The sequence below is a fragment of the Haloprofundus marisrubri genome (genome assembly GCF_001469955.1).
GTDB classification, from domain to species: Archaea; Halobacteriota; Halobacteria; order Halobacteriales; family Haloferacaceae; genus Haloprofundus; species Haloprofundus marisrubri.
The window spans coordinates 56,562-239,723 of record NZ_LOPU01000004.1 but is presented as its reverse complement, the minus strand read 5'-3'; the positions used below and the strand labels follow the sequence as shown (position 1 = coordinate 239,723).

The window sequence follows — 183,162 nt, the reverse complement described above, 5'->3', positions numbered from 1 at the left end:
GCGGGGAGGAATCGCGTTCGTACACGTTACTCCTTGAGTTACAGCGGCCCCTCGGTGTCCAGTGCTTTCGCACCCTGAATGACGAGTCCACGCCACGTCAGCCCGTGTGCCTCTTTTACTTCGCTCAGTTTCTCGTATTCTTCGTCGCTCACACTTCTCTTGGGACTCACGTTTTATCCAGGAACCCTCGCCTCTCCATACGTGACGAGCAACGACTCGCCGAAGTACGCACATACGGTGATACCAGAATCTACCGCACTATACGAAGACTACACCAGCGAATACAGCCCCGATGTCTACCAGTATGAGGAGCTTTCACCGACAGCCCAGGAACTTTTCGACCGAACTAGAGCCACCGAACTAGAGCCACCGAACCCCTATCCAGTGATATCCGTCGACACATCCCCGATGTATGTCGCGACTTCATGCTCGTCTGCGATACGTATTCACAGGACGACCTCCCGAACGAATTCACATACGGAACGCTCCTGTCTCCTGAGGAAGCATACCTGATTATCGAAGATGGCGATGAACGGTTCCTACTGAGGACTGGATGGACCGGTCACGGGGGATTCTTCGCCATCCCACTGCATTTCTTAATTCGATGGCTCACACTCCTTCCACTCGCAGTCATTATTGCCCTCGGCACACGCGAACCTGAAAGTCGTCGTACGCACAAACTGGCTCTCGGACTTGGTCTGGTAGTTTGTGTCCTTGGGTTTCTCGCCCCCTATATCGAGATGATCGGATTGGTTTCGGCGTTACAGCTAGGCCTCCTACTTCTCTGTGCTGTCTGGCTACTCCTTTTGATCCGTGGTGGATACCGTCTCTATCAGAAGGTAGCACCGATGGTGTAGCTCGCTTTCTTAGCAATGTGTCGTAGAACACAAACAGTTCGACGTCTACCGTCGGAGGTCCAAGGATATGGAAAAGAAACCATCTGAAAACCATTTTGACCAGGCATGCACATCCAACGCGATTCCTCACCGATTACCTGTCTTTGTCGAACTACCAGCCGTAACGTTTGTGTGCAGTGTCGATATCGAGAATTTCCACGATCTTCACAGCTTCACCCTCGATTGCGTAAAACGCCGTGTAGGACCGACCAATATGTAGTCGGTACCGTTCCTTACCATCAATCGGGAGTTTCTCTTTGTCGCCACTTCTTGAACCGGGCCGTGGGTAGGGGTCGTCGCCGAGTTTTGCAAGGTTCTCGCGGACGATACGCTCAGTCTTCTCGTCGGCGGCAGCAAGAAACGTGCGTGGTTGTTCACCAAGTAGAACTTGGTAGCTATCGCCCATTTATACGTCCTCAAGGGGGACGAATTCGTCTTCTTCAAGCGAACGGTCGAACATCTCCGATAGACGGCGCTCTTTTTCGTGTTGAACCATCTCCGCAAGCAGGTCGTCGTACGATTGCCCACCTTCTTTGAGGTCTCGTAGTTCGTTGCGTCGTTCCTCACTAAGCGGAATTCGGTGTTCGGAACTCATTGACAATATTGTCAACGTTGTCCATCCTGTTAAGAGTTACTACGAGCATCCATGGCGAGCAAGTCGGCCGTACTGATCCGTTTCACTGTGACTTCTGCGAGGTTTAAATTCCACTCGAGGATCCAGTGATGTATGATTGTTGTAAGCGTCTATGATTTGTCGAATATAGAGGCGCTCACCAATCCTCCCGAGGGGTGGATGCTGGACGCTGCCCGATGTGAGAACTGTGAGGTTGATGGTATTGAGCCGAAAACGGACGGCTGGGAAGAAGCAGTGGTACTGCTTTCAATTGCTGAATTGAACGGTATCCTCAGCGCAGACGCAAGCGAACTCACAGTCGTCGACTATTCACCCGGCGACAAAGGTCACCACCCACCACCGATTCCACTCTGGGCTCTGGTGGAACCTGGTGGAGTCTCACTGGCTCGATGGGGCTACCTCAAAACCCTCCTCGCGACTACAGCGGTAGAACACGAACAGTTCGACGCCTACCGCGATATGCTCACAGACATTGAAGAACAGTCGACTGACTAGATTTCGTCAAAATCGTTTCTAAGTGGATTCGTCCAGAGAGACATCCTCTCTGGCGCAAACGGCGCGTTCTCTCCTTGTAGAAACGTAACGTGTTCACTCGTTCGCCTGTTCGTCACGGATTTCTTCGTACGGTGTCGTGACATGCCTTCCTCCCTCAAAAAGAGTTAGACGGCCTGTTTCCTCGCTGAGCGTTATCGTTGTCACCACTTCAGGCCGAGCAGATGCATCGGCTGCGCTCATGTGACGCGAACCCATCCAGTCCTCATACTCTACGGCGTATTCACCCTGAGGAAGATCGTCGGGAGTGTAGTCAAGGAACCGAACCATCTGTTTCTGGATTACTCCATCAACGCTAATCACCACTGCACCGTCTCGTAACATGGCGACTTCGCTTGCTGCGTCGTAGAAACTATCGACGTCTTCGAGGACTTCGTGAGAAATGTCGACTGGCCAGTAATTGTCGCCCATCTCATCTGCGTAGTGTCGAACGGAGTGACCCGATACAATCGCAAAGTAAAGGCCAGGTCCAGTGACGTGTGTGTCGTCCCACTGATCGAATGCCAGACTAATTTCTTCGATACAGAATCGCACAACGTCGATTAACCGCTGTACGCGTTCGTGTGCAAGAAACTCGATGTCCAGTGGATCTCTCGAGGTCATACCTAGTACCCCTTGACGACGCGTATAAAGATCGAACCTGAAATTCGATAACAGGCTTCTTCGAGTGAGATTTCATCATCGTATTCTCACAAATCTACTCCGCCAACGCGTGGGCTGAGTGTTGGCCAAATGAAGTAGAGGTCGCGTAAAAGTGTAAAGATTCTCATAGAATATGTCTCAGGAGTCCACGAATAGACCGACCTCCCGCACCAGATTTGACTATATCACGTTCGAGCGATAGGTGTGATATTGACTACCAAACATTAATTATGCTTTCGTCTATACAACAAACAGGGACGTGGAGTCCCTTGTCAGAGGCACCAGGTCGTCAACGCGGGAGTGAGACTGGAGCTTGCAGGCCGTCTCTCAACACTCCCCCTTTCGTGCGTGGCGGTTGAGCGAGTAACCGCGTTGATGACCAAGAGATAGGGCAACAGATTCGTATAAGTAATTTCTCAACCGATCTCTGCTGTGAATCACTCAAAATATGGAGTAACAAACCGGCGAGATACTCCTATCGGTCGGACTCCTCCTTATGAGAAATCTTAGGACTTAGTATAGGCTTCGAGCAGTTCCATCACGGGGAACAAGTTTGCCTTTTCGCCGTCAATTCCGATGTAAATCGTAGAACCTTCCCCAGTCGCCCGGGCGATCACGTTGATACCATCACCGAACACACGGATCGTCATCTCCAAGTCACCAAGTGGATCGTAGAGATCAGACTGCCGTTTAGCAGCCATCTCTTCGAGTTTGACATCGTCGGCTATCTCTTCGATGTCTTCAGGCGAATACTGCTCGAAAGTCGCCGGGTCGGCGTACAAAATGTTGTATTCCCGCTGTCTGAAATCGCCATATGCAACGGTACGAAGACTCTCACCCAACGCTTGCTTGAGCGCCTCGACGAGTAACTGAGGCTTCTCGCTCGACTCTGCATCCGACAACTGTTCAGAGAGTTCTTCGACTGTCTGCTCCATATCCTAGGCAGTAATTCGGTTACGAATAAAGAATCATCGTCTGCTAAGTCGGCCAGCACTGATTTATCATCGGTAAACAAATATTTCCTCGCACACGCAAGTGTGCCATCGCTACTTCACACCTTTGAGGGCGTCTGGTTCCGGGGGCTATCCCCGGACCCGCCTCGTCGCCAACGTCGTCGTAACCAGCACTCGTCGACGAAAATCACGAATGTAAGCTAAGACTCGGCGCTGAGGAGAGCAAGTTTCTCGTGTGCTCTACGAACGCTCTCGTCGATTTCCATTCTTCAGCCGTGGATATGCCACAGTGCGACAAACGGGTTGTGGGGCTGCTAAGATTTTTCCTCGCATTCATCGGAATCCAGCTGCTATCCTGGTCCCTGCTCAGTATCTCATTCGAGTCAGGATTCGTCTATACAATAATTGGGTCAGTTGCTCTCCTCAACGGCCTGTATCTTGGTGGTGTGAGAATTCGGTAGCACTGCTGCGACAGGTGACTACTCATCGGGACTAAGTTCGATAACGACGTTATAGACTCTAAACAGACCATTCGACATTAACCAACAGCAGAACCCATACAGAGACTGTTGGTTAACAACCTTACAAACGATTGATTCTCTTCTTTTACAGCATTCAGTCGGATGTGTCTGCATCGCCTTCACAGACTACATCCCGGAGTTCTTCGAGCAGTTCTGGGTGGTGCTCTTCCAATAGTTCAACCTCCTCTGTTAGCTCCTCGTTGATCCGGCGGCGGACTCGGGAGACCGCTTGATACCTCTTCGAGTCTTCTACGTCTTCTTCGCCAGAAATCCGAGCGCGTTCGCCGAACGTGATTAGGCCGCGAGAGCGGGTCATACACGCCGGTTGTACCTGAGACATTACAGTAGTTACGAGAATGCATAACGACATAAAGTTGCGCATATAAGCAACGTTGCGCATATGACTAACTTATATGTTTGTGGGGCGTATACTCTGGAGTAGAGAACGCAGGAATGCCGTAGAAACGCGGCACGGTGCTTGGAACACCGTACCTGGGTTCTCGACTTGCCAAGAACCATGAGTAAATCCGAATCCGCCGGTCTTCAATCCACCGGCACCGAAACAGTACCGACTATCGACGGCCCCTTCCGAGAACCATACGCCCAAGGCGGCGAACCGTACTTCCGCTGTTCGTGCTGTGATGCGGAGGCGGCAGACCGCACCGCACTCGAATCAGTCTCTGTCTTCCACGACGTTGGGTGTTCGTTTGTATGAGTTTGGGGTCAGAGCTTTCTGAGTGTGAAGTCTGCGGCGCGATCGGCCTCCCAGAACGCATCCAAGAGCACGACTGCCAGCCATTTCTCACCCAGACTCAGAGAGAGTCAGCATCAACGCGAGACGAAGCACGGAGCGTCAGTGATGAGTGAGTCACTACAGACGCAACTCAGAGATTTAGAAGCCCGTTTCGAGGCGTTGAATCGAGCACGAGTCGCCGCCTTCGACCAACTCACAGAGTTAGAAGCTCAGAATGAACGACTCAAGGAGCGAGTCGCTGTCCTCGAACAACTCGTTGCCCCAGACCCTGAGTCAATTCCGTACGAGACACTCTCACGGTCACAGAAAATCCACCGTATCCGCAAACACCTCGTCGAAGATGCAGTAAAACAACAGACTGGAAAATCCCGTATGGAATACAAGGCCGTCAAATGGCTCTTCGATGGCCATCCCTCTCCAGGACATTGCTATGACCTTATGGAACTCGCTGGTGAACTTGAGGGCTTCACATACGAGACGAGTGACAGTCGGTCGAATCGTGTCCTCGTGGATTTAGACGCTGTGAACGATGAGACACTGATTCACGCCGCGAATAACGCACTCGGGGGTCGGAGAGTCTAAGATGGGTATTTTCCACGTCCGAGTCCCACCGCCCTTTGACTGAGTGCTAGTTCAGTTGTGTTGTGGTGTGTATGGAAGTCTCTGGTAGCCGCGGGTCTATCGGCTGTAGAACGGAGTAGTACGGTTGGAGTTGGTGTGAAGGGGTCATTGGGTGTTATTCGCAGCGTGAAAGGCAGTATTGTATTGACCCTGAGTCAATTCAGACCGTCCAAATGCCGCAATGCCCTGGACACCCTCCTCGACGTTATTGAGGAACTCACCTAACCACGCCTCGACGCACTCGGACCTGCGAACATCGTAGGCATCGACGGCAATTTCTTCATGAAAGCTGCGTACTATAGGGAATACTGGACGCGTCACGGCTACTATCGGGCTGACGACCTCCCCATCACAGTCACCATCGAACACTCCGTACATGGTATCAAACACTTCTGGTACCACCACAATCTGTGGCCAACGCACTAGCACCACTCTCTTGAATTATCTTCAATTCATTCGGTAGATATATTCTATACGAGTGAAATAACACTTTGAAATGGTATTGGTCCGAACCGACCGCCTAGACCGCGCACACAGTAAAATCGTAGACGGCGGAAAAGACATCCACATTTCGGGTCAACCAGGCATCGGCAAAACAGAATTCCTCGAAGCCCTCCAAGAGCGCCTCTCCGAAGACTTCGCCATCGAACAGAAAAACGTCCGCATTCATCACTCCCCCGAAGACCTCCACCGCGACCTCCTCCACCTCGCTCGTCGAGCCGCGAACGAACGCGACTCAAAACCCAACCAACTCACCACTCTCTCCGGAGGAATCGGACCGGTCAGCGGTGGAATAGGCGTCGACGACCGAGTCCGAGACCCGCACAAACTCGAAGACCTCACCAGAGACTGGTCCGGTAACCCACTCATCCTCTGCGTCGACAATATCCACAAAATCGCAGACGACGAAAACATCGTCCGAGGCATCATTTGTGAACTCTCAGATGCCCTGGGCGAACACGTTCACCTCATCACGGCCGGTCAAATCTCCATCAACCAACTTTCCGGAGCGAGAAATGTCGAAGAAGTGCATCTCAACTTGTACACTATTGATGAAACTCGGTTCTTCCTCGAACACCATTTTGGGTCAGTTTCTGAGGACACTGTCAAAAACGTTTACGCAGTAGTCGAAGGCCACCCTCTCTTTCTGAGCCTCCTCACCGAAGCATCCGACAACGAAAACGATCTTCACCTCCCTGAAGGAGCTGTCTTCGACACTATCGAGGAACGATACATCGACGGTCTCCCCCGGGACATGGAACGGTTTCTTCGCCAAGTCGCACCCCTCCCCGAACTCAATGAGCGCACATGTAGCGGCATTATTGAGGACCTCTCACCGATCGAAGCCGACCAAATTCTCCGTGAGCTCAACCGGCGAGTAATCGTCCAGCAAGTATATCGCACTGACAATGGCGACAACATCTACAAAATCCACCATCACTTCCGAGAGTTCCTTGTCCGTAAACACCAGAACGAGATCGAAGTCCACCGAACCGCCTTCCAATACCACATTCAGGAACAACTCTCGAAACTCACTGGTAGCAACGAGGACGCTCTAATTCACTCTCTTCCCCACTCAATCCATGCGGGATACCATTTGAAGGAGCTCCATGGCGATGAGCCGGATGCAGAGACATTTATTGAAGAAATCGACCGACTGGATATTACATACCCAGAGCGAGGGATTGTGATGATGTATTCTGGGTTTGGCATTATCCCTACCGAAATTGTGGATCTCTGGCAGCAGGAACTCACTTCCCTTACAGACTGGGTAATAAGTACAGTTGAAAACGAGCATCAAGCACAGCTAATCACGGGAATTCTTGAGTGGGCACTCAGCCAGTTCAACGAGAAGCCGCTTACTCTCGAAGACGTCCAAATCGAAGGTAGTATCGACGATCTCCCGGTTGAATTTCAGTCTGTGAGCACGACAGACCTAAGTGAGGAGCATGCAAAGCGGTTCCAGCGTTTGAGGATACATTGTCTCCGTTTCTTCCTCATTGAGGAACCGTACCAAAGCAAAGTACACCGTGAATATCTGCGAAACGTTGTTGAAGTGTACGGGATAACACCTAAGATTCTGTTTCGCTTCCGGAGTCGCCTGAAGGTCATTCTTCTCGACAGTGAACTTGGCAATGAGTTTGAAAATTTGGTCCAACAGTATGCTGAGACGGTGGGCGAAGAGCTCCAAAACAGTTTAAGCAGTAGTTTGGATTTCTATAATCTTCGCGACCAGATGTTAGATATCGGGCAGGAAACGTTTGATAATGTGCATTATAAACTGCTTCTCAATTCGGGGTTGCTAGAGGAGATTGCGCATCAAGGCGGTGAAATATTGGAGGAGGCTGAGAACCCCGTGTTCGCCATGTTCTGGTACAGTTTGTTCACCGCGTATTTCCGCAGTCAATCATCAGACTCGGAGGCGTTTGAAACGGTGAAGTCGCTGTATCTCGAGCAACTGGAGGAACGAAAACAGTACGAGCAGGGTATTACTGACCCAATCATCAATGCAGAGGAGTCTGCTGAGAAATTCGAGATCGAAGAACCGGACGCGGACTGACGAGCTCTCTCTTGCAAATCCGCACGAGCCGCTGCTTGTACTTCTCAACGCTCTCGAGAACGCACCTTGTGCCGTTTCTAGGCTCACCTACGGATTGTGAACCGGAATACCCGTTTCTGAAGACCGCTGTTGAAGCGTCTGAATTGCTTGAGAACTCAATTCGAAGGTATACGTCATATCAGAAATGGTCTCCTCCCGTTATTATGCGTTTGACAGTGTATCCAAACCCATCAATCGTCATTGTTTCGTCACCGAGGCGTGCGTGTACCGGCATATTGTCGAGATTATCGAGGCGGGCCGTATCTGGAAAACGGTGTCGCTGCTGAGAAGCAAGCTTCTGATATGTGCTTTAATCCGGGCTCGTCCTCCGTAATCTCCCTTTCATAGTAGAGTTGCTTCTCTCCCTGTTCAATCGTTTTTAGAAACGGAAACTTGTGTGCGAGCCGATAGAGGCGTGGGATATCTGGGACCAAGACAGAGAAAGGCACCGAGTGTGTTGAGCGTGAGACCAAGCAGGGAAAGCATAGACAAGTGTGAGAAACGGAGCGGTCTTAATGATTCATCTCTGAACGTTCCTTAGAATTGGAAAACGTACCCGTTTTCTACTTGCTTCCGTATCTCAGCAGCTTTCGATTGCTCAGCTAATCGTGCTTCCTTTTTCGACGCATACCATCACAGCCCTCGCAACTCCTTCGGTGGAAACACTCTGCAGAATTCAGAGCCTTTGCCTCGAGCATGTGCGTTAATACGCGGCTCAAGACTCGAGGAGGGTGTTCCCGTACTCGTCCCCAGGAGTTACGAGAACGAAGGCGGTGAGACGGTTCACGCGGATTCTGAGGTGATGATCGAACCGGGAAAGGCTGGATTCGTGCGGGCCTTCGTTGACGAACGCCCGAGTCCGTTCGACTGCGACCCGGAGGTTCTTACTTGCCTGCCGGTTCACGACGCAGAGCAGGCCTAATCGCACAGCAAACCCTTCTATTCGGGAAACCGAATCACACTCATCTTGGAGACCCTTGCTTTCAGAGCGACAGCCATTCTGCGACTAGTCCAACCCGAATGAAGATTTTAAACCCCGGCGAGTTCAGAAACCGTTCAACGAGGATGTCCATCGGTTCCCGTTTCGTCGTGCCGCTGCTGAATTGTCCTGTAGCCTTCATTATCGAAGTTGGTCGTCAAGGAAGTCTCGATCATACTCTTGGCTCTGCGCTGCGAACTGGTTTGCTATCCTGACCGCGGTTTTACTTGCTGAATTATTGTGTTCGACGGCGTTTGTGTACAGTTGCTCGCGGTATTCGTCCTGACTCGACCGAACTATTTCCGGCCATTTCGCGGGGGACGAGGGTTCGATAACCTGCTCGTACACCGTGATTGCTTCTTGAGGGTGCTCGTTGGACTGGTCGGCCAACCATTCCTCCAAGGAACGGACGCCGAACGAGTCGTGGATGATGAACCGGACGGAGCGTTCAAGTAGCTCCTGTTCTTCAGGAAGCCCTGCCTCATCGGTGTTTTTCAGGCAGTCGAAGAAACGGTGGAATTCACGCCGATAGTCTTCGTCCTCTTCGGGACTCTGGATGTCCTGTTCGACCTGTTGGAGTCTCCATCTCCAGAGCAGACTAACCTGCTCCCATTCGCCATCCAGTGCGTCTCCATTTTCGATTGTACGTGAGATTGCATCAGCGATTTTCGCGGCTAGTTCAGGCGAACTCTGTTTATAATATCGCCTGATCAGGCTGTCATCATCGTCTAAGGCTTCGTTTTGGAAGATATACGAGGCTCCGATGTGGCCGGCAAGACCATCTGCGTTGACGAACTCTTGCTCGGAGTCTTCTTCGGTCACGAGGCTGACGGCATGGATGTAGTATGGTCGAATGAGATTGTACGCGGGTGCGTGGCATCCGTGCCGGGATAGATAGCCATTGACCGCTCTGGAAAACCGTTGTTTCGCATCCAGACTGTCACCGGTCGGGAACAGATCATCGAGGCCTTCTTTAACCAGTTCTTCGTCTAAGGCCCAGAGGTTGCCAAACTGACGGCCCAGAGCCGTCCGAACTTCTAAGTCGGTATCAGAGCTGAGTTTCGTCCGGATGGCCTCCCTGATTTCCCCGTCCAACGTAGACTTGTCTTCCTCGTCGTGCTGCCACACGGCGAGCATTACTATTGCTTCAACGGCTCGCCCCCGTACTTCTTCCTGAGTTGTTCCGACGCCACCGATCCAGCTCCGGGGCTGGTCGTCAGGGTTGATGTCTATCTCAACGACCAAGTTCAGGAGTAACTGCTTAGTGCGGTCTACGTGGCCGGCTGGGAAGTCGGTTACGTCTGAGACTGTCGCATTATATGTCAGGGTTGCTATGTCGAATCGGCAGCGGTCACTCCATCCTTCAGGATGCTCTGCGATATACTCACATAGCTCCAGTACAGGACTCCAAGGGAAGGTTCGGTCGTCATCGAGAGCGTCTCGAAATGCGCGGAGAGCGATGTCGGCGTACTGTGGTTTGGCGTCTTTCAGGAGCGTGATTTCGGCCGCATATTCCTGTGGATGTTCCTGGATGCGGTCTTCAAGTTCGTCCGAGACACCGTGATAGCTGACCTCTTCGAGACCGCCTTCGCCCCGTGGTTCCCATTTCTCCTCTCGGGAGGGTTCCCATTCGGCTAAGAACTTGAGGACTTCTACAGCCGAGTCGCCGGGTATCTGGTTGAGTTCGTCAGGTTTTTTCTGTGCGACCATTCCCCCGCGGACATCTGGAGTATACGCCTCTGTCGGTAGGCGTTCTGGTGGGCCGTGTTTGTCGAGGCTGTCGTCCAGATACTCGTGATGCTTCTGGGGGAGGTGGTTTTCGATTAGGTAGAGCCGATTCCGGTGCCACTTCTCGATAATCCGCTGTTTGACTTTTTCGACGGGTTCTCCACTTTGTTCGGCGAAATATTCTGCTCGTTGTTCCACTCCTTCGCTGTCCGGAGGTCCGTTGCGAATCAACTGGCAGATTTGTTCCTGATCATCCGCAGACAGGTGCTGGAAGCCGTTTTCGAGCAGTCGATAGAACTCGAACTGGACATCCCCTTGATGGTAGTTTTCTTCTTCGAGAAGCTCCGACCTGATACGGTCGGTGATGGCTTTAGGATGCTTGCTCAGTAGGAAGAGTCCGAGTCGTCGGAAATTCGGATTTTCGTCATCCAGATAGTTCTGAATCAGCTGTTTCCGGTCTGCGTCGGTTGGGTTCTCGTCTACCCAGTGGGTGGCGGCGCGTGAGAGGTAGGTATAGATGATGTGCTTCCGTTTGCCCCTGTTAGTTTCGTCGTAATCGAGGTCCTTGATCGGCTTTCGGTTGGCAACTGATTCGTGGTGAACCGTCCCTTCTTCGTCCTGTTCTGACTGGAGTGTCTCTCGGAGGGTGTCCTCAAGCACTTGGATGAAGTCCTCGCCGGCTTCCGTAACGAACTGGTCGAAGGTATCGTCGAGGGTTTCGATGGTGCTGTATCGTTCAAATCGGCGTTCCTGCTGTCGTTCCTCCTCGATATCTCGCTGCTTTGGGTGGAGGATTGCTTCGAGGACTTCGAGCGCAGCCTCGGTTTTACCGTGGTCACACAGATATTCGACCAGCTGGAGGCCCTGGTATTCGAAAGCATGTGCGTCCCCGGTTGTGCGAATCCAGTCTGCGACAATTGACGTGGTTTTTGCAGCTGTTTCCGGGGGTAGTTCTGTGGCGATGTTGACGAAGAATCGTCGCGTATTGGGGCTTTCTGTTGTGGTGGATTGGATGACTCGGAGGATGAAGTCGGGTTGGTCGTTGACAATCTGGTTTTGATATCCGAGGAGATAGCCGTCCGGCTCGTTGAATAGATCTCGGTGGAGGAGTTCTTCACCCCAGCTCGGGTGTGTGTTCTCGTCATAGAAGGCCCTTGCAATTTCTTCACGTTGATCGAGCGTGCTGATTTGCGCGTTAACGGTGTCGTCGGGTAGTTCCTCGGTGCGCCATGTCTGGAGTTCCTCTGTCAGAAGGGATGCAGGGTAGTACGATAGTCCGTCTTGGTCGAATCCAGATTTGATGAGCTGGCGGAGTTCCTGATGTTCTTCGAGGTCGATATCTTTTGAGAAGTGATTGAGGCAGGAGAAGACGAGATCAACTTCCGTGTTTAGATCGACATCGCTGGTGTTGAGGAGTGAGCGGATTCGCTCGCTGTAGTATCGGAATGCGTTTCGATGAACCTGTGCTTCCTTCGACGGGTCGAACCGTTGCTGGAGGAATTCGCGGAAGGTGTCGTGAATCCGGTAGGATTTGATACTGTTTTCGTTCCATCCGAGGTCTTGGGTAATTACTCGTTCGTTGAGTCCTCGGAGTAGGCGGTCGATGCTGACGCTGTCGAACGGTTCGTCGTCGGGAATGATCGCGGTACAGAGGCGTTCATTGAGTTCGGTGAGTGGAGATGTGAGTCGGAGGAATCGTTGTTCATCGGTTGAAAGCGAGTGGAGATACCGCTGCTGGATCTCATCGTACACCTCTCCCTTCGGTATTTCCGGTATCTTGTCGGGGTCGTTGGCTTCGATGAGTAATCCGATGTAGAGCGGATGGCCGCCCAATTCCTGGTGTATCTCCGCTGCCTCCTCTTCAGAGAGATGCTTGAACTCGTCCTGAAGCAGAGATTTGGTCTGTTGCTCCGTGAAGGTGGAGATGCTAACTTCGGTGTCTAATCGGTCGAACGAGAGCTGTCCGGCAGTAATCAGAGTGATGTTTTCTGTTAGTAGGTCGGCTGCCTCTAGGATAGCATCCCTAATCGCGTCCTCTTCGATGCTGAGTTTGTGGATGTCGTCGATACAGAGCAGAAGGTGCTGATCTTCGGGGTAGAGTTCGGCGACTCCTTCGAGTACGTCTCGATACTTGAACTGTACTTGAGGTGCGTCGGCTGATTCTGCATCCCATGAAATACTACCAATTGGAGCTACGCCGATGCCGGTTAGTCGCCTACCTTCCTCTTTCTTGTCTTCGGGCAGGTTGGCGAGGATGCTTCGATAGATATTGCGATAGAAGTCTTCCACATCGAGATGGCCTCCGATAGAAGCGATTTCAACATCCTTGCTACCGCTGTACGCCCGGTCAATCTTCTCTATCGTCCATGTCTTTCCTACGCCCGGCTCCCCAGCGATATGGAGCAGGTCTGCTTCGTCATCGATGAATGCGAATAGCTGTTCCTCGATTTCCGGACGTGAGACGTATTGTCCCGGTTCAGGATCTCCGCTTCCCATTGAGTCAGAAGTTGAAGAGAACAACTTTAGAGTCTTTCCCCAGACGCGACTATAGATCTCTCGTAGCATTGTCGTAGACGCCTCAACGTGGGCTGAATCCTCGGCGGCGGGCTAAACATTTAATTATCATATGATGAGTTTCGGCTGAAAATCACAAACGAAAGAAAAAATCAAAAAAGAACGGCAGAGCGTTGCTCTCGACTGTTTATTCCTTGTCCGGACGCCGCGTTTCATAAACGGTTCAACGCGGATCAAGCGGATCTAGTATCCATTCAGCGAGACATTCAAAGTAATGAGACCTATGTGGCACCTCAGAGTATACTCCATTCGCCTTTTGATTACGACTGTCCTCTCTCAGAGGGTGGCAGACGTGATTCTATGACGTTCGTTCACTTCTCCTCGGAAACCTATGGATAGAAAGCTGGCCTCGGCACTCATAGGGCTTGTCAAAATTGAAATCACGATTTAGTTTAGACTCTTATAATGTCGATAGCTTTTGGGGGCACCTGCCAGATCGTACTGGAATGAATAACGAGGTGGTTTGGGGGTGACCCAGCTATCACACTCGTTGTGATTAGCCTCACTCGCACAGCCACCCAAATTTCGTTCCTTTGCTGTCTACTACTCCTCTCCACAGAGAGGATTTCTCGAGTGCTGCTGCTCACAATACGGCTTACTACAGCGTTGGTGTCAGCGGACGACGTCTCCCGACGTGACTAGCCCGCTGTAATCACAGCCTCGTTAGCGCCACCTCATCACAACGTCCGTGATACCACCAGATGACGACGTACCACTGAGTTCAGTCACTGCACGTTCTGTGAATACGGCGCGCTTCGTCCCACGGCGTTTGACCACCTGAACGTCTTCTTTTCCGAGTCGATCCAAGAACTCCATGACACGCGTGACCGTCTGGGTATGGGGTGTCCGGTCTTCTTTCGCTTTCAGGACTTTTCGAATCGTGCCTGAGTCGATAGCGTAGCCGGCGGGGACTTTCTTCGCGTACTCACGGATGTCTTTGGCGATGAAGCGAGCACGCTCTTGGTTGGTGGTGAGTTTCGAGACGGCCTTCGAGGGGAGGCTGATGAGTTGTTGCAGTGGCGATTTACTCTGACTTGTCTCATCCGAGTCTGTGCTTTGAGAGTCTTCGAGTGCGTGGACACGTTGTTGGAGGTGTTTGCGGTGGTCACTCGACACACTGAGTTGCTCTTCGTATTCACTGAGGCGCTCGCGTTGTGCTCTAAGTTGGCCACGCTGGGAGGCAATCGTCTCGGCTTGCGCGTCGACCGTGTCTTCCAGGTCCGATTTCTCGTCTTCCAAATCGTCGACACGGTCTTCGAGATCGTCGAGACGCGAGCGGAGGTCTTCGACTGAGTCAGTCATTGGGTGACCTCCGGGGTGAGGGGTGGTTGTGCGACGAGAGCTTTTTGCGTAGGGGGTGTGTTCTGTGGCATGCGGTATTCCTCAAACGACCGCACCGGATCCGTGCTCTAACACGGGTCCTTTCTGAGAGAACCAACTGATCCAGTGAACGGTCTATTCGGTATGGACGTAGGCTCCAATAATAAGTATTGATACTATTGCTCTCACTATGATTGAGTTAGTATCCCGCTGCTGACAGAATCAGTATTTCTATACTGTCCTCTCCACGACTGCGCTCAATGCGTGACCAGGCACAGTGGATGAACAAAGCAAGCATCCCAATCTTAGAACTCTTGGACGAATCCGGTATTGCTCTCCCCGGTCAATCCATTGCGCTCAATCTCGACCGAATACTCACTGCAGCCCCATCCCGTGCCACAGTCTATCGAGCGCTCGATCCACTCGAAGACCATGGACTGATTGAACACGTTACCGGGGAGAGCAAACACTACATTATCACAGAGAAAGGTCAGCAGTTTCTCGCCGGAGAACTCCAGGCAGACGAGTTGTAAGCAGATTAGTTTTCAGGGGCTCCGTTGAAATCCTCAAAAACAGACAGAAGTGGCGTGCTGAATATAGAGGGTGAGCTCAGCAAAGACTAGACCACTTTTTTGTCTTAACTATACTACACGTCAACTGGCTATTGAGATGGGAATACTCATACAAATCGCGGCTTTGGGAACGATTGGCCTTGTTGAAACCCTTAATCGGTGATAGGTTTCAGCAGCCGTGCTGAATACACAGCGCATATCGGTCACGGGCTTAACTCGGGAGCGCTGATGAGTAGGCCGGCATCGCGTGGAACCCAGGTTGGCACCTCCGCGAGCAGTTCAGCACCATCACGCGACAGTCACGGGGAGCGTTGAGGGACCGTACACGAGCATACTGCCTGTCGGTTTGGCCTGGTCGCAGTGAACCGTGATCTCCTCGAATCGCTCAAAGAACACGTCGAGAGCCGTCCGTGCGATAAGACGGGCGAGGCTAGCGCCGAGACAGAAGTGGGTCCCGTGTCCGAACGCGAGGTGATCCGTGGGACGTCGATCGAGTATAAACTGTCCGGGGGTATCGAAGACTGTCGGATCGCGGTTTGCCGCGGCGAACCAGAGACAGAGCTTGTCACCCGGTTCGACTGTCGCACCGCCGACGTCGGTCGTAGCCGTCGCATATCGACTCGCTGCCCGCACGGGCGAACGGTACCGGAGGGTTTCCTCGATTGCGCCAATAAGTGCGTCCCGATCCGACCGGACTGTCTCGAAGCCGTCCACCTCGGTAAGCGACCAGACCGAGTTGTCGATGAGATGTGTCGTCGAGAGCCCGCCGAGTAGAATAACACTCAGAATGCTCCGGCGTTCGGCCCGCGAGAGCCCCGCCGCACTCCTGACGGCTGACAGAAACTCCTCCTGTGAGTCCTGTGGCCGACCGTCGAGTAACCCGTCCAGATAATCGAGAAGAGACGACAGGCGGGTTGCCGCATCGTCCACCTCGTAGGGGGCGGTGTCCGTGAATTTCGTCCATTCGAGAAACGCGTCTCGGTCTGTGGGTGGCACGCCAAGCAGTTTTGTGAGCGTCCGAACCGTTAGTGGATAGGCAACCTCCGGGACGAGGTCGAATGTGGCCCTCGCTTCGCCGGACTCGCCAGTGACAGCGGCGTTGAGTAAGTCGTCGGTGCGCTGGTGGATGAACGATTGGAGAGTAGCCAGTTCCGATGGTCGGAATAGCTGGTTAACGACCGAGCGGAGTTCGTCGTGACGGGATGGATCGGCATGGAGCATCGAGTCATGGAGCAGCGACCGCCCGTCCGATTCGAGATAGTCAGGATTGGCGTCCATCCGCGAAGAGAACCGCTCGTAGTCAGCTGCGACCTGCTGGACGGCGTCGTAGCCGAATACATCCCAGCACCCACGCGTGTCGTCCCAGCGGATGGGCGCAGCCTCGTGCATCCGGGAGTAGAAGTCAGCTGGTCGAAGTTGGTCAGTCGGATCCGATAGTTCCGGCGGAAACGCATCTAACGGTGTAGTGGCCATAGCGGATACTTCTGTCTGCACTAGGTGACAAAAATTTTTATAACAGAGTGGGCCTCCATCTGAGCGACCACTGACTGCACCCTCTGTATTCAGCAGTCCGTTCCTTTCGGATCACGGACACTCGCCGTCCTCGTATGAAATAGCGAGGCTTCGCTCCAGATTGTGAACGACGCACTTGATGACGAGTTCGCGGAACTGCTTCCACCAGAGGCGTGACCGCACAAAGGCCCCGAATTTCTGTTTAATCGCCGCGTTGACTGTCTCGTTCATGTTCCGCCGATGGTAGAGATCGGTGTCCAGCCGTGCATTCCACGCTTTGTGAAGTGGGGTAAACTCCCGGTGCTTGATGAGCGGCCGAATATCGTGATCCCTGGCGAGCCGCCGGAGCTTCTGGTCGTCATATCCCTTGTCTCCGGTCAATACCGAGATCGACGCTGCGTTCCGTTCCACTACCTGTGGAGCAATCTGCGTATCGTGTTTTCGTGTCGTCGTTACGTGAATATCGAGCACGGCGTTGGTCGCTGTATCGACCAATAGCGTCGTCTTCAACTGCTGTATGGTGAGGTTTGTTCGCTTCGTGTAGTGGGCTGAGGTGTGGGCTCGTTCAAACCCGGATGCATCGATACCGGTGATACCGTTGACTGGCAAATCTGTGAGCGAGACGTTCAGGAGAACCCGCCAGACGGCCATCTCCAAGCGGTCGAACGCCTTGCAGAGTGTCGAGGGTGCGGGGATCGAATCGAGATTGAGGGCGTGACGAATGCGAGGCATCTCGATGAGTTCATCAACGAGATCGCGGTACGTGGTCGTCTTCTTCACTTTCAGGCACAGTAGAACGACGTGCTGGCGGAGGGTGAACCGCTTCCGCGAATAGCGTGTCGAGAACCGAGCTACTGCACGGCGAGCCAACACCATCGCACGTTCGGTGAACTGGAGAAGTTGAGATTTTGGGAGACCATCCATCATCCCTCACGCTACTCACTCGTTATGTTTTCCAGCTAGGGTTTCAACAAGGCCCTCGATTCCAAATCGGAACGCCTGTGGCTTCGAGAGCATGGACCAGGATGAAGGGCTCTACAAATTTCCTGACGACGACTACACAGTCTGGCTCGAAGAGAACACGAATGGGCTCACCGACGAGTTGGGTCATCGTCTCGGTCGAAACTCGTGGGACACACGTCCTTGGCATCTAGACGAACATTTGCATCCAACACACTGGACCACACAACGAGCGCTTGAATTCCTCGAAACGCGCGATGAGACTCGGCCGTTCTTCTTGAACCTCTCATACGTGCGGCCACACACCCCCTTTGACCCACCGCAAGTATACTGGGAGATGTACAACGAACGAAGCGACGAAGTGCCAGCGCCATACCACGGTGACTGGGCGGACGACTGGTATGGCGATAAGATACCAGAGTACCCACCAGTAAATGCGTGGGTTGCAGACCTGCCAGAGAACGTCATCAATCGAGCGCGAATCGGCTACTACGGCCTAATTAGTCAAATCGACCAGCAACTAAAACGCGTCTTCGACCTCTTGACTGTCCAAGAAGAATTGGAGAACACCCTCGTGGTCATGTGCTCTGATCACGGTGAGATGCTCGGAGACCACAATCTCTGGCGGAAGACGTATGGCTTCGAGGGATCTGCTCGTGTGCCGATGCTCATGCGTCTACCTGAGTCAATGGCTGGCGAACGGGGTCGCCACATTGACAGGCCAGTCGGACTTGAAGACATCATGCCGACATTCTTATCTGTCGCCGAAGCCGAAATTCCAGACACGGTTGAACGACGAAATCTACTCAATCTGGTCTCCGATGACAGTCGTGATGATTGGCGCGAGTTCTACCACGGGGAACACGCACCGGCCAGCTATCACCTGGAGAACGCTGCCCACTACCTTGTCGACGAAGACACGAAATACATCTGGAACCCAGTTACAGGCGAAGATCTACTATTCGATCTCAAAGATGATCCGGGCGAAACATCGGATCTCCGAGATTCAAATCCAGACCGACACAGTGAGTGGCGAGAAAACTTAGTCAGCCATCTGGAGGGCCGACCCGAGGGGTTTGTCGAAGAAGGGTCGCTCTCTACGGTTGAACCCAAAACCCCTGCCGAGTAGTGCCTCTACCGGAGAGGTGTTTTTCTGTGGCTTAACAGAGATAGTGTTGGATTCGGTCTACGATGTATGCCGCTTCATCGTCGGTTAGACACAGAGAGTTAATCGAGAATGCATCGTCTAGGAGGTCGTCAGAGCCAACGAAGATACGGGGATTCTCTTTTCGGAGCGATCCAACGAGTTCGACTGCATCCAGTTGTGCTTCTTCGGGGTCGATAGTCACGAAGACTTCTGGAGCGACCATTAGCTTCCCACCGGGTCGACGTTCAATCGATACTCCTTTGATATCAGTGAGGCCGTCCTCAATGATGTCTGTGCGGGCGTTCCATTCGGCTTCAAGTTGGACTTGGTCTTCATCGATGAATAACTCAAGTGCCTTGATGAGCCCAACGAGTTCTTCTTTCCCCACTTTGAGGGGACGGCCGATGCCCTGTCGTGGAACCCCTGCGAGGTCGTCTTTGTCAAACAGTTCCGTTGGTGGTTCCCAGACTTCTGGGGCGACATGCATGTCTAAGTGCTGGAGTGCAGCAGAGCGAATATACTCTTGTTTGCCTGCGAGAATACCGGTGGTTTGGGGACCTCGAATTGCTTTTCCACCACTGAAAATGACCATGTCAGCGCCCATGTCGATGAACTTCGAGAGGTTTTCTCGTGGGGGAACTTCGGCTGCAGCATCTACAATGACTGGGATATCGTGGTCGTGAGCAACCTCAATGACCTCTTCTAATGGTGGTGCGCTGTACAGTTTCTGCATGTACGCAATCGCCACCGTGTTTTCAGAGATAGCATCAGCAAGCTCCCATATTTCGGTGCTGTTGGAGCCAGTGCCGAGGTAGTTGTCGTTATTCCCAGCGTCAACTATTGTAGCGCCAGCAGCACGAAGGGCATGGTCGTACCCGTTCCGGTGAGTTTTCGGCATGACGATTTCGTTCGGAATCCCCTCCGTGTCGGGGAGTCGTTCCATGATTCCGAGGTCGTCACCAGCAATTGCAGCAGCCGCAGCGAGCGTCATTGAGGCAGCACCCCCACTCCCGACATACCCCGCTTCGGCTCCAGTTACTTCGGAGATGAGTTCGCCAGCGCGGACTTGGAGATCGGAAAGCCGAACGAATGATTCGGCGGCCCGACTCATTGCCTCAACTGCTTCCGGGCGAATGAGGCTGCCACCTATTCGTGTCTTTGTGCTTGCGGCGTTGATGACTCGTGGGACATCAAGTTCGTCGTAAATGCTTTTCTTGATTTTCATATGTTATGTCGAACTGTGAGTGGCCTTCCGTTATGAAACGTGGTGCTTGAATCCGAGTGCTAACTCAATACACACTGCTGACGGGCGATGGAGACAGCGTGTCTCTGACTCAGCGTTGTGTGCCACGGATGTCGCCGTCAGGACCCACACTGTCTACACTTGTGAGTCCACTATATGTGGCTGCCACAAACTCAGCAGTGATAGACTCGCCTGGTGCAAGCGTCTTCAGTGTTCCATTGGACTCTTGACCCGCCCGTCCACCAGGGTGTGCAGTCGTCGGTTCAAGACCCACATTGTAGGTTCGGTTCCAGAAGGGAGCTTCCTCATACCCGCCGAAAGGTTGCCAGTACCAAAGCGCTTCAAACGGATCAGTAGGGAACTGGAGTGCGAACCCGAGATCGAGGTCTGGGTTCGTGAGTGCATACCAGCCCTCTGTAAGGTCAACAGCGTACGCAAGGTCGTGGATTTTGGCATCCTGTGGTGGGATGTCGTTTGCTAAATCGATGCTGTCAGCGTTATGCCCTGGGGCATTCGGCCACTCAAATTCAGCGCCACTTTCGAGTCGACGATTCGGATATCCTTCACCATATGATTCGACGAAACCACGTTCAGCCGGGATATCCAAGCGAGCACCGGGTGCAAGAAGCGGTGCGCCGAGTGCGATGTGTTGCTGCCAGACGTAGTCAAGTTCGACACCACCGTGGTTCGTGACTGTCTCGTCAATCCGGAGGCGTGACTCGTTTGTCCGGAGCGTGAGGTTACGCTCAATACTGAATGGATATCGGACGAGATCAACATCAAGTCGTACGATGACTTTTTCCTCGTCAGCATGTGTTATGGATGCGTCCCAAGGAAGGAGTGCGCTTTCACCATGTAGCCCATAGGCGCTTCCTGGGATATCGTGCCCGCCACCCGCAGTGGGGACATTAACTTGCCAGCCACCGGGATAGTGGTCGTTCCAGCTGGAATTCGGTTCTGCTGGGACGTACCGGTCTGTCGGTGCAGACCAGTTGTGTGGCGCGTGCCAGAGAACATCGATGTCAGTTCGTTTGTCTCGCAGAGAGACGATGTCGCCCCCTTTCTCGGGGAGCAAAATCACCCGTAAGTACGAGTTCTCGATGAGTATTGCATCTAAGTCGAGATGATGTAGCACAGCCGGTACCGGGGTCAGCAACAAAAGCAGTTAGTGAAAAAGCAGAAGCTCTTGATAGCTATGTGGTCTTGCCGATGATTCAGCGCGACGGATAGAAACTTCGGAACGCAGCGGTACTGATCAATCCAGGTGGTGACATCGAAGGAGTTGCCCACAAGCTCGCGCCGACAATTAGGGAAATGGAGGGTGGGATTGTTCCCGGGGATTCGGTTCCAGTCTGGGAGACTGAGTTTGGTCGTGTGTGTGCATTTATCTGTTGGGATGCACGGTATCCAGAAGTCGGTGTGCGATTTGCTGAACAGCGTGCTGATTTCGTGTTTCACCTACGACTGCGAAGTCGTACCAACACTTCGAGACGTGGTCGAAATACTACGGCTATCACATCATCGCCTGTGATAAGGTAGAAGCACGTGTGTTGACGCCAACTGGAGGGTATATTGCAGCGACATCGGAACATATGGGTAATCCAACGATTGAGTTTGAGATGGGAACGATGTTTGACTATGAAGAACGTACTCGAGAGCGTGTGTATTCGGAGACCCTTGAATCGACATTAATTTCCCTCGTGAATTATTGAATCATATTACTAAAGAGGACTTGTTGTGTACTTGTCGAATAAAAGTTTAGTCTTAATATTTGTTATCGCGGTACTAGATTGGGAGCATGAACACGATACTGATATAAACAACATATGTTTAATTGGAAATTTGATAAACTTGCAGCATTTGTCACAGTATTACAATATTATAGATTCCTCGTTTCTCATTACCCGACTAATTCAAGAGGTTGGATACAACCGTCTGCTTGTCGGTGCGTTTATCATACCCTATCGTAAATCACGTTACACGTCACCGAGAGTCGTGTCTTCTCGAGACCGAAGAAAGACACGCGCTCAACTACGCCCAACAGGAGCCACTAAGAAATGAAAGCAATAGCCGTCAAAACAGATGAATCGCGACCACAATTGATCGACGTTCCGGTTCCAGAGCCAAAAGAGGGAGAAGCACTTCTTCGAACACTACGTGTAGGAATCGACGGAACCGATCACGAGGTTATACGCGGAAACCACGGTGGATTTCCAGAAGACGACGGATACCAGATACTTGGTCATGAAGCAGTGGCAGTCGTAGAGGATTCTAATGGAACTGCTCTTGAAGAGGGCCAGTTAGTAGTGCCGACCGTTCGACGTCCACCAGCAGGCACGGAGACAAATCGATACTTCGAGCGTGGTGAACCAGACATGGCGCCTGAGGGACATTATGTGGAGCGTGGAATCGTGGGTGCACACGGCTATATGTCTGAGTTCTTTACGAGCAAGCCAGAGTTCTTAGTCAATGTTCCAGACTCCTTTGCTAAGTTTGGTTTCCTTGTCGAACCAGTCTCGAACTCTGAGAAAGCGTTTGAGCATGCATACGCATCTCGTTCAGCATTCACGTGGGAGCCAGAAAGCGCGGTCGTTCTTGGGAACGGCCCACTAGGACTGCTCACACTGGCAATGTTAGAGACCTCTACTTCACCGTTCGATCGGAATTACTGTCTCGGCCGTCGAGATAGACCAGACCCAACGGTCGACATCATTGAACGGTTGGGTGGAACCTACGTCGATTCACGTGACACGCCAGTCAGCGAAATCGCTGCTGTGCATGAACCCATGGACTTTGTGTACGAAGCGACGGGGTATGCAAAGCACGCCTTTGAGACGGTTGATGCGCTTGCACCGAATGGCGTAGGGGCATTGCTGGGAATTCCAAGCGATTGGGAGTTTGAGGTTGATGGAGGTAGTCTGCATCGAAATCTTGTACTTGAGAATAAAGCTCTCTTCGGAAGCGTCAACTCGAATTATGAGCAGTATGAGGCCGCGATAGACCGTCTCAAGGAGTTCCCGGAATGGTTCGTTGATGAATTCATTACTGGTGTCTACTCACCGGAGAATGCAGAGGCTGCATTCGAGGACGGTGATGGGGTCATCAAGACGGTGGTTGAGTTCGATACGCGCTAGAGCTTCCTGGTTGAGTGTCTGTGGTGGCAATGTGTATGCTTTGCTGGTTCCACAACGAATGTCACTTGTGTTACCAAAGTTCGTAGTAACACACAGATGAACCCAATTTCTGTCGCAATCATTGGTGCAGGCAACCGTGGTGCAACACACATCGCTCACGTCTACAATAAGACACCACGAGTGGACGTCGCTGCAATCGTTGACATCGATACAGAGAGTGCCAGCGCACTTGCTGAACAATACGATATCAAAGACACCTACGCAGACTACCATGATGCGTTGTCGAATCCTGACATCGATGTCATAGACATCTGTGTGCACAATAACCTCCATGCACCAATCGCTATAGATGCGCTTGAGGCAGGCAAACACGTCTACTCGGAGAAACCGATGGCTGGGAGCTACAGGGATGCAAAACAGATGTATGATGCCGCAGCGCGCAACAACTGCGAGCTTGCAGTCCAAAACATAGAACTCTACTCAAAGGAGACGCGGGCTGCAAAACGACTCATCGATGATGGGCGACTTGGAACTCTATTCTATGGGCATGCCGCCTACAAGCGGATTCGAGGCCGACCTTACATCAATGGGTACGGGACCGCGTCCTTCAGGAACAAGCAGGCTGCAAGCGGCGGGCCAGTATACGATATCGGAACATACCCGATCGGACAGATGCTCTACCTGCTCGGGAATCCAGAGGTTGAACGGGTGAGTGGTGCCACATTCGATGGCACCGATGAGCTATTTTCAGAGGACCACGTCGGTGACAACGCCAATCGGTACCGGCAACGACTCTCAGAAACGGATGAAATGGAAGACGTTGGGTTTGGGTTTGCCAGACTCTCTAATGGGAAGATTTTGACTATCGAAGCTGCGTGGGGAATGTTCGCTAATTCATCTGATACAAGTCAGGTCGTCGGTGCAACGGGCGGCGTTCAACTTGATCCGTTCGAGTTCCGCACTACAGTTGCCGACACCGACCTAACTGCAAGTGTAGATGTGGATGGATTCGCTCGGCGTGAACAGCGATACACTGGTGACAATATCGAGAGCGAACTCTGGGATAGTGACCTCTACAATTGGATATGCGGTCTGCAAGAAGACAGAGAGACAATTCCGACAGCCGAGATTGCATTGAATTCGATGCTCATTATGGAAGGCATCTATCTCTCTGACGAACGAGGCCGGGAAGTAAGCGCTGAGGAAATCGTTGATCAGTCGGAATCGACGGCACTAGATCCTTAGCAGACAGTTCTACTACTATCGGCTAAGATTATCCCTACGGACATGGTTTCATCACAGCCTCCGATACGGGACGAGCCATCTTAACCAACAGACAGCGATAATTCGAATTTAGTGTTGGTTAAGCTGTCACGAGCAGATGTATGAGACCTCGCGTCCCCCTGGTCTCCTACGATAGATATACAAGGAAAGATGAATATCTCGAATACGATAATGGATGACTTGACTGGGTTCCAGCGTGACCTTTTGACGGTGACAGCTGGTCTAGACGAGCCACACGGGCTCGCAATCAAGGAAGAGATGGAGGACTACTACGAGATCGAAGTCCACCACGGACGACTCTACCCGAACCTTGACACGCTCGTCGAAAAGGGACTAATCGAGAAAAGCAAAGCCGACAGGCGAACAAATGTCTACACTCTCACGAAGCGAGGGTCACGTGAATTGAACGCGCGAAGCGACTGGGAAGCACAATACGTCGAAACGTAGACAATATCTCTCGTTGAGGAACAAATCGATTTAGGTGTGAAGATGATTTCAGAGTCAGTATCTCGCGAGAGGTAGTACATCTCGTGCGTGAAGGCTCTCGTGCGCGAAGACACAAGAGTACTCAAGCGAGTCCGCGAAAGGAGCAAGGACAAGACACTACGTTGGGTCATGGATTTCGCGGCAAACTGGCTCATATTCACGTACCAATATTATGGAGGCCTGACTCAAGAGACATGACGTATGGAAGAGATTCAGGCAGAGAAAGCACCAGCAAGCATTGGACCATTCTCGCAAGCAATCAAGGATGGAGACCGGATCTTCGTGTCGGGTCAAGGACCAGTTGACCCAGAGTCCGGAGAAGTGGTAAGCGAGAATATTGGCGAACAGACGGCCCAAACCCTCGAAAATATCAACACAGTGCTTGAGGCAGCGGAATGCTCACTTGATGATGTTGTGAAAGCAACCGTCTTCGTCACGGATATGGATAACTACGACGAGATCAATGAGGTGTATGGTGAATATATGAGCGACCCATATCCCGCCCGGAGTGCCTTTGAGGTGCGTGATCTCCCGATCGATATCGGGGTTGAAATCGAAGTCATCGCGACAACCAACTAGTTTCTGAGTGTACTTAAGGAGACTTTCGTCTCTGAGGTAGCTCGAATCAGCAAACGAGGCGGTTGACGGATGTATTTTTAGTAGTGGACTGTGACGGCAGTTGTGTGCCAGTTTCACGCGTAGATGCCATCCCTGTTGAGGTTGGCGTCAAGCCACTCGAAGAACCGCTTGGTCTTGCACCATACAACAGCAATCACGACAGTGTCGAGTCAGTGACGCGAATGCTTGTCCGCATAGAGACTGACGAGAAAGTCACAGGCTGGGGTGAGATGTTGGTTGGGATGAAGTCCGCTGCCGTTACCAAGGCAGTCATCGATGACGTCATCGCACCCGAACTCATCGGGAGAGAACTCGACGAAATCCGTGATTTCATTGAGTCATTCTACTATCCGTACGTCAAAGTTAGGCCGTTTCTCGGTGCAGTAGAGACCGCTCTCTGGGACGCACTCGGCAAGAAGCTGAATGTGCCTCTCTACCAGCTTCTTGGTGGAAAAACCCGCGACACGGTTGATGTCGCCTTCTGTCTTGGTATCCTCAGTCCTGAGGAGTCGCGACAGCATGCTCGGGAAGCATTCGATGCCGGATTCAGGACACTGAAAACGAAAGCAGGTCCCGACTGGCGTGATGATGTTGCTCGGCTTCGAGCCATGCATGACGAAGTTGATGGACGGATGGAATTTCGGTTGGACCCGAACCAGGGCTGGAACTTCGAAGATGCAGTTCGTGTTGCAGCGCATCTGGAAGACGAGAGTATTTTCCTGCAATATCTCGAACAACCAGTCCGCATCGATACGTATGGGACGTATGCGAAGCTTCGAGAGCGACTTCGAACCCCTATTGCAGTGAATGAAGACACCTACTTCCCTCGAAACCTCAACTATCTACTCAAAGAGGACGCGATAGATGTTGCTGTTGTTGACCTCGTTCCTGCAGGTGGCATTCTTCGACTGAAAGATCAGGTCGCACTTGCGAACAGCGCAGGGGTGTCTGTCTCACATCACTGCGGCTTCGATCTGGGGATCAAGACAGCCGCTGTACTCCACACTGTCGCGAGCACCCCTGGAATCAATCTCCCACCAGACAGTGTCTACTATGGCTGGGATGACTACATCGTAGAAACGCCATTCGAAGTTGAAGATGGTGGATACCGTGTCCCTCAGAGACCAGGACTTGGTATCAGTGTCGACGAAGAGAAAGTCGAGCAATATCGAGTAGACTAGAATCGAAGACTCAGCGACTACGGACCGGATTCCTCAAGAAGAGAACAACGCCGTTTTCTGGTAGAAGGAATTTCCAGCTCAGTCGGATTGAGCAGGTTGTTGTGGTACAGTACTCTCTTCTTCAAGTGGTGTGCTCTGCCAATATTCGTGTTGGTCTTCGCCTCTGAAGCAGGCAGTGCGACGACTATCGCCGTCGTGGTCTTTGAGAGCTGGCTTCGTGTTTCGGCATGTTTCACGAGCCTCTGGGCATCGTGTGTGGAACCGGCAGCCACTCGGTGGGTCGGTTGCTTCTGGGATGTCAAGCGAACGAACAGGAGGTGTCGTCACTCCCTCACCGCGGTTGTGAACGTCCGAGGTTGCCCAGAGCAACACCTTCGTGTACGGGTGTTGTGGGTTGTGAATGATTTGCTCTGGAGTCCCAATCTCTACAAGTTCGCCGAGATACATGATGCCGATCCGGCCACCAGCTCGCTGGGTGAGATACTTCGCGTTAGCGAGGTTGTGCGAGATGAAGAGATATGAGGTGTTGAACTGGTCTTGAAGTTCCAGCAAGAGATCCATCATCTCCACACGCAGGGAGACGTCGAGCGCAGAGATTGCTTCGTCACCAAGGATCAGGTCGGGATTCATCAAGAGCGCACGGATGAGAGCAATTCGTTGCTGTTCACCACCAGAGAGTTGGTGTGGGTAGCGTTCAGCGTAGTCTTCGGCTGGTGCCATCCCGACGTACTCAAGGAACCCATAGATTCGTTCACGGCGGTCTGCCTCGCTCATGTCTGGGTTCCAGCGTTTCAAGGGGTCCGAGAGGATTGACTCAACAACGTAGTTCGAGTTCAGCGCACTTCCCGGGTCCTGGTGAATTATTTGGAGTGCTTTACGGATGTCTGTTTCAGAGTATTCACCATCGGAACCACCACGGTTGAACCAACCGCTTGATTCTTCTTTGGTCTCCCAGATGTCTTGGCCTCGATAGGAGACGGTGCCGCGAGTCGGTCGCTGCACTCCAATAGCAGTTTTCCCAAGCGTGGTTTTTCCACAGCCAGACTCGCCAACAAGTGCAACAACATCGTTCTCATAGATGTCTAAGGAAACATCACTTACTGCGTGAACGGTCTCCGATCCAGCGAGCCCCATCAACCGTTCTTTTGTGAATTCAACACTCACATTCTCCAGTGACAGGACTGGCTCACCACGAGTGGAACTCATTTCAGAGCCCTCCAAAACTGCCGTTTCCATCAGTAGATGGCTCGCTGTGACTATCATCTCCACGCGCAACGAGAGGAATGTCTTCGCGAGCGCGCTCCCAGTGGAAGCATGCGACCTCGTGATCGTTCTCAATATCACGGAAGTCAGGATCATTGACCTCGCATTCTTTTGTGGCTAATGGGCATCGAGGATTGAATGTACATCCTTTGGGGATATTCACTGGGTCTGGGCTTCGGCCCTCGATACCACGAATTTCCATATCTCGGTCCGAGATGTTTGGTACTGCATTGAGCAGTGCTCGCGTGTAGGGGTGTGATGGGTTATCCAGAACGTTGTCTGTTGAACCGATTTCAATCATCTCGAATGCGTACATGACGCCGATTCGGTCTGCAAGGTCTGTGACCAGTGGCATGTCGTGCGTGACGAACACCATCGTCAAGTCATACTTCTCTTGAAGATCCTCGAGCATGCCAATAATCGATCGCTGCATAAGCAAATCAAGCGCAGCCGTTGGTTCGTCCATCACGAGAACTTCAGGCTTAAGCACGAGTGACAGTGCAATGAGTGCTCGCTGCTTCATTCCGCCAGAGAGCTCGTGGGGATGTGATCCGAGGACGCGGTCAGGCTCAAGATAGAGGTCTGAGAGGAGTTCGCGTGCGTGCGCCATTCCAGCGTCTCTGTCTTCGCCGTGAGCGCGAAGAGTTTCCTCGAAGTGGGCTCCGACAGTCATAGTTGGGTTGAATGCGCTCTGTGCAGCCTGGATGACGAACGAGATCTCATTCCACCGGAGTTTGGCGAGTTCTTTATCCGAGAGTGAGAGTATGTCTACGGGGTCGCCATTCTGCGGGTGGTAAATGACTTCGCCATCAACCTGTCCGGGATGGACGACCGCGTTCAGCATGGCTGAGGCGAGCATCGACTTTCCTGAGCCGGATTCGCCGACGACGCCAAGAACTTCGCCACGCTGGACAGTGAGGTTCGCGTCGCGAAGGACTCGGGATTCACCGCGGTCCATGCTGAACGAGACGTTTGCATCACGGACTTCTATGATTACGTCGTTTTGTCGAGTATCCATCGTGGCGGGGTTTGTGGAGTGTGTTTCAGCGGCCATTAGTTGTCACCATTCCATTGTTGGCGAACATCGTCGCGCAGTGGTTTCGAGTCGAGTCGGTTGGGAGCACCATGTCGGGGTGAATGGGCAAGCATTGGTGGTGTTGTTGTGGTCGTGTACATAGTTCGTTAGTTGTATCCGATGAGTCGAAGGACGACGTATCCGAGTACAGCATAGACAAACGCGCTGACGCCCCAGATGACGAACATTCCAGCGAGAACACCGTTGTTGAGGACTGGAAGGAATGCCTCCGAGAAGAGGGCTGCGAACAGTAGACAGATCAATCCAAGAGTCATAACGAAACTCAGGAAGGACTTCCTGATTGTGAGGAGAATAGAGACTCCTGCGTCAGTGAGTCGTTGTGTTGGCGACGTGGCAGTACTCATTGTGCGTCACCCCCTGCGGTTTTTTCGTGGCGGGCACGCAGCCGGACGTTGAAGATCCGATCTAACGCCTGTGCGAAGAGGATAAACCCGAGTGAGACAATCATGATGAGCGCCATCGGAACGAGCAGCCAGTGAATTTCTTGCATGCTTGTCAAGTCTGCTCCTGCGTACGCTTCGTTCATCATCACACCCCAATTCAAAGTCGTGAAGGGGAGGATCCCGAGGAAGTACAGACCCACAGACTCGAAGATAATCAGTCGAGCGCTGTTTGCGAAGTTCACGGAGATGTATGGCATCAAGTTCGAGATGACGTCCTTGCGGAGGATGTGGAATTGTGAGAGGCCCATGATGCGGGATGCTTCTGTGTATGACTCTTCGCGGATGCTGAGGACCTGCGAGCGGATAGTGCGTGCGAGTTTTGGCCAGTTGTCAATTCCGAGGATGAGACCAACGACGATCGGTGATTCAGGCTGGTAGATGCTTGCCAGCACGATAATCAGAGCAAGCCCTGGGATTGTGAGTACAACGTCTGTAGCCATCATCAGGACCTTGTCGGTCGTGCCGCCGCGGTAGCCAGCGACAGTTCCGATGAGAGTACCGAGTGTGACCGAGAGGAGTGCTCCGGCAAGCACCATCTGAAGCATTGCAGGTGTTGCATGTATGACCTGCTCAAGGATGTCTTGGCCCATGACGCCCGTTCCAAGTGGATACTCCCAGTTGGTGAATGGGGACAGGAAGATGGGGCCTTCCATCATCGTTGGTTTGTCAACGAGGCTGGTGCCAATAGTCCCGAAGAACACGAACAGTGCGATGATGGTTCCACCGATCAGACCACGCCAATCTCGAACGATAACCGCAAGTGGCGCGTAGAGAGACCGGTCGACGGTTCGAACAAGTTTCTCCTTTCGGGTAAGCGCTGGAACGTCGGACGTTCGAGTGAAGAGACTGTCGTCGATTGAACGCATTCCACCGTCCGTCTGGATATCGTTGGTGTCGTCTGATTCAGTATGCTTCACGGTTGCTCCCTCCTTTGACTCGTGGGTCGATGATACCGTACGTGAGGTCGGCGACGAGAATACCAAGCAGCGTGATTGCTGTGAAGAAGATGAACGCACCCATGATTAATGGGTAGTCCCGATTCAGGAGTGCGTTGAAGGTTACGTAACCCATCGCAGGGTAATTGAAGATAGTTTCAAGAATAATACTGCTCCCAAAGAGTCCTGCAAGCCCCATCATGATGCTTGTGTAGACTGGGAGTAGTGCGTTGCGACCGACGTAGCGGATTGCGATTCGGCCTTTGCTGATGCCGCGGAGTTGTGCGACGCGAATGTATCCTTCACCCATTTCACGGATGCAGTTTCCGCGGAAGGCGAGTGCACCGCCAAAGCCAGCGATGAATGATGAGAACACTGGGAGTGCTGCATGTTTGACGACGCCTATGATGAATGGCAAATTTATCCCGGGAGTTGTCGCTGGGTCCATTCGTCCACCACTGGGGAACCATCCGAGATTGAACGAGAAGATGATGAGTGTAAGGATGGCGACGACGTAGTAGGGGACAGTAGTGTTGATGATCGAGAAGATAGTCAGACCAGTGTCGAATCGGCTTCCTTCAGTGTAGGCCATTCCTGCACCGAGCAGGAGGCTTACGGTGGTTCCGAGCGCAAGGCCGTAGATGCTGATGAAGATGGACCACGGCATGGCCTTGAACAGGATAGTGAACACTGGCTCTTGTTTGAAGATGGATCGTCCGAAGTCTTGGTAGAGGACGATATCTCGAATGTATTCGTAGTATGAGATGTACCACGGTTGGGATGGGTCAATCCCGGTGTACGTCTGCACCATCCCGTTTATTTTAGCCATCTGTTCAGGTGTTGGGCTGCTACCTTGTTCGATGAATTGTTGCATTAATTGGATTTTGAGCATCTCGACCGGTCCGAACGGGAGCATTCGGTAGAGAGCGAATGTCACCGTTACCGCGATGAGAAACACGAGTATGGACTGGCCGATACGCTTTGCATAGTACATCGTGTTACTCTGGCATGCTCCTTCCCATTAGATAAATCTATGGGATGTTTCCACATAGACCACGATACGAGAAGTCATACTGGAAAAGTTCATTAGGGATTGTTCAAACAAGTGTGTATGACATTCCTGGATCGGCTTAAAAATGCAATTGGGCTCTCAAATTCTTCTGAAGACAACCCACCGGAGTACCAGTGCATTCGGTGTGGCGCATCGCATGAACGACCATACCATGACTGTCCAGCGTGCGGGGGACCATATGTTGCACAACTCCCAGACGAAGAGGAAGAAACATAATGGCTAATCCAGCCGGTATTTGGTCGGAACGTTTAATCTCTGGTAGTCAGTCGAACCGAATAAGATGAGCAATGAGCCGGGGTTCTTTGATTACGTCTGCTGGAACTCAGATAAATTTGCAATGCTCTTCGCACTGGAAGTCTTCGGGTTTCTCTTATCACTAGGTGCAATGTTCGCAACCGCGCCTCAGACACCAACACACGCAATCGCATCACTGAACGTCCTCGGTGCAGGGGTTCTTGGCACAGGAACCGGACTACTACTCTACTTCTGCCACAAGCGATAATCTGGATTCGGTCGAAACCACTGCCAACAGTTTTGCATCTCACTAATTCTCAATGTGACCACAGGCACCGGTAGTACAGCGGATTTGAGTTATCGAAAAGAAAAGCTCGCAATCAGATCATCCTGGAGTATCCAGGATACAACCCATGTCGAATGTGGTGTCGCGATAGCTGCCCAGAAGTCCACAGACCCCAAACACCGGGGAGAGTGTGGTTAGGCAACTTTCCGAAACCTGCTGACGGTGACAGCCGCAGACTAATCTGAGTCGTTAGGTTATTTCGTTTTTGCACTGATCAACCCCTTCATGAAGAATTCCATCGCAGTCGTTTTGTGCTCCGGGAGAACTCTCTCGGCATTCGGATAGTCTCCTGGCTCACCTGGGACTGGGAAGTTGAATTTGTTCGTGTTACCCCAGTAGGTCTTCACTTCGTCGTAGAAGCCGACGTGAGGCACCTGCCAGTTCATGAACCACGCCAGTTTCTTCGTGAGGTCAACAACTTCCTCACGTGACTGGGTCTGTGTCATGATGTTATTCCACTTGATTGGTTCAAGCGTCTGCCCAGAGCCCGACATCTCCATTGAACCAACTTCGCTTGGGAACTGTGGACGGATTTTGTGTCCAAGTTTCTCGCTTGTGTCCCGCGTGAGCGTCGGCGCCGACCGGTCAACCTGACACGAGCCGCCAGAAGACGACTCAGACTGCTCAACATAGTCACGGTAAATGCCGATTCCGCGTGCACCAGTGCATGAGTATGCGTATGCGGGATGGGAAGCGTACGTGAACCAATTGGCCAAGTCGAAGTCGAACGTTTCGGACCAACGCTTCCAGAAACCACTGCTGGATGGAATAATCAGCTTGTTATCGATTCCGAATTCGTTGAGCTTGGGGCTGAAGTACTTCCCGACTGTTTTGTAGATATTCCATGGCGGAGTGAGGTATTTCAGGCCCTCTATCTTGCTGCCGTTCTCGTCAGCCCAAACACCGCCTTGTTTGCTGTATCCAGCAGCTTCAAGCGTTTCTTTTGCTTTCTCTGGCTGAGATTTCGTGCCGTAGTTGATGAGGTTGCTGAGGAAGCTATCGTCCAGCCACTGGTTTGACAGACCTTTTGACATTCCAATGACGTCCTCGTGAACACCATACTCAATGCCGTGTGAGCTCTTGATGACTTTAACAACTTCCTCGCTGTCGACGAGATATGCAATCGCTCGTCTGACTGGTCGGCGAGCGAGATGCTCGTTGTTGAAGTTCATCGTCAGCTTCGGCATGCCACCGATGCTGAAGTTACTGAACTCCTCAAGACTGTTCGACTGGAGTGCTTGATTTACCGTCTTGTCACCGTAGTCGAGTTGCCCAGCGCGGAGTGCCTGAATTGCCTTCTGCTTCTCGGAGATGAGCCGCCAGTGGAATGTATCGAGATTCGTCCAATCCGCACGAGGATGGTCTTGGTATTTTTTGTGGACGACTTGCGTCGGGTCCATCTGCGTCGGTTTCCACAATCCAGCCCCGAGATCGTTGTCGACCACATCTTGGAGTGTGATTTTGTGGGTGTTGAGTTCGTTTGCGACTTCTTTAATGCCGTTCTCGTTTCCAGCATCCTGGAATTTCTCTAGCCAGGACTTGAAGTAGCTATGCCTTGCAATTGGCGTGTAGTACTCCGATTTTTTCGTGGATGGGTTTGCTGGTCCTGAGAGGATGTTTTTGACGGTGTAGTCGTCAACGAGTTCCCAGCTATCATCGGTCTGGTCTGGGCCTCCGTTTTCTTTGTAGTCTTGGAGGAGTTTCGTCGTGTAGTAATCTTGTGCGGTGACGGGTGAGCCGTCCCACCACGTATAGTCGTCCCGCAATTTGATTTCGACTGCGCAGCCCCCGTCTACAACATTGATCTCGTCGGCAACCCAGTACATCGTTTCCCCGACCGCATTCGGGTAGACCGGGGATTCCCACCACATGTACTCCATCCAGTATTCGATGTCGCCCTGTGTTGCGAATGGATTGATGTTTGAGTTTTTCGGGGTCCAACTGACTGGCGCCCGCATACTCATGGTGGTTGTAACCGGGTCGCCTCCTTGAGACGAACTATCTGAATTCGTGGAACTTGAATCACTGCTGGATGTTCCATCTCCCTCTGCAGTTACTGGAGTTTCGTTCGGGTTTTGCCCACTGCCACAGCCTGCAATGCCGGAAATAGCGGCGCTTGATCCGATTGCAAGCCACTGTCGACGAGTGAAGCCGGCTGTGCCACTCTCGTCAGCAGCGTCATGATTGTTGCTAACCATTCTCGGTCACACATCATGGCTATCAGATATAAATGTTCGGGAGAAATTCGGGTTCTCCGCTTAATTCTTAGCATGTTATTAGTTGAAATGGCAGTGATTCGAATGGATTTGAGCGCAAAACAATTAGTCCAGGGGCAAGAATCGGCTGTCAATGGACTCGAATCCGTACGCGCTTCAAGACCAGATTGCAATTGTCACCGGCGCCAGCAAGGGAATTGGTCGTGCAACCGCCAAGCTCCTTGCGGAGTTTGGAGCGACAGTTGTCGTTGCCGACATCGACGAAGAAGGTGGAAATGAGACAGTCGATCAGATCGAAACCGAGATCGAAGACAGCGCTGCATCTTTCATTCCTACAGACGTCAGTGACTCAGCAGACGTCTCAAGTCTCATCGAAGCAACTGTTGACACGTATGGAGGCCTCGATATCTTAGTGAACAACGCTGGTGGGTCATTTGACGACAGTAACCCACATCGGATCGATGATGAGACATGGAATCGGATTATCGATGTAAATCTCACGGGACAATTTCGATGCGCTCGCGAAGCCATACCAGCTATGGCCGCTTCTGGCGGTGGAGCATTTGTACATGTCTCTTCGGTGAATGCAACACAAGGAATCGGATTAGCAGCGTACTCAGCAGCTAAAAACGGAGTTATTGCGCTTTCTCGACTCATCGCTACTCAGTATGGACAACACGGGATTCGGTCAAACGTCGTTGCTCCAGGGTCTATCATCACAGACGCCTCAAGTGAGAAACTCACTACAGAAGGGCCCGTTCGACAGGAGTGGCTCAACCAATACCCAACCGGTCACTTCGGCACCCCAGAAGATGTCGCTACAGCAATCCACTTCCTCGCATCACCAGCCGCCGCATTCATTTCGGGCACAGAACTCCTCGTCGACGGCGGTCTAACTGCAGGGCCAGACCAACACCTCGAAGAGATGATGTACGATATCAGTGAGCTCTGAGAAACTAGACGGAACCTGCCCACCTCAATTCATCTTCTTTGATCATCAGCCGGCCTACTTTTAAGTACGACTGGGGAGAATCCCAGATTCATGGAATTTCGCCGTCTTACTAACCACAAGTCTGTCTGTGAAGGTATCGACTGTTGGAATCAGACTCATCCCTCATTCGCGATTGACGATCGACTGGTATCACAGAACGTTTTCGCACCTTACGACAATCTCGACGTAACCGCTTGGGGAGCCTTCGAGAATGATTCACTCCTTGCAAGTGCAATCTGTAAGCGCCTTTCAGCACCAGTTCCATCGTACCTTGACACGAATGCTGGCTGGATTAGCCTGTTTGTCGTGGATGAACACACAGAGAATCGCGATGAAATTGCTCGCTCGCTTCTCGCTAAAGCCGAAGAAGACCTGACACAGCAGGGAGTAACGCATCTCCGTGTTGGTGGAGACCCCCAACAGTTCCTCGCAGGTCTCCCCTCACGAGACATAGAATTTGAGCTGTACCGCCGGGTAATTGAGGAGGCAGGCTATACGAGTGAGACGGTAGTAACGGATCTTCATCGGGAGATAGCTGATTTTGATGCTGAATCTTTTCGGATTTCAGTTGATGCATCTCTATCGGTGAAGCGCGTCAGAAGAGATCCTACAGAGCTTCTCTCATTTCTTTCTGAAGAATTTCCTGGGCGGTGGCAGTATGAAGCAGAGAACATTTGTCGTGTCCCCGGCGGTAGCACCGACTACTGGCTTCTTGAGTATCAAGACAAGACAGTAGGATTCGCGCGGACGAACACAGTGGGTTCAGCCTATCGTGGTGGGAACGTAAACTGGGCATCCGCCTTCGAGGGTTCGGTCTGTGGATTAGGCCCGCTTGGCATCCATTCAGACTATCGTGGTCGGGGATGGGGGCTCTGGATGCTCGCGACAATTCTAAGCCGATTTCAGAACATGGGCTACACACACGCACTTATTGACTGGACAGAGTTAGTCGAGTACTATGGGAAACTCGGATTTGAGCCGTGGCTTGATTACACTGTCTTCACAAAGGAGGTATCAGCATGAATTCTCGACGAATTATCGGATTGATGTCTGGGACGTCATTAGATGGTGTTGACGCTGCTTGTTGTCGCATTTCTCATGATGGAACTGGTCCACGTGGATACGACGTGACCGTTGAGTCGTTTGTGACAACATCTTACACACCAGGCTTCCGTGAGAAACTCGCACGGGCATGTGGTGATGAGGGGGGTGTGTTGGATGCGTGTGAGTTGAACGTCGCTATCGGCTCGGTTTTTGCGGATGCTGCAGTAGAAGCTGCTGACGCTGCTGGTGTTACACCAGCGGATGTTGACGCGATTGGGTCGCATGGACAGACAATCCGTCATCAACCAACCCCACAAAAGCTTCCCAACGGTGACGCGTTACGGTCGACACTCCAGATTGGGGATGGAAGCGTAATTGCGGAGCGAACTGGTATTGAGACTATCTCAGATTTCCGTACTGCAGATATCGCAGTGAGTGGTCATGGAGCACCACTTGTCCCATTCGCTGATCTTGCGTTACTCGTAGATGATGACAAACACAGGGTGGCACAAAACATCGGTGGGATCGCAAACTGCACCGCGCTTCCCGCGAACGCCTCACGAAACGAGGTTACTGCATTAGACACAGGACCGGGTAATATGGTGATTGATGGGGTTGTCGAACAGATCACTGATGATGCGCAAACATACGACTGTGATGGTGAGTTAGCTGGTGAGGGTACTGTTGACGAGTCCCTGCTTGAAGCGTGTCTTGAAGAACCGTATTTCTCGAGTCCACCACCGAAATCCACAGGTCGTGAGCAGTTTGGTGAAGTGTACGCGACTGAATTCCTTTCTGCGGGACGTGAGCGGGGACTTTCTGATGAGGATGTAGTTGCAACGGCAACAGCGTTGACAGCACACTCGATTGGAGATGCGTACCAGAAGTTCCTACCCAACGAACCTGACGAGATTATCGTGTCGGGAGGTGGTGCACAGAATCCAGTTCTAGTGGAGATGCTCGACGATGTTGTTGAGGGGGAGGTGCGTCTTATGGATGAATTTGGTGTCAGTGCTGATGCGAAAGAAGCGGTCGCGTTTGCGTTGCTTGCGTGTGCTACACTTGATGGAATTCCAAACAATGTGCCAGAGGCTACTGGTGCAAGTCGGCCGGTGATCATGGGAAAGCGCTGTCTCACAACTAATTGAGATCATCCCCGCGCTAAAGCGCGAGGATTCCTCCGTTGGGGGTTGGCTACCGACCCACGGAGGCAACTTGCGGGTTCGTGCGCACTTCTTTGAGACTTTCATGAGGGTGTGGTTTCCCCGACCAATCGTGGTCGTCTCACTCGAATCGCACGGGCCGTGCCATCGTCGGCGGTTGCATACTGTTAGTCGGCTTCATCCCCGCCCTGAAGGGCGAGGCTTTCGTCTCGATTTTTTCGTGACAAAGCGCCCACCAGTTGCCGATTTGCAGACTGTTCGTGTAACTATTTTTTGGATAACTCGAATCAGACTCAGTTCTTCGCTGTGGTCGTGAGACAATCGGGCTGGCTGAGGGTGTGGAATTTCGGGTGTGGAAGAAAGACTGTTTTGAGAGCGGTAGTGCAGATGGGTTTGAAGTGCCGTTTCGGCTCTGCTGAAACTCGGTTCAATATCTTCGTAATTCCTGACTTCTATTACACTCTTATGAGTGTAATGGAAGTGGTGTTCAACCCAGAATCATCGTGTCCACTTCAGTGAGACAACTTGTACCACGTGGGGGGGGAGAGGCGACGTACGCCGCAGTATATCTAAATACGTTAGATATTCAGTCACAAGCGAGTATCCGACATGGCTGAATTAGAGTTTGGTAATATCCCACAATCATGATGAATTATGGTAGATACTCAGGCAGTTCGATTCAGTAGAATAGAAACTATCCGCTCGTGATCAGAACGAGTTCACTACTCAGATGTGACAACACCAGAAAGCGAAGACAGAGCAGAGAGTGTCTCTACTTCGTAGGTCGGCTGCATCGAAAGTTCGTACCCAACACGATGTGGACGACGAAGAAACACTGAGTCTAACCCCAATGCATGAGCAACCTCAACGTCACATGCACTGTCACCAACATAGAGCCCATTATCTACACCGACATCACCGATAGCTCGCTCAAGATAGCATGGATGTGGTTTCGTCCGTCTAAAGCCATCAACAGATGGTTCACGACCATATACCGTGTCAAACAGATCTCCGAGTGAAAACGTCTCAACCATGTACGTCACAGTGTCATGCTGATTGTTGCTCACCAGACCAAGTGAATGCGCAGACCAGAGGTCAGAGAGAACAGCAGTATCATCGTACAATGTTCGTTCACCATCATCCATCATCTCTTGCTGTATTTTAGAAACATGGAATTCACGTCTTGGCCAAAATGACTCCATACTCACATCGTAGGCTTCACAGACAGCTACCATCTCCTCAAGCGATCCTGTGAGGAACGTATTCAGTTCTTCAGTCGATGGAGAAGCATCGAACTCATCAAATGCAGATTTCACCCCTGGACGATACACTGTCGGATGCCCCTCAGGCCAGCGAAGAATCACTCCGTCAACATCGAATAAGATTGTATCGTACGTCATCGACCTCACGTTTCAATCCGAGGAACATACACATTTGGGTCTCAGCGACACAATCCACGGACAGAGAATTTCAGCTGAAAACAATTAAGCAACTCCACCGCACGCGTATTGGTATGACAGAACTACACAGTGGGCAGGATACAGCACTAACTGAATTCCTACATGACGGTCTTGAACAAGACGTCTACCCAGGCGCAGTCGCCGCAGTTGGTACCACGACAGGCATCAACCACGTGTCCGTAGTTGGCAGCCGAAATCCAAATCGAGAGAAACCGATGCAACGGACCACGAGGTTTGATGCTGCCTCACTCACGAAGCCAGTTGTAACAACGACTGTTGCGCTGTCGCTCGTTGAAGACGGCCAAATTACACTCTCAGATACTCTCGCAGAACATCTACCAGCACTCAACGGATACAGCCGAGGGGACCGAACTCTACAATCATTGCTCACACATAGTTCTGGATTCCAGCCATACGGGTTCGACGAATCGTGGGACTCGGTGGATGCTGCGTTGGCTGGACTTCAAGACATATCCATTGTGGAGGCCCCGTCTGTAAGTCGATTCAAGTACAGTTGTCTCAATTTTATCTATCTTGCAGCGGCATTAAGGGGGGCGACTGGAGAATCACTCAGCAACCTCGCGGAAAAATATGTCTTTGACCGCATAGGGATGAAAGACTCAGAACTAGGTCCACTCACTGATGTCTCGAACATAGCTGCGACATATGATCATCAATACCGTAATCAGATTCTACGTGGAGATGTTCATGACCCGCTCGGATGGGCAATGAACGGAGAAAGCGGGAATGCAGGCTTGTTCACCACGGTCGATGACTTGGCAGCCTTCGCGCAAGCGTATCTAAAACCAGGGAAGGTATTGTCTGCGGCTATGCTCAAGCGGTTGCAAGCAGATTGGTTACCAAAACTGGAGACGCCAATGAGTCTTGGATGGCGACTGGCGCATGAGACGTATCCTGCTCCAAATTGGTCTGAGTCTGGACTTGGCCACACTGGGTATACTGGCACGTCGTTGTGGCTGAACCACGAGAGCGGTCAATTCGCGATACTGCTGACGAATCAGGTGTATGATGGAAAAGAAACCGGCCTGATTCGATTGCGAGAGCAGTTCCATGCAATGGTCGCAGCGAATAAGTTCGAGTGAGTCACTGGTTATTATCGCCCAGTTTTTGTCAACAATCACCATGCTAGCAGGCAACACTTATTACGAGTCATCAAGTTGGCCTGTATATGGTCTCAGTCTGGAGCTATCCGTGGTGTCTACTCTCCGGTAATCCCGACACCACGTTTGATGAGCTCGCTTCACGTGGTATAACTGAAATCACGGTTGCCGCACACTACCACTCGATACAGACGCTTGGTCCCCGAACCCCAGACTCACTGTTCGAATCCTACGAGGGAGGGTGTTATTTTGAACCCAATCTCGAAGACTTCACAGAGACACCGATAGATCCGCCTGTGAATCATATCGAGGGATATCCCAATCCACTGCAAACGATTACAGAGTATGCCAGCAAATACGGCATGAACGTGAATGCGTGGGTTGTCTGTTTCCACAATTCAAAACTGGGACTAGACAATCCACAGTATCGTATCCAGAGTGTATTCGGGGATACTCACGAGCATGCGTTTTGTCCATCTCATAGTGAAGTTAGGACGTATTTCGAGGCGGTTACCAAATCTCTCGCCGCGTATGATATCAACGCGATAAACCTCGAGTCACTTGGATTCCCTAATGTCTTCCATACACACGGCGCTACCTTTGGTCATTCAAAGAATCATGTCGTGCGTGGAAGCGCTGAGGAATTACTCCTCTCACAGTGTTTCTGTCCAGCCTGTATGGCAGAGGCAGAAGACCACCACGTCGATATGGAGCATGCCAAGGCAACTGTTCAAGAGCTATCCAGAAGAGTTCTCGAGGATCCATCTCCACAGATCACATCGTTAGCCGACATCACCGACAGGTATCCTGAGCTGATGGATTTATTCGACTTCAGAGCATCTGTGATTGATGGGTTCTTACAGAGACTTGCGCAGGCGAGTGGAGAGGTTGCTCTGACATACTCTGCATCAGATGGACTTGGCCGGAATCCCAATGATGGGTGGCCGGCAGGAGTGCAACTGGACCGTATCGAATCATCGCTCGACCGTATTATCTCGTTGTGTTACACAGGAGACCGTGATATAGCTCGTGAGCGCGTCAATCAGTATCGTGAGGCAGTCGATATTCCTGTTGACGCTGGGTTTAGTTTGGATCCAGAGATTATTGGCAGCAAGAGAGACTGGGAGTCAATACTCAAACACGCTGGGAGTCTCGGTGAGAAGATCCATGTGTATAACCACGCACTCATGACGGATGCCCATCTTGACTGGTTGCAGACATCCTTTGCGAAACCAGCGGGCACATCAAATAATTCACAAGGCTCACTCACTGGACGCTGAAGAATAGGAGAACGCGAGTGTATTACCGAACTGTAAAATCAAAAGACTGTCTCTACACGTAGTTTTTTACCGGGGTACTTCGTGACCATAGATATGGTCCAACTTGGCGTAGAGCGGTTACTAGAAAATAAACTAGCTGGCCTTGACGAAGAACGTCTCGGCCTCATCACGAACCCATCAGGTATTGATAGTGAGTTGAACACAACGATTGATCTACTCTCCGAGCACGAAGCATTTGACGTTCATAAACTATTCGGGCCCGAACACGGCATCCGTGGAGACGCACAAGCCGGTGTCAAGGTAGACGATAGCATTGACGAACAAACCGGACTACCAGTAAAGAGCCTCTACGGCGAGCAACGACGGCTTCAACCGGAAATGCTCGAAGGCCTCGACACAGTAATCTATGACATGCAGGATGTTGGCTGCCGATTCTACACTCTCATATACACACTCGCGTACGCGTTGGAAGGCGTCGCTGAAGCCGAAAAACGTCTCGTCGTCTTAGACCGCCCGAATCCAGTTGCTCCGCTTGGTGTTGTTGGAAACCGAATCGAAGGCACGTCAGGGTCGTTCGTCGGCAACTACGGACTCCCAATCACGCACGGTATGACCGTCGGTGAACTCGCTGAATACTTCAATGAAGAATTCGAGATCGGCGCAGACCTCACCGTCATAGAAATGCGTGACTGGGAACGCAGTGATTGGTATTCAGAGACAGGCCTTCCATGGGTGTACCCATCACCAAATATGCCAACGCTTCAGACAGCAACTATCTACCCAGGAACCTGTCTATTCGAGGGTACAAACCTATCAGAGGGACGTGGAACAACCCGTCCATTCGAGCTTATTGGCGCACCATGGATATCCGCAGAAGAATGGGCTACAGAACTAAACGCACTCGACATCGAAGGAGTCGGGTTCCGTCCCGTACACTTCACGCCAACGTTCTCGAAACACGAACGTGACACCATTGAAGGCGTTCAAGTGCACGTCCTCGACCGAGATGCAGTAAATCCCGTCGTGGTAGGATTGACAATGCTCATCTCCGCGTTTTCGTCATCCAATGAGTGCGAATGGCTCGAGTATGATAACGAGTACTTCGTCGACAAACTAGCAGGTGGAGAATACCTTCGCTCTGTGATTAGTGATGTCGACGAAGAAGATAGCCCACGAGAGGTCGCTGAAACGGTTCTCGATCACTGGGAGAATGAACGCTCTGGATTTGAGAACATCCGAGAACAATACTTGAGATATCAGGAGTAAACAAGAGATGCAACAGACAGAGACTACTGACCGAACAGCAACCATAGAGCTCGAAGGCCTCTCGCTAGAACAAAAGGTCGGCCAACTATTCGTTGCTGGGTTCGACGGGACAACACCACCAGAATCATTCAAATCACTCATCACAGATTGCCATCTCGGTGGCGTGATTTACTTCAGTCGTAACGTTGAGACTCCAGAACAACTACGCTCGCTCTCCAATGACCTGCAGTCACTGGTCCCTGAAGAAACACCACCGCTTCTTACCACAATCGATCAAGAAGGTGGACGTGTCGCTCGCGTTTCGTGGGGTACAGAGATTCCGAGTGCAATGGCGCTCGGGGCAGCTGGAGACGCTGATCTCTCACGTCGGGCCGGAGAAGCAGTGGGTCAAGAACTCCGCACCCTAGGCGTCGATATGAATCTCGCACCCGTGCTGGATGTGAATAACAATCCAGAGAATCCTGTTATCGGTGTCCGGTCATTTAGTGAGACTCCCGACAGTGTCGCAGGCCTTGGGACAGCGTTTGCATCTGGGCTGCAATCAGCAGATGTCATCGCGTGTGGGAAACACTTCCCAGGGCATGGCGACACTGCTGTTGACTCACATCACGCACTCCCAGTGATTGACCACGATCGAAACCGGCTCAATGAGGTGGAACTCCCACCATTCGAGTCCGCAATCGACTCGGGGTTGCGGTCAGTCATGATAACGCATGTTGCGTTCCCAACAATCACAGAACGCGCTGAGACCCCTGCAACGCTTTCTCAATCAGTTGTGACCGGACTGCTTCGAGACGAACTCGGATTTGATGGGCTCGTCATCACCGACTGCATGGAGATGGATGCCATTTCGGATAGCATTGGGACCGTAGAGGGCGCAGTACAAGCCGTTGAAGCTGGCTGTGACTTGATTGCAGTGTCTCATACACCAGCGAAGCAACGTGCAGCTATCGATGCAGTAATTGATGCTGTGGAATCAGGACGACTCTCGGAAGAACAAATTACGGAGTCTGTCCGGCGAATCCTCAATGCGAAGACTGAGTTCAGTGTTGGACAGGTAGGTGAACAGTCTGACTGGGAAGCTGCAGCAGAAGTATGTCAGTCGGTACGGCAAACAATCGCGGAACGTGGCGCAACGGTGGTCCGAGACGAAACCAATACACTGCCGCTCACCACCACCCAAGAGTACCAGCTCATAGAGTTCCACACTGGACGAGGATCACCTGCTGAAGAGACACGCGAGAAGAACAGTCGACTCTTCGACGCCCTCGAAACCGAAGAAATCGACGTTGATAGCTACACACTCACTGCGGACGATGAGGTACCGGCTCTAGATGATGGAGTCAAAACAATAGTGTGTACGTCGACAGTTGCTGCTCATCTATGGCAAGCAGACGTCGTCAATCACTTGCTTGAAAAGGGCCATGATCCAATCGTCATCGCTGTGCAAAGCCCATATGACCTCACTCAGTTCGATTCAGTCTCAACATATCTCACCACGTACGATGATACAGCACCGTCGTACGCTGCGATTGCAAAAATTCTCGCAGGGACTCACAACCCAACCGGGACACTCCCCGTGACAATTCCAGGTGAGCAAAATTCAAACTGAGCAGGTGCCTAAAGATCCGAATTGATCTGCTCGTGTATACCACTCTCAGGAAGTAACTCGGTCAGTTCATTTCGCCTCGTCATGTATTTGCTGGAATATTGTTTCGAGCTCGTCTCCAAGTCGACTCATGATTTCTTCTCCTTTTTCCGCACTTGCTAGAGACGGATCTCCGATGGCTCCCGAGTCAGAGAAATCCTCGAACGGCCGATATGACGACAATGGGCCGCCTTCGACCAGATCCTTCCCACCATGATCGTAGGGGTCTTCTAGATACTCTGCTGGTGCGTCCTCTTTCACAAGCTCCGGATAGAGATGCAACATCAACGAGGTCTCGAATTCACCACCATGAGCCATTCCACCAAGCTCGCTCTCTCGAATATTGTCAATGAATGACGCTGCGAGCGAAAAGTACGTCACACCAGTCACTTCCACCTCAGAATGTTCCTTGCCGATTACGCTCACTGTATTATCGACGAGAGATGCATTCCCACCGTGACCATTGACGAAGCAAATCGCGTCGAATCCATGTTCGATTGCGGACTCAGCAAGATGCGTTAATACATCAAGGAGATCCGTGAGTTCAACCGTAAGAGTTCCACCAAGAGACATATGATGTGGTGAGTAGCCTGTCCACACCGGTGGCGTCACCAAAATCGGGAAATCATCAATAACACGCTCAGCACCATGATGGGAAACAGCGTCAGCGAGAAAGGTGTCCGTCGCAACCGGCAGATGGTGTCCGTGCTGCTCAATACTCCCCACAGGGATCACAGCAACAGAACCGTCAGCGGTAGCAACCTCTGAAATCTCAAGTCTTGTTTTCGTAGCCCACGCTGCAGGTGAGAGCATTCCCTTAGCTTGCATGTATACCCCAGCATGCAGAAGCAGTATAAGCATTTGGGCGGCAGAAATCAGCGCAGATTGCAGTCAGCCGGATTACGAATACGCCAGCTTGAGTTCGATGATGTTCTTCGTGCTCAGTAGCTCGTCAACCAGGTCATCACTCGGTCCAGCAGGGTCCATTCGGCTTGCAGGTCCTGAAACACTAATTGCACCAATCACTTGTCCGTGCTCATTTTTGATCGCGACCGCGGCACACCGCATTCCACGCAGTCGTTCTTCGTCATCAAATCCGTAGCCGTTCTCACGAACACGTTCGAGTTCCGCAAAGAGTTCGTCTGCATCCGAGATCGTTGATCGTGTCAGTGCAGGGAGTCCGTGTTGGGCGATGATTTCATTGACTCGTCCTTCCGGAAGGTGTGCTAAAATCACTTTCCCAAGAGCGGTCGCGTGCAGGAAGACGTGTTTTCCAGGATGAATATCGAGAGGCACTGCGTTCTGGTCTGCAGCGGTATAGAGAAACACACCCTTGCCGTTTTCTTCCACCAAGAGGTTTGCAGCCTCACCAGTTTTACCAGCTAGTTCGTCTACTTCGGCTTTCGCACCATCATAGATTTTCCGTCGTGATCGAGCGTACTCACCGAAATCAAGAAATCGGAGACTGACACGATAAATATTGTTCTCCTTTACGATGTAGCCTCGCTGGAGAAGGGTTCGAAGGTGGTTGTGAACGGTACTATCCGGGAGATCAAGATGAGATGAGACCTCTGTAAGGCGGCCACCGTCAAGCTCTCGAAGCGTTTCAATAATGTCTAGTGACCGCTCGGTCGTTTGCACGGGCCCCCTTTCATCGCGTGTCATTCCTTCTGATTATGTGTGGATACTGCTGTCCTATAAAAGTATGACACCGACAGTCAATTCGGCTTATCCGGGTATTCAGCAATGTTGCTATGAATCCAGATACTCGCTGCTCGATTGATGGAAAGTCGTGAATCCTTCAGCGTACTTTACGCCATGTGTTTTCCCGAGCTTTTTCGCTTCTGCGCGAACACCATCAATCAGTCCATCAAATTCAGCGTCGATACCACCGTGTTCGTCAAGCCATTCTACTTGTGATTCATGTTGGAGAATCGCTTTCTCCTTTGTTTCCTCATACCCACTGATGTCGACGACTAGGTCTGGATCGAACGACGACGTTGGTTTCCCGAAGTAAAATACGTTCTCAGGTTCCCACGGGTCGTGTTCAGTTTCTGCAAGCGGTAGCGACGACATGTAGTATGCGTCAGTCACCAGTTTCGAGGTTGCTTGGTGGTCTGGATGCATGTCGTCGCCGTAGTGGGTAATGACGTAATCTGGTTGGTGTTCTCGAATGCTATCAACGATCAGTTCTCGATTCTCAAGCGAGTACGTTATTCGACCATCTTTGAAGTCAAGAAACGTGGCGTCTGCACCGAGTGTTTCAGCAGCGGCAAGTGCTTCCTTCTCGCGTACTGCTGCCACATCCTCCTGTGTTGTATCCGAGGCACCTCCGAATTCTCCACGGGTCATGTACGCGATTGTGACGTTGTCTCCACGCGTCGCATGCTTTGCGAGTGTTCCACCAATAAAGATATCTGCATCATCGGGATGTGCAACAATGGCTAGCAGGTCCATGTACTCACAAAACCAGAATACTGTATTAAGTGTTGATGACCGCTGATACGTTCTGGGTTATCTGAGATGGTGTCGTGCTCCGAAGGAGATCCACCGTTGTAGGTTCATTTGACACGTGGTGGGTGGATATCGTGGAGCACCTGTGTTGGGCTTGAACCCGAAACGGTTAGGCTTTGAGTTGCTTTGCGGCGAGGGCAATTCCAAGGAGGCTTACAACGATGAGGATTGATTTCAAACGCATCAGATAATTTGTCAAATCAAATCAATATAAGCTTTGTGTAAGGATAGATTCCGTCCAAAGTGAACGGCAGAGTTGGAGAGATCCAGAGATCGCCGATACTGTACCGGTCTTCGAAAGCTCCTCAACCCCTCAGAGACCGCAATCATTTGGACTCCAGCCGTGGATAGCTAACCCAAGTTCAGCGATGATATCAGTCCCGTCGCCTGCATACGCAAGACGGTCAACAAAGAGCGCGAACACGATTGGTTCACCGTCCCTGCAGTGAAGCACACCAGCATCCAAAGCAGCGTGGGTAAGCCAACCAGTCTTGTGGCCAAGTTCGACATCATACGGCAAATATCGAGCAGCCATTGACGCGTCTTTCTGAGCATAAAGCGGGACCTCCAGAGATTCGTATGCCGGAACAGAGAGTGATTCACGCCTAACCACATTGCGATAAAACCGTGCAGCATCTCTCGGAGACGTCGTATTCACTGGTGATTCCTCCAAGTTACTTGAGTCACTGCCACCACCAGTCGTCATCATCTTCCGACCTAATCTCGTCTCCGACATTCCAAGGTCGCTCACAGCACGCTCAATTCGCTCCATGCCAAGCGTGTCGATGAGTTGGTTCGTGGCCGCATTGTCACTTATCGCAATCATTGCTCGAGCGAGATCATCCAGAGTATACGGATGCTCAGAGAGGAGATGAAGCAGCCCACTCCCTGCAACCATATTCGTGTCTGAAAGACCAACTTCTTGAGCGAGTCGCGATTTTGAGTCCCAATACTCGTCGAACAATGCGTACAAGATTGGGAGTTTGATGAGACTCGCACTTGCGAACACAGCCTCGGAACTATGTGAGGCGATCGTGTCGAATCCATTCTCGGTTGGGATGCCGACAAAGACGCCGAGTCGACCATCGGTTTTGTTAGCATACTCGTCAACGCGTGCTTGGAGTGCATTCGCAGTCCGAGGTGGCTTCAAGTTCGGTCTCATCAAATCCCGTGTCAACAGATTTTGGGAAGAGTTCTTGAAAGCTCGGGGTAGTATTTTATGTTCGTGTTGAGACGGAGAGTCATGGATCTATCAGCTCGTGCTGTGCGACTCCAGAGCTACGAAGACGAACTCGTCAAACGCTATGGAACCCCATCGTACGTGTTCTTCGAGGAAGATATCAGACAGAACTATCGCGACCTCAGAAACAGCCTTAACCGACATTACCCGGATTCACAGATTTATTTCGCCGTCAAATCCAACTTCTTGCTGGGGGTGCTCTCAATACTTCGTGATGAAGGATGTGGGGCAGAAGCGTATGCACGGGGTGAACTACAAGCAGCACTCACCGCAGGCTTCAATTCTGAGGACATACTGCTAACGGGCTTAAACCGGCGTGAAGCAGATCTTGAGCAAGCGTTCGAGACAGGCGTACCTCGATATCTTATTGATAATACACAGGAGTTGCAGCGAGTCGCTACTGCAGCAGAACATGCAGATACAACTGCAGATGTTCTCATCCGGGTGAATCCTGCAATGGAGGTTCCGACACATCCAGAAGTGGCAACAGCGACTCGTGAAAGCAAATTTGGTCTCGATATTGCGTCTGGGAAAGCGATGGATGTAGCACGGGATGTATGTGAACAAGAGATGCTCAACCTCGTTGGTGTTCAGCTACACGTGGGAAGTCAGGTTCGTGGCGTCGAGCCATATCGAGTTGCAGCACGAGAGCTAATCGGATTTGCCAGTCGTGTGCAGAAGGAAACTGGAACCGAAATTTCGGTGCTCGATCTTGGTGGTGGGTTCCCCGTCCCGTACGACGAATCGGTAGTTGACTCCGAAGAGATCATCGCGGCGTTCAGTGAAACGATCAAGTCTGAAGTTGAGGAGTATGGTCTTTCGCGGCCAACCGTGTTTGTTGAGCCGGGTCGGAGACTAATTGGGAATGCTGGAACCTTGGTTGCTGAAGTTGGTGTGATCAAGGCCACGCCAGAGACACAGTTTGCTGTGTTGGATGCTGGGACGAACGCTGTCTCCTCGTATTGGCCGTATCCAATCTACAGCCTTACTGAGGGCGCTGCGACGGAGTCATATGATGTGGCAGGTCCGCTGTGCTATACTGGTGATGTGATTCAGGAAGACGTGTCGCTTCCTGAGTTGTCAGTTGGTGACAAAATAGCAGTTGATCGTATTGGGGCGTACTCGCTTGGAAGTGCATCTCATACGAATGCGGAACCAAAACCGGGTGTCGTCTTGGTGCGAGAGGATGGTTCCTTGGAAGAACTCAGACCACAGGAAACCCCCAAAGACGTCTTCGGAAACAATCAGATTCCATCCGATCTTCAGTAATATATGACGGAGAGTTCGTTGTCAAGTGCAGTTCGTGCTGTAGGGAATATCCATCCAGCTGCGACAGCTAGCGTGCTCATTGAGACGACTGAAAGAGAAATACTTGAGTCATTAAATGCTGAAAAAGTTGTACCACCTGCTTCGACTACCAAGCTTTTTACAACCGCACTTGCACTTGATAGCCTCGGAGAGTCGCATCAATTCGAGACATCTATAGCTACGACTAGAAAAGTGTCTGGGAGACAACTAAACGGCGATTGTATTGTCACATCCTCGATTACACCCGATCTGGAGCGTTCTAATATTGCAGTACTCGCGCAGAGTGTCGCATCCTCAAACATAAGCTGTGTTGATGGAAACGTGATACTGAAGCAATCTCCGTCCAGAGAATCATCGTATCCACTAGGATGGGCACATAAAGACATCAGACAGCCTTACGGAGCACCTGTAAGTGCTCTTTCTGTGTCACGAAACCAAGTTGAGGTCACTGTCAGTCGGACTGACGATGGTCCAGAGATCACAGTGTCACCACAGTCAACCGCGGTCACAGTTCACGAGCAAGTGGTGATAGCTGATAAAGAGGATGAATCCGATGTCTCCGTCAAGGTCAATCCATCAACGTTCGAGTTAACTGTAGCTGGACGACTCTGTGCTGAGGAGATATCGCTTCAAGCCCCAATATTAAATCCGTCAATGCATGCTGCGGCAGTCTTTTGCGAAGAATTCGACAAGGTCGGAATTTCGATAACGGGAGGGGTCAAAGTATCAGAAAAAACGGCTAAAGGCAAACTATCAGCAACCCAGTTTGGGACGATCAGTTCTCGGCCGCTCACGGAAATCATCACGGAGACAAACCGTCAATCCGATAACTTCCTCGCTGAGCAACTCGCACTCGCTCTGACAACAAAAGGCGACGGAAGGAATTCGTCTACGTGGGAAAACTATACAGTTGCATTCTTCGAGGAACTCGACTCCCCTAGCTGTCGGCTCTACGATGGTTCAGGGCTTTCTCGCTACAATCTGGTCTCTGCAGAAGCCATCGTCAAACTTCTCTCGTGGAGCCACTCACAGCCGTGGTGCCACGAATTCTTTAATTCACTCCCAGCCCCTGGAGAGGGGACACTCACCACTCGCCTGCACGGCCAAAACGTCCGTGCCAAGACAGGAACATTACGAGGAGTTCGTGCATTGTCGGGCATCAAGTATCGTCACAACAAGCCAGACGTCTTCTTCGCACTCTTGCTAAGCAACCTCACTACCAATGCAAAATCGGCCAGAGACACGCTCGACGACGTTGTGAAAGCAATCCCAAAGTGAATCATCCACGACAGAAGTCAAATCGGGAACGATGAGCTACCAATCAAGGTCAGGTTGGATACCATGACCAGGACCAGACGGAGTAAACGTCGGTGAGGGAGTGGGTCCACCGAAGAATCGTGTATGACTGTCATTACCGTCAAGATCGATATGTGTGAATCCGCCAATGCCTGCGACAACGTGAGCTGCAGCATGAAGCCCAACAGCGGTTTCGAGCATGCAACCGATCATGAGATCGACGTTCGCGGCGTTAGCTATTGCAGCGATACGTTGGGCACCGAGCAATCCTGATTTTGCGAGTTTGATATTGATGACATCGGCTGCATTGTTGTCGATGACTCTGAGGGCGTCTTCCGGCGAAAACACTGCTTCGTCGGCTGCAACTGGCACAGTCACTTGATTTCGGATTTGTGCAAGTCCAGTCACATCTGAAGCCGCTACTGGTTGTTCGAGGAGCTTGAGATCTATTCCAGAGTTACGTAGTTCCCTGCAGAATCGGACTGCTTCAGCTGGCGACCAGCCTTGGTTTGCGTCGACAGTGATCTCAGCATCTGGGTATGCGTCGGCTGCGGCGCGTACGCGACTGAGACTGCTCGGAAGGTCGTCACCGACTTTTACCTTGAGCGCATAGTAACCAGCCTCAGCTGCGGCCGTGGCGCGTTCTCTGGCCGTGTCTGGGTCGACTGTCGACAGGGTCACATCCGTCGTGATTGGCGTTGGTCTCGCACCGAATATTTCGGCGAGTGAAATCTGGCGTTCGCGAGCAACCGCATCTAACAGCGCCATCTCGATCGCTAAACTCGAAGAAACCATCCGGGGTGCTGCCTGCCGGACTTCGTCTACAAGTACACGATACTCAGCGATATCACGGCCGACGAGGAGATCCGTTGCAGCCCGGGCTTGTTCAACTGCTGCGTCTCTTGAAGCACCAGTTACTGGCGGGAGCGGCGACGCTTCACCGATACCAACAGCACCGGAAGCAGTTTCAATCCGAACAAAGAGATTCTGTGCAGACTCTTGGGTTCCAAGCGCGATCTCGAACGGCGTCTCAAGTGGGATATCCACTGGCAAGACAGAGACAGACTCAATGAGACTCACTGCGAAATCACCCGTCGAGCCGTCTCAAACGAATCATCAAGTGACTCTATGTATGCGTCTGCATCTGGATTGAGGCTGTTCGTGACAACACTGTCGCTACCGCCGTATGCGTGGATGTATTCGTCTCTTCCAAGGCTGATCGCGACATGCCCGGGGAAGAACAGGAGGTCACCCGGCTGGAGTTCGTCTCTGGAGACTTCCGTGCCGACGTATCGTTGTTGGTCTGCATCACGAGGGAGTCGAACACCAAGTGTTCGGTATGCAATCCAAGCGAGTCCTGAGCAGTCGATTCCGGAGTTTGTCATGCCACCCCACTCGTACACTGTTTCAAGGAATTCTAGTGCACAGTCAACGACCGCTTCTGGATCATTTTGACCATCCTGTGTTGAGATGGCGTGACTCGATACAGTGGCTGTTTCGTCTGTTCGGAACCGAACTCTCGAGAAGTCTCCATCCTCAGCTATCAGTTCGCATTCAACGCCAGCAGGAATGAATCCGATCGAAAGGTCTGTCTCGATCGCTTGATTTGTGACTGCAGGTCCAGCGAGCGAAGTTGTGTCACTGAGTGTGTCTGTCTGGATCCAGCCGATGTATCCGTCGGGGGTGCGGATTCGAGTCCATGTGTCCGTCGAGTCGTAGGCTTGGATTGTAGCGCCGTAGAGGACTTGTGTTACTTGTTCAGAAGATTCAGCTGGAGAGTCCCGGACAGCAACAGCGGTTTTGTCGACAGTCCGTACTGAAGACTCGGCTTCAAGCACAGTAACGGACGTGGTTGTGACTGTCCATCCGGTTGCTTCACGAAGTGCAGTTGCGGTGTTCTCTAGCAGTTGTTTGGTCTGAACCGTGCCAAGCAATGTGATTTCGTTTAGTTGATCGTCAGTTTCAACGTTGAGGTCGAAGACGGTTGTTCGATCATCAGGTGCGTGTATTGCGCAGCAGCTATCCACCGTGGCTTGAAAGCGTGAAATGATACTCATGTGGAACGGATGTTCTCACATGTGTCTCTGATGCTGGATGCTTGTATTTTCGGGGTGGAGTCGCTTCAATCCAGACTGGTAGACAGGATGTCTGGGGAAGTCGTATGCGAGGTGGTGTTGGTTGTTGCGGAGGGTTTCGAGGAGCGATTCGATCGCGTTGAACTGAGGGCCGCGTCGAACCACGTCTGATTGAGGATTGGTTTCGAGATACCCGTGTTCGGCTAGTTTTGGGAGGTGGGTGTGGTGGAGGTTTAGTTTGTGTGTGGTGAGGTCTTTGTCGTCGTCAAGGCTGGCGTTGAAGTGGAGTTCGTCTACCGGGCGTAGACTTTGTTCTGTGAGTGCGAGGAGGATGTGTCGTCGGTGTGAGTCGCTGAGCGTATCGAGTGCGCTGTCGAGTGAGTTGTCACTGTTTGAGCCGCCAGTATGTGTTGACATGTTGGTGTTTGTTTTGGTTTCTGGAGTGTGGATTGCAGTCCACGTATCCGTCGCATAAGCCTGATTGGAGGGCTTGTGCATTCCGGGGGATGTAGTGGATGATGGACTGTCTTTAACATCTGTTTGGACGGAGACACTAATATGACTGGTGGCCAACATTTAAGCAATCGTTGCAGAATGCGTCAAAAGAGATCCACTTCCACACACACAGATATTCACAGAAAGTAATATGAGTGTCCAAGAATTCAGTTGTAGGTCGCTAATTCAGAACTTCTGAGACCCTCATGTATATTCCAGATCTCCTCTAAGAGAACAGCCATCTCAGTGAATGCATTATACTTTTGCTCAAAGTGCTCGCGTTGCTCATCTCCACGTGGGGAATACTCCTCGGTCACAGTGACGTATTCAGTTGTTTCTTCCAAGCCACTGATCTCCCCGATGCCGATTGCAGCCAGCATGGCAGCTCCGAAGCATCCAGATTCTTTCTTTTCAGTCATCGTGATCTTCGTATCGAAAACGTCAGCGAACATCTGTGCCCAAAACTTGCTTTTCGCAGCCCCACCGGTGAACCTCACCTCATTGACTCTCAGTTCACGCTCAAACTGCTCAATCTGCCAGCGATGCATGAACGAAATCGCCTCGTAGATTGCTCTTAGCATCTCAAAGCGACCGTCTTGGTTGGTGAGGCCGGTGAAGCTACCAGTTGCATTGTCTTGGTAGAGATATCCGTACGGGTTTCCAAGGAGGAACGGATGGAAGAGAGCAGTCGTAGACACATCTTCTAGTTGCTCTTCTATAATGCTCCAGACCCTCTGGTTTTCTTCCTCGGCCTGCTGTTTTTCTTCTTCAAAGTACTCGTCTACAAACCAATCCAGAGAGACCGTCCCAGTGGGCTGTGCAATCTCCAACATCCACGTCCCACGTTCAAGGAAATTCTCACAACACCAACTGTCTAAGTCCACTGTCGGACTGTCGAGAACCATCGTGCTCAAAGACCAAGTCCCGCCTGCAGTCGTCACCACGTTTTCTTCGATTGCACCGACACCAAGCGCGTTAGCACATGCATCGTGCGCCCCAGTGATCACGGGCGTTCCCTCAGGAATATCGGTGTCTCGCTGGACTTCCTCAGTAGTATATCCCGCAATCTCGTAACTACTACCCGCTAATTCGGGAAGCGCATCCCGTTTCTCCTCGACACCTGCAAGATCGAACAGCGCATCGTCATAGTCCTGAGTCTCGTGGTTCGTGAAGCTGAACGTGGCGTCACTTATCTCGAGAGCCTTTTCGCCAGTGAGCTTGTAGCGGACGATGTCTTTGAGGTTGAAGATGTGCGCGATGCGGTCGTAGTTTTCAGGCTCGTTTTCTTTTAACCAGCGTAGTGAGAGCAACGCTGCGCCTGGAGGAATTGGGATTCCAGTCCGTTCTGAGATATCATTGAATGTCCCGTCTTCTTTCCATCGACGGAGGACCCCCTTTGCCCGCTCGTCTAGCAGTGGGATTCCGTTCATGAACGGTTCTTCGTTCTCATCAAGCGGATAGAGTCCTCCACCGCCGCCTGTAAGTCCAATACAGTCGATATCACCGCTTTGTGAAATCTGGTCTGTGAGTGAAGCCAGACAGTCCATCGTGAGGTCCCACCGCTCTTCGATTGGGATTTCGTGGCGGTCATCGCTTGGATGTTTCATTCCGGCTTCGATTCCATGAGAGCCAACCACCTCCCACTCTGAGTCGTATGCAACAGCTTTCAGATTTGTGTGGCCGATATCGATTCCTATGAACATGGCTCGGTCACCCAGTGTGTAATGATATTCATGGTATGTTCTGACCTGCCAGACGGCGGCATATAGAATTTTTTCAGAAGGAGTGTTCACTATTCAAAAGGCGGAAATCAGTATCATGTGAATATTCAGACAAAAAGACCCATCCAAAACCGGACTTTCACCCCGGAAACAAAGCTCAGATCAGGAGTCTTGCCGATTGAGTTGACATCATCAAAATGGGTTATTCCGATCTTTCAGCAACAGCAGCTTGTGCAGCCGTGTTGAGCGCTTCGAGAATACTGTCAGGGTCTGCAATCCCCTCACCAGCAATATCGAATGCAGTGCCATGCATCGTGCTCGTTCGAATAATCGGCAGTCCTATCGTCATGTTGACGCCAGCTACACCACCACTTTCGAGAACCCCATGGACATACATCGGGATATGGCCTTGGTCGTGGTACATCGCGACAACACCGTCGAAGCGCCCCACAGCCGCTTGATTGAAAATGTTATCTGGGGCAAATGGACCAGCGGCGTCGATTCCTTCTGACTGAGCCTGTTCGACTGCGGGCTCAATTTCTTCGCCGTCCTGTGTTCCGAGCACCCCACCCTCGCCTGCGTGTGGATTGAGACCCGCAACGGCGATTTTCGGAGACTCAATCCCGAGTCCCTCGAGGCCCTCCTTGGTCACACGAAGTGTCTCAAGCACATTCTCAGTAGTCACTTGCTCAATTGCCTCTTCTAAGGGAACGTGGACTGAGACATGGGTAACTCGGATATTGTCTTGAAGAAGTAACATCGAGTAGTTTTCAGTCTCTGTTCGGTCGGCGAGGAGGTTCGTGTGGCCTGCGTAGTCGCTACCAGCCAGTTCGAGAGCTTTCTTGTTGAGGGGAGCGTTACACATCGCGTCTATGGTTCCCTCTAGTGCGAGATCGATAGCGTCCTCAACGTAATCTAGTCCTGCTTGGCCGTATTCACCACGTATTTCTCCGCGTGCAATCTCGTCTACGTTATCGAAGTCAAGCACGTCCAACGTGTTGGAATCCGCTCGAACTTCCGCAACTGACGAGACTGTACGAAGCTCTAGATCACTTTCACAAGCGGAGACAGCGTCTTCCATGACGTCTCTGTCTCCTAATACGACGTAGTTGGCTTCGTCGGTCGCTTCTGGATATGCTTTGACGATGACTTCGCTTCCGATGCCAGCGGGATCACCCATTGTGACTCCCACTATTGGTTTGTCAGGTGCCATTAACGAGCGTTCAACGACTATGCAAAAGAATAATTTGCATACTCTACGTATGAGACAAGAAATTTGGAGTGTCAAGTATGGTTAGTATAATTCTCTTGCAGAAGTAATCGTGAGGTTGGATTTTGAAACGTGGCGCGATCTGAGACTCGGGCCTGATTGACCGTGCTCAGAAAGCTTTCGAGCACACAAATTTTATACGACTCTTCGATGGCAATAGCATGCAACCGACAGGATACTGACAGACAATTAGCCAGCAACTCATCCTAGCTAAACCCAGCACAAAACTACCTCAACCCATGCTCGAAGAAGAACGAACGACGATAAGTAATTTAGGACGACAGATGCTCGAACAAGGGCTCACCGTTGGCACTGGTGGGAACATCAGCGCACGCAGCGGTGACCACGTCGCAATCAGCCCATCGGGAATCCCCTACCGCGATATCACTCCCGAAGACGTACCAATCGTCGATATCCACGGCGAACACATCGAAGGAGAACGCCAACCATCCAGCGAATACCGAATGCACACAGGCATCATTCGCGAACGCGACGATGTCGGAGGTGTAGTCCACACGCACTCACCGTATGCCAGTACTTTCGCAAGCCTCGGAGAACCCATCCCCGCATCACACTACCTCATCGCATTCGTTGGCGACCAAATCCCCGTTGCCAGATATGAGACCTACGGAACAGCCGAACTCGCAGAGGCAGCTGTTGATGCGTTGAGTGGACAGTACAACGCCTGTCTGCTGAAGAATCACGGTGTGATTGCAGTTGGAGAGTCCGTCGATGCGGCTTTCGAAGTCGCACTGATGACCGAATACTGTGCGCGAATCCACTACCAAGCGATCAGCGTCGGTGTCCCAGAAATCTTGCCTGACGAAGAAATCGATCATCTCCAAGATCGATTCACAGACTACGGACAAGATTACTGAGCGACATTCGGTAAGCAACCACGGGTCAACTGACCCGTGGAATCGTGCTTCGGACTGCCAACAACCCTGTGTCCGGTTGCAGTTAAATCTGAATGACCTACGATAGCGATTCTTCGTTGGCAACGTGAGTTGGGTCGCTGTCGTTGAGGACAGCTTCGATATCGTCGACTAGCATTTCGGAGTGTCGATCAATGACTTCCTCTGCTGCCCCGGCGAGGTGTGGGGTTGTGACGACATTGTCGAAATCGAGAAGTGGGTGATCCTCTGGAATAGGTTCCATGTCGTAGACGTCAAGCGCAGCCCCACGGATGCCTCCTGACTGAAGTTGGTCAATGAGTGCTTCTTGGTCGATGATTGCACCGCGGGCGTTGTTGATGAAGTAGGCCGATTCTTTCATCATCTCGAACTCGTCGCCGCCGATTAGTCCTCGCGTGCTATCAGTGACTGGAACGTGGACGGTGACAATGTCGCTTTCACGAAGTAGTTCGTCAAGTTCTGTTTTCTCGGTTTTGTGTTCGGCCATTGCGTCGGCGTCAATGTACGGATCGAAGCCGAGTAGGTCGACATCGAACCCTTGTGCTCGTTTTGCGACTTCACGTCCGACAGCCCCCATGCCGATGATGCCAACGGTTTTGCCTGCAAGCTCCGGTCCTTTCAGCTGCACGTATGGTGAATCGTTCCCCATTCCCCACGTGACGTCTTCACGTGAGCCGCCACCGGCAGCATCTGCTCGTGCATCTCCGGTGTATGTGCCGGTGTGGAGGAGATGGTGACCGTGAGCGATGTTTCGCATCAGGCTCAATATTTCTCCCCACGTGAAGTCGGCGACACTCACGGCATTGCGTCCGGGAGCGTATAGCACTGGTATTTCGCGTTCGGTGGCGGCGTCGATGTCGACGTTCGCGTCTGGGCCACCGCGTGCGCACGCGATGATCTGGAGTGCGTCGGCTTCGTCGAGGAGATGTTCTGGGATTCCTTCGTACCCGACGATGAGCACTTCGGTGTCACGGAGGTGTGCTTGGAGTTCGTCTTCAGGGAGTCGGCCGTCTCGGTCGGCGATGGGTAGGTACTCTACGTCCATTCCGAGTTCGTCTGTGAGTCGTGTGAGCGATTCGTCGCTGAAGTTGGCTGTGATGAGTGCTTTCATGGGTTCTGTTCCTGCGTTGGCTTGTGACTGTGTTTGTGGCCCGTTTGGTGGGCTTGTGATTCTCTGCCGACGGTGTTGGCTCACACTGTGTGCGGGTTGTGGGTGGAGCTTGTCGGTCTGAGTGTTGATACGCAGCACAAAATGTGCGATATCCGATAGCAAATAACTGGTGGGTAGCTAAAACTAGTTAGATGATAACACAGAGGACGAAAGCTTATGCATATAATCATCTTTCATTATTGACATGGTGGGGGTACTCATCGGTATCGACGCTGGAACGACAGTCATCAAATCCGTCGCCTTCACGCTCGACGGAGACGCCATCTGTCAAAGTAGCGTCGAAAACGCAGTCAAACGACCCGAACCCGGATGGGCCGAACAGTCGATGACCACAACGTGGAAAAAGACCACACAGACACTAAGCGAAGTCATCGAGCAACTCGACGACGAACACGAGGTTTTAGCCTTGGGCGTCACAGCACAAGGAGACGGATGCTGGCTCGTCGACAACAACGCAGATCCAGTCCGACCCGCAATCCTCTGGTCAGACAGCCGTGCAGGCAAAGTCGTGCAAAAGTGGCAGGAAGCAGGCATCACTGATCAAGTATACGACATCTGCGGCGGCACCCAATTCCCAGGCAGCAGTCTCGTGATACTCAACTGGTTACAAGAAAACGAGCCAAAAAATTACGAGGAAGCCAGTACAGTATTCTACTGTAAAGACTGGCTGAAATACAAGCTCACAGGCGAACTCACGACCGACCCAAGCGACGCATCACTACCGTACGTCAACGTCGAAACCGGCGAATACTCCGACGAAGTGTTAGATATCGTCGACATGCCAGAAATCGGGGACATGCGGCCACAACTCATGAGCGGAACACAAGTCGTCGGAGAAATAACCCAAAACGCCGCTGTCGAAACCGGACTCCCCTCCGGAACTCCTGTCGTCTCCGGTTTCATTGACGTCGCCGCCTCTGCATTCGGAAGCGGTGCAGCACTTCCCGGAGAAGGATCCTCAGTCGTCGGAACCACCTCGTTAAACCAAACAATCCTCGACTCTCCGCCGACAGGAGACGAGAAGACTGGGATTGCTCTCACACTCGGAATTGAGGACGGTATGTGGACGAAATTCATGGCTTCGATGACTGGAACGCCGAACCTCGACTGGGCGATCGAAGAGATCATGGATAAAAGCGAATTCAATCTCGTCGAAGAGGAAGTCGAAGAGATTCCAGTTGGTTCAGACGGACTCATCTATCATCCCTTCCTCAGCTCAGCAGGGGAGCGAGCACCGTTTGTCAACCCAAACGCTCGTGCAGAATTCATCGGATTGAATCAAGAACACACGCAAGCACATCTCGTCAGAGCAGTCTACGAGGGAATATCACTCGCGATGCGTGACTGTTACTCCCATCTGCCCTACAATGCTGACGAAATCTATCTCAGCGGAGGCGGTGCCAGTTCCAATTTCTGGTGTCAAATGTTCGCTGACTGCCTGAATGCCACCATCGTCGTGCCAGAAGGCGAAGAGTTCGGGGCGAAAGGTGCAGCACTGTTGGCTGGTGTTGGAACCAACGAATATGAGGATCTGCCCAGTGCCGTCAAAGAAACAACGTCGGTTGCGAAAGCATTCGAACCGAACCCCGAGAAGGTCCAGCAATATCGACGGTGGTACGACGTCTACAGAGAGGCATACGAGGCACTATTCGATGTTTGGGATGATCGGGTAGAGGCAGTCGAAGACCTACAGTACATGTCGGAACAGAAACCACATCAACCTGAGAAGAAATCGGTTACAGGAAAAGACACCGTCGGAGAAACCTGAATTCCTCTCTTTTCGTCTTACAATTGAAGAGGCACCTCAGGCATCCCTACTTTGTGATTTGAGAATGAACCCAAGATATGCCGTCAAGAGAAACGATTGTCATTGACGCAGCTCGTGCAGGGGCAACCTATGCACGCGACCATTTCGAGACTGTACTTGATGTCGAGCGGAAATCCGGTAAGACCGATCTCGTAACGGATATCGACCGGATGACACAGCGCCAAATCGTATCAGTGATCAATGAGTATTTTCCGAACGACGAAATCGTCGGCGAAGAAGAAGACGAACGGAAAACAGTACCTGACGAGGGATACGCTTGGATCATCGATCCTATAGATGGGACACAAAACTACGTTCACGGGATCCCTGAATGGGTGACGAGTGTTGCAGTCGTCCACGACGGTGATCCAGTGAGCTGTGTCAACGTTGCACCTGCACTTGACGAACGCTATCGGTCGACCCAGAGGCGCATACTGCGAGACGGCCAATCAATCTCTGTGAGTGACCGAACGGATGTTGAAACGTTTCTCGTCGCGCCGACACTTCCCTGGCAGAAAAGCGATAGCGAAATCATCGGTGTACTCTCCCAGACGATTATCGAACGTTTTGGGGAACTCCGTCGAACCGGGTCAGCCCAACTCACGCTCTCAATGGTCGCAAGCGGTGCATTTGACGCAGCTGTTACGCTCGACACAGTCGCTAACCCGTGGGACACTGTCGCTGGTGTCCACCACGTAAGGCAAGCGGGTGGTGTTGTCACAGATGTCGAAGGTGATGAGTGGAATACTGATAGTCAAGGCGTAGTTGCCTCAAATGGGAACAATCACGATGCGATTGTTGAGGCTGTACAGACAGTGCTCAATCAGCCAGAATCCTAAGTCAGGAAAACAGATCTGAGACCTAACTCGCGTTTGAGCAGGCTTTAATCACAGTCGTGGGCTCTACTTCGGCCAAGCGGTTGACCATGTAGTTACCCTGTCCTTGTCCCTTCCCGCGGAGGTCCTGGTCGATAATAGAGAGGAACTCGAGTTCAGAGAGGATATCACGGATACGGCGTTTCTTCAGTGGTTCTGCGCCGTCGCCTTTACAGACTGTTCGATAGACATCGAAGACATCGTTTGTGGCAACCCATGCTTCTGCGTTGCCACGCTGTTGGACGATGTTCGCAAGTGCGATGAGGACGAATCGGCTGTGGGGTGTGCTTTTGGAGATGAGGTCTGCAACGCGGTTTTGTTCTTCCCGCTCGTGGGCTTGGTCGACGTGTTCTTGCTTGACTTGGGTTGCGTCTTCGTCTTCTGCGATTTCGCCAGCAAACCGGAGGATGTCGATGGCTTTGCGTGCGTCACCATGCTCGCGAGCAGCGAGTGCCGCTACTCGTGGTGGGACACCGTCTGAGAGTGCGCCTTCTTGGAAGGCATCTTGTCGCGATTCGAGGATTGCTCGAAGTTGGTTTGCGTCGTATGGAGGGAAGACGAATTCGCGCTCGGAGAGACTCGATTTGACTCGCTCGTTGAGGGTGTCTTTGTATTGGATTTTGTTGCTGATTCCGATGACGCCAAGCGTGCTATCGTTGAGTTTCCCGGACTCAACCGCGCGTGAGAGTTGCATGAGGACGTTATCGCTGTCGAGTTTGTCGATTTCGTCGAGAATAACGATTACAACATCGTAGTAGTCGTCGATGACGGTCCAGAGTTTCCGGTAATAGTCGCCCGTGCTCAGGCCAGAGGCTGGAATTCGGATGTTGGTCGTGTCGTCGTTGAGTTGGATGGCGATCGATTTGATCGCCTGTGTTTCGGTTGAATCTTGAAAGCAGTCGACGTAGGCGATTCCCACCCCGACGTTGTCTTCTGCGGCTCGACGCTGGAGTTGTCGAGCCATGAATTTCGAGCAGAGTGATTTGCCAGTGCCTGTTTTTCCGTAGATGAGGACATGGTTGGGTGTTTGTCCTTTGATTGCGGGTCTGAGTGATGAACCGAGGTTGTTGAGTTGTTCGTTGCGGCCGATGATCCGGTCTTCGTCTGGGAGATATTTGACCTGTAAAAGATCTTTATTTCGGAAGATAGCGTCGGTCCCACCGAAGTAATCTATTGAGTCCGACATTGGTTATAGTGTAAATCTCGGGAACCCATATCAATATTCGGATTTTAGACATGGCGGACTGCCGTTGGAAACACCCCTCGTTGCCGTTGCAAAGACCTAATATTCGTGATTCAATGGAAATGTCGTTACTTCGTCATAGCTGTAGTAACCGATGGAAACCAAGCTAAAACGACTATTCTAAAGATTTCTCATTCAGGTCGTAAGCACCAACTAGCGTCTAACTACTCACAGAGCCACTCCTCGTTGCCGTTGGAACCACCCCTCATTGCCGTTGCAAAGACACTATGTTGCCGCTGGAAAACGAACTACACTCCCGCTGGCTTCCATGTCAATATAAATCTGTCGCAAAGATAGTCTGTGGTCGTATGACTAGTATCAGCCGATATGACACGTATACAGCCGAGAGGCCTAGCGCACGAGATATCCAGTGACTATTATCGTATATGTGAGTATATTCAGAAACCAAACACGAACACACACCCCCCGCATTGCCGCTGCAAATGCTGCGAAGGTGTGGGCAAAAATACTCGAGTCAAATCAGCGGATAAGATGAGTGAAGTTCGCAAAAACAGTAGATCCGGAAAACACGGGAAAGGCCGCCCAGAAAGCGGACTCGTGACCGAGGTCACTTCATTCGATCTGCAAGTGACTCTTGTGGAATTTGGTAGCAAAAGGAATCACTTAAACGTAACTATCTTAGCGGGCAAGGTTATTGGTCTCAGGCACGTGGTGTGGCACTTCTGAATGTTTCCAGCGGCAACGAGGGGTGTGTGTCTCCCCAAGATCTGATCAACCAACGATCATTTGGTGGGGTGTTTTCGAGACTCTCAAACTTTCGACTTTCTCCCGAGCATTTGCAACGGCAACGAGGGGTGTGTCTGTACACCCGTGTATTCCTACAACTGTGTCACAGCCGTCTTGGCGTGCTTGATCAGCGACGTTGACGAAGCCCTCAACGTTCACCCGTGCACCAAGTGTTGGGTCGTCCTCATGCATCGCATATGACGAGAGAGCTGCAAGGTGGAACACAGCATCAACATCAGGGGGAGATCGTCGTCAAGAACACTGGCCTCAACGAACTCTACATTCTCGTTGAGGTTCTCTGCTGTGCCAAGGTATCCATCGTCCAGAGCGATAACTACAATACCGCGTATTGGCCCACTCGCCAATGGCTACGACTCCAGTGACATCCTCCCCGTGTGAACGACGGGGCTTCCCGTACCGCAGGTGGGATATTTGCCGGTCTACGATACGACCTGTTCTCGCGGGGCGAAAACCCCACTCTCTGAATCGAACAAGTGTACCGATGGCTGTGCCACACAGCCGTTACTCCTATCCTCGCCATGAGGTCTCGGAGTTATCTTCTGACGCATATTCTCCGCCCCGTTGCAATCCGCGTTCCCGACCAACTCGCACGACTGGCAGACGTACAGGCCACGGTGTTTGCGGTTCCCTTTCGTGTCGTCTCCACACCGTGAGCAAGTCTTTGAGGTGTTCCACTCGTTCTCTTTCAGCACCTCAACGCCACGAATCTCGCCTTTGTACGCGAGGTACTGGTAGATGCGGTCGAACGCCCATGTGTGGAGTTTCTTGTTTCCAGTCTTGCCCCAGTCTGAATCGCGCACGTCTTCGGGCCAACTCACCGCGAGCGTCCCTACGTTCCGTTCGACACACTCTGTGATGATTGTGTCTGAGAGGACGTGGTAGAAGTGTGACTCACGGTCAGCAAGTTTTTGACGTGCCCACATCGCCTTCTCTGACGGGCCGTTCTCACCTTCAGTATCGTACTCGGCACGTGTGAAGTAGTGCTTGTCTTGCTTGAGCGAGTTGCCGGGGTAGAGAACGTATTCGTCGGGGAAGGCAACCGTGGCGATGTTCTTGATACCGAGGTCGATGCCTGCCACGTCATCGCCTGCTGAATCGTTCGTTTCGAGTTCGACCTTACAGACGAAGTGCAGTTCCCACTCGTCGCCGTTCCAGACCGCACGAACGTTCTGGACGCTGTTGACTTCCGAAAGGTCAACGTCAGGGCGGGTCTGGTATTCACAGAGCAGGAAGTCCGACCAATACTCCTTGAGATTCGAGCCTTTGCTGAGTCGAACCCGATTGTTCTCAGGGTCGTGCTTGAAGCCGTCTTCTTTGAACGTGACCGTACTCTTTGGTCGTTTGTCGCCGTGTTTGCGGTAGCCGGACGGATTCGCGTCGTCAAACTTGTGTCGCAAGTCGAACCACGACTGGAAAGCGTCGGAAAGTTCTTCAATGACTTTCTGACTGGATTGTGCGTTCAAGTCTTTCCAGCACAACTGGTTCTTCATATACGATTTCAGCACGCCCTCGTCTGGGATTTCGCCTGTTGCGTCCCAGATGCGGTCGGCTGTCCATCGTGCGACATTCCAGATTTTCGAGACAGAGTCTCCGAGCGAGCCAAGGCCATCACAGACCTGACGGTGGTTCTGAATGGCTCGTCCAGAAGCGTCCGATACGTCGTATTCTTCCGCATCTTGAGACAGAGCAAGACGATGTGCTGGTGGAGTGTGTACCGCCGTTTCGAGAACTTCGAAGAATAGCGACCGACAGCTCGTTGAGCCAAGTGATACGCCTGCTCAACGAACCGGAGCAACCGCGACTTCGGGAGGGCCTGCATTTGGTCAAACTACTGGCTAAACCTGTAACTCTCCGAGGATTTCAACAGAGCCGAGGCAACCGTTGAGGGTGGACGCGAAAGCGTACTTCGCACCCGAGGTAACGCGTAAGCTTGAACTCCACTTTGTGGAATCCCACGACTGTAGTCGTGTGGAGGATGTCAACCGTCGTCGGAAAGGAGACGCTGGCCAAGGGCAACCGCAGTCCCACCGATCACTGCCCCCGATGCGACTGCACCCGTTTCTGGTGGAAGTGCATTTGTGACGTTGGACAGAGGGTCGGACGTAATTGAGGGCTGATCAGCCTCAGACCCACCCACATTCAGTAGCCAGCCAGCCGTCGTAGAATCGACATCAGTGCGACCACCAATAACGAAGCCACCTTCAGAATGTCGTTGGACTGTTCGTCCACTGCTTGACTCACCGTCGAAATACGTCGTCTCCCAGCGTCGGTCACCCGTTGGTCCAGTCTTGAGCACCCACGCACCACGAGGCCCATTGTCCTCCTCACTTTCTTCTTCGCGGGTGCCAACGAGGAGATAGCTGCCGTCGAGGGCGACACTGTCTTGCAGCCAATTCCACGGCCCCGTCGTATGCGACTGCGTCCACTCAACATCTCCATCAGTGGTGAGTTGGAAGTGCCAGCCTTCTCCGTCGTTATCAACGGCGAATCCTCGGTTCCCGACGCCGACGACGCCGTTTGCTGTTGTGTGGAGGGATTCGATTCGACTGCCGTTCAGTTCGTCGTGCTCGTAGCGCCACTGGACAGTGCCATCCCGATTGAGGCAGGTGATGATGGCGTTCTCACTCCGACCGTAGTCGTCACTTTGAGCAGGCGCAACAGATCCCCCGACATACCACACATCGCCATCGGCGCTGACTGCGTTCAGTGTGCCTTTTTGATCTTCTTTTGCGAGTGTTGAACTCCACTGCTGGTGGCCAGCGTTGGATATGTACGCCGCCCATAGTTTCTCAGGGGTGTCTTTGCGGGCTTGCTTGGATCCACCGACGAGATAGCCACCGTTCGTCTGAGAGACCGCACTAAGTCTACCAGCGCCTGCTGTGGGTTGGAGTGTACGTGTCCATTCTAGGGTTCCCTCGTCAGTGATTCGGGCGAGGAAGGGGTCCGATGAGAGTGGTGTATCCTCACTATAGTTGGGTTCGCTGAGATTCGTTACGCCCGTGACCATAACCCCGCCTCTCGGGTGCGGTGAGCCAGCGTTGAGAATCGTACTCGATAACGCAACTTCTTGCTGCCACTGCTTGTGGCCTGCTGTATCGACTCGAATGACGAGACCGCGATACATGGGATATTCGTGTCGTGCTGTTCCGATGAGATAGTACCCGTCTTCAGCAGCCACGACATCCTCCACACCGGCATATTCGGCTGACTCACCGTAGGTGCGTGTCCACGACACTGCTGGCGCTGCAGACTGTTCTGTTTGGGCTGACGTGAGCCCAGCGATGGGTGTGACGCCAACCGCTCCGAGTGTCCTGAGAAATGCTCGCCTGGAGGGCATTTATCAGACATGGTGAGTCTTGATAAATGGGTTCTTTGCTTTCGGGACTGCCGAACGAGGGACCCGAATTCAATTTCTGTTTTAACAAATCAGGCTTATATCACGCCGAAGAATCAGCAAGCGGCGCGTGATGAACTCCAAAAGGCTGCAGACAGCCTGCAAGCCGATGCGGATCTCGAACACTCTGTACGTGGTGTGTACCTCCAAGACCGTGCCAGTGAAGCTGCTGCCACCTACACTGCAGTCGAGGGCGGAGCTCGCGTGTTCGACCAAGCGATGTTCGTCACTATACGCGCTAATACCCAAGAGAAACTCCGTGAGTCGGTACGACGTGTTCGCAGTACAGTGCGTGGCCACCTCGCTGGCTTTATGCCAAAAACTGCACTCTGCAAGCAGGATCTCGCGTTGCAGTCTGCAGCGCCCGTTGGACCGAACCAGTTTGGCCGGGAAGCATTTGCATTGGGTGGAGCCGTTGGCGCATTGCTCGCCTCACCGCATAACGTGACGATTCTCGAAGAGGGTGGCGTCGAGTTCGGGGTTCACAAAGACAATCGCAATCCCGTCGTGATAGACCCGTTCGCTCGTGAGAACGGCTATGCGATGTTCACCATTGGCGATCCCGGTTCGGGCAAGTCCTTTGGATCGAAACAGAACTTCATCCGCTCCATCGAACAAAGCGAGGACCGGATTGGAATCATCCTCGAACCCCTGAACAACTGGACCGGAGTCGCAGAAGCCCTCGGTGCAGAACGCATCACGGTTGGTGGGAATATGGGACAGAATCCACTGGAGCTGAAGCCAACGCCTGATCGTGTGCAGCGGGCGATGGGTGAGGACGCCAGTCCGTTCAAAGACAAGAAAGACGACGCGTTGAGCTTCCTGATGAACTTCTTCGCACTCAGAAATATCGAACTCGGTGATCGACTGACGACGGTTGAGACAGCACGCGATGAGGCGTATGCTCGCAAGGAAATTACTGACGACATCGATACGCACGACAATGAGAGCCCGACATTGCGTGAGATGATGGACGTCTTCGAGGAGATGATTGAGGAGCCCGAAGCGTTCGTGGTTCGCTCTGATGCTGAAGCCGAGAAGATTCGAGATGATGCGAAGTGGCTGCTCGATCAGTTCCGACCATTCGAGGAGGGCGGCCGGTACGCGAATCTCGGGAAGCAGACGGAGTTCGATATTCGTGATGAGGACATCATCTACTTCGACTTCGGACAAAAAGACGGCAGCGTTGGTGGGAGTACGAGCCTCATCATGCAACTCCTCATTTCGCTCGTCTATGAACGGGCAAAAGAGACGGACAAAGAGATCGTGTTCGTCATCGACGAAGCCCGCTATATCATGCAGGACACGGCGACCCTGCAATTCTTAGAGACGGTGTTCAGACATCACCGCCATCACGACCTCTCGATTCGACTCGTGACCCAGACCGTCGACGAGTTCTTCCAGCACGACGAGTCGGAAGCGATTCTCGATCAGTGTGCGGTCAAGCAGTTCCACCAACTCGATGGCATGGACGAACACTGGGCGAACGAGTTTGGATTGAACCATGCCCAAATGCGGTACGTGCAGAACGCTGTGTTAGGCAGCGAGGAAGTTGGGTACTCGGAAGCGCTTGTTGGTGTGGATAACGACTGGCGAGGAATTGAGGTACGAACCCTCCCGAAAGAACAGCGCGTCATTGACTTCGACGCCAAAGAACAATCACGAGCAGAGTTGCCTGGGGCTACGGACAGCGAATCAGTTGGTGATGATGAGAAGAGAGCTGCAGAGAATCGTGGGGATAGTGAAATCCCCTCGACTGTCACTAGTTGAGCACTGTAATTGAAGGCGCTGTCTCCGATCGCGTCACCAAGACACCACTGCCGTCATCAATTGCAACCCCTGTCACTGGATGGCCCGGAAGCGTCCACGTTTCGACTATCGACCCATCTCTGCGGTCAAGCATGCCGAGTTCGTGCGACTCTTCGATCGGGACGTGAACATGTGTCGCAGTCACCGAGAGCGGGTCATAGTCGACAGTGTGGGTGTGTGGTCCCTGCCATTGTTCGTCGCCACTGGCTGCATCAAGTGCAACCACCCTTGGATACTGTCCTGGGTTCTGTGTGAGCGTGATACACTGGCCATTGTCGACGGCGACGTTCGGATACTCGTGTCGTGAACCCCGAAGTGTAGTGGCCCACGCTTGCTCTCCAGTCGTCTTATCGAAGGCTCTGAGTTGGAAGTCAACCCAGAGATATACTCGCTCGGCTCCTACGACGGGCGTTGCGACTCGGCCCTGGAGTTCAGTGCGACGTTACCCAGATCGACAACGTGGAGGACGACTCACGCCGTGGAAACGCTGTCCAACGGCGCAACCAAGCATTCGTCGCGATCACTCGCTCTCGTAGCTGGTGTTCAATCTCCGGCAGCACGGCTCCTGACGTATTCAGTGAACTTGAGGAGATTGTAGACGAGGTGTCGAAGCCAGAGTCTGTGGTTACGTTCCCTGCGCCGAACCCACGTGAATTAGAGCGCGAAATGGAGTCTGATACTGAAACGACGCTGCTTGAATGGGCAGAGCCACAGTATACGAATTCCCGCAGTAACCAGAGATAGGTATTTATCGAGTCAACAGTCTGTCTTAATCGATGACTGACTCCGTATCCTGTTCGTGGTGTGATACAGAATTAGGGATGACCGGCTGTGAAATCGTACACAAACCAATTGTCAATTATGTCGACGGGCCGCGCCCGGCGAGTATTCCTCGACAACATCTCTGTCGAGATTGTGCAGACGAACTTACCGACTATTTGAAAAGCAAAGCGGGAACGGAATCGAGAAGCCAAGCGCGAAATCTGGGATCACATCTCTCTGACCCTGAGGAGATTCTACAGACGGTGAGAACAACAGACCGGATGTTGTTGACCGCTGGTGAGCACTTCGGAATTCGATACATCGACGGAGAATGGATTGAGGCAATCGCTCCACACCCTGCTCCTCCACGCACGAACACGCTCAGCAAAGAGGACGTAGTGGAGCGCATCAAGGAATCACAGCAAATCACTCTTCGAATCGTGGATGACGCTAGCTGGGCTCAGTTTGCCCAATCCGAGTCAGAGATCCGGGAGTCGCTCTAAGTTCTATTTCGACACGGCCGCCGAAGTCAACAGCGAGTTGTCCGCGCAGATATAGTTCTAGTCCGATGGTTGGTATCGTGCCGTTGGTGTGTGAACCAGTGCGAACTCTCGCACACGAGTATGTGCCACCATCAGCTGTGATTGAGATACTGTCGGGTTTTTGTAAGAGCGGCATTAGCCATTGACGCTTCTTACGGTATTGTACCTCCCCGAACGGCCCTCCTGAGATCAATCTCTTGATAATTAACTCGATATCACTTGACTATCTGCCCGATTTACAATTCATCCCCTTCGCTGATGCGACGGGTCCAGCAGGCTTTGTGAAGAATCCACTAACAGACTCACCGTTGACCACCTGCGGCTTGCCTTAACCAACGCTTGGCAGTATAGCGGCCCAGTGTTGGTTAACACTCGGGGAATAATTCGTGCGAAGATTAAGCCGTAAGCTGAGTACAACGCATTTACCAGTCAACCAATCCTTGTGGTACGGAACGTCAGTTCTCGTGGGGACTATCTAATTGCTGTTTGACGCACCACTCGTACAACTCTTCTATGAGGTCCTCTGACGTATCATCAAACAATTTACCGAGCCGCCATCCAAGATTTTCCCAGGTGAGTTGGTTCAATACTTCTTCGCCCATCTCAGTACCATCGTCAGTGTTTCTCCATCCCACTTTGAACCGACCTCGACGGTAATTGTCATCAGGGTCGATCATACGGACGTCGTCTTTGTAGGTTAGTCCGTCAATAGACATAGTGGGATTGGACGCCTCTATAGTCTGATTCTCAGGTGGCATGTAGTTATTGCGTTCAATCTTTTCCGCAGACTCGTGTAAGCCATCCTGCGGAGTAAAGATAACCTCTAATGGCGTGTGGTCTGAGAGTCCGTCGTACTCGTGGAGATAGGCTGCCTCGGTTGCGTGTAACTGCTGGCTGGCGAAGACGTGATCGAACCGTCGCGGGAATTCATTGCCTCGGTTTTCGGCTACCCAGCTGTAAGCGTCGTCACCGTATCCATTGACGACTCGATACGCATCAATGAGGTCGTAGGCTGTCAAGTCTACCATCACGCTCCGTTCAGCCTCAATCCAGTCTTCGTTGCTTCCCCAGACCGTCACCTCACCATCATCGCTTTCCTTCTTAGGAGAGTTGAAATCGCCGCAAAGAAATCGGTAGTCCGGTGGGTTCTTAACGGCGAGCCGTTCGTAGATCGCTCTGAACATTTCTGGTTTCGTTTCTCCATATTGACTGCCCGGAAGGACGTGGACGGTGTGGCCTTCGACTCGGCCAAATGGAGTGAAAAATTCCGCAGAAAGCGCTTGATGTTTATACGGCATCTCGAAGGTTTCTGGCGGAAGTACCCGAAACGGCCATCGACTTGCGAACGCACAGCCGGAACTAGTGCCTGGATCGTCAAGTCGGAACTCATGGCTGTGTGCACTGTATTTGAACCCGTGCTGGCGTAGTAACTGGCGTGGCTGACGACTCGCTTTCACACCAACTTCCTGTAACGCGAGGATATCTGGTGCCCGCTCTTGGAGGGCCGTTAGTTGATCCGTAAATCTACTGACCGAGGCCCGTTCAACATTCCACGTGATGAGTCTCAGTTGTTCGTCTGACTCGTGACCGGTCATACAACGAATGGCTCATTGGAAGCTAAAGAAGCCTATTGACGGGCACTGAGTTCCTCGCACAAATATAGCATACCTCTTTTGACGGTAAATGAGTCGGCTTCTGGAGTCGTGCTGAGTACAGCCCACGACCGTCGTCATGATTTGGTGTGTCCGCAGAGCCACTCACCATTTACGTCGCGAATGCACTTACCCCAGGTTAATTGTTTGAATTGTCTATACCTGATCTCCACAGAACTCGTCCTTTCCAGCAATTCGACCGGCGGTTCCATTCATTGCATACAGAAGCAGTCCCGCGGTTTCAAATGCAGATTGCTCGTCCAGCTGGTTCATCTGATTCGCAAGGAACTCCTCGCCTCGGTCATTGACTCCGGTAATCGCAGCGACTGAATAGTACTCCGCACTCATAGTCCCGTCAACCCTCACAATAATCGTCTCATCATCATTGTACACCCATTCTACGAGATATTCGTCATCGGCATACTCGGTCCAACTCGACGGGTAATAATCGACGTGTGGCGCGTCGCTTTCTGGCATGTCAAGTCAGGGTATTCGCTAGCAGTATATAATTTCTGAGATTGAAGAGGTCAATTGGATTCTGAAAATATTGATGGATAGAAACCATCCCTCAGAATGTGTGAACCTGACTTGGAATGGTGGGTCAGCGATATACGACAACTACAGATTTGGCAACAGGTCGGGGGCCGGAGTTCTAAACTGGTCTCAAGGGCGAGTTCCCCGCGTCACCGGACGCGGGGGTGAAGCCCGACACTCCACTTAATGTTCAGTCTGTTCGATGTACCGCTGAACAACTTCTTCGGATACCACCCCGGTAGTCCCGACGTAGTAGCCTACTTTCCAGAATCCACCACCCCAGAAGTACGATTCTCGGATTTCAGGACGCCGTTCGAGGATATGCTTTCCAGAGTACGACTTGAATTGCCGAGCAACATCAGCCGGACTGTGCTTTGGGTCAGTCTGGACGAACAAGTGTACGTGGTCATCCGCGATTTCCAACGCAAGTATCTCGTGTCCGAAGTGGTCGGCTGTCTCCGTGAACAACTCTGTCACCTCGTCTTGGACAAGTCCCAGTACGGGGTGTCGGTACTTCGGACACCACACGAAGTGATACTTACACGAACTAATCGAATGTGCGTGACTCCCGTACTCTTCCATCCGAATCCCTACGTTTATTATCATTTGATTCGATAGTCAAGGGATGGGTATCGAAGAAGTCACGAAGACCGCACGCACTCGGCTCTGCATAGAGTCTGGTGAGCGGTCGTGGCTCAAAGATGCCCGCTTCACTGCACGAGACATCTCCAACGACACACTCCGACTCAAACAAGACGGATACAACAAGACCGAGATTCAACGAGAGGTTGACCGCGACGGCTTCCTTCGGAACAACAAGTGTGCGGTCGTCGCTAAGGCTCTGCAAGCGTGGGACTCTTACAAAGAACTCCTCAACTGGTGGCACGACCAAGACGACACCAACGTCGGGAAACCGTCGCCACCCGCCACGGACAAAAAAGGAGCCTACCCGCTCGTCATGGCGCACACCGAAGGTTATCGACTCACCTACAACGATGAGGAAGACCGCGTAGCCTTTCGTGTGAGTCCGAAGCCGTACAAGAAGGTGAAAGGACATCTTCGAGGACGACCTGAAGACCTCGCGTTGATTGAGTCAGCCTTGACTGAAGATGAGTGGTCGTTGGGGCAGGCCGAACTTCTGTACCGAGATGGCGTGTACTACCTACACGTCACGGTCAAAACAGAAATCGAAGTGCCTGAACCCGAAGACGCTGACACACTCGTCGGCGTCGATATTAACGAGCGCAACATCGCTCTCACCGCTCTTAACCGTGAGACGATGGACACGCTCGGAACACTCGTGCTTGACTACGGCTCGGTGAAAGCCGAACGCCAACGCTACCACACCATCACAAAACGCTGTCAAGAACACGGCCAACACTCCATTCACCACCAACTCGGAGAGAAAGAAGAACGCTACACAGAGTGGGTTCTTCACCGAATGTCCCGTGTCGTGGTGGAGTTCGCCCAACAGCTCTCGAACCCTGTGATCGTGTTCGAGGACTTGAGCGAGATTCGAGACGCTATCAAGTACGGTACGTACATGAATCGGCGTCTGCACAAACTACCGTTCCACAAGTTCGAGCAACAGGTTCGCTACAAAGCGACGTGGAATCAGATTCCGTGTGAGGCTGTGGAGTCGCCGTACAACTCGAAGTCGTGTTCGTGCTGTGGACACCGAGGCTACCGTCAGGGGCGACGGTTCCGGTGTACGAATGATTCGTGTGCGGTTCAGCAAGACCATGCTGACCGAAACGCGAGTGTGAATGTGGCGTGGAGAGCGTGGGCGAAACACGCTGGCGTAGATGTTGAATCGGTTAATTACCGGACTCACAAAACCCAACCACAAATTCGGTTGGTGCGTCTGGCCGGGTCGGGGCGCTCTGTAAACCGCCCATCCTCATCCCGTGAAATCGCTTCGCGTGGAGTGCTTACAACGTAGGCTGAGGGAACAACAAAAGCCACGGGCCACCGCGCCCGTGGTCGTTTACTACTGCCATGACTCGACTCCTCCATGATGTTGTACAGATCCCGGTAGAGATCAACACATCCATGCGCAGGTTCCTCGTGACGGTGTCCTCTGAGTGTATTCCAGTCACCAATGAGAGCACAGTGACGTTTCGCACGTGTCATCGCGACGTTCAGACGTCGTGGCCCGTCCTCTGGACGTCCAAGGAATCCAATGTCGCCGTGTTTGTTACTTCGGACGAATGAGATGAGGATGACTTCACGTTCGCTTCCCTGGAAGGAGTCGATCGTGTCGACACCAACCTCTCGGGCTTCATCGAGAGACCTGAGTCGGCTCTGAATTGCTGTGGTCTGTGCTTGATACGGCGTGATGACACCGATCTCACGAGGAGACACACCATCGCTCAAGAGTTGTTTAACTAAGACTGCAACCAGATTCGCCTCGGTCTCATTACGCCACGAGTGTTCGACCTGCTCTTCTCGTCCACCGATAGAGTACAAGAGCGTCGGTGGATAGCGATCCAGTTCTGGAACGCGCCGACCATTCCTGAGCGTCCGATTATAGAACGCTCGATTTGGGTAATATGCGATATTCTTGTGCATCCGGTATTGGGTCTGCAGTTGCACCCCAACATCCTCGTAGACGCCTCCGTCAGCATAGATGTGCTCGAAGAGTGAGAGCCCATACTTCGACGCTGCGGGCTCATCGGTTGCGCTGTAAGGTGGTAGTTGGCGGTGGTCACCCGCAAGGACAACCTTCTCTGCACGAGACAGAGGAACACAGGACGCCGCACAGGTCGCCTGTGTTGCTTCATCAATAACCACGACGTCGAAGTCACGAGCAATCCTCCCTGCACTGCTGTTCGTCGTAGCGACGACGTCAGCGCGCTCTGGGGTGCGAGTTTGATATCGCTGCTCAACCAACGGTTGGCTAGACCGACGAGCATTCCGTCGCTCGGTAACGAACTCGTTAGTCCCGTGCTGACCGTACGCGTGAAGTGACCCCTTGTCTGGCTTATCTTCCGTACTGCTCCCGATCAGTAGATTATCGACTGCTTGATTCGAGTCTGCACAGACGAGGACGTCACGACCTGCTTGCACTGACCGTCGCACGAACTCGACGAGCGTTCGAGTTTTTCCTGTTCCTGGTGGGCCATGGATACAGAACAATTGGTCGGCGAGTAAGGCGTATTCAACGGCAAGCTGTTGATCTTGGTTGAGGGCGTCGTCGAGTGGTTCACTTGCAGCCTTTCCATTGTTGTCGAATGTGAGTGGTTGTTGTCCGGCGAGGACGGCTGCAAGTGTACTATCTGTCCGGAGGTCGTCAATCGCTGCATATTGACGGTTGAATGGAACTGGGTTCAACAAGCCGGTGAGAGCATAGCCAACTCTGGATCGATTGAGGACCGCTCCGACTTTAGACTTCGATTCAACTGCACCCCAGTCGACGTCGAGTTCGAGTCTTGTTGCTTGAATTGATTCGACCACTGCTCGTACTGGGAACTCTGGTTGTGTCACGCCCTCTGGGGTATGGATGAGCACCTCGTTGCCCTCATAGATCCCGAACCGATTTGGGATGTAGTATGTTCGATTCACTTCGTCGTGGTCAATCGTCACGCCGAACGATGGGGCGTCTTGAACACGAAACTGGTAGACCCCATCTTGGGGGCCATCACAGCGAAGGGAGGGAATGACCGCAGCGTCGTCGTCAACGAGCTCACGAATTGTCGAGCGTTGGAGTCGGTCATAGTTTGTGGCTCGCTCTGCGGAACGTTCCTTGTCTACGTATGTCCGAAGCCCAGCGAGGAGTTCCTCATTGCTCTCAAGTGGATTCTGTGCTGGCTCCACAATGTCGACAGGAGACTCGAAGTACGAGGGCATCTCTGTAGGAACTTCGTCGGGATGCCAGAATCTGAGTCGTGCTGCGATTGATGCTGTGAGGAGTGTGTCTGCAGCGACCCACTGGACGTCCCCGTCTGCATTGCGACCACCAAAGAGTGTTCCACGAATCTCATGATCACAGAATAGGACGTATTCATCGGTCAGTTCGGCGTCTTCTGGAGTGTGCAGTGGGAGCCGAACCTTGTAGCCCTGGAGGTTTTCGCTGAGTTCGTCGTGGTATGTTGCGTAGTCGGCAATCACGTCGATGGCAAGTGGACTAGCGAGTTGCTGATCGTCCTCGAACGCATCTGTTGAGACGAGATCTGCTGTGTCAGGGTCGAACTGACCGAGCGCACTTTCGAGCAGCAGGGACATGTATCAAATACGACTGCTAATCAATGACGTATAACGGTTTAGGTTGGAGGGTCGACGTTGTACAATAGAGATTGCCAACTAAGCTGGAAATCACTTTGCAATGAGGCCCGACTTGTTTGGGGGAGTCGGCTGTCAATCACTATGATGAGCTCGAGCGTGACAGGTCGGACACAGTGCTAAAATGTCCTCTGGATCCGAATTAATCACTTTGTTAGTATTTAGTTCTGACTGGTGATGAAGCTCAAGATATGGTTCACCGTTTCTATCTTCGAAGGTGGCTGGTGACTTACACTGTTCACAGCATCCACCGGCGCGTAGATGGATATATTCGATAACTGGTTCTGGTATTTCTCCTTCGATGTCACTCCGAGTTCTCTGCTTGTACGACAACTGCTTTATGTCGAACTGATACGCTTGTTTACGTGCCTGCAGTATCGGGTCTATAGTTTGTTCTTGTTTCACCTTCTCTTTCGACTCAGCAGAGGTGTCTAGTTCTGTGTTCGAGCTCTTGTTATCAGGATCACAATTTTTTGGGTTTTCAGTGGCAGTCTCCGAATCCCCCGTGAAATAGACATCTCCGCAGTCGTGCTTTTCAAAATACTCAGTAACAGAAGCAGGCGCAATAAGCAGATCTTCGGCTGCTGTATACAGTATCCACTTGATAACTGGGTGTGGATACTGTCGGTCGTTCTCTAAGAAGGAGTTTTCGGAACCCTTGGCCGAATTACTTGATTGTGTCTTGTGACGTATAGACTCGAATTCATCGATAGCTTCCTTTGCATGCTTACGAGCTATTGAACGATTCGAGGTCGCTTGAGCACTATTACACTTATCCAACTGGCCAATCATTTGATTAACCTTCAATGAGAGTCGAAGCGCTTCGATTTCATTCCGCATAACCGATCCCACACTGATAGAAGGTCCAAATTGGGTGCGTAGCTTTCTAAGTGCGGGATCTATACAGTCTCGCTGACATTGGTCCGCAGCAAAACTCAAACACTCGTAGAATCTTAGTTGACCAGTAGTTTTGTTATCTGATTTTTCTGAATTCTCGTAGGTGTCGAGAGCTACTGCGAATGTGGTTGTTGCATCTGAGTAGTCCCGATTGCTCAACTGTTGAATACCTTTCTCGAAGAGTTCTTCTGGATTTTGTCTGCTTAGGTCTTCTGCGGACTCCACATCTGTGAACTCTGCGATGATGCCAACCTTACTGAACTCGGTGATTGTAGCTCTAAGCATCTCTCTTGGAAGGTAGCGTGAGTTTTTGACTATGACTGGACAGTGGGATTTAACTGCCTCTGCAGTATCTGGTCCCCACCTTTGAGGATCAACAATGATGTCCTCACCAACACAATGATTTTTTGCGATATGTTTTTTGAATTCAACTCTTGCACCTGAGTTATTTACAGCTACTACTTCGAGCTGATACGAGTCTTCCAAAATCGGAATCCCTGTCGGAAACTCAGTAGGAATCGAGTCATATTCGACTAACTGCCCGTTACGAACAGTTACCTCCTCTCCTACTGTAGGCCGTTCATTTCTCGACAAAGACCTAACACTACCGACAAGATAATCGTTAAATCGCTCTTTAACCCCTACTTGGAATGTTCCCGACTGTGATCTGAAACTCACAGGAAGGCGGACTAACTGTCCGTTTGTGGTTCCCCAGCACACCCCTTCAGATTCTACAATATTACTAACGGTGATTGTCTCTCCAACTTTGGGTTCTTCAGAGTTCCCAGTACAGGGCTTCGCTCTAGCAATAGTCCCCCATGTTTCCTTGATTTCGACAGTAAGGCCTGTTTCAGGTTGAACCCCTGGTGATTCAACAATAACAGTGTGTGGTCCTTTGTACGCGAGACCAATATCTTCCCGAACAGCGATAATTGTGACTTTAGTAATCGAATTTGTGGATAGCCATTTTCCACTGCGTGAATATATTCGTTGTATGTTTCTAAGATTATCGAACCCTGTCAGCTTTTCATAATATTCTGCATTACGACGAAAATGATCCCGATAATTCTCGTCCCAAGATTGTGGACTCAGGCACAAGTAAAAAGATCCTCGTCCTGGAGTAATTGCTACCCAATCCCCTTCAGCTTCAGACGGAAACCCGGCAATGTTGCGTTCCTTGCCCGCTCTCGACTCCACCATTGCGTTGTGTGCGTTGCTGAATCTGGTTATTTGTCCGATTTGGATAAAATCGACTTCGGAAACAGATCGTGATGTGAGTGGATCTGTTAATGGACTAACTTCTGTGGTTCCTGTGCTACTATTATCATGTGTTTCTTCATCCTGGTCTGATACTAAATTTGACAAACTCTTGACGTCGCCTTGTAACTGACGCTTAGCATGTGATATGTAGCCAGGGTGAGTTTCGATATAGCGACGGAGTCGATATCGATATTCAGATTTGAGGTTTCTTCCAATAGCCACTGACGAACGTCCTATGGATTTTGTGTCCACTGACCCTGGAGATTCAGATTTGAAATATAAGTCACCAAGGAGCCGTAGCGGTCGGCAAACATCCCATGGGATGTCAGTCTCATCGCCTGGATTCGGTGCTTCGATGTCGACATCACAAAGAAACGTCAGTGCCCGTTGAGTAACCTGATAGGTGCTTGGACGACTATGATTTGGATGCGGCGCCCAACGCACGATAGATCCGGATTCAGTAGTCTTATTTCGAAGGGTAGCCACGTGTCTGCAATTCAATTGCTTTGTAATAAATCAACAGGTCAAATCTGCATCCAATTGATACAACATATGGATGCACTATGAGGACTCGGTGACGTGACGAGTCACTTGAAACTAAAACAGCCGAATATAGAAGAGAGTAATTCAGGAGCTAAGTCACGGATCTGCAGAGCTTCATACTCACAACTGCTGTTTGGTTAGTTTATTGAAATTATTTCCCCAGTCCGTCTCCAGTTCTTGTAAGGGTCTCTTTTATACCGTGGCGCAAACTCAACCGCTCCATCCTCAATCATTGTGTATTGCTTTGGGATTGATAATGTGGCACTCGTGTTATAGTCGAGTGCAATCAATCGAACTCTTGTCCCACACGCACCTCCACGGCCTTCGTCTTCCTCGATAACAGGTCGATTCCGCAAATCGGTACCAACGACCTTTCCCGTAGTCTGGATGGTTGTTTGACTGTGAACGGATTCATAGACAAGACTGACACGTGAGCCAATCTCTAAGCTATCATCGTCAGCAGTGAACTGAGCACACATGTAGATTACATTACCGTGTATCTAGATTAGGGTTTCTACGAAGTCAATCAGCCTAACAGTGTGAAGAGACACCTTCCATTCTATCTCTCGAATAAATCTGACCGATCACGGTGCTAAAATCAGTGTGTTAACGAGCTACTGAGCATGTACCATACTTGGCACGCAGCTTCAGCAGACAGCGTATGTCTTGAGGGACTAATCGATTTACTAGCTTCTGAATAGTCTGTAATCACTGCGGTTTAAGCCACCCCTCTGTGGATACAGCCGAACGTTTCGTTCCCTGCCAATTTCATCTCCATAGTGTTTATATCATATTCCGTTAAACTCCCGACGAATGCCGTGTTTTCTCCATCTGAGTGATACACATCTTGGGCAGACTTCGTACGGCTCAGCTGCTAGGCGGAGGGATTTGACGGACGCATTTGTCCAAGCAATCGAGATAGCAATCGATGAGGGTGTAGACGGTGTAATTCACACGGGAGATTTAACGAACAGTAGTGATTGGCAAGAATCACTTCCTGAACAAGCACTGAACGCCCTGCACCGACTCCGGGAGGCGAAAATCCCGTTCTTCTTCATTGCCGGAAGCCACGACCACACAGAGACTGGACGACCGCAAGCCTGGATCTCCGAGCTCGAGTCCTCTAATCTCGGGAATCACCTCTCAACGACGTCATCCGACGTTCAAGGAGCCGCTATTTACGGAGTGGACTATCACGATGAGGAATGGTGGAACGGCCGGACAGTTGACTTTGAGCCAGCCATCGGCAGCCCATACACTATCTTGTGCCTCCACCAATCAGTTGAACCACTCGAAAATGCGGATATCAGCGAATTCGACTTGAATACATTTCTGGAACGCTCGTTCGTACAGTTCGACGCCGTCTTGTTGGGTCACCGTCACCGGACGCAGACGATGTCCATTGATGAGACCACCATCACCTACGCAGGTGCCACCGAACGACTTTCACGGTCGGAGCAGGATTACACGCCGAGCGTTACTCTCCTCACAGTCGACGACGACGGCGTCCAGACGGACCTGCGCGAGTTGGACACGCGACCGTTCGAAGAGTACACGGTGGTTCAAGGACCGAAGCTGGACCGCGAGCAACTTGTGGCCAACATCGAAGGCCACGTCCGTGAGGAGGCTGTCTTGACCGTGTGGGTTGTCGGAGAGGATAACGAGTTCAGCGTCGAAGCCGTCCGTGAATCGTTCGAAGACTATGATCCAATCGATATGGCTGTCAAAGAGGCAGAGGTAGACAGTGAGTTGTCGGCGGGCGTTTACCATGGGTCTCCAGACGGTGTGAAGGCTGCCGACCGGGTGGGTCTGCAGAGACCTCTTCTGAATGGGAATTCGGGGACTTCAATCGAGTCGCCTCGGAGCCAGCCGGTCAGTAATGGCTCTGAGCCATCTCAGTACAAAAGGTACCTTGGAAAAATCGACAGTCGTGATGAGATGTGTGATTTCGTTCTTAACCCTAAACTGTGGAAGGAGTGCTTTAACAAAGTACCTGAACGCGGTTGGTGGAAGTGTCCACGGCCTGTCCAAGACGGCTGCTGTCCGTTTCATACCCCAATCAATGAGCGGTCGACACCTTCTGAGGATCTACGAGAGGCGTTCTGCTCTGAGATTGAAGACAACGGTCGTACTGAGTTCATCGGGGCACGCTTCCGGTCGTTGGATCTTTCGTATACAACCCTTCAGGCCACCGACAGCCATCCCATTGACCTCACTCACGCTCGGATAACTGGAAGACTATCACTCTCGTCAGCGACCATACGGACACCACTGCTTCTCATAAGTGCCTCGGTGGGCGAACTCGATGCGACGCGGACAATCTTCGAACGATCAGTTGATGCAACTAATTTGGCGGTAATCCAATCAAGCTCTTTCGATGAGGCACGGTTTGAGAGACGGGCTACATTCAGTGATGGGCTGTTTTACAGCCTGTCACTCTCGGGGGCGGCGTTTAATCGTGGTGCCAACTTTGACGGCGCTCGAGTGGAACACGAGTCGATGTTCAACGAGGTTCGATTCCGTGACGAGGCAAAGTTTTCTGAGGCCACCTTTGTCGGGAAGTTCAAAGCGAGCGATACTGACTTTGAACGGCAGGCGACGTTCCATGAGGTTACATTCGGTGATAGAGCTGATTTCTCTCGTTCTACCTTCGGTGGGACGACTAACTTCCGGCGCGCAACCTTCACCGAGAAAGCTTCCTTCTTCGCAATCCAGGCCGACGATTTTCTGGGGTTCCATGATGTGACATTCGCGGACCGTATCTCGTTATATGGTGCCACGCTTGACCACACGACATATTTCCGAGAAACGACCTTCTATGGTCCTGCAAACTTCCAAAGAACGACCTTCGGAAAAAAGGGAGTATACTTTCGCGGAGCCCACTTTCACGAACAGGCGGATTTCTCTCAGTCAAGTTTTGGTGGACGGATATTCTTTGACGCTGATGAGCAACGACAATCGACGCAGTTCGAGGATGACCTCTTGTTTACGCAGGCGACGTTTCGGGACGACGTCTCTCTTGTCGGTGTCTCGGTAGCGGGTGTTGCACGGTTTGACCAAGCCTCATGGCATGGCATGGCAACTTTCGGGACGACACCTACAGTAGAACGCTCGGAAGACACGACGACGTTCGCTGGGCCACTGGTCATCGACCGAGGGAAATTCCACCATGACCTCGAACTCAATGGAGTTGAGTGTGTAGACATGGTTTCGGGTGAGTCACTTCGAGTCCATGGCGAAGCAGACCTCACAGGAGCGCAGTTCATTGAGGGCGCAACCTTCGCTGACGGTGAGTTCACCTCACTAACGCTGGACAAGGTTCAGTGTCACGAAAATCCGGTTGTGAAGCTCTCTGGTGCCGATGTCCGCCGCGGATCTATCCAGCAAGTTGCGCCACACACACCCTTGTATGACTTTACGGACGCCCGTATTGGCGACGTGGCCGTGACCGGGACAGAAGAGACTGCCCCGGTTTTCGAGACGTTACTCATTGATAACACACGGTTCGACGGGTTCGAGTTCATTCGAGCTCGCCGACACATCCCGGACTCGTGGAAACTCCACCAAATCGGCAACAGATTCGACGACGTTGTGACTCCTAGCCTTAGCGCAGAGCAGAAAGAAAGTGTGTACCGAAACGCAAAAAATGGAGCCGATGCAGTAAGTGACTCCACTGCGTCGGCAAAGTTCTTTCAACACGAAATGCGGTACAAACGTGATGCACTCCTCGAAACAACTCCTACCGACACGCCGCTTCGTCTTCGACTCGAAAATATAGGTGCGAGGATACAAAACCAACTTTTCCAATTCACAACGGGATATGGTGAGCGGACCCGAAGGGTGATCGGGACCGCACTCTGCCTCATTTTCATACTCTTCCCGCTATTGTATGGTCTTACGGATAGTCTTTCAAGTACCGAACTGCCGTCGATCTATCAAGGCCCCGCTGGCTATATCGAACTCAGCCTAAGTGCATTTGCGGGAATTAGTCCGAGAGTGCCTATCGACCCACCTGTTAGGTATCTGCTCTATGTTGAGAGTCTTGTTGGGACACTCGTGGTCGCGATGTTAGTTTTGACCCTTACGCGGTCCGTTTATCGTTGAGCGTAGACATTCCTATAGATTCGACGACGAGATGTCTGCCGGCTGAATAATACTCAGAAGTCATCTGTTGAGTATCGAGTCGCCCTCGGAAGTCCAAACTGCTTGTAGTTGCGACTGTCGATCCCGTACATCGAGTATAGTAGTGGCTTGAAGCTGAGCTTGTACACGGGGACCCCTTCGATTTGTCGGAGTCGATTATAGACTCGGCGGACGTCGTCGAAATCGAAGTAGTTGGGGACGGCCACAAGGATTGCATGGCTTTGGTTTCCTCGCGCAAGTCGAGTCCACTCCGTACCCACACGAGCATCATAGAATGTCCCATCTGCAACGTGCGAGACGATGCGTTCCCATACGGCGCTCACGTCCTCAGAGTTAGGGAATAGTAACCACTCACCTTGCGGTAGCTGGTAATACGCAATTTGGTCAAGCTCACGTTGATCTTTGTCCTCCGGTTCTGGGAGGTCCGCTGCGGACGTATCCCGTTTCCGCAGTACGTTGTGACGACTATAGTAGGCGTAGAGGTCACCCGAATCGAAGCCCAATTCACTAGACGCGAAGAGATAGCGCTTGTCGACCACATCACTCGGATTACGGGTTTCACTCGAGGAATTTTTTCGACCGCCGAGTGCTTGCCCTCCGAAGACGTTCTCGGCAGTGGTCAGCCCCAGTGCATACTCACGTATCTCCGACTGTTGACGTTCATTAAGTACATCCTCTTCTAACAGCGAGCCAATGAGCTCGGTCATCCGTGTCCGCTCTCCCGCCTGGCGCTGTTTCGCTGCACTCTCTCGAAGGAGTTCCTCGAAATATGCTTCTTGGTCGCGACAGAATGGACACCCGATACGTGATGAGGTCTGGAGGCGCCCTCTGTCGGCGTGCCACTCACAGCGCCCAATATCCTTGGCGTCAACCCCTTCGAACTGAACATTGGTTATTCCTGTTGAGTCGACATCGATGAGATAGAATCCTCCCTCAACTGCATCCGCCCCTGGTCCGAGGCCTAGTGTGGTGAACATTGTGTTCAGAGAGTTTCCATCGATACGTCCATGGAAGCCTGAACCGCTCACGTAGACTGGTCCGTCGCTGTCTCGGTAGTAGTCGTAAAGCTCTGGTAGAAAAGAATGCATTAACAGGATCCCCTCGTCTTCTAATAAAGCAGGGTTCTGCGTAATTGGAAGCGAACCTACCTCTTCGATATCGTCCAGAGGTACGTACTGAAGTTGGGAAAATTCGTCGATGTAGGCGTCATCCAGCGAAGACGCTGGTGCATATTCATCATGTCGCAACACGGAAGCAGTCGTCCCTTGTTCGTAGTGTTCTCCCGGAACGATGTATACCGGGACGTCTGCTGCGAGTCCGCCAAGGAGCGATTCCAGTCGCTGACACTCGTCTTCTGGCGTCAATTCGAGCCGATCGTATTCCGGGTTTATAGACCCAGTATAGATTGCGGCATCTACGTGCTCATCGAAGCTCCCATCAATGCCAACCAATTTCTCCCGTACCTGGTATAGCGAGTCTGTCCCGCCAGTGAGGTTCCCGAGTACGAGGAGAGTAACTTTACTCATTACTCACTCCGATTTTCGCAAAGCATAATACTGGTTCGATCAGCCACAGAGAAATTCATCTTCAATCAGCAATTCGGAGTTGGGTATAACGTGATCTATTCAATAGATTTCAAGTCATCACTACCCTCATCACCTTCTGATTGAGATTGGTCTATTCAGTTGCCGTCCTGGAGCCGTTGCCACGCTTTCTCCGGTAACCCGGCGGCTTCGACGTCATCACGAACACAACCGATATCGTATGCAACCCGTTGGAGATTTGCAGACTGATCGGTGGTGTCGACGACTGCGTATGCCGCCTTTGGATTGCCATCTCTGGGTTGACCGACACTCCCCGGATTTACGACTAACGTTCCATCAACCTGCTCTGCATGCTGGACATGGGTGTGGCCAAGAATCAGAAAATCTGTATCCACATTCTTGCCGACGTTTTCAAACTTGTCTGGGTGAACATAGGCTCCTTGGCGTGCTGGGTCTGGATGACTATGGACGATCAGAATTGACTCCTGACCTATGGTGCTGCGGTCTGGTAGCTCACGGAGCCACTGAAGCTGCGTACTGTCGAGTTCCTCTGCCGCATGTTGTAGTCCAGGACCGGCAGTAGGATGGTGTGCATATTGCTCTGGCGTCTGTGTGGTACGGTCGTGGTTTCCCGCAACGACGATATCTGCGAAGTCTCGAACCAATTCGAGACACGCTGCTGGATTGGGACCATAACCAACGATATCACCGACACACACAACGAGATCTGGGTCTCGAGACTGGATCTGCTCTACAACTGCTCGGAGCGCGGGTTCATTTGCGTGAACGTCAGAGATGAGTGCGATTTTCATTGTATGTTATCTCCCTTTTCGAGTGAGGCTTGCAATCTTCGATCCGTAAGAGACGGACCGTGGACCCGCGATATCACGTTCACCACCTCTGTGAGTGATTTTTGACCTAATACGAGGACTGTTTTTGTCATCCGGTGGTTCCTCAAAGCTCTCTTCTCTAAATTGAGTTATGAGCAGCTGTACGTATTGGTGACCACTCCCACCAGCTGATTCCTGAACACATGTGACTGTCAGCAATGCCCGTCCAGTTGACCCATCGCGGATCGCAAGGCCCTTTTCTGGGCTGATTGATGAGATATCAACACCGTCTGGAACCTCAATATGGGTCCGCTGATCGTCGACTATTGAGTAGTTATCTCCCCTACGCTGGAGCGTTACTGCAAACTTCGCTCCTTCATTTGTTGGTAGCTCAATCGGCATCTATACTATGAGAGATGTTGGATGATGTATTTGTGACTCGGCGACTACTTCTCCGACTCATCTTACTATCCGTACTAGTCAAGCATGACTCAACTTACGCCACTTCGAGGGTAGTGGTGGCTCGAGTACAGAGGTATGGGTAGTTTGGAGTTGTACTGAATACACCTGCTAGTAACTCTTGTAAGATTGTATTTTCAGTAGAAACTAATATGCACCTGATACGCAATCCAAGTAGAAACTTCGACGATGGCATTAGCACCTACACTCACCCAAGACAGCGAGGAAGACTGGAAGATTCGAGCATCATTCAGCCGTGGTCGTTATCGATTTAGCCTCCGTTCAGGGGCAGAAGACCTCCTTTTGAACGACCTGGGTTACGAAGAAGGAGATAAGATACCATTCGAGCTGCTTCGAACACTCATCTACGCTGGCGATGCTTGGCTTCCGACGAGAAGTAGTCCCGACATTGAAGCCGGCCAGGATCTATTGGTCCCAGAAGATTCGCGACCGATGACTAAACAGGAAGCTGTACTAGTTTCAACGCATCTCGAATCCAAGCGTTACAGCTCAGAACAAATTGAGGCCCTGGCCGCCCACATTGAGGACACAGCATTAGCCCCCGTTCTCGACTTGGATACACTCGAAGGCAAAGAAGAATGGGTCGAGAACATCACGGAGAAGTTCTTCTCTGACTCGTCGAATAAGCAGAACAAAGAGGAGCTGTCGACAGTATCCGAGACGCCGATGGATTCAGTGCCCAGTGTAGAGTCTACTGCGGCTACTGTTCTCCACATTGGCCAGGCGAGTCTGGGTCGACGTAACCTCAGCCGGAAGCAACGTCAAGCAGACTATGAAGACGCATTCAATCAAGCAGTCAACCTTGCTATTGCGCAAAACGTCAGTGCCGTACTCCAAACTGGTGACCTCTTTCATAGCCGGTCTCCATCCGGTAAGACTGTAGATCGAGTCCGCAACCATCTAACTCGTCTCAAGAAAGCGGATATCCCGTTCTACCTGACGTATGGTCAAAGAGAAGTGGAAGCACGTACAGATCACGTCGAGAATCTTGAAGAAGAGGGTCTGATGACGTACCTTGGTGGACAAACCGTTTCACTCTCACCAGGTGCCGTACTCCATGGCATCGACACTGGATCACCTAAAGAACGTGCAGAGGACGCACAGTCGTCTGATGGCCAGACCGATGCAGTGTCTTTGTTTGCTGTGGCAGACATGGGCGGTGAGGCCATCGATGACAGTGACACATTTGATGCGATAGAAGCAGCAAGTCCTGTCGCACCTGCAGCGTACTTCGTCGGTGGCAACAACGAGCCAATCCAGGGTGTCCGCGAAAAGAAGCTAGTCAGCGATCCAGGAGCAACCGAAAACACACTTGGAAAAAGGACTCTGAAGCAGCCAGAGACGCCTGACAGAGGAGTTTGTCTATACACCATCTTAGATAACCAGATTGGAATTGAGCGGCATCAGCTCGAAGTCCGCGAGTTCAAATCTATCTCTCTGACTCTCGACCAACAGACAACCAAAGATGACATCAAGCGAGCCTTCCGGCGGTACGATTTCTCAGAAATGGCAGTACTGGTCGAACTCACAGGTGAGCGGAATGACGAAGACTCACTCTCCAGAAAAGCCATTCAGTCGCTAGTCGCAGATCAGTCGTTCTGTGCCCGAGTCTGGGATGAAAGAAAACGCTGCTCGAAGCCTAGCGACGCCTCTGGAGACGATATTGGATCTAATTCACCATCTGAAAGCGACACGGCTCGTGTGACGGATGACCGCGCTGACGAAGTGATTCAGAAAATCGTCTCACAAACCTCCCTCAATCGAGACCAGGTAGAGCGAAAAGTATCACACCTCACAGACAGGAGTATTGACCGAGAGGATGCAGCACGCACGGTGAAGTACCGCCTTACTGCTGAAGAGGGCACGAACATCTTCGAGATAACCGCGGTTGGTTGGTATCGGGGACACCACCTCCTCACGGCTGGATTCGATACCATTTCTGTAATTGCGGATGCATCTGCTGACACTCTCAGTAAAACGAAGGGCATTGGTGACGACCCTGCAGCAGTCATCTTTGAAGGTGCCATCGCACTCGATACAGGGCGGAACTTAGTCAACGAGTTGGCTCACGAGATTGGCTGTGACGATGATGAGATCAGAGGCTGTCTAAATCTGGTCAGAGCGAGCGGAGTGACGGTGGAAGAGGCTGAGAAGACTCTTCGTGGCCTTTTTCGACAAGAGAATCGACCATCTATCGTCGATGTCGAGGGTATCTCTGGGAGACAGGCATACTACCTCTATGAGGCTGGCTATCATGAGATTCAGCAGGTTGCGGAAGCCACTGAAGAGCAACTTCAAGCAGTCCCGTATTTGGGTGCTTCGACAGCAAACAAGGCAAAGGAAAGCGCGTCTGAGTTCGTAGGTGCTTGATCGATCACGTCTGACATATCGTCTTTACTTGTTGGATGATTTTGAGTAGAAGACTGGAACTCTAGAAGGGTGACATCATTACTAACGCACCTAACAGTGTTATTCTAACCGATTTAATTCAGATACTATTGATTTCTACAAGATAATTCTGTCTCGCTAGATACTCTTCTACTCGACTTTCACGCACAGTCAGATCACTGTAGCTGGGCTACTTTCAACGGAACCCAGATGTTTCATATTCCCTAATAAATATAGTGGAGAGCAGTAACGGTTGGATAGATGCCAAGCTTGCTTGAGATTGATGGTTTTGTATTTGAGACGCAGGCACTGAAGGACGCATTTCGACTAGCTCCAGATTTAACTGAGTATGAAAACACAGCCTATTCTGAAGCCGCACTTCGGGCAGGAATACGCTATTTTGCTGATTGGGGGCCTGCACGAACGACTCGTTTGAACAACTCTGCTGAAGCGTCTCTTGACAATCTCTCTCCCGAAGGCAGGCGCGATCTGTATCAGACCATCACGAAGCGTTTAGCTGAGAACCTAACTCAGCAGTACCATCTCGAGGTGGATACCACTGATCTCAGAGCATTCTTCGAGTCAATTAGCCAAACTCCACCACCGGATTCATTCGTAACGTTTCTTATTCGATATCTCCAGCAGACTTCACAGCGGATTCATGAGTTTGAAGAAGGGTTCCAAGACAAGGCAACCGAAGACTGTGGATCGAATCCAGGCCGCTTCTTCGAAGCAATTCGACGTCTCCCTGGACGATACCACAAGGTGAAGACTGACCAGTATGAAGGGGACGAAAGCATCAATGGCGTTCGGTATCTGGTTCTACAGTCACTTACATCGGGAGAGACGCTGACCTCAGAGAAATTGGGGACACTACTAGCGAACGAGAATGAGCGCCAAGATACGAACATTATGGTAGGCTACACGCAGTTTACCGTCCTTGGCCAACTGTACTTCGATTATTACAAACCACGGCTCAACATCTATCTCGAGGAACTCGCGAACTACTTTATCGGAAAAGCCGAAGTTGAGGATTCGACTGCACACACAGTCAATCACTCTGAGCCACGTCACCAACTCAACGACTTTGCATGGATAGCGATTCACCCAGAGGACAGTGAGAGCCAGACTGACGCGTATCAGCTCTACCTTGGCTTCAAGTCAGAACAGCTTTCTTATGGTCTGGCTATTGGCGAGGACCTACGTCAGCAAGACTCGAAGCGTGTACGTGACATCGATGTGGCATCTGGAAGCAACGTCACGGCAAAAAGAATTATTTCAAAATTCAAAACTGTTCGTGACAGCTATCACACACTCAACGATATTGGAGGCGTAATCGAGCCACCTGAGAAGCCTGAAATTGCAGATGTGGTTCAGCGACAACTCGAAGCGAAGAAACAGGTGGTATTCTATGGACCACCCGGAACCGGGAAAACATATGAAGCGAAGCGATTCGCTGAGTGGTGGATCCACCAGCAAACGGAGGCAGGGGTATCATCGAATCAGATACGGTCTGTGACATTCCATCCATCATTTTCCTATGAGGACTTCCTGGAAGGTCTCACCGCGGACGCAACAACCTCTGGTGGTGTCACCTATCGAATCAAATCAGGTGTTCTCAAAGAGATTGCAGTCGATGCTGAGAGCGCACTAAACGCGACAGATGAGGATGCAACCCCACCGCCCTTCGTCCTCATCATCGACGAAATCAATCGTGGAAATCTCGCACAGATCTTCGGTGAAATCATAACCCTGCTCGAAGCAGACAAGCGAGGTGAGTTTGATGTTGAGTTAGCACACTCCGGAGAGACATTCACACTCCCGCCGAACCTCTACGTTATCGGCACGATGAACACTGCAGACCAGTCGATCGCACTCGTCGACACAGCTCTTCGACGCCGCTTCCGGTTTATCGACTTCCCACCGAGCCTGGACATAGTATTCAGTCAGTATGAGACAGAGACATCGACCGCTACAGAAGCGGTGTCACAACACTACGATGTGGTCTCAGCTCACGAGAGACTCCTTGGAGCAAGCATCCTTGCTGTCGAAACACTCAATGAGCGAATACTGGATGCAGCCCAACTCGGGAAGGGCAAACAAATCGGTCATACGTATCTACTCAATCAGAAGTCGACTGCTGATGTCGTCGATGCGTGGCGATACGACATCCTCCCGCAGCTCGAAGAGTACTACTTCGGGCAATTCACACGACTCCGCGATGAACTGTTGACCGAAACAAACAATAGACTCATCGACTGGGACAGTGAACGCATTCAGGCATTCGACGCCAGTACACTCTACTCGTCACTCTGTGACCTCGCCGGAATAGAGAACCCAGCACCGCTTCCAGAGGGAGCAAAACCCATTCCGGATGGAAGCGGGAGTACAGTACAAAAAGAGTCTGCAAAGGATGCATGGGGTACAGGAGAACGTACACCAGAAACATTCCGTCAGCGCGTACAGCAAAGACTAGACGACGACTCAGCCCAGAAAATATACCGAATACTCGATGCCGGCGAAGAATTGGGCTGGTTGGAGGGCGGTCGAGGTGAGACAGCGAGAGTGATGATCAAATCGAAAGCTATTGACCCCACAGGAGCACCGCTTAGAATCGGTCAAGATGGCGAGATTGAGTTCGAATGGAATTACATCCGCAATCGAGATTCGAACCCACTCACAGGAGAATTCATTGACGAGACAGCCTCCGCCTTCGACGAAGTAAACGGGTACTCCCATGAATGGGATCCCGAAGCCGAAGAGAATCGAGAGTTCAGTAAACCTCAGCTCTCGGTCAGTGATCTCTCTGCTGACGACATCACAGCCTTGATTGATGGCCTTCAATATTTCATCGAGCAGGCTGATGCCTTCGAAGATGACTGAATTCGATACAATCAGTCATTTCGGGCCGCCACTCACAAGCGATAGCGCTGTAAAGACGATTCCACCATCGAACCCAATCTCGTTAGAGGAATATGAGACGTCAAAACCATTCGAGATTAGTCCAGAAGACGTCGCGTTTCTCGAATCACTCCACGCGACCGAACAGGTAACACCACTCCGCGTCTCGTTCACTAGCGAAGGAAAAGCAGTCATCAAAACCGGGTCTCACGTTGGCGTTCTCACACTCCCAAGTGGCGTCCAAATTGAGGTCACACCAAAACAAACGGTGACGAGGCTCCTTTGGGCGCTGAAGTATGCATTCGATACGCCTGTTGACGCGCTTGACATTGAGACAGAATTCACGAGTGCATCCTCATTCTTCGATGTCCTCGGTGTACTCTTTCATGCTGAACTGCAGTCTATCCTCCAGCAGGGACTCCACCGAGACTACGTTCGAACACGCTCGGTTCGCGAGCATGTTCGTGGACGGATTGATGTGCAGCGGCAACTCCAGCGTCCGTCTATTGTTCCAACTGATTTTGCGGTTGAACATGATGAGTTCACTGCAGACAACCATCTGAATAGAGCTGTACTGGCAGCACTTCGTGTGTTGTTACTCTTGGTTCGAGATGACGCGCTGTCGAGCCGTCTCCAATATCAAGCTCAACGCCTGCGTGAGTTCGTCTCCGTTGAGCGAGTCTCACTGTCCAGTGTTGAGCGTCTGGAACTCACCCGGTTGAATGACCACTATGAAGCATTGTTGGGGCTAACCCGATTAATTCTTGCACGTGACTTTTTTGAGGATGTTCGCGCTGGAGAGCGGCGTTCGCTAGCCTTGTTTGTGAATATGAATAGTGTCTTCGAACAGATTGTCGAGCGGGCTTTTCGGTCGGTTGCGCGAGATATTGGAAGCCTCCGTGTTTCTGGTCAGGCATCAATTCCAAATATTGTCACAGGCCCACATGCTGTCAAGATGCGGCCTGACGTTCTTGTCGCTCGCGAGGATGGAACACCAGTACTTGTTGCAGACGCAAAGTGGAAAACTGGGTCAACCTCATCGGGAGACATCTATCAGCTAAGCTCGTACATTCTCGCGCTCGAAACACCAGGAATACTGGTCTACCCCGAGCGAGGCCAGCAAGGCGAAAAGAAATCACAAGTAATGGAAGAGCACTCGCTTCGATCAGTCGAGTTAGCAACGAACACTGATGCAACGACGTACGACGAGTATGTTGCCGCGCTCGAAGCCAGTGCACGTCGGTGTCTGGAAACCATCGAAGAACCCGAGTTGGTGTGAGAAGGGTGCGGGATTAGTCGATCTTGATGTTGCTCATGAGTTGGTATTCGTACTTCGCGTTGTGACTTCTGTTGCTCTTGATTCCCCGACGCCTAACATAGTTTTTGCGAAATACATCTGCCAGCATTTTCGAGGCTCCTTCTTCCGACCAGGAGAGTTCTTTTGCAACGTCATGGCAGTCTTTCCATTCTGTGGTAGTGAGTGCACTGCAGACGCGGCCTCGATTGTTGCTGGTGCTTAGATGTGGCATATTCCGGAGAGGACGTGGGTAGATCATATAGTCATTCAGACCTACGTCTCGGTTGACAGATATGGGCGGTTGAATCAATATTCGGTGTAGTGAAGGCAGTTATCCCCAATCGTCCAGGCTCATCTGCCCGTCATCATCGGATTCACCAGTGAGTTGGTTACCGTGTTCAAGCGGTGGGAGACATTGCAGCCTGTCCATCAGTTCAAAACTAGTCGAAACCACCGCCGTAGATCCGTCAGATCGAATCTCTTCAACTCCACCGCTTGGCTCAATTCCCAGACTAGAATCTGGAACAAACACTTGCCGTCCCTGCTTGATGGCCGTCTTATACTGCGCCATCGTTCCACCAGAGCCATCTGTCGCAACGATTACCGTCCCAGGACTCAACGCCGAAATCGTCTTGTTACGGTCAAGAAATGCATGCCGAGTAGGACCTTCTTCTGGCGGACGGTGTGAAAGGAGGAGCCCACCTGCATCGACGATTTCAGCAAACAGTTCGGTGTTCTCTTCGGGATACGTATTGTTGACGCCCGTTGGAAGAACGACAATGGTCGAGCCAGTCTCCTCAAGAGCACCCTTGTGAGCCGCCGTGTCTGTACCTGCAGCACCCCCACTGACAATTGTGTAGTCTTCAGCAGCCATTTCCCCGGCTACCTCACGAATCCAACCTCGACCATCCTCATTGGTCTCACGAGAACCGGAGACGCTTACGAGCCTGTCGTCTAGACGACTGAGGTTACCCTTCGTATAGAGAACTAATGGGGCATGGTGGTGTCGCAACGACGCTGGATATCGCTCATCATCAATACCGATGACAGCGGTCCCCTCACTTTGGTACCGCTCGAATCGCTCTCGGTACTCATCAATCACTGCACCAAGTTCCTGCAGCTGTTGATGTGTATCATTATCCACGTAGTGAAACTGGTCGAAATCACTCCGTGAACTGCTTTCAAATTCAGTCTTAGTCTCGAATTCTCGATAGAGTTCGAGTGCACGCTTGTCACCAATCCCGTCCACCTCGGTGAGTGCGACGAGTAGCGCAAGATCCTCGATTCTCATTATTCGACTCCCGAGATGATCTCGGACGCATAGGTCTCTGGCTGTGTGATCAGCTTTGCGTCATCATCCCCTGGGGTGAGGCCAAGCGTCACTCCAAAGATGCCGCTAGCGCCTGCCTCACGAAGAAGATGGGCTCCGGCCAATAATGAACTGCCGCTCGTTGCGATGTCATCCAGTATAATTACCGACTCACCGTCGAGCCTGGTTCGAGTTCTGAGCGTTGCATTCGGATCATTCGCGACAACCTCCCGTTCCTCACGTGACTTTTCACGCTGTCTTCCGGTCGTTTCTGTCCGTTCAAGCATCGGTGAATACGTGATTGGAGTTTCGTCGACAGCGTCCTTTGCAAGTTCGACGAGTTGGGGGCTTAGAGAGTCTTTTTCGTGTCCTGGGAAGACTGTGATGAAGTCGTAATTCCAATCATCACGCAGGAAGCGACGGTTAATCAAGTCACGTAGACGTCTCCGGAATATAGGAACTGGATCATCCTCACCAAGTTTTGCAAGCGCTCGTAGCTCGTCAAATGATTCAGAATTGGTGTTATACCAATCCAAGGCAAAGACTGGTACTGACCTCTGAATTGGCGAATCACTAGCTGGTTCGAGCCGCCGGAAGAGATGTGTCATCTTTCCGTAGTTGAGCATGAAGTCCCAGGTATCATCCTTTGTCTCGGGTGTTGCGTCGGGCACAGGACCTGTGACAGGAACGCGATCGGCTAGGTGGGGCTCGGGAATGGTTTGGATGTCGACTTTCTCGTCGTCGTTGAGCTCGGCAAATAGTTCGGCGTAGAGTTCTTTGGCTGGAATCGTGCGGTTACTCGACCCGTTTTCGGTTGGTAGTGGTGGGTATGCGGGCAGTTGATTGAGGACACTGATTGCGTATCGTAGGTCGTCTGGGGTTTGGACGAATTCTGGGAGCGGGGTTTCAGTTTCTGGGGCGATAGGCCGGACGAACTGACCGATGTCCTTTAGCATCGTATTGTCTTCGAGCCACTCTCGTGACGCTTTCTGGTACGGTTCTACGCTAATCGAATTATACTCAGTAACCCATCGGCCGGTGCCGAATTGCTGACGATACTCTTCCATCGAAAACGGAAGCCGGTTTTTGTGTTGTTGACCATAGCCACTGAAGACCAGGTCGAGATTTCCATCCCCGAGACAGGTTTCCAGAAGTACGAAGTATTGCACGCACGGGTCCGTCAAGTCATCCGGTCTGATTGGTGTCTCAGGACGCAGCATAATCGTGGAGACTACCTTCCGAACACTACGGAGTGCCTCGTAGTACTCAGACAGCTGGTTCACGACAATCTCTGAGTCTTCTCCTGGCTCGGGGTCAGTATCCGTTGGTGTTCCTGGCTCTCTTTTTGGCCCTGAACCCGTTGGAGGGTCTTCGCTATTGATTTCCTCCCAAATTGTCCGTGCTTGGCTTTCTCGCAGTCCATACACCGATTTGAGATCATCGAACGACTGCGTTTCTAACTCCTCCAGGGTTGTGATCCCTGCTTGCGCAAATCGGTACCCTGCGACCGGCCCCAGCCCTTTCACGGCGTAGAGCCCTTGGCCACGCTGAGTATCAATAACGTACTCTTGGACATACTGCAACGCTTCTTTACGTGCGATACCTCGCTTGGTGAGTGACTCCACACTGGATTCGATATCGTTAGAGTCCAGCGTGGAGGAGAGTGCCGCGATTGACTTTACTGTAGGATCGGTGCTTCCACCATCTTCACCGCCATCGCTACTACCAGTGTGTGGCCCTCTCGGATTGTAGTCCGTTGGCTGGTCGATATCTGCGAGCATCCAATAGAGTGGCATTGTCTCGTGGAAGACGTCACAGACAACGTCAGAGAGATTCAAAGGAAGTTCTTTCAGTGAGTGGTCGACGGTAATCGTGAACCCTTTAGACAACGACTCAGATCGGCGTTTAAACAGACCTGCATCGGGGTTTCGCCAGATGTCGTTTTTAGTGCAGAGAATGTATGCTGGATGCTCGTTGAGGAACGAGGCGATTTCAGTACTATGCTCTTGAAGTTTGGAGGCTATCTCAGCTGCTGATTCGTCGTTTGCCCAGGGACCGAAGTAGAGCCCGCAGAGTACGTTTCGGTTAAAGAACCCACGAGCAGAACCGCCATCAATTCCGAATTCGAATTGGAGTCCACCTGAAGGCTTTCCGAGTGACTGATACGTCTCGTGCGACAGTCCTAGCCAGACATATTCAGATGTGTTCGAATTGGGTGGCCCAATGTATGGGGAGCCAGGGCTGCCGTCCCATTTGAATGCCTCGAACCAAGACTTGTCCTCAAAGACGTCCTCTACGTGTGACTGTAAGCGATTAAGTTTAGTTGCAATCTGCGTAGAGTCGGGGTCTTCGTCTTCATCAGTACGGAGTCCCAGCAAATCGTCGTAGGTAAGCTCGACAGCCATCTATGATATCACTGAGACTCAATTTATGGCATATAAATACTACGTCTTGAATGATACGCCGGGCCTACACGATTGCTCGCCACGAATTGAGTGGCCAATAGTAGACAGAACCTATTGCATCTCGACTACTCGCAGGATCCGTTTTTCCATATCAGGGTGGGTACTGAGCAACTTCGCAAAGAGACCACGTCGTCCCCCAGCGATGCAGAGCGCACTCAGACTGGTGCTAACTTGCTGAGCACCCTCTCGACTGAACTCTGCTTCTAGTTTCGACAGTGCGTTCGCCATGGCTTCAGGTTTGTTCGTGAATCGAACTGCATCTGCGTCAGCAACGAACTCTCTATGGCGTGAAATGAGCCTCACAAACAAGAGGAGGAACAGATGAACAATTGCACTCACTGCCGTTCCAACGAGCCGTACTAGGGCAGGATTCTCAGAGTCGAGTGAGGCAACCCAGAATGCGATGAGTAGTCCAGAGCTCAGGAACGTACTCAGTGAAATACCAAGGCTCGTAATCACAGAATCACGATTTCGAAGATGAGCGAATTCATGACCTAGAATACACTCAAGTTCATCGTTGCTCATCATATCGAATAGTTCTGGAGAAATGAACACGTGGCCGTTGCCACGACGGCCAAGAGCCATTGCATTCGGTGTATCGGTGTCTCCAAAGTAAAGCGTGGGACGCGAAATCTCCATATCTTCTGCAAGTTCATCAGCTCGACGGTGAAGATCTGAATAGTGTTCTTCGGGAATGGGCTCTGCGTCTGTGCTCCACATTGCGAATTTGATAGTCATCAGGTATTGGAGTCCGACGAAGATTACAGTCCCCAAGACTGCAACCCAAACACCGCCACTCACAAAGAGAAACAGAGAAATGACTGAATACGCTAGAAGGAGCACTGTACTCGCAATAATCATTCTAATTGATAGCCAAGGGTGATCCATGCTCCCGGAGTTTCTGGATCGGGTATGTAAATCTTCTCAAATAGACTATTATTCACCGATGCTGTCAAATGCTACAAGACTCATCTTCTTGCCTCAGTCCAGTCGACCGAGGACATCTCCCAGTGCTTCTGAATCCAGCTCTGCTTCAGATAGCCACTGTCTGAGCTGGTCTCGCCCATAGAGAATCACTCCAGATTTCTCTGCAGCTTCTTCCGCTTCCTGAGAGTACCGTGATGTAGTTACCACAGCAGGCGTGTCAATCTGGAATTCTGATTTACGAACGACAGAGCCAGTATGGATTTCTTGAACCGCACTAATGCCAACTACGTTGTTCTTGCTGTAGGCTTTTGCTTGAACCCCGATTGTCGAGTCGTCTTTGGACCATACGACGTCAACTCCTTTGTCACCAGATGCCTCCGTGACGATTGCCTCACCTTCAATTCGAGTCAAGAGCTCGGCGAGAATGTGCTCGAATTCGTTTCCATCAACTAGCTCAAGGTCGCTTAAGTCGGTGTACCGAGGGGCACGTGACGATTGCGACAGCGAGATTGTCTGGTATTGATTCAGCTGCCTCTGTTCTCGACGAAGTATTTCAACTGCCCGAGCTCGCGGAATATCCCTTTGCCAACCGTATTCGATGAACTCTTCAGCCAAAATTCGCAGTGGGGCATCAGCCAATTCGAGAAACTCTGCAAGTGAATCTGCTTCTTCTGCCTGCCGCTGGACGATTTCGCGTTCATTCATCAGTAGTCCCCCAGAAGCTGCTTGAACATCCCAGCACTATGTCGGTGAGTCTCTTCGTCCTTCTTGACGTCGTAGACAATTACTCTGTTCCGCCCAAGCAATTTCTTGCCGAGAATCACCATGTAGGCCTCATTCGTTCCTGCCTTCACTGAACGGAATTCTATCGAAACTTCTGGTGGAATATGATCTTGATCAGTCTCACCCAGGGAACGACATGCCGAACAGTCTCCATCAACCAATTCGGTATCACTGTAGTCGACATTACAGAAACTACAGGTACCACGGTGGTCCTCACAAACGTGTCCTGACCCGATAGTCGTCGACACTCGATGATCACCACAGATCACCTCACCACCAACGGAGCATCTAATGCTGTGGTGACGGCAGAATCCACGTTGTGAGTCATCTGACTCCGCAGAGCAAACCCCACAGTATTCGATATGGCTGTCGCAAAGCACCTTACCACAAGTGGTGCATGTGTCGCTGTGATCCGAACAAACGAGGTCTCCACACTCATCACACGCGTCAACATGTGATTCACAGCGGAGTGAACCACAGACCTCACATGACTCAGTGTGGTCCTCACAGTGATAGTCATTACAATCTGGACAGTGACTAAGATGAGTCTCACAGTGGAACTCTCCACACGTTCCACACTCCTCACCACACAGGTGACACGTAGATGAGTCACAGCTACTGCATGGTTCGCTGTGATCATCGCAGCTGGAAGCACCGCAGGATGAGCAAATCTCAGCACAGCTCTCACAAGCGTCCTCCCGACAGATCTCGCACTCATAGAACGCAGACCCCGTCTCACAGTTATTACAGTACGCTAGACCACAGTTCCGGCAACTCGTCGAACACGGATCACCAACCAGATGACCGCTTGCACAGATTCGTGGAAGAACACCCTCTGTGAGGTCCCTTGAGCACACCCCACAATCTAATCCGTGAAAATCATCTGTAGCAGGAAGATATGAAAGTCCCACAGTACAGTCTGCATGATTCGACTCAATCTCCAACGTAAGCGTTCCACGGACGTACGTGACTTCCGTTACGCCCAGTAATGACACATCGACGTTGACCTCATTCCGATCAATGACTTCGTCGATTTCTTTGAGTTCCTTATCATCAAGCTCGTCTCTCTTCTGGATAACCTGCTTTCTGAGTACGTTCAGATCTCTCTTCGCCTCTTTTCGATTTTTAATGTATCTCCTGCGAGTCTCAGCCTTCCTTGCTTTCTGCTGTTTGTTCCTCCATTTAGCGACCTCCTCTTTCTGCTCGCGAATTTGGTCCTCAAGTTCGGTACGGCGCTGTTCGTACCACTCACTAATCTCTTCAATCCGTTCGCCTGCACTCTCATCAGCCTCTTCACGAATCTCACTAACGAATGGTCGTGATCTGTCAACGACCGCCTGTTGAGCTTCCTTGTACGACGCTTCGACCTTGGACTCCGAGACCTCGCGTCGAGAGTGTTCATTGTTTTGCTGTAGCAGCTGCGGGAGATGTGACGTGAGTCGAGCAGTGAGGTCGGGCAGCCGTGTCTGAGTCTCTGGATCAATCGTCACAGAGAACATTTCTTCGCTGTGGAACGAAGCAGGCGTCTCAAATTGAACCCGGAAATGAAACGCCAACGCAAAATCCGATGTACGTTCGTTGAAGTCAGAGATATTGACATCCAAGCCGGACTCACGAAGAACGATTGGCGGAGTGACTTGGAGATCATCTTCCGTCAGTCTCAGTCTACCAACGGTCCCAGGCTGCCGAACCAACTCCAATAACTGAGAGAAGAATCTTGTACCGGGTTGGACGAGGAGATGGCCAGTGCCCATCTCTCGATCAGCAGGATGGAAGACCAACGTTCCCTGTTGTCGTCCGAGTTGCTTGGAGAGTTCATTTGAAAACGTTACTTCCCACTCTTTTCTGTCTGAGCGATCGATTTCTGCTCCGAATTCTTCTAATACAGATTTCGTGAAGCGCTTGATATTGACACTATTGAGAATCGATGTGTCAACTTCGGAATTCATAGCACACCCCGTAGTGCACCGAGAGAATTCTCGGACACGTATCGCTGAGACTCAGAGGTAGTTGTTTGACTCATGCTTTGTTTCCTCCTGTCTCGAAGCTCTCGAAGACTTCTTCGTTGAATTCCTGTGCCTTTTTCGCGGACTCCATATCCGATTTCAGGTCGACCGCCATGTCCTCGAAATTGTTCTCCAATTGTCGCTCAGACCCTGCTTCAATTAGCTGTTGGAGAACTTCTTGTTCGAATTGGCCTCTCGATTGCTCCCGTTCGGATAGAATCTCCTTGAGTCCGCCAACCGTTTGGTGGAAGACATCAATCTTGCCGTAGAGCTTGTCCAAGACATAATCCTCGACAGTCCCCTCCAGAGCTAGGTTGTAGACATAGACATCTCGACTTTGGCCGATTCGGTCAATACGACCAATTCGTTGCTCTACGCTCATTGGATTCCATGGCAAATCATAGTTGATGATTACGTTGCAGAACTGGATATTGCGTCCTTCACTGATCGAATCGGTTGTCACTAGCACACCGCCTCGATCCTTGAACTGCCGGAGCTGGGCATCCTTCTTATCGCTCGACAGAGAGCCATTAACACGATGAATAGGGATTTCGTTGTCGTCGATCTGTAACGCCTCGATAATCGCATCCTGTGTCGCACGGAACTGAGTGAAGACGATTGCCCGCCCTGTGTTCATCTGTTTGTTCACGCCACGGATAATTTCGAGAAGCTTCTCTTGCTTTGTTGTCTGCTCAATTTTCCGTGCTTGTTTTGCGACAGTGAGGAGTTCTTGGCGTTCTCTCCCGCTCACCTTTCGGCCGTCTCCATCAAGCCATTTTTCGACGGTTCCAAGCACTGCCCATGGCGAGCTCACCACCTCTTTTTGGAGCATGAGCATGACCAGGTGCTGTCCACTCTGTTTTGAATAGTGATTCTTTACGTACTCTGTGACGAGGTTGTAGAGTTCCCGCTCTTGTGTGCTAGGCTGGAATGTTTTTGTCCGCACTTGCCGGTCAGTGAAATCGATGGACGTATCGCCACGTTTGTGTCGAATCATCACAGACCGCAACAGTCGGTTCAACTCAGAGGCGTTTCGTACTCCACCGTTCCCCATATTTGGGATGTATCGCCGTTCGAATTCAGCTTCTGTCCCGAATAGACCCGGCCGGATCAGGTTGATAATGTTGTATAGGTCCGTGACGTCGTTTTGAACGGGTGTTGCTGTTGCGAAGAACGCATATTGAAAGTCGATGTCTTTGACGAAATCGTAGCGGTTAGTTCCCTGGTTTCTGAGGTAGTGAGCCTCATCAATCACTAATGCATCCCACTTGCGTTTGTAGATTTCTTCGGCATACGAAGCTCCCTTAGCGGTATCGATACTTGCGACGATTCTATCGTCTGTCTCGAAGCCCTCAAACTCATCATCGTAATTGCAAACAAAATCCAGACCAAACTTCTCACGCATCTCTTTCTGCCACTGTGTTGCCAACTGGGCAGGAGTTAGAATCAAAAACGTGTCGTGAGCTTCACGAAACACCATCTCTTTGAGAACCATCCCAACTTCGATGGTCTTCCCGAGACCGACTTCGTCCGCGAACAATGCTCTTCCATCCATCTGGAACAAGGCTCGATGAGCAGCATCTAACTGATGTTCTAACAGCTGGATTTGCTCCGCAATCTCCTCGATTGATTGGAGTTCTTGTTGGCTCTGTGCAATCGAGAGTCGGTTTGCTTCGATATTGAGTAGATGGTCTGAGTGAGTCTCTGTAACGGATGTTCCGATTTTGTCGAGCGCCATCGGAGAGTCCTCAAAGTTCACCGTGATATCTACGAGTGACTCATCTTCTGAAGCCATTCAGTTGTTAACAAACCTCACTGTGTACAGATAATATTTTTGAAATTAGTTAGAGCGTGTGAGTGTCCACACGGTACTCGGATGTCTTGACTCTACTATCAAAAGACTCAGTCGCCATTGTCAAGCTTCATTATCGGTGTTGGTCAGATCGAGACTTTGGAAGATACTTGAATAGACTAAGAAGATATGACGGAGGAAAGCTAAATATGACGAGTCAGATCCTTTTTCATTTCCTTGTTTCTATAATCCACATCTCTCTCACTCGTCTCAACACAAGTCCTCTCTTCACGCGTTTCTGTTGAAACGGGGTTACCAATATCGAGATTGTCAAAAATCTCCACGAGAGTCTTGGCATTCCGCTTGCGTTGTTTGTCAGAGGCTGTCTTAGCTTGCTGGTAGTTTCGTCTCTCTTGTTTATCCCGCTTGATTTTCCGAAGGTCGTTCTTCTGTTTTCCTTGAATCCAGTTTTTCTTCTTTGGCATCTTCTACTTTTAGCTATGTTCGACAATATATAAATCTGAAAGCTAAGTCACTGGCTAACCCAGTCAAATATTCAGAATTTCAACAATCATTCGATTTACAAGTTAGCAACAAGACTGCTACGCATGGAACTTTACCACGTCTCAGAAGACGATTTACAACGCATACCCGAAACCTCAGTGGACTACGAGCGAACACTGGAAAAACAACTCGTGCGTACTCATGCAGCCACCATCGGAGGCGAAGACCTACTCTATCTCAGCCGTCAAGAAGGGCCCTCAGACGATCAGACTACGTTTGATCTCATAGCAGTCGACGCCAATGGCGATATCGTTATTCTCGAACTCAAACGCGACCGAACTCCCCGGGATATCATCTCACAAGCGCTCGACTACGCAAGCGGACTCCGTAACACAACATATGAGACACTCGCCGATTGGTATGAGGAATTCAGACAAGCACACGATATCGAGACTCCCACTCCGTCAGCACTCAATGAGGCGCACGCAGACTACTTTGAGCTTGACGAGCCGTTATCAGAACGAGAGTTTAACCAAGATCAGCGTCTGCTGCTCCTCGCCGACGAATTCGACGAGAAAACCATCTCAGTAGCTGATTTTCTCCGAGAGCACGGTATCGACGTAATTTGTGTGACTCACCAGTCATTCAGATCCGAAGAAGGTCTGCACTTACTCACAACGGAGGCCATTCGTCGACCGCTCCGAGAAGAGCCACAGAGTATGGGCGAAGACGGGAGTCGAGATGGTCCAACTACACGCAAAGCTGAACAACAACTCGCGTTCTGGAAGCGCGTCAAAGAAGAGATCGCGTCCCGAAATTCACCACTCAACAATGGCTGGACTCCCAAGAACAATACTGCCTGTAATCTAAAAACTGTGGCAGGTGCGCCTATCCAAGGTGGATGCAAAGTCAACGAGCAGGTTGTCGAGATGCGATTCATCATTAAAGACGACGCTGAATTGTACCGAACGCTCAACGAAAGTCAAGAGGAGATTGAGGATCGAATCAGTACAGCACTCTCAACAACGACGCTTGCCGAATATCAGTCAGAATGGATCGCACCCACTGAGACAACAGCAACTAAGGACCGAGGGAAGTTCATCGTACGACGTAGTATTGACTTTGACGACGAAAAGAAACTGATGGAGGGAGTCCAGTGGCTCGTGGAAGTCGGTGACGTGTTCTTTGAGGTTTTCTCAGAGGAAATCGAGTCAGAGTAGGGAACTCAACGATCTGTCTGAGTATTAGAATTTATATGTACCAGTTGTCAGAACCAATTATGGCAACTGAAAAACCAGACAAAACTGGGCAAATCGAATGCCTCCTCTGCAACCGCTATTACTGGTATATCAACACTGTCCACCTACGGACTGCTCATAATATGGAATTCGACGACTACGCGAAGCAGATCGCTGAGAAGCATGGCTATGACGGGAACGAAGCCCCGTTCGACGACGATACACTCCACAGTGCGGACAACTGGAAAGCGTATTCAGGCGACGTCGAATTAGACATTGGGATTGAGACCAGTTAATCAAATTATATTGAACTGGGTGTGTTGTTGCACTTCAGTATTCTAAATCTAAACTGTAGTCGCACTTGTGTGTAGTCCTGAATCAAATTCAATATCCACAGATTGACTAGCAATGATTTTATCCTATCACTTAGATTCATAACCGATGTCACGTAGTCGCTTATCAAGATCAGAGGACCTCTCAGACCAATTTGTAATCTCGTATTCTGTGGCAATGCCATTTGAGGGAAGAGATGCCAAAATAAACCTGATCAACCGAAAAAACGACCAGGTTGAGATTATTATATCTGATATTCCCACCCCCGGTTACTATCACACCGATTATAACTACCGTGAATTGCTGGACGACGATGACAGTAGACATGCACACGCAACTGCGAAATGGATCCTGAAAGACGCAGGTAAACACCTGCAAAAATACGATTGGTCAGAATCCAGCGCCAAGTCTAACAACCCGAATCTGTATCTCAAGGATGTCTACTTCAAATGTTCACGCAATGATGTCGATGACGCTGTTATGGATGCAAAGAAGTTTCTGACCGAACTCGAAGAGAACGTACTCCGTCACAGCCGTGAATTTGAAGTCAATCTACAGAACCCACCAAGCGAAATCATTCAGAACTCGGACTGAGAGCGAATAGTGTGAGTTGCAGAACCCGACTCAGTTTATACTTACATCTGGAACAAGCTCAAACGCAATCGCATCCTCAACCGTCCACTCAAGATTATCAGTCGACTCCTCATTGACCTCATTATACGAAAGCACATAGACCGTCTCGTATTCGCTGAAGACGTCTTCCGTAATGTGGTACTCACGTTCTTCGGTGAACTTCAAGTCGGTACCATCCTCCGAGCGAAGGAACGTCGCCTCCACTGAAATGCCTGTGTGGCGAGTAGGAACGACTTCGCCATTTGTTTCTGGCAATGGTCCATCCGTCATTGGTTCAGGCCGGTCAAGATGCCACCCATCCGATGTCTCATAGAGCACTTCGATGATGTGGCCTTGACTCCTTTGTGACCGGACCGCCGGTTGATCCTCGTCTTCCTGCCATACATGCCGACTCACAGCATGCTCGAATGTGAGAGGCGGAGAATGAAGCTCTCGACGCTCAATTGTAAAGTCCTTGACTACCGGATCGAAGCGGTCTTTGGGTCCACGGGCCTCCTCGATTACAATCTTTTCTGGTGTCCGAACAATCGAGAACTGCCACGGCAAGGAATCGCTCCCTTTGTGTGACTCAACCTGGAGCGTTTCACTGATGGAATCCTGGCGGTCTTGGTTCATTCGTGAAGAAGTCTCAACTGTATGTACTAAGCAATTTGGGAGAATACATTGGGACTTGTTTATCACGAGGTCTACCGCTTCGGTGAGCAGATGCTACGATTAGTTCGTCATTCACACTTACATACAGAGGGTCAGATATCGCAGTATGACCGAAGAAAGTAGAGCACAAGGATGTCTTCTTGGATTGGCCTGTGGTGATGCGCTCGGTCGGCCAGTTGAGTTCAAGAGTGCATCGCAGATCAAGTCCCAACATGGCAAAGTCATCGAGATGCTGGCAAATGGAACCCACGGACAACCAGCGGGCACAATTACTGATGACACAGAGATGGCGCTCTGCATCGCTGAAAGTCTCGTAGACAAACGAGGGTTTGACCCAAGCGATGTCGGGAACCGATTCGTTGACTGGCTCGAATCAGATCCATTCGACATCGGGCTAATGACACGTGACGCGGTTTCACATATTCGGAAGGGTCGTCCGTGGGACGAAGCCGGTGTCGACGTCTGGGAATCACGGCCCGAAGGCTCGAACGCAGGTAATGGAAGTGTGATGCGGTGTGCACCACACGCGATTGCATTTCGGCACTTCGACGACGAGCTCATCCACGTCAGTCGACTCTCATCGAGTATCACCCACGCCGACCCACGCTGTCAATGGGGGTGCGTAATCCTCAATCGGACACTTGCAAACCTGATCCGTGGTGAGAGTGACCCACTACAGAAAGCACTGGGTGGGATATATGATGCCCCCGACGAACTCACCACTGCACTTAAGCATGTACAGAAGGCAATCGACGGAGAGGTGGATCAGTCCCGCTTCGAGGCCAAGCTCAAACACTCAGGATACGTTGTTGACTCACTGCAAGCAGGGCTCTACTATGGTTTGACAGCAGACTCAGCAGAAAGCGCAATTGTCCAAGCCGTAAATGAAGGTGACGACGCAGATACAGTCGGAGCAATTGCAGGCGCGGTTGCTGGCGCGAGATTTGGTGCCAAAGCCATCCCCAACCGATGGACAGAGGAGATTGACGAGGCAAGGCGTCTCAAGCAATTGGCCAAACAACTGCTGTCGATACGTCTGAAAATTCCTGGAAAGAAACACGCCACGCTGGACGATAGCAGCATCGTATTCAAAGAGCGGACAATTGAGGGCCCAACGTACATCCCCATCAGTGAGTTCCAGCGAGCAGGGATTGGACACCGACCTCACCCAGCCCCACACCGCAGCATCAGAACGGAGTATCACGACCTGACGCCAGCGACCGCTACAATGCTTGACTGGGAACAACGCGCGTATGCCGTTGAGAGCGGTCGTACCAAGAATTACAAAAGTTCAATACCAGGTCCAAAAGGAGGACGGTCAAAACGACAGATGGTTGCGGTTCCACAGTATTCATCTGTCGATTCCTTTGATGAGCTACCGAAGGTAGACCAGCAACGCATCGAGCATGATTCACAAGAAGCCGCAGAGGCTCTCATTCGAGCATGCACAGCATTCACCGCCATTCGACATCCGATAACTGAATTGGAAACCGAAGCAATCGGAATCGACAGAATGGATCCAATCGCCGGAGCCACGCGAGTATTCCTTTCTCCATTGGGAGACCTGAGCGGTTCATTATTAGGACGAAATGTGTGCAATGGGTACGACTCACCCGACGAGATTGAGGCGTTGCTTGAGGGCGAAGATATTGGACAGGTACTGGTTAGAAACCCCAATAAGGTTCACAGCGCAGTGAGGAATTCTCAGGAGGTCATGAGTGGTGCTGCAGCCATCTTGGATTACGTAACGAATATACGAGCCTCTCAGAGGACAGCAAACTTGGCCTCCTATGGTCAGGAAACGACTATGGAGGAGTTACGCAATCAGGCACGGCAGATGGTTGGGGAACTTCACGTCATGTACGAATCACTCCGGCGGGTGGCAGTTCGGCATCCGGAAGTTGACTACGCTGAGTGGCGTAAAATGTCCTCTGCCTACTGCTGATTGATAATCTGTTTGTACATTTGTGACCGCTTCTTATTCAGATACTGACCATAGAAGCGAGTTACCGATCTTTCGACTCCCAACACGTTCGTCCTCTTCGAGATCCTTGAGTCGAACGTATGCAGTGCGGCGGTCACATCCCACGTTCTCAGCTATTTCGGATGTCCCTGCCGAACCACCAAGTTCACGAATTGCAGTGAGAAATTTTTCATCCTCAAACCCTTGAGAATACTTTCTACTTTCCTCATCCCGACGGATGCTGAGTACCGCTGCTAATTCGTCATGCCGTAAGCCCTCAACAGCGCGATGGCATGAACGACACAGCGTTATTAGATTGTCTGGTGTATGTGCCTTCCCTGGAATACCGAAGCTCTGGAACGGGGCAATTGCATCCACTCAATTGGTCTGTTCACATACGACTTCTCGAAGTTCTTCAAGCAAATCCGGTCGGTGCTCAGCTAGAAATTCGACATCATCGGCTAAGGGACCAGTAATTCGTGATCGGACTCGCGAAGTGGCTTCGTAGCGGCGTTGGTCGCCGTGCTCTCCTGCTATATACTCACGTTCACTTTCAGTGGTCAATGCGCGCCCAGTTGCCATATACGAACGTTTGGTCACTGACATCCTAAGCACCTATCGGAGTTCGACCCTATTAAGTTGTCCTATGAGACAAGGTTGTTGTATACAGCAAGTGTTAAGCGGTCTTGGAGAGTAGTTGTGACTGAGAACTGGTAACGTCGCATAAGGCGGCACGGTGCTGGAACACCGTAGCCTGGTTCTCGCAGTGTCAAGAACCATGAGTATCGAAGCAAGCGCCGGTATTGAAACCACCGGCACAGTCGACGTAGTAATTACTGGACCATTCCGCGAACCACAGTCACAGGGCGGCCAAACCTACTACCGCTGTGATTATTGTCATGCAGAAGCGGCTGACCGTAGCGTCCTCATAGACGTCTCGTGCTTCCACAAGTCGGAGTGTGTACTCGGATGAGTCTCGGTACAGATCTCACTAAGTGCGAAGTCTGTGGGGCAATTGGACTCCCAGAACGCATCCTCGACCACGATTGTGAAGCATTCCTTGACCGCCACTGGGCCGACGGACTACATACTGAGTCGTCGGAAACTGATACCTGCTCGGAGGAGCGTCAATGAGCGAGACGCTCCAAGCGAAGTTCGATGATTTGGAAGCGCGGTTTGAGGCGTTAAACAGAGCACGGGTCGCTGCTTTCGACCGTATCGACGAACTCGAAGCTGAGAATGAGCGGCTCAGTACGCGGTTGGCTGAGATTGAACAACTCGTCTCTCCCGACCCTGAGTCGGTAGCGTATGAGCAACTCACGCGGTCACAGAAGGTTCACAGGATTCGCAAGAAGCTCGTTGAGCACGCGGCCAGTCGACAGACTGGGAAGTCACAGATGGAGTACAAGGATGTCAAGTGGCTCTTCAATGGTCACCCATCGCCAGGACATTGCTATGACCTCATGGAACTCGCCGGAGAACTCGAAGGCTTCTCGTATGAGACGAGTGACGGTCGGTCGAATCGTGTGCTCGTGAATTTTGAGGGTGTGAACGATGAGGCGTTGATTCACGCCGCGAATAACGCACCCGGGGGACGGAGGGTCTAAGATGGGTATCTTTCACGCGGTTATCCCACCGCCGTTTCACACGACTCTAGTACAGTTGTGTTGTAGTGTGTAGGGAAGTGTCTGTTAGCGGTGGGTACATCGGCTGTGGAACGGAGTGACACGGTCAAGGTTGTGGTGAATGGTGCTCGACTCGTTATTCGCGGCGTGAAAGCCCTCCAGTTCACCGATGATATTGTACTCGTGGGTGCTGAAGAAGGATACAGCCAACACAATTGCACCGGCTAACTGACTTTATCGTCGACTTTTCAGGGCACGACGTCAACTGCCACCACTCGATACTCCACTACCCTCGTATAGAGTGACCCGACAGACATAGTCGTCGAGAGAAATCACGTATAGCACGCTCGACGTTTTCAGCATTCTATTCTCGATAGCAGACGGTTATTCACAGGGAGTTTGTAGCTGTCTGCTCTCGATTTTGGTGAAATTCTTCACACCAGGTACGGAGTACGCTTACGTCAATCTCTTCAGCTACTGTCCCATCGTCGATTAGTCGACTAAGGACACCGTCTCGGCCCCACCCACAGATAATGGGTTGATCTGTAACACCCTCTCGAGACTCTACTTGGCGAATCAAGCGCTGGGAGTCTTCGTTTGTGGCACGAATCACGTTGACGAGCTGGGTCACCATGGGGTTGCCTGGCGCTAGGTGATGCACAGATGGGAATTCGTCCGCACATTCTGCGGAGAACGTCACTGCGACCATATCGTCTGCTGGTGCAATCGCTTGAGCAAGTGTCTGCTCTCCACCGGACTGCGGAAGCTCAATCGATGCTCCGTTAGTAGTGAGTCGATACGTGCTCGCTTCAAAGGCGAACTCGTCGACAGAGTCGAGGTCATCTACATCAAGTTTCAGGTTGTCGATTTGCGTGAATTCGACACCTAAGTCAACCAGCGTCTCATTGCCGACGAAAAACGCCTGCAGGCTCTTGACCTCAAACGGGGCTGGATACTCGTACTCAGTATCTCCAACGTCGACGATATCAGGATGGTTGTAGGACTGCCACGCATCGAGCTTTGCCTCATCAATAACGTCCTGTGCGACCAGCGAATCGACGGAGTCTAGCGATTCACCGACATCAACTCTGTCACCTTGTTCTTGCTTTTCGATCTGCTTGGAGAATTCGCGGTCAGCCTCTTCGACGACCTGTCTGCTCTCCTCACGGTCGGTTTTGAGGGCTGCATCTCGAATCTGGCGGCTCACCCCAGAGAGGATGGGCTGCATCTCGCCGACAACGTTCTCGAACAAGCCGATTCGGTCGTCGAGCCGATCGTAAATATCTGTCTCGACAGTATCCTCGTAGCTGTAGTTGAGGATGATGACTTCATCGAACCGCTGTCCGATACGGTCGATTCTGCCGATTCGCTGCTCGACGCGCATCGGATTCCACGGCAGGTCGTAGTTGATAAGTGCGCCACATTCCTGCAGGTTGAGACCTTCACTCGCAGAGTCGGTACAGACGAGGATATCGACGTGACCTTCGTCAGATGAGAACTCGCGCTTCACGCGCTCCTTACCGACCTGTCTCCACTCTCCAGACTCTCCGTCGTACACCTCGCCACCGCGGCCGGAATAGGTTGCGACCGTTTCACCGTGAATAGAGACGAGACTCTGGCGGATGAAGTCCATCGTGTCTGCGTACTGGGTGAATACAATCGCTCGGTTGTGACCCTCGCGGTCTAACTCGTTGAGATCCTCAATTAACTGCCCAATCTTCGGGTCTTGGTCAATCGCTGCGAGCTCATCCACGAACGACTCTAACTCATTAATCTCCTGTTCCAGCAGGTAAAGCCCTTCATCGGTAACGTTAGGAATGATCTCCGCGAGGTCCGCATCTTCGAGATCTCCTTCTACCTCATCGAGTGCTTCGGAGTCATCGAGATCATACTCAGCAAGTGTCTCCATGACGACTTGCGGGGTACTCGCATCAGGACTGTCCTTTACTTGTTGCTTACCTTTCAGCACGGTACGCTGTCCCCGAAGTTTTCGGAGCCGGTTTTGGAGACTCTGTGAAATTGCGTACACGCTGCTGGTGAGACGTTGCCGATACGTGGTCATCACGAACCCGATTGCACGGGATTCTGCCTCGTCTGACTGCTGAGCAAGTTTGTAGAACTTCCTCGTGTAGTCGTCGATGCGGTCGTACACACGTCGCGTCTCCTCGGTGAGCTCAATCTTGTGCTGTTCTGGATCACGGTCAGGAACCGTCGCGTCAAGAAGGCCGACCCGTTCGTACTTTCGAAGGGTGTCACGAGTGTTCCGATGGATAAGCGCATCGACAGGCGTAGATTCAGAGAGAACGTCCTGAACAACTTGCCAGCCGGACTCTGACAGCTCGTCAAGCGCCGCAAGTCGCTCGTTTCGTGAGTAGGTCAGCCACTCTTCGTCGGCCTTCCATTCGGGATAGAGAAGATACTTCAACTTCTCGTCCTCCTTGGCGTCGAACGGATCGACGTCGTACTCTTCCATCGAGGACTCGAACAGTTCGACATACCCGTCGTAGTGCTCACCATAATCGCTAGCGAGGTCACAGGCACGCAGGACACGCTGCTTCGCGATGGAGCGTGCATGCTGTTCATCTCTCACGTCAATTTCTGCACCAACAGAGTCGAAGACCCGATCTGAGAGACTTCGAGACCCAGAGATACGGTCCTGATATCGACCCTCTGTGAGTGTTGCTTGTGCGGACCACGAGTCGGTGTGTCCAGACGAGTCGCCCCCTCCGAAAACCTCGTCGAAGGCCTTCGTGAGTGCCCGTCGTGTCTCAAAGAACTCCACGAAGTTTTCCTGATTGCCCCATTCACCGGGGAGATCAAGCAGAGCCATCAGATCATACAGTTCGCCAGCGTGCAGCTGCATCGGCGTCGCCGTGAGCAGGTAGTAGGTCTGTGTATGATCACGAAGCCGTTCGAGCATCGAGTAGAAATTGCTTCCCTCGCGGCCGTTGTGTGCCTCGTCGACGATGACGGCATCCCAGACACCCTCTCGGTTCGCTGGTTGTCGGCCACGACAGCTCCCTGGGACGTCCTCCCGCGTCCGGACGTGGCCACCGTCCTCTGGTGCTACCTGATCCCACCGGTCCTTCAGCCGTGCCGTGTGCCAGGACATGATGATGATCGACGGGGCGCTGGCGGCGGTTTGTTGCTCGTGGAGGAATCTCCAGATAGGGCTCTCGACCCATGCCTGTTTGTGTTCGCTACTCTCGAGGTCGAGTTCTGATGCTGTAGGAGGAGTGTGCTCACGACCAAAGGCGTCGATGAAGGCGTACTCGTAGTCACTCCCGCGTTCGTACCGATACGTATTCAGGTTGAACTTCTCCCACATCTCCTCTTGCCACTGGACTGTGAGACTCGCTGGAACGAGCAGCAGCCCGGTTTCGAGTTCGTCGGTGAGTCCAAGACGTGAGAGTGTCAAGCCCGCCTCGATGGTCTTTCCGAGACCAACTTCGTCGCATAGCAAGAAGCTGTTTGGATAGGTGTTGACGAGCGTGTCGGAGACGACCCGTTGGTGCGGCCACGGCGTGATCGTACTCCCTTTCTCTGCGAGCGCGAGACCGCCGGGAGAGAGCGGGCCGTCAGCGATGATATTGGCTTTGTCGCGGTCGGTCGGGGGTGCTTCGCCTCGGGCGATCTGGATTGCTTCCTCAAGCTTCGTCTGCGAGTCCGGGTCTTTCCAGTCGATGAGCTCTTCCTTGATGGCCTCTGGGAGGTCGTAGACCTCGACGTAGGGGTGTTCGTCTTTCCAGAGGCGCTCGAACGTGTCGACGTCGCCGTCGACGTACGTCGACTGTTGGTCGACCCACGAACGATGGACCTTGAACCGCTCGTAGTTGTTCTTCCACCCGCCGACGGTCTCGTTGACGCTCCCCTCGAAAGAGAGCGCGTTCCCGTCTTCGTCGTGGAAGACACCCATCTTCGGGTGGAAGATGCGCCACGAACCCTGACGAGGGACAGCGACTTTGATGTGAAGCCGATCCTCACGGAGGAGCCGAGCGAGAAGTTGGAGCTGGGCGTCCAGTTGTTCGTCGTCCAGTTCGTCCAGAGATTCAGTGAGCTCGTCGGTGAGTGCCTCGAAAACGGGACGGTCAGTCGTGTAGAGTTCCGTTCCCACAACCAATCGCATTTCACCGTCGTTCTCGAGGAGCGCGTCAATCCCTCTGGAGGCAACCGCGAGCGCGCTGCTAGAGAAGTAGCCCGCGATTCGGTCGTATTGAATTGACCGTTCCAACGCCGGTACGTAGAATTCGTCAACAAGATACATCCCGTCGGCAGCGGGCTTGCTCTCGTAGATTGAGGACCAAGTTCGATCCGGGAAAGTCGACATTATGGAAACTTGGCTCTGAGTTCACAGCATTCCCACTTATATTGTGTGACGAAGAGTGCTGGAGAACTGATTCAGGTGCTCTCAACCTTGTTTATGAACTCATCCCCGTCCATATCCAGAATCAGTGGGAACTTTCGACCGATTCCCTTCTGTCCACCCTTCACGTTGAATTCGTCTGCGAAGCTCTGACTCACCTGATACCATGGGGGCTGATCAAGCCGTTCGCTGATTTTGATTGGAGTCCCTATTTTCGAGGTGGGACTGCATCCCTCAACAATTACGAGGTCGTCATGCTTCGGAGTACCAGCTGCGGCGAGTCGCTTAGCATGTGCGTTCTCAGGGAACTGTCCGATTGCATCGTGGTATTCGTCTCCGCCGAGCTGAGACAGGTCGTGGACCACTTCGACCGTCATGTACCCGTAGAGGAATCGGTTCAGGTTCGAATCGTCCGGGCCCTCTCTCATCCCGGTGTAGAAGCCGAGCACGTCCTTACCCGTTGACTCTAGATGTTTCACCAACGTCGTCCCCTTTCCACCCTGTCCTCGTCGATCACCGAACGTCATCACCTCGAAGTTTGGGTCGTGATGTACCGGATGGGATTCGATTCGCTCAGAGTCTTGGATCCAGTCACTATCATCTCCTCGGGGACTGATTTTGTCGACGAACTCGGACGCATATCCGCCCCGGTGTTGCAGCTTCCAATTTCCGTACGTGGATTCTTCGGTCGTGGGGTGCGATTCCGGGATCGGGATGTAGTCGAACGTTCCGTCTTCAGTCAACTCCAGCGCGGGTCGGAGATGCTCCGTATCGGCACCGACGCCGACGAGGACGACGGTCATCAGAGGGCGCTCCTGAGCTCGGACAGGATGGTATCCGTCTGCGACTCACTGGACTTGCGATAGGCTACCGTGCCCTGGCCACCGCCCACAAAATCAGGCCCATTTCCAACGGTCCAGTAGAACTGGGGCTTCGACCAACTCAGCCAATAATTCGATGTCGAGGCGAACTTCAGAATCGACGTATCGTTGTCCTCGTGATAGACGTGGTCGTATTCCGGATTGACTGTCGTGCTACACCCACACGACGAGGTTCCCGAACTGGACACGTGGTCGTGCTCTGGATACGGGGAGTCGACGCCAACTACCTCGCCGTCCTCGATGATCGCGTGGCAGTCGCCCTTCTTTCTCGCCCAGGAAGTTTCCTCGGACGACTCCTGCGTCGTTATCCGATCTTTCCAGGCTGCTTCGTCTTGCTGCAAGAGGAAACGGCCGTAGTCGTCCATCCCTTTGAACGCGTGAGTAACGAGAGCGACACTAGTGAGCCAGCGCTCTCGGCCAGCCGCCCAATCCGGTGTATCCGAGTCCGTCTTCCCAGCACAGGTGAAGACGAATAGAGGCTGTGTAGGATGGAGCACTCCGGGCTCGACTTCCTCGAAGTAATCGAAGAAGTGTTCCTGACGCATCTTGTGTTTGCAGCAGGTGAGCGACCAGAGGCTGCCCCAGTAGCTCGGAGAACTGCCACCTTGGACGAGACCCGAATCGTTGAGATAGTCGATCGAAGCCGCTGGGTAGATTCTGCCGTTAATCGGAGACGTCTGAAATTCGTCTCGTTCACCCGCGAGTTCTTCGACAAGCTGCTCCAAACGGTTCCTTAGATCCTCGATGCTTGAAGACAAGGATGCAGTCCCTCTCTCGGGAATTGCTCGTTGCGGGGCCATGCAGACATATCAAAGAGTGTGAAAATAAGTCTAATGTAGAAATTAGAGATAGGAAGAGCAGCCGGGGGGACTGCCTACTCAGTAATCGTCAATCCCCGTCTGCTGGGTCTGCTGACTGTCCTCGGCGAAGACGTTCGGGCTGAAGTCGAGATCGAGAACGTCTCGGGTTCGTCCGACAGCGAGATCGCGAGCGAGTTCCCAGTCCTCGTGGTCGTGTGGGAGAACTTGAAGCAGAGCTTGAAGCGTCGCTTTGAACGTCGAATCGGAGCCAAAGTTCCGTTCACGAAGCCAGTCGCAGCAGGCGCTCTCTCCCTTCACGTCGTAGATGTGCATCGCCGCGTGAACCTTGTCCAGAGCAAGGCCGAATGAGAGGTCATCAGGATTCACCGGCGTTCGACTGGAGCGGTTCTCAGGCTTCTCATTGGCGTTCTGGACCCGGTCTGTGTGCCCACGGAGACTCATGTCGCCCCGGCTCTTGCGCCAAGTCTTTGTACTGCGCTTGATGTCGTCGACGTCGACTCCGATACCGTACCCGAGTTGAAGCCCCTCGTCGTAGGAGAATGTATCTGATTCGTGGACGAGCCAACAGAGAATGTACCACTCCGTTATATCATCAAGGTCGCCAATCCCCTCCGCTTCGAGATATTCGTCGACCAGGACCTGGGTAACTGCCTCGCGTGCTTCCTCAAGTGCACGCCGTGGAGGAACTTTGTTGTCCTCGTCGTCGACAACCGGATATGCGTCAGCGAAGACGCGGAGGGTAGGACCGAATGCACTGATAATCACGTCAGTCTTTGTGAGACTTAGGCCTGAGTCAATTAGATCGCGTGCGGCGTTCTTGGCGGCCGATCGTGTGTCTGATTTTACGTCGTTCCAGAGTGTCGGGACTGCATTCTCTGGATCGCGCTCTTGATGGGGCTTTCGCCCCGTGAGCAGGAGAGTACTATCGGCTGATGCACTCTCGCGCATCCCTGCTCGCTGCGGCATCTCGCTCGTAATCGGGTGGGTTGACGTAATCGTGAATCCCGAATTTATGAGCGACATCGTCAGCGTATCCCACGCATCTGTTTCCTTATGAGTGAACATCACCGTCATCACGCCGCCCGGTTCAAGGACCCGATAGAGTTCAGAGAAAATCTCGCTCATTTTTCGCTCGTAGGAGTCATTAGCGAGGTCCCGTTTTGAAGAACCATTTCCAGCGACGCCATCGAAGCGGTCCGGATTCGCTACAGCTTCGTTCTCTTTATCAGTGAGACTCTCTCGGAAGATGTCCGGGAAGACATCATCAAGCAGTTCGCGCATCCATACGTAGAACACGTCCGAAAGTTCGGCGTACATGATACTGCTGTAGTACGGTGGATCTACAACGACCGCACTAACACTATCTTCAGCTTGGTTCAGATTTGCAGCATCACCGACTGAAACATTAGCTGGGTCTGAGCCTTCGGGGAGATAGCCCACAAGTTCACCATACGACTGATATATTTTGTCGACGTACGAGACGAAGTCGACACCACCGACTGAAATATTATTATCTGTAAATACCCGCTTGAAGGCGAGGTTTTTGCCTTTGAACATACGGCTGGGATATCCTTTGCTCGTGTCCCAGTCTGCCAAACGACTATTCCGGTCGATCAATTTGCTGAACGAGAGGGTCAGCAGTGTAAGGATGGCCTCCGCGGTCTTTTGATTATGTTCTTCCTCAATCTGCGGCTGGAAGTGATTTATAGCGTCAACATATTCGTAATTACATACCAGCTGTCGTGGAGAGAACAACTCGCGCCATTGTTTGATACCGAAATTACGAGGCTCGGCTGTTTTGTTCCCTTTCGGAATTGGTGTCGATAAGAATGTCGAGAGCTTGAAATCAGATTGGATACGATCTCGGGCGGCGTCTAATGCTTCCACATCAGCTTCATTTGGTGACCGGAACCCATGGTGGCCGTCACTTTTCAGATATCGGACGCAATATACATCGTAGTCAAATTCGCCTTCGTTAAATCGCTCTCTTACCTCATCATCCTCAGTTACAACCCCACACCTCAGGCATTCTGCATCGCCTCCTCTGGAGACCGGGCCATTATCAGCATCAAATCCACGGAGATCCTCATCATCTGGATTGACGATGACTTCGTACTCTACCGTTCCGTCATCTAATATCTCGGGCCGAACGACTACCCGTATCCCATCGCTTCTGGTTCGAATCCACCACTTGGTCACCAGTGGAATTTCCGCTCCACACGAACGGCATTGGACGTGGTACGTGCAAACGTAGTTATCGGGCGTGTGGCTTTCTCGGGTGCTGGGGAAGTATTCCTGAATTCGAGGGTTCGCCCTGTCGTCGATTTTCTTTGCCCAGCGTTTCACCTCGCTTTCGATATCACCTACTGCTGGAGCATATTCCAGCATAACTTTCAGAATCAGAGATGGCACTGGGTTGAGCTCGTTTGCATGAGTTGGGAGTCCGTATCGAAGAGACTCATAAGGGATTACGCCGCCCCCAGCGGTCGGATCCAATACCGACGGAAGCTCACCATCCCAGTGTTCTCGGAGCTTCTCGTGAATCTCTGCTCTCTCTGAATCCGTAGGGGACTGGGTGAAGGGACGGGGATACCCGTAGTGGCTTTCTAAGTTCCCACTTCGTTGGTCTTCGGTCGCCTTCTTTCGTTCTACGTATTCATTTAGACTGCCCTCGACCTCCCGATTGGGCCCAATTTGCATCCAGCGAAGCAGGTCGTCAGAATCGATGCCTTGGGGCAGCACCGAAGCAAGAATAGCGAGCCGTGATGCCGGCGTCGGTCGTCTTGCGAACCAAGGATGGAGATACCTATGGGGAGGGAGATACTGTGGATTTGCTTCACGCAGGTTCTCAATGCCGACAGTTTTCAACGGGAGTTTCCCCTCGATAGCGAGGGGCTTCAGAGACGACTCCTCCTCTGAGTCTTGAATTGGATGTTCACTCATGGTTAGATATGATCAGTCAGTAGCGTTCGCAGTGCCTTCTCACCGTTCGGACTAGACGGTGACCGACACTTGGCGTGCCAGTAGTAGCACTCTTCATCACTCATTCGCGCGATACCACGACAGAACGCCCGCATCCGGTCGACCCGCTGAATGGGCTTCACACCAAGGAAGCCCAGAGCCAATCGAACACCGACTGTCTCCGGGAGGAACACCTCGGCAGCACCGCCAGCGGTGAGTACAGACTCGTCTCGGTCTGCTCCACGGAGCGTCTCCCGTACCAGCGGGAGGATAGAGCGGAGCCGACCCTCAGACAGCCGTGTGACCTTCACCGCCGTCCAGTCGTCCCACTCCCATCTGTCGACCTCTGGATCGGCTGACTCTCCGAACACCGATTCGAACGCTATCGTCACGAGACCACTGTTGGGATTGCCACGCTGGAGACGGTCGCGACGAGCAGACGCCTGCGCCTCGGGCAGTAGTTCGTACAGTGTCAGCGATGCACCGTCGGCGTCGTCGCGACGGACGAGCGCGAAGGTCGGGCGACCCCCGTAGACGCTACTGCCAAACTGACCCGCCCCGATCGACTCGTCTTCGGGTCCAAGGGTCGTCGGCGCATCTGCTTCAGGGGTAGGGTGGGACGTCATTGCTGAACCTCTGCGGGTACTTCGACCGGTCCTCGCCCTTGAACCTTCACGTCGATGTTCGTCGACCCAAGTTCGTCCTGAAGCTCAGCGAGGACGTCATCTTCGGCGTCCGTAATCGGCTCCGGCTCGTCCATATCCACACGGAACTTGAGCTCGACCCGCGACGCGCCGCCGAACGGGTCCGGCTGATTCGTCACCCGTGAGAATTCGTCGATGCCACCGGTGAACTGCGCCTGGTACGTCGCACCACCGGCCGATTCTGTCTCGTACCGCATTCGTACAGAGACGTTTTCGGCCCGGTCCTTGAACGCTTGGCGTTGGGCGATGAACGACCCCTTCGACAGCTGGTCCTCACCACCGATCTCGATCGTGACGCGGTCGATTCCGGGGTCACCACCCGATGCCGCCTTCCCGAGTGCGTGGGTTCGTACCTCGTTGAATGCTCGTGAGGCGGCCATCAAGCTCGTCGAACGCTCCCAGTCGTTCGGCTGGGCACACTCGTCGCAGAGTCCACGCGGGTTCAGCTCAGCTTGACTCGCGACGGTCTTCCCGCAGTTAGCGCACTCATGTTCGATATCGGGCTCGTGTTCCGAGCAGAAGTCCCCCTCCTGGTCGACCTCGACGTCACAGCCGTCCTTAGCACACAGAATTTCGTCTGTCTCCGGTGGACGGATGGGATCGTGATGGACATCGAGAAGGGCGTTGATGTCGGTGTAGACGACGTACTCGTCGCCGACCCTCACGTCCGAGTCCCGGATACTGGTTCGGACGTCCGGAGAATCAGAGAGCGGATTCGCCTTTCGCCAGTTCTCCGGACGATCGTCCTCGTCGCCGTCCCAGTAGGCGAGTCCCTGTTCACCGGCTGTGCTGTCCCAGTAGGTGTAGCCGGCGTCGTCGACCATTTTGGCCACCGTCTTCCGTAGTGGCTTCGTGTTGAGGAGGTACGGAAGCCCCGGCTTCTTCGCGAACTGCGTGACCAACTGCTCGGTGGTCATACTGTCTTGCGTCTGCTGCCAGAGCTTCTGCTTGAAGAATGCGACACCTTTCGGGCCGGCGTCGGCACGAATCAGACGGTCCTCGAGAGTCTCCTCGACGGCGTTGACGAGCGTCGTCCCACCGTTAGCCTCGGTTGCGTTAATCGTCAAGTGGGTCAGGCCGTCTCGGTCCACGTAGTACAGGTGGCGATAAACTCCGCGGACAAGCTCACCGAGGAGTCCGTGGGTCTTATCACGGCGCTCGCGAAGCTCCTCAATCTGTTCATTGGAGAGGTCGGCAGTCTGCTGAGAATCGTCCAACAGAGCTTCGATTGCCTCAAGCTGACGTGCTTCGTCTATCGCACTCTGGATGCGTTCTTTGTCGGGGGCAAGGAAGAGCACGTAGTTCTTGTAAACTCGGCTCTGGGTCTCACCGCCGTGCTTTGAGGCAGACTTCTGGTACAGCGTCTGAATCTTCTCAGGAACTTCACTCCCGCCGTCCGAGACGGGCGCGGTGTCCATGTGCATCAATGCGAGCTGTGGCTTGGACACTTTGTCCGGGAGATCCGCCGGCGACTCGGGGAAAACGACTGTTTTGAAGCCACCAGTCCCAATCTCGGAGTGTTCCAGCCGCGACTCAAACCGGTTACGTGCTTGCGCGTCGGGCGTGTTGTCTACACGCTGGTCGATGATCCGAATGAGGTTCGGATCGGATTTGAATCGAACGCGTTCCTCGTCGTAAAGGTAGTAGCACGCGACGTTCATATCACCACCAGCAAGGGCTTCCAGAGCAGAATCGTAGTTGTCAAACTTCACGTTCGGGTGTCCGAGAGCGGCGTTCATCTCGGCCCGTGTGAGTCCAGTTGCCTGTTCGCCGTAGGCGAGACTGTGCCAGAGTACTGTCGTCGTGAGGTGACTGGCCAGCGGTGGAATCCCCTTCTCGGTCCACTTGCGGTCTTCGAGTTGTGCGTGTGCGGTGTCGTCCTCGCTGTAGATGTCTGCTGAGACTGCTGCACTCAGGTCAACAAACTCGAAGAGCGTCTCACGGAGTGTTGAATCGATGCTCCCGTCAGGTGCGTTGTCTGCCGGGGTGAGGTCGTATATTCGAACCCAGTGTCGGTTGTAGTGAGCAGGCTGGTGATTCCAGAGATAGTAAACTGCGCGAGCCAGGAGCTTGAGCGCCCCACGAGTCCGCTGGAACTTAGGGATCGTATCGATCTTTTCCGTGAGCGTATTGATGATCGTTGGATGGAAGGGATATTCTCGCTCCAACCGGTCGACGAAACTCGCATCGGTCGCTTCCTGTGGAAACTGTCTTTCACGATCTGCATAAAGCTGGAAATACGCTTCTGCAACTCCTTTCGCTTGCTCACGATCTATTTCTTCAAAGAGACGATGCTGAAGCACTTGTCCGACTTCAGTTTCGGAGGTCGGTGTGACCGTTTTGTGTTTCCGCCGTCCAATTTGGTTGAGTTCGTCGACACGGTCACGGACCGCTTCTGCCTGATCTTCGAACGCAGTGTCTGCAATACTGTAGACGACAGTTACGTTGTCAAGTTCAGAAGCAGTCTCAAGGAGTGAGAGAACGAAGGTAAGCGTGAGTTCTGAGAGAGACGTATCGCCAACTACCTCTGCGGATGCCGCCTTGAGATACGCAGCAATCTCGTCCAGAAGAATGAGTGCTGGACCGTCGCCAAGTTCGAACAACCCTTTCAGTTTACCCCCGCCCGGAGGGTTTCGCTTCTCGTCGTACTCTTTCAGGTAATCATACCCCTCTTGGCCATACAGTTGATAAGCAATTTCACCCCACATTGTGCGCGTCTTTGGGGCATCGCCTGTGTGGTCACTTCGCGCGGATAATGCGTCAACTTCCCCGCCAACGAAGACAGCAGAATCCACAGAGAGTCCTTGATCTACGGCATCCAAGTACGTGTTGCCAACTTTACTTGCGTTGTTGACGAGATGACGGTCTAATTCGTTAATATCGCTCGGGTTATTTGCCAGATGGTATGAGGCAATGAGGTCGTGAGTCTTGCCCCCGCCGAAGCGAGTATCCAAGCAGAGAATACTACTGGTGTAGCCACCACTGTCGCGACCATCTGCGGCGAGAAACCGACCCGCAAGATTACTCAGCAGTGTTCGCAATCCATCGGTCGGGTACGTCATCTCGAAGAACTGTTCGGCATCACGATAGACGGGCGCAGCGTTCTCCGGTGAGTGGGCTACAGTCGCCAGACTGGCCGCAAATTGATCTTCTTGAAGTGTCCCATCGAGAACGTCACCTCGAGGAGTACACGCATCAAATAAGCTTGGATGCTCAGACTTACTCATTGGTTCTTCTCTTTCTCTGGTTTAGACACAATGATAAATTCTTCATAATCGCTATTGTCGACAATCGCGTGTGCGATATCTTTCGACTCAGCGATGTCCACTTTGATCTGGTCACCAAGGCTAGCGTCAAACTTGTCCAATTCTGGCCCAGACAAGTTTATACGCCCAGAGTGGCCACTATTTTGCCCAATCGTCTTTCTCGTCATTCGGATAGTCAGATTACTAATTTGGAATATTATAACCTTTACTTAGACTAACTGGGTTGCATAGGAATGGCTGCGTCAAGAAATTCGGCGAGCGATTGAGTAGCATTCACTTTATGATGGTTACAGGGTAGCTAGCAACACACTTTGATTTGAGTTGAGAATCCGAACTGTTACAATAGTTAGTTCTCCAGGATCAAACAGTGTGAATGAAGACAGTACAGATTCCGATTCTATAGAGCATCCTCGGTCCAATATGGACATCGGTGTGATTTCAGAGGACTCTATCGTCAATACCAGGACTTCACCAGATACACTCGTCGATTTTGAGATAGCATTCTTCACCGTAATTCTCACGGCTGTGCTCGCGTACCCTGCGAAGAATGCTGCATATCAGGTCTTGAAGCTTTTTCTCATTGTTTTTGCTGTGCTCACTGTTGTACGCCGGATTGCCATCATGACTGACTACAGCAGCTCTGCGACCCGATTTATGATTGGATCAAAACACTTCATGATTGAAGTTAGCATACTTGGTATCGTGCATGTTATCTTCGTCTTTTCACAGCGTCTTGGCCAGCTTATTGAGTTTGTTAGTCCTCTCTGGGCATTCATACTTGGATTGTTTACTCTTGGATTCCTCTCAATGGGTCTACTTCTCAAATACGCTTCCGATGACTTCTATCAGTATCAGGCTATAGTTTCGAGCTATCAGGCAAACACAAGTCCTGTTAAGATCTGGCGTGATATTAGTCGGACCCAAGCAATCAACTATGCGAGGAAAATAGATCGGCCCGACTCCGAATTACCATCAGAGATCGTCGCCTTACGAAAGAAAGAGCCACGTCGGCTCCTCCCATTTCCAAATGAGACTGCTCAATTCGTGCATGGCCTACTGATTCGGGTTTCACGGCGTTCGTTTGGGATCTTGTTTGGATGGGCAGTATTCGGCAACCTTGGTATCTCGGTGATTCTTTATTTTGCATTAGCTCTGGTTGGTGGCCAAGTGAATTTGCTATTCAAACGGTTTGGGTTGGAGTCGTTTCACCAACGCCCCGGCCGTCGAGTGAGGCTTGCTGCTCAGAACATCGGAGTATTCTTTGCTCACTTCATAATATCTCCACTGTTCTAGTCTCAAGGAGAGCCTCAAGAAATCAGTTGAAGAGATGTCTGATTTGGAACTTGCAGAGTAGGTTGTCAGGAATCTCAAAGGAAGTGGTGTTCCCTTGGTTAGGGAAGATGAGTCACATGCCCTCGAGGTTGCTGAAGACAATATGAAACCTGACAAATCAGTTGTAGGTAACACATGAGGCATAGCCAGTAGACTGAATCGAGAATACGAAAAGTGGTATCTGGAATAATAGAGAGACGCATCATCGAGGAGTAGGTCAGTGAATCTCACCCACGCGATACAATAGATATTGGAACATAAATCCGCGATAGTCCCCACAGTCCAGACTACCTCGTGACCCTGAGACGCGTAGCTGAGTAGCCTACTCGTCCCACTCGATCTTCTGTTCGATAATTGGCTCGTCAGTGAAGTCGAAGCTCCTGAGATCAACTTGGACGTTCCGTTCTCGCTTTTCTCGAGTTCGGTTTCGCAGTCGGTGGAATGGCTGTGGAATCTCAAGTAATTTTGCATCACCACTGTTGCCGCTCCTAATGTTCCGCGCAACATAGAGGTAGTAATGTTCGCTCAATGGCCCACCAGCAGCCTTCCATTCGTTCCATGACAGTGATGGCTTCTGCGTGTTCACACCGGAGGTCTTGAGTTCTATACACCGGTCAATAACAGACTGACCAGCTTCATCGGTCTTGAGGGTCAGAACGTCGAACCCCGGCCAATCCGTCTTTAGCGGATTTTCTTCGAGACCATTCTGGTCGCCAAAGTTCTGGATGGCTGCATTAAGAATCGGTGATGAATCACGGGCTTCTTTGTATGTCTGTGGAGTATGGACGTCGATTACCTTTGCAGCTGGATTCTCCTCACCATCTTGCCGAAGGCGATTCAGTTCTGACTCCATCGTAATCGCCATCCCGAATACATCGATTTTGTCTCGGTATTCTTGGGATGGTGCAACAGCCGTCCCTGAACCGCCGTTGGTTCTAGCCGGCTGTCCTCCTGAGTTCTGACTATTGCTCTGTTCCTCATTCGAGTCGTTAGCGGGTTCGGAGTCTTGATAATAGACCTCCCGGTCTCCAATCTTAGTCACTGCACTTGGATCTGGTACTTGCCTCGAGTGGGCAGCCGATCCGGATCTATTCGGTGTAGAACCAGTGGAAGTGAGAGTTTCAGTTTCTTCTTGCTCTTCATTAGAACTAGGGCCTGACTCGTCTGTCGAGTACCAGCCATCGTCATGGTCTTCATCATCATCGGGTGATGGCTGGTCATCTTCGTCGCTGAACAGACTTTCTCGAGTCGACGCAATCTGGCCGTCTGGTACTTCGCTGCCAACTATGCGCAGTCGATTTTGCAGTTCAGTCTGGGGACTCTCGTTTCCAAAGGCATGTTCGACGAGATTACTGACTGCCTCGTAGTATTGGGGCACATTGAGCCGGTCAGTATATGCGCTGGTCAAGGCAGCGACAAAGTCAGTCTGATCGAGTGTTCGATCAATGAGGATTTCGCGATTACCATTATCGTCACGTTCAATATAGTATGGTTGTGGTTCAGGCTCCAGGTTCCGGCCCCAGGACCCGTCGTTGAGTGAAATCTCGATATCTAAGTCCTCAACGAACACCAGCTCTTCCAGGAAGGATTCGGTGTTGCTAGTGTCTTGGTCAACTAGTGCCGAAGAGGGACGGTTTGTCCGAAGCCGGAGCAATAGTGCAGTTAGTACCGTTTCGAGCCACTCGTCGGTGATTGTGAAATCTGCAACCGAGAGAGGAGGTGTGGAACCATCTGCGTAACCGGGCTCTTTTTCTACGACCGCTCGCAGATCTGTTGCACCACAGTGTGTTCCAAAACTAGCGGCTTCGGATTTAAAGAGCGAAATAACGGGTACTCCGAGCGTCCCATATCGGTCTCGACTGCTTCGAGACCTCACGAAGTAAGTCTCATTGGCGGGGTGGAGTTCGTAGCGGTCTCCAACTCTGCAAAGAAGCAGTACAGTATCCAGCTTACTCGCCTCTGGCAGCCACTCTTCTGCTGTGATCTCACCGCGCTGTAAACCAGGTAAGAGCTCAGCCACACGCGTGTAGAGCAGCTCTACAGCACCGCTCAATTCTGCTAGTTCCACGGACTTCTCGGTCAGCAGTTGACCAATACAGTCCAGCACATGGTATGCATCCGTTGGCGAGAACGAGTCCTGTTCGAGCTGCATCCCGATACCGAAGGCTTGTGCGAGCGGTTCGGCATCTGGAGAAGAATGCAACAATCGTGTCGGGAAGGTACCTTTGAGGAAAGGCAATAGCGAGTAATTTCGATCCAACTGTAGACTGAAGCGTTTCTGATCCTTCGCAGGAAGGCTCCATGCTGCAGTCGGCTTAACAGCACCGAACGTCGTGGGTACCCACGGCGACTGTCGGAGTTGCCAAATCCAGAGGTTCTGTCCGAGTGAGTTCAGCTCTCCTGAGTGGAAGACATAGTTTCTGTTGCTCCCTCGCCACCGGCTGTTCGTGAACTCTGCTACCGTAGCATGACGATGCTGAGACAATCCTCGGCCCCACCAGAAGACGAGATGATGGAGCAGCCGTTCCCCAACCACTTCGTCCTTAGCTGCAGAGAGAATCTCAGCAGCGTACTCCAGTGAATTAATCTGGAATAGATACTGCTGCTCTACATCAGGAATTTCTCGGTCGATGTACTCCTTCAGGTGTCCTCGATATTTTTCCCATTCCTGTTCACTGAGGCCTGTGTATCGGTGGTCGACTGGTGACTTCCCGTGGTCAGGTTGTGAGAGGTCTACTGGAGTCGAAATGGCAGAACGTGGTGGTCGACTGAGGCCCTTCGTCTTCTTGTATCGGTGTCGAGTTCCGGAGTCGGGCGCGAACAGTGGAAGGGGACGAATGTGTTCGGAGACACCGAGCCATTTGAAGAAGTCTACCCACTGAATGAGTTCCTTAGTTGGGTTCCCGTCGTCATCCTCAATTTTGACACCAAGGTGCTCCGGTGAAGCGAGGAATTTCGGGGCGAAACGTTCTGAATCAGTCTCTTCACTGACCGTACGGAGGAACGGCTCAATCTGTGTGTTATCCGGTCGACTAAGTGCGGACTGCCAGGCTGAGCTGAAGTACACACGATGGGCTGGATACCATTCGACGTCCGTATCTTCATCAGAGGACTTGGTCGGGAGAGGAAGCTTGGTGAGATCAGTGAACGGTCTTCGTGATGATTTGTACAACAACGACGAGTCAGGGCTTCGGTCGTTTTCGGGCGAATGGACGGCTGCCATGCGCTGAATCGTCTTCAATGCAGCCATGTTTTCGAGCGGAGATGGATCCCTCTTAGGGGTATTTGGCCCTGGGATGGATGGGCGTACACCCACATCAAACACCGTAGCGAACTGGTAGTCGTTGATGTCCCAAATCGTTTGAAGATCAGCTGTGAAGTCTGTCGGAAGGGCCTTGTTTCGTAGTTTCTGGGCTCGGCTTGCATTCGTTCCATAGTAAAGCTCGCGGGGGAGGAATTCCAGTGCTGGTAGCGTCCCTTCTGGCATGTCTTCTTCAGGCGGCATGAAGACGGAGTCATCGTCGTTGCCCTTGCGAAGTGCACGAAGTCGGCCATTCTCAGAAACTGTAACACCAATCGGGAGTACGGAGTGGCTTCGACAGGTCGTGTCGAAGCCCTCTCGTTCCTCATCGCTCTCAAGCGTCTTTCTGAGCTGGACAAAGTACTCCAAGACAGGGTCAATATGAAGAATACATTCCTCGTCATCCTCGCTGCGTTCCTCATCGAATAGTCCCCACTCACTCTCTCTCGTTTTACGGAATTCAGGATCAGCACCTGCTCGCTCTAATACCTCTGGAATGTCTGCTGCTGTCAGCTCAGAGGCACCGTACGCAGCCAGCGTCTGTACTCTATTATGACCGAGAAGCGATCCGGCAGGAATCTGGGGCAGGTCGTTTGGAGCCTCTGTAGCGCTCGCAAGCAGTCCAACGAATCGTTCTCCAAGTTCAGGGATTTTCGCAGACGTCGGTGGGACACAAACGTCATCAATCGCCACACAGTGATCATCAAACGCTGATGGGAGAAACTCGACTGAGCTAATGTGTGATATGATTTCGGAGAAGAGACAGTGGTCTACAGAGCCAGGGGTGAACGACCACTCACGCTTTTGACCAAGCGAAGGATCGAGTGCATCCAGAAAGCTCGCTGTCTCTGTAGCCGACTCTGTGACGAAGGGGATAACCGTCTCTTCGAGAAGCGCTCCGACTTCAGCAAACAGAAGCGCATTGAACTGCGCTTGGTATCCCTGTTCGTCATCATAGTCCAGAGTCAGGTTCCGGCGGGAGGTATCTGACTGAAACGTCCCAGTCACAAGTGCCGGGATTGGGCTTCGCTCCTTGGTTGGGAGGAACACGTGAATGTACGGTGGTCGGTCAGACGACTCCCCATAGACTGGAGCCAGTTCCCAGTCAGCGACGACGGGGTCTGGATTTTCTCGAACGGGGTCCGCTGCGAGTACTACGCCGACACTTAGTTCCCCCATTGCATCGATTTCTGGTTCTGTGAGGTCCGCTTGTTCGGCGATACAGTCCTGGTCTATGTCCGACCGATTGAAGAAACAAAACTGTCGAGTGACAGACTCAGTAGTCCCTTCAGTCGTGGTTTCACAGTCGAGTTCGACAAGCAACTGATTCTCGTTGCCGTCGATGTCCGTCCGTGTAATCTCCCACATCCGCTCCCATTCAGGACTGACTATCTTGATCTGTTTCAACTGTGGAAGCAGTGCCACGGTGTTGGCTTCCAGTGCTTGGAGTTTCCGCGTAATCGAGCCACGGTGTCGAGAAGGCTCCCGAAGTGGTAACTCAAAGACTGTCGTGTAGCCCTCGTCCAAAAGCTCAGAGACTCTCGTGGGTTGATCAGTGGAGTGTGGGACTCCGAGCAAAGGGACCTGACTGTCCTCTACTTCACGATCCAACCGATTGACAATCGTATCATCCTCATTCAGCAAGTCTGCAGTGGCCTCACGGTCGAACTGCGCGCCCGTAATCTCGTTTGAATAGACACGTGGATTGTCCGTAATCCCGAGTACCGAGGTGAAGCCCCGGCCCTTATGCCCGATTGTTGTTTCGCCAGCTTTTGTCGTTCGAGTCGTCAGCGTGAGGGCGTACAGGTCCTTGATAGAGAACGCATTGCCGTTGTTAGCAACGAGTAATGCGTCCTCTGTCAATTCCAGTTTGACCCGTGGGTCTTCTGTGTCGTCCATCTCGTCGACTGCATTTTGGAGCAGTTCGAAGATGAATCGGCCTTCGTAGTCTGCGCGGTCTTGGCGTTCAGTCCCTGCGTCGGATTCGATCCGGTCTGGATTGCTTTGGTATGTACCAAGATGGAGAGATTGGATATCCGCAATAGAGTCCGGGTCAGTGACATCCATACTTCTTCATGTGAGGCTGACAATAAATATCTGGGTTTCAGCGAGTGTTAGGGCCAATTTTTCCCGGACTAGATTGTTAACCCCTGTAGTTAGCGTGCTGCTCGCCGGACAAAGACGAAAATAAGCAACGCAAACAGAATCAACCCTGCTGAGGCCTCAGCAATCTCTACTAATTAACCGTGGTCTCAGTCGAATCCGTAGTCTGTTTTATTGACCCTAGCGCTTTATGAACGTCAAGATCGGTAGTCAACTCGCTTCGATAGTCCAAGTGGTACAAGCAGACGGCAGACGTCCCTTGAAGACTCGGCTGTTTGCCTTCATACCGCAGAATGCGATTATTCTCGCCACTCGAATATTGATTCTGCTCTCTAACTGGTTCGAATCCGAGGTTCCGGAGCCCGCTGCGGGCTTTGTCACCTAGCGCGAACACCACTTTTGGCGCAACTGCTATGAGTTCATCTTCTAACCACTCATCGTCTGCTTGCTGTGGATTAGCTGATGATCCCTCGGCTTGGAATTTGCATCGATTTGTGTACGCGAAATCCTTGTGAATTCCTCGATTGAGATTCACACCGCTACTGTTAGAATCACTCCTGTATGATCGTGCAGCCTCGAGTTGTAGATATTCTTCATACTCAGCCTGTCGAAGAGCATTGCCCTTGAACTCAATATCGTATTCAGATTGTACGGCATCGATAATGCATTTCAATCCAAGACGGACTGAGTCTCCGTCGTTCAGATATGGCGTAATTGTTGTTGCTGCTTGGACGACGTTTGCAAGGACGCTTTGATCAAAGTCTGTCGACAGACTTGGATAAGACCAGTGGATATCTCCTTTAGCCTTGTCCGGTTTGAGGTCCGGATTCGTCTGTAGTAAGAGGTAATCACGCGGGGCGTATGTATGAATGCGAAAGGCAGCGTATGTAGGGACATCGTAGTACGCTTCTGCGACATTCTCGAATCCGAGTTTGTGTTCAAAGTATTTGCCTGCTGAATCGTATTCCACAACAAATGGGTGGTCCTGTAAATGTTGGCGATGAACTTCGAGGACTGTATCATCTACCGCATCTGAATCCCCTGCAATCCATGTTGAGTCAGACATGTTCCATTACAACTCTGGTTTATCATGTATTTATAACTAATTTATTTAGATACAATCTGTGTGTTCAGGCTATAATCGGCTCTTCAATTGAAACGGTAAACAACTCCTTTGTTTCCCGAATGTGATCTACTTCATGATATTCCTTGAAGTAAACACTATATCTTATTGACTCGAAGAGGTGACAATGAAGGGACCCGCGCACGGAGCAATGGTAGCAGGACTGAGTTCAGGCCTTGTTACGGCATGGGTCCGTCACGAGGTGCGAAGGGAGTATAACTCGAGTACGGTCCCACCGAATCTGAAAACGAGACTTTCCCGAAGGGCACCAATGGCCGTTGCTGGACTGGGGTTCACTGGGTTGAGTGCGTTGGTAGCGTACAAATTCGACTTATTGGAGGCAGATATACTGCAAGACCGTGGAAGTTCATTACACCCAATGCAGCAAGGGAACCACCACAAGCTACACTCACTGCCAATTCTGGGCTCATCAATTGCAGCAGCACATCTAATCAGACACGCATCGAGAAAACTCGGAGAAACAACGGCCAAAGAATTGGGGCTCTCGGAAATGGCGTCTGATGTCATCGAGGCATTAGACAGCCTAGCGGACTGGATAATTGACTCAGTCGGTGCTGGGTCTATTGGGCACTTGATTGGTGATCTCCCCACTACTGGAGATAGTGGATTTGCTGCGCTCAAACTGCTCCGACCCATTTCAGACAGGAACTTTTCCTTCGGATGGGTTGCTCACAATACGGCGTCGTGGAATGGCTATTTGAAGGCTGCAGGACTCGCGGTAGCTGGCGCATCGTGGTCCGCAACAGGACTCTATCTCACTAGCTGGCAACCACCCGAGTCCCAGATACGAGGTTACGTCGAAAAGCTGGCTGAGTGTGACGATTACTCACAAGTAGCAAGTCAAGTTCTGGGGGATATCGAGCGTCTCTTTGATGATCTCATCTCAGGGGGCAAGGAGGCACTTTGGAACTCATCTTTGTTCACGAGTTCTCCGTCTGAGATTCGAGTAGATCCAGAAGAACACTGGTATCGAATGAACTTCGATCTCAAGCAAACACTGGGCGTGGGTTCTCTGGATCGGAGACAGTTGGTAGATGTGGGTATTCTTCCACCTGAGTTTGCTAAACCGCTAGATACAACGCCACTATATTCACAAAGTATAGACGGAGAGTCGGGCGTCACCAAACTCTCATCACTATCGGATCCACAGTCGAAGGTATCACTGAGCTCCGATACTGACGAGCAGCCAGCTAAACTCGAGAGGGAACACGTAGCTGAAAGCGATCTCGAATCAACGAGTCGTGGGAAGTCCCTCTTTTCAGATACCGAAACGGAGGCAAGTGAGTTGAGGAATAGTCCGGATGACGGCTCAACATCTGACGCTAGTCCAGAGTAGATAACAATCGACATCGAGTGTGCCAGTCATTCTACCGGGTTTCTTAGATCACAAAGTAGTTTTCTGCATTGTTCGCTACTGTCCCGTGTGCTGTGAGCTGGCCAGTCTTAGAGGGATTGTCATAGATGAGCTGGTTATTCTGTGGGTCTGCGATGACGGGTAGTACGAACTCACTATCGTGCTGGCCTGCTTCTCGCTTTGCAGCGATTCGCATCGCTTTGGTTACTTCAGTTGGGATGAGAAGCGGATAGACCCATCGTTGGTCTCGAGAAGTAATCCCAGTTGATGATGACCAATCGAAAAATCCAACGCAGTCGCTAATCGCATCTTTCACTGCTTGAACCTCTGGTTCATCAACTGTAAAAATAAAAACTACTTGCTCAATGACCCGTGTGAGCTTTTTTTCTCGCTTATAGAAACACGCTTTCGAGTCTACACCGACTTCCTCTGTGTCATAGAAACTCGGCTTCGAAATCAACCTAAGAGGATAGATATCTCGTTCATCGAAGTCATACGCTCGTAGTTGCTCTTTCACCGAGGAGATATATGAATTCTCGTCCATCGATATCATCTCTTGTCTGGCATATTATTTGACCTTACTGCATGGCATAATGATCAAACGAAACTCATTCCCAGGACCAGCGGTGGCTCAAGGCTTATTTGGAACACTAGTAGCCCTACACCCTTGGAAAAGCACCCTAGCCTGTTCGTCGACAGAGCGCTATTAGAAAAGTGAGTAGAATGTAGATACCAATTTATCAGGGCTCGATTAGCTACGTAATTCATGAACCAAAATACTGCAAAGCAGGGAGTGGAGGTGTGGAATCGAGAATACGGACGTGGAGTGATCTTGAAAACACACGCAGAAACAGACTCCGAGATGGCCTCTGCATTGATCTATTTTTACCATCCTGACATCACACAAGATGTCCCGCTTGCTTCGCTGGAGACAGCAAGCGAAATGCTCTCAACGGATATCAAACGCGGTTCATGTGGATTCGAGGTCGAAATTCACGATGGGATGTTTACGTTCTATATTGAGCCAGATGGCAATGGAACGGGGTACGAAGTCAGTTTAACTGCAGGAAATGCCACGCTTGAGCAGACGCATTTCAGCACCGAGGAGATAGTTCCAACATTTGAAGGCCCATAGTGCATTCAAGATGAGTGGTAAGGAGCTCACCTCTGAAATAGAGAGGGCGTGCATAGAGCTGTTAAACGAAAATAAGAGAGTCGTGAGAACACGTGACATCCGAAAACGGGTTTCCGATGACTATCGCGGAGCGGTTAATACAACAATTTATGCACTAGCCGGAACTGGAAAACTCGATAAAATCGAGATTGAGGGTATCGAAGAAACGTCAGAAGGGTGGAAGTATAGACTATCTCCATCTAAGGACTGAAATCAGAACCCCTTCTCGCGAAGAGTAACGACGTTGGTTGGTGCCTTATTCAGACATGATGAATTCGTTCAATTGAGGCGTTGACCATGGGACGTAGTCACAGTACGTGTTCTACATCAGATGGTATTCAGTTCATCAACTTGCCAGTCGAGCGCCTCGTTCCGTTCCCGGATTCGCTCAGTTGAGAACTCGCAGTCTTCTGGCAAAGTGATTTTTTCACCATCTCGCTCGTGAAGTGTCGCCAACAGATGGGCATCTGTGGTCTTGAACTCAGGATTTACTCGAATTCTGAGGTCGGTATCGATGGTAAACAGGCCAGCATCGAACGCCATATGATGGGTCCAATTCAGCAAGAACACGTTTGTAACGTCTTCTGCATACTCGACAGCCTCGCTTCGTGGAGCGATATGCGAAAGCGTCACGAGCGGACGCGTGCGCATTTCCGTCAGCACACACGTCTCATCGTAGAGCTCAAAGACGCGATTTCGAAACGACTCGCTGACTCGCACCCCGGAGGATTCGTAGCTGTAGGGCGTCCCCGATGTACTTGTCTCAGTGCTGATTTCTGGGTCAGTATCGTCGGCCGACTCCGACTGTTTCCATTCGGTCCATGCATCGGGAGCGCCTGCATCAGAGTCCGCAGTTGCTCTGTTGTAAATCCATTCCAGCGAAATCTCTGGAATGTCTAACACTGAGAGATGGTAGCGATAGTTTGGCGTCCACACAACGCCATCGTCGGTAGATTCTCGATTACGGTCGGGAGTCACGGCTTTGAGGACGCAGACGCCGTCAAACGTCACATAGCCGCTTTCCTTGCGCTCGAAAAATAGAATGGGTGCGGCAACGTCTCTGCCTGACTCTTTGACGGTATCGAAGTGTGGTTTCAGTCGTCGGTTGCCATAGAAACGGTCTTTGCTCCGTGTGCCGCGTTTGACGGAGTATTTCGCGTCACCCCAGTAACGAATTTCTCCGTTTTCTAAGTCGATTTCGTCAGGATAGGTCTCATCTTGATCACTCGATACGAGAATGAACGTGGCATACTCACCGGTCTTTTGGGTCTCTGAGAAGTTTCGAAGCGCCCGCATCCCCTTTAGATACGGAAGATCGCTTTCATCCTCTGGAATCGGGTGAGAGAGCCATGAATTGAATTCATCCTCGTCGCTGGTATTGTAGTTCCGCCCTTTGTCTCGGTAGCGTTCTCCGACCCGATAGATACGCATCATCTATAATATAATCGCACAGTAATGTTATTTGATTGGTTCCGTTTCAGTCTTAATTATGAAACATAGAGAACCACAAAGACGGCAACTGAAAAGTAGGACCACAATCGAAAGGACGACGATACACAGGAATCGATGCAAACGCTCGACAGACGAGTCTGGATGATAGTTTCTCTCAACGAGCAGCTAGCTGATGTCAGAGACGGACGAAACACCGTGCTATGGCACGCTACATCATTTCAGCGACAGTGCTTGTGTCAACTGGAGTAGCATCCTGCCAGAAGAGTTCAAAGAAGTCCTGCCAGAATACTACTTCGCTTTCCTCGACGGTGAGATAGCCTGCTTCACCGTTTGTGAGAAATGAGTTTTCACGTATTTCACCACTTCCAACGTACGCGCCGACACCGTCTGCGATAACCATCTTCTGGTGCACACCCCGATAGTGTCGTGACGGTCCTGTCGGCTGTGCTCTAATACGTTGGCCGAAGTCGCGAACCGATAGTGTCGCCTCCGGAGACCGTCGGTGTGACTCAAACAAATCGCGAAGTTTCGCGATGGCACGGCATTTGTTAGCGTGGTTATACCCCTCGCCTTCGATGACGTCTCGAGTGAGTAGTTGGACGCTGACACCGCGCTCAGCAAGCGTTGAGACCTCATCGAGGAGCGCGTTCAACCCTGACTGCTCAAAGAACGGTACGGCGAGACGCACCTCTGAAGTCGCGGCCGTTAACAAACGCGAGATTGCATCGCGTAGTTCGAGAACATCGACGGAAGGATGTGCTTCTTGAAGCGTACGGAACGACGGTTGCATATCCAACGGGAGACTGATGACCAGCTGCGTATTTTCAGGCAGTTCCGGCGTCGTTGATGTATGCAGTGATTCAGATTCTTCCTTCTCTGTCCCACCGTAACTTTCCACGATAGCGTCAAGCTTCGATTTATCGCTAATACTGTAGGTAACACGGTCTGCTTCACGCTGTGATTGCAAGAGGCCGCGTGTGACGAGGAACTCAAGGAAAAACAACGCATGCTCAGCGTCGCTTCCGAGGACGCCTTCGATGGTCGCTTTGTCGAGCGTCTCGTGTTCACGGAGACGTTCGATAAGCCATGTGTGGATGTCGTTAGTGCGCATGGATGAACTCGTCTGCAATCTCGCGGTTCAAGAGTGCGTTCGGCGGCACCCAGCGGTTCACCTCTGACGGGAGGTACGGCCGACAGTGGAAGTCATCCACATACAGACAAGACGGACATCCTTTCGAACAGAACTGGCCACAGTGTGCGAGCTGTTCAGCCGCATTTCGGAGGAACTTCTTTAACACGCTTCCCTGCTCATCAAGGGTTAGTTGTGCGAGTCCGCCTGATCCAACGTTTTCCCGCTCGTACAACACGATTGCTCCGTCTTCGATGAGCAGTTTACTTCCGAGGACGTTGTCCATCCCAATCTCTTGAGACGCGGCTTGGTAGAGTGCATGCTCGAGCGCGTGAAGGAGCGGGGTGAGGACGAGGTCGTGTTCGTCGTCAACAAGCTCTTTCACCGGGATACCATCGAGTACGGCCAGTTCTTGGGCTGCTAACTGGTCGTAGTTGGCGGCGTCTAGTTCACTGACAGCGTTTTCGACGGTCGCGTATAGACGGTCAGTGTCTACGTCGAAAACGAGCCCGCGACCATTCGTCCGAGCAACATATGCTCGCTTCATATTATCGCGGTGATCGAACGTACGGGTGAGCCGTTCACTGTCTGAGAGGTCTGTTCCCTGCGCGCTTACACGCGTCTGGTACCCATAGACGGCAGTGAGACTCGTGACATCTCGGACGGTATACAAGTCTCGCAGCCCCCAGAATTCCAAGAGGACGTCGCGGTCACTCTCGTCGAGTCGGCCCACTTCCCACTGGTACGGGTCGTGAGTCGTTTTGTGACTGTCTTCAAGTGCGGCTAACGAAATTTCCCGGTCTTGGAGGTAGAGTGCGCTCTTGACCATCGGCGAAACAATGCTACTTGCATCCGCCGGTGTCGGTTTCATAACAGACGGGACGCCACCGTTTCCATCTTCGTCAGACGGAATGTGACACTCCGGACAGTATCGGGTGATGCGTCGACTGTCGCCGCAGGATGAACACTGGAAGGATGCTGTTGCCATCGAACTCCGATGGTGCAGATGGTAGTGGCCGTTATTGCACGCCTCACACGGCAGCATTCCAACGTGGTCGTCATCGAGACGCGACCCTTGCGGCTGTAACGGGTCGACGTTCGCACACCTCGGACAGACGAACACCATCGGGTACTGTCGTAGTGTACCGCCACAACCGTCCGGACAGTTCAGTTTGCCTCGGTTCGTCGGGTTGATGAGCTCATAGTGGTCACAGCTGGAATTATCACAACGGACGGTCCGCGGGAACACGGACGCACGGACTGTCGTATCCTCTGTGAGTTCGAGAAGCTCAACGCGTGACGGCGGAACAATCCATGTTCGGTCGTCGGTGTGATTGGTTGCGCTTACACCACCGTCAGTGCGAGAATCGTCTCCATCGTTTCCTTGTCGGTCAGCGCTGTCAGCCGCGTCTTCAGTATCCCCGAGCAGGTCATTGAGGGCCTGCGAGGCCGCATTGTCATCGGCTGCAGTGTCATTACTGTCAGCACCGCTTCCGCGGTTTCCAGCGGTACTATTTGAGCGTCGTCGCCATTGAGCGGCTCGCTGTTCGGTGTGGTTACGGAACCTGCGTTCCGCGTCGTCTATTGCTTCGGCCACATATCGCTGCATCGGTCCATGCTGCATCGGAGTACAGCCGGTAAGCGTGTCGACACGAAGTCGAACGCCATTTGCGGACATTAAGCAGTCGTCGTGATGGCCGAACAGTGCTTGGAATTCGGAGAGGTTTCTGTTTACTGTCATTGTATTAGTTCGTCGTTGTGACGGTGTAGTCGCGATCGAGACGGCTAAGCAGCGTATCTTGCTCGACATCAATGTCGATGTGTCGGTCGCTCCCCTTGCGGAGCGTGTACATCATGTTCCCCTGATCCTGGAACCACTGGGAGAGATAGACGGTGTTGTCGATTCGACCCCACTTGTGCTCGTAGTCTCGAAGTCTGTTCTGAACGGTTTGGTTGATTTCTGCTACCAGGTCTTTCGGCGTATCGTCAGTCCGCAGCAAGCGAAGCAAGTCATACCGAATCTGGTTTTCGGTAGCAGTGTCTGAGAGTGCTGCCGATGCCCGACGAGCGGTGAGTACGAAGTCGTCATAAGACATCCCCGCAAGCACGGCCTTCAGCAGGTTCGGCATCAGCAGCTCTGCTGCATGGGCGTTCGTCGGCTGTATCGGGTATGTCTCGTAGTACCCTTCAACGTCACCGAGTACACGATGGAAATTTCCGTAGAGATAGACATCTCGCGGATTCGACGGTAACAAATGCATTGTTACGTGCCCCGGCGTATCTCCACGGCCAGTGCGGCCGGCAGTCTGGACTTGCTCGGTCATCTTCCGCGGTGCGCCGAGCATCACCATGTTGTTGAGGTTCTCGATGTCGATCCCGAGAGAAATCACGAGATTGGCCAACAGCATCGGGAGCTCGCCGTTCTGTGCGCGCTCAAAGAGTTCGCCCATCGTTTTGCTGTCCGTGTTCCCGCTGAGGAACGGCGGCGTAATTTCGCTCGTGAGACGTTGTCCACTCGTATCAGAGATGCTGTTCCGAAGCGCTCTGCCATCTGCCTTCTTGTAGACGTATCCGAGTAGGAACTCGTAAGCTGAGACGGTGGCCCCTCGCCCTGCAGCATCCAGTGCTGCTTGCAGCTCGTCACGGAACGCCTGGTCCTCGTGGACGGCGTGGTGTGTCGCAATGAGGGCACGCTGCACCGACTGTCGATTAGATGTTCCTACCGGCAGTATTGCCAACACACGGTAACGCGTCGCGTCCGTGTCGATTTTGAAGTAGTCTCCATATTCGGCAGTGGCCGGAATCGCTTCAATTCGGCTTCTGTCTGTCCGAGTTACTGCAGACAACAATTCGATTTCGTTGGCGATGGTTGCAGTACCTGTCTCGAATGTCGGCTTTACCAGATAGTCACCGCCAGTGTAGTTGTGCCCTCGAATTTTGCTGTAGAGCAGGTTCGGAAGTTCGAGGAAGATAGATAGTAGCGTGCCCGTGAAGCCGTGAAGCCCGTGTGCTTCGTCAAAGACCCAGTGACCGATCGGGGAGTATTCGTAGTTATCCTCCTCTAACGGGATCTTGTGTTTGCATTCCGGGCATTTGACGTTCTTTTGATCCGGATACGGGCTCATGACTGACGCGGCTGCACCGCAGCGGCCACATGACAGGAATCGACCGCCAAAGAACGGAAGTTTCCCGTACGGCTGGCTTTCGTATCCACGGACGGTCGCTTCATACCACAGTTTGTCCGGTGTTGCAACGGTGATTGTCGGCAGGTACGAGATGGCTTCTCGCGGGCCATACACGTAGTCGATTACGTGACTACAGTTGGTACACTGGCCGACAACACGATGGTTCGGTTTGGCAGCAATGACCGAACCCTTTGTATCACAGGCCGGACATTGGTCGTACTGTGCGAGCGGCTCGCCTAACTCCGGTTTTGTAAGCGAATTGTACATCGGGTCGGAACTGCCGATGAGCACACCGGCGTCGATATCCGAACGGTCTAACGTCGCCCGGAGCGCATACACGAACCGCGTCACACGCTTGCTCATATCTTCATTGAGCAACCGTGTCGGGAATGCCAGGACGGCACGTGTGTCTTTCCACAGCGCGGTCAGCGCCGCGTTAACCATGAACGGAATTGTCTTTCCAGCTCCTGTCGGAGCTTTCAGTAACGTTGTTACCTGCTCACCATTCGCCAGAATCACCATCCGACGCTGAATTGCTTCCCATTGAAAGGCATACAGCGTATCAGTGGCTTCGAGACCGAATGCATCCGGGAGTGCTGAAAGCACCTCATGGGTGAGCTCTAAGAGCCCATCACTGTTGGAGACCGCCGCACGTTCTGATTCGTTGAGTGCATTAAGGTGTGCACGAAGAGAATCGGTACTCTCAGTGAGTTCATCGATGCGATACGCTTCCTTCGGCACCTCGCGGAGGTAGTCGAACACACCGTACGTGGTGATGACGAACGTACTCGGATCCTGTGTTAATCGGGTGAGCGTTCCGTTCGTCTGTGTATAGATGGCCTCTATTTCTTCTCGGTCCTGACGACTTGTCTCATCGCCATTGTTAATGGCGTTTTTGAGGACATCAGCGTGCTGTTGCGCCGGGAATTTCACCTCGATGTCATCTACAGAGAAGTGCAGAAACGGATTAAACAGCGATTCTGCCTTCTCATGCAGACGATAGCTCTGTCTCGGAAGCGTTCCAGACCCCTGGTTGAGAAGCTGAATACGTACGCGGGCGTACCCGTCGTACGTCGTACTCGATTCAATCGACACCTCGAGCTTGAATTTGATTTGTCCACGCTCGAGCGTGATATACGCCGCTCGTGCATTGCTATCACCGGTGTACGGTGTCTCGTCAACCGCTCGTTCTACTTCACCGCGGTCATTGACGTCCGCAATTTTCGTAGTGTCGTCGTCCTCGTCATAGAGTTTTATTGTCTCTTGTACGCGTGAGAGGGTAGACGAAACGGTGACTGCTTCGTCCATAGCTGCTGCGAGCGGTACAGAGGTGTCGAATTCATAGCTTTGGAGCGGAATGCTCCGGTCCTCGAATTTGACATCGCCATCGGAATTTACCGGAAGTGACACCCTCTCGCTACAGAAATCGACGTCTGCGAATGCACTCGGGACATCGATGTCCGGGCTATTCGTAATCGGACCGGTGTAGTTCGGTCGTGTTTCCCGGTATTTGAGGAAGCCAGCGCGATGAAAACCACCTCGTATATTGAGTGTGGCATCTTCGAGCTGGTCAGCGGCGACCAAGACCGTAGTCTCGATATGCGGCGGATAGCGCCACGTCCCTTCGCGGTTATCCACAGAGGCTGCGGTCGGAACTAGATGGTTTGCGTCAGAACAGTTGCTCGGTAGTTCATTCACGCGATATGTAGCCTCTGTTAGCTGGCGCCGGGATTGGACGTTTAGTGCATCCTGGTCGGCCGTCGACGGAGTTTGATGTTTGAGTAGCTGTTCAACTTGGTTTTCTACAGATGTCTCTGTATATCGTGTTTTTAATACCATATATGTTAGTTATTAGACTTGAATCCGGTGGTCATAGACTGTCTGTACTTGTTTGATTACCCCCAGCAGTCAACGACAACCGGCTGGTCTGCCAGCGTGATTTGAGTTGTTGGTTAGCGTACTATGCGGTCATTTCGTTAGTTGGACCTTCTATGGCCCGTCGCCGTCTTTGTCTTCCATAAGTATGTGTAGTTGTGGCACATGGCCAACCAGAGTGTGAACTCTGGACCGAACGGTGCCTTTGCGTCCGAGTAGTAAGTTGGACTCTGCGTCTCTCCCGTAGGGTTTCAGACCGATTCCGGTAGAACGGCATCGGGGATCCTCTCTACAGGAGGGTTCATGCCTATAAACGATTGTGAGGCGCCTGTAACCCAGTTTGACCTGGCTGGCTCTCCCGTCCTCGTTTTTCCCGTCTACGGCATGGCCATCCTCCTCCCTTTATAGATAGAAGGGAGAAGGATGGGTAGGTCTGTCCGCCATTGAGCAAGATACCCTCAGCTCAACGACCTGGACGTTCCTGTGTAGGTGCGTACTTTCCATATTCGCCGTTTCAGCTCAGCGCTCGTTATACACGGCTATCCCACCGCTGGCCACTGCGATAGGAGGCTGCCGTGCCCTTCTGCGCCTTGCTGCTTAGACGAATACGGCTCATGAGGGAGTCGGCTTGGCAGCTTATACAAGAACAGAAGTTAGCGCCTCCCAGTCCTGCGGCTATGCCGCAAGAGGAAGTATTATACTATCTCAAGCACTAGCCTGAGACAGACGCGAACTTCATACTCGCGTTCACTGCTTTCGCGTTCGCCCAACTTCCAGGGCTCCAATCCAGATGAAGTTGGGCGCGTTATCTTGTCCTGTTTAGCTATTAGCACGTTAGTCACGTCGCGTATTGAATTCGTCGTACTCGACAATTATTTCCGGAGTGGTAAGCGCTCTATCTGCTGATTTCGGGGATTTCGACGGATTTGTCCATTCAAATACAACTAGCCTTTATATGCCTCGGCTTATGGTCTAATTCTGACAATTCGACGTAGCCGTCCGATAGTGAGCAGTGGAAAGCCCAGTATAATACACTCCCACTCACCACGTAATCAAGGTCCGGGCGATATATTCAAGCACACCTCCGGAGAAATTATGCTTATAGCATTAACAAGTTCACAAGAGAATTCGCAGTGTTAGTAATGGAAAACTTACTGAGAAGGCTTCACGAGTCGCTCTGCAGAGGATTTCCTGTTTCACCTTCTAGTACAATCTCACCGCGGCTAGTAACAGAAACGTCCAAGCAAAGCAAAGTACATCTCCTCTGACACCAACCAAAAAGTTACTACTAGTAATTACTAAAATAGTGCATTACAAATTACACTTATTAACTAGTCATAGCGATCCCCTCTACAACACAGAATGACAGCATTGACTAGAGGCAGTATATAAAGAAGTTTGTAGAACAGATGATACAATTAAAACCTACAGCGCAAGCTACTGCTACCAATGAACGATCCAGATACGCAATGGCTTTCAAACAGTACTCACTCATTCTGATTATCTGATGAGTTCTCCATCGCCATCGCTCTACATGCAGCCCGTCGGGGACAACTGGATCGAGTGGTTCAAACAAACGGTCCATACCCCCTACGACTTCACTGCAAAGCTGAACCCGCCAGCAGAACTCGGCGAACGAACCCAAGAACGCGTCTGGGGTGTCCCGGAGGGCGAGCGAAATGATAGTCAATTCGAGTCCCTTTCTGTCGGTGACTACATACTCTTCTATCGAAGGAAGGTCTTCTTTGCCGTCGCAGAAGTCTCAGAGAAGCTGCGAAGTCACGACGCTGGAGAGTGGATCTGGGAAAACAGAGCCAGTTGGAACGTCTTCTTTCTCACTAACTACCGTCTTCTCAATCTCCCTCGAAACAAGATGTGGGAGTATCTCGACTACAAGCAGAACTTCGACATGCGAGGATTCCGCCGGGTCCCCGAAGACCGGCTCAAAGGAATCTGGGACGATGGGTACGACACTTTCATAGACCTATTCGATGACTACGCCACACAAACACCCGAGCTCCCGAATTTAGAGGCGAATCAACGAGGCATCGGCTCTGACTGGGAGAATGGATCGCTGGTAACAAGAGAGATTAATCAACTGGACGTCACCCCGACTACAGAGATCGACGAGCTTATTCAGACGGTCATCACCAACGGTGCCGACTCCCCATCGACCTACTGGGTCAATCAGGGTGACGAAGACGAAATCAAGGGCGTCAGGGGACGGCCCAACCTCGCGTACGTGAGTGCAAGCGTCGATAATGTTTGGCATCACGACCTCTCTCAACTCGAGACGGGAGATATCCTCTTTCACTACTACGATGGCGCTCTCATCGGACTCTCTCGTGTCCTCCAATCTGCACTCATACTCAAATTGAATGGCCAAGATCGATACGTGGTCCCGGTAGATCTCTGTCGGGTCGAGGATCCGATATCCAAAGCCGAACTAACAGAAGCAATTGTAGACGAGACGCTTTCGCTGGAGCAGTTGCCACTTTTCTTAGCGCCAAAGCAAGGGTACTTGATTGAAATAGACTCGTCAGCCGCTTCGGAGTTATTGCAACGGCTGGTTCAGGGCTATTCACGGGATACACTCACGAAGTATCTCGACCCGCTCCGTGTCGAGATCGACCTTCCAGACAAACTCTACTTCGATGATGCTCGAGAGATCAAACACGATATTGAAGCATCACTCAACTCTGGCAAGCACGTCATCCTGACCGGACCACCTGGGACAGGAAAGAGCAAGATTGCAAAATCGATCGCTGAACAAAGTAGCGAGCTCGAGCAAGTCGACGGCTATCGGTTCGTTACAGCGACCTCTGACATGACGACGTACGATACGATTGGAGGCTACGTACCGAATCGATCTGCCGAAGGCGACGAACTTGAGTTTCGAGCCCGACAGTTCCTCAGCTGTTTCCGCGACGACGGAGTCAAAAACGACTGGCTCATCATCGACGAAATCAATCGCGCAGATATCGATAAGGCCTTCGGCCAACTGTTCTCGGTTCTCTCCGGCGATTCAGTCGAACTCCCTTACGACGACGATGGCGCAGTACAAATCGAATGGGTTGACTCAAACACACAAGACAACAGATTGGCAGCCGCAGAGTCAAGCCCAAACATCTACCCTGTGACGCCCTCCTGGCGGCTTTTGGCGACAATGAACACACAGGACAAGGCGTCTCTCTATGAGATGTCGTTCGCGTTCATGCGACGATTCAATTTCATTCACATCGGCCTCCCAGAGCTCTCGGAGAACAGTGAAATTCGCGCGTCACTGCTGAAGCCAGGATCTGGCGCAGGTTATGCTGACGGCTGGATCAATGATTACGACGGTGCTGGAAGTGTCAACACAGCACTCGAAACAGGCCATGCTGACATCGCAGTTCTGTGGGCAACCATAAACGAGAAACGACCAATCGGCCCATCCATCGTCAAGGATATAGCCGAATATGTCGCTGCCCACAACGGAGATTTCGAGGCCGCACTCACTCGAGCGACGGTGTCACTTGTGTTCCCGCAACTCGAAGGACTGCGTCCAGACGAACAAGTGGCACTGCTCCGTGACCTCAATACAGAGAGCGCAGTGGATACGAAAGCAGACAGAGTAACTCCGGCGCTCGACTTTGAGACACTGTACGCAAAGGCGGACGACTTCTTCGGGATCGAAGTCACTTCAGCCGATGAGTAAAATCTCGAAGGAAGAACTCGTACAAGCCTGCCTCACAGAGCTGACAGCCTATCTCCGCAAGGGGAGTGCGATCAATCAATCCGTGCTGGCTGAAGCACTCCAGTTCGACGAATCAAACATCACGGATCTCAATCGGCTTCTCGATATTCATTTTGCGCTGTCTCCACGCGTCAATCAGTATCTCGAACGGCTACCTCAAGAGATCAGACGCGTGTCGACGACGACCGTCGCAGTGGAACAAAAGCGCAGAGGAAGTATTCAGGGAGCCATCGATTGGGGAAGAACGACTGAAGCTCGAACAGCGACGGGCTTGGAAGATAGGACACTCTACGTCACACGAACCCAAGAAACATCCTATGCGACGAAACAAAATCTCGTCCTGAAGTCATTACTCCAGCATCTCAATACCATTGTCAGGCACGATATTTCGGAACTGGATCCGTCTCGACGTGAGCCGACGTGGTCGGAGGGCGAGATTACGTTGTATCGACGGCTTCTCGAAACGAACGTTCACTTGAATCGCATTCCAACCGTTCCGCTCGAGGAGGTGACTCCACGGATGGTTGACGCAGCTCGCAAATCTCGAAAATATCTCTACTACAAGGCTGCTTCGCTTGTCGACTTACGACAGAAAATCCAAGACCGCTCTGTGGATGATACCGCGTTCAGAGCCATTCTCGAGCAAACACTCGCTGCACCAGACGTTGAGACACTCTTCGAGCTGTTCTGTACATTCCGGATGATTCGATGGCTGCAGGCTACGTTCCCGGACCTGTCGTTGCGTCACATCAAAAGTAAACGTGAGCCGCTAGTTCACTTTCAGGGGGTGGACATGGAGGTCGACGTCTACCATGATAGCAAAGGGACTCTCACGCTGCACGAGCCCGTCTATTCGAATCGTGTAGAACCACATAGTGCATACCTTCGCCAACAAATTCGAGCACGTGAGGTCCATGCCGAACTCCTCGAGCACAAGACTCCCAGAAGTCTGTTCTCTGGCCGGCCGGACCTCGTCGTTGAAATCTACAATAGAACGGGGGAGTCTAGGAAACTTCAGACGGTCCTTCTCGGCGAAGCAAAACACACAGCCAGCCGGTCGACACTATCAGGTGGAGTTCTCGAACTCATGGAGTATCTAATGCATGCTCGTGATTCTGACCGCTATCTCATTGAGAATCCCAGTGTCAATGTCCTCGGATTCGTATTTAGCGACAATGACGTCCAGATTCAATCGCATCCACTCGTTACACATCTAAATGTAGATGCGTTAACCAGCTGGCCGTAGTCTTTCACTCTGCAGTCTGGATTTCCGTTCGGATATCGGCCAGCTCTGACTTCACCTCGCCTTCGATTTCGTCCAGTGTGGCATCAATATCATTCGCTGTCTTTCTAATTGAGGTCGTTTTCGTGCGAATCGAGCTGAAGCGATTAATCGAATCACCAACCTCACTCACCGCGTTTTGAACGGCTTCAGGGTCGAAGGCTGTCCCTGCGTCAACGTAGCCTTGGACAGCTCGTGTCTTCGCCCAGTTGTATGCAATTCGCAGGAAGGCCGGCTCAGCGTCATCTTCGTTGGACTCACTGAGTGCGACTGAAAGACGTTCAGTATCGAATTCATGGAAATATCCAACTTTATTCGGTATGTAGGACTCACACTCAAAGACGATGAGACCATAGTCAGCGTCTCGGTTTTCGACAGCAGCGGCGAGTTCTTCCTTGATATCACGCTGGGAATATCCTTTGTCGCTTTTCGCTTCGACGACGATTCGCTGGCCGGTGTCGTTAAGCGTGATAACGAAGTCACCGACTTTTCGACCACTGAGTTCACCGAGTGTATCACCGGTGTACTCGACTTCGTCACTAGTGTTGTAGACGAGGTCCGAAAGAATGTTCTCGACTGTATCTTCGAAGTCGTCGCCTTTCAGCGTGGTTCGCTGTCGGAGCTCGGCTTCAGTCTCTTCAGCCGTTGCCTCTTCTTCGATTTTGTCGCGAAGCGACCGGACTTCGTCTTGAAGCGTTTGTTTGAGCCGGTATGTTGGTGTGCCTTCGGTGTCGGGGTCGAGCGCTTTCTGAATGCGCTCACCATTCTCGCCCAGTTCTTCATCAAGACGTTCGGTAAAGGGTCCGCCTTCGCTGAACGCAGTCTCAATCTGTTGTTTGAGACGGCCTTCAGGTCCAAGATGAGTGTCCAGAATTTTCGGGACGTCTCCCTCATCGCCGAACCTTTCCTCTACTTCCTGTTCGACTCGGTTGATTTCGGTCTGGAGGTCTCGTTGCATTTCGCTGAACTTCCGTTCAACGAATTCCTCCTGCTGGGAGGTTTCTGCGAGTTCCATCGTCGTCACACCAATCCGAAGCGCTTGGGTGAACGCATCTGTCCGCTCTACGTTGGTCTCGAAGTTCTCGAGATAGTCCACAACCGTCGAGTCCGTCACTTCAAATTCGGTAATCCGCACGCGGTCATCTTCAACTTCGATAGGATGGACTTCTTCAGTAGCCATTGAATCAATCCAATTGAAAATCCCACACTGATAAATGTTGATTTTGCTTATCTAAGCGGCACTGGCACCCAGAAAAAGATGCTCGAAACGTATGGGAAGCAATTGCTTAGGCTATTTGAGTAGTAGTATTTTGTAGGGTCGACCGGAGTTCGCCTTTGGTCAGGGGATCTATCTCGGCTATCTCTCCAGTTGCGGTGTAGTAAATAGCAGCCGTAATCTCTCGATCGGGATACACACTCTCGAGCACGTGATAGTAGACGCTGAGCTGCTTTCGATACTCTGACTCAGCATGTCGACCACGGTCAGTTTTGTAGTCAATAATCTCAATCCGATCAGGAAGCACGTGTACTAGGTCAATAATGCCAGAGATGGTGACTTGAGAGCCATTGACGTCAATAGGCAGATACGCATTCTCCTCTGTGATCAGTTCACCATTCAGCGAGTCAATCAGTGAAACCACATTTGCCTTATCGGGCGTTTCCTCGTTTACAGGAACGCTTACTTCTTCACCCTTAGCGTATGCTTCGGCGAAGTCATGAATCATATCACCGAACGCAGTACCCATGCCCTCAGTAATCTCATCGAACACATCATCACGCATTATCGAATGTGGCGACTGTCGGTCTGGATCAGCTGAATCAGGAACTGACACTTCCAACGGAGCCTCCTCTCGTTCATCCATTCCGACCTCGGTTGGCTCAGCTTCGACACTCTCCACCTCTACAGGCAACTCTTCAAGGAACGTATTCGGATTCTCCCCAGCCGAAAACAGAACGTGACTCTCCGCTCGGGTGATGGCCACATAGAGGAGTCGTCGTTCTTCGTCATACTCGCGGGGGAGACAATGATTGAGAACATCTGTCTGCCAGTCATCGTAGATGTGTGCCAGCCTATCAATTTCAGCAAACTGCTTGCGCTGGCGAAGCCCGACTGGATCTTGATACGAGATCGGTGAGCTATTACCACCTCGAGGTGGGAAGCGACCACTGTTCATGTTCGCGATAATCACGATTGGGTATTCGAGTCCCTTTGCTGCGTGAATCGTCTGCACCGTCACAGAATCCGTATCCGCGTTCACGTTCACCTCATGGATGCTTCCGTTCTCGATTCCACGCTCAATGAATCGAATCAGGTCTCCACGCGTGAGCATGGTCTCGTTGTGGACGGACTGAATCGTCTGCAAGAGGACGTCTGCAATCTCACCAGTATAGCCGTACTTCGAGAAGATACGTCGGGCAATGGCTCCAACCGTTTCAAGAGAGTCAAGCGACTTTTTGAACGAGCCCATCTCAGTTGGATATGACTCAGTCTCGAGGATATGTGCGATTTCGTCAAGTAGATATCCTGCCTGTTCGAGCACAGCAGCCCAACCACGGTCGGTATCACCTTCGAGAATCCGTAGCCATGCAAGCAATAGTTTCGCTTGGTTCGTATGGAAGAGCTCAATACCGCCTTCGTACGCAACTGGAAGTCGGTACTCATTTGTGGCCCGCTGTAACTCTCGTCCAAAGTCACGCGTGCGCGTGAGCACTGCGATATCCTCGTAGGTCGGTGGGCGTAGCGACCCATCGTCTTCTACAGCATACTGGTCGTTGTTGACGATTTCTTGAATCTGTGCTAAGATCGCTTCATGTTCATCCTCGGCGTGAAATGCCTCAATACGAGACTGCTCGTATGTTGAGTTCGACGACAACGGAACAATCTGGTCACGCACAGTAACCGTATCGACATCATCACGGCTCGTAGCCGAAACCAACAGCCCGTTCTCAGAGAATTCCAGTATTTCCTGAGTCGATCGATAGTTCTCTTCTAACTCAATTGTCTGAATCGGGGAAGGGTCAAACGAGACGCGTTCATACTCGTCATTGAGTTCATCGATGAACGACTCAAGTCTCGTCTTGAATTCAATGATGTTCTCTACAGCAGCATACTGGAAGCTATAGATGCTCTGTTTCCAGTCCCCCACAACACAGAAATTCTTCGTACTAGAAAGTAGGAGCGCGAGTTTGAACTGGATTTCACTGGAGTCTTGGAACTCATCGATCATCACGTACTCGAACGCAATCTCGTCTCGCAATCGATGGTCTTCGCACAGCAATACGAACGCAAACAGCTGTAGGAACCCGAAGTTCAGGTAGTTTCGCTGAAGCGCGAATTCAAGATACTCGTAGTAGAGGTCGTGAATGAATGATTTGAGGCCCGAGCGGTCGGTATCGAAGACACGTTGGGCAACCTCTGTTGGTATCTGTTTCGTCCGAGAACCCCGAATCTCACTCTTCGGTGGTGCATTCGGGAGATAGCATTTGTTCTTACCAAACTGTCGGAGTTTCTGTCGCAGCTTCGATTGCTTCCGACCGTCATTACGAGGTTCGTTGTAGGAGTCAAAAATGGATTTGAACGCCTCAAAATCACCGTCAAGTGATTGCTCACCATTGCGGTACCACCCGTCTTCATCTGGGAACACGCCTTTGGCAGTCAGCTGCCGAATCACTCCAAGTAGCTCAGACGGATTCGATATTATGCGGAAGTAATCGGTGTACTCCGGATGCGTGTCGACGAATTGGTCGTAGTATTCTTTGAATAATGCTTCTTCGACAAGCTCGTCGGTGATAAGTCGAGTGGAATCAGTGATTCTGTCTTCGATCCCTAGGTGAGTTGGGGCGTCAACGCCGTGTTTTTCGAGGATGTCGTGACAAAGACTGTGGAACGTCTGAATGGGTGCGTCACGAAGCGTTCGCATTCCGTACTCACAGTGACTAACGATCCGGTCACGCATCTCGCCAGCGGCATTATTAGTGAACGTGAGTAACAGAACGTCGTCTGGTTCGACACCATCCTGACCGACGATGTTGGCATAGCGTCGTGTGATGGTGAACGTCTTCCCGGTACCGGCGCCGGCGTCCACGAGATATAAGCCGTCAGTATGTTCGATGAGTTCTTGTTGTTGGTTGTTGGGACTCGTCATTGGTCAGCCTCCGTAAGATGGTCGTTCATTTCGAGAAGCAAGTCGCGGTGGTCTACGTACCGATAGTTTGGTTCACCAGCATGGCCAGCGACTGGGAAACGCTCCTCGCCTTTTCGATAGTCGTTGAGATCAGCGAGACAGTCGTCAATGAACGCCTCAAAGGCGTCCAAATCGTTCTTAAAGAAGTTCTTCTTTCGTACGTCGTTCAACGCTCGTATTGCTTGGTCACACCCTTTCGCTACGTCTACGTCCCCAGTAGCATCTGCAACACGAGACTCGAATTGAGAAGCGAACTCAGAGTTCCGAAGTTCAGATTTGTCTCGCGTTTCTGGGAACGAGAGTGATGCCATGATTTCACGGTAGCCATCAAGACCGAGATCGCTGAACGTTTGTCTACAGTCATTATATCCATCCAACAGTACGTCGTGTGCTGACTTTGTTCCGACGTATGAGTTGAATGACTGTGGATAGTACGTAATCGTCGTCAGCGTATCCGAGAGACTATGACTGCCAGAGACCACGTCGTCGAGGGTTTCGAGGAAGTGAAAGAATGTGAATTCGAGTTGCTCGCCAGGTTGCTCTGAGCGTAGGTGTGTCAAATACAGGAGTGCCTGGAAATTAGGAGTATCAGTTGGTGGATCAATGGCGGAGTCTTTTACGACCTGTGAGGCTCTCTTCTTTGAACCGCTCTTGTAGTCAAGGAGTCCCGTGGGCTTGTGGTGAAGGTCTATCTTTCCTCTAAGGCCGAGCGCATCGTTCTGTACCCATCGCTCTGTGAGCGGCGAAGAAAGTTCTACATCGAACCGGTCAGCGACTTCGTTCCGTCCCCAGCCACTGCTTGGGGTTACGAAATGTCCGTCTTGAGGTGGGTTAGCGTCTAAGTACTCAATTATCGTTTCTAGCCCGATTCGATACTTCGTTCGACGTACAGCGTCGTCAACATCGTGATAGAATGCCTCGGTTTCTGTAAGCATCCACGAAACCAGTTCTTCTAGTGTTTCGGTTTCGACGAACTCGGGGTCGTTTACGTAACATTCTGCGAAGTCGTGGAACAGATTTCCCTCTTTGAAATAGTGCTTGTCTGGGCCATCGATGAGCCGACTGAAGAAGTAATCGCGTGGTGAGATGATATATGAATTGAGACTAGATTGTGAGACCTTCTGCACAGGTTCTGGGTCGACGTCTAGTGATTCTCTGGAGAAACCTGATTTGCTGTGTTCATCGTGTCGACTGTGCTTCGTGGATCGAAGGTCGCTAAATTGCTCGAATGACTCGTCCAAGAGTTCGTCAAAGTAGAGACATGGTGTCACAGGCGTTGCCCCTTCTGTATCTTGGACGAGATAATGTTGGTCAACACCGCTCTGGATGAGTTGCTGAAACTGTCGAATGTTTCGTTTGAATTCCTCATCACGGTTTACCCATGGACGTCGTGGGGAAGAATGCGTCCAGCCTTCATCAAGCCCAAGATAGAACACCAGCGGTCGTCCAACGAATGCAGCAGATTTCGCATCCGCAAGTAACACGCCCTCGTTTTCTCGCTCTGTCGGGACCTCATACGTTTGCAGATAGAACTCGAGCTTGTCGAGCGTCTCTGTAGTCACGACGTCATCAGCGATTCCCAATGCATCTAATTCGTCGTGGAATGAATCCAACTGGCAGTCTGCGAGTGTCTCAAAGGCTTCGAGTGCCTCACTGACTGTTGCGTCACCTAAGTTGGTACAGAACGACTCGTATGGTTTGAGTTCGTCAAGAGAAAGTGTTGAGAGTCGTTTGTCGTTGTGCTCGATATCAAGTGATATTCCGAGCTGCTCTAATGCAGGTCGAACTTCAGAGACTCGTGTGTTCGACCCAGTGAATGTCGTGCGAAGTAGTTGCAAGAATGCACGGTGAGCTGCTTCGTCTGTAAAACCGGGACCACCGTAGTATGGGATGTCTTCGGCTTCAAATGCGGACTCAACGAGTGGAGAATACTCGCTTTGTGCATCGAGGACGATCGCGACGTCATCAGCGTTATCGTCGTTAATCGTCTCAAGGAGTGTTTCGATGATTCTTGTCGGAGAGTCAAAGATATGGAATGGTGGATAGTTGAACGTCCCTCCGTCAAGGATTTCGTAGGTATCGTACTCCACGGGGAGGATTGAACGTTCCAAAGTCGTCAGCTGTGCTGGCTCGACTACAGCAACATCAGAGCCCGCATCAATTTCGTATTCAGATAGGCTTCGTGATGTTGTTTCGAGTTCTTTGAATGATTCAACTACTGCACGCGTGGTGTCGGTATCGAACGCGTCATAGTCTAGAATAGCCCCAAGTCGACCAGTGTGCTCCCAGCACTGGAGAATATCTCCGACAATGTACGCTGTCTCCTTCCAGTTGAGTGTGGTTGAGTTGATAACGTCGAGAAAGGCAAGGCGGTCCTCTGACTCTTCGCGGCGGCCAAATGCGAGCCGACGAGGTGTGGTCGCTAAATCACCGAGAAATGGTCTGTCAAGTCGTCGATTAAGCGCGCTTGCAAGTGGAGCGTCGGGGACGATGACTAATTCGTAGTCTTTGACTGCAGAATAGAGTTCGTCAATAGACTTCGCACGTGAGAGTGGCATGAACCCAACAGTCCAGACAATTCACATAAAAGTGTCGTACTGATAGACAGCTGAAATACGGTGAACGACACTTTGATACACTTACTAAAAAATCACCCTATATGACAGATCCAGCGCTTCATGAGGAGGGTGGAGTCACGGTTCTCAAGCTATACAAAGCAAACCGAATAGAGAAGAAAGTCAGCTCAATCAGGAGTGCAATTCCAATCGTCAAAGAGGCACAATCTGGACCATCAGTCTGCCAGAAGATCATCACACGAGACGATACAGTGGTCTACAATTCCGACCGGAACGGAGATATCGAACACTGGGAAGCAGAATGGAAACTCGAGATGCGGGCCGCTTCAGGATCAGATCCCGTTCGTCGGTGTCCATACCAGAACTCTGGATGTGTAGGTGACGACCTCTGCATGGAGTGTTTGATGGACAAGAAGATTGAAGAATTCAGCACTAGCGGATACTGAACACACTCAATTGAATAGATGAACATAGTTGTGTTCATTAGTTGTGTTCAATGACTACAACAACTGATGATGTTCAGTGATACATCTGAGATCAGAGTCTTCGGTAGTATTGCTCTACGAGAAGGGTCGTAGCCAAAAAATCGATGATAGGGTCCGCTACCGCTTCTTTCGACAACTATTATGCTACTGTATCCGAGGCCTCCTCCGACAGCGTGTCGAGGTACGGTACGAGTTCGTGGAAGTCATCGCCCTCGTAGAATACTTCTGCGTCTGCACTGATGTCGACGTAGCCGTAGTCTTCGAGCATCGGGAGGTGGTTGTGGTGCAGCGAGGTTTCAGTCGCATCGCTGTGAGTGATGTCCTCACGTAATACACCGTCTGACCCGCTTGCATGGATGCGAAGCAGGAGCTGTCGGCGAGGCGAGCGTCGCAGGACGTCGAATACCCGATCTAATACCGGGCTACTGATATCGTCTTTCATGTATTGTGACCTCAGTTGCGCACTCACCACGCGAGACAACCCCAAAGGGCTAAGAGCCCAAACGGCATAGTGTTAACTACGCCTGGACGTCCAGAGTGGCGAGCACAGGTGCTAGCCAACCGATTTCATTGATCAGTAACCGGTTGACTCGTTTTTCGAGGAGCGCTGAGACGCTCCTCGTACTATGCCGACAAGGCGAGCGAATCATTCGCCGCACCAGCCGGATAGTATGAGTGTATTGTGCCGGTACCGAAATAAACCTTATTAGGATTCTCACTTGAGAATTGGCAATGTCAATGGAATTGCGCCCTGATTGCTACAAAAACCTTATTTTCACTCTTCCTCGCCGCGATTTTTCTAGAGTATTCCAAAGTAAACTTTGAGTCTGTTTCTTCAACCGGCAGTCAGTGGGCGGTGGACATGTATTATAGAGTACGACAAACCAATCCAAGTAGAAACATTACGTTCTTCTTTATTGTGATGAAATTATCCTTAGAGGATGTTTCAAGTGGGTCACATTTTTATATCAGTTGATAATTCCTAGACCAATTTAGGTGACAGAATGGTTGGGCCAGTTCACCATATTGGATGTTACCTAAGAGGAGTAGGATTACTATTGGTTCACCAGTCACCGTCGTTATCAATGGGTAAACAGATGCGACGTTCATCTACTTACGCAAGAGTACAAGATAATGGAATGTGTTCCAATTTTAGTATGCTCACACACAAAATGACTACAGTCGAAAGAATAATATCGAAAGAGAAGTCCAAGAATAAGAACACATTGACTGGTCTTGCTGACTGAGTACTTCGGGTGGTCGATCGTCCAACTGAATGATCGCTACCATGATATAGAGATAGTCGATAGCTACTGACCATGTCCGTCGATAATCTCAGCCAGGTACCACGCACATCTGGTGTCTATTGTATGTTCGACCTTGATGACCGACCAGCGTACGTCGGAAGGTCAAGTAATCTCTACAGCCGACTCAGACAGCACTTTGTACGTCAGGATTCTAGCGTCGTAAGCTACGGACGGTTAGACATCTGGGATATCAGCCACGTAGATTGGTGGTCGACGGAGAAAGACAAAATCAGTGAGAAGGCATTGCTTGCTCACCACAGTCCATACCTCAACTTTGGGTCAGAACGCGAGTATCCGGACAAGTCCTACGATATCAATTTAGAGAATCCAGATGGAACAGTGGAGCTGCTGGCTGAGTCTGAACAAGAGTTTCGTTCAATCCCGTACAATCGGTCTAAACAGAAGTTGGAGCACCTATCGCGGATGGTGGACAAAATCAAATACGCGGGTCACAGCGCAGACACGCGTAAAACATTGCTTGTCCACCAAGAAATTCTTCAAGAAAATCTAGCCGAGTTCCTAGACCTCGACGGGACTCAATAGCAACTCGATTAATTGTGGCCCCGAGGTTCGACACGATAGAGCCCTGATGTTCAGTCAATCGTCACTGAACAATACGTAAAAGACACGACTCATTACTCGAACCGGGAGCTAACCTCCACTACGTGAACAGTGTATTCGGTACCGTTTCGATAGATGATACGGTTGTTCTCCAGGTCGAACTCAACTGACCCACCATGATACCCATTGCGTGCATACTCGCGTAGCTTGTCTTGATCACCAATTTCCCAGCAAACGATCTTGCTAATACTCTCGAGTGGTTTGTCTGCTTCAAAATGGTCAGTTAGCTCTTGATGCACAGAGCAGCCATAGAGCCGGTCATTTTGTTCGACAAGCGCATTGACGTCTGCACCGAGGTCGAAGTCCTCGACAGTGATTGTTGGCTTTGCACCTTGACGATTCGAACGCTCCAGACCAAGCATGACTTCTGTCTGATTTGATGGCTCGAATCGTGTCCGTTCTGTTACGATTGCCTCACGCTCTTCAATCGATTTTTGTTGAGACTTCGCCTTGCGGTTCAGTTCTGCGACGCGCCGTTGCTGGAGATAGTCTTTGAACCACGGATCCGCTGCGATTTTTGAGAGGAAGTAGTTGAGATCTTCTTCGATTGCTTGGTAGATTGCACTCGACTTGTTACGTATCTTCTCTCGGTTTGCGGAGAGCTCGATATCTTGAGAGTTTGCGATGAAGAAGAAGTGAATGAATTCATTGTCGTGAGAGATTGCTTCGTTGAGACGTTCGACTTTGATGTGGTCTTTTGCGAGCCAGATGCCAAATTGAGTAGAGTGACGTCCATAGGTAGGAAGCTCATCGCGGGTTTCTTTCCCTCCAACCATACCAACAATTTCCAGCTGGGTCGTGTCCCCGTTTTCTGCCTCAACATCTATTGTATGAGGGCCGTAGTGCTTACACATCCGTGATTCAGGGTACTGCCCGTCGCCTGGGTTGAGCTGTTCAGAAGGGAATTCAAGTTTGTTATTGGTCACAAGCTTGTCTTGTGAGTCATCAATCTCATCATCTAATTCGACGACGATTTCCATTTCCCGGAACTCATCGGGGTGGAAGTGATATTTTGTCGATCCAGCAAGCGTTTTCCACTTTAGATAGTGCTCAATCTTGTTGTACGTGAGTGACTCCGGTGAGAAACCCCTACCTGATTTGAACCCAGTTACTTCGATACGAGTGCCATCTGATGTCGTAGTTCGTTTAGCAACCTCATACTCGGGGAGAGTCCGGTTGTTGAGCTTCTCCCAGGGACGGTCCATTTCAGCGTGGATGTTTGTTCCATCCCTGGCACTGTCAACGACGATCTTTTCGCTTTTATAGAAAATCTTGGTGCCGTGTCCTTTGTACCCGATTGAGTCGATTTCAGGGTCGTTCTTCGTCGAATTACCTAAGTCAAAGAAAGATTCGAGGTCAGATTCACTCATGCCCTGACCGTCATCCTCGATTACAATTTTTGAGCCGTCAGGACGACTCTTGATAGAGATTGTAACCGACTCTGCTCCTGCGTCGTAGCTATTCGAGAGTGACTCTCGGATAACTTCGAGTGGGTCCTCAAAGTCGCTCGCAATCTCTAAGAACTCGTTTACTTCGTTGACTTTTGGTGTTTTAGTTTCCATCATATTAGAAATATCCTCCAAGTGATTCGTTCACAACTCTGTGGGTGAACCTTCGAAGTGACTTGTGGTCACCAAGGGTGTGTTCTAGGTAGTCTACTAATGCTTCGGTACCGGGTGAGCGAATGCAGTCTCTGATCTTTGCAACCTCTCGCTTTTGAATAATGAGATTATGCATTGCTACTGGTCCGAGTACGTCTTTTTGATAGCGGGCATTCCCTTGCATCCGGTAGACTAGTTCGTCATTCGAACAGACGGGACAGTTACAGTGCGAGAAGTCGACTTCAGACAATGATTTAGTGCTGACGAGTGACGTCGCGTACTTGCCGTTAATCGCGGAATGGAGGTATGAAGACGAATCGAATGAGTCCGCTCCAACAGCGGCCAATAGAGGGATTGCCGTCGATGAGATTCCAAGCACGTGTAGTGGCAGGTCGTCAAATTTCCAGTCACGGAGAATTTCGCGGCAGTCTTGGATTGCATCGATTAGATTTGTTTTGTTGTCCTTCATTGGAACCAGACTACCGAGAGCGATTCCGTCAAATTCATCGTGAACTCGGGATGCACCGACAATCTTGTCGATTTCATTCAGGAAGGTATCCAACATCGAGTAGTTGTAACCATGGAGTGTGAGGAAGCGAGCACTACGAGTACCATCAGATAAGTCTAGAAATTCTGTAATGTTCTCAGCTGTTTGGCGTGCTTTCTCGACTCGTGCATCATAGTCGTCGCTGGGAGCAATTGGTCTGTCGAGGTTGACAAGAATGTCCCCACCCATTTTGTCTTGGATTTCATAGACTTTCTCTTGATCAATCTCAACCTCGAAGTTACTGCCGTCTAATCCATGTCCACCGAGAAATTTGAACCCTCCAGAATCTAGAAAGAGCGTTCCGTTGAAATTCTCGAAACCTTCGCGATTTTTGACTGGCTCAGAGATGTAGTCTTCATACCTCTCTCGGCTAATATTATAATCGGTGAGTGAGCCCACAGAGTACATTATGCCATCAAAATATTCGTCGTAGTCACCGCCGCCGATTACTTCATGACCAACCATGAATTCCTTTAGTGTGCGGTGTACACCGCCACCGTAGAGACTTCGAGAAGTTCCGCCGCCATACAGATTCACTACGGGGAATAGATTTGGAGTTTGGATTTCAGTATCTTTGATCCGAAGCGTACCAGAGCGTGCATCCCCAGCTGTTGCTGCGATGTCAAACTCGGCAGCTTGGGTTTGGAGTGGGTTCAATGGCATCTAACTCGATACTGTGAACGCTGAATCGTCACCACGAACAACACGTTTCAGAACATGGCCTTTGTAGCCAATACCGTCTCCACAAACGTAGTCAACTTTGACGTCAAGTTCATCGTCAAATCCCTGAATCGCTGTTCTGTACTCTTTGGCCATATTGACAATTACGCGATTGTATCCCTCTTCATTGATAAGTTCCCTGAGTTCGGATACGACGTCATCTTGGAGTTGCTTCGCACGTTCAGTATCCATTTTGCGGTCATAATGCAGAATTTCGGTATCTGGGTGCAGTAACCCATGTTCTGCGGAAAGAATACGGAGGTCCATGTCCGCTCGAAGGTCGTTTTCTCTTATCGCTTTCTTTATGATTTTGTAGAAATAGCCAGAATACAGATTCAGTGCAGGAAGTCTCTTAGCAACCTCCTGCTTCGAATCAGAGCACGACTGTAACAGTAGTATAGACATGAACTTCGGTATCATCTAGGAGATCTTAATACTTTCCCACTTCTTCGTACAGACTGCTATTAATCGGTAAATCAAATTAGTCAGTTTGCGTATTGGTAGATGCAAAACCAGATATTCAGTGGCTGCTCTTGAGCCATAGGCCCCACACAGGAGATAATTCGTGCTAGGCCAAATCGTAGTAGGAAGCAAAATATCTCGTATATCGACATATCAAAAAGCGTAAATGGTCGGGACGTCTGATTATCAAGAAGCGAAGCGACTAACAGGAGAGACTGAGTAATCAACGAAAGCGATGGCTGAGTTCCGAGTTGACGAAGAAGGGGGCGACGGCTATGGTAGACTCGGGACCCTTGATCTCCCCTCTCACACCGTCGACACTCCAGCGCTTTTTCCGGTGATCAATCTCATCGGAGGTACGACGAAGGAATCTGGGGGTGTTTGGCGACGTATGCGAGATCGCTTGATTTCTGCGGAGCGTCTCCAAGGAATCATGTTTCAAGCGATGAGTTTCACTGACTACGGGGTCTCACCACACAATCTCAACAATTTTTGGCGCAAAGAGACATTCCATGAGAAATTCAGGAATTTAGACGCGCCTGTATTCATCGACTCCGGAGGGTTCAAACTCATGAATTCCGACACCTTCAGTGACGCGCCCACTGATGGAGGTGTCGAGAACAAATGGGGTCTATACACGAATCCAGAAAGCATACTGGGACTCCAGCTTGATTTTGGCGCAGATATCATTGCGACGCTGGACTATCCAGTTCCGCCAAATCTCAATCAACAGGAACGGGAAGAGCGGATGTGGAAAAGTATTGAGAGCGCCATTGGGTGTTTGCAATTACTTGATAATCCAGACCAATTCGGTTCGGAAAGCTTGCTAAACCCTACGGTTGCAGAGCGTATACAGACCGGTGGGTTCGACCCTGAGAAAGGCGGCCAAAGCAAGCCAGGCGTGTATGTGGCAATCCACGGTCATGATGATGAATGGGTCAGTTGGTATGTCCAGAAATTCTTAGAGCGAGTCGAAGAAGAAAGCCTCGAAGAACTCTTCGACGGATTCGCAATCGGGTCTCTCGTGCCGCTCAGAAGCAGTATTGACGTCCTCGTCAACATTGTTAATGGCGCTAAGCAAGCGATTCGAGGGAAAAACCTAGAAAACGAAATTGGACTCCATGTCTTCGGAGTCGGTGGGAAACAAGTCGGACTATTGTCCTTGCTTGGAGCCGACTCATTTGACTGTTCGAGTCACATGCAGACAGCCCAATATAAGAAATATACCAAGCCGTCTACGTGGGAGCATCTCCATCTCGACGACCTCGAAGAACATCTCGAAAACGGAGAGTTCCCGTGCGACATCGAACGCTGTCCGCTCTGTAACTCAGACTCCGAAGTCGATTATGAGCTTCTACAAGAAGAGCTGAATCTCAACTTAGGGTACCATGAGACAGAAGCGAGAAAAGAACGCGGAGAGTGGATTAAGAGCGACTATTATGCCATCCTTGCAGGACACAATTTTGAGGTGTACAACGACGAGTTGCAGCGTGTTCGTGATGCAATCGCCGAAGGGAGACTTCTCGAGTACGTGGTCGGGTTTGCGAGAGAGCATCCAGATATCGCAAAGGGACTGAAACAAGCACAAGTCCAAGACGAGACTAATCAGCTCACAGAAGATCTTCGAGAACTCGGAGCGACAGACCTGATACCAGGTCCTACGCTAGCAAGCGATCAGAAGAAACTCACAGAGTGGGGTGCTGGAGTGGAGGATTTGAATGAAACACGGAGTATTTCACTCAAGCACACGCCGAGCAGTTTCGATATCCTCCGACAGAAATATTCCCCGCCAGAAGAGGACGACGTACTGCTTCTGATCCCATGTAGTCAGGCGAAGCCGTACTCGATTTCGAGGACTCATTCGGTCTTATGGAATAAGCTAGGTGAGCGGACTGACCGAATACACAAGGTGACGATTTCAGGGATGTATGGTCCAGTTCCGGTAGAAAAAGAGCAAGAAGAGGCAGTGCTTGAGTACGAATATGTCTTAGCGAACGAGGACAACCGGCAGCGCAAATTAGTCACAAAGCGCCTGAAGGAGTATCTCGAGAGGTACGGCGATGAGTACGACCATATCGTCGGTTACTGTGCAAGTTCGAATTATCGTCAAGTGATCGAGGACGCGATTGAAGCATATGGGCGCGGAGAGGTATTCCCACGAAATCCACGCGCACTCCAACTCACCGAGCATTTCCGAAATACAAATATCCAGCAGCTAATCGACTATCTGGACGAGAATCCTGTTGTAGAGAACTCGAAGGAAGCTACTCAAAACTAACACCGATTGTTTCTGGGATTGATTGCTAATCGATATTCTCCGACAGGAAATTTCACATTTATAACCAGTTGTGAGTGAGTGGTAGTGTGAGTTCCTGGGGAGAGGTTTACGTATGATATGTCCAGTCTCAGGATGTGAGTATACTGGCCCCATCGCGTCGGTTGCGGCCCACGTGAGCGGGAAGAAAGATCAGTTGCACAACTGGCGTAGACTTGGATATGACGGAGCGAACGATTTCAAACAATATGCTAAAACAGGGTCAACAGAGCTTCCACCTGAGTTGGTTGCCTGTCCAGTGAAATCTTGTGAGTATATTGGAGAAATTAGATCCGTGGGCGGTCATGTGAGTGGGAAAAGAGACGCTCTGCATGATTGGAGACGACTAGGGTATGATGGACATCAGGACTTCCAGCGCCGGATGGAAAGCGAGGGTCAGCAGGCGAATCAAACGTCAATTCTGCATATGACTGATTCACACTTGGGGAAAAAGAAAGCTGGATCAGGTCGATATCAACGGTCAATCAATTGTGCAGCTGGATTCGAGGAGGCAGTTGCGTTGGCGCTCAGTAGGGATGTCGATGCAGTCGTTCACACTGGTGACCTATTTCACAATGACAGACACGGCATAACGGACTCAACCGCGAAAGCATGCCGAAGACAACTCAAAAAGTTGCGTTCAGCATCGATCCCGTTCTATTACATCCTCGGAAATCACGAGCGAGATGAAGGGACGACACTTCTGAAGCGATACCAAAGTAGTGGCCTGGTTAGTCATCTCTCTTGTTCACCAACCGTCGTTGGAGACTCGGTTGCGTTATACGGGGTTGATTTTACAAGAGCAGATGACTGGAATTCATCAATGCTGGATATGGATCCCTGTGGGCAATCGAACGTTCTTTTGACGTTACATCAATCAGTTGAGCCGTATTCGCCCTCAGAGAATGCTATTGGAACTATCAGACGCATACTTAGACAAGCAAGTAGCCAGAATGGGTTCAAATTCGATGCGCTCGCACTGGGCCATCTACATAAGCAATTTGAGAAAGAAGTCGAGAACTGTGTAGCAGTCTGTGGTGGGTCGACAGCACCAATTGGATATCGAAAGTCGGATCTAAAGCCTTCTGTAGGTATATTCTCGTTTGGTCAGTCGGGGACGCAGTATCAACGTCGTCAAATCCAATGACTGGCCGAGGCGATGATATCGTGGAGTGTATTGAATTCTGGTCGTGACGGCTGTCGAGACAGTACGCTTGGTACATATTTCGACGTATAGACTTATAAACAAGACACAACATCAAATCAACAAGCCGAATGCACTCTCCACAAGCCACTCTCGACCGAGCGCTTGACAGAGCGTCCGAGATTACCTGGTGGAATCGTCAAATGACGAAACTGAATCAGGTAGAAGGAATTGAGAACGCCCGTGAGTTTGTCAACAACGAGCTTGTCGAACAGAAGGGCCCATACGTTGAATTTGTTGATGCTCCAAAGTTTCACGATCAATCTGCAATCGACTTTCTCGGAGATCTTGGTTACGACGAGAGGATAACGGACGCTATTGTCCAGGAACTCTTCGGAGGAAATGAGTCCGGCTCTCTCTATCAGCACCAAGCTGAAATGGTCGAGCAGATTGAGACGAATGACGACGATAATATTTTGGCTGTGCCGACAGCGACAGGGAAAACAGAGTCATTTTTCCTTCCAATTCTCAATCATTGTCTTTCGACAGATGAGGATGGACTCAAATCATTAATTCTCTACCCAATGAAAACGCTGGGCGTTGACCAGCTCAATCGATTCATCACATATCTAGATCAAATAAATAGAAATCTCGACCCAGAAGACCGGATTACGATTGGTATCTGGGATTCTGACACTCCGACACGTGTAGGCACGCGAGGGTATGAAATCGAGAAAGGGTCGTACGTTCGTGGCCTGCAATGTCCTCGAAATGGAGAGAAGCTTCGTGTACTCGGAGAATCGACTGTTGGAACTGACGATAACAAGTATTCGTGGATTCGAGTCACCCGCGACAGTATCCGTCGCGGGGTTGACATAATGCTCACGAATCCTGAAGCACTAGACTATATGTTCGTTAGTAATAACGACGAATCTCGGGGTGTTTTAGGAGATACACCCAGCGAACATCCCGTCAAACACATAGTATTTGACGAAGCTCACGTGTGGAGTGGAATTCAGGGTGCTGCTGTCCAATTGCTCTCGCGACGGCTCAAACACTTCTACAAAAACCGAAACCCACAGATTACAATGGTGTCAGCGACGGTTGAGAACCCTGGTCCGCTGGCAAAGTCACTCACTGGAACTAACACTGATAATATCAATGTCGTTGAGTTCACAGCTAGAGACTTCGACCTTCGTAGTGAAGCCTCATTCACGCGACTCACCCCGACTACACTCAGCGACCTCGTCCACTCAATAGCTCTCGCATACGTCTCTGCGGACAATTCTGAGGAGGTTATCGAGACGTATGCTCTACAGAACGCTATAAAAACGCTCGAGGAAGTTGGTTTCTTCTCTGACGGTCAGTCATTGACACTCGCACCCAATACCGAATGGGCGACGCAGCCAATCGAAAGAAGGCTTGACTCGCTATTACTCCACGATTTCAGTTCTGTAGAAGAAGTAGTGGCCTCAGAATCTGGTCGGTCGAAGCTCACAGAGTCAGTTATCGAACAGAGCGGAACGATGAGTGGATGGTACGAGTTCGTTCTCAATCACGTCCCAGAAGTGGCTCAATTCGCAGAATGGTTCAACACAGATACCGTTGGGGAAGTCGAGTTCCGAGAGTACGACCAGTTGTTAGAGCTAGCTAAGGATACAGGCGTTGAGGACGCTGAAGGAACGTTGGAGACAGTTATGGCGTTCGGTCGATTGGCAGGTGTTGTTACCGAAAAGTATCACGTCTTCTTGAAGCCGCCGACTAACGTATATTGGTGTCGAGACTGTGACCGAGTAATGCGTGACAGCTGGTGTTGTGGTAGTCACAACCCCGAAGTACAATTCTGCAGACGGTGCCACCATCCACACGTCGAAATTCTCGAATCAGAAGACGACTCGTTCATCCCGATTGGGGGAGAGACTTCGTCTAGTTCGGTCTGTCCGGGTTGTGATAAGCGGCCTCGGTTATCAGATATTGGAGTTCCGACGTCGTCACTCCTCTCATACATGCTCACTGAGATTTGTCGGAATTCACCCTCGAAGAAGACGCTTGTATTCTCAGACTCGCACAGCTCTGCAGAGAGCGTCGGTGACCGGATTATTAACACTGAGTATGGCCTCATGGCGGAGACACTCTACATTCAAGAGTTGATCAAAGCTGGTGGCTCCAAAGATAACTATGAGCTGTACAGAGCAGTTTCGGATACGCTTCGAGATGAATACTGGCAGCCCCTCATGCAGAATGAAATTGACGAAGATGGCTCTGCATACAACGTTCTTCGCACCCTGCTTGAGGACATTGGGGCACATGCAATGCTATCGAACTGTAGTCATCTAATCGATAGTGCTCTTGTTACTGCAGACGTCATTGCAGAAATCGAAGACCCCGCAGAACTCGTTGCAGCACACCGTCTCTATGAATTGTTCGCCCTCCGACAGCGCGACGAATTTAGCTCGAAGGGTGTGTCTTTTGATGGTCTCACTCGGGAGAAAATTATCGAGCGACTTGGAACTCGTCTCTCGCTGTCGTATGAGGAACTCGATGCATTTGTCGAGACGTATCTGCCACTATTTCTTGAGAAAGGAATCATCACCGAGATGCAGTGGGATGAGGTGCAGCAAAGCATCGAAAGTGCTCGCATTGGTGAGGAATCCAGGTCACAGGTCCGTCAGATGCTCGAGCAGGCTCGTGAAGACATCAGTCACATACCGGGATATGAATCTCCAGAAAGTGGGGTGTTCAAACGCGCTCCACGACAAGATGAATCGAATCTAACGCTTGTTCGACAGGCTGCGTTCTGTTCAGACTGCTACGAATCAGTTCCTGCTACAGAGAACGGACAAGCAATTTCGACTTGCCCGGACTGTGGTGGTTCTCTAAAAATCTACGAACGATTCACCCACAATGAAGAAGGTGAATTAGAAGTCGAGCCAGGTTACGCAGAAGTGACCGCCGGTTGGGACTGGTCAGTTGACCACTGGGCACACGATATCACAACACCAATTCGAGGGGGCAAATCACCCGAATTCATCACTGTTGGGATTCACAAAGGCAATATACCGCATACCCTTCGAGGAGCGATTGAGGAAGGGTTCCGCAAGGACGACCCTGATGTGAACATTGTCAGTGCAACACCAACTATGGAACTCGGTGTCGACATCGGGACACTCGATACGGTTGCCCAGGTGGGAATTCCACCGACGCTGACTAACTATGTCCAGCGAAGTGGTCGAACAGGACGTACACGTGGGAGCTCTTCTCTCGTAATGACCGTCGTTCGGGGTAACCACCCTGTTGATGGCCACTATTACTCTCATTTGGACTCGTATCTTGATGAATTCGAACCAGTCCGAGTTCCAGATCCAGAGGACTTCGGTGAGCTCCTTGCAGGACATGTCGTTACCGAAGTATTCGCCTATCTAGCTCGAAATCCACACGAGTCGAACGTGTTCAACCGGATGTATGAACTGCCCTCTCCAAAGAAGGAGAACCTCAAAAGCTATGTAAACGGTGTGCAGGAGCACCTCGACATTCTTCGGGAGTTCATACTAATGGAGATGCAGGATACAATTACTGACCACCTGAAGTCGGTGTTTGGACCACGTGGGTCGGAGGTGTTCGAAGAAGTGTTTATCGGCGATGGACCATTGTCTCTTGAGCACCGCACTGACCAGACGTTTAGCCAGCTAGCAACGATGTCCGGGGATGCCGAGACCAACAAGAGTCTGACAGAGACGAATAGTCGTCTAGACCAGTGGCTGGCTCGACTCGGATACCTCGCAAATTATCGTAACTTCGGACAGCAATTCCCAGTCCGATTCACGGGTCGACGCGAAGGCATCGAATTTGAGGCATCTGGCAGATTATACGACATGTATCCTGGGGAAGGGAACGATCTCGGTGCGATGGTGTCGTTGCACGGAACGAAATATCTCGTGAGCGATGTTCGAGGAACAGCAACGCCGTTGACTACAGTAGCAGTGTGTGACAACGAAGAGTGCGATCGTCCATTCGAGAGTTACGGAGAAGACGTTGAGTTGTGTCCATACTGCGACACAGAATTAGCAGTAACTGACGTCCATGGAATCAGTTCTGTAGAGTGTAAGACTGCAGTTGGTGGACAGCGTGGCTACCGCACGCACGGCCTCATGTCCACTCATGTGAAGAACACAGAGACCACCGCAACGAAGGAATCGTTCGAGACGGAATTATTCGGTGTCTCATGCGACGTAGAGTATGGCGAGCTTGAGGTAACTGACTTCGTCTACGCCTTCGAGAGAGGTCACTCACGTAGTCCTGACAAGAAAACACTGCACTCAGAGGCCCTTATTGAACAAGAATCAGATGATTCGATAAGTGCCAGTGGATCCTGGTTAGACCGTCTCAACGAAGCCGAAGAAGAAGTATATCGTCCAGTGGGACAACGATATCACACACAGGGACTATCTCTAAACTTCAGTGTCGATGAGCTACAGTCTCGGTTGGAGAAGGTTGATCACGATACGGTATCGTGGACCCAAGCGCTTGTGAGTCTCCAGCAGGCTCTTGAGAAAGCGATTGCTGTTGTGGCGGAGTGTGATCGCGCTGATTTCCGTGTGAAGACAGAGAAGACTGATGAGACGGTCTCCGTCTACATCGTAGATAGTCGGCAGGGAGGTAACGGCATCACTTGGCAGGTTCGTGAGAATCTCGAGCACCGTATCCCAAAGGAAGTCGTGAGTATTGCGAATTGTAGCCGGTGTGGGGATTACTGTGACGAGTGTCTGCTCTTGTCGCGTACGCCGGCTCACTATCTCGAAAATGACTTGCTCAATCATCGGACGCTCGAATCGATACTTGGTGTGGCCGGAAAATGACGAAGCTATTGGAAGCTATACAGCGCAAATTTGAGTGGGCGGACGTCGCTGTCATCGTCGATAACGTCGATGACGGGCGATGGAGGCTTCTGCGCGCACTTCCAGCACTCCACTACATGGGTGTGGATAATTTCACGTTCCCCACTTCCTGGCGTCGACTTCCGTTCGGGCCACAGTTCGATTACCTGGATTACCAGTATCACGTCCTGGGTGGCATCGAAGTCTTCGATGAAGATCTGTGTGTAATTACGAATGGATATTATGAATCACAAACCCAATACTCGGTTCGACAGCTCGTCCGCCGGTTTACGGCATCAGATGGGACGCTAATCGTGTTAACGGACGATATGAAGTTCACACCGGAAGGTGGACAACGACCACTCTACCAGGAGCACTTCGCTGAACGAGTAGGGACGTTTGAAAGCATCTATGACGCGTTCAAAGAAGAATATCAAAGTCAGAACTGGGAACTCCCACTCGTTGATACAAAAAATCTGTTCTTACAAGATAATGCAAATCTGTACGAACTAGTTGAAGATGAGCGTGTTGAAACAGCTGAAGCTCTCTTTGATGTGCTCGTTGAAGCACCGTATCTCCCGCTCTACAGAGTATTCGAGGATCTATTTGCGAGGAAAGACGAGTTCGGTACAGCACCATTAGATTCCGACGACGATGTGAATGAGCTTGGAAAATGGTTCCGTCGACGTATTGAATGGGACAGGAAAACCGCAAACGGAGTTGCTCGCACACTCAATCGTCGGGTCGTCAAGGATGGGAGTACATTCGACCCGTCCTATGCTACTCGTCATCCAAAAATACGTGAGGCGAACCTGGAAGCTAAAAACTTAAAGGAAAATGAGTATTCTATTGACAGCAGATACTATGCCTGGCTCACCGAGGTCTCACAATGAGTTCTGAAGGATACATACTCAACGTGGTGCAGACACCCGCACCGATGAGAACCTTGTACCAATCGATTGAGCGTGGGAATGCGACGAAAAAGGAACTGCAGGAAGATACCAATCTTCCAGAGAACCTATTGGAACAGGGACTAAGTGGCCTGCAATTACTTCGGATGGTCGGTCGAGAAGAGCATTCGTGGTATACGAGTGGTCTTGAGTGGGAGACCGGTGATTTCAATCGTGATTTTCGACTGACAGCGTTGCATAACCTTGCTGCAGAGTGTGATCCCGACGATTGGGGGAAACAAGCTGTGGCACTTCTCAACTACCAATATCTCCTCCAAAACGATGTTCAATCATTTACCTCGAATGATGAGGTCCTTTACCAGGAGATTGATGAATGGGAACGGGACAAGGATTTCCGACCCGAGTCATCACAGGGACCGATTAGCCACAATAGTGTGAAATTCGTAAATTGGACTCGACTGGTTGAATTCCTCGGATTAGTGCACAAAGCTAAAGGACGAGATCACACTGTGTATCCGGATCCTGAGCTGATTTATCATTCAATCAAACTCGCAGTTGAGGAACGGAATCAAGGAAGGAGTGAGTTATCGACAGTTGAGTACATCGATTGGTTACAGTCGAATCTACTGCCTGTCGAATTAACTAGTGATGGGGAGGTCCCCCCGATTCTTGCACGAATTCTCTATACGCTCGTACGTGAGGGAGAGATTCGGATCGTCGAATCTGGAGACGCAGGTGTAGTCCGATTAGGGCGAGTGCCAAGTCATGCAGGAATTGACAGACAACCAAACACGATTAGACTGCAATAGAAATGAGTCAGCAACAACTCAAGCCGGTGGGTGCAGACAAGAAGTGTCCACACTATGAGCGAACAGACGAAAAGACACTCAGACGGCTCTTCAGTAAAGTGGCTGCTGTTCGCTCTGAAGACAAGACGCTGTTTGACTTCACACACCGCCGAATTCGTGTGTTCCAATCTGGGAGGGACCAATCGGATAACACCTCAATCTACACGGAAGATGAGATATTTCGACAGTTTTCAGCTGACCGTGTCGGGAACTTCGCAGTTGTCATTGAGGGGGAGGTAGGAACCGGTAAATCTGAACTCTGTGCGTATCTCTCACATCGGTTGCGAGAGGCAAACCGGCCGATTCTGCACGTAGACAAAGATGATGACTTGATGTCAATCCTGTCCGAACGTATTCCTGAGTTCTACAAGGAGCAATTCGATGAGGAACTCTCAGGTGCTGAAGAGTTCAAACAGCTCCGCGATGACATCAAGCAGAGTCCGCAGACAGTAGCAAACAATGCTACGTCGGGGGCCATCCTCAATCTCCGTCAACGAGGATACAACGCATCGGCGAGCGAACAGGGACAAGAAGATGAAATCTGTGAATTCGTACGTGAAAAGCTCCAACTGCTAGTGGAGCGCGGAGAGTACGCCCAAGAAATAAAGTTCGTTACTGAAGGCAGCTACAAACAGAATGATTTCCTTCACGTATTTGAAAACTCGATTAGCGTCTCAGAAGCTGTCGGGGCAATTAATCAAGAGCTGTGGCGTGAGATCCGCAATCGATACGGGACTGCATCACTTGATGACGTCCTCGAGGATGTAGGTAGCAAATTCACCGATACTCGCCCGGTAATCGTTTTCGAGGACTTTTCGATTGCTGCGATGGAAGCAGAAAAGCTCCGCAACTACATGGAGCGCGATAAGGGCAGTGACAACTGGGACTTTATCGTCGCTGGAACCCGTGATTCGACGGATATACTTCACACCCGGACTGCTGAGGACCGCTTTGAGTTCTATCAAACGAATAAAGCGGACTCGAACAACGTCCTGTTTCTGGACGAGGGGTCTGCAGTCAATTTCGTCCGGCCATACCTTGGATACATCAAGTCACAGGATGGTAGTGTCCGATACGAGCGGGATGAAGAAGCAGATACGTTCCGGTTAATGGAACCAAAGGAGGGGTCTCTCTGTGCACAGTGTGGGTTCTGTGATGATTCCTTCAGAGACCTCTTCCCATTCAACGAGACGTTCTTACAGCGGATCTACAGTGGGCTCTCGACCAGTGAGCAGTCGCCTCGCGAGTTTATTATGAAGATATTCGAGGTCCTCCAAGATTACTACGACGGCATTGTGGAAGCGCCGTCGAGTTCTCGAGGACTTCGACTCTTGGACCACGACTTGGCAGCAAGTGACGAAGTCTATGAGCGAGCCGAACAATTCGCCGACCTGGCAAAGTGGTATGGAGAAAATAAGAACGGTAAGATTGCCGTCGATAGACGGTTCGGAGAAGCATTTGGACTTGTCGAACCTGCGGCTGACGATGACAACCTTCCAGGACCAATCACTGCATCCGAGACAGAAATATATATTCCCGCGTCTGGGTCACAGCCACAACCAACTATCGGTACTGGGTCGTCTTCAGATCAAACCACAGACCCAGACCCAGAGCCTGAACCAGAGCCTGAACCTCAAGTCTCTCGGGTACAGCGGATTATTGAGGACCACAACGGCCAGATTGACTCATGGCGGGAAGCCCCTTGGGAACGAAAAGAAACAGATCACTACATCAAGCTCGGTCTCAAAGATGCAATAGACCGACTGACAGACGGATTTAGTCTGTATGAAGGCACCAGCCTGGTGTATAATCTCAGCGGTCAGAAATATCCGTTCGTATACCCAGGCAGCGATGAGTCACCTGATACTGATCAAATTATCATTAACCCAGAGGAGTTCCGCCGTTCCGATCTGCGACGGCTTCTCGAGTTTGGTGTCTATCGTGACGAAGACCCCCGGAACGCAGACTACGATAAGCTCCTCGAACAGTGTGGTACGCAATTGACTGAATATGCGCTACGATGGCGGCAGACAATCGTCGACAACTACCTCGAAGGCAGCAGTATTCTCTACAAGCGACACGCACGCTACGATTTCACAGATTTCGCTCTTTCTACATATGCGTATTTGGTGATGCTCGACTCCCCCTGGGAGAAGGTAACGCCCGAGAAGATCAACGAAGAGTTTGGAGCAGATGGACAGCCTTCGCTTGATACTGAATTGGGTAACCGATTGCGCAAGCTGCTGGATCCTGACCAATACAGCCACGTGACGGAGCTATTCGAGAATGTTGAGTTTGTCGAGGAACTTCTCGGTGAACTCCTTGGAGTGAGCAGCAACAGCCTTGACGTCCCGGAGGTTCGCCAACGAATAGAGAGAGCATCACCGCACGATGTGTTCTCGATGCTCGGTCGAGGCCAAATACAGAATATCGAAACACGAGTTCGGTTTGAAAAATCCAGGTCGCGTACGAAGCTACGAAAGTTAGCGAACACGGCATATGACTTCCGGCGTTCACTCGATGACGTTGGCGAGCATCACTTCGATTCAGAAGCTATTGAGGTTGCAAAGGACAACTTCCAGGCACTGTCGATGACGAAGGTATCCGAGATTGTGGAGTCACTTTCCACATACGGAAAAGAAGTAAATCAGGATCTCCTTGAGTCACTTCGGAAGTTCGAAAATAGAAGCCAGACAGACGTGGACAAAGCAGCAGAAGGCGCGCAGCTCGCTAACCAACTCCATCAGGGGAGTGATTTTGCTCGCGTTCATGCAGCTGTTGCCAGTCAGAAAGTGACTGGCTGTGACGTTCTTAGTACATTTCGAGACATCACGATTGTAGAGCAGGGTTCAACGACCAGTATCGGAGCAAAATTCATCAGCGCAGGTGAGCACTATGTCGACGAGTAATTCAGAATCCGAATTCCAACAGCAACTCGAACGAGTATACCAGCAGCACCGCAACAAGAGTCTCGAAAGCGACCTCGACGAACTCGCTGAGAAGATGGAAGAGACAATGCTCCAGCGGGAGTTAGCAGAACAACTTCTCCGAACTGAGCTGGAGATAGATTCCGAAGCTAAACAAAACGTCCAGAAGGCCATCAATCTCGTTGAAAAAGACGAGTATGAGGCTCTAAGAGAACTACTGCCAGAGGTTCGGACGACAGTAGAGCGGCAAGCAACACAAACGGAAAACACGATTCACAGCCTGCGGCTGGACAAGCTCGATACCGTGCGTGCGATGGTTCGGCTCAATGAGCGTGTTGAGAGAGCAAGTGGCCCCCAGCTTCGTGCATTGGAGAAACTGCTTGATGATTGGAATTGGGGATCACATGTATACAGTGACGGACATGATAGTTTCGTTGAGCGGCGTGAGGCAGCCCGTCAGTTCGGTTCTGACATGAGCGCCTTCTTCGAGTCAACACAAGAGAAACTGTTCGAGCCATATGGTGGTCAGTTGAGGCCGCTTATCGAGCAATTGTTGGATGATGATCCGCTGATGCTGGCTAAGCTTGAGGAAGACGAGCTGGAAGCACTCGCAGAGTCTGATCTTGCAGAATATTTGGAGCTGTCGTTCGCCTAAGACTTGACCACCATCGGCTCAGTTATGATTCTGTGACGTCCTCGATACGCTGATATTGTTTCGAGAGGGTCGGGACGCTGATTGCTGCGGCCTTGCTGATTTCTGCTTGTGTGACTGCACTATTCGCCTCGCGAAGCGCGATGTAAAGAGCTCCAGCGGCAAGGCCGGGTGGACTCTGTCCATTTCCGATTCCAGCGTTCTCTGCAGCTGATAGCAGCTGTTCAGCTTTTCTCCGAATCGTTGTGTCGACTCCAACACGCGTTGCAATACGTGAGATGTATTGCCTTGCTTTCGGGGGTTGGACGCCAATCTCGAGTTCGTACACAAGGCGTCGATATATCTTGATTATCTCTCTCTTCTCAGAGTGGGATACTTCTGCGACCCAAGCAAAAGCGAGTGCTGACCGTTGTTCACGGCTGACGATGACGAAGCACGCGGAGACAACAGATTCGATTGCTCGACCTTTCAGAAGTCCTTTGTTAGAGATTTTTTCGAAGAGGAATGCAACTCGTTTCTGGTCAGTCTTTGGGACGTCTAGCGAACTCCCCATGCGTCGAATCTCGCTCTTAGCAACGCGATCCGTATTTCCCTGGTAGGCAGCACGCATATTCTGCTTTTTTAGCCGGCGGTATCGTCGAGAACGTGTTCCATCAAAAGTAGAGCCAGCGTCTCTCCAGAGTTTGCCTTGCGCTGGCCCGTGTCTCCGATCCTCCCACTCAATCCAGCTGGGCTGTGAATAGACGATTTTCGGGCCACCTATAATGAGACCACATTCGTCACAGACCGCTTCGACAGTGTGGTCTTTGACGAGAGTCGTGGAGTCACACTCAGGGCATGCTTCTGAATCGATTGTGGGTTGTCGGTGATGGTTCGATGCGAGTCGGATGGGGTTGCTGACGGACATTTTGGTGAGCGGTTTGGGGTGGCTGTAAGCTGTACGTGCGATAGTTTGCTTTGTTACTCACCGGGTGGGGGAACGCTCGCAAATGGTTGCGTGTTACCAGAATTGTTGGTGTACCTATTTCGGAGAAGTAGGATTTTGGCGTTGCTGGAGGGCACCAGTTTGCAATCTAAGGCCGTAGAACTGGCTGTAACTCTATAATCGGATGTGTCTGTGCGTGCTACAGCAGATGCTTGAGAGTGAGCTAGCGTTTCGCTGCACTGCCGCTGGAGTGAATTCAGGCGTTCTGTCTTTGTATTGGCGGTTCGCAACAGGGCCGATGGGCAGAGCCCGCGAATTCAGAGTATCTGTTATGAGTATTGCAATGATATGTATATAAATGTTTAGACGACACTCGTTTGCCACCTCAAAACGTAGATGAGGATCAGTGAATCCACAAGTCTCTGAATTATAGATACACGAACATATATACGCGTTCCATGATCAATCAACAGCAAGCAGATACCAAAGTCTCGATTTAGATGTCTACACTTACCGATTCAGAGCAAGAACTCGTCAGTGCGATACAGCATGCTGTCAGCGCTGCGATTGAGGACCTCGAGGATGTCAGTCCTGAATACGCAAACAAAACAAAACTACAGAAACTACTCTACTTAGCGATTGACAACTACAGTCTCCCTGTCACATATAGTTGGTACCTTGCAGGGTCTGTCGTTCCTGACGACCCGTTTACTCCAGATGATCTCACTGCAGCACCTTCAGACACAGTGAGCTCAAAATCACCTTCAATAGGACACTCAGCAGACGATGGTTCTGTACTCTCGCCATATACTACCGAAGAAGAGCTCATTTCATTTTTCAAAAAGGAAATTCCACGACTCTGGACACAGAAGACCAACCGATTCTTACAAAATTTCTACCAATATCATGCTCCCGAGCGGTATCGAGAACTCTATGTACAGTGTGTACACATTCGTGCACAGCTCAAACGTCTAACCGATGTTGTCGAAACTGCAACCAGGGGGATAGATATCGGCGATGACCTCGAGGAAATTGATCGCGCGTTAGGGCTCTCTATTTCTGATTTTCACTACTACCTTAGCGACCTACCAGAGCTCGAAGAGACATTCGACCCGGTGTTCGAAGGAACAGAGCTTATCGAAGATACGATGATGATGCTGACAAAGCGATCAACCTTTACACACCACCATCTTGGTTCAGTGAAAGCATTGAACGAATTCTTCTATTACTATGTCTGGAGATACCCCAGTCTCATAATCTCCGCAGAAACTGCAACAGGACCTGCAGCCGAGGAGATACGCACATCAAGACAAAGAGAAGCTGTAGGATTTGAAACGCGAATCGAAACAGAGCGTGAGCAACTAACAGAACAGCTTGACCAGTTCGATCTTAAACCGACCTTCGCAGACTTCCCCTCAATCGGCGAAACCGAAACTAATGAACAGCTGCTGAAAGCCACAAGGCTATATCTCGAAAAGAATGACTGAGGATTCTGTTTACGCAGAGGATGTATTCGCAGACACTTGCATCCTCCTCAACTATCTTCTCCAGGAGTGGGAACGTGATCACACCGTTGAACTACTTGAATCAGAGTCAGTCGAAATCGTCGTTAGCGAGACTGTGCAGACAGAACTCAAGACCGCTATCGAACGAAGAGCGGAGTTGTACAAAGACCTCCTTCGCTATCTTCGACAGGGAGGAGCACCCGAGGAGTATGAAGACTGGGAAAGTCGCATTTTCATTCAAGGAAATGATGCACGACACCTTCGAGGGATTTTGATGAGTCTGTCTCAAGAAGAGGGCCAACAGTTAGCGCAACGCAAGCTGCGTCGGTTTGTACGCCGACTGGATGCAAAAGTAGAATACATATTCTCAGACCTAGTCTCACCAGAGATCCGACCGGAGAATCCCAGTATCGAACTGAGCTTTGCTCTGAGTACGGTTGTAGACAATACTGACGATTGCCGTGTTATCGGGGACGTCGCGCTCTGGACACAAGATGAGGGGAGTGGTGTGTTCACGACCCTGGATACTAGTGATATTGTGAATACTGAAGATCAGATCAATGAGGTACTCACTGAACAATGTGGCAGCAGCAGTACTCTACAAATTGTAGTTCCAAGCCAACTGCAAATCGAATCAGTGTCCCAAAGCGGGGATGGTTAGAATACACTAAGTTCGAAGTCCCAGCTCTTTGTCTAAATACTCGGTAACGTCACTGTATTCATTTTCAATTAACTCACAAAGTTCAACATTGAGCTGAAGTCCATTTCTTGTTATATTGGCAGAACCAACATAGACGAATTCATCAGTCACAATTGCCTTTGCGTGGAGATTCTCTACTTCAGTAATCTCTGCAATCCCCGAGAGTTGATTACAGATATATTCATTGTGCTTCTCTCCGGCTCGAATATAAACCCGGCATTCGAGATTAGTCCGCAGAGCTAGAGCTTCTGAGAGCGTCATACGCCGTTTCGTGAGAGCATCATTTACTGGGAACCGTAGCTCCACATTACTCAGCCAAGGCGAACAGATGGCGATTTCGTCGGCATGCAGCAGCGTATAGCCGATGAAGTATCCTAAGCTTTTAGAAGCTAATGAAAATGCTCGTGTCATTGAATTCTCCAGCAGGGATTGCTTCTCGGTCAAACATCTCTTTGCTTGCGTCTGAGCTTGGAACACGGTCGATTAGAAATTCTCGAAGTTCTTCGACAATAATATAGCTGAGTGCATCGCTTTGATCGTGACCGGATATACATTCTGACAGCTGGAGATTCTCGACACAGCCATCGATATCTGGAGAATAGAATAGCGTCTTCACTCGGTCATAGTCGCTAATACCGAATTCTAACTCGGCTACAGCATCCCTCGGGAAGGAGTTGCATCCTTTGATTTGTTCACTAGCGACACAATGCTTGATATTGTAGGCTTGAAGCAACTCGATGTTTTCGTTTTTCGCAAGCTGCTCTGCCCGGTCGTGCGTCGAGATTATCTCTTGGACTACTTGTTGTCGGATACCTTGGTAGGGTAGATCGAGATAATTCTTAAGTAAACTATCTATACTCTCTTCAGACGCTGATGTCGTGGACAAGTCCATTATGAAGTCAGAATCCGACCAAATTGACTCATTCATCACCTGGGGATTGTATCCAATTCGAGTAATCGCTTCAAGTATCCGTGCAGGATCATTCTCAATTTCGTCATAAACCAAATCTACGACTCCTTGACCACCTTCGGTGCGCTCGAAGACGAAGACTTCCTCTTTGGATTCATCCATGCCGTAAAAGAGCATGGTCGTATTGACACTACTAACATCAGAAATCAACTGGAGGAAGAAGTGCGCTGCGGTGTGATAGACAACGTACTCAAATGAAACGTCGTCGAAATTTTTGTGTCGTGCAACACGACTGTGAACCTCTTCGTCAAGAGAGGAGATAAAGTCACCAAGTCCGAATATCAAGCTCCGTGTATCAAGGACGAAGCCAAGCGGTGGTGAGGGGCTCGTGATTTCTCGCTCAATACGGTCACGTCCGTCGAAACCATATCCTGAATCGGAGCCGAAGTAAGATGCCGGTGTGATCTGTAGAGAGACACCCTCAAGTGAAACACGTCCGGTGACATCGGCAAGTTGTAGGTGGCCAGTCTGATCTTCGGTCTGCCGGTCCTGAAGTGTAGTGCGTACCTCGGGGTCAGCATGGATTTTTCCTTCTTCAATCTCGTTGTGGCGTAGACATCGACCGTCAGTAAGTGAAAGACACTCTGGACAATATTGAACGATATTGAGTGCACGTTCGCCACTAAGGTCGGTTACCATCTCTGTGGTGATTGAGTCTGGGATCAAAACACCATCTCGCTCTTCGCCAGGGATATCGTCAAAGTCGAATTGGATACTTCCTTTGACGACGTCTGTTTTTGGTAGGAACATTTTGAGTTGGTCACCAGTCGCTTGGTACTCACTCCGGTACGGGACGAGTGATGTGACCAGACTGTCAATAGATTCTTCTTGTCCACCGATTTGCTGTCCATTCTCGAAAACAGTGACGTATTTGCCACTATCCTCGAAGTACGAGGGCGGGACGTACCAGACCTCATCACCAAGACGCTTTCCTTCAATCCGCAAGAAGCGATCCAAGTAGTACGCCGAGCGGAGTAGTGATTTGACAAAGTAGAGGCTATAGTGAGCAACGTCGTTCTTTACGTAATTTGAGAGTTGCTCCAGCGATTGCTCCAGATAATACACTTGTTTTTGAGTCTCAAAATACTCCTGTATCCTGCTGTCTTCAGCCAGACTTTCGAGTTGTGTAACCGCCTGTTGGACATCGTTGAGCTTCTCCATTCCAAGCGGTGAGACAGTGTCTGAACTCTGCTGGTTAGCAGCGTTGCGGAGCATCATGAGTTTGCTAACATGACCATACAGTTCTGCCAATAGAGACGAATACGACATCACTCGCTCAGAAACCGGCCCCACAGATGTGGAAGTCGCCCCAGTCCGTAGATTTGAGAGCTCTTCTCGAATCTCATCAGCCGTGTCTGCTTTGGGGTCATTAGCAGAGCGGAGTTCGGCTTCGTACTCGTCAAGTCTGTCCTCGTAGGTCTGTATAAGCTGTAGTGTCCGCTCTCTTACCACATCGATGAACGAATCAACAGCGTTGTCGGTACGAACAACTTGCCCATCTTCTAAGTCGAAGAACTCCTCAATATCTTCAAAATCCTCAGCAAGTCGATCCAAATGTACTCTCAGATCCGCTTTTGCCTCTTTAATAATAGCCTCCGATAGGAGCGGCTCCGAAGTGGTATCAGTACTGAGATGCTCGCTGAAGAAGACGTCTGGTTCAGTTATCAGTTTATACAAGGTCTGATATTCGAGTTCATCGACGAGATACTGCTCAAGGAATGCAAGCTCCTCTTCTCTACGCTCAAGGTAGTCGTGCCGGTTGTCATGTACCTCAGAAGAGACTCGATGGAACGACCGGAACTGGTTGTGAATCCACTCAACCACTTCATTATCCGTCTTGAGTGGAGTCCGGATTTCAGAACCAAGGAAACGGTCTGCGCGGTAGAACATGTTAGCATCGCTTGTCAGATTGGAGAGGAAGACCAAGATGTGAGAGTCCATCCCTTCTTTTCGCGCGGCACGGCCCGCCCTCTGGATGAATGACGAGAGATCCCACGGCGTACGATATTGGGAGACGATATTGATTTCACCAACGTCGATACCGACTTCGAGAAACGACGTCGAAAGAAGAACATCACTATCCGCTGCAGAGTCAGCATCAAATCCTTCATCGGAATACACACGAAGGAAATCGAGTGGTTCCTCGATGAATGTGTGATCCATTTCGGAAGCAACATTTCGCCAATCGGCTGCTGGATCAATTTCATCTCCAGTGTGGTATTTCCAGAGTTCAGTGGTCGAATCAGCGTCTACTAGCTGTGAGTGCTTCTGATTGACCTGAGAGATACTATCGATAAATGAGAGCAACTTCGACCGGCCGCTATCGTCGTTCTCTAACAACGAGTGTCCGAGAAGCATTAGCTGCTGAATCGCCATCGAAGAAGCACCGGGTCCATCTTCTGGCGCGAGCAGGAAATGATAGTGCTCCTTATCAGTGTGCGTTTGGTCAAAATCCGAAGGTGGTGGCGATTGGATGCGGAGATTGCGGCCAGAGACGCCAAATATTTTCTCACCAAACCGACGCATATCGTCAATTGTTGCACTCGAACCAATCCAGAGGAGGTTCTGCTCAGTTACGTGGTTTATATTCTGGATGATGTTTGCTGTGTGTGCACCGCGGAGACCCGTATACAGATGAACCTCGTCGAGGACGATGGTGTCAATATTATCAACGAGGTCATAATTGGGTTTCAGACCGAACAATTCGAGCGACTCGAGCGTCGTGAGAATGATATCTGGCTGCTCGCCGTTTATCATGTCTCTCCGACTCAAGACAAGCTCTTCATCTGTAAAGCAGTGGCTCGGTTCGTTTTCACACTTTAAAACGTACGACTGAGAGTTTCCGTGATACTCAAATGCATTACTTTCTCCATCTCCACCACACCAGCAGTTTGACAACTTAAATCGGGGACGACTTCCAGAGCGCTTGAAGAATCGCTTGTTGGTCTCGACGTCCTCCATCTTGTAAGGCATTTTACCGACATAGACACCGACAGAAAGCCTCTCTCCGGTCGTCTCTCGGATATCATGGAGATGTTCAAGAACTCGTCCAAGCTGGTCTTGGAGGAGTGCTCGACTAGGGTAGACAATTGCACTTGATGTTTGTCGCTGTTCTAAAAGGAGCTGGTAGAGTGGCCCGAGAAACGCTTCGGTTTTTCCAAACCCGGTCGGAGCAGAGAGAATTGCGGCTCTGGTGTCGCTATTGTTGTTTTGTTCACCGGCAAGGTTGTCAATTGTCTGCCAACTATTTACCTGGAAGTCTAACGGTGGAAAGTCAAAAATCTCAATGATCTTTTTGACGAACTCATCGTCGCCAGTATACTCGCTTGTATTCCGCCGCTTTTGACGTTGTTGTGTATATTTGAGTGCAGAGGTAACGTATGAGGGGCTCTCGTGGTCTGGCCCCAAAATCTGCTGATTCAATAGCATCCCGGTGATGAGCGGGCGGACTTCCGGGTCGATTCGGTCGAAATTCGTATTTCGATCTACAAATTGCATGATGACTTGATGCCCGCACAAGATATAACAAGAGCAGGCAGAGATTGATGAAGAATCATAATCGTAGGGATATGAAACTTCTTACTGAAGCCAAATATTCACAAACTCACATGAGCTATCGGTGCGATATCAGGCTGGATAGTGACAATTTTTTTATTAGATCGAAACACCGGCTGCCGCAAGCGCCTGCTCCCAAGATCCAAATTCGGACTCCAAATCACCCTGTGTAAATTCGGCCACATCTATGTCTGCTGGTGTTGGAACTCGTTCAAGTCCTTCACTAAGTTCTATAAGACCCATCACCAGATCGAATCTGCTTAATTGCGTATCGCTACCACGCTCTCTTGACGAGTCCTGATTGGTAACGCCGGCGAACTGGAGTGCAGTTTCCCAATCTCCAAACCGAGTTGCAGCAGTCGTGGTACTCATTCTGCCCTTCGCGTTCATTTCCGTGAGTGAGGGTACGTGTCCAAGGTCGTCTGTAAGTTCAACAATTGCATCAAGAATATTGACACGAGAGTATGTTCGTCGAAGACGCGCTTGTTTATCGACTTGGCCTACGTTTGCTGTCTTCAGTGCGCCATTCCACGAACCAAATGATCTCTTGAACGTACTAAGTTCGTAGTCACCGTACACGTTGATAAATTCTGCACGAGGTGGTTCTCCAAACGTAGTTGTTAGCTCCTGGATATAATCGAGGAGGTCACGCTTGCTAACTTCATCAGAGATTCCGGAGCTCCGCCCTTCACTTTTGAGCTGCGTTTCGACACGGCTGAGCTTCTGTGTTACAGTATGAAGCCGTTCTTTGAGCTCATCTGTTTGAACTTCGTCGTCGTCAAGAAGCGATTCGACCGAATCAAGAAGGTCAGCAACACGCTGGTATGCTTCGTAGGCTGCTACCAAGTCATCTACCTCCCTATGCTGTTGGATTTGATTCAGTAGCTCAGTCGCTCGGTCAAGATGTCCGGCTGCTTCGGATTGATAAGATTGGATTTCTTGGTCAAGTGATTCCTGGACCTCGAAAAGGCAATTTTCAATCTGTGATTCTCGTTGTTTGACTTCCCAAACATCAGATAAATCGAAGCTCTCAATCGCGCCTCTGCAAATTCCGAGTGCGGATCGGAACTCATCGATGGCACTTTCAAAAGATCCATCAGCATATTCGGAATTCGCAGATTCGACGAGTGCCTCAACCTCCTCCATTAGCTGCCAAAGTTCAGCTCGTTCCTTCCGCTCGTCAATCCGGGAGTGTCGGGAACTGAGTTCCTCAGGTGATTCTTGTAATTCGGTCTTATTTGGCTCTGAGATATCAGCGGTGAGGCTCGTAGCGGATTCAATAGTGGAGGTACCCTGTTCGTAGAGTTTGGCTGCAAGCTCATAGTCGCCACGCTCAAAGGCATCATCACCAGATTTGACATGCTCACGAGAGCTTTCGAGCTTTGATGACACAGCTTCGTTCACCTCATCTCTACTCTGTTGTACCTGCTCTGTCTCAATCGTATTTCGTAACGATCTGATGGTGTTTGTCTGATCTTCCGAAAGGAAGCGAGTTGAGTTAAGCAGGTCTGTGAGCAACGACTCTGCAGTTTCGAGAGTCTCGATCGACTCGGAATACTGCTGCTGTTGGCTCAGACATCTTGCAGTTGTAATTTTTGTGCGTGCAGTATCGATTATCGAGTCGGCTCTCTCGAGTATGTCCTGTTGCTTCTCACACCTTGCTTTCTGTCCAGATATTTCATTCGATAAACCATCTAGCGGTGTTGTGAGTGCATCTTTTGCATTCTTATAGATTATTTCAAGCGTACCAGCTGGAATGTCCTCGATGTCAAGTAGGGTTGCTTGAGGCGTGGTTATTAACTCTTCCAGTGAGCTGACTCCTGCCTTCTTCAATTTAGTTTCTCGTTTAGAGCCTATTCCTGGGACATCGATGAGTGAGGGTGACGAAAAGGATAGAGTGGAGTAGGTCTGAAGCACTCTTGCTGGGTGTTCGTTTGTGATACTGTTTGCCTCGGTGACTGCATCCCGTGCGGCATTTAGTTTGACTCCAGCAGCGTTGAGTTGACCATCAGACAGTTTGGATTTTCCCTCAGTAAGTAAATCGTTTGTCTGCTCAATCTCATTGATAAAGGCTGTTTGGACCCTTCGAGAGGTTTTGAGATCATTTTGAATTCTCTCGATGTCATTTCCTATCTCCTGACTGGCAGTGTCAACCTCGGGGACATCTGAACTTGTTTGTTCGAGTTGGCGGGTGATTTCTGAGTGAAGACGTATTGCTTCTTGGAGTGCTGGATGAGCGCTAAGGGGATTATTTTTTGTCGAGAGCTCTGCTTTGGGTATTTCATCTTGAAGAGCCTCAAACCGTACTTGGAGATCCTCTAGCTCTTTTGAATCGTTTTCAAAGAGCCCGCTGGCCTCGTTGTGAATCAGTACAGCTAGTGGAGCAGCGATTCCGGGAACACTTGCGATTTCATCACGAGATATTGAGCGAAGATCATCTATTTTTTGATATCCAGAACTGTTGAGTGATTCTTCTGTTGTTAGGTTCACCGTTTCAAGAACACCCAAATCTGCAGAGTCTTCAAGGTTTGTAGAAGTAGCTTCTTGTGGATTTTCTCCCTCGTTTATCTCTGAGTCAAGTTCTTCTTCCGTGTTCTCTGAGTTACTTGACGTGTATTGATATTCCGTGGAAGTTGACTTAGGTACAGTACGCTCAACCGTGACAGTACGCTCGAGTTCTCGGGTTGATGTCGATGAGCTTTCTGTGGTATTCCCTGAGTGGACAGAAATAGCGGCAGCCCCCAATAGTCCAAAAACCATACCAAAGCCACCTATCGTGATTGGAAGTAACTCTATAGCAGTTCCAACCACTGCAAAAGCTGCTAGTACCAGACAGCTGTATTTGATGAGTTGTTGTTTCATAATTCACTTAGTCGATTGATATCGGTTGAGTGGCTCAGCAATGACCTCAGGAAGATGGTCGACCGAGAAGCTAATTTCGGACGATTCATAGAGATACTCAATGATTGCGGCCTGTACAAATCCTCCAATACGACCGGAGTTTCGAGAGCCAGCAGCATTGGCAGCTAAGACGGATAGTGCAGGGTTTAGAGAAGCAGTATGTCCATGCTCGTTCAAACGATCGCGATATTCCACGGTAGTAGAGTCGCTCTGAAGCGAGTGTCTTACCGCTTGTGATATCACTGTACCAACTGGTTTGTCAGTTATAACGTGTGATAGTAGCTGAGCCACCCACTTGTCTATTTGAATTGTACTTGGCCGGTTATATCCTGAGATGAGAGACTCTTCGTCACTAGAGGAGTTATTCGGTCCATCCGAACGAGAATTTGTTTCTCGTTCAATCTTCAACAGAACGGATTCGTCCGTGACTGCGTCGATTTTCTCGAGTAGCTCTTCGAGTCTGTCTTTCGTCGCTGAGTCCGCCGAGAACTCGTATTTGTCTGGTCGTCGAGTTTGAATGCCGTTTGCTCCGGCTTGCTCTAACTTCGCTAGCGCAGCCCTCACAGCCGATTGGTCACCCCCTGCATGGAAAATTGGCTGTGCATCGAATTGATTCCCCCACGCGAGAAGTTGACTTGACATTTCCAGCAAATCAATCCCGTCTTCTATAGGGAGCATTGCTTCGGACTCAGTGGGGAGGCTCACAATATGGTGGAACTGAGCTCGCTTGTCTCCAGTTGGATTACGTAGAATCCGTCCGAAACGTTGGATCAGAGACCGGCTGAGTCGTCCACGACCACGATTGATACCAACATCCGCGGTTTTGATATCCACTCCCTCACCAAGCGTATTCCCGGTTCCAATCAGAGCGCCGTGCTCACAATGGTCGTCAAATGACTCTACTATTGAAAGAGCGTCGTCAGAGTCATCTGAAGAAACTGAGTAGACCAATTCATCATGCTCATCACTTAGCTCCCGTTTGAGAGTGGATTCAATCGTCGAAACCTCGTCACCGCTTTCCAGAAGTACTACACACTTGTTCTCGTAGATGTGCTCCAGTACTAAGTCAGAAATTGCAGTGAGCGTCGGTGAAAGACTATACCGAGTCAGTTGTCTCGATTTGACCGAAGAGGTAAACTCACGAAAGTCATAGTCATACTCTTTCAGCGATTTGCCCGCGTTAGACTGTACAACTGAACGCGCTTCACTCATGGTCTCAAATTCAAAATCGACTTTTTCGTAGCCGTCGACTTTGTTCAGATTCACTTCAGATGGGCCATCATGATATGATTCGTATCCATTCCGATATCTTTCTGTCACTTCAGTTAAGGCTGAGTGGCTTTCGTAAGGTGCGTAGCAAATATCCCAGCTACAGTGCGGTATGATTCCCAGCTCTTGACCGTCCTGAAGACTGAATTCGAATATTTTCGGCAATTCTCTCCGTTCGAGTGTACGCTCGTTATCTCCCTCAACCGATCCAGATAGCGCTAGCAAATGCCCATCGGTTTCGTCAAGAATACTACCGAACCCAGAACTCCCGAGATAATGATGCATCTCGTCGAGAATAACTAAGTCCGCATTTGGAACACCTCGTTCCAGAGCCCGTTTGGGAGTCCAAAAGTGGATGTCACCCCATTCGAATGAAACCGTGTGAGCGCCGTCACGAGTCGAACTTTGCTCAGGAATATTGAGGTGG

General features: G+C 51.1%; 128 protein-coding genes and 4 pseudogenes (1 of these 132 cut by a window edge). 54 read left to right on the top strand and 78 right to left on the bottom strand.

Translation table 11 applies throughout. The features are described 5' to 3' along the window. Positions 1-425 precede the first annotated feature (425 nt). Positions 426-857, top strand: coding sequence for a hypothetical protein (locus AUR64_RS21005; protein ID WP_058580226.1), 432 nt, complete (start codon positions 426-428; stop codon positions 855-857). 151 nt (positions 858-1,008) lie between these two features. Here the strand turns inward: AUR64_RS21005 and AUR64_RS01730 are convergent, their stop codons facing one another. Beyond that, entirely contained in the window at positions 1,009-1,302 is a 294-nt protein-coding gene (locus AUR64_RS01730) for a type II toxin-antitoxin system RelE family toxin (protein ID WP_058580225.1), read from the bottom strand. Beyond that, on the bottom strand, positions 1,303-1,491 hold the full coding sequence (locus AUR64_RS01725) for a hypothetical protein (protein ID WP_058580224.1): 189 nt from the start codon (positions 1,489-1,491) through the stop codon (positions 1,303-1,305). A gap of 132 nt (positions 1,492-1,623) precedes the next feature. Here AUR64_RS01725 and AUR64_RS01720 point away from each other — a divergent pair, with 132 nt between their 5' ends. Continuing rightward, positions 1,624-2,025 (top strand): hypothetical protein, encoded by a 402-nt coding sequence (locus tag AUR64_RS01720; protein WP_058580223.1) that lies wholly within the window; start codon positions 1,624-1,626, stop codon positions 2,023-2,025. A gap of 93 nt (positions 2,026-2,118) precedes the next feature. On the opposite strand, the gene AUR64_RS01715 is transcribed toward AUR64_RS01720, so the two are convergent. The 3 genes from AUR64_RS01715 to AUR64_RS01700 all read right to left on the bottom strand — a co-directional run bounded on the left by AUR64_RS01715 (position 2,119) and on the right by AUR64_RS01700 (position 4,514). Next, on the bottom strand, positions 2,119-2,685 hold the full coding sequence (locus tag AUR64_RS01715) for a diadenylate cyclase (RefSeq protein ID WP_058580222.1): 567 nt from the start codon (positions 2,683-2,685) through the stop codon (positions 2,119-2,121). 545 nt (positions 2,686-3,230) lie between these two features. Continuing rightward, positions 3,231-3,659: a hypothetical protein gene (locus AUR64_RS01710; RefSeq protein ID WP_058580221.1), complete on the bottom strand. Its 429-nt coding sequence runs from the start codon at positions 3,657-3,659 to the stop codon at positions 3,231-3,233. 633 nt (positions 3,660-4,292) lie between these two features. Next, positions 4,293-4,514 carry a hypothetical protein gene (locus AUR64_RS01700; protein WP_058580239.1) on the bottom strand — a complete coding sequence of 74 codons (222 nt, stop codon included), beginning with the start codon at positions 4,512-4,514 and terminating at the stop codon, positions 4,293-4,295. Between the two features lie 201 nt (positions 4,515-4,715). On the opposite strand from AUR64_RS01700, the gene AUR64_RS20370 reads away from it, so the two are divergent. From AUR64_RS20370 to AUR64_RS01690, 4 genes are all read left to right on the top strand, one after another. Then, positions 4,716-4,913 carry a hypothetical protein gene (locus AUR64_RS20370; protein WP_155120457.1) on the top strand — a complete coding sequence of 66 codons (198 nt, stop codon included), beginning with the start codon at positions 4,716-4,718 and terminating at the stop codon, positions 4,911-4,913. Between the two features lie 144 nt (positions 4,914-5,057). After that, positions 5,058-5,534, top strand: coding sequence for a hypothetical protein (locus tag AUR64_RS20365; RefSeq protein WP_155120455.1), 477 nt, complete (start codon positions 5,058-5,060; stop codon positions 5,532-5,534). A gap of 294 nt (positions 5,535-5,828) precedes the next feature. Continuing rightward, positions 5,829-5,999, top strand: coding sequence for a DUF6610 family protein (locus AUR64_RS21350; RefSeq protein WP_394326093.1), 171 nt, complete (start codon positions 5,829-5,831; stop codon positions 5,997-5,999). A gap of 70 nt (positions 6,000-6,069) precedes the next feature. Continuing rightward, on the top strand, positions 6,070-8,133 hold the full coding sequence (locus AUR64_RS01690) for an ATP-binding protein (protein ID WP_058580218.1): 2,064 nt from the start codon (positions 6,070-6,072) through the stop codon (positions 8,131-8,133). 754 nt (positions 8,134-8,887) lie between these two features. On the opposite strand, the gene AUR64_RS20360 is transcribed toward AUR64_RS01690, so the two are convergent. From AUR64_RS20360 to AUR64_RS01675, 3 genes are all read right to left on the bottom strand, one after another. Further along, on the bottom strand, positions 8,888-9,076 hold the full coding sequence (locus AUR64_RS20360; protein ID WP_155120451.1) for a hypothetical protein: 189 nt from the start codon (positions 9,074-9,076) through the stop codon (positions 8,888-8,890). A gap of 216 nt (positions 9,077-9,292) precedes the next feature. Beyond that, positions 9,293-13,375, bottom strand: coding sequence for a hypothetical protein (locus AUR64_RS01680; RefSeq protein WP_058580216.1), 4,083 nt, complete (start codon positions 13,373-13,375; stop codon positions 9,293-9,295). Positions 13,376-14,116: 741 nt separating this feature from the next. Further along, positions 14,117-14,755, bottom strand: a complete 639-nt coding sequence (locus AUR64_RS01675; RefSeq protein ID WP_058580215.1) for a hypothetical protein — start codon at positions 14,753-14,755, stop codon at positions 14,117-14,119. Positions 14,756-15,033: 278 nt separating this feature from the next. On the opposite strand from AUR64_RS01675, the gene AUR64_RS01670 reads away from it, so the two are divergent. After that, on the top strand, positions 15,034-15,306 hold the full coding sequence (locus AUR64_RS01670; protein ID WP_058580214.1) for a helix-turn-helix transcriptional regulator: 273 nt from the start codon (positions 15,034-15,036) through the stop codon (positions 15,304-15,306). A gap of 327 nt (positions 15,307-15,633) precedes the next feature. Here AUR64_RS01670 and AUR64_RS01665 read toward each other — a convergent pair whose 3' ends face one another. Then, the gene (locus AUR64_RS01665) at positions 15,634-16,818 is read right to left on the bottom strand and encodes a cytochrome P450 (RefSeq protein WP_071391188.1); all 1,185 of its coding nucleotides are present in this window, start codon (positions 16,816-16,818) and stop codon (positions 15,634-15,636) included. Between the two features lie 111 nt (positions 16,819-16,929). Beyond that, complete coding sequence (locus tag AUR64_RS01660) at positions 16,930-17,781, bottom strand: IS5 family transposase (protein ID WP_058580238.1); 852 nt, start codon at positions 17,779-17,781, stop codon at positions 16,930-16,932. Between the two features lie 91 nt (positions 17,782-17,872). Here AUR64_RS01660 and AUR64_RS01655 point away from each other — a divergent pair, with 91 nt between their 5' ends. After that, a complete protein-coding gene (locus AUR64_RS01655; protein WP_058580212.1) occupies positions 17,873-18,946 on the top strand; it encodes a sulfatase-like hydrolase/transferase in 1,074 nt (357 codons plus the stop codon). 31 nt (positions 18,947-18,977) lie between these two features. Here AUR64_RS01655 and AUR64_RS01650 read toward each other — a convergent pair whose 3' ends face one another. Both AUR64_RS01650 and AUR64_RS19885 read right to left on the bottom strand, forming a co-directional pair. Beyond that, positions 18,978-20,189: an aminotransferase class V-fold PLP-dependent enzyme gene (locus AUR64_RS01650; protein ID WP_058580211.1), complete on the bottom strand. Its 1,212-nt coding sequence runs from the start codon at positions 20,187-20,189 to the stop codon at positions 18,978-18,980. 109 nt (positions 20,190-20,298) lie between these two features. Then, a complete protein-coding gene (locus tag AUR64_RS19885) occupies positions 20,299-21,342 on the bottom strand; it encodes a DUF4432 family protein (RefSeq protein WP_276203524.1) in 1,044 nt (347 codons plus the stop codon). A 110-nt stretch (positions 21,343-21,452) separates the two neighbouring features. Between AUR64_RS19885 and AUR64_RS21345 the strand changes: the two are divergent. The 6 genes and pseudogenes from AUR64_RS21345 to AUR64_RS01625 form a co-directional block, all read left to right on the top strand. Then, positions 21,453-21,746: pseudogene (locus AUR64_RS21345) on the top strand (nitrilase-related carbon-nitrogen hydrolase); the annotation flags it as partial. 518 nt (positions 21,747-22,264) lie between these two features. Further along, the gene (locus tag AUR64_RS01645) at positions 22,265-23,341 is read left to right on the top strand and encodes a glucose 1-dehydrogenase (RefSeq protein WP_058580210.1); all 1,077 of its coding nucleotides are present in this window, start codon (positions 22,265-22,267) and stop codon (positions 23,339-23,341) included. 96 nt (positions 23,342-23,437) lie between these two features. Next, on the top strand, positions 23,438-24,586 hold the full coding sequence (locus AUR64_RS01640; RefSeq protein ID WP_058580209.1) for a Gfo/Idh/MocA family protein: 1,149 nt from the start codon (positions 23,438-23,440) through the stop codon (positions 24,584-24,586). Positions 24,587-24,796: 210 nt separating this feature from the next. Beyond that, entirely contained in the window at positions 24,797-25,072 is a 276-nt protein-coding gene (locus tag AUR64_RS01635) for a PadR family transcriptional regulator (protein WP_058580237.1), read from the top strand. Between the two features lie 240 nt (positions 25,073-25,312). Then, positions 25,313-25,690, top strand: coding sequence for a Rid family detoxifying hydrolase (locus tag AUR64_RS01630; RefSeq protein ID WP_058580208.1), 378 nt, complete (start codon positions 25,313-25,315; stop codon positions 25,688-25,690). Between the two features lie 104 nt (positions 25,691-25,794). Then, complete coding sequence (locus AUR64_RS01625) at positions 25,795-26,910, top strand: mandelate racemase/muconate lactonizing enzyme family protein (RefSeq protein WP_058580207.1); 1,116 nt, start codon at positions 25,795-25,797, stop codon at positions 26,908-26,910. Between the two features lie 78 nt (positions 26,911-26,988). Here AUR64_RS01625 and AUR64_RS01620 read toward each other — a convergent pair whose 3' ends face one another. From AUR64_RS01620 to AUR64_RS01600, 5 genes are all read right to left on the bottom strand, one after another. Next, a complete protein-coding gene (locus tag AUR64_RS01620) occupies positions 26,989-28,116 on the bottom strand; it encodes an ABC transporter ATP-binding protein (protein ID WP_058580206.1) in 1,128 nt (375 codons plus the stop codon). Position 28,117: 1 nt separating this feature from the next. Then, positions 28,118-29,227, bottom strand: coding sequence for an ABC transporter ATP-binding protein (locus AUR64_RS01615; protein ID WP_058580205.1), 1,110 nt, complete (start codon positions 29,225-29,227; stop codon positions 28,118-28,120). A gap of 128 nt (positions 29,228-29,355) precedes the next feature. Beyond that, on the bottom strand, positions 29,356-29,613 hold the full coding sequence (locus AUR64_RS01610) for a hypothetical protein (protein WP_058580204.1): 258 nt from the start codon (positions 29,611-29,613) through the stop codon (positions 29,356-29,358). Next, positions 29,610-30,629, bottom strand: a complete 1,020-nt coding sequence (locus AUR64_RS01605; protein WP_058580203.1) for an ABC transporter permease — start codon at positions 30,627-30,629, stop codon at positions 29,610-29,612. Before AUR64_RS01605 ends, AUR64_RS01610 begins: the two co-directional genes overlap by 4 nt. Then, complete coding sequence (locus AUR64_RS01600) at positions 30,616-31,641, bottom strand: ABC transporter permease (RefSeq protein WP_058580202.1); 1,026 nt, start codon at positions 31,639-31,641, stop codon at positions 30,616-30,618. The genes AUR64_RS01605 and AUR64_RS01600 overlap by 14 nt, the downstream gene beginning before the upstream one ends. Before the next feature lie 358 nt (positions 31,642-31,999). Here AUR64_RS01600 and AUR64_RS19875 point away from each other — a divergent pair, with 358 nt between their 5' ends. Further along, a complete protein-coding gene (locus AUR64_RS19875; RefSeq protein ID WP_082230543.1) occupies positions 32,000-32,221 on the top strand; it encodes a hypothetical protein in 222 nt (73 codons plus the stop codon). Between the two features lie 272 nt (positions 32,222-32,493). Here AUR64_RS19875 and AUR64_RS01595 read toward each other — a convergent pair whose 3' ends face one another. Beyond that, on the bottom strand, positions 32,494-34,497 hold the full coding sequence (locus AUR64_RS01595) for an ABC transporter substrate-binding protein (RefSeq protein WP_058580201.1): 2,004 nt from the start codon (positions 34,495-34,497) through the stop codon (positions 32,494-32,496). Between the two features lie 151 nt (positions 34,498-34,648). On the opposite strand from AUR64_RS01595, the gene AUR64_RS01590 reads away from it, so the two are divergent. The 3 genes from AUR64_RS01590 (at position 34,649) to AUR64_RS19870 (ending at position 37,698) form a co-directional block, all read left to right on the top strand. Then, positions 34,649-35,467, top strand: a complete 819-nt coding sequence (locus tag AUR64_RS01590; RefSeq protein WP_058580200.1) for an SDR family NAD(P)-dependent oxidoreductase — start codon at positions 34,649-34,651, stop codon at positions 35,465-35,467. A gap of 90 nt (positions 35,468-35,557) precedes the next feature. Continuing rightward, entirely contained in the window at positions 35,558-36,529 is a 972-nt protein-coding gene (locus AUR64_RS20355; protein WP_155120449.1) for a GNAT family N-acetyltransferase, read from the top strand. Continuing rightward, positions 36,526-37,698, top strand: a complete 1,173-nt coding sequence (locus AUR64_RS19870; protein WP_082230542.1) for an anhydro-N-acetylmuramic acid kinase — start codon at positions 36,526-36,528, stop codon at positions 37,696-37,698. Before AUR64_RS20355 ends, AUR64_RS19870 begins: the two co-directional genes overlap by 4 nt. 737 nt (positions 37,699-38,435) lie before the next feature. Here the strand turns inward: AUR64_RS19870 and AUR64_RS19865 are convergent. After that, positions 38,436-39,113, bottom strand: a complete 678-nt coding sequence (locus tag AUR64_RS19865) for an HAD family hydrolase (protein WP_082230541.1) — start codon at positions 39,111-39,113, stop codon at positions 38,436-38,438. Positions 39,114-39,226: 113 nt separating this feature from the next. Here AUR64_RS19865 and AUR64_RS01585 point away from each other — a divergent pair, with 113 nt between their 5' ends. The 4 genes from AUR64_RS01585 (at position 39,227) to nagZ (ending at position 44,452) form a co-directional block, all read left to right on the top strand. Continuing rightward, positions 39,227-40,276, top strand: coding sequence for a serine hydrolase domain-containing protein (locus tag AUR64_RS01585; RefSeq protein ID WP_058580199.1), 1,050 nt, complete (start codon positions 39,227-39,229; stop codon positions 40,274-40,276). An 86-nt stretch (positions 40,277-40,362) separates the two neighbouring features. Beyond that, positions 40,363-41,574, top strand: coding sequence for a hypothetical protein (locus tag AUR64_RS19860; RefSeq protein ID WP_082230540.1), 1,212 nt, complete (start codon positions 40,363-40,365; stop codon positions 41,572-41,574). 93 nt (positions 41,575-41,667) lie between these two features. Then, entirely contained in the window at positions 41,668-42,840 is a 1,173-nt protein-coding gene (locus tag AUR64_RS01580) for an exo-beta-N-acetylmuramidase NamZ family protein (protein ID WP_058580198.1), read from the top strand. A gap of 7 nt (positions 42,841-42,847) precedes the next feature. Further along, positions 42,848-44,452: a beta-N-acetylhexosaminidase gene (gene nagZ / locus AUR64_RS19855; RefSeq protein ID WP_082230539.1), complete on the top strand. Its 1,605-nt coding sequence runs from the start codon at positions 42,848-42,850 to the stop codon at positions 44,450-44,452. A gap of 66 nt (positions 44,453-44,518) precedes the next feature. Here nagZ and AUR64_RS01570 read toward each other — a convergent pair whose 3' ends face one another. From AUR64_RS01570 to AUR64_RS01560, 4 genes are all read right to left on the bottom strand, one after another. After that, positions 44,519-45,316, bottom strand: a complete 798-nt coding sequence (locus tag AUR64_RS01570; protein ID WP_155120447.1) for a creatininase family protein — start codon at positions 45,314-45,316, stop codon at positions 44,519-44,521. Between the two features lie 72 nt (positions 45,317-45,388). After that, positions 45,389-46,129 (bottom strand): IclR family transcriptional regulator, encoded by a 741-nt coding sequence (locus tag AUR64_RS19850; RefSeq protein WP_240479564.1) that lies wholly within the window; start codon positions 46,127-46,129, stop codon positions 45,389-45,391. Between the two features lie 111 nt (positions 46,130-46,240). Next, positions 46,241-46,945 carry a PIG-L deacetylase family protein gene (locus tag AUR64_RS01565; protein WP_058580196.1) on the bottom strand — a complete coding sequence of 235 codons (705 nt, stop codon included), beginning with the start codon at positions 46,943-46,945 and terminating at the stop codon, positions 46,241-46,243. 370 nt (positions 46,946-47,315) lie between these two features. Beyond that, entirely contained in the window at positions 47,316-48,164 is an 849-nt protein-coding gene (locus tag AUR64_RS01560; RefSeq protein ID WP_058580195.1) for a serine hydrolase, read from the bottom strand. Positions 48,165-48,245: 81 nt separating this feature from the next. On the opposite strand from AUR64_RS01560, the gene lysA reads away from it, so the two are divergent. Together lysA and dacB are read left to right on the top strand one after the other, a co-directional pair. Beyond that, positions 48,246-49,511, top strand: a complete 1,266-nt coding sequence (lysA, locus tag AUR64_RS01555) for a diaminopimelate decarboxylase (protein ID WP_058580194.1) — start codon at positions 48,246-48,248, stop codon at positions 49,509-49,511. A 3-nt stretch (positions 49,512-49,514) separates the two neighbouring features. Further along, positions 49,515-50,828: a D-alanyl-D-alanine carboxypeptidase/D-alanyl-D-alanine endopeptidase gene (gene dacB / locus AUR64_RS19845; RefSeq protein ID WP_082230537.1), complete on the top strand. Its 1,314-nt coding sequence runs from the start codon at positions 49,515-49,517 to the stop codon at positions 50,826-50,828. Between the two features lie 36 nt (positions 50,829-50,864). On the opposite strand, the gene AUR64_RS19840 is transcribed toward dacB, so the two are convergent. The 5 genes from AUR64_RS19840 to pdxA form a co-directional block, all read right to left on the bottom strand. After that, the gene (locus tag AUR64_RS19840) at positions 50,865-51,926 is read right to left on the bottom strand and encodes a dipeptide epimerase (protein ID WP_082230536.1); all 1,062 of its coding nucleotides are present in this window, start codon (positions 51,924-51,926) and stop codon (positions 50,865-50,867) included. Next, the gene (locus AUR64_RS19835) at positions 51,923-52,903 is read right to left on the bottom strand and encodes a C40 family peptidase (protein WP_082230535.1); all 981 of its coding nucleotides are present in this window, start codon (positions 52,901-52,903) and stop codon (positions 51,923-51,925) included. Before AUR64_RS19835 ends, AUR64_RS19840 begins: the two co-directional genes overlap by 4 nt. A 15-nt stretch (positions 52,904-52,918) precedes the next feature. Continuing rightward, positions 52,919-53,338: a DUF7344 domain-containing protein gene (locus AUR64_RS20350; protein WP_162265520.1), complete on the bottom strand. Its 420-nt coding sequence runs from the start codon at positions 53,336-53,338 to the stop codon at positions 52,919-52,921. A gap of 245 nt (positions 53,339-53,583) precedes the next feature. After that, the gene (locus tag AUR64_RS01550; protein ID WP_058580193.1) at positions 53,584-55,119 is read right to left on the bottom strand and encodes an FGGY-family carbohydrate kinase; all 1,536 of its coding nucleotides are present in this window, start codon (positions 55,117-55,119) and stop codon (positions 53,584-53,586) included. Between the two features lie 220 nt (positions 55,120-55,339). Further along, positions 55,340-56,350, bottom strand: coding sequence for a 4-hydroxythreonine-4-phosphate dehydrogenase PdxA (gene pdxA / locus AUR64_RS01545; RefSeq protein ID WP_058580192.1), 1,011 nt, complete (start codon positions 56,348-56,350; stop codon positions 55,340-55,342). A gap of 296 nt (positions 56,351-56,646) precedes the next feature. On the opposite strand from pdxA, the gene AUR64_RS01540 reads away from it, so the two are divergent. Further along, the gene (locus AUR64_RS01540) at positions 56,647-57,285 is read left to right on the top strand and encodes a class II aldolase/adducin family protein (RefSeq protein WP_082230533.1); all 639 of its coding nucleotides are present in this window, start codon (positions 56,647-56,649) and stop codon (positions 57,283-57,285) included. 97 nt (positions 57,286-57,382) lie between these two features. Here the strand turns inward: AUR64_RS01540 and AUR64_RS01535 are convergent, their stop codons facing one another. Further along, positions 57,383-58,570, bottom strand: a complete 1,188-nt coding sequence (locus tag AUR64_RS01535; protein WP_240479563.1) for a 2-hydroxyacid dehydrogenase — start codon at positions 58,568-58,570, stop codon at positions 57,383-57,385. A 106-nt stretch (positions 58,571-58,676) separates the two neighbouring features. Here AUR64_RS01535 and AUR64_RS01530 point away from each other — a divergent pair, with 106 nt between their 5' ends. Together AUR64_RS01530 and AUR64_RS01525 are read left to right on the top strand one after the other, a co-directional pair. Beyond that, positions 58,677-60,260 (top strand): FGGY-family carbohydrate kinase, encoded by a 1,584-nt coding sequence (locus tag AUR64_RS01530; protein WP_058580189.1) that lies wholly within the window; start codon positions 58,677-58,679, stop codon positions 60,258-60,260. Positions 60,261-60,337: 77 nt separating this feature from the next. Then, a complete protein-coding gene (locus AUR64_RS01525) occupies positions 60,338-61,138 on the top strand; it encodes an inositol monophosphatase family protein (protein WP_058580188.1) in 801 nt (266 codons plus the stop codon). Between the two features lie 22 nt (positions 61,139-61,160). Here AUR64_RS01525 and AUR64_RS01520 read toward each other — a convergent pair whose 3' ends face one another. The 5 genes and pseudogenes from AUR64_RS01520 to AUR64_RS20345 all read right to left on the bottom strand — a co-directional run bounded on the left by AUR64_RS01520 (position 61,161) and on the right by AUR64_RS20345 (position 66,363). Then, entirely contained in the window at positions 61,161-62,360 is a 1,200-nt protein-coding gene (locus AUR64_RS01520; RefSeq protein ID WP_058580187.1) for a Cdc6/Cdc18 family protein, read from the bottom strand. An 897-nt stretch (positions 62,361-63,257) separates the two neighbouring features. Then, a pseudogene (locus AUR64_RS21105) lies at positions 63,258-63,499 on the bottom strand (NAD-dependent epimerase/dehydratase family protein); the annotation flags it as partial. A gap of 105 nt (positions 63,500-63,604) precedes the next feature. Continuing rightward, complete coding sequence (locus AUR64_RS01510; protein ID WP_394326092.1) at positions 63,605-64,819, bottom strand: RNA-guided endonuclease InsQ/TnpB family protein; 1,215 nt, start codon at positions 64,817-64,819, stop codon at positions 63,605-63,607. Between the two features lie 2 nt (positions 64,820-64,821). After that, positions 64,822-65,004 (bottom strand): annotated as a pseudogene (locus AUR64_RS19825) (IS5/IS1182 family transposase); the annotation flags it as partial. 159 nt (positions 65,005-65,163) lie between these two features. Then, on the bottom strand, positions 65,164-66,363 hold the full coding sequence (locus AUR64_RS20345) for a hypothetical protein (protein ID WP_155120443.1): 1,200 nt from the start codon (positions 66,361-66,363) through the stop codon (positions 65,164-65,166). Positions 66,364-66,531: 168 nt separating this feature from the next. Between AUR64_RS20345 and AUR64_RS01495 the strand changes: the two genes are divergently transcribed. Beyond that, a complete protein-coding gene (locus AUR64_RS01495) occupies positions 66,532-68,349 on the top strand; it encodes a VirB4 family type IV secretion system protein (RefSeq protein WP_240479562.1) in 1,818 nt (605 codons plus the stop codon). On the opposite strand, the pseudogene AUR64_RS21340 reads toward AUR64_RS01495, so the two are convergent. The 4 genes and pseudogenes from AUR64_RS21340 to tnpA all read right to left on the bottom strand — a co-directional run. Continuing rightward, positions 68,342-68,794 (bottom strand): annotated as a pseudogene (locus tag AUR64_RS21340) (outer membrane protein assembly factor BamB family protein); the annotation flags it as partial. The gene AUR64_RS01495 and the pseudogene AUR64_RS21340 overlap by 8 nt on opposite strands. Before the next feature lie 1,353 nt (positions 68,795-70,147). Then, a complete protein-coding gene (locus AUR64_RS19815) occupies positions 70,148-71,287 on the bottom strand; it encodes an endonuclease/exonuclease/phosphatase family protein (RefSeq protein WP_082230531.1) in 1,140 nt (379 codons plus the stop codon). Between the two features lie 213 nt (positions 71,288-71,500). Then, the gene (locus AUR64_RS01475; RefSeq protein ID WP_058580179.1) at positions 71,501-71,821 is read right to left on the bottom strand and encodes a hypothetical protein; all 321 of its coding nucleotides are present in this window, start codon (positions 71,819-71,821) and stop codon (positions 71,501-71,503) included. Between the two features lie 240 nt (positions 71,822-72,061). Continuing rightward, on the bottom strand, positions 72,062-72,460 hold the full coding sequence (tnpA, locus tag AUR64_RS01470; RefSeq protein ID WP_058580235.1) for an IS200/IS605 family transposase: 399 nt from the start codon (positions 72,458-72,460) through the stop codon (positions 72,062-72,064). Positions 72,461-72,503: 43 nt separating this feature from the next. Between tnpA and AUR64_RS01465 the strand changes: the two genes are divergently transcribed. Continuing rightward, positions 72,504-73,820 (top strand): RNA-guided endonuclease TnpB family protein, encoded by a 1,317-nt coding sequence (locus tag AUR64_RS01465; RefSeq protein ID WP_058580178.1) that lies wholly within the window; start codon positions 72,504-72,506, stop codon positions 73,818-73,820. On the opposite strand, the gene AUR64_RS19810 is transcribed toward AUR64_RS01465, so the two are convergent. Continuing rightward, the gene (locus AUR64_RS19810) at positions 73,709-76,102 is read right to left on the bottom strand and encodes an AAA domain-containing protein (RefSeq protein WP_082230530.1); all 2,394 of its coding nucleotides are present in this window, start codon (positions 76,100-76,102) and stop codon (positions 73,709-73,711) included. The two genes, AUR64_RS01465 and AUR64_RS19810, sit on opposite strands and share 112 nt — an antisense overlap. 132 nt (positions 76,103-76,234) lie before the next feature. After that, positions 76,235-78,568 carry an HNH endonuclease signature motif containing protein gene (locus AUR64_RS20335; protein ID WP_155120441.1) on the bottom strand — a complete coding sequence of 778 codons (2,334 nt, stop codon included), beginning with the start codon at positions 78,566-78,568 and terminating at the stop codon, positions 76,235-76,237. Between the two features lie 1,104 nt (positions 78,569-79,672). On the opposite strand from AUR64_RS20335, the gene AUR64_RS19805 reads away from it, so the two are divergent. Further along, positions 79,673-82,963, top strand: a complete 3,291-nt coding sequence (locus tag AUR64_RS19805; protein WP_082230529.1) for a pentapeptide repeat-containing protein — start codon at positions 79,673-79,675, stop codon at positions 82,961-82,963. Between the two features lie 53 nt (positions 82,964-83,016). On the opposite strand, the gene AUR64_RS01440 is transcribed toward AUR64_RS19805, so the two are convergent. The 3 genes from AUR64_RS01440 to AUR64_RS20330 all read right to left on the bottom strand — a co-directional run bounded on the left by AUR64_RS01440 (position 83,017) and on the right by AUR64_RS20330 (position 85,778). Next, positions 83,017-84,528: a putative phosphothreonine lyase domain-containing protein gene (locus AUR64_RS01440; RefSeq protein ID WP_058580173.1), complete on the bottom strand. Its 1,512-nt coding sequence runs from the start codon at positions 84,526-84,528 to the stop codon at positions 83,017-83,019. 155 nt (positions 84,529-84,683) lie between these two features. Further along, a complete protein-coding gene (locus tag AUR64_RS19800) occupies positions 84,684-85,358 on the bottom strand; it encodes a metallophosphoesterase family protein (RefSeq protein ID WP_082230528.1) in 675 nt (224 codons plus the stop codon). Between the two features lie 6 nt (positions 85,359-85,364). Further along, complete coding sequence (locus AUR64_RS20330; protein WP_155120440.1) at positions 85,365-85,778, bottom strand: hypothetical protein; 414 nt, start codon at positions 85,776-85,778, stop codon at positions 85,365-85,367. Between the two features lie 246 nt (positions 85,779-86,024). Between AUR64_RS20330 and AUR64_RS01430 the strand changes: the two genes are divergently transcribed. The 3 genes from AUR64_RS01430 (at position 86,025) to AUR64_RS19795 (ending at position 92,424) form a co-directional block, all read left to right on the top strand. Further along, complete coding sequence (locus tag AUR64_RS01430) at positions 86,025-88,226, top strand: helix-hairpin-helix domain-containing protein (protein WP_082230527.1); 2,202 nt, start codon at positions 86,025-86,027, stop codon at positions 88,224-88,226. Between the two features lie 279 nt (positions 88,227-88,505). Further along, on the top strand, positions 88,506-91,127 hold the full coding sequence (locus AUR64_RS01425; protein ID WP_082230526.1) for an McrB family protein: 2,622 nt from the start codon (positions 88,506-88,508) through the stop codon (positions 91,125-91,127). Then, positions 91,120-92,424, top strand: coding sequence for an McrC family protein (locus AUR64_RS19795; protein ID WP_162265519.1), 1,305 nt, complete (start codon positions 91,120-91,122; stop codon positions 92,422-92,424). The genes AUR64_RS01425 and AUR64_RS19795 overlap by 8 nt, the downstream gene beginning before the upstream one ends. Positions 92,425-92,773: 349 nt before the next feature. Here AUR64_RS19795 and AUR64_RS01415 read toward each other — a convergent pair whose 3' ends face one another. From AUR64_RS01415 to AUR64_RS01390, 7 genes are all read right to left on the bottom strand, one after another. Continuing rightward, entirely contained in the window at positions 92,774-93,733 is a 960-nt protein-coding gene (locus AUR64_RS01415) for a DNA-processing protein DprA (RefSeq protein ID WP_058580168.1), read from the bottom strand. Then, complete coding sequence (locus tag AUR64_RS01410) at positions 93,733-96,156, bottom strand: phosphoribosyltransferase (RefSeq protein ID WP_058580167.1); 2,424 nt, start codon at positions 96,154-96,156, stop codon at positions 93,733-93,735. The genes AUR64_RS01415 and AUR64_RS01410 overlap by 1 nt, the downstream gene beginning before the upstream one ends. Before the next feature lie 111 nt (positions 96,157-96,267). Continuing rightward, positions 96,268-97,104 carry a M48 family metallopeptidase gene (locus tag AUR64_RS01405; RefSeq protein WP_058580166.1) on the bottom strand — a complete coding sequence of 279 codons (837 nt, stop codon included), beginning with the start codon at positions 97,102-97,104 and terminating at the stop codon, positions 96,268-96,270. Positions 97,105-97,197: 93 nt separating this feature from the next. After that, positions 97,198-97,848 (bottom strand): restriction endonuclease, encoded by a 651-nt coding sequence (locus AUR64_RS01400; RefSeq protein ID WP_058580165.1) that lies wholly within the window; start codon positions 97,846-97,848, stop codon positions 97,198-97,200. After that, positions 97,848-99,875: a hypothetical protein gene (locus AUR64_RS20325; RefSeq protein WP_155120438.1), complete on the bottom strand. Its 2,028-nt coding sequence runs from the start codon at positions 99,873-99,875 to the stop codon at positions 97,848-97,850. Before AUR64_RS20325 ends, AUR64_RS01400 begins: the two co-directional genes overlap by 1 nt. Positions 99,876-99,945: 70 nt before the next feature. Continuing rightward, positions 99,946-101,727 carry a DEAD/DEAH box helicase gene (locus AUR64_RS01395; RefSeq protein ID WP_058580164.1) on the bottom strand — a complete coding sequence of 594 codons (1,782 nt, stop codon included), beginning with the start codon at positions 101,725-101,727 and terminating at the stop codon, positions 99,946-99,948. A 200-nt stretch (positions 101,728-101,927) separates the two neighbouring features. After that, positions 101,928-102,209, bottom strand: coding sequence for a hypothetical protein (locus tag AUR64_RS01390; RefSeq protein WP_058580163.1), 282 nt, complete (start codon positions 102,207-102,209; stop codon positions 101,928-101,930). A gap of 123 nt (positions 102,210-102,332) precedes the next feature. On the opposite strand from AUR64_RS01390, the gene AUR64_RS01385 reads away from it, so the two are divergent. From AUR64_RS01385 to AUR64_RS01375, 3 genes are all read left to right on the top strand, one after another. Further along, positions 102,333-103,448 (top strand): hypothetical protein, encoded by a 1,116-nt coding sequence (locus tag AUR64_RS01385; protein WP_058580162.1) that lies wholly within the window; start codon positions 102,333-102,335, stop codon positions 103,446-103,448. Between the two features lie 59 nt (positions 103,449-103,507). Continuing rightward, positions 103,508-103,762, top strand: a complete 255-nt coding sequence (locus AUR64_RS01380) for a hypothetical protein (RefSeq protein WP_058580161.1) — start codon at positions 103,508-103,510, stop codon at positions 103,760-103,762. Between the two features lie 145 nt (positions 103,763-103,907). Beyond that, a complete protein-coding gene (locus AUR64_RS01375; protein WP_155120436.1) occupies positions 103,908-104,393 on the top strand; it encodes a hypothetical protein in 486 nt (161 codons plus the stop codon). A 30-nt stretch (positions 104,394-104,423) separates the two neighbouring features. Here the strand turns inward: AUR64_RS01375 and AUR64_RS01370 are convergent, their stop codons facing one another. Continuing rightward, complete coding sequence (locus tag AUR64_RS01370; RefSeq protein ID WP_058580159.1) at positions 104,424-105,047, bottom strand: hypothetical protein; 624 nt, start codon at positions 105,045-105,047, stop codon at positions 104,424-104,426. Positions 105,048-105,192: 145 nt separating this feature from the next. On the opposite strand from AUR64_RS01370, the gene AUR64_RS21300 reads away from it, so the two are divergent. Further along, entirely contained in the window at positions 105,193-107,031 is a 1,839-nt protein-coding gene (locus AUR64_RS21300; protein ID WP_082230524.1) for an ADP-ribosylglycohydrolase family protein, read from the top strand. A 33-nt stretch (positions 107,032-107,064) separates the two neighbouring features. Here AUR64_RS21300 and AUR64_RS21335 read toward each other — a convergent pair whose 3' ends face one another. Both AUR64_RS21335 and AUR64_RS21330 read right to left on the bottom strand, forming a co-directional pair. Continuing rightward, on the bottom strand, positions 107,065-107,427 hold the full coding sequence (locus AUR64_RS21335; RefSeq protein ID WP_205628356.1) for an HNH endonuclease: 363 nt from the start codon (positions 107,425-107,427) through the stop codon (positions 107,065-107,067). Beyond that, on the bottom strand, positions 107,428-107,631 hold the full coding sequence (locus tag AUR64_RS21330; RefSeq protein ID WP_082230548.1) for a hypothetical protein: 204 nt from the start codon (positions 107,629-107,631) through the stop codon (positions 107,428-107,430). Between the two features lie 548 nt (positions 107,632-108,179). On the opposite strand from AUR64_RS21330, the gene AUR64_RS01360 reads away from it, so the two are divergent. Next, positions 108,180-108,656: a hypothetical protein gene (locus tag AUR64_RS01360; protein ID WP_058580157.1), complete on the top strand. Its 477-nt coding sequence runs from the start codon at positions 108,180-108,182 to the stop codon at positions 108,654-108,656. Between the two features lie 406 nt (positions 108,657-109,062). Here the strand turns inward: AUR64_RS01360 and AUR64_RS01355 are convergent, their stop codons facing one another. The 6 genes from AUR64_RS01355 to AUR64_RS01320 form a co-directional block, all read right to left on the bottom strand. After that, complete coding sequence (locus AUR64_RS01355; RefSeq protein WP_058580156.1) at positions 109,063-113,001, bottom strand: helicase-related protein; 3,939 nt, start codon at positions 112,999-113,001, stop codon at positions 109,063-109,065. A 71-nt stretch (positions 113,002-113,072) separates the two neighbouring features. Further along, on the bottom strand, positions 113,073-113,840 hold the full coding sequence (locus AUR64_RS01350) for an Nmad3 family putative nucleotide modification protein (RefSeq protein ID WP_058580155.1): 768 nt from the start codon (positions 113,838-113,840) through the stop codon (positions 113,073-113,075). Next, positions 113,840-114,718 (bottom strand): hypothetical protein, encoded by an 879-nt coding sequence (locus AUR64_RS01345; RefSeq protein ID WP_058580154.1) that lies wholly within the window; start codon positions 114,716-114,718, stop codon positions 113,840-113,842. Before AUR64_RS01345 ends, AUR64_RS01350 begins: the two co-directional genes overlap by 1 nt. 78 nt (positions 114,719-114,796) lie before the next feature. Further along, positions 114,797-117,682 carry a DUF1156 domain-containing protein gene (locus AUR64_RS19775; RefSeq protein WP_082230523.1) on the bottom strand — a complete coding sequence of 962 codons (2,886 nt, stop codon included), beginning with the start codon at positions 117,680-117,682 and terminating at the stop codon, positions 114,797-114,799. Positions 117,683-117,684: 2 nt separating this feature from the next. Next, entirely contained in the window at positions 117,685-118,326 is a 642-nt protein-coding gene (locus AUR64_RS01325; RefSeq protein WP_240479561.1) for a DUF7680 family protein, read from the bottom strand. Continuing rightward, entirely contained in the window at positions 118,323-121,631 is a 3,309-nt protein-coding gene (locus tag AUR64_RS01320) for an ATP-binding protein (RefSeq protein WP_082230522.1), read from the bottom strand. The genes AUR64_RS01325 and AUR64_RS01320 overlap by 4 nt, the downstream gene beginning before the upstream one ends. Positions 121,632-122,102: 471 nt before the next feature. On the opposite strand from AUR64_RS01320, the gene AUR64_RS01310 reads away from it, so the two are divergent. Further along, on the top strand, positions 122,103-122,963 hold the full coding sequence (locus AUR64_RS01310; protein WP_155120434.1) for a hypothetical protein: 861 nt from the start codon (positions 122,103-122,105) through the stop codon (positions 122,961-122,963). Between the two features lie 361 nt (positions 122,964-123,324). On the opposite strand, the gene AUR64_RS01305 is transcribed toward AUR64_RS01310, so the two are convergent. Then, positions 123,325-128,370: a sacsin N-terminal ATP-binding-like domain-containing protein gene (locus AUR64_RS01305; protein WP_058580148.1), complete on the bottom strand. Its 5,046-nt coding sequence runs from the start codon at positions 128,368-128,370 to the stop codon at positions 123,325-123,327. 169 nt (positions 128,371-128,539) lie between these two features. Then, positions 128,540-129,472: a hypothetical protein gene (locus tag AUR64_RS20315; protein ID WP_155120432.1), complete on the bottom strand. Its 933-nt coding sequence runs from the start codon at positions 129,470-129,472 to the stop codon at positions 128,540-128,542. A gap of 436 nt (positions 129,473-129,908) precedes the next feature. Here AUR64_RS20315 and AUR64_RS20310 point away from each other — a divergent pair, with 436 nt between their 5' ends. Then, on the top strand, positions 129,909-130,886 hold the full coding sequence (locus tag AUR64_RS20310) for a hypothetical protein (RefSeq protein ID WP_205628355.1): 978 nt from the start codon (positions 129,909-129,911) through the stop codon (positions 130,884-130,886). A gap of 43 nt (positions 130,887-130,929) precedes the next feature. Here the strand turns inward: AUR64_RS20310 and AUR64_RS20305 are convergent, their stop codons facing one another. Continuing rightward, on the bottom strand, positions 130,930-131,448 hold the full coding sequence (locus AUR64_RS20305; protein WP_155120428.1) for a hypothetical protein: 519 nt from the start codon (positions 131,446-131,448) through the stop codon (positions 130,930-130,932). 222 nt (positions 131,449-131,670) lie between these two features. Between AUR64_RS20305 and AUR64_RS01295 the strand changes: the two genes are divergently transcribed. Both AUR64_RS01295 and AUR64_RS20300 read left to right on the top strand, forming a co-directional pair. Further along, entirely contained in the window at positions 131,671-132,039 is a 369-nt protein-coding gene (locus AUR64_RS01295; RefSeq protein WP_058580146.1) for a hypothetical protein, read from the top strand. Between the two features lie 10 nt (positions 132,040-132,049). Beyond that, positions 132,050-132,289, top strand: a complete 240-nt coding sequence (locus AUR64_RS20300; protein WP_155120426.1) for a hypothetical protein — start codon at positions 132,050-132,052, stop codon at positions 132,287-132,289. A gap of 116 nt (positions 132,290-132,405) precedes the next feature. Here the strand turns inward: AUR64_RS20300 and AUR64_RS01290 are convergent, their stop codons facing one another. The 4 genes from AUR64_RS01290 to AUR64_RS01275 all read right to left on the bottom strand — a co-directional run bounded on the left by AUR64_RS01290 (position 132,406) and on the right by AUR64_RS01275 (position 139,482). Further along, the gene (locus AUR64_RS01290) at positions 132,406-133,512 is read right to left on the bottom strand and encodes an HNH endonuclease (RefSeq protein ID WP_058580145.1); all 1,107 of its coding nucleotides are present in this window, start codon (positions 133,510-133,512) and stop codon (positions 132,406-132,408) included. Between the two features lie 226 nt (positions 133,513-133,738). Next, on the bottom strand, positions 133,739-134,641 hold the full coding sequence (locus AUR64_RS01285; RefSeq protein WP_058580144.1) for a phospholipase D-like domain-containing protein: 903 nt from the start codon (positions 134,639-134,641) through the stop codon (positions 133,739-133,741). Continuing rightward, positions 134,631-135,647, bottom strand: coding sequence for a DUF1998 domain-containing protein (locus tag AUR64_RS20710; protein ID WP_162265518.1), 1,017 nt, complete (start codon positions 135,645-135,647; stop codon positions 134,631-134,633). Before AUR64_RS20710 ends, AUR64_RS01285 begins: the two co-directional genes overlap by 11 nt. Positions 135,648-136,404: 757 nt before the next feature. After that, on the bottom strand, positions 136,405-139,482 hold the full coding sequence (locus AUR64_RS01275) for a helicase-related protein (RefSeq protein ID WP_058580142.1): 3,078 nt from the start codon (positions 139,480-139,482) through the stop codon (positions 136,405-136,407). A 1,744-nt stretch (positions 139,483-141,226) separates the two neighbouring features. Here AUR64_RS01275 and AUR64_RS01270 point away from each other — a divergent pair. Both AUR64_RS01270 and AUR64_RS01265 read left to right on the top strand, forming a co-directional pair. Further along, positions 141,227-143,416 carry an AAA family ATPase gene (locus tag AUR64_RS01270; RefSeq protein ID WP_082230520.1) on the top strand — a complete coding sequence of 730 codons (2,190 nt, stop codon included), beginning with the start codon at positions 141,227-141,229 and terminating at the stop codon, positions 143,414-143,416. Continuing rightward, positions 143,409-144,701, top strand: coding sequence for a hypothetical protein (locus AUR64_RS01265; protein ID WP_058580140.1), 1,293 nt, complete (start codon positions 143,409-143,411; stop codon positions 144,699-144,701). The genes AUR64_RS01270 and AUR64_RS01265 overlap by 8 nt, the downstream gene beginning before the upstream one ends. Before the next feature lie 4 nt (positions 144,702-144,705). Here the strand turns inward: AUR64_RS01265 and AUR64_RS01260 are convergent, their stop codons facing one another. From AUR64_RS01260 to AUR64_RS01250, 3 genes are all read right to left on the bottom strand, one after another. Beyond that, positions 144,706-145,917 (bottom strand): restriction endonuclease, encoded by a 1,212-nt coding sequence (locus tag AUR64_RS01260; RefSeq protein ID WP_058580139.1) that lies wholly within the window; start codon positions 145,915-145,917, stop codon positions 144,706-144,708. A 106-nt stretch (positions 145,918-146,023) separates the two neighbouring features. Continuing rightward, the gene (locus AUR64_RS01255; RefSeq protein ID WP_058580138.1) at positions 146,024-148,882 is read right to left on the bottom strand and encodes a UvrD-helicase domain-containing protein; all 2,859 of its coding nucleotides are present in this window, start codon (positions 148,880-148,882) and stop codon (positions 146,024-146,026) included. Further along, positions 148,879-151,479, bottom strand: a complete 2,601-nt coding sequence (locus AUR64_RS01250; protein ID WP_058580137.1) for a PD-(D/E)XK nuclease family protein — start codon at positions 151,477-151,479, stop codon at positions 148,879-148,881. Before AUR64_RS01250 ends, AUR64_RS01255 begins: the two co-directional genes overlap by 4 nt. Before the next feature lie 101 nt (positions 151,480-151,580). Here AUR64_RS01250 and AUR64_RS20290 point away from each other — a divergent pair, with 101 nt between their 5' ends. Beyond that, positions 151,581-151,943, top strand: coding sequence for a hypothetical protein (locus AUR64_RS20290; protein WP_155120422.1), 363 nt, complete (start codon positions 151,581-151,583; stop codon positions 151,941-151,943). A gap of 178 nt (positions 151,944-152,121) precedes the next feature. On the opposite strand, the gene AUR64_RS20285 is transcribed toward AUR64_RS20290, so the two are convergent. Then, entirely contained in the window at positions 152,122-152,424 is a 303-nt protein-coding gene (locus AUR64_RS20285; protein WP_155120420.1) for a hypothetical protein, read from the bottom strand. 928 nt (positions 152,425-153,352) lie between these two features. Here AUR64_RS20285 and AUR64_RS01245 point away from each other — a divergent pair. Beyond that, positions 153,353-153,832, top strand: a complete 480-nt coding sequence (locus AUR64_RS01245; RefSeq protein ID WP_058580136.1) for a hypothetical protein — start codon at positions 153,353-153,355, stop codon at positions 153,830-153,832. Between the two features lie 92 nt (positions 153,833-153,924). Here AUR64_RS01245 and AUR64_RS01240 read toward each other — a convergent pair whose 3' ends face one another. The 3 genes from AUR64_RS01240 to yaaA are packed head-to-tail and all read right to left on the bottom strand — an operon-like array spanning position 153,925 to position 157,183. Then, a complete protein-coding gene (locus AUR64_RS01240) occupies positions 153,925-155,472 on the bottom strand; it encodes an ATP-binding protein (protein WP_240479560.1) in 1,548 nt (515 codons plus the stop codon). Positions 155,473-155,476: 4 nt separating this feature from the next. Then, entirely contained in the window at positions 155,477-156,721 is a 1,245-nt protein-coding gene (locus tag AUR64_RS01235) for a tRNA-guanine transglycosylase (protein ID WP_162265517.1), read from the bottom strand. After that, a complete protein-coding gene (gene yaaA / locus AUR64_RS19770; protein WP_162265516.1) occupies positions 156,722-157,183 on the bottom strand; it encodes a peroxide stress protein YaaA in 462 nt (153 codons plus the stop codon). Between the two features lie 292 nt (positions 157,184-157,475). Between yaaA and AUR64_RS01225 the strand changes: the two genes are divergently transcribed. The 7 genes from AUR64_RS01225 (at position 157,476) to AUR64_RS01205 (ending at position 170,913) form a co-directional block, all read left to right on the top strand. After that, the gene (locus AUR64_RS01225; protein ID WP_058580133.1) at positions 157,476-159,518 is read left to right on the top strand and encodes a DUF5591 domain-containing protein; all 2,043 of its coding nucleotides are present in this window, start codon (positions 157,476-157,478) and stop codon (positions 159,516-159,518) included. Positions 159,519-159,630: 112 nt separating this feature from the next. Continuing rightward, positions 159,631-160,701 carry a metallophosphoesterase family protein gene (locus AUR64_RS21325; protein ID WP_082230517.1) on the top strand — a complete coding sequence of 357 codons (1,071 nt, stop codon included), beginning with the start codon at positions 159,631-159,633 and terminating at the stop codon, positions 160,699-160,701. Positions 160,702-160,901: 200 nt separating this feature from the next. Beyond that, the gene (locus AUR64_RS01220) at positions 160,902-165,554 is read left to right on the top strand and encodes a DEAD/DEAH box helicase (RefSeq protein ID WP_058580132.1); all 4,653 of its coding nucleotides are present in this window, start codon (positions 160,902-160,904) and stop codon (positions 165,552-165,554) included. Further along, positions 165,551-166,465, top strand: coding sequence for a hypothetical protein (locus AUR64_RS01215; RefSeq protein ID WP_058580131.1), 915 nt, complete (start codon positions 165,551-165,553; stop codon positions 166,463-166,465). Before AUR64_RS01220 ends, AUR64_RS01215 begins: the two co-directional genes overlap by 4 nt. Beyond that, entirely contained in the window at positions 166,462-167,292 is an 831-nt protein-coding gene (locus AUR64_RS19760) for a hypothetical protein (RefSeq protein ID WP_082230516.1), read from the top strand. The genes AUR64_RS01215 and AUR64_RS19760 overlap by 4 nt, the downstream gene beginning before the upstream one ends. 2 nt (positions 167,293-167,294) lie before the next feature. After that, positions 167,295-170,240, top strand: a complete 2,946-nt coding sequence (locus AUR64_RS01210) for an ATP-binding protein (protein WP_155120418.1) — start codon at positions 167,295-167,297, stop codon at positions 170,238-170,240. Beyond that, on the top strand, positions 170,227-170,913 hold the full coding sequence (locus tag AUR64_RS01205; RefSeq protein ID WP_058580130.1) for a hypothetical protein: 687 nt from the start codon (positions 170,227-170,229) through the stop codon (positions 170,911-170,913). The genes AUR64_RS01210 and AUR64_RS01205 overlap by 14 nt, the downstream gene beginning before the upstream one ends. Positions 170,914-170,935: 22 nt before the next feature. On the opposite strand, the gene AUR64_RS19755 is transcribed toward AUR64_RS01205, so the two are convergent. Next, positions 170,936-171,817: a transcription initiation factor IIB gene (locus tag AUR64_RS19755; RefSeq protein WP_082230515.1), complete on the bottom strand. Its 882-nt coding sequence runs from the start codon at positions 171,815-171,817 to the stop codon at positions 170,936-170,938. A 518-nt stretch (positions 171,818-172,335) separates the two neighbouring features. Here AUR64_RS19755 and AUR64_RS01200 point away from each other — a divergent pair. Continuing rightward, positions 172,336-173,322 (top strand): hypothetical protein, encoded by a 987-nt coding sequence (locus AUR64_RS01200; protein ID WP_058580129.1) that lies wholly within the window; start codon positions 172,336-172,338, stop codon positions 173,320-173,322. 685 nt (positions 173,323-174,007) lie between these two features. Here AUR64_RS01200 and AUR64_RS19750 read toward each other — a convergent pair. From AUR64_RS19750 to AUR64_RS19740, 4 genes are all read right to left on the bottom strand, one after another. After that, on the bottom strand, positions 174,008-174,451 hold the full coding sequence (locus AUR64_RS19750; protein ID WP_240479559.1) for a phospholipase D-like domain-containing protein: 444 nt from the start codon (positions 174,449-174,451) through the stop codon (positions 174,008-174,010). Then, a complete protein-coding gene (locus AUR64_RS01190; protein WP_058580127.1) occupies positions 174,423-178,508 on the bottom strand; it encodes a DEAD/DEAH box helicase in 4,086 nt (1,361 codons plus the stop codon). Before AUR64_RS01190 ends, AUR64_RS19750 begins: the two co-directional genes overlap by 29 nt. A 156-nt stretch (positions 178,509-178,664) precedes the next feature. Then, complete coding sequence (locus AUR64_RS19745; protein ID WP_082230513.1) at positions 178,665-181,427, bottom strand: homing endonuclease associated repeat-containing protein; 2,763 nt, start codon at positions 181,425-181,427, stop codon at positions 178,665-178,667. A 3-nt stretch (positions 181,428-181,430) separates the two neighbouring features. Beyond that, positions 181,431-183,162 carry the 3' portion of a DEAD/DEAH box helicase gene (locus tag AUR64_RS19740; protein ID WP_082230512.1) on the bottom strand. 863 nt of this gene lie beyond the right edge of the window, so only the last 1,732 of its 2,595 coding nucleotides appear in the window; its start codon lies beyond the right edge, outside the window; the stop codon is at positions 181,431-181,433.

What these genes read in the sequence shown, in the direction of transcription:
- AUR64_RS21005 (WP_058580226.1), top strand. Translation starts at nt 426, where the DNA reads ATGCTCGTCTGCGATACGTATTCACAGGACGACCTCCCGAACGAATTC.
- AUR64_RS01730 (WP_058580225.1), bottom strand. Translation starts at nt 1,302, where the DNA reads ATGGGCGATAGCTACCAAGTTCTACTTGGTGAACAACCACGCACGTTT.
- AUR64_RS01725 (WP_058580224.1), bottom strand. Translation starts at nt 1,491, where the DNA reads ATGAGTTCCGAACACCGAATTCCGCTTAGTGAGGAACGACGCAACGAA.
- AUR64_RS01720 (WP_058580223.1), top strand. Translation starts at nt 1,624, where the DNA reads ATGATTGTTGTAAGCGTCTATGATTTGTCGAATATAGAGGCGCTCACC.
- AUR64_RS01715 (WP_058580222.1), bottom strand. Translation starts at nt 2,685, where the DNA reads ATGACCTCGAGAGATCCACTGGACATCGAGTTTCTTGCACACGAACGC.
- AUR64_RS01710 (WP_058580221.1), bottom strand. Translation starts at nt 3,659, where the DNA reads ATGGAGCAGACAGTCGAAGAACTCTCTGAACAGTTGTCGGATGCAGAG.
- AUR64_RS01700 (WP_058580239.1), bottom strand. Translation starts at nt 4,514, where the DNA reads ATGACCCGCTCTCGCGGCCTAATCACGTTCGGCGAACGCGCTCGGATT.
- AUR64_RS20370 (WP_155120457.1), top strand. Translation starts at nt 4,716, where the DNA reads ATGAGTAAATCCGAATCCGCCGGTCTTCAATCCACCGGCACCGAAACA.
- AUR64_RS20365 (WP_155120455.1), top strand. Translation starts at nt 5,058, where the DNA reads ATGAGTGAGTCACTACAGACGCAACTCAGAGATTTAGAAGCCCGTTTC.
- AUR64_RS01690 (WP_058580218.1), top strand. Translation starts at nt 6,070, where the DNA reads ATGGTATTGGTCCGAACCGACCGCCTAGACCGCGCACACAGTAAAATC.
- AUR64_RS01680 (WP_058580216.1), bottom strand. Translation starts at nt 13,375, where the DNA reads ATGGGAAGCGGAGATCCTGAACCGGGACAATACGTCTCACGTCCGGAA.
- AUR64_RS01675 (WP_058580215.1), bottom strand. Translation starts at nt 14,755, where the DNA reads ATGACTGACTCAGTCGAAGACCTCCGCTCGCGTCTCGACGATCTCGAA.
- AUR64_RS01670 (WP_058580214.1), top strand. Translation starts at nt 15,034, where the DNA reads ATGCGTGACCAGGCACAGTGGATGAACAAAGCAAGCATCCCAATCTTA.
- AUR64_RS01665 (WP_071391188.1), bottom strand. Translation starts at nt 16,818, where the DNA reads ATGGCCACTACACCGTTAGATGCGTTTCCGCCGGAACTATCGGATCCG.
- AUR64_RS01660 (WP_058580238.1), bottom strand. Translation starts at nt 17,781, where the DNA reads ATGGATGGTCTCCCAAAATCTCAACTTCTCCAGTTCACCGAACGTGCG.
- AUR64_RS01655 (WP_058580212.1), top strand. Translation starts at nt 17,873, where the DNA reads ATGGACCAGGATGAAGGGCTCTACAAATTTCCTGACGACGACTACACA.
- AUR64_RS01650 (WP_058580211.1), bottom strand. Translation starts at nt 20,189, where the DNA reads ATGAAAATCAAGAAAAGCATTTACGACGAACTTGATGTCCCACGAGTC.
- AUR64_RS01645 (WP_058580210.1), top strand. Translation starts at nt 22,265, where the DNA reads ATGAAAGCAATAGCCGTCAAAACAGATGAATCGCGACCACAATTGATC.
- AUR64_RS01640 (WP_058580209.1), top strand. Translation starts at nt 23,438, where the DNA reads ATGAACCCAATTTCTGTCGCAATCATTGGTGCAGGCAACCGTGGTGCA.
- AUR64_RS01635 (WP_058580237.1), top strand. Translation starts at nt 24,797, where the DNA reads ATGGATGACTTGACTGGGTTCCAGCGTGACCTTTTGACGGTGACAGCT.
- AUR64_RS01630 (WP_058580208.1), top strand. Translation starts at nt 25,313, where the DNA reads ATGGAAGAGATTCAGGCAGAGAAAGCACCAGCAAGCATTGGACCATTC.
- AUR64_RS01620 (WP_058580206.1), bottom strand. Translation starts at nt 28,116, where the DNA reads ATGAGTTCCACTCGTGGTGAGCCAGTCCTGTCACTGGAGAATGTGAGT.
- AUR64_RS01615 (WP_058580205.1), bottom strand. Translation starts at nt 29,227, where the DNA reads ATGGCCGCTGAAACACACTCCACAAACCCCGCCACGATGGATACTCGA.
- AUR64_RS01610 (WP_058580204.1), bottom strand. Translation starts at nt 29,613, where the DNA reads ATGAGTACTGCCACGTCGCCAACACAACGACTCACTGACGCAGGAGTC.
- AUR64_RS01600 (WP_058580202.1), bottom strand. Translation starts at nt 31,641, where the DNA reads ATGTACTATGCAAAGCGTATCGGCCAGTCCATACTCGTGTTTCTCATC.
- AUR64_RS19875 (WP_082230543.1), top strand. Translation starts at nt 32,000, where the DNA reads ATGAGCAATGAGCCGGGGTTCTTTGATTACGTCTGCTGGAACTCAGAT.
- AUR64_RS01595 (WP_058580201.1), bottom strand. Translation starts at nt 34,497, where the DNA reads ATGGTTAGCAACAATCATGACGCTGCTGACGAGAGTGGCACAGCCGGC.
- AUR64_RS01590 (WP_058580200.1), top strand. Translation starts at nt 34,649, where the DNA reads ATGGACTCGAATCCGTACGCGCTTCAAGACCAGATTGCAATTGTCACC.
- AUR64_RS20355 (WP_155120449.1), top strand. Translation starts at nt 35,558, where the DNA reads ATGGAATTTCGCCGTCTTACTAACCACAAGTCTGTCTGTGAAGGTATC.
- AUR64_RS19870 (WP_082230542.1), top strand. Translation starts at nt 36,526, where the DNA reads ATGAATTCTCGACGAATTATCGGATTGATGTCTGGGACGTCATTAGAT.
- AUR64_RS19865 (WP_082230541.1), bottom strand. Translation starts at nt 39,113, where the DNA reads ATGACGTACGATACAATCTTATTCGATGTTGACGGAGTGATTCTTCGC.
- AUR64_RS01585 (WP_058580199.1), top strand. Translation starts at nt 39,227, where the DNA reads ATGACAGAACTACACAGTGGGCAGGATACAGCACTAACTGAATTCCTA.
- AUR64_RS19860 (WP_082230540.1), top strand. Translation starts at nt 40,363, where the DNA reads ATGGTCTCAGTCTGGAGCTATCCGTGGTGTCTACTCTCCGGTAATCCC.
- AUR64_RS01580 (WP_058580198.1), top strand. Translation starts at nt 41,668, where the DNA reads ATGGTCCAACTTGGCGTAGAGCGGTTACTAGAAAATAAACTAGCTGGC.
- nagZ (WP_082230539.1), top strand. Translation starts at nt 42,848, where the DNA reads ATGCAACAGACAGAGACTACTGACCGAACAGCAACCATAGAGCTCGAA.
- AUR64_RS01570 (WP_155120447.1), bottom strand. Translation starts at nt 45,316, where the DNA reads ATGCAAGCTAAGGGAATGCTCTCACCTGCAGCGTGGGCTACGAAAACA.
- AUR64_RS01565 (WP_058580196.1), bottom strand. Translation starts at nt 46,945, where the DNA reads ATGGACCTGCTAGCCATTGTTGCACATCCCGATGATGCAGATATCTTT.
- AUR64_RS01560 (WP_058580195.1), bottom strand. Translation starts at nt 48,164, where the DNA reads ATGAGACCGAACTTGAAGCCACCTCGGACTGCGAATGCACTCCAAGCA.
- lysA (WP_058580194.1), top strand. Translation starts at nt 48,246, where the DNA reads ATGGATCTATCAGCTCGTGCTGTGCGACTCCAGAGCTACGAAGACGAA.
- dacB (WP_082230537.1), top strand. Translation starts at nt 49,515, where the DNA reads ATGACGGAGAGTTCGTTGTCAAGTGCAGTTCGTGCTGTAGGGAATATC.
- AUR64_RS19835 (WP_082230535.1), bottom strand. Translation starts at nt 52,903, where the DNA reads ATGAGTATCATTTCACGCTTTCAAGCCACGGTGGATAGCTGCTGCGCA.
- AUR64_RS20350 (WP_162265520.1), bottom strand. Translation starts at nt 53,338, where the DNA reads ATGTCAACACATACTGGCGGCTCAAACAGTGACAACTCACTCGACAGC.
- AUR64_RS01550 (WP_058580193.1), bottom strand. Translation starts at nt 55,119, where the DNA reads ATGTTCATAGGAATCGATATCGGCCACACAAATCTGAAAGCTGTTGCA.
- pdxA (WP_058580192.1), bottom strand. Translation starts at nt 56,350, where the DNA reads ATGGCACCTGACAAACCAATAGTGGGAGTCACAATGGGTGATCCCGCT.
- AUR64_RS01540 (WP_082230533.1), top strand. Translation starts at nt 56,647, where the DNA reads ATGCTCGAAGAAGAACGAACGACGATAAGTAATTTAGGACGACAGATG.
- AUR64_RS01530 (WP_058580189.1), top strand. Translation starts at nt 58,677, where the DNA reads ATGGTGGGGGTACTCATCGGTATCGACGCTGGAACGACAGTCATCAAA.
- AUR64_RS01525 (WP_058580188.1), top strand. Translation starts at nt 60,338, where the DNA reads ATGCCGTCAAGAGAAACGATTGTCATTGACGCAGCTCGTGCAGGGGCA.
- AUR64_RS01520 (WP_058580187.1), bottom strand. Translation starts at nt 62,360, where the DNA reads ATGTCGGACTCAATAGATTACTTCGGTGGGACCGACGCTATCTTCCGA.
- AUR64_RS01495 (WP_240479562.1), top strand. Translation starts at nt 66,532, where the DNA reads ATGGTGAGTCTTGATAAATGGGTTCTTTGCTTTCGGGACTGCCGAACG.
- AUR64_RS19815 (WP_082230531.1), bottom strand. Translation starts at nt 71,287, where the DNA reads ATGACCGGTCACGAGTCAGACGAACAACTGAGACTCATCACGTGGAAT.
- AUR64_RS01475 (WP_058580179.1), bottom strand. Translation starts at nt 71,821, where the DNA reads ATGCCAGAAAGCGACGCGCCACACGTCGATTATTACCCGTCGAGTTGG.
- tnpA (WP_058580235.1), bottom strand. Translation starts at nt 72,460, where the DNA reads ATGGAAGAGTACGGGAGTCACGCACATTCGATTAGTTCGTGTAAGTAT.
- AUR64_RS01465 (WP_058580178.1), top strand. Translation starts at nt 72,504, where the DNA reads ATGGGTATCGAAGAAGTCACGAAGACCGCACGCACTCGGCTCTGCATA.
- AUR64_RS19810 (WP_082230530.1), bottom strand. Translation starts at nt 76,102, where the DNA reads ATGTCCCTGCTGCTCGAAAGTGCGCTCGGTCAGTTCGACCCTGACACA.
- AUR64_RS19805 (WP_082230529.1), top strand. Translation starts at nt 79,673, where the DNA reads ATGCCGTGTTTTCTCCATCTGAGTGATACACATCTTGGGCAGACTTCG.
- AUR64_RS01440 (WP_058580173.1), bottom strand. Translation starts at nt 84,528, where the DNA reads ATGAGTAAAGTTACTCTCCTCGTACTCGGGAACCTCACTGGCGGGACA.
- AUR64_RS19800 (WP_082230528.1), bottom strand. Translation starts at nt 85,358, where the DNA reads ATGAAAATCGCACTCATCTCTGACGTTCACGCAAATGAACCCGCGCTC.
- AUR64_RS20330 (WP_155120440.1), bottom strand. Translation starts at nt 85,778, where the DNA reads ATGCCGATTGAGCTACCAACAAATGAAGGAGCGAAGTTTGCAGTAACG.
- AUR64_RS01430 (WP_082230527.1), top strand. Translation starts at nt 86,025, where the DNA reads ATGGCATTAGCACCTACACTCACCCAAGACAGCGAGGAAGACTGGAAG.
- AUR64_RS01425 (WP_082230526.1), top strand. Translation starts at nt 88,506, where the DNA reads ATGCCAAGCTTGCTTGAGATTGATGGTTTTGTATTTGAGACGCAGGCA.
- AUR64_RS19795 (WP_162265519.1), top strand. Translation starts at nt 91,120, where the DNA reads ATGACTGAATTCGATACAATCAGTCATTTCGGGCCGCCACTCACAAGC.
- AUR64_RS01415 (WP_058580168.1), bottom strand. Translation starts at nt 93,733, where the DNA reads ATGAGAATCGAGGATCTTGCGCTACTCGTCGCACTCACCGAGGTGGAC.
- AUR64_RS01410 (WP_058580167.1), bottom strand. Translation starts at nt 96,156, where the DNA reads ATGGCTGTCGAGCTTACCTACGACGATTTGCTGGGACTCCGTACTGAT.
- AUR64_RS01405 (WP_058580166.1), bottom strand. Translation starts at nt 97,104, where the DNA reads ATGGATCACCCTTGGCTATCAATTAGAATGATTATTGCGAGTACAGTG.
- AUR64_RS01400 (WP_058580165.1), bottom strand. Translation starts at nt 97,848, where the DNA reads ATGAATGAACGCGAAATCGTCCAGCGGCAGGCAGAAGAAGCAGATTCA.
- AUR64_RS20325 (WP_155120438.1), bottom strand. Translation starts at nt 99,875, where the DNA reads ATGAATTCCGAAGTTGACACATCGATTCTCAATAGTGTCAATATCAAG.
- AUR64_RS01395 (WP_058580164.1), bottom strand. Translation starts at nt 101,727, where the DNA reads ATGGCTTCAGAAGATGAGTCACTCGTAGATATCACGGTGAACTTTGAG.
- AUR64_RS01390 (WP_058580163.1), bottom strand. Translation starts at nt 102,209, where the DNA reads ATGCCAAAGAAGAAAAACTGGATTCAAGGAAAACAGAAGAACGACCTT.
- AUR64_RS01385 (WP_058580162.1), top strand. Translation starts at nt 102,333, where the DNA reads ATGGAACTTTACCACGTCTCAGAAGACGATTTACAACGCATACCCGAA.
- AUR64_RS01380 (WP_058580161.1), top strand. Translation starts at nt 103,508, where the DNA reads ATGGCAACTGAAAAACCAGACAAAACTGGGCAAATCGAATGCCTCCTC.
- AUR64_RS01375 (WP_155120436.1), top strand. Translation starts at nt 103,908, where the DNA reads ATGTCACGTAGTCGCTTATCAAGATCAGAGGACCTCTCAGACCAATTT.
- AUR64_RS01370 (WP_058580159.1), bottom strand. Translation starts at nt 105,047, where the DNA reads ATGAACCAAGACCGCCAGGATTCCATCAGTGAAACGCTCCAGGTTGAG.
- AUR64_RS21300 (WP_082230524.1), top strand. Translation starts at nt 105,193, where the DNA reads ATGACCGAAGAAAGTAGAGCACAAGGATGTCTTCTTGGATTGGCCTGT.
- AUR64_RS21330 (WP_082230548.1), bottom strand. Translation starts at nt 107,631, where the DNA reads ATGGCAACTGGGCGCGCATTGACCACTGAAAGTGAACGTGAGTATATA.
- AUR64_RS01360 (WP_058580157.1), top strand. Translation starts at nt 108,180, where the DNA reads ATGAGCGAGACGCTCCAAGCGAAGTTCGATGATTTGGAAGCGCGGTTT.
- AUR64_RS01355 (WP_058580156.1), bottom strand. Translation starts at nt 113,001, where the DNA reads ATGTCGACTTTCCCGGATCGAACTTGGTCCTCAATCTACGAGAGCAAG.
- AUR64_RS01350 (WP_058580155.1), bottom strand. Translation starts at nt 113,840, where the DNA reads ATGACCGTCGTCCTCGTCGGCGTCGGTGCCGATACGGAGCATCTCCGA.
- AUR64_RS01345 (WP_058580154.1), bottom strand. Translation starts at nt 114,718, where the DNA reads ATGGCCCCGCAACGAGCAATTCCCGAGAGAGGGACTGCATCCTTGTCT.
- AUR64_RS19775 (WP_082230523.1), bottom strand. Translation starts at nt 117,682, where the DNA reads ATGAGTGAACATCCAATTCAAGACTCAGAGGAGGAGTCGTCTCTGAAG.
- AUR64_RS01325 (WP_240479561.1), bottom strand. Translation starts at nt 118,326, where the DNA reads ATGACGTCCCACCCTACCCCTGAAGCAGATGCGCCGACGACCCTTGGA.
- AUR64_RS01320 (WP_082230522.1), bottom strand. Translation starts at nt 121,631, where the DNA reads ATGAGTAAGTCTGAGCATCCAAGCTTATTTGATGCGTGTACTCCTCGA.
- AUR64_RS01305 (WP_058580148.1), bottom strand. Translation starts at nt 128,370, where the DNA reads ATGGATGTCACTGACCCGGACTCTATTGCGGATATCCAATCTCTCCAT.
- AUR64_RS20315 (WP_155120432.1), bottom strand. Translation starts at nt 129,472, where the DNA reads ATGTCTGACTCAACATGGATTGCAGGGGATTCAGATGCGGTAGATGAT.
- AUR64_RS20310 (WP_205628355.1), top strand. Translation starts at nt 129,909, where the DNA reads ATGCAGCAAGGGAACCACCACAAGCTACACTCACTGCCAATTCTGGGC.
- AUR64_RS20305 (WP_155120428.1), bottom strand. Translation starts at nt 131,448, where the DNA reads ATGGACGAGAATTCATATATCTCCTCGGTGAAAGAGCAACTACGAGCG.
- AUR64_RS01295 (WP_058580146.1), top strand. Translation starts at nt 131,671, where the DNA reads ATGAACCAAAATACTGCAAAGCAGGGAGTGGAGGTGTGGAATCGAGAA.
- AUR64_RS20300 (WP_155120426.1), top strand. Translation starts at nt 132,050, where the DNA reads ATGAGTGGTAAGGAGCTCACCTCTGAAATAGAGAGGGCGTGCATAGAG.
- AUR64_RS01290 (WP_058580145.1), bottom strand. Translation starts at nt 133,512, where the DNA reads ATGATGCGTATCTATCGGGTCGGAGAACGCTACCGAGACAAAGGGCGG.
- AUR64_RS01285 (WP_058580144.1), bottom strand. Translation starts at nt 134,641, where the DNA reads ATGCGCACTAACGACATCCACACATGGCTTATCGAACGTCTCCGTGAA.
- AUR64_RS20710 (WP_162265518.1), bottom strand. Translation starts at nt 135,647, where the DNA reads ATGGCAACAGCATCCTTCCAGTGTTCATCCTGCGGCGACAGTCGACGC.
- AUR64_RS01270 (WP_082230520.1), top strand. Translation starts at nt 141,227, where the DNA reads ATGAGTTCTCCATCGCCATCGCTCTACATGCAGCCCGTCGGGGACAAC.
- AUR64_RS01265 (WP_058580140.1), top strand. Translation starts at nt 143,409, where the DNA reads ATGAGTAAAATCTCGAAGGAAGAACTCGTACAAGCCTGCCTCACAGAG.
- AUR64_RS01260 (WP_058580139.1), bottom strand. Translation starts at nt 145,917, where the DNA reads ATGGCTACTGAAGAAGTCCATCCTATCGAAGTTGAAGATGACCGCGTG.
- AUR64_RS01255 (WP_058580138.1), bottom strand. Translation starts at nt 148,882, where the DNA reads ATGACGAGTCCCAACAACCAACAACAAGAACTCATCGAACATACTGAC.
- AUR64_RS01250 (WP_058580137.1), bottom strand. Translation starts at nt 151,479, where the DNA reads ATGCCACTCTCACGTGCGAAGTCTATTGACGAACTCTATTCTGCAGTC.
- AUR64_RS20290 (WP_155120422.1), top strand. Translation starts at nt 151,581, where the DNA reads ATGACAGATCCAGCGCTTCATGAGGAGGGTGGAGTCACGGTTCTCAAG.
- AUR64_RS20285 (WP_155120420.1), bottom strand. Translation starts at nt 152,424, where the DNA reads ATGAAAGACGATATCAGTAGCCCGGTATTAGATCGGGTATTCGACGTC.
- AUR64_RS01245 (WP_058580136.1), top strand. Translation starts at nt 153,353, where the DNA reads ATGTTCGACCTTGATGACCGACCAGCGTACGTCGGAAGGTCAAGTAAT.
- AUR64_RS01240 (WP_240479560.1), bottom strand. Translation starts at nt 155,472, where the DNA reads ATGGAAACTAAAACACCAAAAGTCAACGAAGTAAACGAGTTCTTAGAG.
- AUR64_RS01235 (WP_162265517.1), bottom strand. Translation starts at nt 156,721, where the DNA reads ATGCCATTGAACCCACTCCAAACCCAAGCTGCCGAGTTTGACATCGCA.
- yaaA (WP_162265516.1), bottom strand. Translation starts at nt 157,183, where the DNA reads ATGTCTATACTACTGTTACAGTCGTGCTCTGATTCGAAGCAGGAGGTT.
- AUR64_RS01225 (WP_058580133.1), top strand. Translation starts at nt 157,476, where the DNA reads ATGGCTGAGTTCCGAGTTGACGAAGAAGGGGGCGACGGCTATGGTAGA.
- AUR64_RS21325 (WP_082230517.1), top strand. Translation starts at nt 159,631, where the DNA reads ATGATATGTCCAGTCTCAGGATGTGAGTATACTGGCCCCATCGCGTCG.
- AUR64_RS01220 (WP_058580132.1), top strand. Translation starts at nt 160,902, where the DNA reads ATGACGAAACTGAATCAGGTAGAAGGAATTGAGAACGCCCGTGAGTTT.
- AUR64_RS01215 (WP_058580131.1), top strand. Translation starts at nt 165,551, where the DNA reads ATGACGAAGCTATTGGAAGCTATACAGCGCAAATTTGAGTGGGCGGAC.
- AUR64_RS19760 (WP_082230516.1), top strand. Translation starts at nt 166,462, where the DNA reads ATGAGTTCTGAAGGATACATACTCAACGTGGTGCAGACACCCGCACCG.
- AUR64_RS01210 (WP_155120418.1), top strand. Translation starts at nt 167,295, where the DNA reads ATGAGTCAGCAACAACTCAAGCCGGTGGGTGCAGACAAGAAGTGTCCA.
- AUR64_RS01205 (WP_058580130.1), top strand. Translation starts at nt 170,227, where the DNA reads ATGTCGACGAGTAATTCAGAATCCGAATTCCAACAGCAACTCGAACGA.
- AUR64_RS19755 (WP_082230515.1), bottom strand. Translation starts at nt 171,817, where the DNA reads ATGTCCGTCAGCAACCCCATCCGACTCGCATCGAACCATCACCGACAA.
- AUR64_RS01200 (WP_058580129.1), top strand. Translation starts at nt 172,336, where the DNA reads ATGTCTACACTTACCGATTCAGAGCAAGAACTCGTCAGTGCGATACAG.
- AUR64_RS19750 (WP_240479559.1), bottom strand. Translation starts at nt 174,451, where the DNA reads ATGACACGAGCATTTTCATTAGCTTCTAAAAGCTTAGGATACTTCATC.
- AUR64_RS01190 (WP_058580127.1), bottom strand. Translation starts at nt 178,508, where the DNA reads ATGCAATTTGTAGATCGAAATACGAATTTCGACCGAATCGACCCGGAA.
- AUR64_RS19745 (WP_082230513.1), bottom strand. Translation starts at nt 181,427, where the DNA reads ATGAAACAACAACTCATCAAATACAGCTGTCTGGTACTAGCAGCTTTT.